This window comes from Neoroseomonas eburnea (assembly GCF_018129005.1).
Classification (GTDB): domain Bacteria; phylum Pseudomonadota; class Alphaproteobacteria; order Acetobacterales; family Acetobacteraceae; genus Neoroseomonas; species Neoroseomonas eburnea.
Window position 1 is genome coordinate 1 of the sequence record NZ_JAAEDL010000007.1, and the last position, 221,293, is coordinate 221,293.

Annotated in this window: 217 protein-coding genes, 1 tRNA gene and 2 pseudogenes (1 of these 220 cut by a window edge); 128 read left to right on the plus strand and 92 right to left on the minus strand. The window is 71.7% G+C overall.

Annotation, left to right across the window (positions count from 1 at the left end; all coding sequences use genetic code 11):
• Positions 1-119: 119 nt before the first annotated feature.
• Positions 120-1,346 carry a glycosyltransferase family 61 protein gene (locus GXW74_RS08615; protein WP_211846088.1) on the minus strand — a complete coding sequence of 409 codons (1,227 nt, stop codon included), beginning with the start codon at positions 1,344-1,346 and terminating at the stop codon, positions 120-122.
• Positions 1,347-1,450: 104 nt separating this feature from the next.
• Between GXW74_RS08615 and rpiB the strand changes: the two genes are divergently transcribed.
• From rpiB to thiL, 9 genes are read left to right on the plus strand one after another with little or no spacing between them, the layout of a single operon-like run.
• On the plus strand, positions 1,451-1,900 hold the full coding sequence (gene rpiB / locus GXW74_RS08620) for a ribose 5-phosphate isomerase B (protein WP_211846089.1): 450 nt from the start codon (positions 1,451-1,453) through the stop codon (positions 1,898-1,900).
• The gene (gene glyA, locus GXW74_RS08625) at positions 1,897-3,237 is read left to right on the plus strand and encodes a serine hydroxymethyltransferase (protein WP_211846090.1); all 1,341 of its coding nucleotides are present in this window, start codon (positions 1,897-1,899) and stop codon (positions 3,235-3,237) included. Before rpiB ends, glyA begins: the two co-directional genes overlap by 4 nt.
• Before the next feature lie 10 nt (positions 3,238-3,247).
• Positions 3,248-3,703, plus strand: coding sequence for a transcriptional regulator NrdR (gene nrdR / locus GXW74_RS08630; RefSeq protein WP_211846091.1), 456 nt, complete (start codon positions 3,248-3,250; stop codon positions 3,701-3,703).
• 36 nt (positions 3,704-3,739) lie between these two features.
• On the plus strand, positions 3,740-4,861 hold the full coding sequence (gene ribD, locus GXW74_RS08635) for a bifunctional diaminohydroxyphosphoribosylaminopyrimidine deaminase/5-amino-6-(5-phosphoribosylamino)uracil reductase RibD (protein ID WP_246523104.1): 1,122 nt from the start codon (positions 3,740-3,742) through the stop codon (positions 4,859-4,861).
• Positions 4,843-5,454 carry a riboflavin synthase gene (locus GXW74_RS08640; RefSeq protein ID WP_211846092.1) on the plus strand — a complete coding sequence of 204 codons (612 nt, stop codon included), beginning with the start codon at positions 4,843-4,845 and terminating at the stop codon, positions 5,452-5,454. Before ribD ends, GXW74_RS08640 begins: the two co-directional genes overlap by 19 nt.
• Positions 5,451-6,590, plus strand: coding sequence for a 3,4-dihydroxy-2-butanone-4-phosphate synthase (gene ribB / locus GXW74_RS08645; protein WP_211846093.1), 1,140 nt, complete (start codon positions 5,451-5,453; stop codon positions 6,588-6,590). Before GXW74_RS08640 ends, ribB begins: the two co-directional genes overlap by 4 nt.
• Positions 6,587-7,072 carry a 6,7-dimethyl-8-ribityllumazine synthase gene (locus tag GXW74_RS08650; protein ID WP_211846094.1) on the plus strand — a complete coding sequence of 162 codons (486 nt, stop codon included), beginning with the start codon at positions 6,587-6,589 and terminating at the stop codon, positions 7,070-7,072. The genes ribB and GXW74_RS08650 overlap by 4 nt, the downstream gene beginning before the upstream one ends.
• Complete coding sequence (nusB, locus tag GXW74_RS08655) at positions 7,069-7,563, plus strand: transcription antitermination factor NusB (protein WP_211846095.1); 495 nt, start codon at positions 7,069-7,071, stop codon at positions 7,561-7,563. The genes GXW74_RS08650 and nusB overlap by 4 nt, the downstream gene beginning before the upstream one ends.
• Positions 7,560-8,528, plus strand: a complete 969-nt coding sequence (thiL, locus tag GXW74_RS08660) for a thiamine-phosphate kinase (RefSeq protein WP_211846096.1) — start codon at positions 7,560-7,562, stop codon at positions 8,526-8,528. Before nusB ends, thiL begins: the two co-directional genes overlap by 4 nt.
• A 236-nt stretch (positions 8,529-8,764) precedes the next feature.
• Here thiL and GXW74_RS08665 read toward each other — a convergent pair whose 3' ends face one another.
• Positions 8,765-9,274, minus strand: a complete 510-nt coding sequence (locus tag GXW74_RS08665) for an outer membrane protein assembly factor BamE (RefSeq protein WP_211846097.1) — start codon at positions 9,272-9,274, stop codon at positions 8,765-8,767.
• A gap of 70 nt (positions 9,275-9,344) precedes the next feature.
• Here GXW74_RS08665 and GXW74_RS08670 point away from each other — a divergent pair, with 70 nt between their 5' ends.
• The 8 genes and pseudogenes from GXW74_RS08670 (at position 9,345) to GXW74_RS08705 (ending at position 13,740) form a co-directional block, all read left to right on the plus strand.
• Positions 9,345-9,899: a ubiquinol-cytochrome C chaperone family protein gene (locus GXW74_RS08670; RefSeq protein ID WP_211846098.1), complete on the plus strand. Its 555-nt coding sequence runs from the start codon at positions 9,345-9,347 to the stop codon at positions 9,897-9,899.
• Positions 9,889-10,389 (plus strand): YceD family protein, encoded by a 501-nt coding sequence (locus tag GXW74_RS08675; protein ID WP_211846099.1) that lies wholly within the window; start codon positions 9,889-9,891, stop codon positions 10,387-10,389. The genes GXW74_RS08670 and GXW74_RS08675 overlap by 11 nt, the downstream gene beginning before the upstream one ends.
• Positions 10,390-10,491: 102 nt before the next feature.
• Positions 10,492-10,692 carry a 50S ribosomal protein L32 gene (rpmF, locus tag GXW74_RS08680; RefSeq protein ID WP_211846100.1) on the plus strand — a complete coding sequence of 67 codons (201 nt, stop codon included), beginning with the start codon at positions 10,492-10,494 and terminating at the stop codon, positions 10,690-10,692.
• A gap of 80 nt (positions 10,693-10,772) precedes the next feature.
• Positions 10,773-11,783 carry a phosphate acyltransferase PlsX gene (gene plsX / locus GXW74_RS08685; RefSeq protein ID WP_211846292.1) on the plus strand — a complete coding sequence of 337 codons (1,011 nt, stop codon included), beginning with the start codon at positions 10,773-10,775 and terminating at the stop codon, positions 11,781-11,783.
• Positions 11,784-11,791: 8 nt separating this feature from the next.
• Positions 11,792-12,772, plus strand: coding sequence for a beta-ketoacyl-ACP synthase III (locus tag GXW74_RS08690; RefSeq protein WP_272877255.1), 981 nt, complete (start codon positions 11,792-11,794; stop codon positions 12,770-12,772).
• Between the two features lie 116 nt (positions 12,773-12,888).
• Complete coding sequence (locus GXW74_RS08695; protein WP_211846101.1) at positions 12,889-13,194, plus strand: integration host factor subunit alpha; 306 nt, start codon at positions 12,889-12,891, stop codon at positions 13,192-13,194.
• Positions 13,191-13,461 (plus strand): annotated as a pseudogene (locus GXW74_RS28815) (MerR family transcriptional regulator); the annotation flags it as partial. The gene GXW74_RS08695 and the pseudogene GXW74_RS28815, both read left to right, overlap by 4 nt.
• Positions 13,462-13,663: 202 nt before the next feature.
• Positions 13,664-13,740: transfer RNA gene (locus tag GXW74_RS08705), tRNA-Pro, on the plus strand.
• Positions 13,741-13,769: 29 nt separating this feature from the next.
• Here GXW74_RS08705 and GXW74_RS08710 read toward each other — a convergent pair.
• The 6 genes from GXW74_RS08710 to GXW74_RS08735 form a co-directional block, all read right to left on the minus strand.
• The gene (locus GXW74_RS08710) at positions 13,770-15,362 is read right to left on the minus strand and encodes an ABC transporter substrate-binding protein (protein WP_211846103.1); all 1,593 of its coding nucleotides are present in this window, start codon (positions 15,360-15,362) and stop codon (positions 13,770-13,772) included.
• A 71-nt stretch (positions 15,363-15,433) separates the two neighbouring features.
• The gene (locus GXW74_RS08715) at positions 15,434-16,375 is read right to left on the minus strand and encodes a dimethyl sulfoxide reductase anchor subunit family protein (RefSeq protein ID WP_211846104.1); all 942 of its coding nucleotides are present in this window, start codon (positions 16,373-16,375) and stop codon (positions 15,434-15,436) included.
• Entirely contained in the window at positions 16,372-17,115 is a 744-nt protein-coding gene (locus GXW74_RS08720) for a 4Fe-4S dicluster domain-containing protein (protein ID WP_338148188.1), read from the minus strand. The genes GXW74_RS08715 and GXW74_RS08720 overlap by 4 nt, the downstream gene beginning before the upstream one ends.
• Complete coding sequence (locus GXW74_RS08725; RefSeq protein ID WP_211846106.1) at positions 17,112-19,967, minus strand: molybdopterin oxidoreductase family protein; 2,856 nt, start codon at positions 19,965-19,967, stop codon at positions 17,112-17,114. Before GXW74_RS08725 ends, GXW74_RS08720 begins: the two co-directional genes overlap by 4 nt.
• A 316-nt stretch (positions 19,968-20,283) precedes the next feature.
• Positions 20,284-21,843: an ABC transporter substrate-binding protein gene (locus GXW74_RS08730; protein WP_211846107.1), complete on the minus strand. Its 1,560-nt coding sequence runs from the start codon at positions 21,841-21,843 to the stop codon at positions 20,284-20,286.
• Positions 21,840-22,532 carry a phosphoribosyltransferase gene (locus tag GXW74_RS08735; protein WP_211846108.1) on the minus strand — a complete coding sequence of 231 codons (693 nt, stop codon included), beginning with the start codon at positions 22,530-22,532 and terminating at the stop codon, positions 21,840-21,842. Before GXW74_RS08735 ends, GXW74_RS08730 begins: the two co-directional genes overlap by 4 nt.
• A gap of 67 nt (positions 22,533-22,599) precedes the next feature.
• On the opposite strand from GXW74_RS08735, the gene GXW74_RS08740 reads away from it, so the two are divergent.
• The 18 genes from GXW74_RS08740 (at position 22,600) to GXW74_RS08825 (ending at position 39,464) form a co-directional block, all read left to right on the plus strand.
• Entirely contained in the window at positions 22,600-23,784 is a 1,185-nt protein-coding gene (locus GXW74_RS08740) for an amidohydrolase (protein ID WP_246523105.1), read from the plus strand.
• The gene (locus GXW74_RS08745; RefSeq protein ID WP_211846109.1) at positions 23,781-24,701 is read left to right on the plus strand and encodes a nucleoside hydrolase; all 921 of its coding nucleotides are present in this window, start codon (positions 23,781-23,783) and stop codon (positions 24,699-24,701) included. Before GXW74_RS08740 ends, GXW74_RS08745 begins: the two co-directional genes overlap by 4 nt.
• 418 nt (positions 24,702-25,119) lie before the next feature.
• Complete coding sequence (locus GXW74_RS08750) at positions 25,120-25,305, plus strand: Flp family type IVb pilin (RefSeq protein WP_211846110.1); 186 nt, start codon at positions 25,120-25,122, stop codon at positions 25,303-25,305.
• A gap of 102 nt (positions 25,306-25,407) precedes the next feature.
• A complete protein-coding gene (locus GXW74_RS08755) occupies positions 25,408-25,935 on the plus strand; it encodes a prepilin peptidase (RefSeq protein WP_211846111.1) in 528 nt (175 codons plus the stop codon).
• Positions 25,936-25,938: 3 nt separating this feature from the next.
• The gene (gene cpaB, locus GXW74_RS08760; protein WP_211846112.1) at positions 25,939-26,811 is read left to right on the plus strand and encodes a Flp pilus assembly protein CpaB; all 873 of its coding nucleotides are present in this window, start codon (positions 25,939-25,941) and stop codon (positions 26,809-26,811) included.
• Positions 26,808-28,289, plus strand: a complete 1,482-nt coding sequence (locus GXW74_RS08765) for a type II and III secretion system protein family protein (RefSeq protein ID WP_211846113.1) — start codon at positions 26,808-26,810, stop codon at positions 28,287-28,289. The genes cpaB (GXW74_RS08760) and GXW74_RS08765 overlap by 4 nt, the downstream gene beginning before the upstream one ends.
• 10 nt (positions 28,290-28,299) lie before the next feature.
• Positions 28,300-28,611 carry a hypothetical protein gene (locus GXW74_RS08770; protein WP_211846114.1) on the plus strand — a complete coding sequence of 104 codons (312 nt, stop codon included), beginning with the start codon at positions 28,300-28,302 and terminating at the stop codon, positions 28,609-28,611.
• Positions 28,598-29,839, plus strand: a complete 1,242-nt coding sequence (locus GXW74_RS08775; protein WP_211846115.1) for an AAA family ATPase — start codon at positions 28,598-28,600, stop codon at positions 29,837-29,839. The genes GXW74_RS08770 and GXW74_RS08775 overlap by 14 nt, the downstream gene beginning before the upstream one ends.
• Positions 29,827-31,230 (plus strand): CpaF family protein, encoded by a 1,404-nt coding sequence (locus GXW74_RS08780; RefSeq protein ID WP_211846116.1) that lies wholly within the window; start codon positions 29,827-29,829, stop codon positions 31,228-31,230. Before GXW74_RS08775 ends, GXW74_RS08780 begins: the two co-directional genes overlap by 13 nt.
• Entirely contained in the window at positions 31,227-32,192 is a 966-nt protein-coding gene (locus tag GXW74_RS28600; RefSeq protein ID WP_211846117.1) for a type II secretion system F family protein, read from the plus strand. Before GXW74_RS08780 ends, GXW74_RS28600 begins: the two co-directional genes overlap by 4 nt.
• Positions 32,189-33,109 carry a type II secretion system F family protein gene (locus GXW74_RS08790; protein ID WP_246523106.1) on the plus strand — a complete coding sequence of 307 codons (921 nt, stop codon included), beginning with the start codon at positions 32,189-32,191 and terminating at the stop codon, positions 33,107-33,109. The genes GXW74_RS28600 and GXW74_RS08790 overlap by 4 nt, the downstream gene beginning before the upstream one ends.
• A gap of 18 nt (positions 33,110-33,127) precedes the next feature.
• Positions 33,128-33,850 carry a tetratricopeptide repeat protein gene (locus GXW74_RS08795; RefSeq protein ID WP_211846118.1) on the plus strand — a complete coding sequence of 241 codons (723 nt, stop codon included), beginning with the start codon at positions 33,128-33,130 and terminating at the stop codon, positions 33,848-33,850.
• A complete protein-coding gene (locus GXW74_RS08800) occupies positions 33,847-34,347 on the plus strand; it encodes a TadE family protein (protein WP_211846119.1) in 501 nt (166 codons plus the stop codon). The genes GXW74_RS08795 and GXW74_RS08800 overlap by 4 nt, the downstream gene beginning before the upstream one ends.
• On the plus strand, positions 34,325-34,897 hold the full coding sequence (locus tag GXW74_RS08805; protein ID WP_211846120.1) for a TadE/TadG family type IV pilus assembly protein: 573 nt from the start codon (positions 34,325-34,327) through the stop codon (positions 34,895-34,897). The genes GXW74_RS08800 and GXW74_RS08805 overlap by 23 nt, the downstream gene beginning before the upstream one ends.
• Entirely contained in the window at positions 34,894-36,411 is a 1,518-nt protein-coding gene (locus tag GXW74_RS08810; protein WP_211846121.1) for a pilus assembly protein TadG-related protein, read from the plus strand. The genes GXW74_RS08805 and GXW74_RS08810 overlap by 4 nt, the downstream gene beginning before the upstream one ends.
• A 244-nt stretch (positions 36,412-36,655) precedes the next feature.
• Positions 36,656-37,561, plus strand: coding sequence for a polysaccharide deacetylase family protein (locus GXW74_RS08815; RefSeq protein WP_211846122.1), 906 nt, complete (start codon positions 36,656-36,658; stop codon positions 37,559-37,561).
• Between the two features lie 137 nt (positions 37,562-37,698).
• Positions 37,699-38,601: a polysaccharide deacetylase family protein gene (locus GXW74_RS08820; RefSeq protein WP_211846123.1), complete on the plus strand. Its 903-nt coding sequence runs from the start codon at positions 37,699-37,701 to the stop codon at positions 38,599-38,601.
• Positions 38,598-39,464 carry an HpcH/HpaI aldolase/citrate lyase family protein gene (locus GXW74_RS08825; protein ID WP_211846124.1) on the plus strand — a complete coding sequence of 289 codons (867 nt, stop codon included), beginning with the start codon at positions 38,598-38,600 and terminating at the stop codon, positions 39,462-39,464. Before GXW74_RS08820 ends, GXW74_RS08825 begins: the two co-directional genes overlap by 4 nt.
• A 63-nt stretch (positions 39,465-39,527) precedes the next feature.
• Here GXW74_RS08825 and GXW74_RS08830 read toward each other — a convergent pair whose 3' ends face one another.
• On the minus strand, positions 39,528-40,295 hold the full coding sequence (locus GXW74_RS08830; protein ID WP_211846125.1) for an SDR family oxidoreductase: 768 nt from the start codon (positions 40,293-40,295) through the stop codon (positions 39,528-39,530).
• A 155-nt stretch (positions 40,296-40,450) separates the two neighbouring features.
• Here GXW74_RS08830 and GXW74_RS08835 point away from each other — a divergent pair, with 155 nt between their 5' ends.
• Together GXW74_RS08835 and GXW74_RS08840 are read left to right on the plus strand one after the other, a co-directional pair.
• Positions 40,451-41,392, plus strand: coding sequence for a 2-hydroxyacid dehydrogenase (locus GXW74_RS08835; RefSeq protein ID WP_211846126.1), 942 nt, complete (start codon positions 40,451-40,453; stop codon positions 41,390-41,392).
• Positions 41,392-42,423 (plus strand): L-idonate 5-dehydrogenase, encoded by a 1,032-nt coding sequence (locus tag GXW74_RS08840; RefSeq protein ID WP_211846127.1) that lies wholly within the window; start codon positions 41,392-41,394, stop codon positions 42,421-42,423. Before GXW74_RS08835 ends, GXW74_RS08840 begins: the two co-directional genes overlap by 1 nt.
• Positions 42,424-42,487: 64 nt before the next feature.
• On the opposite strand, the gene GXW74_RS08845 is transcribed toward GXW74_RS08840, so the two are convergent.
• A complete protein-coding gene (locus tag GXW74_RS08845; protein ID WP_211846128.1) occupies positions 42,488-43,735 on the minus strand; it encodes a CaiB/BaiF CoA transferase family protein in 1,248 nt (415 codons plus the stop codon).
• Positions 43,736-43,745: 10 nt separating this feature from the next.
• Positions 43,746-44,723 (minus strand): Bug family tripartite tricarboxylate transporter substrate binding protein, encoded by a 978-nt coding sequence (locus GXW74_RS08850; protein WP_211846129.1) that lies wholly within the window; start codon positions 44,721-44,723, stop codon positions 43,746-43,748.
• Between GXW74_RS08850 and GXW74_RS08855 the strand changes: the two genes are divergently transcribed.
• Both GXW74_RS08855 and GXW74_RS08860 read left to right on the plus strand, forming a co-directional pair.
• Positions 44,716-45,387, plus strand: a complete 672-nt coding sequence (locus GXW74_RS08855; protein WP_211846130.1) for a J domain-containing protein — start codon at positions 44,716-44,718, stop codon at positions 45,385-45,387. The genes GXW74_RS08850 and GXW74_RS08855 overlap by 8 nt on opposite strands.
• A 143-nt stretch (positions 45,388-45,530) precedes the next feature.
• Positions 45,531-46,088, plus strand: coding sequence for a hypothetical protein (locus tag GXW74_RS08860; RefSeq protein WP_211846131.1), 558 nt, complete (start codon positions 45,531-45,533; stop codon positions 46,086-46,088).
• 121 nt (positions 46,089-46,209) lie between these two features.
• Here GXW74_RS08860 and bcp read toward each other — a convergent pair whose 3' ends face one another.
• Both bcp and GXW74_RS08870 read right to left on the minus strand, forming a co-directional pair.
• Positions 46,210-46,677 (minus strand): thioredoxin-dependent thiol peroxidase, encoded by a 468-nt coding sequence (bcp, locus tag GXW74_RS08865; RefSeq protein ID WP_211846132.1) that lies wholly within the window; start codon positions 46,675-46,677, stop codon positions 46,210-46,212.
• Entirely contained in the window at positions 46,674-49,664 is a 2,991-nt protein-coding gene (locus GXW74_RS08870) for a bifunctional [glutamine synthetase] adenylyltransferase/[glutamine synthetase]-adenylyl-L-tyrosine phosphorylase (protein WP_211846133.1), read from the minus strand. Before GXW74_RS08870 ends, bcp begins: the two co-directional genes overlap by 4 nt.
• Positions 49,665-49,723: 59 nt before the next feature.
• Here GXW74_RS08870 and GXW74_RS08875 point away from each other — a divergent pair, with 59 nt between their 5' ends.
• From GXW74_RS08875 to GXW74_RS08885, 3 genes are all read left to right on the plus strand, one after another.
• Positions 49,724-52,876, plus strand: coding sequence for a DUF3971 domain-containing protein (locus GXW74_RS08875; RefSeq protein ID WP_211846134.1), 3,153 nt, complete (start codon positions 49,724-49,726; stop codon positions 52,874-52,876).
• A 93-nt stretch (positions 52,877-52,969) separates the two neighbouring features.
• Positions 52,970-54,271: an aspartate aminotransferase family protein gene (locus tag GXW74_RS08880; RefSeq protein WP_211846135.1), complete on the plus strand. Its 1,302-nt coding sequence runs from the start codon at positions 52,970-52,972 to the stop codon at positions 54,269-54,271.
• 106 nt (positions 54,272-54,377) lie between these two features.
• Entirely contained in the window at positions 54,378-54,686 is a 309-nt protein-coding gene (locus GXW74_RS08885; protein WP_211846136.1) for a chorismate mutase, read from the plus strand.
• A gap of 63 nt (positions 54,687-54,749) precedes the next feature.
• Here GXW74_RS08885 and upp read toward each other — a convergent pair whose 3' ends face one another.
• On the minus strand, positions 54,750-55,382 hold the full coding sequence (upp, locus tag GXW74_RS08890; RefSeq protein ID WP_211846137.1) for a uracil phosphoribosyltransferase: 633 nt from the start codon (positions 55,380-55,382) through the stop codon (positions 54,750-54,752).
• Between the two features lie 174 nt (positions 55,383-55,556).
• Here upp and GXW74_RS08895 point away from each other — a divergent pair, with 174 nt between their 5' ends.
• Positions 55,557-56,843 (plus strand): nucleotide sugar dehydrogenase, encoded by a 1,287-nt coding sequence (locus tag GXW74_RS08895; RefSeq protein WP_211846138.1) that lies wholly within the window; start codon positions 55,557-55,559, stop codon positions 56,841-56,843.
• A 141-nt stretch (positions 56,844-56,984) separates the two neighbouring features.
• Here the strand turns inward: GXW74_RS08895 and GXW74_RS08900 are convergent, their stop codons facing one another.
• Positions 56,985-59,363, minus strand: a complete 2,379-nt coding sequence (locus GXW74_RS08900; RefSeq protein WP_211846139.1) for a PAS domain-containing protein — start codon at positions 59,361-59,363, stop codon at positions 56,985-56,987.
• A 229-nt stretch (positions 59,364-59,592) separates the two neighbouring features.
• On the opposite strand from GXW74_RS08900, the gene GXW74_RS08905 reads away from it, so the two are divergent.
• The 3 genes from GXW74_RS08905 to GXW74_RS08915 all read left to right on the plus strand — a co-directional run bounded on the left by GXW74_RS08905 (position 59,593) and on the right by GXW74_RS08915 (position 62,481).
• Positions 59,593-60,093 (plus strand): hypothetical protein, encoded by a 501-nt coding sequence (locus GXW74_RS08905; RefSeq protein WP_211846140.1) that lies wholly within the window; start codon positions 59,593-59,595, stop codon positions 60,091-60,093.
• 66 nt (positions 60,094-60,159) lie between these two features.
• Entirely contained in the window at positions 60,160-61,716 is a 1,557-nt protein-coding gene (locus GXW74_RS08910; protein WP_211846141.1) for an acyl-CoA carboxylase subunit beta, read from the plus strand.
• A gap of 84 nt (positions 61,717-61,800) precedes the next feature.
• Complete coding sequence (locus GXW74_RS08915) at positions 61,801-62,481, plus strand: hypothetical protein (RefSeq protein ID WP_211846142.1); 681 nt, start codon at positions 61,801-61,803, stop codon at positions 62,479-62,481.
• 589 nt (positions 62,482-63,070) lie between these two features.
• Here the strand turns inward: GXW74_RS08915 and GXW74_RS08920 are convergent.
• The 4 genes from GXW74_RS08920 to leuC all read right to left on the minus strand — a co-directional run bounded on the left by GXW74_RS08920 (position 63,071) and on the right by leuC (position 67,278).
• Positions 63,071-64,024 (minus strand): Bug family tripartite tricarboxylate transporter substrate binding protein, encoded by a 954-nt coding sequence (locus GXW74_RS08920; protein ID WP_211846143.1) that lies wholly within the window; start codon positions 64,022-64,024, stop codon positions 63,071-63,073.
• 93 nt (positions 64,025-64,117) lie between these two features.
• Positions 64,118-65,239, minus strand: coding sequence for a 3-isopropylmalate dehydrogenase (gene leuB, locus GXW74_RS08925; protein ID WP_211846144.1), 1,122 nt, complete (start codon positions 65,237-65,239; stop codon positions 64,118-64,120).
• Positions 65,236-65,862, minus strand: coding sequence for a 3-isopropylmalate dehydratase small subunit (gene leuD / locus GXW74_RS08930; RefSeq protein WP_211846145.1), 627 nt, complete (start codon positions 65,860-65,862; stop codon positions 65,236-65,238). The genes leuB and leuD overlap by 4 nt, the downstream gene beginning before the upstream one ends.
• 12 nt (positions 65,863-65,874) lie before the next feature.
• Positions 65,875-67,278 carry a 3-isopropylmalate dehydratase large subunit gene (gene leuC / locus GXW74_RS08935; protein ID WP_456306973.1) on the minus strand — a complete coding sequence of 468 codons (1,404 nt, stop codon included), beginning with the start codon at positions 67,276-67,278 and terminating at the stop codon, positions 65,875-65,877.
• A 792-nt stretch (positions 67,279-68,070) separates the two neighbouring features.
• Between leuC and GXW74_RS08940 the strand changes: the two genes are divergently transcribed.
• The 12 genes from GXW74_RS08940 to GXW74_RS08995 all read left to right on the plus strand — a co-directional run bounded on the left by GXW74_RS08940 (position 68,071) and on the right by GXW74_RS08995 (position 79,113).
• A complete protein-coding gene (locus GXW74_RS08940; RefSeq protein WP_211846147.1) occupies positions 68,071-68,271 on the plus strand; it encodes a Flp family type IVb pilin in 201 nt (66 codons plus the stop codon).
• A gap of 151 nt (positions 68,272-68,422) precedes the next feature.
• Positions 68,423-68,647, plus strand: coding sequence for a hypothetical protein (locus GXW74_RS08945; RefSeq protein ID WP_211846148.1), 225 nt, complete (start codon positions 68,423-68,425; stop codon positions 68,645-68,647).
• A gap of 43 nt (positions 68,648-68,690) precedes the next feature.
• The gene (locus GXW74_RS08950) at positions 68,691-69,200 is read left to right on the plus strand and encodes an A24 family peptidase (RefSeq protein WP_211846149.1); all 510 of its coding nucleotides are present in this window, start codon (positions 68,691-68,693) and stop codon (positions 69,198-69,200) included.
• A gap of 3 nt (positions 69,201-69,203) precedes the next feature.
• Positions 69,204-70,076 (plus strand): Flp pilus assembly protein CpaB, encoded by an 873-nt coding sequence (gene cpaB / locus GXW74_RS08955; RefSeq protein WP_211846150.1) that lies wholly within the window; start codon positions 69,204-69,206, stop codon positions 70,074-70,076.
• Positions 70,073-72,301: a type II and III secretion system protein family protein gene (locus GXW74_RS08960; RefSeq protein WP_211846151.1), complete on the plus strand. Its 2,229-nt coding sequence runs from the start codon at positions 70,073-70,075 to the stop codon at positions 72,299-72,301. Before cpaB (GXW74_RS08955) ends, GXW74_RS08960 begins: the two co-directional genes overlap by 4 nt.
• Positions 72,302-72,306: 5 nt before the next feature.
• Positions 72,307-72,636: a hypothetical protein gene (locus GXW74_RS08965; protein ID WP_211846152.1), complete on the plus strand. Its 330-nt coding sequence runs from the start codon at positions 72,307-72,309 to the stop codon at positions 72,634-72,636.
• Positions 72,637-72,640: 4 nt separating this feature from the next.
• On the plus strand, positions 72,641-73,864 hold the full coding sequence (locus GXW74_RS08970; RefSeq protein WP_211846153.1) for an AAA family ATPase: 1,224 nt from the start codon (positions 72,641-72,643) through the stop codon (positions 73,862-73,864).
• Complete coding sequence (locus GXW74_RS08975) at positions 73,864-75,231, plus strand: CpaF family protein (RefSeq protein ID WP_211846154.1); 1,368 nt, start codon at positions 73,864-73,866, stop codon at positions 75,229-75,231. The genes GXW74_RS08970 and GXW74_RS08975 overlap by 1 nt, the downstream gene beginning before the upstream one ends.
• Positions 75,232-75,233: 2 nt before the next feature.
• Positions 75,234-76,190 (plus strand): type II secretion system F family protein, encoded by a 957-nt coding sequence (locus GXW74_RS08980; protein WP_211846155.1) that lies wholly within the window; start codon positions 75,234-75,236, stop codon positions 76,188-76,190.
• A 4-nt stretch (positions 76,191-76,194) separates the two neighbouring features.
• Positions 76,195-77,154: a type II secretion system F family protein gene (locus tag GXW74_RS08985; RefSeq protein WP_211846156.1), complete on the plus strand. Its 960-nt coding sequence runs from the start codon at positions 76,195-76,197 to the stop codon at positions 77,152-77,154.
• Complete coding sequence (locus tag GXW74_RS08990; protein WP_211846157.1) at positions 77,151-77,906, plus strand: tetratricopeptide repeat protein; 756 nt, start codon at positions 77,151-77,153, stop codon at positions 77,904-77,906. Before GXW74_RS08985 ends, GXW74_RS08990 begins: the two co-directional genes overlap by 4 nt.
• A 19-nt stretch (positions 77,907-77,925) precedes the next feature.
• Positions 77,926-79,113 (plus strand): glycosyltransferase family 87 protein, encoded by a 1,188-nt coding sequence (locus GXW74_RS08995; RefSeq protein ID WP_211846158.1) that lies wholly within the window; start codon positions 77,926-77,928, stop codon positions 79,111-79,113.
• A 79-nt stretch (positions 79,114-79,192) separates the two neighbouring features.
• Here GXW74_RS08995 and GXW74_RS09000 read toward each other — a convergent pair whose 3' ends face one another.
• A complete protein-coding gene (locus GXW74_RS09000; protein WP_211846159.1) occupies positions 79,193-80,095 on the minus strand; it encodes a lytic transglycosylase domain-containing protein in 903 nt (300 codons plus the stop codon).
• A gap of 248 nt (positions 80,096-80,343) precedes the next feature.
• Here GXW74_RS09000 and GXW74_RS09005 point away from each other — a divergent pair, with 248 nt between their 5' ends.
• From GXW74_RS09005 to GXW74_RS09020, 4 genes are all read left to right on the plus strand, one after another.
• Positions 80,344-81,327: a Bug family tripartite tricarboxylate transporter substrate binding protein gene (locus tag GXW74_RS09005; RefSeq protein WP_211846160.1), complete on the plus strand. Its 984-nt coding sequence runs from the start codon at positions 80,344-80,346 to the stop codon at positions 81,325-81,327.
• Positions 81,328-81,521: 194 nt separating this feature from the next.
• Positions 81,522-81,872 (plus strand): hypothetical protein, encoded by a 351-nt coding sequence (locus GXW74_RS09010; RefSeq protein WP_211846161.1) that lies wholly within the window; start codon positions 81,522-81,524, stop codon positions 81,870-81,872.
• Between the two features lie 409 nt (positions 81,873-82,281).
• Positions 82,282-83,010 (plus strand): SDR family NAD(P)-dependent oxidoreductase, encoded by a 729-nt coding sequence (locus GXW74_RS09015; RefSeq protein WP_338148189.1) that lies wholly within the window; start codon positions 82,282-82,284, stop codon positions 83,008-83,010.
• A gap of 294 nt (positions 83,011-83,304) precedes the next feature.
• Entirely contained in the window at positions 83,305-85,059 is a 1,755-nt protein-coding gene (locus tag GXW74_RS09020; RefSeq protein ID WP_211846163.1) for an ABC transporter transmembrane domain-containing protein, read from the plus strand.
• Positions 85,060-85,240: 181 nt separating this feature from the next.
• Here the strand turns inward: GXW74_RS09020 and GXW74_RS09025 are convergent, their stop codons facing one another.
• From GXW74_RS09025 to pdxA, 4 genes are all read right to left on the minus strand, one after another.
• Positions 85,241-85,720 (minus strand): GNAT family N-acetyltransferase, encoded by a 480-nt coding sequence (locus GXW74_RS09025; RefSeq protein ID WP_211846164.1) that lies wholly within the window; start codon positions 85,718-85,720, stop codon positions 85,241-85,243.
• A gap of 261 nt (positions 85,721-85,981) precedes the next feature.
• Positions 85,982-86,785 (minus strand): alpha/beta fold hydrolase, encoded by an 804-nt coding sequence (locus tag GXW74_RS09030; RefSeq protein ID WP_211846165.1) that lies wholly within the window; start codon positions 86,783-86,785, stop codon positions 85,982-85,984.
• A 385-nt stretch (positions 86,786-87,170) separates the two neighbouring features.
• Positions 87,171-87,902 carry a pyridoxine 5'-phosphate synthase gene (locus GXW74_RS09035; protein WP_211846166.1) on the minus strand — a complete coding sequence of 244 codons (732 nt, stop codon included), beginning with the start codon at positions 87,900-87,902 and terminating at the stop codon, positions 87,171-87,173.
• Positions 87,899-88,870, minus strand: a complete 972-nt coding sequence (gene pdxA / locus GXW74_RS09040; RefSeq protein ID WP_211846167.1) for a 4-hydroxythreonine-4-phosphate dehydrogenase PdxA — start codon at positions 88,868-88,870, stop codon at positions 87,899-87,901. The genes GXW74_RS09035 and pdxA overlap by 4 nt, the downstream gene beginning before the upstream one ends.
• A gap of 88 nt (positions 88,871-88,958) precedes the next feature.
• On the opposite strand from pdxA, the gene GXW74_RS09045 reads away from it, so the two are divergent.
• Positions 88,959-89,696 carry an urease accessory protein UreH domain-containing protein gene (locus GXW74_RS09045; RefSeq protein ID WP_211846168.1) on the plus strand — a complete coding sequence of 246 codons (738 nt, stop codon included), beginning with the start codon at positions 88,959-88,961 and terminating at the stop codon, positions 89,694-89,696.
• Between the two features lie 355 nt (positions 89,697-90,051).
• Here the strand turns inward: GXW74_RS09045 and GXW74_RS09050 are convergent, their stop codons facing one another.
• Positions 90,052-90,825 (minus strand): DUF2189 domain-containing protein, encoded by a 774-nt coding sequence (locus GXW74_RS09050; RefSeq protein ID WP_246523108.1) that lies wholly within the window; start codon positions 90,823-90,825, stop codon positions 90,052-90,054.
• A 175-nt stretch (positions 90,826-91,000) separates the two neighbouring features.
• Here GXW74_RS09050 and ccoN point away from each other — a divergent pair, with 175 nt between their 5' ends.
• From ccoN to GXW74_RS09095, 9 genes are read left to right on the plus strand one after another with little or no spacing between them, the layout of a single operon-like run.
• Complete coding sequence (ccoN, locus tag GXW74_RS09055) at positions 91,001-92,494, plus strand: cytochrome-c oxidase, cbb3-type subunit I (RefSeq protein WP_408903863.1); 1,494 nt, start codon at positions 91,001-91,003, stop codon at positions 92,492-92,494.
• A gap of 13 nt (positions 92,495-92,507) precedes the next feature.
• Entirely contained in the window at positions 92,508-93,242 is a 735-nt protein-coding gene (gene ccoO, locus GXW74_RS09060) for a cytochrome-c oxidase, cbb3-type subunit II (protein WP_211846170.1), read from the plus strand.
• A 10-nt stretch (positions 93,243-93,252) separates the two neighbouring features.
• On the plus strand, positions 93,253-93,474 hold the full coding sequence (locus tag GXW74_RS09065) for a cbb3-type cytochrome oxidase subunit 3 (RefSeq protein WP_246523109.1): 222 nt from the start codon (positions 93,253-93,255) through the stop codon (positions 93,472-93,474).
• 13 nt (positions 93,475-93,487) lie between these two features.
• Positions 93,488-94,354: a cytochrome-c oxidase, cbb3-type subunit III gene (ccoP, locus tag GXW74_RS09070; RefSeq protein WP_211846171.1), complete on the plus strand. Its 867-nt coding sequence runs from the start codon at positions 93,488-93,490 to the stop codon at positions 94,352-94,354.
• 28 nt (positions 94,355-94,382) lie between these two features.
• Positions 94,383-95,897 carry a cytochrome c oxidase accessory protein CcoG gene (ccoG, locus tag GXW74_RS09075; RefSeq protein WP_211846172.1) on the plus strand — a complete coding sequence of 505 codons (1,515 nt, stop codon included), beginning with the start codon at positions 94,383-94,385 and terminating at the stop codon, positions 95,895-95,897.
• A gap of 8 nt (positions 95,898-95,905) precedes the next feature.
• On the plus strand, positions 95,906-96,379 hold the full coding sequence (locus tag GXW74_RS09080) for a FixH family protein (protein ID WP_211846173.1): 474 nt from the start codon (positions 95,906-95,908) through the stop codon (positions 96,377-96,379).
• Entirely contained in the window at positions 96,376-98,718 is a 2,343-nt protein-coding gene (locus GXW74_RS09085) for a heavy metal translocating P-type ATPase (RefSeq protein ID WP_211846174.1), read from the plus strand. The genes GXW74_RS09080 and GXW74_RS09085 overlap by 4 nt, the downstream gene beginning before the upstream one ends.
• A 4-nt stretch (positions 98,719-98,722) precedes the next feature.
• Entirely contained in the window at positions 98,723-98,887 is a 165-nt protein-coding gene (ccoS, locus tag GXW74_RS09090; RefSeq protein ID WP_211846175.1) for a cbb3-type cytochrome oxidase assembly protein CcoS, read from the plus strand.
• Positions 98,884-99,066 (plus strand): hypothetical protein, encoded by a 183-nt coding sequence (locus GXW74_RS09095; protein ID WP_211846176.1) that lies wholly within the window; start codon positions 98,884-98,886, stop codon positions 99,064-99,066. Before ccoS ends, GXW74_RS09095 begins: the two co-directional genes overlap by 4 nt.
• A 363-nt stretch (positions 99,067-99,429) precedes the next feature.
• Here GXW74_RS09095 and GXW74_RS09100 read toward each other — a convergent pair whose 3' ends face one another.
• Positions 99,430-99,882: an Lrp/AsnC family transcriptional regulator gene (locus GXW74_RS09100; protein ID WP_211846177.1), complete on the minus strand. Its 453-nt coding sequence runs from the start codon at positions 99,880-99,882 to the stop codon at positions 99,430-99,432.
• Between the two features lie 110 nt (positions 99,883-99,992).
• Between GXW74_RS09100 and GXW74_RS09105 the strand changes: the two genes are divergently transcribed.
• Both GXW74_RS09105 and GXW74_RS09110 read left to right on the plus strand, forming a co-directional pair.
• Positions 99,993-103,412 (plus strand): indolepyruvate ferredoxin oxidoreductase family protein, encoded by a 3,420-nt coding sequence (locus GXW74_RS09105; protein ID WP_246523110.1) that lies wholly within the window; start codon positions 99,993-99,995, stop codon positions 103,410-103,412.
• A gap of 161 nt (positions 103,413-103,573) precedes the next feature.
• Positions 103,574-104,722, plus strand: a complete 1,149-nt coding sequence (locus tag GXW74_RS09110) for an acyl-CoA dehydrogenase family protein (RefSeq protein WP_211846178.1) — start codon at positions 103,574-103,576, stop codon at positions 104,720-104,722.
• Between the two features lie 93 nt (positions 104,723-104,815).
• Here the strand turns inward: GXW74_RS09110 and GXW74_RS28605 are convergent, their stop codons facing one another.
• Positions 104,816-107,668, minus strand: a complete 2,853-nt coding sequence (locus tag GXW74_RS28605) for a M10 family metallopeptidase C-terminal domain-containing protein (protein ID WP_211846179.1) — start codon at positions 107,666-107,668, stop codon at positions 104,816-104,818.
• A 214-nt stretch (positions 107,669-107,882) separates the two neighbouring features.
• Entirely contained in the window at positions 107,883-108,608 is a 726-nt protein-coding gene (locus GXW74_RS09120; RefSeq protein WP_211846180.1) for a hypothetical protein, read from the minus strand.
• Between the two features lie 123 nt (positions 108,609-108,731).
• Between GXW74_RS09120 and GXW74_RS09125 the strand changes: the two genes are divergently transcribed.
• Complete coding sequence (locus GXW74_RS09125) at positions 108,732-108,911, plus strand: hypothetical protein (protein WP_211846181.1); 180 nt, start codon at positions 108,732-108,734, stop codon at positions 108,909-108,911.
• Between the two features lie 166 nt (positions 108,912-109,077).
• Here the strand turns inward: GXW74_RS09125 and GXW74_RS09130 are convergent, their stop codons facing one another.
• Entirely contained in the window at positions 109,078-109,752 is a 675-nt protein-coding gene (locus GXW74_RS09130; RefSeq protein WP_211846182.1) for a DsbA family oxidoreductase, read from the minus strand.
• A gap of 371 nt (positions 109,753-110,123) precedes the next feature.
• Here GXW74_RS09130 and GXW74_RS09135 point away from each other — a divergent pair, with 371 nt between their 5' ends.
• The 7 genes from GXW74_RS09135 (at position 110,124) to GXW74_RS09165 (ending at position 117,193) form a co-directional block, all read left to right on the plus strand.
• Positions 110,124-111,236, plus strand: coding sequence for a serine hydrolase domain-containing protein (locus GXW74_RS09135; RefSeq protein ID WP_211846183.1), 1,113 nt, complete (start codon positions 110,124-110,126; stop codon positions 111,234-111,236).
• A 181-nt stretch (positions 111,237-111,417) separates the two neighbouring features.
• Positions 111,418-112,470, plus strand: coding sequence for an ABC transporter ATP-binding protein (locus GXW74_RS09140; RefSeq protein WP_211846184.1), 1,053 nt, complete (start codon positions 111,418-111,420; stop codon positions 112,468-112,470).
• A 49-nt stretch (positions 112,471-112,519) separates the two neighbouring features.
• Entirely contained in the window at positions 112,520-113,803 is a 1,284-nt protein-coding gene (locus GXW74_RS09145; protein ID WP_211846185.1) for an ABC transporter substrate-binding protein, read from the plus strand.
• 164 nt (positions 113,804-113,967) lie between these two features.
• On the plus strand, positions 113,968-114,816 hold the full coding sequence (locus tag GXW74_RS09150) for an ABC transporter permease (RefSeq protein WP_211846186.1): 849 nt from the start codon (positions 113,968-113,970) through the stop codon (positions 114,814-114,816).
• Complete coding sequence (locus tag GXW74_RS09155) at positions 114,816-115,634, plus strand: ABC transporter permease (RefSeq protein WP_211846187.1); 819 nt, start codon at positions 114,816-114,818, stop codon at positions 115,632-115,634. The genes GXW74_RS09150 and GXW74_RS09155 overlap by 1 nt, the downstream gene beginning before the upstream one ends.
• A 60-nt stretch (positions 115,635-115,694) precedes the next feature.
• Positions 115,695-116,678 carry a phosphogluconate dehydrogenase (NAD(+)-dependent, decarboxylating) gene (gnd, locus tag GXW74_RS09160; RefSeq protein WP_211846188.1) on the plus strand — a complete coding sequence of 328 codons (984 nt, stop codon included), beginning with the start codon at positions 115,695-115,697 and terminating at the stop codon, positions 116,676-116,678.
• Complete coding sequence (locus tag GXW74_RS09165) at positions 116,675-117,193, plus strand: gluconokinase (protein WP_246523111.1); 519 nt, start codon at positions 116,675-116,677, stop codon at positions 117,191-117,193. The genes gnd and GXW74_RS09165 overlap by 4 nt, the downstream gene beginning before the upstream one ends.
• A gap of 138 nt (positions 117,194-117,331) precedes the next feature.
• On the opposite strand, the gene GXW74_RS09170 is transcribed toward GXW74_RS09165, so the two are convergent.
• Entirely contained in the window at positions 117,332-117,664 is a 333-nt protein-coding gene (locus tag GXW74_RS09170; protein WP_211846189.1) for a YdhR family protein, read from the minus strand.
• Positions 117,665-117,844: 180 nt separating this feature from the next.
• Between GXW74_RS09170 and GXW74_RS09175 the strand changes: the two genes are divergently transcribed.
• Complete coding sequence (locus GXW74_RS09175) at positions 117,845-118,129, plus strand: methylated-DNA--[protein]-cysteine S-methyltransferase (RefSeq protein ID WP_211846190.1); 285 nt, start codon at positions 117,845-117,847, stop codon at positions 118,127-118,129.
• Complete coding sequence (locus tag GXW74_RS09180; RefSeq protein ID WP_211846191.1) at positions 118,126-118,833, plus strand: 2OG-Fe(II) oxygenase; 708 nt, start codon at positions 118,126-118,128, stop codon at positions 118,831-118,833. The genes GXW74_RS09175 and GXW74_RS09180 overlap by 4 nt, the downstream gene beginning before the upstream one ends.
• Before the next feature lie 436 nt (positions 118,834-119,269).
• Here GXW74_RS09180 and GXW74_RS28345 read toward each other — a convergent pair whose 3' ends face one another.
• The 3 genes from GXW74_RS28345 to GXW74_RS09195 all read right to left on the minus strand — a co-directional run bounded on the left by GXW74_RS28345 (position 119,270) and on the right by GXW74_RS09195 (position 122,115).
• Positions 119,270-119,905, minus strand: coding sequence for a L,D-transpeptidase (locus GXW74_RS28345; RefSeq protein WP_211846192.1), 636 nt, complete (start codon positions 119,903-119,905; stop codon positions 119,270-119,272).
• Positions 119,906-120,241: 336 nt separating this feature from the next.
• Positions 120,242-121,477 carry a serine hydrolase domain-containing protein gene (locus GXW74_RS09190; RefSeq protein WP_211846193.1) on the minus strand — a complete coding sequence of 412 codons (1,236 nt, stop codon included), beginning with the start codon at positions 121,475-121,477 and terminating at the stop codon, positions 120,242-120,244.
• The gene (locus GXW74_RS09195) at positions 121,474-122,115 is read right to left on the minus strand and encodes an MBL fold metallo-hydrolase (protein WP_246523112.1); all 642 of its coding nucleotides are present in this window, start codon (positions 122,113-122,115) and stop codon (positions 121,474-121,476) included. Before GXW74_RS09195 ends, GXW74_RS09190 begins: the two co-directional genes overlap by 4 nt.
• A 181-nt stretch (positions 122,116-122,296) precedes the next feature.
• On the opposite strand from GXW74_RS09195, the gene GXW74_RS09200 reads away from it, so the two are divergent.
• The 8 genes from GXW74_RS09200 to GXW74_RS09235 all read left to right on the plus strand — a co-directional run bounded on the left by GXW74_RS09200 (position 122,297) and on the right by GXW74_RS09235 (position 134,034).
• Positions 122,297-126,640 (plus strand): calcium-binding protein, encoded by a 4,344-nt coding sequence (locus GXW74_RS09200; RefSeq protein ID WP_211846194.1) that lies wholly within the window; start codon positions 122,297-122,299, stop codon positions 126,638-126,640.
• Between the two features lie 49 nt (positions 126,641-126,689).
• Positions 126,690-127,247, plus strand: a complete 558-nt coding sequence (gene msrA / locus GXW74_RS09205) for a peptide-methionine (S)-S-oxide reductase MsrA (RefSeq protein WP_211846195.1) — start codon at positions 126,690-126,692, stop codon at positions 127,245-127,247.
• Positions 127,248-127,424: 177 nt separating this feature from the next.
• Complete coding sequence (msrB, locus tag GXW74_RS09210; protein WP_211846196.1) at positions 127,425-127,850, plus strand: peptide-methionine (R)-S-oxide reductase MsrB; 426 nt, start codon at positions 127,425-127,427, stop codon at positions 127,848-127,850.
• Positions 127,851-128,404: 554 nt separating this feature from the next.
• On the plus strand, positions 128,405-129,346 hold the full coding sequence (locus GXW74_RS09215) for a YncE family protein (protein WP_211846197.1): 942 nt from the start codon (positions 128,405-128,407) through the stop codon (positions 129,344-129,346).
• Entirely contained in the window at positions 129,309-130,115 is an 807-nt protein-coding gene (locus GXW74_RS09220) for a polysaccharide deacetylase family protein (RefSeq protein ID WP_211846198.1), read from the plus strand. Before GXW74_RS09215 ends, GXW74_RS09220 begins: the two co-directional genes overlap by 38 nt.
• A gap of 103 nt (positions 130,116-130,218) precedes the next feature.
• Positions 130,219-131,172, plus strand: a complete 954-nt coding sequence (locus GXW74_RS09225; protein WP_211846199.1) for a sterol desaturase family protein — start codon at positions 130,219-130,221, stop codon at positions 131,170-131,172.
• 1 nt (position 131,173) lies between these two features.
• The gene (locus GXW74_RS09230; protein ID WP_211846200.1) at positions 131,174-133,465 is read left to right on the plus strand and encodes a molybdopterin guanine dinucleotide-containing S/N-oxide reductase; all 2,292 of its coding nucleotides are present in this window, start codon (positions 131,174-131,176) and stop codon (positions 133,463-133,465) included.
• A gap of 98 nt (positions 133,466-133,563) precedes the next feature.
• Positions 133,564-134,034 carry an aminoacyl-tRNA deacylase gene (locus tag GXW74_RS09235; RefSeq protein WP_211846201.1) on the plus strand — a complete coding sequence of 157 codons (471 nt, stop codon included), beginning with the start codon at positions 133,564-133,566 and terminating at the stop codon, positions 134,032-134,034.
• A 40-nt stretch (positions 134,035-134,074) separates the two neighbouring features.
• Here the strand turns inward: GXW74_RS09235 and GXW74_RS09240 are convergent, their stop codons facing one another.
• The gene (locus GXW74_RS09240; protein ID WP_211846202.1) at positions 134,075-135,640 is read right to left on the minus strand and encodes an ABC transporter substrate-binding protein; all 1,566 of its coding nucleotides are present in this window, start codon (positions 135,638-135,640) and stop codon (positions 134,075-134,077) included.
• A gap of 118 nt (positions 135,641-135,758) precedes the next feature.
• Here GXW74_RS09240 and GXW74_RS09245 point away from each other — a divergent pair, with 118 nt between their 5' ends.
• Positions 135,759-136,874 carry a Kelch repeat-containing protein gene (locus GXW74_RS09245; RefSeq protein ID WP_211846203.1) on the plus strand — a complete coding sequence of 372 codons (1,116 nt, stop codon included), beginning with the start codon at positions 135,759-135,761 and terminating at the stop codon, positions 136,872-136,874.
• Positions 136,875-137,268: 394 nt separating this feature from the next.
• Here GXW74_RS09245 and chrA read toward each other — a convergent pair whose 3' ends face one another.
• The 11 genes from chrA to GXW74_RS09300 form a co-directional block, all read right to left on the minus strand.
• Positions 137,269-138,594: a chromate efflux transporter gene (gene chrA, locus GXW74_RS09250; RefSeq protein WP_211846204.1), complete on the minus strand. Its 1,326-nt coding sequence runs from the start codon at positions 138,592-138,594 to the stop codon at positions 137,269-137,271.
• On the minus strand, positions 138,591-139,406 hold the full coding sequence (locus GXW74_RS09255; RefSeq protein ID WP_211846205.1) for a chromate resistance protein ChrB domain-containing protein: 816 nt from the start codon (positions 139,404-139,406) through the stop codon (positions 138,591-138,593). Before GXW74_RS09255 ends, chrA begins: the two co-directional genes overlap by 4 nt.
• Positions 139,407-139,685: 279 nt before the next feature.
• The gene (locus GXW74_RS09260) at positions 139,686-141,422 is read right to left on the minus strand and encodes an L-aspartate oxidase (RefSeq protein ID WP_211846206.1); all 1,737 of its coding nucleotides are present in this window, start codon (positions 141,420-141,422) and stop codon (positions 139,686-139,688) included.
• A 21-nt stretch (positions 141,423-141,443) separates the two neighbouring features.
• Positions 141,444-141,638 (minus strand): hypothetical protein, encoded by a 195-nt coding sequence (locus GXW74_RS09265; RefSeq protein WP_211846207.1) that lies wholly within the window; start codon positions 141,636-141,638, stop codon positions 141,444-141,446.
• Positions 141,638-142,246, minus strand: a complete 609-nt coding sequence (locus tag GXW74_RS09270) for a fumarate hydratase C-terminal domain-containing protein (protein ID WP_211846208.1) — start codon at positions 142,244-142,246, stop codon at positions 141,638-141,640. The genes GXW74_RS09265 and GXW74_RS09270 overlap by 1 nt, the downstream gene beginning before the upstream one ends.
• Positions 142,243-142,746 (minus strand): GNAT family N-acetyltransferase, encoded by a 504-nt coding sequence (locus tag GXW74_RS09275; RefSeq protein ID WP_211846209.1) that lies wholly within the window; start codon positions 142,744-142,746, stop codon positions 142,243-142,245. The genes GXW74_RS09270 and GXW74_RS09275 overlap by 4 nt, the downstream gene beginning before the upstream one ends.
• On the minus strand, positions 142,746-143,654 hold the full coding sequence (locus GXW74_RS09280) for a fumarate hydratase (protein ID WP_246523113.1): 909 nt from the start codon (positions 143,652-143,654) through the stop codon (positions 142,746-142,748). The genes GXW74_RS09275 and GXW74_RS09280 overlap by 1 nt, the downstream gene beginning before the upstream one ends.
• A gap of 14 nt (positions 143,655-143,668) precedes the next feature.
• Complete coding sequence (locus tag GXW74_RS09285) at positions 143,669-144,400, minus strand: sulfite exporter TauE/SafE family protein (protein WP_211846210.1); 732 nt, start codon at positions 144,398-144,400, stop codon at positions 143,669-143,671.
• Positions 144,390-144,731, minus strand: a complete 342-nt coding sequence (sdhC, locus tag GXW74_RS09290; protein ID WP_211846211.1) for a succinate dehydrogenase, cytochrome b556 subunit — start codon at positions 144,729-144,731, stop codon at positions 144,390-144,392. Before sdhC ends, GXW74_RS09285 begins: the two co-directional genes overlap by 11 nt.
• A complete protein-coding gene (locus tag GXW74_RS09295) occupies positions 144,731-145,108 on the minus strand; it encodes a succinate dehydrogenase (RefSeq protein ID WP_211846212.1) in 378 nt (125 codons plus the stop codon). The genes sdhC and GXW74_RS09295 overlap by 1 nt, the downstream gene beginning before the upstream one ends.
• A complete protein-coding gene (locus tag GXW74_RS09300) occupies positions 145,105-145,842 on the minus strand; it encodes a succinate dehydrogenase/fumarate reductase iron-sulfur subunit (RefSeq protein ID WP_211846213.1) in 738 nt (245 codons plus the stop codon). The genes GXW74_RS09295 and GXW74_RS09300 overlap by 4 nt, the downstream gene beginning before the upstream one ends.
• On the opposite strand from GXW74_RS09300, the gene GXW74_RS09305 reads away from it, so the two are divergent.
• On the plus strand, positions 145,841-147,574 hold the full coding sequence (locus GXW74_RS09305) for a thiamine pyrophosphate-binding protein (RefSeq protein WP_211846214.1): 1,734 nt from the start codon (positions 145,841-145,843) through the stop codon (positions 147,572-147,574). The genes GXW74_RS09300 and GXW74_RS09305 overlap by 2 nt on opposite strands.
• Positions 147,575-148,130: 556 nt before the next feature.
• Positions 148,131-148,808, plus strand: coding sequence for a transglycosylase SLT domain-containing protein (locus tag GXW74_RS09310; protein WP_246523114.1), 678 nt, complete (start codon positions 148,131-148,133; stop codon positions 148,806-148,808).
• Between the two features lie 92 nt (positions 148,809-148,900).
• Here GXW74_RS09310 and pcaB read toward each other — a convergent pair whose 3' ends face one another.
• From pcaB to GXW74_RS09345, 7 genes are all read right to left on the minus strand, one after another.
• A complete protein-coding gene (gene pcaB, locus GXW74_RS09315; protein ID WP_211846215.1) occupies positions 148,901-150,289 on the minus strand; it encodes a 3-carboxy-cis,cis-muconate cycloisomerase in 1,389 nt (462 codons plus the stop codon).
• Positions 150,290-150,358: 69 nt separating this feature from the next.
• On the minus strand, positions 150,359-151,471 hold the full coding sequence (locus tag GXW74_RS09320; protein ID WP_211846216.1) for an S-(hydroxymethyl)glutathione dehydrogenase/class III alcohol dehydrogenase: 1,113 nt from the start codon (positions 151,469-151,471) through the stop codon (positions 150,359-150,361).
• A 63-nt stretch (positions 151,472-151,534) separates the two neighbouring features.
• Complete coding sequence (locus GXW74_RS09325) at positions 151,535-152,857, minus strand: TRAP transporter large permease (RefSeq protein WP_211846217.1); 1,323 nt, start codon at positions 152,855-152,857, stop codon at positions 151,535-151,537.
• Positions 152,857-153,351 (minus strand): TRAP transporter small permease, encoded by a 495-nt coding sequence (locus GXW74_RS09330; RefSeq protein ID WP_211846218.1) that lies wholly within the window; start codon positions 153,349-153,351, stop codon positions 152,857-152,859. Before GXW74_RS09330 ends, GXW74_RS09325 begins: the two co-directional genes overlap by 1 nt.
• 213 nt (positions 153,352-153,564) lie before the next feature.
• A complete protein-coding gene (locus GXW74_RS09335; protein WP_211846219.1) occupies positions 153,565-154,611 on the minus strand; it encodes a TRAP transporter substrate-binding protein in 1,047 nt (348 codons plus the stop codon).
• A 58-nt stretch (positions 154,612-154,669) separates the two neighbouring features.
• The gene (locus GXW74_RS09340; RefSeq protein ID WP_211846220.1) at positions 154,670-155,290 is read right to left on the minus strand and encodes a 2-dehydro-3-deoxy-6-phosphogalactonate aldolase; all 621 of its coding nucleotides are present in this window, start codon (positions 155,288-155,290) and stop codon (positions 154,670-154,672) included.
• Positions 155,287-156,171, minus strand: coding sequence for a 2-dehydro-3-deoxygalactonokinase (locus tag GXW74_RS09345; RefSeq protein WP_211846221.1), 885 nt, complete (start codon positions 156,169-156,171; stop codon positions 155,287-155,289). The genes GXW74_RS09340 and GXW74_RS09345 overlap by 4 nt, the downstream gene beginning before the upstream one ends.
• Positions 156,172-156,300: 129 nt before the next feature.
• Between GXW74_RS09345 and GXW74_RS09350 the strand changes: the two genes are divergently transcribed.
• Both GXW74_RS09350 and GXW74_RS09355 read left to right on the plus strand, forming a co-directional pair.
• Complete coding sequence (locus GXW74_RS09350) at positions 156,301-156,693, plus strand: hypothetical protein (RefSeq protein WP_211846222.1); 393 nt, start codon at positions 156,301-156,303, stop codon at positions 156,691-156,693.
• A gap of 48 nt (positions 156,694-156,741) precedes the next feature.
• Entirely contained in the window at positions 156,742-157,491 is a 750-nt protein-coding gene (locus tag GXW74_RS09355) for a lactonase family protein (RefSeq protein WP_211846223.1), read from the plus strand.
• Between the two features lie 105 nt (positions 157,492-157,596).
• Here the strand turns inward: GXW74_RS09355 and GXW74_RS09360 are convergent, their stop codons facing one another.
• From GXW74_RS09360 to GXW74_RS09385, 6 genes are all read right to left on the minus strand, one after another.
• Complete coding sequence (locus GXW74_RS09360; protein WP_211846224.1) at positions 157,597-158,313, minus strand: maleate cis-trans isomerase family protein; 717 nt, start codon at positions 158,311-158,313, stop codon at positions 157,597-157,599.
• Positions 158,313-159,146: an ABC transporter permease gene (locus GXW74_RS09365; protein WP_211846225.1), complete on the minus strand. Its 834-nt coding sequence runs from the start codon at positions 159,144-159,146 to the stop codon at positions 158,313-158,315. Before GXW74_RS09365 ends, GXW74_RS09360 begins: the two co-directional genes overlap by 1 nt.
• The gene (locus tag GXW74_RS09370; RefSeq protein WP_211846226.1) at positions 159,136-159,951 is read right to left on the minus strand and encodes an ABC transporter ATP-binding protein; all 816 of its coding nucleotides are present in this window, start codon (positions 159,949-159,951) and stop codon (positions 159,136-159,138) included. The genes GXW74_RS09365 and GXW74_RS09370 overlap by 11 nt, the downstream gene beginning before the upstream one ends.
• 137 nt (positions 159,952-160,088) lie before the next feature.
• Positions 160,089-161,111, minus strand: coding sequence for an ABC transporter substrate-binding protein (locus tag GXW74_RS09375; protein WP_211846227.1), 1,023 nt, complete (start codon positions 161,109-161,111; stop codon positions 160,089-160,091).
• 180 nt (positions 161,112-161,291) lie between these two features.
• Entirely contained in the window at positions 161,292-161,942 is a 651-nt protein-coding gene (locus GXW74_RS09380) for a hypothetical protein (RefSeq protein WP_211846228.1), read from the minus strand.
• Between the two features lie 239 nt (positions 161,943-162,181).
• Positions 162,182-162,688, minus strand: a complete 507-nt coding sequence (locus tag GXW74_RS09385; protein ID WP_211846229.1) for a YqhA family protein — start codon at positions 162,686-162,688, stop codon at positions 162,182-162,184.
• Positions 162,689-162,745: 57 nt separating this feature from the next.
• Between GXW74_RS09385 and GXW74_RS09390 the strand changes: the two genes are divergently transcribed.
• From GXW74_RS09390 to GXW74_RS09405, 4 genes are read left to right on the plus strand one after another with little or no spacing between them, the layout of a single operon-like run.
• Complete coding sequence (locus GXW74_RS09390) at positions 162,746-163,105, plus strand: RidA family protein (protein ID WP_211846230.1); 360 nt, start codon at positions 162,746-162,748, stop codon at positions 163,103-163,105.
• A 4-nt stretch (positions 163,106-163,109) separates the two neighbouring features.
• Positions 163,110-164,069: a potassium channel family protein gene (locus tag GXW74_RS09395; RefSeq protein ID WP_211846231.1), complete on the plus strand. Its 960-nt coding sequence runs from the start codon at positions 163,110-163,112 to the stop codon at positions 164,067-164,069.
• A 60-nt stretch (positions 164,070-164,129) separates the two neighbouring features.
• Positions 164,130-165,122 (plus strand): NAD-dependent epimerase/dehydratase family protein, encoded by a 993-nt coding sequence (locus tag GXW74_RS09400; protein ID WP_211846232.1) that lies wholly within the window; start codon positions 164,130-164,132, stop codon positions 165,120-165,122.
• Positions 165,123-165,166: 44 nt separating this feature from the next.
• Positions 165,167-166,288 carry a DegT/DnrJ/EryC1/StrS family aminotransferase gene (locus GXW74_RS09405; protein ID WP_246523132.1) on the plus strand — a complete coding sequence of 374 codons (1,122 nt, stop codon included), beginning with the start codon at positions 165,167-165,169 and terminating at the stop codon, positions 166,286-166,288.
• A 322-nt stretch (positions 166,289-166,610) separates the two neighbouring features.
• Here the strand turns inward: GXW74_RS09405 and GXW74_RS09410 are convergent, their stop codons facing one another.
• From GXW74_RS09410 to GXW74_RS09420, 3 genes are all read right to left on the minus strand, one after another.
• Entirely contained in the window at positions 166,611-167,336 is a 726-nt protein-coding gene (locus tag GXW74_RS09410) for an alpha/beta hydrolase family protein (RefSeq protein ID WP_211846234.1), read from the minus strand.
• 267 nt (positions 167,337-167,603) lie between these two features.
• Positions 167,604-168,602, minus strand: a complete 999-nt coding sequence (locus GXW74_RS09415) for an NAD(P)H-dependent flavin oxidoreductase (RefSeq protein WP_211846235.1) — start codon at positions 168,600-168,602, stop codon at positions 167,604-167,606.
• Between the two features lie 81 nt (positions 168,603-168,683).
• Positions 168,684-169,646 (minus strand): serine hydrolase, encoded by a 963-nt coding sequence (locus GXW74_RS09420; RefSeq protein WP_211846236.1) that lies wholly within the window; start codon positions 169,644-169,646, stop codon positions 168,684-168,686.
• Between the two features lie 140 nt (positions 169,647-169,786).
• On the opposite strand from GXW74_RS09420, the gene GXW74_RS09425 reads away from it, so the two are divergent.
• Positions 169,787-172,567, plus strand: coding sequence for a phosphoenolpyruvate carboxylase (locus tag GXW74_RS09425; RefSeq protein ID WP_211846237.1), 2,781 nt, complete (start codon positions 169,787-169,789; stop codon positions 172,565-172,567).
• A gap of 433 nt (positions 172,568-173,000) precedes the next feature.
• Positions 173,001-173,696, plus strand: coding sequence for a hypothetical protein (locus tag GXW74_RS09430; RefSeq protein ID WP_211846238.1), 696 nt, complete (start codon positions 173,001-173,003; stop codon positions 173,694-173,696).
• A gap of 237 nt (positions 173,697-173,933) precedes the next feature.
• Here the strand turns inward: GXW74_RS09430 and GXW74_RS27945 are convergent, their stop codons facing one another.
• From GXW74_RS27945 to GXW74_RS09450, 4 genes are all read right to left on the minus strand, one after another.
• Positions 173,934-174,470 (minus strand): DUF3574 domain-containing protein, encoded by a 537-nt coding sequence (locus GXW74_RS27945; RefSeq protein ID WP_246523115.1) that lies wholly within the window; start codon positions 174,468-174,470, stop codon positions 173,934-173,936.
• A gap of 98 nt (positions 174,471-174,568) precedes the next feature.
• The gene (locus GXW74_RS09440) at positions 174,569-174,919 is read right to left on the minus strand and encodes a DMT family transporter (RefSeq protein WP_211846240.1); all 351 of its coding nucleotides are present in this window, start codon (positions 174,917-174,919) and stop codon (positions 174,569-174,571) included.
• Positions 174,916-175,881 carry a glycosyltransferase family 2 protein gene (locus tag GXW74_RS09445; protein ID WP_211846241.1) on the minus strand — a complete coding sequence of 322 codons (966 nt, stop codon included), beginning with the start codon at positions 175,879-175,881 and terminating at the stop codon, positions 174,916-174,918. The genes GXW74_RS09440 and GXW74_RS09445 overlap by 4 nt, the downstream gene beginning before the upstream one ends.
• A 17-nt stretch (positions 175,882-175,898) precedes the next feature.
• Positions 175,899-176,630 carry a class I SAM-dependent methyltransferase gene (locus tag GXW74_RS09450; RefSeq protein ID WP_211846242.1) on the minus strand — a complete coding sequence of 244 codons (732 nt, stop codon included), beginning with the start codon at positions 176,628-176,630 and terminating at the stop codon, positions 175,899-175,901.
• Positions 176,631-176,811: 181 nt separating this feature from the next.
• Here GXW74_RS09450 and GXW74_RS09455 point away from each other — a divergent pair, with 181 nt between their 5' ends.
• From GXW74_RS09455 to GXW74_RS09470, 4 genes are read left to right on the plus strand one after another with little or no spacing between them, the layout of a single operon-like run.
• Positions 176,812-178,353: a hypothetical protein gene (locus tag GXW74_RS09455; protein WP_338148190.1), complete on the plus strand. Its 1,542-nt coding sequence runs from the start codon at positions 176,812-176,814 to the stop codon at positions 178,351-178,353.
• Positions 178,354-178,374: 21 nt separating this feature from the next.
• Positions 178,375-179,310 (plus strand): DMT family transporter, encoded by a 936-nt coding sequence (locus tag GXW74_RS09460; protein ID WP_246523116.1) that lies wholly within the window; start codon positions 178,375-178,377, stop codon positions 179,308-179,310.
• Positions 179,310-180,218 (plus strand): DMT family transporter, encoded by a 909-nt coding sequence (locus tag GXW74_RS09465; RefSeq protein ID WP_211846244.1) that lies wholly within the window; start codon positions 179,310-179,312, stop codon positions 180,216-180,218. The genes GXW74_RS09460 and GXW74_RS09465 overlap by 1 nt, the downstream gene beginning before the upstream one ends.
• Positions 180,215-181,102 carry an MBL fold metallo-hydrolase gene (locus GXW74_RS09470; protein ID WP_211846245.1) on the plus strand — a complete coding sequence of 296 codons (888 nt, stop codon included), beginning with the start codon at positions 180,215-180,217 and terminating at the stop codon, positions 181,100-181,102. Before GXW74_RS09465 ends, GXW74_RS09470 begins: the two co-directional genes overlap by 4 nt.
• Before the next feature lie 142 nt (positions 181,103-181,244).
• On the opposite strand, the gene GXW74_RS09475 is transcribed toward GXW74_RS09470, so the two are convergent.
• The 5 genes from GXW74_RS09475 to GXW74_RS09495 all read right to left on the minus strand — a co-directional run bounded on the left by GXW74_RS09475 (position 181,245) and on the right by GXW74_RS09495 (position 186,192).
• Positions 181,245-181,712: a GNAT family N-acetyltransferase gene (locus GXW74_RS09475; RefSeq protein WP_211846246.1), complete on the minus strand. Its 468-nt coding sequence runs from the start codon at positions 181,710-181,712 to the stop codon at positions 181,245-181,247.
• Positions 181,713-181,785: 73 nt separating this feature from the next.
• Positions 181,786-182,376 (minus strand): histone H1-like repetitive region-containing protein, encoded by a 591-nt coding sequence (locus GXW74_RS09480; protein ID WP_211846247.1) that lies wholly within the window; start codon positions 182,374-182,376, stop codon positions 181,786-181,788.
• A 639-nt stretch (positions 182,377-183,015) separates the two neighbouring features.
• Positions 183,016-184,149: a bifunctional 2-methylcitrate synthase/citrate synthase gene (locus GXW74_RS09485; protein ID WP_211846248.1), complete on the minus strand. Its 1,134-nt coding sequence runs from the start codon at positions 184,147-184,149 to the stop codon at positions 183,016-183,018.
• Positions 184,146-184,637: a GNAT family N-acetyltransferase gene (locus tag GXW74_RS09490; protein ID WP_246523138.1), complete on the minus strand. Its 492-nt coding sequence runs from the start codon at positions 184,635-184,637 to the stop codon at positions 184,146-184,148. Before GXW74_RS09490 ends, GXW74_RS09485 begins: the two co-directional genes overlap by 4 nt.
• Before the next feature lie 28 nt (positions 184,638-184,665).
• On the minus strand, positions 184,666-186,192 hold the full coding sequence (locus tag GXW74_RS09495) for an MmgE/PrpD family protein (RefSeq protein WP_211846250.1): 1,527 nt from the start codon (positions 186,190-186,192) through the stop codon (positions 184,666-184,668).
• A gap of 111 nt (positions 186,193-186,303) precedes the next feature.
• On the opposite strand from GXW74_RS09495, the gene GXW74_RS09500 reads away from it, so the two are divergent.
• The 9 genes from GXW74_RS09500 (at position 186,304) to GXW74_RS09540 (ending at position 195,944) form a co-directional block, all read left to right on the plus strand.
• Entirely contained in the window at positions 186,304-187,215 is a 912-nt protein-coding gene (locus GXW74_RS09500) for a LysR family transcriptional regulator (protein ID WP_211846251.1), read from the plus strand.
• A 250-nt stretch (positions 187,216-187,465) separates the two neighbouring features.
• The gene (locus GXW74_RS09505; protein ID WP_211846252.1) at positions 187,466-188,857 is read left to right on the plus strand and encodes a dihydroorotase; all 1,392 of its coding nucleotides are present in this window, start codon (positions 187,466-187,468) and stop codon (positions 188,855-188,857) included.
• Positions 188,841-189,134, plus strand: a complete 294-nt coding sequence (locus GXW74_RS09510; protein WP_211846253.1) for a hypothetical protein — start codon at positions 188,841-188,843, stop codon at positions 189,132-189,134. Before GXW74_RS09505 ends, GXW74_RS09510 begins: the two co-directional genes overlap by 17 nt.
• Entirely contained in the window at positions 189,131-190,075 is a 945-nt protein-coding gene (locus GXW74_RS09515; RefSeq protein WP_211846254.1) for an N-carbamoyl-D-amino-acid hydrolase, read from the plus strand. The genes GXW74_RS09510 and GXW74_RS09515 overlap by 4 nt, the downstream gene beginning before the upstream one ends.
• Before the next feature lie 98 nt (positions 190,076-190,173).
• Positions 190,174-191,931 carry a flavin-containing monooxygenase gene (locus tag GXW74_RS09520; protein WP_211846255.1) on the plus strand — a complete coding sequence of 586 codons (1,758 nt, stop codon included), beginning with the start codon at positions 190,174-190,176 and terminating at the stop codon, positions 191,929-191,931.
• Positions 191,928-192,128, plus strand: a complete 201-nt coding sequence (locus GXW74_RS09525) for a hypothetical protein (RefSeq protein ID WP_211846256.1) — start codon at positions 191,928-191,930, stop codon at positions 192,126-192,128. Before GXW74_RS09520 ends, GXW74_RS09525 begins: the two co-directional genes overlap by 4 nt.
• An 834-nt stretch (positions 192,129-192,962) precedes the next feature.
• Complete coding sequence (locus GXW74_RS09530) at positions 192,963-193,925, plus strand: N-carbamoyl-D-amino-acid hydrolase (protein ID WP_211846257.1); 963 nt, start codon at positions 192,963-192,965, stop codon at positions 193,923-193,925.
• Between the two features lie 81 nt (positions 193,926-194,006).
• Positions 194,007-194,318 carry a hypothetical protein gene (locus GXW74_RS09535; RefSeq protein ID WP_211846258.1) on the plus strand — a complete coding sequence of 104 codons (312 nt, stop codon included), beginning with the start codon at positions 194,007-194,009 and terminating at the stop codon, positions 194,316-194,318.
• A gap of 387 nt (positions 194,319-194,705) precedes the next feature.
• Positions 194,706-195,944: a S8 family peptidase gene (locus GXW74_RS09540; RefSeq protein WP_211846259.1), complete on the plus strand. Its 1,239-nt coding sequence runs from the start codon at positions 194,706-194,708 to the stop codon at positions 195,942-195,944.
• Between the two features lie 737 nt (positions 195,945-196,681).
• On the opposite strand, the gene GXW74_RS09545 is transcribed toward GXW74_RS09540, so the two are convergent.
• Entirely contained in the window at positions 196,682-197,026 is a 345-nt protein-coding gene (locus GXW74_RS09545) for a hypothetical protein (protein ID WP_211846260.1), read from the minus strand.
• A 182-nt stretch (positions 197,027-197,208) separates the two neighbouring features.
• The gene (locus tag GXW74_RS09550) at positions 197,209-197,886 is read right to left on the minus strand and encodes an aspartate/glutamate racemase family protein (protein ID WP_211846261.1); all 678 of its coding nucleotides are present in this window, start codon (positions 197,884-197,886) and stop codon (positions 197,209-197,211) included.
• A gap of 133 nt (positions 197,887-198,019) precedes the next feature.
• Here GXW74_RS09550 and GXW74_RS09555 point away from each other — a divergent pair, with 133 nt between their 5' ends.
• The 8 genes and pseudogenes from GXW74_RS09555 to GXW74_RS09580 all read left to right on the plus strand — a co-directional run bounded on the left by GXW74_RS09555 (position 198,020) and on the right by GXW74_RS09580 (position 203,267).
• Complete coding sequence (locus tag GXW74_RS09555) at positions 198,020-198,472, plus strand: DUF983 domain-containing protein (RefSeq protein WP_211846262.1); 453 nt, start codon at positions 198,020-198,022, stop codon at positions 198,470-198,472.
• Entirely contained in the window at positions 198,465-198,935 is a 471-nt protein-coding gene (locus GXW74_RS09560) for a UPF0262 family protein (protein ID WP_211846263.1), read from the plus strand. The genes GXW74_RS09555 and GXW74_RS09560 overlap by 8 nt, the downstream gene beginning before the upstream one ends.
• A 15-nt stretch (positions 198,936-198,950) precedes the next feature.
• A complete protein-coding gene (locus tag GXW74_RS09565; protein ID WP_211846264.1) occupies positions 198,951-200,045 on the plus strand; it encodes an Acg family FMN-binding oxidoreductase in 1,095 nt (364 codons plus the stop codon).
• Positions 200,042-201,130, plus strand: coding sequence for an S-methyl-5-thioribose-1-phosphate isomerase (gene mtnA, locus GXW74_RS09570; RefSeq protein ID WP_211846265.1), 1,089 nt, complete (start codon positions 200,042-200,044; stop codon positions 201,128-201,130). Before GXW74_RS09565 ends, mtnA begins: the two co-directional genes overlap by 4 nt.
• A complete protein-coding gene (locus GXW74_RS09575) occupies positions 201,130-201,687 on the plus strand; it encodes a cysteine hydrolase family protein (RefSeq protein WP_246523117.1) in 558 nt (185 codons plus the stop codon). The genes mtnA and GXW74_RS09575 overlap by 1 nt, the downstream gene beginning before the upstream one ends.
• Positions 201,688-201,696: 9 nt before the next feature.
• Complete coding sequence (locus GXW74_RS28350; RefSeq protein ID WP_272877257.1) at positions 201,697-201,825, plus strand: hypothetical protein; 129 nt, start codon at positions 201,697-201,699, stop codon at positions 201,823-201,825.
• 30 nt (positions 201,826-201,855) lie between these two features.
• Positions 201,856-202,325: pseudogene (locus GXW74_RS27950) on the plus strand (FAD-binding oxidoreductase); the annotation flags it as partial.
• A 21-nt stretch (positions 202,326-202,346) separates the two neighbouring features.
• Positions 202,347-203,267, plus strand: a complete 921-nt coding sequence (locus GXW74_RS09580) for an FAD-binding oxidoreductase (protein ID WP_246523139.1) — start codon at positions 202,347-202,349, stop codon at positions 203,265-203,267.
• Positions 203,268-203,406: 139 nt separating this feature from the next.
• On the opposite strand, the gene GXW74_RS09585 is transcribed toward GXW74_RS09580, so the two are convergent.
• The 15 genes from GXW74_RS09585 to GXW74_RS09655 all read right to left on the minus strand — a co-directional run bounded on the left by GXW74_RS09585 (position 203,407) and on the right by GXW74_RS09655 (position 214,585).
• On the minus strand, positions 203,407-203,790 hold the full coding sequence (locus GXW74_RS09585) for a methylglyoxal synthase (RefSeq protein ID WP_211846304.1): 384 nt from the start codon (positions 203,788-203,790) through the stop codon (positions 203,407-203,409).
• Positions 203,781-204,119, minus strand: a complete 339-nt coding sequence (locus GXW74_RS09590) for a DUF1937 family protein (protein ID WP_211846266.1) — start codon at positions 204,117-204,119, stop codon at positions 203,781-203,783. Before GXW74_RS09590 ends, GXW74_RS09585 begins: the two co-directional genes overlap by 10 nt.
• A gap of 13 nt (positions 204,120-204,132) precedes the next feature.
• Positions 204,133-204,765 (minus strand): 3-oxo-tetronate 4-phosphate decarboxylase, encoded by a 633-nt coding sequence (gene otnC / locus GXW74_RS09595; protein WP_211846267.1) that lies wholly within the window; start codon positions 204,763-204,765, stop codon positions 204,133-204,135.
• Positions 204,758-206,017 (minus strand): 3-oxo-tetronate kinase, encoded by a 1,260-nt coding sequence (otnK, locus tag GXW74_RS09600; protein ID WP_211846268.1) that lies wholly within the window; start codon positions 206,015-206,017, stop codon positions 204,758-204,760. The genes otnC and otnK overlap by 8 nt, the downstream gene beginning before the upstream one ends.
• A gap of 13 nt (positions 206,018-206,030) precedes the next feature.
• Entirely contained in the window at positions 206,031-206,516 is a 486-nt protein-coding gene (locus GXW74_RS09605; RefSeq protein ID WP_211846269.1) for a cupin domain-containing protein, read from the minus strand.
• A 119-nt stretch (positions 206,517-206,635) separates the two neighbouring features.
• Positions 206,636-207,508 (minus strand): class I SAM-dependent methyltransferase, encoded by an 873-nt coding sequence (locus GXW74_RS09610; protein ID WP_211846270.1) that lies wholly within the window; start codon positions 207,506-207,508, stop codon positions 206,636-206,638.
• Positions 207,508-208,554 carry a glycosyltransferase family 4 protein gene (locus tag GXW74_RS09615; RefSeq protein ID WP_211846271.1) on the minus strand — a complete coding sequence of 349 codons (1,047 nt, stop codon included), beginning with the start codon at positions 208,552-208,554 and terminating at the stop codon, positions 207,508-207,510. Before GXW74_RS09615 ends, GXW74_RS09610 begins: the two co-directional genes overlap by 1 nt.
• Positions 208,551-208,955 (minus strand): 6-pyruvoyl trahydropterin synthase family protein, encoded by a 405-nt coding sequence (locus tag GXW74_RS09620; RefSeq protein ID WP_211846272.1) that lies wholly within the window; start codon positions 208,953-208,955, stop codon positions 208,551-208,553. The genes GXW74_RS09615 and GXW74_RS09620 overlap by 4 nt, the downstream gene beginning before the upstream one ends.
• A 349-nt stretch (positions 208,956-209,304) precedes the next feature.
• Positions 209,305-210,288 (minus strand): zinc-dependent alcohol dehydrogenase, encoded by a 984-nt coding sequence (locus tag GXW74_RS09625; RefSeq protein WP_211846273.1) that lies wholly within the window; start codon positions 210,286-210,288, stop codon positions 209,305-209,307.
• An 88-nt stretch (positions 210,289-210,376) separates the two neighbouring features.
• Entirely contained in the window at positions 210,377-211,153 is a 777-nt protein-coding gene (locus tag GXW74_RS09630) for a RibD family protein (protein ID WP_211846274.1), read from the minus strand.
• 40 nt (positions 211,154-211,193) lie between these two features.
• Positions 211,194-211,709: a permease gene (locus tag GXW74_RS09635; RefSeq protein WP_211846275.1), complete on the minus strand. Its 516-nt coding sequence runs from the start codon at positions 211,707-211,709 to the stop codon at positions 211,194-211,196.
• Positions 211,706-212,233 (minus strand): hypothetical protein, encoded by a 528-nt coding sequence (locus tag GXW74_RS09640; protein WP_338148191.1) that lies wholly within the window; start codon positions 212,231-212,233, stop codon positions 211,706-211,708. The genes GXW74_RS09635 and GXW74_RS09640 overlap by 4 nt, the downstream gene beginning before the upstream one ends.
• 494 nt (positions 212,234-212,727) lie before the next feature.
• Positions 212,728-213,129, minus strand: a complete 402-nt coding sequence (locus GXW74_RS09645; protein ID WP_211846276.1) for a hypothetical protein — start codon at positions 213,127-213,129, stop codon at positions 212,728-212,730.
• Complete coding sequence (locus tag GXW74_RS09650) at positions 213,126-213,461, minus strand: rod-binding protein (protein WP_211846277.1); 336 nt, start codon at positions 213,459-213,461, stop codon at positions 213,126-213,128. The genes GXW74_RS09645 and GXW74_RS09650 overlap by 4 nt, the downstream gene beginning before the upstream one ends.
• The gene (locus GXW74_RS09655) at positions 213,461-214,585 is read right to left on the minus strand and encodes a flagellar basal body P-ring protein FlgI (protein WP_246523119.1); all 1,125 of its coding nucleotides are present in this window, start codon (positions 214,583-214,585) and stop codon (positions 213,461-213,463) included. The genes GXW74_RS09650 and GXW74_RS09655 overlap by 1 nt, the downstream gene beginning before the upstream one ends.
• A gap of 188 nt (positions 214,586-214,773) precedes the next feature.
• Here GXW74_RS09655 and GXW74_RS09660 point away from each other — a divergent pair, with 188 nt between their 5' ends.
• Positions 214,774-215,175 carry a flagellar assembly protein FliX gene (locus GXW74_RS09660; protein WP_211846279.1) on the plus strand — a complete coding sequence of 134 codons (402 nt, stop codon included), beginning with the start codon at positions 214,774-214,776 and terminating at the stop codon, positions 215,173-215,175.
• Between the two features lie 165 nt (positions 215,176-215,340).
• Entirely contained in the window at positions 215,341-215,757 is a 417-nt protein-coding gene (gene dksA, locus GXW74_RS09665; RefSeq protein WP_211846280.1) for an RNA polymerase-binding protein DksA, read from the plus strand.
• A 369-nt stretch (positions 215,758-216,126) separates the two neighbouring features.
• Here dksA and GXW74_RS09670 read toward each other — a convergent pair whose 3' ends face one another.
• The 5 genes from GXW74_RS09670 to flgF form a co-directional block, all read right to left on the minus strand.
• On the minus strand, positions 216,127-216,888 hold the full coding sequence (locus GXW74_RS09670; RefSeq protein ID WP_211846281.1) for an SOS response-associated peptidase: 762 nt from the start codon (positions 216,886-216,888) through the stop codon (positions 216,127-216,129).
• 281 nt (positions 216,889-217,169) lie between these two features.
• Positions 217,170-217,904 (minus strand): flagellar basal body L-ring protein FlgH, encoded by a 735-nt coding sequence (gene flgH, locus GXW74_RS09675; protein WP_211846282.1) that lies wholly within the window; start codon positions 217,902-217,904, stop codon positions 217,170-217,172.
• Positions 217,905-217,906: 2 nt separating this feature from the next.
• Positions 217,907-218,860, minus strand: a complete 954-nt coding sequence (flgA, locus tag GXW74_RS09680; protein ID WP_211846283.1) for a flagellar basal body P-ring formation chaperone FlgA — start codon at positions 218,858-218,860, stop codon at positions 217,907-217,909.
• Positions 218,860-219,645 (minus strand): flagellar basal-body rod protein FlgG, encoded by a 786-nt coding sequence (flgG, locus tag GXW74_RS09685; protein ID WP_211846284.1) that lies wholly within the window; start codon positions 219,643-219,645, stop codon positions 218,860-218,862. The genes flgA and flgG overlap by 1 nt, the downstream gene beginning before the upstream one ends.
• Before the next feature lie 13 nt (positions 219,646-219,658).
• On the minus strand, positions 219,659-220,402 hold the full coding sequence (gene flgF / locus GXW74_RS09690; RefSeq protein WP_211846285.1) for a flagellar basal-body rod protein FlgF: 744 nt from the start codon (positions 220,400-220,402) through the stop codon (positions 219,659-219,661).
• 203 nt (positions 220,403-220,605) lie between these two features.
• Here flgF and GXW74_RS27955 point away from each other — a divergent pair, with 203 nt between their 5' ends.
• Together GXW74_RS27955 and fliM are read left to right on the plus strand one after the other, a co-directional pair.
• Complete coding sequence (locus GXW74_RS27955; protein WP_246523120.1) at positions 220,606-221,136, plus strand: flagellar basal body-associated FliL family protein; 531 nt, start codon at positions 220,606-220,608, stop codon at positions 221,134-221,136.
• Positions 221,133-221,293 carry the start of a flagellar motor switch protein FliM gene (fliM, locus tag GXW74_RS27960; RefSeq protein ID WP_338148192.1) on the plus strand. The gene runs 916 nt beyond the window's last position, so only the first 161 of its 1,077 coding nucleotides appear in the window; its start codon is at positions 221,133-221,135; the stop codon falls past the right edge of the window. The genes GXW74_RS27955 and fliM overlap by 4 nt, the downstream gene beginning before the upstream one ends.

Genomic DNA, 221,293 nt, shown 5'->3' on the forward strand with positions numbered 1-221,293 from the left:
GTCGCTGACCCATCGATGCCTCGCCTCAGCCTTCACGAGGCTCAGCGAATCACCCCATCATCCACTCACCAAGGCGTTTCGCAGAGGTCTCCTCAGGGTTCAGGCACCTGGCACCATGTTTACGTTACACGATCAGGCATGTCGGCGTTTTCATTCTTCTGAGCCGTGATGCGACCCAAGGCCCTTCTTGCCGATTGAAGAGATGCTGAGTGGTTCGAGAACTTGTTCTCATGAACAGATATGCCCTCTGCAAGCAGGCGGAGGGGGATATCAATAGAAAAATCGATGTGCTGTGTTCGGAGTCTTTCTTGAACAAAATCGAGAAAATCCTTCATGATGATGTCATCTAGATTGTAGTCATTTGTTATGTAATTTTGGAAGCAGCATTCTTTACTCAGAAAGCCGTATTCCTTAAGGAAACTGACGACGGAATTCGGGTCAATCCAGGCTGCGGCAAGAAATTTGCCGTCGCGACCGACGGGCGGCAAGGAGACAATATCCTGGAAAATAGTAAGTGAATTACATTTTTCCTGAAGAGAATGAGATGCGAGTCTATGCCCAAAATACCGACGAGAAATTATACAAATGTCAGCTTTCACGCGAGGGATTGTTTCCAGGGCGTGAAAGGCACTTCCTTCGGTAAAAATTATCCTTTCGGCGCTTGTGTAGTGGCGGATCTGATCCTCAATGGAATGCTTTTCCGGTCGAAATATGAAGTATCCGTTCTTGGAAAGAATTCCTTCGACCTGCTGCTCGCCAATGAAACGTCCCGTCTTCATGTGGCCTCTGGTGACGGCAAGGTGAGAAGGAAGATCTGCTCGATCTGAAATCTTGACGGGGCATTTTTCGTTCAGCCAGGACAGGTACCATGGCTTGTTGGGCTCACCCAGGATCTTTCCGGGTTCCGGCACGATAAGCTCATTGACCAATGTTGGGGACGTCACGATCCTGATGCGATTCCTCAGCCCCCATAATTGAAAAAACTCCGATGCCCAGATCTGGAGGTCGCGGATATGATTGCGAATTGCAAAAAAAAGAACCGGGGATTCCAGATCTTCGCTGATGGCGTACCAAAGCCGATGCGTCGATTCGGCCATGAAGTGACCAAAATGGTGATTTAGAGGGCCTCCGTAGATTGCTTTTTTCACAGCGATGCTTGCGCTTGCGAGGGCGAGGTCGTTGCGGTTTGATTCTTTTGGCTTATATAAATCTCGTCCACGGCGATTGAAAACAAAATCCGGTGCCGTACTTGGAAAGTCTGGTCCGCCTCGGATTGCAGTATTATAAGGGTCATTGAATGGCTTGCAGGCAATATCCCTGAAAATTGCGACCTGAGCGCCATCCACGGGCATTTTCTCTTCTCTTGACGTCGATTGCGTACTTATGGTGAAAATCTTGCGTGACAGCAAGAATCGCTAATATGGCGATAAACTTCTCTGGATATTCAGCAATGGCGCTCCCCTTGGCCTCCGACCATGCCGGCCTCCCCCTCAAGCTCGCACTCAAGGCGGCCCTGGAGGCGGAAGGCCACACCGTCTCCGATCTCGGTACCCACGGCACCGAGTCCGTCGACTACCCCGACTTCGCTGCCAAAGTGGCCGAAGCTGTCGTCTCCGGGCAAGCCCCCCTCGGCATCCTCGTTTGCGGCACCGGCATCGGCATGGCGATTGCCGCCAACCGTCACCCGGGCATCCGCGCCGCCGTCCTGCATGACAGCACGGAAGCCCGCCTGACGCGTGCGCACAACAACGCCAACGTGGCCTGCTTCGGCGCGCGGACCATTGGCGCCGAAACCGCCCTCGATGCGCTGCGCGTCTTCCTCTCTACCCCCTATGAGGGCGGTCGCCACGACCGCCGCCTTGCCAAGCTCGACCCCCCGGGCGCAAAACCGGGCGCATGACGCGCCCCACCCCCGCCCCCCTCCGCGCTCCGGATGGCCCTGCCGCCGGCGCCGCCCCCGCCGAGACCTTCTTCCGCGCCGGCCTTTCCGCGGCCGACCCCGATATCGCGGCCGCTGTCGCCGAGGAATTGACCCGCCAGCAGGACGGCATCGAGCTCATCGCCTCGGAGAACATCGTCTCCCGCGCGGTGCTCGAGGCCCAGGGCTCGGTCCTCACGAACAAATACGCCGAGGGCTACCCCGGCCGCCGCTACTACGGCGGCTGCGAGGCGGTCGACATCGCCGAGCGTCTGGCGATCGAACGCGCGACCAAGCTGTTCGGCTGCGGCTTCGCCAACGTGCAGCCCCATTCGGGCGCCCAGGCCAACCAGGCGGTGTTCTTCACGCTCATGCAGCCGGGCGACACCTTCATGGGTCTCGACCTCGCCGCGGGCGGGCACCTGACGCACGGCTCGCCGGCCAACCAGTCGGGCAAGTGGTTCAAGGTCGCCCCGTATACGGTGCGGCGCGAGGACCAGCGCATCGACATGGACGAGGTCGCGCGCATCGCCCGCGAATCGAAGCCGAAGGTGATCGTCGCCGGCGGCTCGGCCTATGCCCGCGCCTGGGATTTCGCCCGGTTCCGGCAGATCGCCGACGAGGTCGGCGCCTGGTTCATGGTGGATATGGCCCATTTCGCCGGGCTGGTGGCGGGCGGCGCGCATGACTCGCCCGTCCCCCACGCCCATGTGGTGACGACCACGACCCACAAGACGCTGCGCGGCCCGCGCGGCGGCATGATCCTGACCAATGACGAGGCGCTGGCGAAGAAGATCAACTCCGCGGTCTTCCCGGGGCTGCAGGGCGGCCCGTTGATGCACGTCATCGCCGCCAAGGCGGTGGCCTTCGGGGAGGCCCTGCGCCCCGACTTCCGCGCCTATGCCGCCGGCGTGGTCGCCAATGCCAAGGCGCTGGCCGAGGAGCTGAAGGCCCAGGGCCTCGACCTCGTCACCGGCGGCACCGACAACCACCTCCTGCTGGTGGACCTGCGGCCCAAGAAGCTGACCGGCAAGGTGGCCGAGGCGGCGATGAACCGCGCCCACCTGACCTGCAACAAGAACGCCATCCCCTTCGACCCCGAGAAGCCGATGGTGACCTCGGGCGTCCGTCTCGGCACGCCGGCTGGCACGACGCGAGGCTTCGGCACCGAGGAGTTCCGTCAGGTCGGCCGCCTGATCGGGGAGGTGCTGGATGGCGCCGTCGCCGCCAATTCCGACGCCGGCAACGCCGCGGTGGAAGCCGCGGTGAAGGCCAAGGTGCTCGAGCTCTGCCGCCGCTTCCCCGTCTACCCCGCCTGAGGCCCGGCGCATGAAGTGCCCATTCTGCGGCGCCGAGGACACGCAGGTGAAGGACAGCCGCCCGGCCGAGGACGCGGCGGCGATCCGGCGCCGGCGCGCCTGCGCCTCCTGTGGGGCACGCTTCACCACCTTCGAGCGGGTGCAGCTGCGCGAGATAACGGTCCTCAAGACCGACGGCCGACGGGTGCCCTTCGACCGGGAGAAGCTGGCACGGTCGATCCGCGTGGCGCTGCGCAAGCGCCCGGTGGACGAGGACAGGATCGAACGGCTGGTGAACTCCATCCAGCGCCGGCTGGAGACGGAGGGCGAGACCGAGATCCCCTCCCGCAAGATCGGCGAAATCGTGATGGAATCGCTGAAGGAGCTGGACCAGGTCGCCTATGTCCGCTTCGCCAGCGTCTACCGGAACTTCGGGGAGGCGAAGGACTTCCAGGCCTTCCTCGGGGAACTCGGGAAGAAGGAATAGCGGCCCGGCGGCTGCGCCCCCACATCGGGCCGGACCATGGACGACATCGCCCATATGCGCGCCGCCCTGGCGCTGGCCCGGCGGGGGCTCGGCAACGCGTGGCCCAACCCGGCCGTCGGCTGCGTGCTGGTGCGCAACGGCCAGGTGGTCGGCCGCGGCTGGACCCAGCCCGGCGGTCGCCCGCATGCCGAAACCGAGGCCTTGCGCCGCGCCGGTCGCCTTGCCCGGGGGGCGACGGCCTATGTCACCCTCGAACCCTGCTCCCACCATGGCCGCACGCCGCCCTGCTGCGATGCGCTTACCCAGGCCGGCGTCGCACGCGTGGTCATGGCGATGCGGGACCCCGACCCCCGGGTGAACGGGCGCGGCCTCGCCATGCTGCGCGCTGCCGGCATCCTGGTGGAGGAGGGGCTTCTGGAAGCGGAGGCCCGCGCGCTGAACGCTGGCTTCTTCCGCCGCATCGAGGCCGGGCTGCCGGTGGCGACGCTGAAGCTTGCCACCACCCTGGACGGCCGTATCGCCACCGCCACCGGCGAGAGCCGCTGGATCACCGGCGCCGAGGCCCGGCGGGAGGCCCATGCCCTGCGCGCCCGCCATGATGCGGTGCTGGTCGGCTCGGGCACCGTGCTGGCGGATGACCCGGATCTGACCTGCCGCATCCCGGGCATGGAGCGCGTGCCGGTGCTGCGCGTCGTCGCCGATGCACGGCTGCGCACGCCCGTCACGGCCCGGCTGGTACAGACTGCGCGCGTCGCGCCGACCTGTATCGTCACCGTGCCGGGGCACCCGCCGGCCGCGCTCGCGCCCTACATCGCCGCGGGGGTCGAGGTGCTGACCGCACCCGCCGCCGAGACAGGGCTCGACCTGCGGGCGCTGCTCGGGGCCTTGGCCCGGCGGGGGGTCACGCGCATCCTGGCCGAGGGCGGAGCCGGAGTCGCCGCCGGCCTGTTGCGGGCGCGGCTGGTGGACCGCCTGGCCTGGTTCCACGCACCCGGCGTGATGGGCGGGGAGGGTCATCCGGCGGTCGAGGGCTTGCGCCTGGCCGCGCTCGCGGCCATGCCAAGGTTTCGCCGGGTTGCCGTTCGGCCCCTCGGCGCCGACCTGCTCACCGAATTCGAATGCATCGCGGAGGTGCCCCCATGTTCACCGGGATCGTGACGGCGCTCGGCACGGTGCGGGAGGTGCAGCCGATCGGCGGCGGGCACGACCTGCGCCTGGTCATTGGCACGGCGCCCGCCTTCCTGACGGAGCCCGTGCCGGCGGCGCTCGGCGCCTCCATCGCCTGCTCGGGCGTCTGCCTGACGGTGGTGCACCTTGCGGCGGATGCCTTCTCCGTCGATTGCTCCGCCGAGACGGTGGCCAAGACCACGGTCGGGCGCTGGAAGCCGGGCACGCGGATCAACCTCGAACGGGCGCTGCGCATGGGCGACGAACTCGGCGGGCATCTCGTCGCCGGCCATGTCGACGGCGTGGCGGAGGTGGTGTCGGCGACGCCGGAAAACGCCTCGGTGCGCTGGCGCTTCCGTGCACCGGCCGCGGTCGCGCCCTACATCGCGCCCAAGGGGTCGGTCGCCATCGACGGCGTCTCGCTCACCGTGAACGAGGTTGACGGGGAGGTGTTCGGGGTCAACATCATCCCCCATACGGCTTCCGTGACCACCTTCGGCACGCTGCAGCCCGGCGACAAGGTGAACATCGAAGTGGACATGATGGCGCGCTACGTCGCGCGGCTGCGGGAGTACCAGCGATGAGCGCGATGACGGAAAGCGCACCGGTCCGCACGTCCTTTGCGGATTTCATCTCCCCGACCGAGGAACTGCTCGAGGAAGCGCGGCGCGGCCGCATGTTCATCCTGGTGGATGACGAGGACCGCGAGAACGAGGGCGACCTCGTCATCCCCGCGCAGTTCGCGACGCCGGACGCCATCAACTTCATGGCGCGCTACGCCCGCGGGCTGATCTGCCTGTCCATGACGCAGCACCGGGTGGAGCAGCTCGGCCTGCCGCTGATGGCGCAGTCCAACAGCACGCGGCACCAGACCGCCTTCACCGTCTCGATCGAGGCGCGGGAGGGGGTCACGACCGGCATCTCCGCGGCCGATCGCGCGCGCACCGTGGCGGTGGCGATCAACCCGGAACTGGGGCGCGAGCACATCGTCACGCCCGGCCATGTCTTCCCGCTCGTCGCGCGCGAAGGCGGCGTGCTTGTCCGCGCCGGCCACACCGAGGCGGCGGTCGATTTCGCGCGCCTCGCGGGCCTCAACCCGTCCGGCGTGATCTGCGAGATCATGAACGACGACGGCACCATGGCGCGCATGCCGGACCTGGTCGCCTTCGCGCAGCACCACGGCCTCAAGCTCGGCACCATCGCCGACCTCATTGCCCATCGCCGCCGGACCGAGCGCCTCGTGCACCGCGTCGAGGAAACGATGCTGCACCAGGCGATCGGCGGCGAATGGCGCGCCGTGGTCTATTCCAGCGCCGTGACGCCGGGCGAGCACCTGGCCCTGGTCAAGGGCGATGTCTCCACCGGCGGGCCGGTGTTCGTGCGCATGCACGCCGCGTCGCTGCTGAACGACATCGTCGCCGGCCGCGGCATCGGCGATCTGCATGGTGCGATGCGCATGATCGCCGAGGAAGGGCGCGGCGTCGTCGTCCTGCTGCGGGATGGCCGCGCCAACGGCCTTTCCGACCAGCTTCGCCGCGGTGGCGGCCGCGCCACCGCGCCCGAACTGCGCGACTACGGGATCGGCGCGCAGATCCTCGCCGATCTCGGCGTGTCGCGCATGATTCGCCTTTCCAACCATCCGCGGCCGATCGTCGGCCTCGAGGGCTACGGGATCGAGGTTGTCGAGTCCCGGCCCATTCCCACGGACAGCACGCCTTGAGCACTCTCGATTCCCCGGAGCGCGGCGCCGCCAGCCTGCCCGGCCCCGCACCCCATATCCTTGCGATCCAGGCCCCCTACTACCGCGACGTGGTGGAAGGGATGTTGCGCGGCGCCGAGCGCGTCTTCGCCGACGTCCATGCCGCCGTCGAGGTGGCGGAGGTGGCTGGCGGCTACGAACTGCCCGCCGCGCTCGCCATGGCGCTGAAGTCGCCGCGGCGCTGGGATGGCTTCCTGCTGCTCGGCTGCGTCGTGAAGGGCGAGACCGATCACTACACCTTCATCTGCGAGGCGATCTGCCAGGGCGTGATGGATGTCGCGACGCGCAGCGCGGCAGCGATCGGCTTCGGTCTGCTGACGGTGGATTCGATTGCCCAGGCGGAGGCGCGTTCGCGCAACGACCGCATGAACAAGGGCGCGGAGGCGGCGCACGCGGTGCTCGGACAGATCGCGCTCGCCCGCCGCTGGGGCGTGGCCGGATGAGCCAGCGCCCGAAGCCGCCGGGCCGGCCGCGCACCGGCGCCCGCGTCGCCGCGGTCCAGGCCCTGTTCCAGAGCGAACAGACCGGCGAGAGCGCCGAGGCCGTCGCGCATCAGTTCATCCGCCACCGCATCGGCGCGGGGGAGGGGGCGGAGGCCTTCGAGGAAGGCCGCGTCCCGCTCGCCCATGTGCCGCTCTTCGAGGCCATCCTGCGCGCCGCGGCGATGCGGTCGGAGCAGGCGGATGCGGAGATCCGCGCCCATCTGCAGAAGGACTGGACGCTCGACCGTCTCGACCCGGTGCTGCGCGCGCTGCTGCGCGCGGCGGCGGCGGAGCTGCTGCAGGGCGGTGAGCCGCCGGCACGCGTGGTGATCAACGAATACCTCGACATCGCGCGTGGCTTTCTCGACGAGGAGACCTCACGCTTCGCCAATGGTGTGCTCGACGCCATGGCCCATGCGCTGCGTCCGGCGGAGTTCGGGGCGGCGCGGTGAGCCTGCCGGCGGAGTTCGCACTGATCGCCCGGCATTTCCGGCCGCTGGCCGGGGCAGGGGCCCTGGACCTTCTCGACGATGCGGCCGTGCTCGACCTGCCGCCAGGTCGACGCCTGGTGATCGCGGCCGATGCGATGGTCGAGGGCGTCCACTACCTGCCCGACGACCCGCCCGAAACGGTCGGCCGCAAGCTCCTGCGGGTGAACCTCTCGGACATGGCGGCGATGGGGGCGGTGCCGCTGGGCTACCTGATGACCACCGCCTTCAGTCGCGGCATCGCGGATTCGTGGATCGCCGGCTTCGCCCAGGGGCTCGCGGAGGACCAGGACGCATTCGGCGTCACGGTGCTGGGGGGCGACACGGCGGTCACGCCGGGGCCGACCTGCCTGTCGCTCACCATCCTCGGCACCGTGGCGCCGGACGCGGTGCTGCGGCGCGTGGGCGCGCGGGCGGGGGACGACATCTGGGTTTCCGGTACCATCGGCGACGGGCTGCTCGGGCTCCGTGTCCTGCGCGGGGAAGTGCCGGCGGATGCCGAAGGGCATCTCGCGCGGCGCTACCGGCTGCCGCAGCCGCGGCTGGCGCTCGGCCAGGCCATTGCCACGGTGGCGCATGCGGGGCTCGATGTCTCGGACGGGCTGGTGCAGGACCTCGGCCATCTCTGCCGAGCCGCGGGCTGCGGCGCCGAGATCGCGGCGGCGGAGGTGCCGCTCTCGCCGGCGGCGCGCGCGCTGCTGGCGCGCGACGCCGCGCTGCTGCCCGCGCTGTTGACCGGTGGGGACGACTACGAGTTGCTCTTCACCGCGGCGCCGGATGCGGCGGCGGCTGTGCGCGACGCGGCCGCCACGGCGGGGATCCCGGTCAGGCGCATCGGCCGCATGCTGGCCGGGCCGACGGAGGTGGTGGCCCGTGATGCCTCCGGGGCTGTGCTGGACGTGGCGCGCGGCGGCTGGAGCCATTTCTGACAACGAAGCGCCGGTCGCACAGGCGCTGGCGACTGGCGGGCGAGGATCTTCGCGCGGCCGTCAGATGCCCCGGCACCGGTTGAGAGGGGACGCTGCCCCTCTCACACTCTCCCTGCCAGAGGCTTAAGGCCTTTGGAAACCATGACTTCACGTATTCGCGGATGCAGGGGAGCGTGTCCCCCGCCGGGGGAGCTTGAGGGGGCGGCGCCCCCTCAATTCTCCTTCGTCGGCCTCGCCTACCGCCGGGGTGCGAAGCTCGCCGGGTTCTGCGCCGGGCCGCGGTCCAGACCGGGCCGGCCGATATTGCCGAACAGCGCCTGCAGCAGCGTCCGCTCGTTGCCCGGCACGGGTGTCTCGCGGGAAACCATCGAAACGTTGCGCCCATCCGCTTCGGTCAGTTCCCGGATGCCGCTGACCACGCCCTCCCGGTTGAACGAGATGGCGATGACGCGCCGGTCCTCGACCTCGAGGTAGCGGCCCGGCTGGGTCCGCGTGCGGGCGCTGATGTAGTACCAGTTGTCCTCGTCGAAGGTGCCCCTGGCGGTGGGCGAGCCCAGCAGCGCCTCGACGTCGTTGCGGCTCTGCACGCCGGGCGTGATCTGGCCCAGCCGTTCGGGATCGACGCGATTGCCGCGTTCGATCGGCGCGGGACCGAGGCGATCGCTGATCCACCCGCAGCCTCCGAGAAGGGCGAGAAGCACCAGGGGGGCCAGACGTGCGTTGACCGATCGGGGATGGCGGGCCATGTCGCGGCAACCGATAGACAGCATGCCGCCCCCGGGTCAACCGCGCCGGCGGCCGGAGCCTTCTGAACCCATGGGCCTCCTGACCCTTTTCCGCCGCCGGCCGCACGAACGGGCCGGCTTCGAGCTCTACGGCGCGGCCGTCGCCGCGGCTCGTGCGCCGGCGCTTTTCGCGGCACTCGGCATTCCGGACACGGTCGAGGGCCGCTTCGACCTGGTCAGCCTGCATGTCGCCCTGCTCATCCGCCGGCTCAGGACGGATTCGGATGCGCGCGGGCCGGCCCTCGCCCAGGCGGTGTTCGACGCGATGTTCGCCGACATGGACCTCAACCTGCGGGAGATGGGGGTGGGCGACCTTTCCGTCGGCAAGAAGGTGCGCCAGGCCTGGGAAGCGTTCCACGGTCGCGCCCTGGCCTTCGAGGCGGCGCTCGACTCGACGGATGCCGGGGCGCTGGCCGAGGCGCTTGCCCGCAATGTCTGGCGGGGCGAGCCGCCGGCCGGCGCGGCGGACCGCCTCGCCGCCGTCGCACGGGCCCAGGCGGCGCATCTGGCCGGGCAGGGGATCGACGCGATGGCCGCCGGTCGCGCGGCATTCCTGGCAGCGGAGGGGCTTCTCCATGACGCCTGAATTCTCCCGCCACGTCTCCCTCGCGCGTCTGCCGGAGCAGGGACGGGAGGAGCGGCTTTCGGCCTCCCCCGCCGAATGTGCGGCACTGGCGCGCCGCTTCGGCATCCCGGCCGTCAACCGGCTGGAGGCGGTGCTGGTGTTGCGGCCGGAGCCCGGCGGTTCGGTGGCCGTCTCCGGCCGGCTCGCGGCCGAGGTGGTGCAGGACTGCGTCGTCACCCTCGAACCCGTGACCCAGAAGGTGGAGGAGCCGGTGGCGCTGCGCATCCTCGCCCCGGGGGAGGAACCCTCCGACGATCCGGAGGCGCCCGACGAGATCCCTGTCGAGGGCGATACCGCCGACCTTGGCGAGGCGATCTCGGAGCAGCTTTCCCTGGCGCTCGATCCCTACCCGCGCGCCCCGGGGGCCGCCCTGCCGGGCGAGGGGGAAGGGCCGGAGGAGCCGCCCAGCGGACCCTTCGCCGGGCTTTCGGCGCTGCGGCGCAGGACATAGCGGCGTTTTGGCGCCGCCCGCGCTTGCGCCCGCCGGGGGCGGGTGCTAATGCCCCGCCCTCTCGCTATCCTGCCTGACTATTGATGAAAGAGGCTCGGCGCCATGGCCGTTCCGAAGAAGAAGACTTCGCCTTCCCGCCGCGGCATGCGTCGCAGCCATGAGGCGCTCAGCGCTCCTTCCTACCAGGAGTGCTCGAACTGCGGTGAGCTGAAGCGCCCGCACCATGTCTGCTCCCACTGTGGCCATTACGATGGCCGCGAGGTGGTTGCGGCCGAGCGCGTGGGCCAGACCATCCGCAGCTGACGCGCCGTGCTGACGCGCGCGCGCGGGATTCGTTGACGGTGGCGCAGGAAACCCCGCCCTTCGCCCTGGCGATCGACGCCATGGGCGGAGACGCGGCACCCGATGTCGTGCTCGATGGGCTGGAACTCGCGGCCGAGCGGCATCCGCAGGCGCGCTTCCTGCTCGTCGGCGACGAGGCGCTGGTCGCCGGCGGCCTGGCGCGGCGCAAGCGCGCCGCCCGGGTGTGCAGCCTGCGCCATGCGCCGGAGCGCATCTCGGGGGACCTGAAGCCGACCGCCGCGCTGCGCGTACGCGGCTCCTCCATGCGCGTCGCGATCGACGCGGTGGCGGGCGGGGAGGCGGCGGGCGTCGTCTCCGCCGGCAATACCGGCGCGCTGATGGCGCTGGCCAAGATCGTCATCAAGACGCTGCCCGAGATCGACCGTCCGGCGCTCGCCGCCATCGGTCCTTCGGCGCGCGGCGACGTGGTGCTGCTCGACCTCGGCGCCAATGTGCAGTGCGACGCGCGCAACCTGGTCGAATTCGCGGTGATGGGCGATGCCTTCGCGCGCGCCGTGCTCGGCCTCACCAACCCGACCATCGGCCTGCTCAATGTCGGCTCCGAGGAGCTGAAGGGCGACGACCGCGTGCGCAACGCCGCCGAGGTGCTGCGCGATTCGCATATCGGTGCGCAGTTCCGCGGCTTCGTCGAAGGCCACGACATCACCGCCGGCACGACGGACGTGATCGTGACCGACGGCTTCACCGGCAATGTCGCGCTCAAGACCGGCGAGGGCGCGCTGAAGCTGATGCGCGATCTGCTTCGGCAGGTCTTCACCAGCTCTGTCCCGGCACGGCTTGGCTATCTGCTGGCGCGGCCGGCGCTCGACCGGCTGCGCGAGTGGATGGACCCGCGCCGCTACAATGGTGCTATCCTGATTGGGTTGAACGGCGTCGTCGTGAAATCCCATGGCGGGACCGACGCGCTGGGCTTCGCCCACGCCGTCGATGTGGCCATGGACATGGTGACGCACGGCTTCAACGAACGCATCCGGGACGGGCTCTCGCGCCTGTCCGCCGCCGGGACGCGACTCGCGCCCGCCACCCGCTGAGAGTGCCCATGGTCCTGCGCGCGATGATCGCCGGCTGCGGCGGCTACCTGCCGGAAAGGCGCCTATCCAACGACGAGCTCGCGGCGCTGCACGGGCTCGACACATCCGATACCTGGATCCGCGAACGCACCGGCATCCGCTACCGCCACATGGCGGCGCCCGGCGAGACGGCCTCCGACATGGGCGCTGCGGCAGCGCGCGAGGCGCTGGCGATGGCCGGGGTCGGGGCGGCGGAGGTCGACGCCATCCTGGTCGCGACCTCGACCCCCGATTCCGCCTTCCCGGCGACGGCGGTGCGCATCCAGGCGAAGATCGGCGCGAACGGGGGCTTCGCCTTCGACCTCGCGGCCGCCTGCACCGGCTTCGTCTATGCGCTCGGCATCGCCGACTCGCTCATCCGCACCGGCCAGGCGCGCAACGTGCTGGTGATCGGCACCGAGGTCTATTCGCGCATCCTCGACTGGACCGACCGCGGCACCTGCGTGCTGTTCGGCGACGGCGCCGGTGCGGTGCTGGTGCGCGCGGGGGAGGCCGCGGGCACCACCGCCGATCGCGGCATCCTCTCCTGCCACATGCATTCCGATGGCCGCTTCGGCGACATCCTGCAGATCGAGGGTGGTGCCGGCTCGACCGGCGGGGCGGGCCTGCTGCGCATGGCGGGCAAGGAAGTGTTCCGCCACGCCGTGACGAAGCTCGCCGCCGTGGTGGACGAGGCGCTGACGGCCAACGGCCTCGGCCACGAGGATGTCCGCTGGCTGGTGCCGCACCAGGCCAACCTGCGCATCATCGAGGCGATGGGCCGCAAGCTGCACCTGCCGACCGAGCGCGTCGTGGTCACGGTGGACCGCCACGCCAATACTTCGGCCGCCTCCATCCCGCTCGCGCTCGCCGAGGCGCGGCGCGACGGCCGCATCGGGGCGGGCGATCTGGTGGTGATGGAAGCGATCGGCGGCGGGCTGACCTGGGGCGCCGCGCTCGCGCGGTTCTGATCCCGCCGGCGGGCGGGCCGCGGGCCCGCGCGCGGCCGCTCCGCAATTCGGTTGACGCGCCGGCCGCTTCCCGGTTTTCTTCCCCCGTATCAAGGGGTTGCGGGGCCATCCACGGCATGAACACGGTGACGCGCGCGCAACTGGCCGAAGCGGTCTATGCCAGTGTCGGCCTGTCGCGGAACGAGAGCGCCGCGCTGCTGGAGACGGTGCTGGAGCGCATCTCCGCCGCGCTCGAAGCCGGCGAGCCGGTGAAGATCTCCGCCTTCGGCACCTTCCTGGTGCGCCAGAAGGGGCAACGGGTGGGGCGCAATCCGAAGACCGGCGTCGAGGTTCCGATCCTGCCGCGGAAGGTGCTGTCCTTCCGGCCGTCGCAGGTGCTCAAGGCCCGCATCAACAACGAGCCGGTCGGGGACGAGGCATGAGCGAAGACCTGCCCGAGGGCGAGGGTCGCGCCAGGCCGCGCAAGGCGCCGACCGCCTTCCGCACGATCAGCGAAGTTGCCGACGACCTGCATATCCCGCAGCACGTGCTCCGCTTCTGGGAGACCAAGTTCCCCCAGCTCAAGCCGCTCAAGCGCGGCGGCGGGCGGCGCTACTACCGGCCCGAGGACATCGCGCTGCTGCGCCGGATCAGCGACCTGCTCTACACTCAGGGCTATACGATCAAGGGCGTGCAGCGCCTGCTGCGCGACGGCACCGACGAAGGCCCGCAGGCCGTGATCGGCGAATTGCCGCTGGGCGATCCGCCGCCGGCCGCCGAGGAGCAGGAAACCGCGGCGCTGCGTGCGGCGCTGGCGGAACTGGAAGACATCGCACGGGAACTGCACGCGCTCGCGGGTTGATCGCGGGGGGTGGAAACCCGCCGCGCCGGGTGCTACACGGCGCGCACGGTCGGGCAGTAGCGCAGCCTGGTAGCGCATCAGTCTGGGGGACTGGGGGTCGTGGGTTCGAATCCCGCCTGCCCGACCATTCTTCCCCCTCCCGGGCAGCAGAGACGTTCAGCCCCGCCCCACCGCCTGCGGCAGGAACGCCCCGTTGTAGTACGGCGTCACCGACAGCGGCTTGCGCGCGGCGTAGACATAGGCCGGGTGGTAGATCATGTGGATGATCGCCTCCTCCCCGATCGCAATATCCGCCGCGCGGGCGAGCAGGGCGTTGCGCTTCGCCTCGTCCATCTCGGTGAGCGCTTGCGCCACGAGCGCATCCGCGCGCGGGCTCGAATGCCGCGTGCGGTTGGCGGTGCCGAGGCCGCGGTCGCGGTCATAGGTGTGGACCAGCGCACGATAGGCGTAGGAGACATTGTCTGCGCCGTACTGCGCCGCCATCACGCTGAAGGTCTGCCGGGCGGCGGCGGGGAAGAAGGCGGCGTTGGGCATCGTCGCGACCTCCGTCCGCACGCCGATGCGCGTCCAGAACTGGGCGATGGCCTGCGCCACCTTCTCGTCGTTCGGATAGCGGTCGTTGGTGGCGTGGATCGTCAACTGGAAACCGTTGGGATAGCCGGCCTCGGCCAGCAGGCGCCGCGCGCGGTCCGGGTCGAAGGGGGTGACGCCCAGCGCCGCCGAGGTGCCCGGCGTGCCCACCGGCAGCAGGTTCGAGGCCACCGTCGCCGCCCCTTCCATGACGCGGTCCACGATCGCGGCGCGGTTCAGCGCGAGGGAAAGCGCAAGCCGCACCCGCGCATCCTTCAGCGGGTTGCGTGTCATCGGCTGGCCGGCGGCATCGCGGACGAAGGGCGTGACGTCGCGCTCCATGTCCATGGCGACGTACATCACACGCATGCCGGCGATCTGCGTGACGTTCAGGTTGGCATCGCGGCGCAGCCGGGCGATGTCCTGGATCGCCACCTCGTCCACCGCCTGCACGTCGCCGGCGAGCAGCGCCGCCATGCGGCTGGCGTCGGAGGCGATGACCTTGAAATTGGCCTCGGCGAAGGTGGGCGCCTGGCCGAACCAGTGCGGGTTGCGCCGCATGGCGACGAATTCGCCGAAGCGGTAGTCGGCCAGCGTGTAGGGGCCGGAGAAGACCTTCACCGCCTGGCTGTTGAAATCCGCCGTGCGCAGGCTGGGGCCGAGGGACTTCGACAGCACCGCGACCTCGGTCATGTCCTCGACCATGAAGGGATAGGGGCTGGCCGTGTGCAGCAGCACGGTGCGGGCGTCCTTCACCTCCACCCGCGTGATGGCGCGGACGAAGATGTGGTAGGCGCCGGCCGAGCCCTCGATGGTCGGCACGCGGGCGATCGAGAAGGCGACGTCCTCGGCCGTGACCGGGCTGCCGTCGCTGAACTTCGCATCGGCGCGGACCTTGAATTCCCAGGCCTTGCCGTCGTTCACCGGGCGCCAGGATTCGGCAATGCCCGGTTCCGGCTTGCCGTCCGCCGTCATGCCGACCAGGCGCGCATGCAGGGCGCGCAGGATGTTCTGTTCACCGGACAGGCGGAAATGCGGGTCCATCGAGGTCGGGCTGAGCTTCAGCCCGGCGCGCAGCATGCCGGCGGCGTCGCCCTGGGCGCGGGCGATCCGCGGCCTGCCGAGCGTGGCCGTCGTGGCGGTGGCGGCGATCGCCGCCAGGAACTCCGAGCGCTTCATGGCGCTGCCTCCCTGGATCTTTTGAGGATGATCCTGGCGGGAAGGCGACGCCGGAAGCAAGCAACGCGGCGTCAGCCGCGCGCTTCGCCCCCGTAGTAGAGCGTGACCGTGTGGGTGGCCTCGGCGAACATCAGCCAGCGTTCGGCCAGCATGCCGGCCAGCGCCAGGGCGGCAGCGGCGAAGGCCAGCATCCCGGCCGGCACCCCGCCCAGCAGCAGCGTGAGCAGCAGCAGGACGGTCGGCGCGGCGAAGCCGGCCACGCTCGCGATGCCGCGCAGGCGCTTCGCGTGCACGCGGCCGATGCGGAAGGCCATTTCCCGCAGCAGGTAGTTCGTCTCGGTGTGCGGCGGGTCGAGCGGGCGGACCTTGCCGATGAAACCGAGCCCGGTGGCGCTTTCCGCGGTGGCGATCGGCGGCGCGGCATCCACGCTCGCCCAGTAGGCGCGCTTCAGCGCGAAGGCGAGCGCGCCGAGCACCGCCGCGATCGCCGCCGGCGCCGCCGCCGCGCCCCAGAAACCCGCCAGCATGGCGAGCAGCGCGGCGCCGGAGAAGGCGCCGAACAGCAGGTAGCCCGGCGTCACCAGCGGGTGGTGCCATTGCCGGATCGTCTTCAGCGAGGCGTAGATCATGCCGGTGCAATAGACCGTCACCGTGGCGCCGACGGCCGAGAGCAGCCCCATCGGCGCTGCCAGGCCCTCATTGCCGCCGACCATCGCGATGAAGAACAGCCCGGCCGGCACGAAGGTGGCGACCGCCGCGACACCCTCCCGCGACAGCCAGGAGGAGCGCCACTGGCTGAGCGCCCGCCAGGCCCGTTCCGGCCGCCCCAGATGCGCGGTCGAGGACAGCAGCCCGAGCATGACCAGCACCAGCGCCAGTCCGCAGGACGTCGCGCCGAAGAGCGCCCCGCCCGGCACCAGCCCGAGCGGCCGCAGGATACCGAGCCAAAAGAGCAGCCCGTAGCCCGCCCCCGAGGCAACAGTGAAGAAGACGATCGAGGGCGCCGGATTCATCGGGAAAGCACCTTGTCCACCCAGCGCAGCAGCGGGTTGGTGATCTGGGAGGGGAGGGGGCCGGCCTCCTTCGGCGGGCCGGCATCGGGTTTCGGCGCGCGGCGCGGCGGCAGGTAGCGGTTGACCGGCTTGTAGCCGAGCTCGGGCATCAGCTCGACGCCGCCGCGCTCCGCCACCAGCTTCGAGACCGCGCTCTCCGGGTCGCCGAGGTCGCCGAAATGCCGCGCATTGGCCGGGCAGGTGGAGACGCAGGCGGGCACACGGCGGTCTTCCGGGATGGTCTCGTTGTAGATGCGGTCGACGCAGAGCGTGCACTTCTTCATCACGCCCTGGTCGTCGTCGAATTCGCGCGCGCCATAGGGGCAGGCCCAGGCGCAGAGCTGGCAGCCGATGCACATGTCGGTGTTGACCAGCACGATGCCGTCCTCGGCACGCTTGTAGGAGGCGCCGGTGGGGCAGACGGTGACGCAGGCCGGCGTCTCGCAATGCAGGCAGGAGCGGGGGAAGTGGACGGTGCGGCCGTCCTCGCCCTCGCCCGCTTCGTAGGAATGGACGCGGTTGAACCACACGCCCTCCGCGCCGGCGGAATACGGGTTGCGGTCGGGCAGCGGCGCCATGTGGCCGCTGGTATTCCACTCCTTGCAGTTGGTCGCGCAGGCCTGGCAGCCGACGCAGGTGTCGAGGTCGATGACGAGGCCGAGCTTCTTCGCGCCGGGCTTGGCTTCGGGCAGGGAGGTCACGGACGCTTCTCCCCGACGTTGTAGCGGAGCATGTCGGGCGGTTCCGGCATGTTGGGCGGCGGCGCCAGGGCGGTCGGGAAGGGGTCGGTGACGCCGGCTTCCTCCGGCGCGCATTTCGTCACCTTCACGCGCAGGTCGTACCAGGCGGCCTGGCCGGTGACCGGATCGGCATTGGCGAGGCGCGGGCCGGCCTGCGCCGGCAACCACTCGCTGATGACATGGTTGAGCAGGAAGCCGCGCTGCGCCTCGGCCGCGCCGGGGCTCAGCATCCAGGCGCCGGCGCGCTTGCCGATGGCGTTCCAGGTCCAGACCGTATCGCGGTTCACGCCCTCCATCAGCGAGAGCTGCGCCTTCACCCGGCCGCTGCGGCTTTCGACCCAGACCCAGTCGTCCTGGAGGAGGCCTTCGGCTTCCGCCCGCGAACGCGACATGTAGAGCTTGTTGGAGCCGTGGATCTGCCGCAGCCAGGCGTTCATCGAGCCCCAGGAATGGTACATCGCCATCGGCCGCTGCGTGACGGCGGAGAGCGGGAAGGGCTCGGTGTCGTGCGCCTGCTGTTCGAGCGGCGCGTACCAGAAGGGCAGCGGGTCGCAATAGGTGCGCACGCGCTCCCGCAGGTGCTCCGGCGGCTGCTTCGTGCCGTGGCCCTCCGCGGCGAGACGGAACTTCTGCAGGGGCTCGGACCAGATCTGCATCACGATCTGGTCGGACTTGCCGACCATGCCCATGGCCTTGGCGTTCTCGAGATAGGTCCGGTTGGAATGCTTGAAGTAGGATTCCTCCGGCGACAGGTGATGGCGCCAGAAGCAGCCATTCTCGATGTAGCGGCGAAGCTGGTCCTGGTTCGGCTCGCCGACGCCCTTCTTGGAACCATCCTCGCCACGCCAGCCGGACAGCGGCCCGACGCCGGGCGTGCGCTGGTGGTTCACGAGGTAGTCGGGATAGTCCTTGAAGCGCGGGCTGCCGTCCTCCTTCACGAAGGCGGGCAGGCCGAGCCGCGCGCCGAGCTCGATCAGCACCTCCTGGAAGGGCCGCACGTCGCGGTCGGGCTTCACCACCGGCTGGCGGATCGCGTCGCCCGGACCGTGCGAGGAGCCGATCGGACGGTCGAGGATCGAGATCGCGTCCCAGCGTTCCAGGTAGGTCGTGTCGGGCAGGATCAGGTCGGCGTAGGGGACGGTTTCGCTGAAATAGGCGTCCGAGTAGATGACATGCGGGATGACGTACTCGCCGTCCTCGTCCTGCGCCGTCAGGCAGCGGATCGTCTCCAGCGGGTTCATGGCGCTGTTCCAGGCCATGTTCGCCATGAACATGAACAGCGTGTCGATCCTGTACGGGTCACCCTTCTCCGCGTGGCCGATGACGCTGTGCATCATCCCGTGCAGGCCGAGCGGCGCCTCCCAGGAGAAGGAATGGTCGATGCGCAGCGGATTGCCCGCATCATCCACCAGCAGGTCGTCCGGCCCGTGCGGGAAGGCGAGCAGATTGCCCGCGATCGGCGTGTTCGGCGCGCAGGTCTTGCCGGCCGGCCCCGGGCCCGGCGGGATCGGCCGCGGGAAGGGCGATTTGTAGCGCCACGAGCCCGGCGTATCCACGGCACCGAGCAGCATCTGCAGGATGTGCAGCGCGCGGCAGGTGTGCATGCCGTTGGAATGCGCGCTGATGCCGCGCATCGCATGGAAGGCCACCGGGCGGCCGACCATCTTGTCGTGCCTGCGGCCCCAGACATCGGTCCAGGGAATGTCGAAGGTCAGCGGCTGGTTGAAGGCGACATCGGCGATCTCGGCCGCCAGGCGCCGGATGCGATCGGCGGAGAAGCCGCAGCGTTCGGCAACCGCCTCCGGCGCGTAGTCCTCGCCGAGGTAGCGTTCGGCCATCAGGTTGAACACCGGCTGCACCCGCCGCCCATCGGGCAGGGTGAAGTCGCCCACCAGCACGGCGCTCAGCGTCACGTCATCGGCCGGGATGGCGCCGCGCGCGCGGTCCCAGGCGAGCGGCTTGCCATCCGCATCGCGGGCGAACAGCCCGTCATCCGCCCCGCCCGGATTGCGCACCACCAGCCAGGGCGCATTGGTGTAGCGCACCAGGAACTCGCCATCGACGCGGTCGGTGCGGATCAGCTCATGGATCAGCGCCATGATGAACAGCCCGTCCGTGCCCGGACGGATGCCCACCCATTCGTCCGCGACCGCCGAATAGCCGGTGCGCACCGGGTTCACCGACACGATCTTCGATCCGCGCTGTTTCAGCGCCGCGAGGCCGGTCTTGATCGGGTTGGAATCATGGTCCTCGGCGACGCCGAAGATCATCAGGTACTTCGCGTGCTCCCAGTCCGGCTCGCCGAATTCCCAGAAGCTGCCGCCGATGGTGTAGAGCCCGCCGGCCGCCATGTTGACCGAGCAGAACCCGCCATGCGCGGCGAAATTGGGTGTGCCGAACTGCGCGGCCCAGAAGCCGGTCAGGGACTGCGACTGGTCGCGGCCGGTGAAGAAGGCCAGTTTGCGCGGATCGGTCTCGCGCACGTGCTTCAGCCAGCCGGTGGCGATCTCCATCGCCTCGTCCCAGGAGATCTCGGCGAATTCGCCCGAGCCGCGCGGCCCGACGCGCTTCAGCGGCGATTGCAGGCGCGCCGGCGAGTACTGCGTCATGATCCCGGCGCTGCCCTTGCCGCAGAGCACGCCCTTGTTCACCGGGTGGTCGGGGTTGCCCTCGATGTAGCGGACGCGGCCGTCCTTGAGGTGCACTCGGATGCCGCAGCGGCAGGCGCACATGTAGCAGGTGGTGGTCTTCACCTCGTCGCCGATGGGCGCCGAATAGATGATCCTGTCTGTCGCGCCGCCGTCGTCCGGCATCTTCTTCCCCCGCAAGCCTGCCCCCGAGTAGTGCATGCCCGGGGGCCCGGCGCAAAGGGGGCTGCGGAAGCAGGGACGGGAACGCCGCAGCCCGATCCTCGCTTGCCGTTCATGCGGCGCCGGCGGCGATGGCTGCCGCTGATGGGCGCCGGCGCCAGCAGGCGTCGGCAGGTCCGGACCTGCAGCGGCGAGTCCTCGCCCTGGCGCAGCGACCCGGAGGCGGCGGCGGAGATGGGCAGGCGTGCCGTCCGGAGCCGCGCGCTGCCCTGCCCGTGTCCTGCCGGGCGGGATCAGACGACCAGGGCGGCACCGCGCATCACGGCGCGCGCCGCGCCGAGGCAGCGAGCGTCATCTCGTCCGTCCGCGCCTCATAGGTCACGCCGCGCCGCATCGCCCAGGTGTTCACCTGGAAGTAGAGCGGGATCAATGCCGTCTCGTCGCGGATGGCGCGGCGCGTCGCCTCCTGCGTCAGGCGCTCGCGCGCGGCATTGTCCATGGTGGTGCGGGCGCGCTGGATCAGCGCGTCGATCTCCGGGTTGCCGAACCGCCCGCGGTTGGCGGTGCCGAGGCCGAGCGTCGTGTCCCAGGAATGCACCTGGGTCTCCAGCATGCCCAGCACCTCCGGATTGGGCGAGAAACCCGCGAGGTTCACGGAATAGCGAAGCTGCGCCGCCTCGGTCAGCCAGACGCCGCGCGGCTTGACCTCGACCGTCGCCTGCAGGCCGGCGCGGGTCCAGAACTGGGCGATCGCCTGCACCACCTGCTCGTCGTTCACGTAGCGGTCGTTGGGGCCGTTGACCTGCACGGCGAAGCCGCGCGGAAAGCCGGCCTCGGTGAGCAGCCGCCGTGCGCCGTCGAGGTCGAAGGCGGGCGGCGTCAGGTCGGGCGAGGTGCCGAAATACCCCGCCGGGCCGAGATCCCCCGCCGCGACCGCCTGCCCCTGCAAGGTCCGCGCGACCAGCGCCTCGCGGTTGATGGCGATCGACAAGGCGCGCCGCACGCGGGCATCGCGCAGCGGGTTGCGCAGGGGCGCGCCTTCGGGCGCACGGACATGCGGGCTGTCCTCGCGGCCGGAATCGAGCGTGAGGAAGATCAGCCGGTTGGAGGGGCTTTCCGCCGTGGCGAAGCGCTGGTCCGCCTTGAAGCGGGCGAACTGCTCGGGCGGGACGATCTCGATGAGGTCGACGTCGCCGGCCTGCAGGGCGGCGACGCGCGCGCCGGCATTGGCGATGGGGCGGAACTCGACCGTCGCGAAGGCGGGCGGCGTGCCGGCGAAGGCGTCGTTGCGCGCGTAGCGCACCGGCTGGCCCGGCTGCCAGGAGACCAGGCGATAGGGTCCGCTGCCGATGGTCGCCGTGCCGGCGTTGAAGGCGGCGGTGGTCGCGTTCTCCTGCTTCGGCACGATCATCACCAGCGCGAGCTGGTTCAGCAGCAGCGGGAAGGGGCCGTTTGTCCGCAGCCGGATCCTGTGCGGCCCGACCGACTCCACCGCCGCGACCGGCCGCGTCGCGTAGCGGAAGGAGGACGGGCTGTTCGGCACGTCCCCCGCGCGCTGGATGGTGAAGGCGACGTCCTCCGCCGTCACCGGGCGCCCGTCGGAGAAGCGGGCATCGGGATCGAGCTCCAGTTCCCAGGTGGTGTCGTCCACCACCCGCCAGGACCGGGCGATGGCCGGGCGCAGCGCCTGGCGGTGGTCCTGTTCCGCCAGCGGCTGGAACACGTGGCGCGCGAAGGCGATGTTGGTGATCAGGCTGGCATAGTGCGGGTCGAGGCTGGTCGGGCCGGCCTCCACGCCGATACGCAGTTCCGCGCGGTCCTGCGCGGCGGCGGGGAAGGCGATGGCGGCCGCGACGGCGGCGGCGAACAGGCGCTTCATGCGGCGTCCCTCCGGGACATCAGCGGGCAGAGATCGAGTGGCGCGGTCTCCGGCCGCGGCATCCAGCCACCGGGCACGCGCGCGAAGAGCGGCGTGGCGAAGGCCGCGCGCAGCGGAACATCGGCCGGCCAGGCGGCGCGCCATCGGTCACCCTGGGTCATCGCCACGACCAGGGCGAGGGGGCGGACCTGCACGTGCCCCAGCAGCGCCAGCGCCGCCAGCGCCGAAGTCCCGGTCGAGATCACGTCGTCCACCACCAGCACACGCCGGCCCGCGAGGCGGTCCAGCAAGCGCGGGTCGAGCCACAGCCGGCGCTCGCCGGGCGCGGTGGAGGAGGAGGCGGGCACGGACAGCGCCTCCTCGTACCAGCGCTTGCGCGACCAGCCGAGCGCCACCCAGTTCGTGTGCCCCAGCGCATCGGCCACCAGCGGCGCGAAGGTCTGGCCGAGGGTCGGCACGCCGACCACCACCTCGGCGCCGAACGGCTGCGCCGCCTCCGCCATCCACAGGGCGATGCGCTTCGCCACCGGGATCGACGCCTGGTTGGCGATGAAGCCGGTGACGGCGACATCGCCGTAGTCGCGCAAGGGCAGCACGAGTCGCGAGCCATCCGGCATGGCGGCGGGGTAGCGATCGGCGAAGGGGCCTTCGGTGCCGCTGCCGGGCTCGAATGACTGCCAGAATTCCATGGGTCGGCCTGTGGTCGGATGGCGGTCAACGTGGCATTTTCGCCGCGGCGCAGCAACGGAGGCCCGCATGCCATCGCCGGACGACCTCGCCCCGCTGGCGGCGCAGATGACCGCCTGGCGGCGCGATTTCCACCGCCATCCCGAACTCGGCTTCGAGGAGACGCGCACCGCGGGCATCGTCGCCAGCCTGCTGCGCGACTGGGGCATCGCGGTCGAGGAAGGCATCGGCACGACCGGCGTGGTCGGCACCCTGACGGGCACGCGCGCGGCAGGCGGCAACCGCGCCGTCGCGCTGCGCGCCGACATGGATGCGCTGGCGATGCCCGAGGCGACCGGCGCCGCATACGCGAGCGCCACCCAGGGAAAGATGCACGCCTGCGGCCATGACGGGCATACGGCGATGCTGCTCGGTGCCGCGCGCTGGCTCGCGGCGAACCGCGACCGCTTCGGCGGGACGGTGCGCTTCGTCTTCCAGCCGGCCGAGGAAGGCCGCGGCGGCGCGCGACGCATGGTGCAGGAAGGCCTGTTCGACCGTTTCCCCGCCGATGCGGTGTATGGCATGCACAACCTGCCGGGCCTGCCGCTCGGAACGGTCGCGGTGCCCAAGGGGCCGGTACTGGCAAGCTCCGACACCTGGGAAGTCGCCTTCCGCGGCGCCGGCATCCATGGCGCGCGGCCGCATCTCGGCACGGATGCGCCGCTCGCCGCCGCGCAGTTCATCGCCGCCCTGCCGATGATCGTGGCGCGCGAGATCGACCCTCTGCAGGCCGCGGTCCTGTCCGTCGGCCACATGGCCGCCGGCGCGCGGGACGCACCCAACGTCATCCCGGCCGAGGTGTTTCTGTGCGGCACCGCGCGTGCCTTCACGCCGCAGGTGCGCGACCATCTGGAAGCGCGGCTCGCCGCGGTGGCGCACGGGGTGGCCGCCACCTGCCGCGTGCAGGCCGAGCCGCGCTACATCCGCCGCATCTCGCCCACCATCAACCGCGCCGAGCAGGCCGCCATCGCGGTGCAGGCCGCGCGCGCCGCGCTCGGCGATGCGCACGCCATGGACGACCACCCGCCGCTGACACCGGGTGAGGATTTCTCGGAGTTCCTCGCTGAGCGGCCCGGCGCCTTCGTCTGGCTCGGCACCGGCGATCCGGCGCATCCCGAGGGCTTCCACCACAACCCGCATTTCGACTTCAACGACGCGGCGCTGGCGCATGGCGCGGCCTTCTGGTGCTCCCTGGTCGAGACCGAGCTCGGATGAGCCGCCGCGCCTGCCTGATCGACACCGACCCGGGCACCGACGATGCGGTGGCGCTGTGGCTCGCGCTCGCCTCGCCGGAGCTCGACCTGCGGCTGGTCACGGTGGCCGGCGGCAATGTCGGGCTGGAGCAGACGCTGCCCAATGCGCGCGCGATCCTCGGCCTCGCGCGCAGCGGCCTGCCGGTGGTGGCGGGCGCGGACCGGCCGCTGCTGGGTGCCTTCACGGCGGAGACGCGGGTGCATGGCGCCGATGGCCTCGGCGGCGTGGTGCTGCCGGAGGGTCCACCCGCCACGCCCGGCGTCGCCGCGGATGCGATCCGCGACCTGCTGCGGCGGGAGGAACGCGTCACCCTCATCGGCATCGGGCCGGCGACGAACCTCGCCCTGGCGCTGGCGACGGAGCCGGCGCTCGTCGCGCGGGTCGAGGAGATCGTGCTGATGACCGGCGCCTGGGCGGAGGGGAACATCACCCCCTCGGCCGAGTTCAACGCCTGGTCCGACCCCGAGGCCCTGGCGCTGCTGCTGGGCTGCGGCAGGCCGGTGACGCTCGCGACGCTGGAACTGACGGCGCAGGCGCTGGTGACGCCGGCGCGCATCGCCGCGCTGCGGGGGCGGGGCGGCGGCGCATGCCTCGATGCGGCGGCGCGGATCATGGAGGGCGTGCCGCCCTCCCGGCGCTTCGCCCATCGCGGCCATCCGCTGCACGATCCCTGCGCCATCGCCTGGCTGATCGACCCCGGCCTGTTCACCCATCGCGACGTGCATGTGCATGTCGAATGCGCCGGAATCACGCGCGGCCGCACCGTGGTGGATCGCTGGGAGCGCAGTGGCCAGGCGCCGAATGCGCGGCTGCTCGAGACGCTCGACGCCGATGGGTTCTTCGCGCTGCTCGGCGAACGGCTCGCCGCGCTGCCCTGATATCGGCCGAGCCTTCGGCCAAGCCGGCATGGGAGCCCCTGTCTCGCGCGGGGCCGCGCCGCCAGGGCAGATCCCGATCGGGTGGAAACGCCTGATCGGGCGAAGATGCTGGCAAGGAGCAAAGAGGCTGAAGCGGTCTCCGTGAGGTAAGGCGAAGGGGAGCCGCCCCAGCTCCGCGCGCCATGCCGCCGAGCCTCGCCGATGAGGGCATGGTCCACGCTCAGCGGGATCAGTCTCGCGCACTTCACCTTTCCTTAAACCGCGCTTCCTTAGATGTGCAGAAGGGCCCCGTTCGGTGCCCGCGGCGGGTGGCGGGAGACCCCTTGCGGCGGACCGGGATCGCCCGTTGGCTGGCAGGATGCCATGGCCTCCAAACCCCCCCGCGTGCCGGACGGCGCGCGTCCACGGAGACCCGGACATGGTGAGGACGATTGCGGCGCGGATCTCGGCGCTGAAGGCTGACACGCGCGGCGTGACGGCGATGGAATACGGGCTGATCGCAGCCTTCATCGCGGTTGCGATCATCGGTGGCCTGACGTTGCTCGGCGGCAACCTCGACGCGATGCTGAACGGTATCGCCGCGAAGTTCGTGGCGCCGACCTGACGCCGGCGGGGCGGCGAGGGCACGGCTCGCCGCTCCCCTCGCGCCTGCCATCCGCGAGGCGATAAACCCTTCCTTCACGTGGGCCTGGCGATGATCGCTGCAATGGTCCCGTTCCCTGCATCCTCCCTGCCGGAAGCGATCGCCTGGCTGGCCCTTCCTGGGCTTGCCCTTGCCGCGCTGCACGATGTCGCGGTGCGGCGGATCCCGAATGCCCACATAGCCGCCGTCGCGCTGATCGGCCTGCTGCGTCAGGCGGTGTCCGGCGGCCCGATGCTCGCCCTCGGCCTGCTTGCGGCGGGCGCGGTGCTGTTGCTTGCGGGGGCGCTCTGGCTGCGCGGCCTGATGGGTGGCGGCGACGTGAAGCTGCTGGCGGCAGCGGCGCTGCTGGTGCCCGCGGGGCAGGTGGTCGCGCTGCTGCTCGCGGTTGCGCTGGCCGGCGGGTTGCTCTGCCTGCTGCTCCTGCTGTTGCGGGCCGTGCTGCCCCGGCGGGGCGCGCTGCAGGGTTCCTCGGGCGTGCTGCGTCGCGTGCTGCGCTGCGAGGCGTGGCGCATCGGCCGGGGCGCTCCATTGCCTTACGGCGTCGCCATTGCGGCCGGTGCGGCCTTCCTCGTGATCGCGCCGGGGCGTTGAGGCATGGCGCTGCGCCTGGCCCTCATCGTCGTGGTGATCGTGGGGCTGGCCGGCATGGCGGTGCTGGGCGTGCTCGCGCTTGCGCCGCCGCCGCCGCCGCCGAGCATGGCGGCTGCCCCCGCGGCGCCGGTGCGGGTCAGCCTGCTGGTCGCGGAGCGTGCCGTGCAGGCGGGCACGCTGTTGAAGCCGGAGGACCTCGCGGCGCGCGACATCGCGAGCGCCGACATGCCCCTCGGCGGGCTGCGGGATTCGCCCGAGGCGCGGATCGAACTGATCGGCGCCATGGTGCGCCGGACCCTCGCGCCGGGCGATGTGCTGCGGCTCGATGCCGTGCTGCGGCCGGGCGAGAGCGGCTTTCTTGCTGCCGTGCTGGCGCCCGGAATGCGTGCCGTCACCGTCGGTGTCGATGCCGTCACCGGCGCGGCCGGGCTGATCTGGCCGGGCGATCGGGTGGACGTGATCCTGACCCAGGCCTTCGAGGAGAACGACATTGCCCCGGCGCGGCGCGTCGCCGGGGAGACGGTGCTGCCGGCTGCCCGCGTCATCGCCGTGGACCGCCATCTGGTTCAGGGCATGCAGCCGGGCGCTGTGGGGGACTCGCTGCGCGAGAGCAACCGCACCGTGACCATCGAAGTGACGCCCGAGCAGGCGACGCGGGTCGCGGTGGCGACGCGGCTCGGCCGCCTCTCGCTTGCGCTGCGCGCCGCCGGCACGCCGATGGAGGAGCGCGTCGAGCAGCGCCCCGTCTGGGGCGGCGACGTCAGCGGCGCCTTCGCCCCGGCCGGCACCGCGGCCACCGCCGCGGCGGCGGGGGCGGGCGCCAGGATCCGCGTCTTCGGGGGCCCAGGACGGGTCGAGGAGATACAGTTCCGATGAGGAGACGGCCTCAGCGCGTTCCGATCTGGGGCGTGGCGATGCTGGCGCTGTCCGGGCAGGCTGGTGCGCAGGCCCAACCCACGGCGCCGGCCGATCCGGCCGCGTCGCTGCCCGTCGCGCAATCACCGCCCGGACTGCGCGTGGAACGCATGTCGCTCGAGGCCGGTACGGGGCGCGTGCTGGTACTCTCGGCGCCGGCCGCGAGCCTTTTCGCCGCCGATCCGCGCATCGCCGAGATGCGCCCGGCGAGCCCCACCAGCGTTTTCGTCTTCGGTGTCGCGCCGGGGCGCACCACGCTTGCTGCCATGGATGCGGCGGGGCTGCCGCTGGTGCAGTGGGAAGTGACGGTGCGGCCTTCGGCCTTCCTGCTGTCGGACCTGCAATCGGCGCTGCGCCGCTCCTTTCCGGGCAACCGCAGCCTGCGTGTCGAATCCGGGCCGGGCGGGATCATCGTCAGCGGCACGGTCAGCGCGCCGGCGGATGCGGACCGCGCGCAGACGCTGATCCGCTCGCGGCTCGAGAATGAACGCCTGCCGATCGACAACCGCATCTCCGTCACCGGCGTGACGCAGGTGAACCTGCGCGTGCGGGTGGCCGAGGTCTCGCGGGAGGTGACGCGGCAGCTTGGCGTCAACTGGCAGGCGCTCGGTACCATCGGCCGCATCGGGACGCTGATCGGCAGCCCGACCAGCGTGGCGGTGGAGACCTTCAACTTCTCCTTCGATCGCACCGCCCCCTCTGATCGCATCGGCCTTGGCTTCCGCACCGGCAACGAGGCGCTGCGCGACATCAACGCGGTGATCGACGCGCTGGCGCAGGACCGGCTGGTGACCATCCTCGCCGAGCCGAACCTCACGGCGACCTCGGGTGAGACGGCGTCCTTCCTCGCCGGCGGGGAATTCCCCATCCCGGTCAGCCAGCGCGAGAACCAGGTCACCATCGAGTTCAAGCAGTTCGGCGTCGGCCTCGCCTTCGTGCCGACGGTGATGTCGGACGGGCGGATCTCCTTCCGTATCCGCTCGGAGGTCAGCGAGCTGTCCGACCAGGGCGCGGTGCGGCTGCTCTCGGGCAACAACAACACCATCACCGTGCCGGCGCTGACGGTGCGGCGGGCGGAGACGACGGTGGAGCTCGGCTCGGGCCAGGCCTTCGCCATTGCGGGGCTGCTGCAGGATTCGTCGCGCCAGACCGGCCGCGCGCTGCCGGGGGTGGGGGAGGTGCCGATCCTCGGCGCCCTGTTCCGCTCCGACCGCTTCCAGCGCAACGAGACGGAGCTCGTCATCATCATCACGCCCTACCTGGTGCGTCCGGCGGAGAGCCCGCGCGCGGTCGTCGCACCGACCGACGGCTACGTGCCGCCGAACGACGTGGAGCGCATCCTGCTGCTGCGCCAGACCGGCCGTTCGCAGGCCGGGCGTGGCGGCGTGCCATCGCCCCAACGCGGGCTGGCCGGCAACCCCGGCTTCGTCCTGGATTGAGGGAGGCGGGATGCGACACGCGATCCTGCTCCTGGTCCTCCTCGGCGGCTGCGAGGCAATCGATCCCTACACAAGGGCGGGCAACTGGCGGCCGCTCCATGCCAATGAAGCCAATCTTCGTGTCCATGTCGCCGATCCGGCGATGCTCGACCGCGGGATCGACGATCCGCGCTCCGACGGGCAGGTCGCGGCCGCCGCGGTGCATCGCCATCGCAATGACCGGCTGAGGGCGCTGCCGGCCTCGGGCGTGGCGCGGCTGCAGGCGAGCGGGCAGGGCGGTGCCGCCGGCGCCGCGACGGGTGGTGGCGATGGCGGGCGTTGACGGGTCCGACCGGCTCGCCCCCGCCCCGGCGCAGGCCAGCGCGCCGGCCGCCGATCGTGCGCCGCTCATCGCCTTCGTCGCCGATGCGGCGTCCGATGCCGTGCTGCGCGAGACGTTGCTGGCCGAACTCGGGGAAGGTGCGGAAGTCCGGCGCGGCGACGTGTTGGCGGCGACGAAGACACTGAAGCGCAGTGCCACGCCACTGGCGCTGGTGGTGGACGTCTCCGGCGTCGAGCAGCCTCTCACGGCGCTCGAGGAGCTGGCGCTGGTGGTCGAGCCCGACGTGCGTGTGCTGGTCATCGGCGAACGCCAGGACGCGGCCTTCTACCGGCAGCTCACGCGCGGGCTCGGCGTGCTGGAATACCTGTTCAAGCCGCTGACGCAGGAAATGGTGGCGCGGCACCTGCTGCCCTATCTGCGCAGCGGCGCCACCCCGCGCGACATGCACCTGCGCGGCGGGCGCGTCATCACCGTCACCGGCGTGCGCGGCGGGGTGGGAGCGACGACGCTCGCGGCCAACCTGGCCTGGCACCTGGGGGAGGAGGCGCGGCGCCATACCGCGCTGTTCGATGCTGACTTGCATGGCGGGGCGGCGGCGCTGCTGCTCGGCGCGCGCACCACCAACGGGCTGCGTGCCGCGCTCGAACATCCGGAGCGGGTGGACGAGCTCTTCGTCGAGCGCACTGCGCAGCCGGTGGGTGAAAGGCTGCACGTCCTCGCCGCGGAGGAGAATCCGGGCGAAGCCGTGCTGGCCCAGCCCGGCGCCGCGGCGCGGCTCATCGCCATGCTGCGGCGGCGGTACAACTTCGTCGTGGTGGACCTGCCCGCGCGCGGCGCCCCGGCGGCGCGGGAAGTGCTGGACATGGCGCACCAGCGCGTCCTCGTCACCGATGCGAGCCTCGCCGGCGCGCGGGAGATGCTGCGCTATGCCGCCATCCCCAATGCGCCGACGCAGTCGCGGCGCTCCCTGACCGTGCTGAACCGCGCCGGCCAGCCCGGCCTGCTGACGGAAGCGCAGGTGAAGGAGGCACTGGGGGAGGCGCCGGACCTCGTCATCCCTTGGCTGCCCAAGGTCGTTCCACCGGCCGCCGATCTCGGGGAGCCGGCGGCGGCGCGGCGCGGGCCGTTCCGTGCATCGCTGCTGCGGCTGGTGCAGGAGGTCGCCTCGATCCGTGCCGAGGGCGAGCAGGCCGAGAAGCGGGGGATCTTCGCGCGATGGTTCCGCTAGAATTGCCCACCCCCGCCTTCGGGCGGCTGGTCCGCACCGAGGCCCCGGCGCCGGCGCCAGCCACGCCGGCCGAAGCGCCCGCCGCCGGGCCGGCCGCCGCTGCGCCGCCCGCGGCGCTGCTGACGCCGCAGCAGCGCCAGAAGGCGGATCTGCGCGCGATCTGCCTCGCGCGCATCGACCCGGCCTCGGTTGCCGCCCTGCCGCAGGAGGCGCTCTTCGCCGAGGTCGAGCGCATGATCGCCGAGATCGCCGACGGCCAGCGCATCGGCCTGTCCGCGCGCGAGCAGCGCGAGGTCGCGGCCGAGCTTGTGGACGACATGCTCGGCCTCGGCCCGCTCGCGCCGCTGCTGGAGGACGAGACCGTCACCGACATCATGGTGAACGGTCCCTTCCGCGTCTTCATCGAGCAGAAGGGGCGGCTGACGCTGTCGAACGTGCGGTTCCGCGACGGCACGCACCTCGCCGGCATCGCGCAGCGCATCGCGGCGCAGGTCGGCCGCCGCATCGACGAGAGCAGCCCGATGGTCGATGCCCGCCTGCCGGACGGCAGCCGCGTGAACATCATCTTCCCGCCGCTCTCGCTGCTGGGGCCCTGCCTGTCGATCCGCAAATTCGCCAAGCGGAAGATCGACTTCCAGCAGATGGTACAGAATGGGTCGGTCGCGCCGGCCATGGCGCGCATCCTGGAGGTGGCGGCGCGGTCGCGGCTCAACATCATCGTCTCGGGCGGCACGGGCTCGGGCAAGACGACGATGCTGAACGCCCTGTCGCGGCTGATCGACCCGACGGAACGCATCGTCACCTGCGAGGACGCGGCGGAGCTGCAACTCCAGCAGCCGCATGTCATCCCGCTGGAGACCCGGCCAGCCAACCTCGAAGGGCGCGGGGAGGTGACGCAGCGCGACCTGGTGAAGAACGCGCTCCGCATGCGGCCCGACCGCATCATCCTCGGCGAGTGCCGCGGTGCCGAGGCCTTCGACATGCTGCAGGCGATGAACACCGGCCATGACGGGTCGATGTCCACCATCCATGCCAACACCACGCGCGACGCGGTGACGCGCATCGAGAACATGGTGCTGATGGGCCAGACCAGCCTGCCGGCGCGCGCCATCCGTCAGCAGATCGTCTCCGCCGTCGATCTCATCGTGCAGATCGAGCGCATGCGCGACGGCGTCCGCCGCGTCACCCAGCTCACCGAGGTCTGTGGGCTGGAAGGCGAGGTCGTCGTCCTCAACGACATCTTCCAGTGGGAATACGAGGGCGAGGAGCCGGGCGGGAAGCTGCGCGGCAGCTATCGCGTCAGCCGCGCACGGCCGGCCTTCGCGCCGCGGCTCGCCTATTTCGGCCTCGACCGCGCCTGGTTCTCGGCGCTGGGGGAGGCCGGCGAGTGAGCGGCCTCGCCGCCCTGCTGCTGGCGCTGCTGCTCGGCATCGGGCTGGCGCTGTGGGGGCTGCACAGCGCCGGCAGCAAGGGCCAGGGGCGACGCCTCGCGGCGCGCTTCGCGGCCTATTCGCTGCCCCATGCGCGGGTGCGCATGACGAGCCGCCTCGCGCAGCGCCCCCCGCAGGCGAGTTGGCTGCGGATCCCGGAGCCCCTGGAACGCCGCCTCTCGGCCCTGTTCGGCTGGGATGCGGAACGGCTCGACCAGTATCCGCTGGCACCGCCGCTGATCGTGCTGCTCGCCGCGCTGCCGGTGATGATCGGCGGGGCCTATGCCGTCTCGCTCTTCGGGCCGCTGGGGTGGGTCGGCACGATCCTCGGCTGGATCGGCCTCGCGCGTTGGGTCTTCGCCGCGGCGCATCGGCGGCGGGCGGACGCGCTGTACCGACAGTTGCCGGATGCGCTCGGCATGGTGGTGCGGGCGGTGCGCGCCGGCATTCCCGTGGTCGAGGCACTGCGCACCGTCGGCAGGGAGATACCTGAGCCCACCGGCGACGAGTTCCGGCGCATGTCGGACCAGCTCGCCATCGGCATCCCGATGGAGGAGGCGCTGCGCCGGCTGGCGCGACGCTCGGGCCTCGCGGAGTATCGCTTCTTCGCGGTTGCCCTGACCTTGCAGAACACGGCCGGCGGCAATCTGACGGAGACGCTCGACAACCTCGCCGACGTGGTGCGCAAGCGGGTGGCCACGCGCCAGCGCGGCCATGCGCTCGCCAGCCAGGCGCGGGCGAGCGCCTATGTACTCTCGGCCGTGCCGGTCTTTGCCGCTGCCGCCCTGCTGCTGATCAACCCGCGCTACGTGCTGGTGCTGTTCCAGGACCAGCGCGGGAACATGGTGCTCGGCTTCGCCATCGCGTCGCTGGCGACCGGGCTCGGCACGATGAAGGCGATCATCCGGCGGAGCCTGGCATGAGCCGCGCGCAGCTCCTGCAGGCGGGCTTCGCGGTGCTGGCGGCGATGCTGCTGTGCGTCGCCATGCTGCTGCCGCGGCTGCGTCGGGCGGAGCGGCTGCAGGGCAGGATCGCGGCATTGCGCGGCCTCACGGCGGGTCAGCGGCCGGTGGACGTGCCCCTGCCGCAGCGCGTGGCGCGCGCGGTCGGCCAGGCGGTGCTGGCGAGCGGCATCGTCAAGGGCGAGACGCTGGCGGAGCTCCAGCGCACCGTGCTGGCCGCCGGCTTCCGTGGCGCGCGCGCGGTCGCGGTCTTCATCGGCGCCAAGGTCATGCTGATGGTGTCGCTGCCGCTGGCGATGCTGCCGCTTTCGGCGGGATCCGCGCCGATGCTGCGCAACCTCCTGGTGGCCGGCGCCGCGGTCGCCGGGCTCGTGCTGCCGGACATGGTGCTGCGCCGCATGAAGGAGGCGCATGCGCGGCAGGTGGAGCGCGGCCTCGCCGATGCGCTCGACCTGATGGTGATCTGCGCCGAGGCTGGCCTGCCGCTCGAGGGCGCGGTCGAACGCGTCGCCGCCGAGATGCAGGAGGCGAACCGCGCCGTCGCCGCGGAATTCGCCAATGTCGGCACCGAGCTGCGCATCCTGTCCGACCGGCGCCAGGCCCTGCAGAACATGGGCGATCGCACGGGGCTGGAATCGCTGCGCCGCCTCGGCGGCACGCTGGCGCAGACGCTGCAATACGGCACGCCGCTGTCGCAGGCGTTGCGCACCCTCTCCACCGAACTGCGGCACGAGACGCTGATGCGCTTCGAGGCGCGCGCGGCACGGCTGCCGGCACTGCTCACCCTGCCGACCATCGCGTTCATCCTGCCCTGCATCTTTCTCATCGTCGGCGGACCCGCCGTGCTGCGGGTGCTCGACATCGCCGCGCGCCCCTGAGCCGAAGGAGTTGGCCCCATGCGCAAGACCCTGCCTTCCGTCCTCCTCGCCGGGCTCCTCGCCGCCTGCGGCAGCGCGGGCCAGGCTGAACCCGATCAGCGGCTGCGCGTCGCCAGCGCCGCGCTGGCCACCGGCAATCCCGGCGCGGCGATCGGCATCGCCGGCACCCTCGCCGCCGAGAACCCGGGCGACGCGGCGGCGCAGCTTCGCCATGCCGAGATGCTCGCCGAGGCGGGGCGCTGGCAGGAAGCGGTTCAGGCCTATGACCGCGCGGTGCGCGCCGACGGAACCTCGCGACTGGCGCGGCTCGGGCTTGGCCGGGCTCGATTGCGCGGCGGCGACGTCGCCGGCGCGGAGGCCTCCTTCCGCGAGGCGATCGCCGCCCTGCCGCGGGAGCCCGGGGCGCAGAGCGGCCTCGGCGTCACCCTCGATCTCCAGGGGCGCCACGAGGAGGCGCAGGCGGCCTATCGCGCGGCACTCGCGCTCGACCCGGCCCATGCCGGGGCGCGGACCAACCTGGCGCTGTCGCTGACGCTTTCGGGTCATGGGCAGGAGGCCGTCCGCATGCTGGAGACGGTGGCGCGCGCGCCGCAGGCGACGCCGCGCCAGCGGCACAACCTCGCCCTCGCCTATGCCGCTGCGGGGGATGCGCCGCGCGCGGCGGAGATGATGGCCCCCGAACTCGGGGAGGACAGCCGGGACGCGGCAGCCGCCTGGCGCGCCGCGCTGGCGGGGTCATGACGCGCCCGCGGCGGGCGCGCCGGTGCCGGCGCGGCGCGATCGTACTGGAATTCGCGCTGACGGGGCCGATGCTGCTGGCGCTGATGATGACGGTGCTGGAAGGCGCCTGGCAGGCGCTGACCGCCGCGACGCTCGACGTCGGCGCGCGGGAGGCGAGCCGCTTCGGCGCCACCGGCGCGGCCGCGCCGGACTGGCTGCCACCGCCGGCGCCGGCGACGCGGGAAGAAGCGGTGCGCCGCATCGTCCTGCATTACGGCCCCCACGTCCTGCACCAGGACCGGCTGAGCATCACCGTCGCCGCCTATGCCGGCCCGGCCGCTCTCGGCACGCCAGGCGCGGCACAGGCGGGCGCGGGCGAGGCCGGGCAGACGGTGCTCTACGACCTCAGCTACCAGCAACCCTTCCTCACGCCGGTGCCGGCGCTGATGCTCGGGCGATCCTCGCTCGAACACCGCTCGCGGATGATCGTGCGCAATGAGCCCTTTCCGCCCGGCTGACCGCCGCCGGCGCGGTTCGGTGGCGCTCGAGTTCACGCTCGTCGCGCCGATCCTGGCGCTGCTTGGCCTCGCGGTGCTTGACGTGGTGGATTTCCTGCGCGTTTCGCTCCGTCTGGAGCGCACGGCCGGGGAGACCGCGAACGTCGTCGCCCAGTACCAGGTCCTGCGGGAGGCGGATTTCGCGACGCTGTTCGATCTCGCCGCCCGCATCGCCGCACCCTACCGGGTGACGGATACGGACGGGGTGGTGGTGATCTCCGGACTTGCCAATCAGGGCTCGGGGCCCGTCGTGCTGTGGCAGCGGCGGGCCGGGTCCTCCGGCTATGCCAGTACCTTCGGCGCGCAGGGCGGGAGCGCCACCATTCCGCGCGGTTCCGCGGATCTCTCCCTCGCCGTCGGGCAGGGCGCGGTGGTGACGGAGGTATTCTACGTCCGCGAGCCCTGGCTGCTGTCCGGGCGGTTCCTCGCGGGCGAGCCCTTCACCCGCCTGCAGTCCTTCGCCCTGCAGCGGCCGCGCATGGTTTCGATCCTGCGGGTCTCCGCGCCATGACGAGGTTGCGCCGCCTGCTGCGGGACCGCCGCGGCGCCGTTGCCATGCTGGCCGGGCTAGCCGCCATCCCACTGCTGGCCATGGCCGGCGCGGCGATCGACCTGACGCGGCTCTACCTGCTGCATTCGCGCTTGGTGACGGCGGTGGACGCCGCCGCGCTGGCGGGTGCGCGAGTGATCAACGAGCTCGATCGCGACGTCCAGATCCAGCGCTGGTTCTGGGCGAATTTCACCCGCGAGGCGGCGGGGCAGACTACCGGCTATCTCGGTGCCGAGGTCACCTCCTTCACCATTTCGGTCGATGAGACGAGCCGCATGGTGCGCGTGCATGTCCGCGCCGCGCTGCCCACCACCGTGCTGCGCCTGTTCGGCCAGAACGTGCTGGTCGCCAGCGTCGATCAGGCGGCGCGGCGGCAGGACCGCGGCATGGAGCTGGCGCTGGTGCTCGACGTCACCGGCTCGATGGCGGGCACGCAGATGACGGCGCTGCGGGATTCCGCGGCCGAGCTCGTCAACATCCTCTACGGGCCGAACGAGACGGTGCCGAATTTCTGGGTCTCGGTGGTGCCCTATACCTCGATGGTGAATCTCGGGCGGGGGCGCACGGCCTGGCTCGCTTCGGGCAGCCTCAATGCCTCCGCCTATGGCAGCACCGTCTGGCGCGGCTGCGTGCAGGCGCGATCGGACAATGGGGAGGACGAGACCGACACGCCACCGACCGCTGCGCCTTTCCGGCCGTTTCTGTGGCCGTCCACCTATGGCCGCTACAGCCCGAACCGCGGCGACAACGAGTGGACCAACAGCACCATCACCGAGCCCAATCCGGAGAACCCGCCCAGCGATTCCGCGCAGAACAGCCTCGGCAACAACGCCAAGGGGCCGAATCTCGGCTGCGGGCGCGCCATCCTGCCGCTGACGGCACAGCGCAGCATCGTGCTGAACGAGATCGCCAATCTCCGCGCGACGCATCGCGGCGGTACCATGGCCAATCTCGGCCTGCAGATGGGCTGGGCGACACTGTCGCCGCGCTGGCAGGGTTTGTGGGGCACGGCGGGCCTGCCGCAGGACTACGACACACCGTACATGGACAAGGTCCTGGTCCTGATGACCGACGGCAACAACGAATGGTACGACTGGCCGGAGGGCGCGCCCGGCGCCTGCCGCACCAGCGGCAGCAACGCGCCCTGCCGCAGCAGCTACGTCAGTGACGGCGACGCCGACATGACCGCCTATGGCCGCTTGCGGGAGAATCGGCTGGGGCTGTCCAGCATCAGCAACGCAAATGCGCGCAACGAGATCAGCGCCCGCATGGCGCGACTGTGCACCCGCATCAAGGCGACCGGCGTGATACTCTACACCATCACCTTCAATGTCTCCTCCAGCTCGACGCAGGATCTCTACCGGAGCTGCGCGACACAGCCGGAATACTACTTCAACAGTCCGGATGCCGCTGCGCTGCAGGCCGCCTTCCGGGAGATCGCGGGGCAGCTCGCCAATCTCCGCCTCGTGCGCTGATGCCGTGCGCCGCGATGCGGGATTTCACAGGGCGCCGGGCGCACCGCAGATCGGCGGGTGGCGATCGGCGACAGGCCGTTGCGGATGTTGCCCGTCGGGATCGACGCCTTCCCGAGCGCGGAATTCGGTCGCCGTGCAGCGGTGGTGCGCCAGGCCGCGATCGGCCCGGACGGCCGCCCTCCGCGCGTTGACGGCCTTCGCGACCCGGGCCTAGCGTCGCGCTCCGCCAGGAGGGGAGAGCGCGATGAAACTGCCGGGCCACGGGCGCTACGCCCATAGTGCCATTCCGCAGCGGCCCCCCTATGAATGGCCGAACGGCACGCGGCTCGCGCTCGTGGTGTGCAACAACATCGAGGCCTTCGCCTATCGCGGGGGCCTCGGGTCCGACAGCACCGGCGGGCCGGCGGTGCAGAACCAGCGCAACTACGCCTGGCGCGACTATGGCAACCGCGTCGGTCTGTGGAACATGCTCGACATGCTGGACGAGCTCGGCATCCCCTGTGCCCACAACGTCAACGGCGCGGTGCTCGATGCCTGCCCGGAGATCGCCCCGGCGCTGAAGGTGCGCGGCGATGAGTTCATCGGCCACGGCCGCACCAACGCCGAGCGCCAGGACATCCTGTGGGAGGAGGATGAGCGCCGCCTGATCGCCGAAAGCCGCGACGCCATCATCCGCCATGCCGGCGTGGCGCCGCAGGGCTGGCTCGGGCCCTACATCGCGCAGTCGGCGGTAACGCTCGATCTGCTGAAGGAGGAAGGCTTCTCCTACGTGATGGACTGGCCGGCGGACGACCAGCCCTTCTGGATGACGACGCGTGCCGGGCCTATACTGTCGGTTCCCTATTCGATCGAGCTGAACGACAGCCCGGCGCAGGTCTTTCGGCAGCACACCGGTCGGCAATTCGCCGAGATGATCGTCGACCAGTTCGACGAGATGCTGGAACAGTCGCGCAGGCGGCCGCTGGTGTGCTCGGTTGTGCTGCACCCCTTCATCGTCGGCCAGCCGTTCCGCCTGCGGGCGCTGCGGAATGCGCTGCGGCACATCCTGTCGCATCGGGAGCGACTGTGGGTGACGCGGCCAGGCGCGTTGGCGCGCTATGCCGCCACCCTGCCGAAGGGGGTCGTGCCGGGATCGGAGATGCTGCCGTGAGCGGGTCCGATGATCGGAGGGCGCAGGCGTCACGGACGCCGAGCATCGGAGATCCGAATCGGCACCACCAGACCACGGGCCGCTCCGATGACCCGAGGGCACTGACGCCGGGCACCGCAGGCCCGGACCGGATTGCCGTGCTCGACGAGGAAGCCGGCCGCACCCGCGACTTCGCCGGCTACGGCCGGAACCCGCCCGACCCGCGCTGGCCGGGTGGCGCGCATGTCGTCTGCAACTTCGTGATCAACTACGAGGAGGGCGGTGAGGCCGCCGTGCCCGATGGCGACCCCAACAGCGAGAATGCACTGACCGAGGGCAGCACCGCGCCCGTGAAGGGCCGCGACCTCGCGGCGGAATCCATGTTCGCCTATGGCAGCCGTGCCGGCTTCTGGCGTCTGCACCGCATCTTCACGAAGCGCGGCCTTCCCTGCACCGTCTTTGCCGTGGCCCGCGCGCTGGAACGGAACCCGGAAGCCTGTGCCGCGATGCGCGAGGCCGGCTGGGACGTGGCCGCCCACGGCTTGCGGTGGGAGATGCACAACGCCTTCGACGAGGCGACGGAACGTCAGCGAATCTCGGACGCCACCGCGCTGATCGCGCGCTGCATCGGCGAACGGCCCGCCGGCTGGTACACCCGCTACGCGCCGTCTCTGCACACGCGCCGCCTGCTGCTGGAAGCCGGCTACGAATACGACAGCGACGCCTATGACGACGAGATCCCGTATTGGGTGAAGTGCGCGGGGCGCGACGTGCTTGTGGTGCCCTATTCGCTGGTGCACAACGACGTGCGGTTTCCGCGCATGGGCATGACTTCCGGCACGGAATACTTCGACTACATGCGCGACGCGATCGAATGCGTGCTGCGGGAGGACCCGCCGCGCATGCTCTCCTTCGGCCTGCACAACCGCATCATCGCGCATCCGGGGCGCGCCATGGGCCTGGCGAAACTGCTCGACTGGATCGCCAACCACCCGCGCGTCGCGGTGATGCGCCGCGTGGACATCGCCCGCCACTGGCGCAAGGAACATCCGCCCAAATGACGCGTGACCTCCCGACCTGGCGTTCGCTGCTCTACGTCCCGGCGAGCGCGGAGAAGTTCGTCGCGAAGGCGCATGAGCGCGGCGCGGATGCGGTGATCCTGGACCTCGAGGATGGTGTCGCGCCGGATGCCAAGGCGGCGGCGCGTGCGGGATTGCCGGCCTCCGTCGCCAGCGTGCGGCGGAACGGCGCCGATGTGCTGGTGCGCATCAACCGCCCGCTGCGCATGGCGGTGCAGGACATCGCCGCCGCGGTCGCCGCCGGGGCGGATGCACTGATCTGCACCAAGATGATGGGCGCGGACCATGTGCGGTTGCTGTCCGAACTGACGGCGGAATCGGAAGCCGAGGCCGGGCGCCCGATCGGGTCCGTCCGCTTCGTCGTGCTCGTGGAGGACGCGCCAGCGCTCGCCCACGCGCAAGCCATCGCCGGGGCCGATCCGCGCGTGGTGGCGCTTGGCGTGGGTGGGGAGGACCTGGCGACGGACCTCGGCGCGGAGCCGACCCCGGATGCGCTGGACCTGCCCAAGCGCATGGGGCTGGTGGCGGCGCGGGCGGCTGGCGTGCTGCCGCTCGGCTTCATCGGGACGGTAGCGGGGCTGAACGACCTCGACGGCTACCGCGCCATGCTGCGGCGGTCGCGCGCCATCGGCTTTGCCTGCGCGTCCTGCGTGCATCCTTCCCAGGTGCCGATCATCAACGAGGAATACGGCGCCCGGCCAGAAGAAGTGGAGCGCGCGAAGCGACTGGTCGCGGCCTTCGAGGCGGCGCTGACAGAAGGGAAGGGGGCGGTCGCCTTCGAAGGCAACATGATCGACAAGCCGATCGTCGACCGCGCGCGCAAGCTGATCGCGCGGGCGGGCTAACCCATGAGGAGGCTTCGCCCCTCGCGCTCCCCCACCAAGGGCGGAAGGGCCCTTGGAACCCCCTCACACCACGGCCGTCATGCCGCCATCGACGTACAGCAGATGGCCATGGACGAAGTCCGACGCCGGCGCGGCGAGAAAGACCGTGGCACCCACCAGCTCCTCCACCTTGCCCCAGCGGCCGGCGGGCACGCGTTTGCAGAGCCAGTCGGTGAACTCGGCATTGTTCACCAGCGCGCCCGTCAACTCGGTGTCGTAGTAGCCTGGCGCCACGCCGTTCACGTTCACTCCATGCCTCGCCCATTCGGCACACAGCGTGCGCGTCAGCATCCGCAGCGCGCCCTTGCTGGCCGCATAGGGCGCGATGGTCGGCCGGCCGAGCTCGCTCTGCACGGAGCAGATCGTGACGATCTTGCCCTTGCCGCGCGCGACCATCCGCTTTCCCGCCGCCTGGCAGCAGTACCAGACGCCGTCGAGGTTGGTGGCCAGCACCTCCCGCCAGGTCTCGGGCGGCATCTCGACGGACGGCATGCGGCGCATGATGCCGGCATTCGCCACCAGGATGTGCAGCGGGCCGTGGGCGGCCTCGATCGCCGCAATGCCGGCCTCCACGGCCTTGGGGTCTGTCACGTCGAAGGCGGCGGTCTCGGACGCGATGCCCACCTCGGCCAACCTTGCCTGGGCGGCGACGAGCTTCGTCGGATCGCGGCCGTTCAGCACCACGACTGCCCCCGCCTCGGCCAGTCCCCTGGCCAGGGCGTAGCCGATCCCCTGGCTGGATCCGGTCACCAGGGCGAGCCGCCCGGTCAGGTCGAACAGCGCACGCGACATCGGCGTCTCCCCCTGTAAGATCGCCATCAAAGGCAGGAGCGGTTTCCGTTCGCCTTGGCCCACGGCAACCGCTCCAGCCATTGTTTTGGCGAGCATCTTTACCCGATCAGATGATTTCACCTGATCGGGATCTGCTCTAGGGGGGAGGCACACGCATGGACAAGCCGGGGCTCCTGGTGGTGGGCGTGCTGCCCGATTGGGACCTGCAGGCGCTCGCGCGCCGCTTCACGCTGCACCTGCTCTATGAGGCATCCGACCGCGCCGCCTTCCTCGCGCAGCACGGGCCGTCGGTCCGCGCCATCGCGACCAAGGGCGAGCTCGGCGCCGACGCGGCGATGATGGATGCCTGCCCGGAGGCGAGGATCATCGCCTGCTATGGCGTCGGCGTGGACGCCATAGACCTTGCGGCGGCCCGCGCGCGCCGCGTTGCCGTGACCAACACGCCCGATGTGCTGACCGAGGACGTGGCCGACATGGCCTTCGCCCTGCTGCTGGCGACGGCGCGGGCGATTCCGGAGGGCGACGCCTATGTCCGCTCCGGCACCTGGGCGCGGCAGGGGCCGATGCGCCTCGCGACGCGGGTCTGGGGCAAGCGGCTTGGCATCGTCGGGCTGGGGCGCATCGGGCGGGCCATCGCGCGGCGGGCGGAAGGCTTTGGCATGTCGATCGCCTACAGCGGCCGGACCAGGAAGGAATTGCCCTACGCCTTCCATCCCGATCCTGCCGCGCTCGCGCCGCATGCGGAGATCTTCATCGTCTCGGCCGCCGGAGGCGCGGCGACGGCGGGGCTCGTGGACCGCGCGGCGATCGAGGCGCTCAACCCCGGCAGCATCTTCATCAATGTCTCGCGCGGGTCGGTGGTGGATGAGGCGGCATTGATCGCCGCCATCCGCTCCGGCCGGATCGCGGCGGCGGGGCTCGACGTGTTCCACAACGAGCCTGCCATCGACCCGGTCTTCGCGACCTTCCCGAATGTCGTGCTGTCCCCGCACCAGGCCTCCGGCACGGTGGAGACACGCAAGGCCATGGGCGCGCTGATGCGCGAGAACCTGGAGGCCCATTTCGACGGCCGCCCGCTGCCGACGCCGGTGGCGTGATGCGCGCCGTCGTCATCCATCCGCCGCACGATCTTCGCGTCGAGGATCGCGCCGTCGCCGATCCGGGCCCGGGCCAGGTGCGCGTTGCCGTCCGCGCCGGCGGCATCTGCGGGTCGGACCTGCACTACTACCAGCATGGCGGCTTCGGCACGGTGCGGGTGAAGCACCCGATGGTACTGGGGCATGAGGTGGCCGGGCTGGTGGATGCCGTCGGCGCCGGCGTGACGGGGATCGCGCCGGGGCAGGCGGTGGCGGTGAATCCTTCGTTGCCCTGCGGCGCGTGCCTCTATTGCCAGGCGGGAGAACAGCAGCACTGCCTGGAGATGCGCTTCTACGGCAGCGCAATGCGCGATCCTCATGTCGATGGCGGCTTCCGCGAGGCCCTGGTCTGCGAGGCCGCGCAGGCGGTCCCGCTGCCGGAGGGGCTGGATATCGCCACGGCCGCCTTCGCCGAACCGCTCTCCGTCTGCCTGCATGCGGTGCGCCAGGCGGGGCCGCTGCTGGGCCGCCGCGTGCTGGTGACGGGGGCCGGCCCGATCGGCGCGCTGACCATCGCCGCGGCCCGGTTGGCCGGCGCGCGGGAGATCGTGGCGACGGACCTCTCGGCGGCGCCGGAAGGGGTGGCGCGGAGGATGGGCGCGGATCGCTTCGTCGCGGTCGGCGGCGCGGCCGGTGCGCTGGCGCCCTATGCCGCGCGCAAGGGCTGGTTCGACGTGGCCTTCGAGGCCTCCGGCAGCCCCGCCGCCCTGCTCGGCATCCTGCCCGTGCTGCGGCCGCGCGGGACCATCGTGCAGATCGGCGTCGGCGGCGATGCGGCGGTGCCGCTCTCGGTGCTCGCCGCGAAGGAGATCACCTGGCGCGGCACCTTCCGCTTCCACGAGGAATTCGCGCTGGCGGTCGAGATGCTGGCCCGTCGTGCCGTGGATGTCGCGCCCCTGCTGACCGCCCAATTCCCGGTGGAGCGCGCGCGCGACGCCTTCGACCTCGCCGCCGACCGCTCCCGCGCCATGAAGGTGCAACTGTCCTTTTGACGTCCCCGCGGGGTCCGGGGAGGCCGTCGCCTCCCCGGCGGGGGACCGGGGGCGGCGCCCCCGGCTACTCCGCGGCCGTCCTCGGCGCCGCCTCGCGGATGACCCCCGCGGCCTTCAACCGCGCGACCTCGCCCCTGCCGAGCAGCGGCCCCAGGATCTCCTCATTGTGTTCGCCGATGCGCGGCGCCGGCCGCGCGAGGATTCCCGGCGTGCCGGAGAGCCGCGGCACCATCCCGTGCATCGGCAGCCAGCCGCCCGGCATGTCCTCGTCCGGCACTTCGATCAGTGCCTCGCGCTCGATGGCGTAGCGGTCGCGCTCCAGCATCTCGGTATCCATGATCGGCCCGATGGTCACGCCGGCCTTGTCGAAATGCGCGACGTTCTCCTCGAGCGTCCGCTCGGCGATCCAGCCGCCGATGATGGCGTCGAGTTCCTGCCAGTGCTGCAGCCGCGCCGGATTGTTCGCGAAGCGCGGATCGCCGAGCAGGTCCTCCCGCCCGATGGAGCGGAACAGCTTCTCCGTCATGCCTTGCGTGGAGGCCGACAGGCAGACCCAGCCGCCATCCCTGGTGCGGTACGCGTTCCGCGGCGAGGTATTGGTGGAGCGGCTGCCCGTGCGCGGTTTGCGCCTGTGCGTGATCCGCCAGTTCGCCACCTGGGGCTCCATCACGCTGAACAGCGGTTCGAACAGGGATACGTCCAGCACCTGCCCGCCGCCGCCCGCCTCCGCGTGGCGCAGCGCGATCATCGCGACCGAGGCGCCGTAGAGCCCGGCATAGGCATCGCCCATGAACATCGGCGGCAGCACCGGCTCGCGGTCGTCGAAGCCGTTCACCGCGGCGAAGCCGGAATAGCCTTCCACCAGCGTGCCGAAGCCGGGCTTGTGGCGGTACGGCCCGTCCTGCCCCCAGCCGGAGATGCGCACGACCACCAGCGCCGGGTTTGCCGCCAGCAGTCCGGCGGGGTCGAGGCCCATCGCCTCCAGCACGCCGGGCCGGAAGGATTCGACGAGCATCGCGGCGTCCTTCGCGAGCGCCTTCACGGCCGCGACACCCTCGGGCCGCCTGAGGTCGAGGCAGACCGACTTCTTGTTGCGGCAGATCGTCTTCCAGGAGGTCTCGACGCCGCCGACGCGCCAGGCGCGCAGCGTGTCGCCCTCGGGCGGTTCGACCTTCACCACCTCGGCGCCGTGGTCGGAGAAGACCTTGGTCAGCACATTGCCCGCGACGAGGCGCGAGAGATCCACCACCCGCACGCCGTCCATGGCGCCGCGCGCGGCGGGGTCGAATTGCTTGCGGTGGATCTCCGGCATGTCCTCGCCCTCACTCGACGCGGATGTTCGCGTATTGCGCCACCTCGCGCCAACGCGCGATGTCCGTGCGCAGCAGGTCGGTGAACTCCGCCCGGGTGGCGGGAGAGGGGACGGCGCCCTCGCCCTCGAAGAGCCGCGCCAGGGCGGGGTCGCGCAGCGCGGCGTTCACCTCGGCGTTCAGGCGTTCCACGATCGGTGCCGGCAGGTCCTTCGGCGCGAACATCCCCCACCAGATGCTGGTCTCGTAGTCGATGCCGAGATCCTTCACGAGCGGCGCCGGCCGCGCCCCGGCCGGCGCGCCTGGCGCGGTGTAGGCCAGCAGCCGCACGCGATTGTCGCGCACCACGCCGGCGGCGCTGGGCATGGTGGTGATCATGAGCTGCACATGCCCCGCGACGAGGTCCGTCACCGCCGGCCCGGTGCCGCGATAGGGCACATGGTTCATCCGCGCCCCCGTCACCTGGGAGAAGTACTCGGTGACGAAGTGGTTGATCCCCCCCGGGCCGGAGGTCGCGTAGTCGATCGTCCCGGGCCGTTCCTGCGCGATGCGGACCAGGTCCTGCACGCTGCGCGCGGGGAAGTCGTTGTTGACGATGACGATGAAGGGCGAGCGCGCGAGCAGCGCGACCGGGGTGAAGTTCTCCAGCACGCCCCAGGGCACGCGCTGCGCGATCGAGGTCGTCGCGAAGGATGAGGAGGAGACCATCAGCGTGTAGCCATCCGCCGGCGACTGCGCGACGGCGCCGGCGCCGATCGCCCCGCCGGCGCCGGCGCGGTTCTCGATCACCACCGGCTGGCCGAGGCGCTGCTGCAGCCGTTCGGCGACCGGCCGGGCCACCACGTCGTTCGAGCCGCCCGGGGGGAAGGGCACGACGATGCGCACCGGCCGGTTCGGCCAGGGCGCCTGCGCTCGCGCTGCCGGCGCCGCCAGCGCCGCGGCCCCGCCCGCGAGCAGCGCACGCCGCCCGAATGTGATCCGCATGGCCATGGACATCTCTCCCGTTTCGTCGCTGCGCGCAGTCTCGCGCATCGGCGCCGGGTCAGAAAGCCGGCTGTCGCCATCGGCGGCGATCAGCGGCGGATTAACCACTCCGCGCCAGATTGGCCGGTGGGGCCAGGAGGGTCCGGCAGCGATGGAAACAGACAGGCCATTCCGCGAATGGCCGATCGAGCAACTCGCCGAACAGGCGGCGCTGCACGCGGGCAACCGCAAGGTGCTTGCCGGGTTGCTGGCGGAGGTCACATTGCGCCCCGGTCCGCGCGCCAAGGCGCTGCGCGCGCGGCTCGAACGCATGCTCGACGGCGCAGCGGGGTCGGCCGGCGCTGATGCCCCGCAGGCCGAATTGCGGTCGCTGCTCGCCGCTGCCGCCGCCGAAATCGCCCTGCTGCGCGCCAGGCTCCAGGAAAGCGAGGCGGCGCTGGCCGCCCGGCCGGCAGGCCCGGCGGAGGTCGTGGGCGAGCTCGGTCCCCATCGCCGCGTCTATCTGACGCCCGACGCGCCATCCTGGCTGGTTGCGGAGGTGCGGCGGGCGTTCCGCCGGCGCTACCATCCCGACACCCATCCCGACCTCGCCCGTCGGCGCCGCGCGGAGGATGTCTTCAAGCGCGCCGAGGCTGTCTTCGATGAGATCGAAAAGTTGCGCGATCGGTAGAATTCCGTGGCCCCGACGGGGAAGCCGCGGCCTGCCGACGGGCCGTAGGCTCCAGGCCGCGGCCTTGCGGCCAGAATGCCCTTGGAGTCGCGCGGGGAATTTGGTTAAAAATCTAGAAATTCGTCGAGAAAGAAGAGCATTTCGTGACCTCGGCAATGGTGCCGCCTCAGAACCGCAAGGCCATCGTCAGCTGGCCCTCTGCCCGGCTGCTGGATCTCGCCGAGGCGAATCCCGAGGATTGCGAGCTGCTGGAGTTCATCCAGGGGGAGCTCGACCGCCGCGACGTCGCCATCGCGGCCTCAGCTTCGCGGCGCGTCGCACAGCTTCTCGCCCGCGCGCGGATGGAAGGGGAGCCGAACGCGGAGTTCAGTGCCGGCGAGCGCGAATCCAAGATCGCCGCGCTGCAGGCGCGGATCGAGGCGATGGAGCGCCGGATGCGCGAGGCCGAGGCGCGTGCCTCCGCCGCCGAACGTGCCCTGGCGAGCGAGGCCCTGCCCCCGCGCGGAGGCGGGCTGCTGCGGCGCGTGCACCTTGCGGACACCGCGCCGATCTGGCTGGTGGATGCGGCGCGGCGTGCCTTCCGGCTGCGCTTCCACCCGGACCGCTTCGCCGATCCGGTCATGAAGTCGCGCGCCGAGGAGACCTTCAAGGAGGCGGAGGACATCTTCCGCCAGATCGCCGCCGCACAGGGCGGCCAGTAGAGCCTCGTTTCCAGGCTTCATGGCGTCCTGCGGTCCCGGGCCGTCGGATTTCGAGTAGGGCGACCGGCCGGACGCGCGACGGAACGCCGCACGTCCGAGGCACCCGCCGCGGGGCGGCACGCTACAGCGCGGCCGCCGCCTCCAGCACCTGCGCGGCATGCGCGTCAGGCTTCACCTTGCGCCAGATCCTGGCGATCTTGCCGTCGGCGCCGACCAGGAAGCTCGACCGCTCCATGCCCATGTAGGTGCGGCCGTACATGGATTTCTCCACCCACACGCCATAGGCCTCGGCGACCTTGTGGTCCTCGTCGGAGGCGAGCGGGAAGGCGAGGCCGTACTTCGCCGCGAACTTCTCGATCGGCGCCATGGCGTCGGGGCTGACGCCGATCACCTCGAGGCCGATCCTGCCGAGTTGCGGCAGCGCTTCCTGCACGCCGCAGGCCTGCCTGGTGCAGCCGGGCGTATTGGCCTTGGGATAGAAGTATATCAGGTAGGGCTTGCCCTTCAGCGCGGCGGAGGAAACCTCCCGCCCGCCGCTCGCCTTCATCCTGAAGGCGGGCGCCTTGTCGCCCTCGGCCAGTTCGCTCATTCCCGTTCCCCGTTGGTATCGGGGCGGCCGAGGCGCCGCTCGAAAATGGCGCGGACCTCGTTCGCCCGTGCCGCCATCTGTGCCTGGAGCCCGGGGAGGTCAACCGCGGCCTCCTCCGGCGCCAGGCGGTGGCAGGCATTGAGCAGCGCCGCGGCGACGCTTTCGGGCAGGGCTTCCTCCGTCCAGCGGCCGACGGTCAGGCGCAGCAGGCCGCTGACGGTGCGCCAGAGGTGTTCGGCGCGGATCAGCGCCGCCGCCTCCTCCGGCGGCAGCACGCCGGCCTCTGCCAAGCGCGCGAGGGCGAGCCGCGTCGTCGTCGCCAGCACCCCAGGCTGCCTTGGCGCATGGACGAGTTGCAGCGCCTGGGCGACGAATTCCACCTCCACCAGCCCGCCGCGGCCGAGCTTGACGTCCCAGGGGCCGTCGGGGGGCAGGTCGCGCAGCATGCGGCCGCGCATCGCGACGGCGTCCGGGATCGCCTTGCCGGCCGCGTCCGGGCGCAGCAGCGCGGCGCGGATCGCCGCCTCCACCTTGCGCCGCAGTCCGGGCGGGGCGGCGACGACGCGCGCGCGGGTCAGCGCCATGCGTTCCCAGGTCCAGGCCTCCTCCGCATGGTAGCGCTGGAAGGAGGAGAGCGAGACGGCGACCGGCCCCTTCGATCCGGACGGCCGCAGCCGCATGTCCACCTCATAGAGCTTGCCCTCCGCCCCCTGGGAGGTGATCGCCCCGATCACCTGATGGGCGAGCCGGGTGAAGTACTGGCTGACCGGGAGCGGCCGCGGCGCGGGCGCGCCGCGCTTCGCCTTGCCCTCGCTCATCTCCGAGCCGGGCGCGTGGTCGTAGATGAGGATCAGGTCGAGGTCGGATCCCGGCAGCATCTCCCGCCCGCCGAGCTTGCCGAGGGCGACGACCGCGAGCGCCCCGCCCTTCACCTTGCCGTGCCGATCGGCGAAGGCGGCGGTGATGTGCGGCAGCAGCCCGGCGATGGCGGCATCGGCGAGCGCGCTGCGCGCCTCCCCCGCGGCATCGACGTCGAGCACGCCTTCGAGCGCGGCGGCGTCGATCTCGAACTTGCCTTCGAGCACCAGGCGGCGCGCCGCCTCGAAGGCTTCCTCGATGTGGCGGGCGTCCTTGAGCAGCGCCGGCAGGGTGTTCGCCGCATTGCCCACCGTGCCGCCGGCACCGACCAGCAGCCCTTCCAGCGCCGCGGTGTGGCGCGCGAGGTGGTCGGCGAGCTGCGGCGCCGCGCCAAGGATCCCCGCCAGCCGGTCGAGCAGCGCCGGGTTGCGCGCAAGCAGGCTGAGCACCTGCACCCCGGCGGCCAGCCGTCCGAAGACGGCGTCGAGCCGCGCCAGCGCCGCATCCGGGTCGCGCTGCTTCGCGAAGGCGCCGAGCAGCGCCGGCATCAGGGCAGTGAGCAGCTCGCGCGCGCGCTCGCTGCGGATCGCCCGCGCATGGCCGTGGTGCCAGCCGCGCACCATCGCGGCGACGCCGGCCGGGTTGGTGTAGCCCATGGCGCGCAGCGTCGCGATGGTGGCGGGGTCGTCATCGACCCCGGTGAAGACCAGGCTGCCCTTCACCTCCTCGGAGGCCAGGGTGGGCTCGGCCTCGAACATCCGGCCGTAGTGGTGCTCCACCTTCGCCATGTGCTCGGTGAAGGCCGTGCGGAAGGCCTCAGCATCGGGGAAGCCGAGGAAGGAGGCGATTCGCGCCACGCCTTCCGCGTCCTCCGGCATGCGGTGGGTCTGGCGGTCGGCCACCATCTGCAGCCGGTGCTCGAGGTTGCGCAGGAAGACATAGGCGGCAGAGAGGTCCTTCACCGCCCGCCCGTCGATCTTGCCGGCGGCGACCAGCGCGGTCAGCGCGCCGATCGTCGTCGGGTTGCGCAGGCCGGGGTCGCGCCCGCCCCAGATGAGCTGCAGCACCTGGGCGGTGAATTCGATCTCGCGGATGCCGCCGCGGCCGAGCTTCACGTCGTGGCCTTCCACCTGCACGGTGGCATGGGCGCCCTTCGCGCCCTTGTGGGCGTGGATCTGCCGCTTGATGGAATGGATGTCGGCGACGGCGGCGAAATCGAGGTGGCGGCGCCAGACGAAGGGGCGGATCTCGCGCAGGAAGGCCTCGCCGGCGGAACGGTCGGCGCCGACCGGCCGCGCCTTGATCATGGCCGCGCGTTCCCAGTTCTGCCCCAGGCTCTCGTAGTAGGTGATGGCCGCGGGTATGGAGACGGCGAGCGGCGTCGCCGCGGGATCCGGTCGCAGCCGGAGGTCGGTGCGGAACACATAGCCCTCCGACGTCCGTTCCTCGAGCAGCTTCACCAGGTCCCGGGCGATGCGGACATAGACGGCACCCGCCCGGTCGGCATGGTAGGCTGCAACCGAAGGGTCATAGAGCACCATGAGGTCCACATCGGACGAGTAGTTCAGTTCGCGCCCGCCGAGCTTGCCCATGCCGAGCACGACGAGGCCGGAATTCCGCCCGACGATGCGCGGATCCGCACGCGACGCGCCGGAGAGCCTGATCTCGCCCCGCGCCGCCGCGTCCCGCAGCAGATGCGCGCAGGCGGCATCGATCGCGGCCTCGGCGAGGTCCGACAGCGCGCCCGTCACCCGTTCGAGCGGCCAGAGGCCCGCGATGTCCGCGACCGCGGCGGCCAGCGCGCCCTGCCGCTTGGCCTGGCGGAGCAAGGCGGCGAGGGCGGGGCGCGGCGTTTCCGGGGCGATGGCGGAAAGCGGGTCGAGTGCGCGGGCGAAGGCCTCGTCCGGTCCGCGCTCGGCAAGGGCGAGCAGCGCTGCCGATTCGCGCACGGCGAGCTCCGCCAGGTAGGGGCTGTGCCCGCCGAGCGCGTCGAGCAGCGCGGCGCCGGCGGCCGAGGCGGCGAAGGCCCGTTCCGCATCGCCGCGATCCGCGAAATGGTCCCGCGCCAGGGCGGCGGCGGCGGGGTCGAAGGGGCGCGGCAGGCGCGCGGGGTTGTAGCAGGCTGGCATGGCCGGGCAGGGAACAGGTGAGGCGCGCCGCCGGTCAAGCCGGGCGCTGGCTCAACCGCATGGCGCGGTTCGTCCTCGCCGTGACCGCCCTCAGCGGAATCGGCCTCGGCATGCTCGCCTGGCGGCTCGAACAGGCGCCGCTTCCCGTCCACTGGCTGGCGGACCAGGTGGAGCAGGTGTTCAATTCCGCCGGCGGGCCGACGCGGCTCGACATCGGCGATGCCGCCCTCGCCTGGGCCGGCTGGCGGGAGGGGCACCGCTCTCCGCTCGAGATCACCCTGCGCCATGTCCGGCTGACCGATGCCGATGGCTCGGTCCGGGCGGAGCTGCCGGATGCGGCGATTTCCCTCTCCGTACCCTGGCTGCTCCGCGGGGTGGTGGCGCCGCAGGCGCTTGAGATGCGCGGCCTCAGCCTGTGGGCGGTGCGCGGGGGGGATGGGTCCTTCGTGCTCGACCTCGGCTCCTTCGGCGATGCAGCGGGGGAGGCGGCCAGCCCGCCGGAAGACAGGCCACAAGGCAGCGCGTTGCTCGAGATGCTGGCGGAGATGATGCTTCCGCCCTCCGACGACACGCCGCTCGCCGCCCTGCGCCGCCTGCGCCTGACCGAGGCTCGGCTGGTCGTCGTCGATGCCCAGCTTGACCGGAGCTGGTCGGCCGAGCTGATGACGCTCGGCCTGACCCGGCGGGAGGGCGGCGGGCTCGACCTTGCCGGCGTCGGCGCGCTGGCCCTGGGCCGGGAACGCGTGCCGCTGCGCATCGATGGCCTGCTCGACGGCCGGACGCGGCGCGGGCAGGTGACGCTGGCGCTGCCGGCGGTGCGGCCGGCGGCGCTCGCCCGCGCGGCGCCGGCGCTCGGCGCGCTCGCGGCACTGGATGCGCAGGCTTCGCTGGCGCTCGACGTCCGGCTGGAAGGGCTGCGCATTCCTTCGATGGCCCTCGCGCGTTTGCGGGTGGGGCCGGGGGCGATCGACCTCGGCGCGCGGGGGCGCCTCATGCTCGCGGCGATCGAGGCGGATGCGACCTTCGACGAGGGCACGCTGCGGCTGGAGCGCGCGGTGATTCGGCCCGCCCCGCCACGCAGCGCTACGGCCGGCGCGCCGCCGCTGATCCGCGCGGCGGCCGAGGCCAGGCAGGAGGGCGGCGTCTGGACCGCCGAGGCGCGGGTGAGCCTCGATGAGGTCGCCTTCGCCGACCTGCCGCACTACTGGCCCGAGGGCGTGGCGCGGGGCGCACGATCCTGGCTGGCCGAGAACGTCACCGCGGGCACCGCGCGCAACGGCGCCTGGAAGGTCTCGGCGCAGCTCGACCCGGCCACCGGCGCGCTGCGGCTGCTCGGCTTCGAGGGCAGCGTCGAAGGCGAGGAAGCGACGGTCCACTGGCTGCGGCCCATCCCGCCGGCCGAAGGTGCCCGGGCCCGCGCCAGCTTCGCCGCCGACGCCATCACCGTCGATGTCACGGAGGGTCGGCAGTCGGGCACCGGCATCGCGGTGCGGGAAGGGCGCATCCGCTTCGGCCTCGACACCGATCCCGAGACGGCGGAGATGAGCTTCCGCGTCGACGGTCCGCTGCCCGACGTCTGGACGCTGCTGCGCCATCCGAGGCTGCACCTGTTCGACCGCCGGCCGCCGCCGATCGCGGCCCTTGGCGGCACGCTGCGGGAGGCGCGGCTGCAGATCGCCTTCCCGATGGTGGCGGAGCTGCCGATCGAGATGCTGCGCCTCAGCGCCACCGGGCGGGGGACCGAGGTGCGCATCCCGCGCGCGATCTTCGGGCGCGACCTGGAACGCGGCGCCTTCGACTTCACCGTCGACACCGACGGGCTGCGGGTGAACGGCACGGCGACGCTCGCCGGCATCCCCCTGCGCATCCAACAGGAGGCCGATTTCCGCCCCGGCCCCGCCAACCAGGTGGTGGCGCGGGAGACGGTGACAGCGCGCGCCGAGGCACGGCAGGTCGCCGCCCTGGTCTTCGACCCGCGGCCCTTCGTGGACGGGATGCTTGGCCTCGACATCCGCAGCGAGACGCGGCGCAACGGCCAGGGCCGCGTGGCGCTGCGCACCGACCTCACCCAGGCGCGGCTGGCGGTCGAGCCGCTGGCCTGGGCCAAGCCGCCCGGCATCGCCGCCAACGGGGAAGCGACCTTCCTGCTGCAGAACGGCGCGCTGACCGCGATCGACGGCATCCGGGTCGAGGGGGCGGACGCGCTGCTGCGTGGCAGGGCAAGCCAGATGCGGAACAACGAGCCGCAACGCATCGAGATCCAGCAGGCCCATCTCGGGCGCAGCCGCTTCACCGCCGAACTCACGCCGCCGCAGGGGCGCGGCGGCGCCTGGACGATCGGAATGCGCGGCCAGGTGCTCGACCTCGCGCCCGTGCTCGCCGCGCCGACGGCGGCGCCGGCGACGGCGGCCGAGGCGGCCGCGCCGGGTGTCGCTCTCGATGTCCGCTTCGAGCGCATGCTGCTCGGCGAGGATCGCGCGCTGACCGGGGTCGGCGGATCGGCGCGGGTGGATGGCATCGGCGTGGTGCAGGCGGCGGAGCTGCGCGGGCGCGTGGCGGGCGGCGGTTCGCTCGACCTGCGCATCCAGCCGGAAGGTCCGCGCCGGCGCGTGCATGTCGAGAGCGACGACGGCGGGGCGCTGCTGCGCGCCTTCGGCGTGCTGCGCACGGTGCAGGGCGGGCGGCTGCGCGTCGAGGCGAGCTATCCGCATTCGCGGCCCGGCGCGCCGCTCTCCGGAACGGCGGAACTCGAGGAGTTCGTGCTGCGCGACGCGCCGGCCTTCGGCAAGCTGCTGCAGGCGCTGTCGGTCTATGGCGTCTTCGAGGCGCTGAGCGGGCAGGGGCTCAACTTCAACAGCCTGACCGCGCCCTTCGTGCTGACGCGGGAGGCGCTGGTGCTGGACGATGCGCGCGCCTTCTCGGCTTCGCTCGGCGTCACCGCGAAGGGGCGGATCGACCGGCTGCGCCAGACGATCGACATGGAGGGCACGATCGTGCCCGCCTACGTCTTCAACTCGCTGCTCGGGCGGCTGCCGATCTTCGGGCGGCTGTTCAGCCCGGAGCGCGGCGGCGGCCTGTTCGCCGCGACCTACCGGATGCGCGGGCCGCTGAACGATCCTTCGGTGTCGGTCAATCCGCTGGCGGCGCTGACGCCGGGCTTCCTCCGCGGCGTGTTCGGCATCGGGCAGGATTCGGCGCCGACGGGTCGGTAGCGGCGCGGCGGCGGCGGCGCCTTTCGCCCGGCGGGGCGTTTCCCATCGCGCCGCGCTGCTCTAGCCTCCCTCCCCGCAAGGATGGAGCGGGACATGACAGGCATCGCGAAAAGCGCCGAGGAACTGGCGCTGATCGAGACGGCGAAGCGCGTGCTGCCGGGGGGCACCTTTGGCAATTTCGGCGCCGACATCGTCATCCGCGAAGGCCTGGGCGGCCGCGTGAAGGATGTCTCGGGCAACGAGTTCATCGACTACCTGCTCGGCTCCGGTCCGATGTTCATCGGCCACAACCACCCGGCGGTGACCGAGGCGGTGCTGCGCCAGGTGCCGCTCGGCACCACCTTCTTCACCAACAACGAGCACGGCATCCGCCTGGCGGAAGCGATCGTCGCGGCGGTGCCCTGCGCCGAGCAGGTCCGCTTCGTCTCGACCGGGTCGGAGGCCGACCTCTACGCGATGCGCCTCGCCCGCGCGTATCGGAAGCGCCCGAAGATCGTGAAGTTCGAGGGCGGCTACCATGGCATGAGCGACTGGGGGCTGATGTCGCTGGCACCCAGGCGCCTCGCGAACTTCCCCGAAGCGGTGCCCGACAGCCCGGGCATTCCCGACGCGATCCGCGCCGAGGTGCTCGTCGCCCCCTTCAACGACGTCGAGGCGGCGGTGCGGCTGATCGAGGCGCGCCAGGACGAGATCGGCGGCGTCATCATGGAACCCTTCCAGCGCCTCATCCCGCCCAAGCCCGGCTTCCTGCAGGCGGTGCGGGAGGTGACGGCGCGGCTCGGCATTCCGCTCATCTTCGACGAGGTCGTCACCGGCTTCCGCTTCGCCTATGGCGGCGCGCAGGCGCTCTATGGCGTGACGCCGGACATCTGCACCCTCGGCAAGATCGTCGGCGGCGGCTTCCCGCTGGCGGCGGTGGCGGGGCGGGCCGACATCATGGCGCATTTCGACAAGGCACTGGTCGGCGAGGATGGCTTCCTGACGCAGATCGGCACGCTGTCCGGCAATCCGGTGGCGGCGGTGGCCGGGCTCGCGACGCTCGAGGTGCTGCGCACGCCCGGCACCTACGAGGCCGTCACCGCGACAGGGCAGGGGCTGATGGACGGCCTCGCCGCACTGATCGCCGAGGCCGGCATCCCGGCGCAGATCCTCGGCGAGCCGGTGCTCTTCGACGTGGTCTATGCCGAGGGCGACATGCGCGACTATCGCGCCCTGCTGCGCCAGGACACGGCGATGCAGAAGCACGTCAACGGCGTGCTGCGGCAGCAGGGCATCCTGAAGGGGGACAGCAAGTACTACCTCTCCACCGCGCATACGGCGGCGGACATCGCGCAGACCCTCGACGCCTTCCGCACGGCGCTGCGCACGCTGCCGGCGGCGCGGCGCGTGGCCTGACGAGGCGGCTGCCGGCACCGCGCCGGCAGCCGGCCCGCTTGACGGGGAGGGCCCGCTGGCGTTTTCAGGCTCGGCATTCACGACAAGACCCCGGGTGGGAGACTCCATGGCGGACAGTCAGGACGCGGCGAGGCAGGAGTTGCTCGCGCTGCGCAAGAGCATCGACAACATCGACGCGGCGATGATCCACATGCTGGCCGAGCGCTTCCGCTGCACCCAGCGGGTCGGCGCGCTGAAGGCCGCGCACCACATGCCGCCGGCCGATCCCAAGCGCGAGGAGTATCAGGTCGCCCGCCTGCGCGAACTGGCGAAGGTGGCGGACCTGGATCCGGAATTCGCCGAAAAATACCTCGCCTTCGTCATCCGCGAGGTGATCCGCCACCATGAGGCGTTCCAGCGGACGCCGCAGGGCTGACCCGCGCCCGTGCCGCGATGCCCCGCAGCGTGGCCGTGCCGCGCTACGGGGGCGTCGCCGGACCTATTTCGTGCCCCACATGCGATCCCCGGCATCGCCGAGACCGGGGCGGATGTAGTGGTGGTCGTCCAGTTCGCGGTCGATCGCCGCGGTCCAGACCGGCACGTCCGGGTGGCGGGCGTGGAAATGCTCCAGCCCCTCCGGCACCGCGAGCAGGCTGACGAAGCGGATATCCCTGCAGCCGCGCGCCTTGAAGCGGTCCACCGCGGCGACCGCCGAATGGCCGGTGGCGAACATCGGGTCGAGCACCAGCACCAGCCGCTCCGCCACGTCGGGCGGCGCCTTGAAATAGTATTCCACCGCCTGCAGCGTCGCCGGGTCCCGATAGAGCCCGATATGCGCGACGCGCGCCGAGGGCAGCAGCGCCAGCATCCCGTCCAACATGCCGAGCCCGGCGCGCAGCACCGGCGCCAGCACGAGTTTCCGCCCGGCGATGCGCGGCGCCATCATCGGCTCGAGCGGCGTCGCGATCGGCGTGTCCTCGATCGGCAGGTCCCGCGTGACCTCGTAGCAGAGCAGCATGGCGATCTCGCACAACAGGCGACGGAAATCGCCGGAAGGGCAGGAGGCCTCCCGCATCAGGGTCAGCTTGTGCTGCACCAGCGGGTGGGTGACGTGGTGGACCTGGCCGCTCATGCGCCGATAGCCTTCGCGCCTTTCCGGCCCCGCGCCTGCTCCGATCCCTCGTCCATGCCGCCCGCCTGCCTGATGACACCCCTGTTTCGCCCAAAGCGCCACGGGCCGCCAGAGGTTGGGAGGATATCAATTTCAGGTTGAAAATCATGAAATAGATATCGACTATGTGGGTCGATGCCTGATACCGCCCTCCTGCCGGATCTCGCTCTCCTGCCCGCCGCCGGGCTCGGCCGGGTGGTGGTGGTCGGCCTCGGCTATGTCGGCCGGCCGCTGGCCCTGGAAGCCGCCGCCTCTGGGTTCGATGTCACAGGCTTCGACCTCGACCCAATGGCCGTGGTCGCGGCCGAAGCGGCCTGGCGCGCCACGCCGCCGGCCCCGGGGGCTGCGCGGCTCGCGGCCACGGTCGATCCGGGATGCCTGCCGGCCGCCGAAACCTGGCTGATCTGCGTGCCGACGCCGCTCGATGCCGATGGCCGGCCGGATCTGTCGGCCGTGGCCGCGGCGCTTGCGACCTGCCGGGCGCAGATCCCGCGCGGTGGGCTGGCCTGCCTCGTCTCCACCTGCCAGCCAGGGGCGACCAATGGCCTCTGCCGCCGGGTGCTGGAACGGGACGGCTGGCAGGTCGGGCGCGACGTCTTCCTCGCGGTCTCGCCTGAGCGCGAGAACCCCGGCGACGCAGCCCTCGGCCCGCGGCGCATTCCGCGCCTGCTCGGCGCGCCGGATGACGCTTCGCTCCTCCGCGCGCGCCGCTTCTGGGACCGGGTGACGGACCGCGTCGTGCCGGTCGCCAGCCCGGAGATCGCCGAATGCGCGAAACTGCTGGAGAACACCTACCGCCTCGTCAACATCGCGCTGATCGACGAACTGCACCGCAGCTTCGCCGCGCTGGGCGTGCCGACGCGCGCGGTGGTGGCGGCGGCCTCGACCAAACCCTTCGGCTTTGCCCCCTTCTGGCCGGGGCTCGGTGCCGGAGGCCACTGCATCCCGGTCGATCCGGCCTACCTGCAGATGGAGGCACGGCGGGCGGGCGCGCCCTCCGCCCTGCTCGACGCGGCGCTGGCCGCGAACCGCGCACGGCCGGGGCGGGCCCTCGCGGCGATCGCCGGCGCCTTCGGCGGCAGCCTGGCCGGGCGGCGCATCCTGGTCGCCGGCGTCACCTACAAGCCTGACGTCGCCGACCTGCGCGGCGCGGCGCCGGTCGCCCTGCTGCACGGGCTGCGCGCCTGCGGCGCCGAGGCCGCCTGGTGGGATCCGCTGGTCGAGGAATGTCCAGGCGAGCTCGCCGGCCTGCCGCGAGCCGACGATCCGTCCGGCCAAGGCTGGGCGGCGCCGGAAGCGATCGTGCTGGGCACGCCGCATCGCGGGCTGGACCTTGCCGGGTTGGCGAGGCTGGCGCCGATGGTGTTCGATCCCTTCGGCCTGGTGCCGCCCGATGCCGAGGGTCGCGTCAGGGTGCTGTGAGGCGGCGCGTTCCCCGATCGCGATGGTTTCGATGGGGCGGAAGCCGGGCACGATCCTGGGTCGGTCGTCCAGGGCCACACGTCCGACGGGATCCCGCCGCGCAGGAGGGGCCGCTGCAGCGCGACGCGTCGCCGTGGCCGGTCAGGACGTCGCCGCGGTCTCCTCCACCGGCGCCGGCAGCCCGACCCGGAAGCGGATCACCGCGCGGACACCGTCCTCCGGAAAGAGGACCGAAACCTCGGCGCCCGGGCCGAGGTCATGCGTGAGGCCGCGCTCCAGCACGCGCAGGCCGAAGCCGCGCCGCTCCGCCGGCGGCGGCACCACGGGCGGCCCGCCGCGCTCGCGCCATTCGAAGGCCACAACGCCGTCCTCGCCGACCGACCAGTTCACGTCCACCTCGCCCCCGGCCCGGGACAGCGCGCCGAACTTGGTGGCGTTGGTGACAAGCTCGTGCAACGCGAGCACCAGCGCCTGGGCCTGCGCGGCGTCCACCTGGATGCGGCCGGAGCCGACGAGGCGGATCGGGCGCCCGCCCTCGAGCCAGGGCGCGAGGCCGGCCCGCACGACGCGTGCCAGGTCCACCGGATCCTTGCCATACTCGGCGAGGAGGTCGTGGCCGCGCGTCAGCGCCTGCAGCCGGCCGACGAAGTCCCGCCCGAAGCCGACCGAGTTGTTCCCGGCCCGGCGCAGCGACTGCGCCGCGATCGACTGCACGCGGGCCAGCGTGTTCTTGACCCGGTGGTTGAGCTCGGTGACGAGCAGCTCACGCGAACGCTCCGCGCGCACGCGCTCGGTCACGTCCTGCATCACCGCGGAAACGCCGGTGATGGCCCCCTCGGCATCCTTCACCGGATGGCAGGAGGCGAGCCAGTGGCGCAGGTGCTGCACGGCGCCCGGCGCCTGGCCGGCGCAGGTGACGTCGAGCACCGGGCGCCCGGTCGCCAGCACCTCGCGCTGCGCGGCCTCGAGCGGGCCCGCCAGCCCATCGGGCATCACCTCGTGCGGGGAGCGGCCGATATGCGCCTCGGTCGGCAGGCCGCTGATGGCGGCGAAGCGCGCATTGACGTTGAGGAAGCGCAGCGAGGCATCGACCAGCGCGAGGCCGACCGGGACGGTGTCGTAGACGGCGCGGAGCTCGGCCACCGTCTGGCGCACCTGTGCCTCGTTGACGCGGTGCGCCGCGCCGGCGCCGCGCGCATCCGTCACGTCGTGGATGGCGCCCACCCATTCGACCAGGCGGCCATCCTCGGCGGCGATCGGCACGCCGGTCGCCCGCACCCAGCGCCAGGATCCGGCCTCGTCGGCATTGCGCAGCCGGAACTCGACCCCGATCTGGCTGCGCGCGACCAGGCAGCGGCCCCATTCGGCCAGCGTGGGGGCGCGATCGTCCGGATGCAGCATCTCGACCCAGCCATCGCCGCGGAAGCCCGGCGGCGTCTGGCCGGTGAGCCCGGCCCAGCCGGCGGCTTCCGTCCAGCCGCCGGCGGCATCCGCCCGCCAGAGCACGAGCGCGCCGGCCTCGGCCAGCGCGCGCAGGCGGCGCTCGCGGTCCTGCGCGGCGGCCTGCGCCTCGGCCAGCGCGGCGCCGAGGGCGGCGAACTCGGCCGGCCCGGCGGACGGCGGCGGAGGCGGCACGGGGGCATCCGTGCGCAGCGCCTCCGCGGTCTCCAGGGCATGGTCCTCGAGCGTGGCAATCGGCGCGGCGAGGACGCGGCGCGTCCATCGCATGGCGAGCAATGCGCCGGCCACCGCGAGGAAAACCGCCGCGCATAGCCAGGGCACCAGACGGCGCACCGCCGCCGGCACCGCCGCCGGCTCCCAGGCGACGACGCGCCATTCCGGCGCCTCCCGCAGGAAGGCGATGGCGAAGCGGACGTTGTTGCCGGCGGCGTCGGTTCCCTCCCGCACGGTGGCGCGAGGCGCCGTCAGGATGACGGGCCACTCCGGCAGGTCCGCGGCGCTGCCCCGCTGCGCGGCCACGGTGCGGCCGCGCCCATCCAGCAGCAGGGCGTGGCCGGGGCCGAGCGCCTCGGCCAGGCGTTCGGAGGCGAGGACGAGGCTCAGCACCGTCTCGGTGCGGCCTTCGCGCAGGACAGGGAGCAGCAGAAGCGGATCGACGGCGGCGCCGCCCGGGCCCGGCAGTACGTCGCTGACGCTCGCGCGCCCGGTCTCGATGGCCCAGAGGCCGGCGGCGACGGCGGGGGTGGAGGCGAGCGGCGTACCGAAGGGGTGGCTGGTGTCGACCAGCAACCCAAGCCCCCGGTCGAGCAGGCCGACGGGCGAGCCGAGCGCCTCCGCCAGGCGACGCGCCGCGGCGTCGGTGCCCGGCAGGTCAGCGAGGCTGCGCGCGCCGTCGATCGCGTTGCCGAAGGCCTGCAGTGCGAGCCGCCGGCCGTTGATCTCCGCATCGACCCTGAGGGCTGCGACACTGGCGGCGGACACCAGCTTGCGGTCGTCGACCGCCTGCGCCTGGCGGCGAAGCTCCAGGCCAAGCCCGGCCACGATGAGCAGCGACGGCAACAGGCATACGGCGGCAAGAATGCCCAGACGCTCCGCCAATCCGCGGCCATTGGCGGCGCGCCGATCCCTGCTCTGCCCGATGACTTGCACTACCTATCCTGGAGAGGTGCCAAACCGCGTGCCAGTAAGAAACGATCAACCGATGGTTGCCGCGACGCAAGCGCCCACAGCAGATGCATGCGATCACAATGCTGGCAGTATGGCAAGCTGGTGCTAGGCTTTCGAAATGATGCGACTCCGCTTTGCGAGGCTCGCCGCCGGATTGCTGCTCCTCGGTGCCTGTGCGGCGGAGGTGCCGGAACCGGAGGATCTGCCCCTTCCGCCCCCCCCGCCGCCGGTGGCGCGCCCGCAGGCGCTGCGGCCCGGCGGCAACTCGACCCTGCGGCCTGGCGTGGCGGAGCAGCCGGCAGAGCCCAATGGCGCCGAGCATCAGGCGCCAGCCGACATGCCCGCCGATGCCGCGGTGGCAGCCGCGCCGCCGCTTTGGCGGGTGGCGCGCGACGGCACCATCGGCTGCGCCGAGCCGTCGCCGCTGCGCCTCGCGCGGCAGGGCCGTGACGTGCCGCCGCGACTGCTGGCCGAGGCGCGCGCGTCCGGCGGCTGCCGCACGACCTTCCGGGTGAACGAATGGACACTCGAGGGCACCGATGCGGATCTGGTGCGGCTGCGCCTGACCAACGGGCCGCCGCTCACGCTGTGGTTCCTGCGCGCCGACCTCATCGCGCCCTGAGCCTGCCTTGCCGGGCCTGCCCGGCGGCGTGAGGATGCGCCCACGGGATTGGGAACGTATCCGCGGATGAACTGGGAAGCCGAACTCGAGGAACTGCGCCGGCGCGAGGCGATGGCCCGCGCCATGGGCGGGCCGGACAAGGTGAAGCGCCAGCACGAGGGCGGCCGGCTGACGGTGCGCGAGCGCGTCGAGAAGCTGGCCGACCGGGGATCCTTCCATGAGGTCGGCGCCATCGCCGGGCGTGCGGAGTACACCGCGAAGGGCGACCTGAAATCCTTCACGCCGTCCAACTGCGTGATGGGCCGGGCGCTCGTGGACGGCCGCCCCGTCGTGGTGGTGGGGGACGACTTCACCGTGCGCGGCGGCAGCGCGGACGCCACCATCCGCGAGAAGCCGATCATGGCCGAGCGCATGGCCGCCGAGCTGCGCCTGCCGATCATCCGGCTGATCGAGGGCTCGGGCGGCGGCGGTTCGGTCAAGACCATCGAGACGACCGGGCGGGCCAACCTGCCGGGCGGCGTCGGCGGGACGCAGCTCTATCACCAGACCACGGCGAACATGGGGCTGGTGCCGGTGGTGACGCTGGGGCTGGGCTCCGTCGCGGGGCTCGGCGCGGCGCGGCTGGCGGCGGCGCACTACTCGGTGATGACGAAGTCCTCGGCGATGTTCGTCGCCGGGCCGCCGGTGGTGGCGCGGCTGGGGGAGAAGCTGGAGAAGCGCGACCTCGGCGGCTGGGAGATCCAATGCAAGGCCGGCGCCGTCGATGACGCGGTGGAGACGGAGGAGGAAGCCTTCGCGCTGGCGCGGCGCTTCCTGTCCTACCTGCCGTCCTCGGTGTACGACCTGCCGCCCAGTGTGCGGTCGCGCGACGATGCGGCGCGGCGGGATGAACCCCTGATCTCCGCCATCCCGCGCGATCCGCGCCGCGCCTACAAGATGCGGCCGATCGTCGAGACGTTGTTCGACAAGGGCTCCTTCTTCGAGATGGGGAAGTGGTTCGGGCGGCCGGTGATCACCGGGCTGGCGCGGCTCGACGGCCGTGCCGTGGCGGTGCTGGCGAGCGACCCGATCTTCCACGGCGGGTCGTGGACGGCCGACGCCTGCCAGAAGGTGATCCGCTTCGTCGACCTGGCCGAAACCTTCCACCTGCCGGTCGTCTACCTGATGGACTGCCCCGGCTTCGCGGTGGGGCTGGAGGCGGAGAAGACCGCGACGATCCGCTGGGGGGTGCGGGCGATGGCGGCGGTGAACCAGTGCCGCCAGCCTTGGTGCACCGTCATCCTGCGCAACGCCTTCGGCGTGGCGGGGGTCGTGCACCAGCCGGCGGGACGGTTCTCGCTACGCTATGCGTGGCCTTCCGCGCGCTGGGGCTCCCTGCCACTCGAGGGCGGCGTCGAGGCGGCCTATGCGGCCGAGGTCACCGCCGCCGAGGATCGCGAGGCGAAGGTCGCTGAGATCGAGGAGCGGCTGCAGAAGCTGCGTTCCCCCTTCCGCACCGCGGAGGCCTTCTGGGTCGAGGAAATCATCGACCCGCGGGACAGTCGGAAACTGCTATGCGAGTTCGCGCGGCTGGCCGAACCGCTGAGGGCACCGGGGGCGGCGGCCTTCACCATGCGGCCCTGAGGCCGCCGCCGGTGTGCCGCGTCACGGCGCGGGAATGCGGCGCAGCGCATACGGGGCCCGCCGGGCGAACCATGAGGTTGCCGCATGCGTATCCCCTCCACGGGGCTTGGCGGATTGAGCCCCCGCCGCCGGAACATCCTCTGCGAGATCCTGCCTGAGGTCGTGCCGAGCCACTATGGGAGCGACGCCTTCAAGGAGATCGACGCCGGCTGGAAGCCCGGTTCAGGCTACACGACCTGCGGGGGCCTGACTGCGCTGGTCGCGCAGCGGCTCGGCGTGACGCTGGAGATGCGGAAGGAGGGAATGGGGGGCTATGGGCTCACCGGCCTCCGGAATGCCGCGCTCCGCCGCGGCGCCTGGGTGCATGCCAGCAGCAGGCCGGGCCACGGCCAGTACATGTGCGCCCCGCCAGGCGCGCTGCCGCAGCCCGGTGACATGTACGTGCTGTGCAGCGGCGAAGGGCATGATTTCGGCTGCTGCACCATCCAGCGAGAGAAGGAAGGCGACCCCTGGCCGCGCTTCCTCGGCGCCAAGGTGGAGCATGTCGGCATCGTCGTGGACACCGGCTGTTCCTGCCTCTGGGTCACCGCCGATGCCGGGCAGGGCAGCAGCCAGATGCAGACCGCGGAGTATGTGCTGCGGAACTTCGATTCCGGCACCGGCTACATGACCGGCGAGCAGGGCCGGGAGGGCAAGCCCATGCGCCGGCTCTGCGGCTGGGTGGACGTGGACCGGTATCCGTACCTCGACGGCTACGGGGGCTGACGGCGGAGAGGGTCGGGCGGGCCCTTTCGCATCGATCTGCGCGACGTGCGCAGGCGTGGCTTCCGGCACCGGTCGCGACCCCGCCGCATGGGTCCGGGTGACGGTTCCCGAGGTCCTTCGGCAAGGGAAACCCCGGCCGGGGAGGCTCGGAGGGGGCGGTGCAGCATGCGCGCGGACGTGTGGCGATGAGGGAACCGGAAGGGGGCCTTGGCGGCAGTGCCGCCAAGACCGCCAAAGGCCGCAAGGTCTTTCGAAGGCAAGACCTGGTGTCGGGCAGGACGGGAACTCCGCGGCGACGAAGGAAGCACCGTGCCCGGAGCCTGGAACACCTTCCGGCTGTGCTTCTCGCAGCGTGCCTGTTCGTGCCGGCGTGGCAGTCTCTGCCCGGCACCAGGTATCGGCCGGTCCAGGGTGCACTGCACCCTGGCGGGGTGAGGCTCGGAGAGGGGCAGGGCCCCTCTCCGATCGGCAGCGCCGCAACCTGGGGCGACGCCCCTGCAGCTTCCCGGCCGTCTCCGCGCAGGTGGCGCGGCGCCCTTCTTCGCCCGGTTGCCTGATTGCCGAAGCGGCGATCTTCGCGGCGCGTGGATCAATCGCCGCGCACGCCCGCGGCGCGAATGACCTCGCCCCAGGACCGCAGGTCGTTCGCGATGCGCTGGTTGAAGACCCGCGTATCCTCGAAATTCGGCGTCAGCCCGTTGGCGAGCAGGCGTTCCCGGAAGGTCGGGTTCTCGAGCGCCTTGCGCGTCGCCTCGCTCCAGCGCGCGAGGATCTCCTCGCTCATCCCCCTGGGACCGCAGATGCCGAACCAGCCGGCCATCTGCAGCCCGGCGACGAAGGCCGAGATCGGCTGCGCCTGGGGAAACAGCGGCGAGCCGGCATCGTCGCCGAGCGCAAGCAGGCGCAATTCGCCCCCGGTGATCTGGCGCATCACGTCGCCGAGGTTGGTGATCATGAAATCCGTGCGGCCGCCGAGGATGTCCACCACCGCCGGCGTCGCGCCGCGATAGGGCACGTGCACGATGTCGAGGCCGGTGCGCGCCTTCAGCAACTCGACCGAAAGATGCTGCGCGGAACCGACGCCGGCCGAGGCGTAGGTCAGCCCGCCGGGCCTGGCGCGCGCCGCGGCCAGCAGGGAGGGGACATCCTGGTACGATCCGCGCGCGGCGACGACGAGGGCATAGGTGGAGAGTGCGACATTCGCCACGCCCACCATCTCCGTGCGCGGGTCGATCGGCAGGCTGGCGCCGGGCAGGTTCGGCGTGATGGTCATGCTGCCCATCGGGCATTGCAGCACGGTCATTCCGTCGGGCGCCGAGCGCGCAACCACCTCGGCGCCGATAAGGCCATTGGCGCCGGTGCGGTTCTCGACGACGCCGCGCGCGCCCATCTGCGGCGGGACGTATTCAGCGATGAGGCGCGCCATCAGATCCCCGGCGCCACCCGCGGCGAAGCCCGAGATGACGCGGATGGTGCGATCCTGCGCGTAGGCGGGCAGGGCAAGCAATACCGCCGCGGCGGCGGCAAGCAGGGCACGACGCATGGACTTTCCTCCCTTTCGTTGCAAGGGAGGCTAGGATAGGTCGCGGCAGGTGGCGAGAGGGCACCGCCCCCTCGCGTTCCCCCGCCAGGAAGTTCAGCTTCCTGGACCTTCGGGGAGGGAGGCGTCGAGGGCGGCGAGGACGGCGTCGGTCATGGCGCGCGTGGTGAGGACCGGCTCACCGTGCACGGCGATGTCGGCCGTCCGGGCGCCGGAGGCGAGTGCCGATCCCACAGCCGCTTCCAGCCGATCGGCTTCGGCCGGCGCCTTCGCGGTCCAGCGCAGCAGCATCGCGGCGGAGAGGATGGCGCCGAGCGGGTTCGCCACGCCCATGCCGGCGATGTCCGGCGCGGAGCCGTGGATCGGCTCGTAGAGCGCGCGCCGCCGGCCGGCCGGGTCGGGATCCGACAGCGCGGCCGATGGCAGCATGCCGAGGCTGCCGTTGATCGCCCCCGCGCAGTCCGAAAGGATGTCGCCGAACAGGTTGTCGGTGACGATGACATCGAAGCGCGTCGGGGCTCGGCCGAGTTGCAGGGCGCAATTGTCGGCCAGCATGTGCTCGAGCGCCACATCGGCGAACTCGCGCGCATGCACGGCGGTCACGACCTCCCGCCACAGCGCGCCGGCCTCCATCACATTCGCCTTGTCGACCGAGGTGACATGGTTGCGCCGCGTCCGCGCGAGCGTGAAGGCGAAGCGCGCGACGCGGGCGATCTCGGCTTCGGTGTAGGCATGGGTGTTGAGGCCCCAGCGCGTGCCGTCGGGCAAGGTCTGGATGCCGCGCGGCGTGCCGAAATAGACGCCGGCCGTCAGTTCCCGCACGAAGACCAGGTCGGCGCCGGCGATGGTGCGGGCCTTGTAGGGGGAGGCCTCGGCGAGCGCGGGCTGCGCCTTCACCGGGCGGAGATTGGCGAAGACGTCGAGCGCCTTGCGCATGCGCAGCAGCGAGCCCTTGCGCCGTTCCTCCGGCGGGATGTGCTTCTGGTCGAGGCTGCCCGTCGCGCCGAACAGCAGCGCATCGGCGGCCATGATCGCATCCCAGGTGGCGTCGGGCATGGTGGTGCGCTGTTCCGCCCAGGCGGCGGCGCCGAAGAGGCGCCGTTCCATGGCGAGCGGCACGGCGCGCCTGCGCACGAACCATTCGAGGACGCGGACGGCCTCGTCGGTGACTTCGGGGCCGATGCCGTCGCCGGGCAGGACGACGATGCGCAGTGTCATCTTTGGACGGTCTCCCAGACCCAGGGGCGGGCGGCGCGGTCGGCCGCCTGCCAGGCGGCGATGTGCTGTCGGAGGCGCAGCGTGAGCGCGATGTCGTCGAGGCCTTCGAGCAGGGCGTCGCGCTTGCGCGCGTCGATGCTGAACGGAATCTCCGCGCCCTCCGGCGTGACGACGAGCCGGCGCGCGAGGTCGACAATGGTGTGGCGCGCACCTTGCGCGGCTTCCGTCTCCGCGGCGATGCGGTGGATGACGTCCTCGGGCAGGAGGATCGGCAGCATCCCGTTCTGGAAGCAGTTGTTGTGGAAGATGTCGCCGAAGGACGGCGCGAGCACGGCGCGGAAACCCATGCCCATCAGCGCCCAGACGGCGCCTTCGCGCGAGGAGCCGCAGCCGAAGTTCGGGCCGGCGAGCAGGATCGGGCTGCCGCGGTATTGCGGGCGGTTCAGCACGAAGTCGGGGTTCTCGGACCCGTCCCCGGCGTAGCGCAGGCGCTCGAAGGCATAGGGGCCGAGGCCGGTGCGGCCGCTGCCGACCAGGCGCTGGATCGGGATGATGACGTCGGTGTCGATGTTCGGCCGCAGCAGCGGCGCCGCGGGGCCGGCGACGGTGGTGAACTTCTCCATGCGCGCGCCTCCCTATGCCGCGAAGTGCCGGACATCGGCGATGGCGCCGGCCACCGCCGCGGCCGCCGCCATCGCCGGGGAGGCGAGGTGGGTGCGCGCCCCGGTGCCCTGGCGGCCGACGAAGTTGCGGTTGGAGGTGGAGACGCAGCGCGCGCCGGGCGGCACGGCCTCGCCGTTCGCGGCGACGCAGAGGGCGCAGCCTGGCTCGCGCCATTCGAAGCCGGCCTCGCGGAAGGCGGTGTGCAGGCCCTCGGCTTCCGCGGCGTGCTTCACGCGTTCGGAGCCGGGCACCACCCAGGCGGTGACATGCGGCGCCACCTTGCGGCCACGCAGCACGGCGGCGGCGGCGCGCAGATCCTCGATCCGCGAATTGGTGCAGGAGCCGATGAAGACCCAGTCGACCCTCGTGCCCGCGATCGGGGCGCCGGGCGTGAGGCCCATGTAGGCAAGCGCGGCTTCCCAGGCGGCGCGCTGCTCGGCGTCGGCGGCGGCGGCAAGCTCCGGCACGCGGCCGGTCACGGCCAGCACCTGCTCCGGGCTGGTGCCCCAGGTGATCTGCGGGGCGATGTCGCGCATGTCGATGAGAAGGTCGCGGTCGAAGCTGGCGCCGTCATCGGTCCGCAGGTCGCGCCATGCTGTCACGGCGGCATCCCAGGCGGCGCCCTTCGGCGCGAAGTCGCGGCCGGCGAGCCATGCGAAGGTGGTCTCGTCCGGCGCCACCATGCCCATCCTGGCGCCCATCTCGATCGAGAGGTTGCACAGGGTCAGCCGGCCTTCGACGGACAGCGCGCGCACGGCCGAGCCGGCGTATTCGACCGCGTGGCCGGTGCCCGCGCCGGCGCCGAAGCGGCCAATGGCCGCGAGGATCATGTCCTTGGGCGTGACGCCCGGCGGTGCCGCGCCCTCGAAGCGGATGCGCATGCTTCGGGGCTTTTTCTGCGGCAGGGTCTGGGTGGCCAGCACGTGCTTGAGTTCCGACGCGCCGATGCCGAAGGCGAGCGCGCCGACGCCGCCGTTGGTGCAGGTGTGGCTGTCGCCGCAGACCAGCGTCGTGCCCGGCAGCACGAGGCCGAGCTCCGGCGCCATGACGTGCACGATGCCGTTGCCGTCCTGGCCGAGGTCGAAGAGCCGGATGCCGGTCTCCCGCGCCCGCGCGCGCAGGCCGGCGAGCAGGCGGCCGCCTTCGGGAAAGGTCTCGGCCGTGCGGCCGGGAGCCGAGGAGACGGCATGATCGGGCGTCGCGAAGACCAGGTCCGGGCGGGCCAGGCTGTAGCCGCCCTCGCCGACTTCCCGCAGCGCGCGGGCACCGGAGAGGTCGTGCAGCAGCACGCGGTCGCAATGGAGCAGGGTCCAGCCGTCACCGAGATCCGCGACGACGTGGGGGTCCCAGATCCGATCGAGGAGGGTCGCGGGCAAGGTCGGGGAGGGCAGGTCCGGCTTCGGTGCGGGTCGTAGGTCCGGCATTGGCGCTTCCCCTTGTTGTTCTTGAAGGGGCGGGGCAAGGCCGCGCCCACCCCGGACAGCGGGCGGCATCACGCCGCGCCGTCACGGCGCGGTCAAGCCGAGCCGCGTCGTGGGTGGAGAAGCACCGCAGGGCGATGCCGCATCCCCGGGTCGATGCACCACCGGGTCTGCTGCCCGGATTGCCGCAGACCACGCCCCATCGCGCTGCCACGCCCAGGGGGTGCGAGACCGCCTGCATCCGGGAGACGCGCCGGGTGCGGCGTCGTGCGCATGCGTGGCGAAGCCGGACGAGGATTGAGGGCCCTGTCGCGCCGAACCGACCGAGTGAAGTCGGATCGTCGCCTCCGCACGGCACTCGTCTCCCGGCAGAAACAATCACATTGTCGTGATTCTTGGCGGGGCGGCCAGTCGGGATCCTCCGAGTGTCACAGGGCCCACTAATGGGGGCAGCGCCGCCGCGCGCCTACAATCTTTTGGTGTGCTGCGCCTTGCTCGATTACCTGCCGGATGGGCCGGAACCCGCGAAGCGGAAGCTGCCTCGAAGCGAGTGTCATAAAATGAGACATTAGCATGTTTTTTTGGCGTTGACGTTTCGTTAACGAGTATGTTTGTGTCCCGGTGACGCGGTCGTCCACCCCAGGTGGTGATCCGCTTCGCATCTCTCCTACGCGAACCCTGACGAGCGGGTGTGGGGGAGGTGGTGCAGAACAGGCTCGTTTTTGAGATGCATCGAAGGGGATCGACATGATTCGCAATTTCCTGGCTTCCTTCCGCGCCGCCGCTTCCGACAAGAAGGGCGTGACCGCGGCCGAGTACGCCATCCTGGCGGTGGGCATCGTGATCGTGGTCGGCGGCGCCGTGATGGCGTTCGAGGGCACGCTGTCCTCGGCGTTCAGCAACATCGGCACGCAGATCCTGAACCAGCAGGGCTCGCTCCAGAACTGATCTGCCGGTTGGCGCCGGCCGCGCGATCTCGCATTGTCGCGGCCGGTGTCCGCTGATCTTACGGCGCATGTTTCCGCAGGCGTCGTGTAACCTTGGGGCACGGCGCTACGGCGATGATGCCTCGGGCCGTTCGAGGAAAGGGTGGCATCGCATGACAGCGTTGGCAGCTCTGCAGCGGCTGAGGGACCTCGTCGCTGGCCTGGAACGGGACCGAAGGGGTGTCACCGCGGCCGAATACGCGATCCTCGCCGTGGGGGTCGTCGTCGTCGTCGCTTCCGCCGTCGTGGTGATCGGCGATCCGTTGTACGGCGCCATGGCGATCGCGGGGCAGGGCGTGCTGGACGTCCAGTCCTCCATCGCGCAGTCGTCGCGCTGAGCGGAACTCCAGCCAGGTTTCAGCCATTCGGGAGGGATGCCGCATGAGCGGCCTGCTGCTGTTCCAGGTCGTCGCCATCCCGCTCCTGGTTTTCGCAGCGGCGCGGGACGTCGCGACCCGGCTCATTCCCGACACCGTCTCCATCGTCATCGCCCTTGCCGGCCTCGCGGCCCGGCTGTCCCAGGGCTGGTCGGAGGCAGGCTATTCGGTGCTGATCGGCGCCGGTCTCTTCGTCGCGCTGCTGCCGCTCGCCGCCCGCGGCATGCTCGGCGGCGGCGACGTCAAGCTCATGAGCGCGATGGCCGTCGGGCTCGCGCCCTTCGACACCTGGCACTTCATCGTGGTCACCGTCTTTGCCGGCGGCGTCCTGGGCATCGCCTACATCCTGGGCCGCTTCCTGGTTCCACAGCCCCGAGTCGCGGGCGGCGGCACGCTGCTGCGCCGGGTGCTGGCGGTCGAGGCCTGGCGCGTGCGCCGGCGCGGCCCGCTTCCCTACGCCGTCGCGATCGCGGTCGGCGGCATTCTCGTCCTTCTCTCCTTGCCGAGGGCCTGACCCATGTTCCTGCGGCTCCTGGTCGTCTTCTCCCTCATCCTGAGCGCCACCGGCCTCGGCATCCTGGCGCTGCAGCTCCTGCAGCCGCCGCCGGGGGCGCCGCCGCAGGTCGCGCGAGTCGAGGCCCCGCCGGTCGTCGCGCCGGCGCCGCGGGTGCGCATGGTGGTGGCCGCCCGGCCGCTGTCCATCGGCACGCTGCTGAAGGACGAGGACTTCCGCGAGGCCGAGGTCACCGGCGACGCGGTGCCGGAAGGCGCCTTCACCGGCGGCGCAGCCTCGCTCGCCGAACTGCGTGGCGCGCTGCTGCGCCGCTTCATCGATCCCAACCAGCCGGTCCTGACGACCGATGTGCTGCGGCCGCGCGACCGCGGCTTCCTCGCCGCCGTGCTGCGGCCGGGCACGCGCGCCATCTCCATCGGAGTCGATGTCGTCACCGGTGCCTCGGGCCTCATCTGGCCGGGCGACGAAGTCGACATGATTCTCACGCAAAACCTCACGACCAGCACCAACGGCGCAGATGCGCCTGGACGCCGCGTGGTCGGCGAGACCATCCTGTCCGCCGTGCGGGTGATCGCGGTGGATCAACAGATCAGTCACAGCGGAGCGGACACAACGGCGGGTCGAGTCGTGGCGCGCACCGTCACGCTCGAGGTCACGCCCGAGCAGGCGGAACGCCTGGCGGTCGCGACTCAACTCGGCCGCATCTCCCTCGTCGTGCGCTCCATCGAGGGCGTGCCCGAGGCGACCGGTCCGCGTCCTTCGCTTGTCTTCGGCTCTGACGTCTCCTCTGCGCTCACCGGACCGCAGGCGCCCGCACCCACGACGCGCATGCGCATCATCCAGGGCGGGTCCCAGCAGGAGGTCACTTTCCGATGAGTCAGCCACACGACACGCCGGGACGCGGCCGCCCGGCAGCGGCCGCCGCGGGTGGGCTCGCGGGGTGCGCCGGCCTGGTTCCGGCGCTCGCCTCGCTGTCCGTCCTGCTGCTCGCCGGAGTCGCGCTGCCATCGGCGCGTGCGGGCGAGCAGCCCGCCGCAGTTGCCACGGGCCCGCAGGTCGGTGTGCGCACGGGCAACCATCCCGGCTATGGCCGAGTCGTCTTCGACTGGCCGGCGCGCATCTCCTACGAGGCCGAGGTGACCGGCGGCGAGCTGGTGATCCGATTCGCCGAGTCGGGCCGCATCGCCGCGCCGGCGATGGCGCCGCGCAATGTCCTTGGCGTCGTCTCCGACGGCGGCACGGTGCGCATCGCCGCACGCGAGGGTGCGCGGTTCCGCCACTTCCACCACGGGCCCAAGCTGGTCGTCGACATCCTGGACCCCGCGCGCGAAGGCGCGCCGGCCGATTCGGCCCGCGCCGAGAACGCGCCCATGGCGGGCCTGACGGCGGACGGCGTGCTGGCGGATCTCGCCGCGGCGACGCGCCTCGCCGGCCCCGCCCGCGAGGCGGAGCGCTCAGCCATGCTGGCGAGCGCCTCGCCCGCGGCGACGGGCGGCGCGGCACCGCCCGCGATCGTGAGCGATGCGCCGCTGCCGCCCCAATCGGACGCCTCGACGCCGACCGTGATCCGCATGGCCCAGTCGCTGCCGATGGGCGGGCCGCGGATGAACGTTCCCCTGAATGCGCCGACCCAGCCCGGCATGCCGATGGTGGCCCAGGCACAGGCCCAGCCGGCGCCGATGGCGCCCGCGGTCCCGGGCATGCCCCAGGTCATGGCGCCGCAGCCGGGTGCGACGCTCACCCGGCCGCTGGTGCTCGAGCAGGGTGCCGGCCGGCTGGTGGAACTGCCCGCCCCGGCGCTGACCGTGCTGGTGGCCGATCCGCGCATCGCGCGCGTGCAGCCTGCCTCGCCGACCAGCCTCTTCATCATGGGCGTCAACGCGGGACGCACGAACCTGATCGCGACCCGCGAGGACGGTTCGCTGGTCGCCGAGTTCGACATCACCGTGCAGGCCACCGCGACCGGCGCGCCGCAGGCCGCGCCGATCGCCGCCGCGCCGGCGGTGACCGCCGGGCAGGTGCAGAGCATGATCCGCCGCCTGGTGCGCGGCGGGCAGAACGTCCGCGTCGCGCTGGCCGGCCGCGGCGGTGCCATCGTCCTGAGCGGCATGGTGCCGAGCGCGACCGACGCGCAGCGCGCCGAAGCCATCGCCAAGTCGATGGGGGGGGAAGCGCGCGAGGTCATCAACAACCTCACCCTGCTGTCGGGCATCCAGGTGAACCTGCGTGTCCGCGTTGCGGAGATCTCACGCGAGGTGACGCGGGACCTCGGCTTCAATTGGCTGGGCACCTTCAACGACGGCACCTGGCAGATCGGCATGCGCACCGGCGGCGGCGTCGCCGGGAGCATCATCAGCGCGCTCACCGGATCCGCGGCCACCACCGGCGGCCTGGTCGGCGTGGGTTTCCGCGGCGGCAACTGGGACATCAACGGCATCATCGACGCGCTGGCGCAGGACCGCCTCGTTACCATCCTGGCCGAGCCGAACCTGACCGCGCAGTCGGGCGAGATGGCGTCCTTCCTCGCCGGCGGCGAGTTCCCGGTGCCGATCGCCGCCTCGAACAACAGCAATGCGCTGACGGTCGAGTACAAGACCTTCGGCGTCAGCCTCGCTTTCGTGCCGACGGTGCTCTCCCCCGAGCGGCTGAACATGCGGGTTCGCCCGGAGGTCAGCGAACTCTCGCAGACCAATTCGGTCACCTTCCCGATCGCCGGCAGCACGGTCACCATCCCGGGCCTGACGGTGCGTCGCGCGGAGACCACCATCGAGGTGGGCAGCGGCCAGAGCTTCGCCATCGCGGGCCTGCTGAGCCGCACCAGCGGCTACAACAACAACGGCATCGCGGGGCTCGCCGACATCCCGGTGCTCGGCGCGCTGTTCCGGTCGGACAGCTTCCGCCGCAACGAATCGGAGCTGGTGATCATCATCACGCCCTACCTCGTGCGGCCGGTTTCCGACCCGCAGGCCCTGGCGACGCCGCTCGACACCTTCCGCCCGGCGACCGATCTCGAGCGCATCCTGCTCCGGCGGCAGACGGGGTCCGGTGCGCCCTACCGCCAGATCAGGCCGCCCGCGGCGGCCGGCTTCATCGTGGAGTGACCGGCATGGCACGGCGAACGACACCGATCCTGGGCCTGGCGCTGGCGCTCGGGGCATGCGCGCCCGACACCTACTTTCCGCCGAACGACTTCGACCGGCGCGGCACCTGGCAGGCCGAGGGGATCAACGACCGCAACCTGCGCGCCCAGATCGCCGACCCGGCGCATCTGACGCGCGGCGCGGCGGCGGCAACCGACCGTGGCCAGGCTGGCAGCGCCGCGATCCAGGCGCTCGAGGCCGGCAGGCGCCCGGCGCTGCCGGCGGGCTTCTCCGAAGTCGGTCAGCAGAGCAGCGGCGCGGCCGGCGTCTCCTCGGGAGGCGGCGGTGCGAACTGAGCGCATGCCGGTTCGCGAGTTGCCCGATGCCGGGCGCGGCGGCGGCGCGATCATCTCGGCCGACCGGCCGGCGCTCATGGTCTTCGTCGCCGACGAGGCGAGCGAGGCGGCGATCCGCGGCGGCCTCGGGGACGTGCTCGGCGCGCAGATGCGGCGCGGCACCGTGCGCAATGCGGTCAAGGTGCTCGAGAAGGAGACGACGCCGCGTGTCCTGATCGTCGACATCAGCGGCATCGACGACCCCTTCGCCGCGCTCGACGACTTGGCGAGCGTCTGTACGCCCGACGTCCGCGTGCTGGTGGTCGGCGAGCGGACCGAGATCGGCTTCTACCGCGACATCACGCGCAATGTCGGCGTGCACGAATACCTGCACAAGCCGCTGACGCGGGACAATGTCGCACGGCTCTTCGCCCCGCACGTCCAGGGCAGCGGCGACATCGGCCAGGATCGCGGCGGCCAGGTGACGGTCGTCTGCGGTGTCCATGGCGGTGTCGGCGCCACCACCATCGCGGTGAACCTCGCGCTCGAGCTCGAGGAACTCACGCGCAGCCACGTCGCGCTGCTCGACCTGCATCTCCAGGGCGGGGCGGCGGCGATGATGCTCGGCGCGCGGGTGACCTCCGGCCTGCGCGTGGCGCTCGAGGAGCCGGACCGTGTCGATGCGCTGTTCCTCGACCGGGTGGGCGTGCCGATCGGCGAGCGCATCCGGCTGATCGCCGCCGAGGAGCCGATGGAGGCCGACATCAGGCCGACCGAGGAGGGTGTGCGCCGCGTCGTCGACATGCTGCGGCAGCGCTTCAACCACGTGGTGGTGGACGTGCCGGTGCCGCCCGGCCCGATGGAGCGCGCGGTGCTGCAGCGCGCGCGCCATGTCGTGCTCGTGCTCGGCCCCGAGGTGGCGAGCATCCGCGATACCGTCTCGATCAAGAAGCTCGTTGCCATGACCGGCGCGGCGGGCCGCGTGATCACCGTGCTCAACGGCCTCGGGCGTCGGGGCTACCTGCCGCTCAAGCTGGTCGCGGAAGGCATCGGGGGCGCGCCCGACGTGATCATCCCCGACCTGCCGCGGCAATTGCCGCGCGCCGCCAATCTCGGCCGCCCGGCGCTGAAGGACAGCGCGGTGTTCCGCCGCTCCCTCGCGCAACTCTCGCAGGAGATCTCGGCGGTGCGCGCCTCGGCCCAGGCGCGTTCCCTGTTCGCACGGATCCTTGGACGCGGAGGCAGCTGATGCGCCCCTTCGGACGCCGCAACGACGGCAGCCCGCTCCTGCCGGTGCCCCTGCAGACGGAGCCGGTCGCGCGCGCGATCAACGTCTCCGCCGGCGACATCGCGCTGTCCGACAGCGCCGAGCTGGCGCGCCTGCGCACACTGGTGCTCGAGCGGATCGACCCGGTGGTGGCCGGCGAGCTGCCGCCGGCGGCACTGCGCCAGCAGCTCGACGCGCTGGTCCATGAGCTCGCCAGCCGCGAGCGCATGGAGATCTCCGCGCGGGACCAGTCCCGCATCGCGGAGGAGATCGCCCGCGACATGGTGGGCTACGGCCCGCTCGAGCCGCTGCTCGCCGACGATAGCATCAACGACATCATGGTGAACGGGCCGGACAACGTCTTCGTCGAGGTGCGCGGCAAGCTGATCCGCACCAATGTGCGCTTCCGCAGCTCCGCCCAGGTTGCCGCCATCGCGCAGAAGATCGCCGCGACGGTCGGCCGGCGCGTCGATGAATCGAGCCCGCTGTGCGATGCGCGCCTGCTCGACGGGTCCCGCGTCAACATCGTCTTCCCGCCGCTTGCGCTCGACGGGCCCTGCATCTCGATCCGCAAGTTCGCCAAGAAGCGCTACGACCTGCCTTCCCTGACGTCGAACGGGTCGATGTCGCCCGCGGTGCAGCGGATCCTCGAGATCTCGGCGCGCTGCCGGCTCAATGTCATCATCTCTGGCGGCACCGGCTCGGGCAAGACGACGATGCTCAATGCCATGTCGCGCCTGATCGACCACGGCGAACGCATCGTCACCATCGAGGACGCGGCGGAACTGCAGCTGCAGCAGCCGCATGTCGTGCGGCTCGAGACCCGGCACGCCAATCTCGAGGGTCGCGGCGAGATCACCGCGCGCGACCTGGTGCGCAACGCCTTGCGCATGCGCCCCGACCGCATCATCGTCGGCGAGGTCCGGGGCGCCGAGGCCTTCGACATGCTGCAGGCGATGAACACCGGCCATGACGGTTCGTTCTGCACGGTGCATGCCAATACTTCCCGCGATGCGCTGACCCGCATCGAGAACATGGTGATGATGGCGCAGTCGACGCTGCCGTCGCGGGCGATCCGCACGCAGATCGCCGCCGCCGTCGACCTCATCGTGCAGATCGAGCGCATGCGCGACGGCGGGCGACGCGTCTCGCAGGTTTCCGAGATCTGCGGCCTGGAAGGCGATGTCATCACGATGAACGACATCTTCACCTTCCAGTACGAAGGTGAGAACGCCGACGGCAAGCTGCGCGGATCGTGGAGCTCCCCGGGCATGCGGCCGGCCTTCGTCGACCGGCTGAGCTATTTCGGCATGCTCGATCCCTGGATGCGCGCGCTCCAGGAAGCCTGACGATGGACCGCCGCATCCTTCTCGGCGTCGGCGCGCTCCTGACGATCGCTCTGTTGACGGCGCTCGTCACGCTGGTCAAGCAGGGCCAGGCGCGGCGCCTGAAGGAACGCATCGCCACCGCCGGGGCGCCGACGCTGCGCGAAGTGGAAGCGGCAGGTCTGCCGAGCATCCGCCTGCAGACCAACGAGAGCCGCCCCTTCGTCGAACGCATCCTGCGATTCCTCCGCTTCAATCCCGACCTGCCGCAGGAACAGAAGATCCCGTGGCCCATCGTCGTGGTGGCGGGGGTGCTGATCGGGGTCTTCGCGGGCTACAACCTCATTCGCTTCTTTGGCGTCTACATCTCGATCCCGCTCGGCATACTGCTCGGGCTCGGCCTTATCCGCTTCGCCTTCGGCTACCAGCATGCGCGTTACGTCGACGCGGTGTTCCGGCAGATCCCCGATGCGATCGGGCTGATGGTGCGCGCGATCCGCGCCGGCCTGCCGGTGGGCGAGGCGATGCGCAGCGTTGCGGCCGAACTCGCGCCCCCCCTGCGCGACGAGTTTGCCCGCATGCTCGGCGACGTCGCGATCGGCCGGCCCGTGGACCAGGCGCTGATGCGCGTCTACCAGCGGACCCAACTGCCGGAATTCTCCTTCCTCGCGGTCACCCTCGGCATGCAGTCGCAGACCGGCGGCAACCTTGCCGAGACGCTTGAGAACCTCGCCGACATCGTGCGCAAGCGCGTGGAACTCGCCAAGCGCGCCAATGCCCTGGCGGCGGAGGCGCGCATGCAGGCGGGCATCCTCCTCGTGCTGCCCTACCTCGCGGCGCTCGCCATGTCGCAGATCCAGCCCTTCTACGTCGCGCAATTCTCGAGTCCGGCCGGACAGAAGCTCGCGATGATCGGCCTCGGCTTCTCCATCTTCGGCTTCCTGGTCATCCGCTGGATGATCAAGCGCGCCGGCCAGGATTGATCTGATGGAAGCCCTCGGCATCGACACCGGGCTGCTCGCGATCCTCGCCGTGGCGGCGGCCGTGGCGCTGGCGATCTCGGCCGCGATCCTGCTCGCGCGCAGCGTGGAGGACAAGGACGTCTCCATGCGTGTGCAGGGCATCCTGCGCCCGGAAATCACGCGTGAGGCCGCGCCGCGCGGCGGCATCAGCGCCGCCGCCGCACCCTTCCGCCGCATCGGCGAGGCGCTGCGCAACACCACGCTCATCTCCGAGAAGGACCTCGAAGGCTTTCGCATGGCGATCGCCGCGGCCGGGTACAACCCGCGCGCAGCCGTGCCGACCTTCATCGGCGTCAAGGCGGTGCTGCTGATCAGCCTGCCGGTGATCGCCTTCGTCTACGCCCACCTGAACAACTTCGCCACGCCGCGACTCGCCTTCACCGTCTTCGGCGCCATCTTCCTCGGCATCTTCGGGCCGAACTACTTCCTCATGTACCTCAAGGGGAAGCACGAGCAGACGCTGCGCAAGGGTTTGCCGGACGCTCTCGATCTGCTGGTGGTGACGGCCGAGGCGGGGCTCGGCATCGAGACGGCGCTCGACCGGGTCGCGCGGGAGATCGAGCACACCAACCGGCCGCTCGCGCTCGCCTTCCTCGTTCTGGTGCAGGAACTCCGCATGCTGCCGGACCGGCGGCAGGCGCTGGAGCGATTCGCGCAGCGCACCGATTTCGAGGGGTTCAAGCGACTCGGCGGCACTCTGTCGCAGACGCTCAAGTACGGCACGCCGCTCGCGCAGGCGCTGCGCACCCTCGCTGCGGAAATGCGCACCGATCGCATGCTGCGAATCGAGGAAAAGGCGATTCGCCTGCCGGCCCTGCTGGTCATCCCGCTGATCCTGTTCATCATGCCTGCGGTCTTCATTGCGTTGGTCGGGCCATCCGTGCTGGAACTCTCCAAGGGGCTGTTCTCCGGAATCCAACGATGATGCATTCCCGGCTGCCGATCATGGTGCTGGCCGCGCTCCTCGCAGGTTGCGCGAGCGACGGGCTGCGCGATCCCGATGCCGCCTCCCGAATGCGAATCGCCGCCTCGGCGGAATCGTCGGGCCAGATGGATGTGGCGCTGTCCATGTACGGCGCGGCGGCCGCGCGGGATCCAGACAACGTCGAGGCGCAGACCCGCTTCGCGGCCGCGCTGGTGCGCGCGGGCAACCACGCACAGGCCGAGCAGGTCCTGGCGGCCGCGGTGCAGCGGCGGCCGGGCGACCGCGCCCTGCTGGTCCAACTGGGCCGGATGCGGCTGCGCAACGGGGCGGCGGGTGAGGCGCTCAGCCTGTTCGACCGGGTGCTCGCAACCGACAGCCGCAGCGTCCCGGCCCTCGATGGCCGCGGCGTGGCGCTCGACCTCATGGGGCGGCACCCGGAGGCGCAGGAATCCTATCGCCGTGCGCAGGCGCTCGATCCGAACGCCATTTCCGTGGCCAACAATCTCGGGCTCTCACTGCTGCTCGACGGCCGTCCGGATGAGGCGCGCGCCGTGCTCGAGCCGCTCGCCCGCCGCGCCGACGCGACGCAGCGCGTGACGGCGAACTACGCCATCGCGCTCGCCGCGACAGGGCAGGAGGCGGCGGCGCGGTCCATGATCGGCGACGCCGATGTCGACCTGCGCGGTGTGGCGGAGAGCCTGCGGGTGAATCGCCAGGTCATCGAGGTCACGCCAGCGGGCGGCCGTAGCTGACGGCCGCTGCCGCCGGGTCATGGCCGGGTCCGGGGGGGCGTGGCTGACAGGACGCAGCCTGCTGTTCGGCAGCGTGTTCGTGGTCATCATCTACGCCGCGCTGCTCGTGGGCGGGATCGTCATGCGGGCGGGTGCGCCGCCGATCGCTGACTACCTGGCATTCCATGCCGCCGGACGTCTGGCGGCAGAGGGGGCGGCCGCCGACGCTTATGACTGGGCTGTGCTGCACGCGGCGCACGCCGGGATCCTCGGCGAGCCGGTGCCGGGCAGGCTCGGTTGGCTCAACCCCCCGACCTTCTTCTTCGCGATCCTGCCCTTCTCGGCACTGCCCTACCGGCTCGGCTGGCTCGTCTGGATCCTCGCCTCTGGCGTGGCCTTCGCGTTGGCCGCGCGCGCCATCCTGCCGCGGGCGGCCGCCGTCGCCGCGGCACTGGCCGTGCCGCCGGTCATGTTCACCGCCTCGGTCGGGCAGAACGGTCTGCTCACGGCGGCGCTGCTCGGCGCGACCCTCGCTTTGCTCGATCGCCGGCCGGTCGCGGCGGGGATCGCGCTCGGCCTGCTGACGGTGAAGCCGCAGTTCGGCCTGCTCTTCCCGATCCTGCTCGCGGCGAGCGGGCGGTGGCGCAGCTTCCTCGCGGCGGCGGCCACCGCCCTGGCCCTGGCGGCGGCGGCCTGCCTCGCCTTTGGTACCGAGGCCTGGATCGCCTTCCTCGAGGCCTCCGGCGGCAATGCGGAGCGCCTCCTGGCCAACGGCCAGGACGTCTCGCCCCGCATCCTCTCCGTCCATGCCTTCGTCATGCGCGCCACCGGGCAGGAGGCGCTCGCGGCGGCGCTCCACGCCCTCGTGGCGCTGGCGGCGACGGTCGTGACGCTGCGCCTCTGGCTGCGCCGGCCGGAGGGGCCGGAGGAGGCGCGGGCCGCTGCGGCGATCGCCGGCGCCTTCCTCGTCACCCCCTATGTCTGGGGCTACGACATGCCGGCGATCGCCATGGCGGCGCTGTTCCTGGCCCGGGCCGGGCTGCGCGACGGATTCATGCCGGCGGAACGGGCCCTGATCGTGCTGGCCTGTGCCTGGCCGGCCGTGCTGGTGGCGCAGCCGCACCCCTTGGTCGGGCCGGCGGCCTGGCTGCTGATCCTGGTCCTCGCCTGGCGGCGCGACCGTGCGTGGCGGCTTGCGCCGGCGAGGCCTTCAACAGGTTCGGCGTAAAGGTCCCGATGCGCGGGCGACGGCCGCGCCAGGCCCGTGGGCCGATGCAATGCCTGATCGCCGAAACGCTGTGCTGCCGTCAGCCGGGCGCGGCGCGGCTCGATGTCCTCAGACACAGGATGCGTGGCCGCTCCGGGCCAGCGGCGGCCGGCCTCCCGCGCAGGCGCAGTTCCACCGCCGGCACCGCGACCACCGGCTGCAGCGTCGGCGCCCGCGCGCCGAGCAGCAGCACCGCGCCGCGACCGGAGGCGCAGAGTCCCGCCATGGCCGGGCCGGGCAGGGGGATCACGCCGGGCGCCGGGCCGGGCACGAAGCCCTGGCCGGTCATCGCGGCCATCACGCGCTGGTGATAGATCAGGCCGCGCTCGGGCGTGGCCGAATGGTACTGCGCCGTCGCCTGCGCCCAGTCGCCGGTGCGCGCGTGCAGGGACTTCAGGAAGCGCACCGCATAGGCCACGTTCGTCGCCGGTTCGAAGCCCGCTTCGACACTGGGGAAGGCGTCCGGATGGTGCAGCAGGTTGATCTGCATGCAGCCGATGTCGACCGAACGCACACCGCGCGCCTGCAGGGCCAGGACCTCGGCCACCGCCTCGGTACGGGAGGAGGCGTAGCGGCCTTCGCCTGCTGCGTTGTAGGACCAGGGCCAGGGCTGCACGCCGCCACCCGGGGCACGCCGGCCGGTCTCGACGCGCGCGATGGCGCCGAGCAGCCCCGGTGGCAGGCCGGACCCCGCCTCGGCCGCGGCGATGGCCCGCGCGCAGGCATCCCAGGGGTCGTTGGAAGGAGGCGCCGTCACCGTGGCCGGGGCGCTGCGGGCGGCCACTTCGCGCACCGGCCGGGCGCGGGCGGGCGCTGTCGCCGCGGGGCGCGAGGCCTCGGTCCGGCGGGTGGGGGCATTGGCCTCGGCATGGGCGAGCGGCAGGGTCGCCAGGGGCAGAATCAGGCCGAGCAGCCTCAAGGCGCCAGGTCGTTGCGACGGCATGGCATGGCTCATGGACTGCCAGCGCGTGCCGGGTCAAGCACGCAGGGGTTGAAGATCGTCGCGGCCGTCTCAGAAGTGATCGATCTGCCGCGCGGCGTGGACCGCCTGCGGCGCGATCGCGAGCGGGCTGCCGCGTGGCAGCCCCCGTGCGGCGCCGGCGGTCGCACGGGTCACCGCCGCTCCACCGGATGGACAAGCACGCACGGGATTGCGAGGCTCGGCGCCAACCACGTCCCGGAGGAATGACCATGTCCGAGCTGATTCGCAGCGCCGTGCCGCGCCGCGCCCTGATCGCCGCGCCGCTGCTCGCGCCGGCCATCGTCCGGGCGCAGGGCGCCTGGAAGCCGTCCCGGCCCGTCACGGTGATCGTGCCCTTCGCGGCCGGGTCGGGCACCGACACGGTGTCCCGGCTGCTCGCCTCCCTGCTCGAGCAGGAATGGGGCATCCAGGCGGTGGTCGAGAACAAGCCCGGCGCCAACGGCGCGATCGCCGCCGTCGCCGCCGCGCGCGCCGCGCCCGACGGCCACACCATCATGGTCACCACCAACAGCCCGCATGGCGCGACGCCGGCGCTGATGAAGCGGCCGACCTACGACGCGGTGGCGGATTTCTCGCCGCTCTGCCGCATGGGCACCTACATCTTCGTCTTCGCCGTGAACGAGCAGGTGCCGGCGCGGACGATGCAGGAGTTCCTGGCCCTGGCGAAGGCACAGCCCGGGCGCCTGACCTGCGCCTCGGGCAACACCACGGGCGTCGTCGGCGCGGCGATGCTGAACCGCATCGGCGGGGTGGACGTGACCCACGTGCCCTACCGTTCCTCGCCGCCGGCGATGACGGACGTGATCGCGGGGCGGGTGACCTCCATGTTCGCCGACGTCGCGGCCTCCCGCGCCTTCCTCAACGAGGGCAAGATGCGGCCGCTCGGCATCACCTCTGCCCGGCGCACGCCGCTCTTCCCCGACTGGCCGGCGCTCTCCGAGGTCGGCCTGCCGGGTTTCGAGCTGCTCTCCTTCATGGGTGCGGTCGGGCCGGCGCGCATGCCGGAGGAGATGGTCGCCGGCTGGAACGCGGCCATCCGCAAGGTCTGGGACCGCGACGAGACGGCGCGGCGGCTGGGCGAGTTCGGCATCGAGCGCGTCACCTCCACCCCGGCCGAATTCGGCACCTTCATCCGCCAGCAGATCGCCTTCTGGGGCGAGCAGGCGCGCGCCGCGGGCATCGAGCCGGAATGATGGCGAGCGGCAGTCCCGCGCCGGTGCGGGGCTGCCTTCGCATCCCTGCCTGTTGCGCAGGCACAAGACGGTCCATGCGCATGCATCATGCCGGCGATCCGGCCATTGCCCTTGTCGTTGCGGTCCTGTGACCCCAAAAATCAGATCGCGCGCAGAAAGGGGAGGCCGCGCGCGATGTCCGAAAGGGGACCCAGATGACCACTTCCAAGCGCACGCAGACCGCAGCCCTGGCCCGCGCCCTGGCCGAGATGGCCGAAGGCGGCCTTGCCGAGCGCATCCGTCTCGAGCAGGCGGCCCGGGTGATCGTGATGGCGCGCCGCGCCGCCGAACTCGCCGCTGCCGGCGGCCTTCGCCTGCCGCCGGTGTCCGATCCCTCCGTCCAGGCGGTGACCGAGATTGCCCGCCATTGGGATGCGACCGCGGTGACCGCCGTCGAATACGCCGAGACGCTGCCGGAGTCCGCTCTCGACCGCCTTCTGCGCGCGGCCCCGGCCTGGGCCGCGGCCTTCGCCGGTTCGACCGCGCCGCACCGCCTGGCGGCCTGAGCGACCGATTGGGAAGGCGCCGGACGGCGCATTCCCGGGTCGGCCTGCGAAGGCGACCCCGGCCGGCCACTCACGGCCGATGTCCTTTTTGGGCGGCCGGATGCGGGCCGGAGCCAACATTCGCGGATGCTCGCCGATTCCGGCCTGTCCTTCGGCTGACCTGATGTCGGGGCGATGGTCCTGCGCGCGGCCGCCCCGCCAGCGCCGCGCACCTCGCCGCTGAATCTGGCCGATGACACCATCAGCCTCGCTCGTCGGCATGACCCGCCTGACATGACGGCCCGGCGCCGGGGCGCCGGGTGTTCGCGCCCGCCATCCGGGCTATATCCACCCTGCATCGACAGCACGGGGTAGGCAGATGGCGACGAGCGGCGCGAGCCGAGGCAGGGCCTCCAACGGACCGCGTCGTGTGCTGCTGCTGACGGGCGCGTCCCGCGGCATCGGCCACGCGACGGTGAAGCGATTCTCGGCCGCGGGTTGGCGCGTCATCACCGTCTCCCGCCATCCCTTCCCGGAGCAATGCCCCTGGGAAATGGGGCCCGAGGACCATATCCAGCTCGACCTCACGGACCCCGCAGCGACCGAGGAGGCGGTGGCGGAGATCGCCGCGCGCCTGGAGCCCGACGAAGGCCGGCTGGACGCGCTGGTGAACAACGCGGCGATTTCGCCGAAGGGGCCGGACGGGTCGCGGCTGGGTTCGCTCGAGATGGATCTCGAGGGCTGGCTGAAGGTCTTCCGTGTCAATTTCTTCGCGCCGGTGTTGCTGGCGCGCGGCTTGGTCGGGCAGTTGCAGAAGGCGAAGGGGTCGGTGGTGAACGTCACCTCGATCGCCGGCAGCCGCGTGCATCCCTTCGCGGGGGTCGCCTATTCGACCTCGAAGGCCGCGCTGGCGGGGCTGACGCGGGAGATGGCGAGCGACTTCGCGCCGCTCGGCATCCGGGTGAACGCGATCAGCCCCGGGGAGATCGATACCTCGATCCTCTCGCCGGGCACCGAGAAGATCGTACGGGAGCAGATCCCGATGCGTCGCCTCGGCCGGCCGGAGGAAGTGGCGCAGGCGATCTACTTCCTCTGCACCGAGGCGTCGTCCTACGTGAACGGCGCCGAGCTCCACATCAACGGCGGGCAGCACGTTTAGAATGCCCTCAGACGGCGGGCGCGGCCCATCCGGGCCGCTTGCCTTCGCGCATCCCGGGCGCGCCGATGGCGGCTGAAGCTCGCGCGCGGTCGCGCCGTGCGCTCCCGGATCGTGCTGCGCACGATCCGAGGTTTTCGCGCCCTCAGACGGCGGGCGCGGCCCATCCGGGCCGCTTGCCTTCGCGCATCCCGGGCGCGCCGATGGCGGCTGACGGTCGCGCGCGGTCGCGCCGTGCGCTCCCGGATCGTGCTGCGCACGATCCGCGGGCTTCGCTGCGCGTCGGGATGACCGCCCGTGTCGGGTAGCGGCCGGGGGCGTGGCGTTGCATCGCTGCGGCTGCTGCTGCCGTTCCTGCGGCCCTACCTGCCGCGTGCGCTCGGCGCCGCGGTGGCGCTGCTCGCCGCAGCCGGGCTGACGCTCGCGGTCGGGCAGGGGCTGCGGCATATCATCGACGACGGCTTCCGCGGTGGTGGCGAGGCGCTCAATCGGGCGGCCATCGTCATGGCCGGCATCGTCGCCGCGCTCGGGGTCGCAACCTCCTTCCGCTACTACCTGGTCACCTGGCTCGGGGAACGCGTCGCGGCCGATCTGCGACGCGCGGTCTTCGACCACCTGACGCGGCTCGACGCCCGCTTCTACGAAACCGCGCGCACCGGCGACCTGATGTCGCGGCTGACCGCCGATGTCGCGTTGCTGCAGTCGCTCATCGGCTCGGCCATCTCCATGGGGCTGCGCAATGCGCTGACCGGCATCGGCGCCTTCGCCATGCTGGTGCTGACCAGCGCGAAGCTCGCCGGGCTGATGGCGGTGGTGGTGCCGGTGGTGCTGGTGCCGATGATCGCCTTCGGGCGGCGGGAGCGGCGCCTCTCGCGCGCCGCGCAGGAACGCGTGGCGGACCTTGCCGCGACCGCCGAGGAAGCCATCAACGGCATGCGCACCGTCCAGGCCTTCACCCACGAGGCCGCGGAACGCGCGCGCTACGGTGCCGAATCCGAACGCTCCGTGCAGGCCGCGCTGCGCCGCGTGCTGACGCGCACGCTGCTGATCCTGACCGTCATCCTGCTGGGCTTCGGCGCCATCACCTTCGCCCTCTGGGTCGGCGGGCAGGACGTGATCGCGGGGCGGATGAGCGGCGGCGACCTCACCGCCTTCGTCTTCTACGCCGTGCTGCTGGCGAGTGCCGGCGCCACGGTCAGCGAACTGTGGGGCGAGATCCAGCGCGCCGCCGCGGCCGCCGACCGGCTGGCGGAGGTGCTGGCCGAGCGGCCTGCCATCGCGGCGCCAGCCTCGCCCGTGCCGCTGCCTGTGCCGCAGGGGCGCGTCGCCTTCCGCGACGTGACCTTCCGCTACCCATCGCGGCCCGAGGCGAAGGCGCTCGACGCCTTCAGCCTGGAGGTCGCGCCGGGAGAGACGGTGGCGCTGGTCGGGCCGTCCGGCGCGGGCAAGACCACCGTGCTCGCGCTGCTGCTGCGCTTCTACGACCCGCAGCAGGGCGCGATCCTGCTCGATGGTGTTGATATCGCGCGCGCCGCGCCGGAGGAGGTCCGGCGCCGCATCGGCCTGGTGCCGCAGGACCCGTCGATCTTCAGCGCCTCGGTCGCCGACAACATCCGCTACGGACGGCCGGACGCCTCGGATGCCGAGGTGCGCGCGGCGGCCGAAGCCGCCTCCGCCGACGGTTTCATCGAGGCGCTGCCGGAGGGATACGCCACGCATCTCGGCGCGCGCGGCGTGACGCTCTCCGGCGGCCAGCGGCAGCGCATCGCCATCGCGCGGGCGATCCTGCGCGACCCGCCCGTGCTGCTGTTGGATGAGGCGACCAGCGCGCTCGATGCCGAGAGCGAGCATGCGGTGCAGCAGGCCCTGGCGCGGCTGTCGAAGGGACGCACGACGATCGTGGTGGCGCACCGCCTGGCGACCGTGCGCGAAGCCGACCGCATCGTGGTGATGGAGGCCGGGTGCATCGTCGCGACCGGCACGCATGAGGCACTGCTGGCGGAGGGCGGGCTCTATGCGCGGCTGGCGGCGCTGCAGTTCACCGACGCCTGATACCAACGGCCGCTATGCGCGACCGCTGGTATCGGCCGTTTCGTGCCCTCAGGCACCCGGCGCAAACCTCCGGTTTGCTTGGCTTCGCCGGACGACCGGCGGGCCGCATTCCGGGTGCCCGTCGCGGCCTCGGCACGAGGCAGGAACTCGTGCGGCTGGTGCGAACCAGCCCGCCGCGAGGCTACCGGCTTCGCCTGTCGCCAAGCTTCTTCCGCATGAAGACGGTCGTGCCGCCCATGAACGGCTCTCGGGCGGTGATGACGTAGCCGGTCCTCTCGTAGAGGGCGACATTGTCCTTGAAGTCCGCATTGGTGAGCAGGCGCAGCTCGCCGCGCCCGGCCTCGCGCGCCAGATGTTCGGCACGCGCCAGCAGGCGTCGGCCGAGGCCCTTGCCCTGTTCCTCCGGCCGCACGGCGATGTTCTCGATCCAGAGGTGGTCCGCGCGCAGCATCGTCTCGATCAGGCCGAGGATGCGCGGGCCGCCTTGCAGCAGGTCGAAGCGATGCTCGCGCAGCGCCCGGGCGTAGTCGGCGACCATCGGGCGGGGCTCGCGGCCGATGACGGGGACCCATCGCGCATAGGCGGCGCGCACGATGTCACGGATCTCGCCGGCATCGGCCGGCGCGGCGAGACGGAATTCCATCGGAAGGTCCTGTGTCATCGGAGGTTCCTGCGGACTGGACGCAAAAAAAACCCGCCGACCGTATGGTGGGCGGGGTGCCGGAGAACCGGGAGGGAAATCGGGAGGGCTAGCCTCCGCGTGCTCCTCGCGGCTTCGGATTCGACGCGCGGCCCCGCACCGTCATGCAACGGCGACGTCGCTGGGCCGGGGCCGGGTGGCGCGGGAGCATGCGCGCATGTTCGGGACGATGGGCGCGGCCGTCAATCCGTCCGCGCCCCGCGGCGGGTGTCGCCCTTTGCGTCACACGCCTGCGAGGAAGGCGAGCACCGCTTCGTTGAACGCCGGCGGATTGTCCGCCTGCACGCTGTGGGCCGCCTTCGGGATGGTCACGCGCGTCGCGCGCGGGATGGTGCCCTCCAGCGCATCCAGGATGCGCCCGAACTGCGGCTGGGACTGGTCGCCGCCGATCAGCAGGGTCGGCGTGCGGATCGCCATCGCCTCCGCCTTCGCATAGGGCTTGCGCTGCTCGTTGATCTGGCCGAGCAGCGTGGTGGCATTGTCGCGGTTCACGGTCTTGCGCGCCTCGGAGCGCTTCTGCCAGGCGCCGGGGCCGCCGGTGTGCTCGGCAACGACGGTGAGGCCTTCCTCGACCTTGCCCTCGGCGATCAGCGCGGCGGCCTTGCCGAAGGCCGAGGCCTGCTTGCCCGCTGGCGGCGCGCCGCCGAGGCTGGCATCCAGCTCGCCACCCGGTTCGACCAGCACCAGTGCGGCGAGCAGATCGGGATGGTGCTGCGCGACGCGGAAGGCGATGTGCCCGCCGCGCGAATGGCCGACCAGCCGGACCTTGCCGGCGCCGAGCGCCTTGATGAAGCCGGCGACGTCGGCGGTATGGCGGGCGATGGTGAAGTCGCCGCCGTCCTCCCACCTGCCGGGCCAGCAATGGCGCATGCTGAGTGCCATGGCATGGTAGCGGTCCCCGAAGGGCACCATCTGCGCCGACCAGGACCGCTGGTCGCCGAGGGTGCCGTGGATCATCACCACCGGCGGGCCGGAGCCGGCCTCGGCGTAGGAGAGCGGGTAGCCGTCGACGCTCAGGCTGGGCATGCGGATTCCTCCACGGGGGACGGGTTTCTTGCCTCCATGGAGACACGGTGCGTGGCGCGCGTGAAGGCCGCCGGCCGCCGCCCACGGCCTACGCTGCCGTCCAGCCTTGCACCTCGGCCACCATCGGTATGCCTCCGCCGCGAGATGGGAGGCGAGGCTGCCGGCGCCGCCATGAAGCATCCTCGGCAGGACGTCAATGCGACGGCTCCGGCGTCATGTCGACCTGTCTGCCCCGGGGCAGCGCAGCATTGGAGCGCACGGCCGCGACCGCTCGGCACGGTCCGGGATCGGACCCTCATGCATAGCGGTGTGGCGGTGCCACCCGCCACGCCGGCCCGGTGCCGGACCCGGAGACGCGCCGCGCGGCGCGTTTCCAAGCGGGCTCTCAGCCTCTGCGAGCCTCCTCGATCAACCCGCGGAAGCGTTTCACCACCGCGGGCAGCCCCTCGAAGACGCTCTGCGAGATCAGGAAATGGCCGATGGAAACCTCCGTCACCTCCGGCAAGCGGGCGATCTCGCCGACCGTGTCGTAGGTCAGCCCATGCCCGGCATGGCAGAGCAACCCGGCCGCCTTCGCCGCCGCGGCGCCGGCCCTGAGCCGGGCGAGCTGTGCCGGGCGGCTCTCGACCGGCCCTTCGGCGTAGGTGCCGGTATGCAACTCGATCGCCTGGGCGCCGAGCTTCGCCGCGGCCTCGATCTGCGCCGCATCGGCCTCGACGAAGATGGAGACGCGCACATCCGCGGCGCGCAGCCGGGCGATGGCTTCGACCAGGAACGGCCCGGCGCGCAGCACGTCGAGCCCGCCTTCGGTCGTCAGCTCGGCCCGCTTCTCCGGCACCAGGCAGCAATAGGGCGGGCGGATGCGCTCCGCGAAGGCGACCATCTCCTCCGTCGCGGCCATCTCGAAGTTCAGCGGCGCGGGGATCTCGGCGCGCACACGCTCGACGTCGCGGTCGCGGATGTGGCGGCGATCCTCGCGCAGATGCATGGTCACGCCGTCCGCGCCGGCCGCGACGACGATGCGCGCGGCCTCGACCGGGCAGGGGAAGCTGCCGCCGCGCGCGTTGCGCAGCGTCGCCACGTGGTCGACGTTCACCGAGAAATCGAGAGGCGTCATGCGGTTCCCCGTGCGGCAGCGAGTTCCGCCGCGAGGCGGATCGCGGCGATGAGCGAGGACGGATCGGCCCGTCCCGTGCCGGCGATGTCGAGCGCCGTGCCATGGTCCGGGCTGGTCCGCACGATGGACAGCCCGAGCGTCACGTTCACCCCGCCCGCCATGTCGAGGGTCTTGATCGGGATCAGCGCCTGGTCGTGGTAGAGGCAGATCGCCGCGTCGTATCCCGGCCTGGCCAGCGCGGTGAACATCGAGTCCGGCGGCACCGGCCCGCGGGCGTCGATCCCCTCCGCGCGCAGCAGCGCGACGGCGGGGGCGACGATCTCGATATCCTCGCGGCCCATCGTGCCGGCCTCGCCCGCATGCGGGTTGAGCCCCGCGACGGCGAGACGCGGCGCGGCGATGCCGAATTCCTCCCGCAATGCGCGGGCGGTGATGCGGGCGGTCCCGGCGATCAGCTCCGGGGTCAGGCGGGCGATGGCCTTGGCCAGCGCCTCGTGCACCGTCACCGGCACCACGCGCAGCTCCGCCGAGGCGAGCATCATCACCGGCGGCACGCCGGTGCCGGCGATCTCGCCGAGGTATTCGGTGTGGCCCGGATGCCGGAAGCCCGCCTCGGTCAGCGTCGCCTTGTGGATCGGGTTGGTCACCACGCCGGCGACGCGGCCGGCCTTGGCGAGCTCGACCGCCTCGGTGATGGCGGCGACGACGGCGGGTGCGTTGGCGGCATCCGGCTGCCCCGCCACGGGCTTCGCCGCCAGGGGGCGGTGCAGGACCGGCAGCGCATCGGGGAAGACGGCGGCCGCTTCTTCCGGGCCGGCGATGGCGCGCACCGGCACGGCGAAGCCGCGCGTCGCGTCGTCGATCAGGAAGAAGGCCGGGCCGGTGGCGCGCAGGGCGGACCAGGCGCCGGCGGAGATTTCCGCGCCGATGCCGGCGGGTTCTCCCATGGTGAGGGCGAGGGGGCGCATGGCCTTCGCGTGTAGTCGCTGCCGCCCGTCCTGGCGAGGGCTTGCGGCCGCGCAAGGCGATTCGCTCCGCGCATGCTAGAAGGCAGCGATGGAATTCCTGGCGAATTGCCTGCATGACCTGACGGCCCTTGGCCCAGGCGGCGTGCCGGCGGTGATGACGGCGTTGTTCCTGGCCGGGCTCGCCGGCGGCGCGACGCACTGCGCCGGCATGTGCGGCCCCTTCGTCATCGCCCAGGCGACGGCGGTGGCCGACCGGGCGGCCGGTGGCGGGCTGCTGGCGAGGCTGTCGGGTGCGGCGCTGCTGCCGTATCACCTCGGGCGGATGCTCGGCTACGGCGCGCTGGGTGCGGCGGCCGGCGGCTTCGCCGGGGTCGTCGCGCTGGGGACGGGCTTCCGCTTCCTGCTGGCGGCGCTGCTGGCGCTGGCGGCGCTGCTGATGTTCGCGCAGGCCTCGGCACGCGTCGCGGCGCTGCTGCCGCGGCTGCCGGCGCCGCGCCTGCCCGGCGGGCTGGAGAGGCGGCTCGGCGCCTTGCTGGCCGCACCGACGGGGCTGCGGGGGGTGGCGCTGGGGCTGATGCTGTCCGCGCTGCCCTGCGGCCTGCTCTACGGCGCGCTGGCGGGGGCGGCGGCGACCGGCTCGGCGCTTGGCGGCGCGCTGGCGATGGTGGCCTTCGTCGCCGGGACGGTGCCGGCGCTGGTCGGTGTCGCGCTGCTCGGGCGCTTCTTCGGCCGCCGCGCCGGGCCCGGGATGCGGGTCGCGGGCGCGGCGCTGTTCGCGCTCAACGGCGCGATGCTTGCGGCGATGGCGGTGCGGGTGGCGGCGTAACGTCCTGCCCGCGAAGCTGGTGGTGCTCCACCACGGGCGAGACGCATCGGCAGGCCACCGAAGGCAAGGGCCGGGGGCCGGACAGCGAAGTCCGCCGGGATCGGATTGGGGCGCCGGGTGGCATCCCGCGCGACGGAAGCGCCCGACGCGACGATGATGTCGCGAGGGCGAAAGCCGGCGCGGTTGCTGCCTGCCGGTGCGAAGGCGAGCCGGGGCGGGGGCGGGGAGAGGCGTTCGGCCTGCGGTCCGAGGCATGGCAGCGAGGGGCATTCGCGAATGCCACCCTGCGCCGACCTTCGGCCGCCGCCGGTGTGATGCTGCCGGGCGCGCGGATGTGCGCGCCGGCGCCCGAGGGTCAGTCAACCAGATCCCGGTAGGCATGCCAGGTGGCATGTCCGACCAGCGGGATGACCAGCGCCAGGCCGAGGAAGAACGGCACCATCGCCATCGCCGTGAAGACCACGATCAGCCCCGCCCAGAACACCATGGCGCCAGGGTTGGCGATGACGGCGCGCAACGAGACGATCACCGCCTCGATCGCCGAGACGTCGCGGTCCACCAGCATCGGGATCGACACGGCCGAGATCGCGAAGGCGGTCGCCGCCAGGATGGCGCCCGCGCCGGTGCCGACGATCAGGAAGGGCAGCAGCATCGGCGAGCGCAGCATGGCCAGCGGAATGTCCTCGAGCGCGGGCGCGAAGTTGATGCCGAACATCAGCATGAAGATCAGCGCCGCGACGCGCACCCAGAACAGGTGGAGGATCAGCAGCACCACGCCCATGAAGGCGAGCTGCCCGCCATTGCGGGTGAAGCCCTTCATGCAGGCGGCGAAGCTGACGGGCTTGCCCTGCTCCCGCAGGCGGGACGCCTCGTAGAGGCCGGCCGCCAGCAGGGGGGCGACGATGAAGAAGCCTGCCGAGGCGGGCAGGATCGCCCAGGCGCTGCGCGCCCAGAGCAGCAGCAGGGCGAGCAGCCAGCCCGCGACCGTCAGCGCGGCGCCGTAGAAGAAGCCGATCTGCGGATTGGCCATCAGGTCCCGCCAGCCGGCGGTCAGCCAGGCCCAGGGCCGATCGGGCGCCACCGTCCGGACGACGACGGTGCGGGGCGCGGACTCCACTTCGCTGGTCATGGCCATTGTTCCCTCCGCAAACAGTGTAGCTGCGCCGTGACAATGTTGCACCTTAGGATGCTGCGGTGCGGGGGAATTGATTCGGATCAAGGACGCGCCATGGGGGCGGGGCTTGTGTGCCGAACATCGCACGCGTCGCGACTCCGCCGCGCCGCCGTATGGGGAGAATCTGGTCGTGGCAGCAGCAACTGCAACCGCCGCCCTGGCTCCGGGGCAGGCCTCGAGGGCAAGGGAGGCGACCTATGTCGAGGCGCCGATCCGCGCCTTCGCCATCGCCACCGCCTTCTGGGGCGTGGTGGGCTTCCTGATGGGGGTCCTCATCGCGACGCAGCTGGCCTTCCCGCTGCTCAACCTCGATCTGGAATGGACCACCTTCGGGCGGCTGCGCCCGGTCCACACCAGCGCCGTGATCTTCGCCTTCGGCGGCAATGCGCTGCTCGGCACCTCCCTGTTCGTGGTGCAGCGGACCTGCCGCGCGCGGCTGTTCGGCGGCGAGGACGCGGGCTGGTTCCTGTTCTGGGGCTACCAGTTCTTCATCGTCATGGCGGCGCTCGGCTACGTGCTCGGCATCACCCAGGGCAAGGAATACGCCGAGCCGGAGTGGTACGTGGACCTGTGGCTGACCGTGCTGTGGGTGATCTACCTGGTCGTCTTCGGCGGCACGATCGTCAAGCGCGAGGAACCCCACATCTACGTGGCGAACTGGTTCTACCTCGCCTTCATCATCACCATCGCCATGCTGCACATCGGGAACAACATCTCGATCCCGGCGAGCCTCGGTTCCGCGATCTCCTATTCCGCGCCGGCCGGCGTGCAGGGCGCGATGATCCAGTGGTGGTACGGCCACAATGCGGTGGGCTTCTTCCTGACCGCCGGCTTCCTCGCGATGATGTACTACTTCATTCCGAAGCAGGCCGAGCGGCCGGTCTATTCCTACCGGCTGTCGATCGTGCACTTCTGGACGCTGATCTTCCTCTACATCTGGGCGGGGCCCCACCACCTGCACTACACCGCGCTGCCCGACTGGGCGCAGGTGCTGGGCATGGTGTTCTCGGTCATGCTCTGGATGCCGTCCTGGGGCGGCATGATCAACGGGCTGATGACGCTCTCGGGCGCGTGGGACAAGCTGCGCACCAATGCGTCGCTGCGGTTCTCGGTCACCGCCGTAGGCTTCTACGGCATGTCCACCTTCGAAGGCCCGGTGATGTCCATCCGGGCGGTGAACGGCCTGTCGCACTACACCGACTGGACCATCGGCCACGTGCATTCGGGTGCCATGGGCTGGGTCGGCTTCATCACCTTCGGCGCGCTCTACTACCTGTTCCCGGTGCTGTGGCGGAAGAAGGGGATGTGGAGCGAGAAGCTGATCGCCTGGCACTTCTGGCTCGCGACCCTCGGCATCGTCTTCTACATCACCGCGATGTGGGTCTCGGGCATCATGCAGGGCCTGATGTGGCGGGCCTATGACGAGCTCGGCTTCCTCCAGTACTCCTTCGTGGAGACCGTGGAGGCGATGCACCCCTACTACGTGATCCGTGCCCTCGGCGGCGTCCTGTACCTGACCGGCGCGCTGCTCATGGCCTTCAACCTCTGGAAGACGGTGACCAGCAGCGAGGCGCTCGAGCCTGAGCCCGCGGCCGCTCCCGCCATCGCCGTCGCGGCGGAATAAGGAGGATACGCGAATGTTCCGCTGGCTTCGCGACCACGGCGTCATCGAGCGCAACCTGATCCTGATGGGCGTGCTGACGCTCATCACCGTCTCGATCGGCGGCCTGGTGCAGATCGTGCCGCTGTTCGCGGTCGAGACCACCATCGAGCGCGTCTCGGGGGTGCGCCCCTACACGCCGCTCGAGCAGATGGGCCGCGACATCTACGTGCGGGAAGGCTGCTACACCTGCCATTCCCAGATGGTCCGCCCCTTCCGCGACGAGCTGGAGCGCTACGGCCATTTCAGCCTCGCCGCCGAGAGCATGTACGACCACCCCTTCCAGTGGGGATCGAAGCGCACGGGGCCGGACCTCGCGCGCGTCGGCGGCCGGTACTCGGATGACTGGCATGCGGCGCATCTGCGCTCCCCGCGCGCGCTGGTGCCGGCCTCGGTGATGCCGCCCTATGCCTTCCTCGACCGTCCGCTCGACTACTCGGACATCCAGGACCGGCTGCGCGCGCTGCGCATCGCGGGCGTGCCCTACAGCGACGAGATGATCGCCAATGCGCGGGCCGACATCGAGGCGCAGGCGCGCCCCGATGCCGATGCCTCCGGCTTCCAGGGCCGCTACGCCCGCGCCCGCCAGGCCGCCTTCGACGGCGACCCCGGCCGGGTGACGGAGATGGATGCGCTGGTGGCCTATCTGCAGATGCTCGGGACCCTCGTGGACTTCCGCGACGTGACCCCGGCGCAGCTGCGCCAGCCGTGAGGAGGGGAGGATGGACTCGCTGATCGACCTGCTTCCCCTGTTCCGCACGCTCTGGGTCGTGTGGTTCTTCGTCCTCTTCCTCGGGATGCTGTGGCTGGTGCTGCGGCCGTCGCGGAAGAGCCACTACGAAGCCCAGGCCGACATTCCGCTGCGCGATGACCCGCCCGCGCGCGCCCTGCGCGGCGATCGGCCCGCGCGTGCCCTGCGCGGCGACGCGCACGCCAGCCGCTGAGGAGCATCCGAGGATGCCGACGAAGATCGAAAAGGACAGCCTGACCGGGCGGGACACCACCGGCCATGAATGGGACGGGCTGAAGGAGCTGAACACGCCGCTGCCCAAGTGGTGGCTGTGGACCTTCTACGCCTGCATCGCCTTCAGCGCCGTCTGGGTGGTGATCTACCCCTCCATCCCGGGCTGGCGCGGCACCTCGGGCTGGATCGCCCGCGAGGCGGTGGTGGCCGAGGTGGCCGAGGCCAATGCCCGCAACGCGCCGATGATGGCGCGGCTGCGGGAGGCGACCCCGGCGCAGATCGCCGCCGACCCGGAGATGCGGGCCTTCGCCACCGCCGGCGGCCGCGTCGCCTTCGCCAACAATTGCGCCGGCTGCCACGGCGCGGGCGGGCAGGGCGCGGTGGGGGGCTTCCCCTCGCTGGCCGATGACGACTGGCTCTGGGGCGGCACGCTGGAGGCGATCCAGCACACCATCCGCCACGGCATCCGTTCGAACGAGAGCGACGACCAGCGCCAGAGCCAGATGCCGCGCTTCGGGGCCGACGGCCTGCTGACCGCCGCGCAGATCAACGACGTGGCGGAGCACGTGCTGTCCTTCACCGGCCGCGCGACCGACCAGGCGGCGGCGGGACGCGGCGCGCCGCTCTATGCCGAGCAATGCGCCTCCTGCCACGGCGACCGGGGCGAGGGGAACCGCGAGTTCGGCGCGCCGCGCCTGACCGACCAGGTCTGGCTCTACGGCGGCAGCAAGCGGGACATCGTCGCCATGATCGGCAACGCCCGCGCCGGGGTGATGCCGGCCTGGGGGCAGGGCCGTCTCGACCCGGCCATCGTGAACATGCTGACCGTTTACGTGCATTCCCTGGGCGGAGGGGAGTAATCCTTCCCGCCCGGGAGCCGGAGCTGCCATGAGCAACGTCGAAGCACCGCACCGCGCCAAGGCCGATCGTCCGGCGGAGGCCCCCGTCTCCGCCGCGGCGCAGCCGCTCTACGCGACGCGCCAGAAGGTCTATCCGAAGCGCGTCTTCGGCAAGGTCCGCTCGGTGAAGTGGGCGGTGCTCATGCTCTGCCTGGCGCTCTACTATCTCGTGCCCTGGCTGCGGTGGGACCGCGGCCCGGGCATGCCCGACCAGGCCGTGCTGGTCGACATCGCCAATGCCCGGCTCTTCTTCTTCTGGATCGAGATCTGGCCGCAGGAGATCTACTTCCTGACCGGCGCGCTGATCCTCGGGGCCTTCGCGCTGTTCGCCGTCTCCTCCCTGTTCGGGCGGCTGTGGTGCGGCTTCACCTGCCCGCAGACGGTCTGGACCGACCTGTTCATGTTCGTCGAGCGCTGGATCCAGGGCGACCGCAACGCGCGGATGAAGCTCGACCAGGGGCCGCGCAACGCCAACTACTGGGCGCGCAAGGGGCTGACGCATGCCGTCTGGCTGCTGATCGCCGCGGCGACCGGCGGCGCCTGGGTGATGTACTTCGCCGACGCCCCGACCGTGACGATGGAGATCCTGACCGGCGCCGCGAGCATCCAGATCTATTTCTTCTTCGCCCTGTTCGCCGGCTTCACCTACCTGCTCGCCGGCTGGGCGCGGGAGCAGGTGTGCACCTACATGTGCCCCTGGCCGCGCTTCCAGGCGGCGATGCTGGACGAGAACTCCCTCGTCGTCACCTACCGCGACTGGCGGGGCGAGCCGCGCGGCAAGGCGAAGGCCGAAGGCGTCGGCGACTGCGTGGACTGCTTCGCCTGCGTCCATGTCTGCCCGACCGGCATCGACATCCGCGACGGGCAGCAGCTCGAATGCATCGGCTGCGGGCTCTGCGTCGATGCCTGCGACAGCGTCATGGCCAAGCTCGGCCGGCCCAAGGGGCTGATCGCCTTCGAGACGCTGAAGAACCTCTCGGCGAGCGCTGCCGCGACCGCCGGCATGGCGCCGGGGCCGGAACGGCAGAAGGCCGGCATGGCGGCACGCCACATGCCGCGCTTCATCCGCCCGCGCACGATGATGTATGGCGGCGCGATTGCGGTGGTGGCGCTGGCCATGCTCGGCGCCTTCCTGCTGCGCTCGACCCTCGATGTCACCGTGCTGCGCGACCGCGCGCCGCTCTTCGTCCGGCTGTCCGACGGCGCGATCCGCAACGGCTACACCGTCAAGATCGTCAACAAGCGGCGGGAGGACACGCCGCTGGTGCTCGACCTGCGCGCGCCGGAAGGCTTCCGCATGGTGGTGCAGGACGCCGAGCACGACCCGCAGGGCCGGCCGCTGCTGGCGCGGCGCGCCGACGCCATCTCGCAGTACCGCGTCCTGCTGACCGCGCCCGCCGGTGCGCGGCTGGCGGAATCCACGCCGGTCACCTTCCGCCTGCTCGAACCGAACGGGCGCGAGGCGGCGAGCCAGTCCAGCGCCTTCCTGGGGCCGAGGCCGTGAGCGCCGCGATGAACGACCGCTCGCACGACCCGAACCGCAGCCGCTGGATCCCCTGGGCCTTCGCCGGCGGCATGGGCCTCGTCGTCGCGGTGAACATGGTGATGGTCTACTATGCGGTTTCCACCTTCACCGGCGTGACCGTGCCGCGCTCCTACGAGCGTGGCCGGGGCTACGAGACGGTGCTGGCCGAAGCCGCGCGGCAGGATGCGCTCGGCTGGAAGGCGGAGGTCTCGCTCGCCGGCGGCGCGCTGCGCGTCGCGGCGACCGACCGCGAAGGCCGGCCGGTCCATGGCCGTGTCGAGGGCGTGCTGCTGCGGCCGCTCGAAGGGCTCGAACTGCCGCTGGCCTTCACGCCGACCGGCGGCGGGCGCTGGACGGCCGAGATCGACCCGCCGCGCCCCGGCCAGTGGGAGGCGCGCCTCACCCTCTACGGTCCCAACGAGGCGCCCTTCGACATCCGCCAGCGGGTCACCGTCCGATGAGCCTGATCGGCCGCGCCGCACCGCTTGCCCCGGACACGGTCAGCACGGCCGCCTGCGCGCATTGCGGCGCGCCGCTCGCGCCCGGCCAGGGGCGCTTCTGCTGCACCGGCTGCGAGGGCGCCCACGCGCTGGTCGCCGGCCTCGGCCTCGATGCCTTCTACCGCCGGCGGGAGACGGAAGCCGGCGCGCTGAAGCCGGACGCGATGGCGCCGGGTCTCGACCTTGCCCCCTTCGTCAGCGCCGGGCGCGACGGCACGCAGCGGCTGGAACTGGTCGTTTCCGGCCTGACCTGCGGGGCATGCGTCTGGCTGGTGGAGCAGGCGCTGGCGGCGGAGGCCGATGTGCTCTCCGCGCGCGCTTCGCTCTCGGCCCGGCGGCTGACCGTGACCTGGCGGGGAGAGGCGGCGCGGGCGAATGACTTCGTCGCGCTGCTGGCGCGCCTCGGCTTTCGCGCGGCGCCCTGGTCGCCGGCCTGCCTGCGCGCGACGGAGGATGCCGAGGGGCGCGCGCTGACCCGCGCCCTCGGCATCGCGGCCTTCGGGTCGATGAACATCATGCTGATCTCCGTCGCCGTCTGGGTCGGCGGGGATATGGGGCCCGCGCTGCGCCACGCGCTGCACTGGCTGGCGGCGCTGATCGGCATGCCGGTGGTGCTGATCGCCGGGCTGCCCTTCTACGGATCGGCCTGGGCGGCGATCCGCGCGGGGCGGCCGAGCATGGATCTCGCCGTGTCGCTCGGCGTGCTGGCGACGGCGGCGATGAGCCTGTCGGAGACGCTGCGCAACGGCCCCTACACCTGGTTCGACGGCGCGACCATGCTGCTGGCGCTGCTGCTGGCCGGCCGCGTCTTCGACCGCGCGGCGCGGCGGCGGGCGCGGCAGTCGGTCGCGGAACTGCTGGCGCTGCAGGAAGGCGTCGTCAGCCGCGTCCTGCCGGATGGCCGCACGGAGGCGGTGCCGGCGGAGAACGTCGCCGCCGGCGACCGCGTGCTGATCGCGGCGGGGGAACGGCTGCGGCTGGACGGCGTGGCGGAGGCCGACGCGCTGCTCGACGCCGCAGCGACCACGGGCGAGAGCGTTCCCCGCAGCTTTGCCGCCGGCGATGCGCTGCCAGCCGGCGCGGTGAACATGGGCGCGGCCTTCGCGATGACGGTGACGGCGGCGGCGAAGGACGGCTCGCTCGCCGCCATGGCGCGGCTGCTGGAGCGTGCGGAGCAGGCCAAGGGCCGCTTCGTCGCCATCGCCGACCGCGCTTCCCGCTTCTACGTGCCGGTCGTGCATCTGGCGGCCGCCGCCACCTTCGCCGCCTGGTGGGGCGTGCTCGACGCGCCCTGGCAGGTCGCTCTGGTCAACGCCGTCTGCGTGCTGCTGATCACCTGCCCCTGCGCACTGGCGCTCGCCGTGCCGGCGGTGCAGGTGGTCGCGGTGGGCTCGCTGTTCCGCCGCGGCGTGCTCGTCACCTCCGCCACCGCGCTGGAGCGGCTCGCGACCGCCGACCATGCGGTGCTCGACAAGACCGGCACGCTGACCGAAGGCCGCCCGGTGCTGATCCCCGCGGGCCAGGATCCGGCGCTGCTGCGCCGCGCGGCGGGGATGGCGAGGGCCTCCCGCCACCCGCTCGCCCAGGCGCTGCTGCGCGCCTGCCCGGATGCGCCGCTCGCCGAAGGCGTGCGGGAAGTGCCGGGCCAGGGCCTCGAAGCCGGCGCGGCGCGGCTGGGCTCCACCGCCTTCTGCGGCATGGGGCCGTCCACCGACGGCATGACGCTGGCCTTCCGCGAGGGCGAGTCCGCCCCGGTGGCCTTCCGCTTCGCCGACCGCATGCGGGACGACGCGCCGGCCTCGGTCGCCGCGTTGAAGGCGCTCGGGCTGCCGGCCGAACTGCTCTCCGGCGACGGGGAGGGCGCGGTGGCGGGCCTCGCCTGGCAGGCCGGCGTGCCCGCCTGGCGGTCCGGCGCCGACCCCATCGCCAAGCAGGCGCGGATCGAGGCGCTGACGGCGGAGGGCCACCGCCCGCTGATGGTGGGCGATGGCATCAACGACGCCGCGGCGCTTGCCGCCGCCCATGTCTCGGCGAGCCCCGCCGGGGCGACCGACCTCGCGCAGACCGCGGCCGACCTGGTGCTGCAGCGGGAAGGTCTGTCCGCCCTGCCGGCGGCGATCCGCACGGCGCGGCGGGCACAGGCGATCGCGCGGGAGAACATCGTCTTCTCCCTGGTCTACAACGTGCTGGCGGTGCCGGCGGCGATGGCGGGGCTGGTGACGCCGCTGATCGCGGCGCTGGTCATGGCCTCCTCCTCCCTCATCGTCGTGCTGAACGCGCTGCGCGCGGGAAAGGAGTAGGGCGATGGATTCGCTGCTGGTGCTGGTGCCGGTCTCGCTCTTCCTGGGGTTCCTCGGGCTTCTGGGATTCCTCTGGGCGCTGCGGTCGCGCCAGTACGACGACCTTGAGGGTGCGGCGTCCCGCATCCTCTTCGACGACGATCATCCCCGGAAGGAGACGCCGAAATGAGCGGTTCCCGCGTGTTGTTCATGTTGCTCTACGGCGCGATCGCGCTGCTCGGCCTGTTCACGGCGGCGGCGGCGCGCGACGTCGGCATCTCCATCTTCGGCTGGGGCATGCTGCTGTTCGGCGTGCTCAACGCCTTCAACAGCATCAAGGTGCATTACGACGAGAAGGAACAGCACTGAGAGTTTGCATGGAAAGGCGCCGTGCGGCGCTTTTCCAGGTCAGGCGCGGGACCGCATCCCCACCCGGCCACCCATTCCAGCATGCTGACGTGGGTGGCCGGGCCGGGGTGCGGGCCGGTGCCGGACTTTCCACACGGTCTCTGAGGCCCACGGGGCCTGCCTGGCCTTGCGGCCCGAGGCGAGGCCAAAGCGGCCGCACGGTTGGTCGCCGTCCGACGCTTGATACCGGTCAGCCTTTCGGCTGCCTCGGCATCGGGGCCTTGATTCCGGGCGCGGCCGCGCCATCAGGCCCGCGCGCGAAACTGCTGCGCTTGGCCGCCGACAGGGCGGCAGCAAGGCCCGGCGATATGGGGGCGCAAGGCATCACGGCACCGGCGACAGCACACGCTTGAGGCAGCGCAGCGTGAAGGCCGTGCGTGTGTGGCGCACGCCGGGCAGGCGGTAGATCTTCTCCCGCAGCAGGCGCTCATACCCCGCCGTGCCGCCGACCGCGGCCTTCAGCACGTAGTCGTACTCGCCCGTCACCAGCCAGCATTCGAGCACCTCGGGCATGGCGCTGACCGCTTCCTCGAAGCGTTTCAGGTTCTCGTCGTCGTGGCGTTCCATCATCACTTCCAGGAACACCGTGTCAGGCAGGCCGAGTGCCGCCTGATCCAGTACGGCATGGTAGCCCTGGATCACCCCGGACTGTTCGAGCCGCTTCACCCGCGTCCAGCAGGGGGAGGGGGAGAGGCCCACCTCCTCGGCCAGCTCGGCATTGGTCAGGCGTGCCCGGCGGGAGAGGGCGCGGAGGATCCGGCGGTCGGTGGCGTCCATGGCGGAAGCATGTTCCGCATTTTCGGCGCTGCACAACAGGAAACGGAAGAAAACGCTGCGAAGCCGGCCCCATCATCCTGCCATTGGCAGAACCCGGGGGACCGCCCAACATGACCGTCATGGGCAGCATCATCCGACCCGACGCGACGCTCGAGGAACGCTGGGACGCCAGCGGCGGGCCGGTGCTGCTGACCGGCACCCAGGCGCTGGTCCGCCTGCCCATGCTGCGGCGGGAGATGGACGCCGCGCTCGGATGGAAGACGGGTGGCTTCATCTCGGGCTATCGCGGCTCGCCGCTCGGCGGCTTCGACAAGGAGCTGGCGCGGCAGGCGAAGCGGCTCAAGGCGCATGACATCGTCTTCCAGCCCGGGCTGAACGAGGACCTCGCCGCCACCGCCGTCTGGGGCTCGCAGCAGGTGGGGCTGACGCCGGGCGGGCGGGTCGATGGCGTCTTCGCCATCTGGTACGGCAAGGGGCCGGGGGTGGACCGCTCGGGCGACGTGCTGCGGCACGCGAACAGCGCCGGCACCATGCCGAAGGGCGGCGTGCTGGCGCTGGCGGGCGATGATCCGTCGAGCAAGTCGTCGACCATCACCTCCGGCTGCGAATACGCTTTCATCGATGCCGAGATCCCGGTGCTCGACCCCGCCGATGTCGCGGAGGTGCTGGAATTCGGCCTGAAGGGCATCGCGCTGTCGCGCTTCGCCGGCACCTGGGCGGGCATGAAATGCGTCGCGGACACGATGGATGCGTCGATGACGGTGCTGCTCGACCCGGCGCGCTACGCGACGCGCGATCCGGTCGGCCTGCCCGTGCCGCCGGACGGGCTGCATATCCGGCTGCGCGACACGCCGCTCGCGCAGGAAGAGCGGCTGCGCCACTTCAAGCTGCCGCATGCGGTCGCCTTCGCCCGCGCCAACGGCTTCGACCGCATCGTGCTCGACGGGCCCGATGCCCGTTTCGGCATCGCCGTGCGCGGAAAGGCCTATGCCGTCTTCCGCCAGGCGCTGGAGGAGGCGGGCATCTCGGAGGCCTTCGCGCGCGAGCACGGCTTGCGCATCTGGAAGGTCGGCCTCGCCTGGCCGATGGACGAGGAGGCGGCGCGCGCCTTCGCCGACGGGCTGGAGGAGATCCTCGTCATCGAGGACCGCCGGCCTCTGCTGGAATGGCAGCTCCGCGACGCGCTGTTCCATGCGCCCAGCCGCCCGCGCGTCACCGGCAAGAAGGACGAGAATGGCCGCCCGCTGCTCTCCGACCTGACCGAGCTCGATGTCGGCCAGATCCTGCGCGCGCTCGCCGCCCGCCTGCCGGCGCCGCTGCGCACCAACCGGCTGCATGAGCGCATCGCCGAACTCGACGCGCTCGCCGCCGCGCAGGAGGTGCCGCTGCACCTGCGCGACCCGTATTTCTGCCCGGGCTGCCCGCACAACACCTCGACCCGCCTGCCGGAAGGCTCGCGCGCGCTGGCCGGCATCGGCTGCCACTACCTGGCGAAGAACATGGACCGGAACTCGGACCTGTTCACCCAGATGGGCGGGGAGGGCATCCCCTGGATCGGCCAGGCGCCCTTCACCACCGAGGAGCACGTCTTCGCCAATGTCGGCGACGGCACCTGGGGCCATTCCGGCAGCCTGACGGTGCGCTTCGCGGTGGCCTCCAAGGCCAACATGACCTTCAAGATCCTGGTCAACAGCGCGGTCGCCATGACCGGCGGCCAGACGCCCGAAGGCGAGATCGACGTCCCCCACATCGCGGCGCAGCTCCACGCGGAAGGCGTCGGGCGCATCGAGATCGTCTCCGACGACCCGGACCGCCATCGCGGCAATCCGCTGATCCCGGCGGGCACCGGCTTCCATCACCGTGCCGAGCTCGACGCCGTGCAGAAGGCGCTGCGCGGCGTGAAGGGCGTGACGGCGATCATCTACGACCAGGAATGCGCGACGGAACGCCGTCGCAAGCGCAAGCGCGACCTGGCGCCCAGGGCGGAACGCCGGGTGATGATCAACCCGCGCGTCTGCGAGGATTGCGGCGACTGCTCGCGCGCGTCGAACTGCCTCGCCGTCGAGCCGTTGGACACCGAATTCGGCCGCAAGCGGAAGATCGACCAGTCCGCCTGCAACCAGGACCTCTCCTGCGTGGACGGCTTCTGCCCGTCCTTCGTCACCCTGGTCGGCGCCAGGCCGGCGGAGCACCAGGTCACCGCCTCCGGCGCCGCGCCGCCCGAACCCGTGCGCCCCGAGGTGCAGGGCGAAGCCTGGAACCTGCTGATGGCCGGCGTGGGCGGGCAGGGGGTTTCCTCGCTGGCGGCGATCCTGGCGCAGGCGGCGCATCTCGAAGGGCGGCCGGTGCGCAGCCTCGATTTCCTCGGCCTCGCGCAGAAGGGCGGCGGCGTCTATGCGCAGCTCCGCATCGGCGCGCCCGGCGCGGCGCCCGAGAGCATCGCCGGCGCGCGCATCGGTGCCGGCTCCGCGGACCTGCTGATCGCCGCCGACATGGTGGTGGCGCATGGGCGGACGGCGCGGCCGCTGCTCGGCCCGGGGCGCACGGCCGCGGTGGTGAACGCCGACCTCGCGCCCACGGCGCAGTTCGTGAAGGACACCGGCACGCGCTACCACGCCGCCGAGATGCTCGCGAGCATCCGCGCCGCCTGCCGCGAAACCATCGCCCTGCCGGGCGCGACGCGCGTCACGGAAGAACTGGGCGACGGCGTCTACCTCAACGTCTTCCTGCTCGGCATCGCCTATCAGCGTGGGCTGGTGCCGCTGTCCGCTGAGGCGATCGGGCGTGCGCTGGAACTGAACGGCGCACAGGTGGCGCTGAACAAGGAGGCCTTCGCCCGCGGCCGTGCCGCCGCGCTCGAGGACCTCGCCCCGCCCGCCCATGCCGCGGAGACGCTGGACGCGCTGGTCGCCCGCCGTGTCGGCGACCTCACCGCCTACCAGAACGCCCGCTACGCGCGCGGCTATGCCGAGTTCGTCGCGCGGGTGCGCGCGGCGGAGCAGGCGGCGCTGCCGGGAGAGGAACGCCTCTCGCGCGCCGTCGCGACGCAGCTCCATCGCCTGATGGCCACCAAGGACGAGTATGAGGTCGCCCGCCTCCACAGCCTGCCCGAGTGGAAGGACGCGCTGCTGCGCGGCTTCACCGGCACGCAGCGGATCGAGATGCACCTTGCCCCGCCGGTGCTGGCCAAGGCCGATCCTTCCACCGGACTGCCGCGGAAGCGCGCCTTCGGGCCGTGGATGCTGAAGGCGATGGGCTGGCTGCGTCACGGGAAGGTGCTGCGCGGCACGGTGCTGGATCCCTTCGGGCACACCGAGGAACGCCGTACCGAGCGCGCCCTGCCCGGCGAGTTCCGCGCTGGCGTGGAACGCCATCTCATGGCGCTGTCGCCGGCGACGCATGCGCGGGCCTGCGACTGGGTGGAGGCCTGGGCGGGCGTGAAGGGCTTCGGGCATGTGAAGGCGCGCAACCTGGCCGGGGTGCGGGCGCGGCTGGCGGCGATCGAGGCGCCGGCGATCGCCGCAGAGTGAAGGCTGGGGGAGGAGAACCTCCCCCAAACCCCCTCCCTTCTTTGTCTCCCGGCACTTTCCCCCGTCGCAGTCCCCAATTCCCAAAGAAGGTTGAGGGGGGCGTGGGGGGAGAAGTTCTCTTCTCCCCCCACTCCGCTATCGTGCCTCCAGGGGGGAGCCCAATGACCCAATTCTTCGACCTGCCCGAGGCCACGCGCGAGCTGCAATCCGTCGCCCGCGACTTCGCCCGCGATGTCCTCGCGCCCAATGCGAGGCGCTGGGACGAGGAGCGCCACTTCCCGGTCGAGGAAATGCGCGAGGCGGCGGCGCTCGGCATGGCCGCGCTCTATGTGCGCGAGGATTCCGGCGGCGCCGGCCTGACGCGGCTCGACGCCGCGGTGGTGTTCGAGGCCCTGGCGACCGGCTGTCCGACCGTCGCGGCCTATCTTTCCATCCACAACATGGTCGCCTGGATGATCGACCGCTTCGGCAGCGACGCGCAGCGCGCGGAGCACCTGCCGGCGCTGATCACCATGGATTGCGTCGCCTCCTATGCCCTGACCGAGCCGGGATCGGGTTCGGATGCCGCGGCCCTGCGCACGCGCGCGGCGCGCGACAACGAGGGCTATGTGCTGAACGGCACCAAGCAGTTCATCTCCGGCGCCGGGGTGTCCGACCTCTATTTGACCATGGTGCGCACGGGGGGCGAGGGGCCATCGGGAATCTCCGCCCTGCTGATCCCGAAGGAGACGCCCGGCCTCTCCTTCGGCGCCAATGAGCGCAAGATGGGCTGGAACGCCCAGCCGACGCGCCAGGTGATCTTCCAGGATGCGCGCGTGCCGGCGACGGCACTGCTCGGCGAGGAAGGGCAGGGGTTCCGCTTCGCCATGGCGGGGCTCGACGGAGGGCGGCTCAACATCGCCGCCTGCTCGCTGGGCGGCGCCGAGGCCGCGCTCGACATCGCGCTGGCCTATACGAAGGAACGGCGCGCCTTCGGCAAGGCGGTCGCGGAGTTCCAGAACACCCAGTTCCGCCTCGCCGACATGCGCATCGAACTGGAGGCGGCGCGCGCGCTGCTCTGGCGCGCCTGCGCCAAGCTCGATGCGCGGGCGCCGGACGCCACCGCCTTCTGCGCCATGGCCAAGCGGTTCGTCACCGACACCTGCTCGCGCGTCGCGGATGATGCGCTGCAGCTTCTTGGCGGGTACGGGTACCTCGCCGACTACGGCATCGAGAAGATCGTGCGGGATCTGCGCGTGCATCGCATCCTGGAAGGCACCAACGAGATCATGCGCATGATCGTGGCGCGGCAGATGCTCGGGGCGCGCTGACGGCGGCACGGCGCGGCGGCGCGGGGCCGTCCGCGCGCCGGGCCGAAGCCCGAATGCCAACGGCACGAAGGATGATGCTTCGCGCGGTTGCCGTCAGGCCCAGATCACGGAATGGCCGTCGAAGCCGTCCGGCGGGAAGCCGGGCAGCAGGAAGGCCATATCGGCCTGGCCGTCGCCGTCGAGGTCGATGCGCAGCGTCTTCGTCGCCTCGTCGAAGCGGCCCTCCACGCCGCCCTCGCCGGTGAAGGCGAAGGCGCCGCGCCAGCGAAAGCTGTTGCCGTCGCCGATGCCCGCGAAGGCCAGCATGTCGCCCTCCAGCGGGTTGAAGTTGACGATGGTGTCGGGTGCCGCGACGGAGGATTGCGACGCCGCCGTGTAGATGAAGAGGTCCGCGCCCGCGCCGCCCACCAGGTAGTCCCTGCCGGCACCGCCGAAGATCTCGTCCGCGCCGCTGCCGCCGGTCAGCGTGTCGTTGCCGGCGCCGCCCTCGATCACCGCGCGGCCGCTGGCGGCGGACAGCGTGATGACGTCGTCGCCGGTGCCGCCGCGGATGCGTTCCACTCCGGTTGCCAGGACACGCACGCCGCCATCGCCGAGCGTCAGCACGTCCATCCCGTCCCCGAGCGCCACCGCGACCGTGCCCTCGACGCCGGCCAGCGTGACCTGGTCGCTGGCGGCGCTTCCGAACACCGCCTCGACGCCGGCGATGCTGGCGATGTTCGCGCCCTGGCCGAGCACCACCCGGTCGTTGCCCGCACCAAGGTCGATCACCATCCCGGCGGAGCCGCGCGCCATCACCACCCAGTCGTCGCCGCCGCCGCCGGTGATGCGCTCCACGTCGGAGACCGTCACGAGGTTCGTCCCGCCGCCGAGCAGCAGATGGTCCGTGCCGGCGCCGAAGTGCAGCACCGCGCCCGTCGTCCCGGCGGCGAGTTCGATGGTGTCGGCGCCGTCGCTGCCGAGCACGAGCTCGACGCCGGAGACGGCGATGCGGTTGCCGCCGCGCGTCAGAACCAGCCGGTCCACCCCGGCGCCGAGATCCACCAGGCCCGCCGACATGGCGCTGCCGAGGGTGACCGCGTCATCGCCCGCCGCGCCGATGATCGTCTCGGCGAAGGCCGCGGTCAGCAGGTTGGTGCCCTCGGCCAGCACCAGCCGGTCCCGGCCCAGGCCGAGGTTCAGGTTGAGGCCGGTGCCGGCGTCGAGCAGCGTCACCGTGTCGTCCCCGCCGCCGCTGGCGACCAGCTCGACCCCGCGCAGGCGGACGCCGTCGGCGGCATCGCCGAGGATGAGGCGGTCATAGCCGCCGCCGAGGGAGATCAGGGCATCCTGCGCGGCTCCCGCGAAGGTGATCACGTCATGGCCGTCGCTGCCGTGCAGCTCCTCCACCCCGGCCACGGTCAGGATGCTTCCGACGGTGGAGAGGGTCAGCCGGTCCACGCCGGCACCGAGGTCCACGAATGCGTCCCGCGCCAGCAGGGAGAGTTCCACGGCATCCGCCCCGGCGCCGCCGATCAGGGTCTCCACCCCGAGGACGGTCACCGCATTGCCGCCATCGGCGAGGCGCAGGCGGTCCTGCCCGCCATAGAGGTGGACTCGCCCGGCGATCGGGGTGAGCAGCGTCAGGTCCTCGTCCCCGCCGCCGCCCTCCAGCGTCTCGACGCCGAGGAGCCGCGCGGTCACCGGACCGCCGCGGATGGTCAGCCGGTCCGCCCCGCCGCCGAGGTCGATGAGGCCGTCGGAGATGGCGCCGAACAGCGTGACGTCGTCGGCACCCGCACCGGCGGCCAGCGTCTCCGTCCCGCCGACGAGGAGCGAATTGTTGCCCGGCCCGAGCACCAGGCTGTCGGTGCCGCCGCCGAGATCCACCAGCCCGCCGACGACCGGGGAGAGCAGCGTGACGGCATCGGCCGCGCCGCTGCCGCGCAGCGTCTCGATGCCGGAGGCGACGAGGCTGCCGCCGCCGAGGAAGCTGACGACATCGCTGCCGGCGCCCCCGGTCAGCGTCTCCACGCCGCGCAGCACCAGGGCATTGCCGCCATCGGCCAGGGCGAGGCTGTCGGCGCCGCCGCCGAGGTCGAACTGCGCCCCGGCCATCAGCCGGTCCTCGAGCACGAGCAGGTCGGCGCCGGCGCCGCCGGTCACCGTCTCGATGCCGGCGAGGCGGCCGTGATTGCCGCCATCGGCGAGGACGAGCCGGTCGGCGCCGCCACCCAAGGCGATCCGACCGCCCGCAAGCGCGGTGCCGAGCCGGATGTCGTCCGCCCCCGCCCCGGCGGTGATGGTTTCCGCCCCCGTGACGGTCAGCACGCTGCCGCCCTCGCCGAGCGCCAGGAGATCGGCCCCCGCGCCGAGATCGTAGGTGCCGCTGGCTGCGCCCTCGACCTCGATGACGTCGTCGCCGCCTCCGGCGAGGAACTCCTCGACGCCGAGCATGACCAGCCGGTCGGCCTCGTCCGAGAGGGCGACGCGGTCGGTGCCGGCGCCGAGATCGATCCGGGTGCCGACGGTCGGGCCGGTGAAGGTGACCTCGTCGATGCCCTTGCCGCCGATGACGGTTTCGATGTCCGCGGCGAGGGTGACGGTATTGCCGGCGCCGGCAGTGAAGGTCAGCCGGTCGAGCCCGGCGCCGAGGGAGACGTAGCCGGCCAGCCGCGTGGCGGTGAAGACCTGGTCGTCGCCGCTGCCGCCGATGACCGTCTCGATCGCGGCGACGGTCACGACATTGGTGCCGTCGGCCAGCGTCAGATGGTCGCGGCCACCCTTCAGATCGACCCACATGTCGGTGACCGGGGCGAGCAGCGCGACCGTGTCGGATCCCGTGCCGCCGGTCAGCGTCTCGGTGCCGAGAACGAAGAGGCTGTTCGCCGCATTGGCGAGCAGGAGCCTGTCGGCGCCGGTGCCGAGATCGACGATGGCGTCGGCGAGGGCGCCGGTGACCGTCACCTCGTCGGCATGGGCGCCGCCCGTCAGCCGGTCGAAGGCCGGCAGGATGACGGCGTTGGACGAGGCCTGGGAAAGGGTGACGGACAGGGCGACGCCTCCGGCTCCGGGCCGGCGCCGCGTGGCACCGGTCGGAGGCAGAATCGCCGCTCGTATTTAAAAAGAGACGAATTTCCGAGACTGATCTCGCATCACGAGACAATGCCCGGCGGATGGCTCAGGTCTTGATCGGACCTTGCCTCCCCCCGCGCCCCTGGCCTGGCGGGTCGCTCGGATCGTTGTCGGACGGCCCGGCGGGGGCGCCCCGCCCGCCGCCGCCGCGTCCGCCGCCCGGCGGGTCGTTCGGATCGGAGTCCGTCACGCCGCCCTGACGAGGCGCGCCACCGCTGCCGCGCCCCTGGCCGGGCGGGTCATGCGGGTCGGCATCGGAGAGGCCACCGCGGGGCCGGCCCCCTCCACCACCGCGACCCTGCCCGGGCGGGTCGCTGGGGTCGTTGTCGGTAGGACCGACCTGCCGCTGCCCGCCGCCGCGGCCCTGGCCGGGCGGGTCGTTGGGATCGCTGTCGGTCGGGCCGAGCGGCCGTCCGCCGCGCTGAGGGCCGCGCCCGTTGTTGGGCGGGTCGTTGGGGTCGGCATCGGTAAGGCCGCTCTGCGGCTGGCGCTGCTGCCCGCCCTTCACAGGCGGCCGGCCACCGCCGCGGCCCTGGCCCTGAGGATCGTCCGGGTCGGTGTCGGAGACGCCGGAGGGCGCGCGGCGCGGCGGCACCGGAGCAGGGGTCGCGGGCGGCGAGGGCGACGGCGACGGCGCGGGTGCGCCTCCGCCCTCTCCCTTGGTGCCGCCCTGGGCCAGGGCAGCGCCAGGCAGCGCCACCGCGCCCCCTGCGGTCGCCAGGCGCACCACCAGCAGGCGCCGGGCGAGGCGGTGGTCGGGTGAATCGGTCATCGGCGCGGCACTCCGGTGCGGTCGAGGCGGACATTCTCCGCTTCGGACCGGGCCCGGCACAAGGCGGACCGCGGGCACATCATGGGGCTTGCGTTAATGTTCTTGTTTTGTTCTTATCGTCGCATGAGCACGCGTCACGCCATCGACCCTTCCCTGGCCATTCCGCCCGTTCCCCTGGTGGTGCGCTTCGTCCCGGCGCGCCCGCCCGGCCGCCTGGCGCGGCGCGCCATGCGCGACTTCACTGGCTTCCTCGCGCTTGCCTGGGCGGTCGCCGAGATCGCGCTCTGGGCCAGCGGTGCCTGATGCCGGCCGGTCCTGCTGCCGGCTCGGCATTCAAGGTCCAGGTTTCCTGCGCGGCGGCTCCACCAGGCGCGGACGCGATGCCGCTGGCCCTGGCCGATGGCCTCGCCAGCCAGGCTCGGCGGCACGCGCCGTCGCGGCGGCCGACCCTGCGCGGCCCTGCCGCGGTTCAGGCCGCGCGGCTGCGCAGGATCTCGACGGCGCGGCGGAAGGCCGCCGCCATGCGTTCCGCCGGCATGGCACCCGAGAAGAGCAGGTGCCGGTCGAGCAGGAAGGACGGCACGCCGTTGATCCCGGCCCGTGCCAGCGCGAGGGATTCGCCGATCACCTCGTCGCGCGCGTCCTCCCCGCCGGCGAAGGCGGCGATCGCTTCCGGCGGCATGCCGGCCTCCGCGCCCTCGGTCGCGAGCAGCGCGCGATCGCCGATATCCTTGCCTTCCTGGAAGTAGGCGCGGAACAGGCGCTCCACCATGGCGTGCTGCACACCGGCCTCGCCGGCCAGGCGGATCAGCCGGTGCGCCTCGATCGTGTTCGGCGTCCGCGCCATCAGGTCGTGGCGAAAGGAGAGCCCCGCCGCGCGTCCCGCCTCGGCGACCTGGGCGTCGAGTTCCTGCGAGCGTTCCCAGGAGCCGAACTTCTCCGTGCGGTAGGCGCGGCGATCGACGCCGCCCTCCGGCATGTCCGGATTGAGCTGGTAGGGCAGCCAGCCGATCTCGAAGGTCATCCCCTCCTCGCGCAGGAGGGCCAGGGCACCGTCGAGTTGCCTCTTGCCGATCCAGCACCAGGGGCAGATGGCGTCGGAGACGATCTCGAGCCGGCCGGCGATCGCGGGGGCGGTGTCCATGGCGGGCTCCTTCTCGTGGATGTGCCGAGGATGGGTCCGTGCCGGCGCCGGCACAAGGCGCGGCAGGCCCGAAAGCGATGGTCCGGGGCCGGGGCGCGAGGCGGGGAGGGCGCTGCCCTCCCCGAACCCCTCCCGCCAGAGGCCGAAAGGCCTCTGGACACCAGGACTTGATCGGGTGCTCGGCAGAGGGGCGTCGATCGCGCGACCGCGATGCCGGGCGCGCCTTGCCCCTCCGACGACCACCCAACCAGAATCTCGGGTTCCAAGGGCTCTTGGGCCTTTGGTGGGGGGAGGTCCGGAGGGGGGGCAAGGCCGCTCTCCGGCGCACCCCCCCTTGGAGCGCGCCCCTCTTCCGCGCATGGTCCCGCGCCATGACCACCATCACCTTTCCCGCCGCCCACCCTGCTCCCTGGCCCGAGGCCGCGCCTGCCGCGCTCGGCTTCGACGCCGCCAGGCTCTCCGAGGCCGTCGCCCACGCCGCCGCGCACGAGACGCCCTGGCCCTATGACCTGGCCGGCCATATCGGCCGCGGTGCCTTCGAGCCGCCGCCGGACAACGAGGTGCTGGGCCCGCTCTGGCCGCGCGGCGCCCCCTGCGGCCTGATCACCCGCCACGGCGTGCTGGTCGCGCGCTGGGGCGACACGCGGGAGGTCAGCCAGACCTTCAGCGTCGCGAAATCCTACCTGTCGCTGCTCGCCGGCATCGCGGTGGCGGACGGGCTGATCCCGGACATCGACCGCCCGGTGCGCGAGACGGTGGATGATGGCGGCTTCGACAGTGCCCAGAACGCGCCGATCACCTGGCGGCACCTGCTGACCAACACCTCCGAATGGGAGGGCGAGCTCTTCGGCAAGGCGGATTCGATCGATCGCGGCCGCAACCTCGGCGTCGAGGGGCAGGGGAAGAAGGGCACGCGCACCCTCGAGCCCGCCGGCACCCATTGGGAATACAACGACGTGCGGGTGAACCGGCTGTCGCTCTCCCTGCTGCGCCGCTTCGGCCGGCCGCTGCCGGAGGTGTTCCGCGAACGCATCCTCGGCCCCATCGGCGGGTCCGCCGACTGGCGCTGGGACGGGTACCGCACCTCCTGGGTGACGCTGCCCGACGGCCGGCGCGTCCAGTCGGTGCCGGGCGGCACGCATTGGGGTGGCGGCATCGCCATCCATGCCGAGGACCAGGCGCGCATCGGCCTGCTGGCGCTGAACCGCGGCCGTTGGAACGGGCGGGACCTGATCCCGGCCTCCTGGTTCGATCTCTCGACCGGACCCTGCGCGCTGAACCCGCATTACGGCTTCCTGTGGTGGCTGAACACCGACGGAAAGAAGTACCCGTCGGCGGCGCGGGACGCCTTCTGCGCGAGCGGCGCGGGGGGCAACCTGACCTGGGTCGATCCGTCCTCCGGCATCGTCGCGGTGCTGCGCTGGACGGCGCCGGCGGCGATGGACGGCTTCATCGGCCGGGTGCGGGCGGCGCTGATCGGCTGACTGCCGAAATTCCGGGCATCTCGCCTGAAAGAAGGGCTATGACGGCTGCCTCGGGCGGCCGTCATCCGCATGCGCCACGCCGGATCGCTGGCACGGTGATTGCTGCCTCGGCACGCATCGGTCGCAACGCGCGAGGCCACGCAACCTCGTCCCGGCCGGCAGGGAGTGCAGTGGACGACGCATGGCCAAGGCAGCGGAGATCGAGCTCGTCGCCCTGACGAAGCGCTATGGCGGGGTCACGGCGGTGGACGGCATTTCGCTGCGCATCCCGGCCGGCACCTATTGCTGCCTGCTCGGGCCGTCCGGCTGCGGCAAGACCACCACGCTGCGCATGATCGCCGGCCACGAGCAGGCGAGCGAAGGCGACATCATCCTCGGCGGGGAGAACATCACCGACCTGCCGCCGGCGCGCCGCGGCACGGCGATGATGTTCCAGTCCTATGCGCTGTTCCCGCATCTGAGCTGCCTCGACAACGTCGCCTTCAGCCTGCGCATGCGCGGCGTGGGCAAGGCCGAGCGCCGCGACCGCGCCGCCGAGATGCTGCGCCGCGTCGAGATGGAGCGCTTCGCGGAACGCCTGCCGGCGCAGCTTTCGGGCGGGCAGCAGCAGCGCGTGGCGCTGGCCCGCGCGCTGATCACCGATCCCTCCGTCGTGCTGCTGGACGAGCCGCTCTCGGCCCTCGATCCCTTCCTGCGCGTGCGCATGCGGGAGGAGCTGAAGGCGCTGCAGGAACGGCTCGGCATCAGCTTCGTCCATGTCACCCACAGCCAGGACGAGGCGATGGCGCTGTCCGATCTGGTGGTGGTGATGAACAACGGCCGCATCGAGCAGGCCGCCACGGCGCGGGAGGTGTTCAACCACCCCGCCACCGCCTTCGTCGCCCGCTTCATCGGCGGGCACAACGTGCTCGAAGTGGCTCCGGGGCCGGATGGCACCGTGCTGCTCGCCAATGGCGCGGCGCTGGACGGGCAGGGGGCACCGGCCCGCGCGCGGCACATCGCCGTGCGCGCCGACCGCATGCTGGTCCGGCGCAGCGGCGCGGCGCTGCCGCTCGAGGCGACGGTGCGCTCGGTCGAGTATCTCGGTGCCACGGTGGCGGTCGGGCTGGCGGTGGAGGGGCTCGAACCGCTCTCCGCCACGCTGCCCGAGGCCGCCTTCTTCGCCGATCCGGTCCGCCCCGGGCAGCGCGTCGCGCTCGGCTGGCGGGCCGAGGACATGCACGGGATCGCGTGATCCGCGCGGCGGCGGCGTGCCGCGGCGCGAACAGGAAGGGGAGACTGCGATGACGGAGACGGTGAAGGTGCGGGGCATCGGGCGCCGCAAGGCGCTGCTCGCCGCGGCGGGTGCGGCGGCCGGCTCGGGGGCGGTCACCGGCTTCCCGACCATCTGGGCGCAGAACATCCGCAACGTGGTGCTGCGCCAGTTCGGCACCGGCGTGTCGAACCAGAACGCCATCGCCGAGAAGTGCAAGGAAGACCTCGGCATCACGCTGCAGATGACGGCGCTCGATTCCGACGCGGTGGTGCAGCGCGCGGTGACCCAGCCGAATTCCTACGATATCGCCGACATCGAATACTGGATGTGCAAGAAGGTGTTCCCCGCCGGCACGCTGCAGCCGATGGACACCTCGAAGATCCGGCTCTTCGACAAGATCGTGCCGATCTTCACCACCGGGAAGCTGCGGCCCGACAGCGTCATCGCCCAGGGCACCGCGCCGAACACGGTCAGCTTCGTGGACGGGCCCGGCAGCACGCGCTTCGCGTCCTCGCCGACGCAGTGGTTCACCATGATCCCGACCATCTACAACGCCGACACGCTCGGCATCCGGCCCGACCTGGTCGGGCGCCCGATCAGGAACTGGAAGGACATCATGGACCCCGCCTTCCGGGGCAAGACCTCCATCCTGAACATCCCGTCCATCGGCATCATGGACGCGGCGATGATCTGCGAGAGCGCCGGCGTCATCCGCTACGGCGACAAGGGCAACATGACCCGCGCCGAGATCGACACCACCATCAACTACCTGATCCAGGCCAAGCGCGCCGGCCAGTTCCGCGCCTTCTGGAAGACCTTCGACGAGAGCGTGAACCTCATGGCCTCGGGCGAGGTGGTGATCCAGTCCATGTGGTCGCCGGCCGTCACCGCGGTGCGGTCGCGCGGCATCCCGTGCGTGTACCAGCCGCTGGAAGAGGGCTACCGCGCCTGGGGCGGCGGGCTTGCGCTCGCCAAGCATCTGCGCGGCATCCAGCTCGACGCGGCGTACGAATACATCAACTGGTACCTCTCCGGCTGGGTCGGCGCGTACCTCAACCGGCAGGGCTACTACTCGGCGGTGCTGGAGACGGCGCGCGAGCACATGAGCGCCGACGAATGGGGCTACTGGATGGAAGGCAAGCCGGCCCAGGGCGAGATCAAGAACCCGCAGGGCCAGGTGATGGAGCGCGCCGGCGCGGTGCGCGACGGCGGGTCCTTCTACGACCGCATGGGCGCGGTCGCCTGCTGGAACGCGGTGATGGATGAGGACCGCTACATGGTCCAGAAGTGGAACCAGTTCATCGCGAGTTGATGGGTCCTCAAGCGCCGGCGCCGCCATCCGGCGGCTTGGCTTGCGCGCCATGCACTGGTGCGCAGGCGGCCGCGGTCGGTCCGGGCGCGGTCGCGCTGTGCGCTCCCGGCCCGAGGCGTTGCCTCGGGCCGTCCTGGTCGGTGTGATGTGATTTGGGGTTCGCGATGAAGGGCAAACTTGCGGCGCTGGCGCTCGCTTCGCCGCTCGCGCTGCTGCTCGGCGTGTTCCTGGTCGTGCCGATCGGGACGATCGTCGTCGTGTCGTTCTTCGACTACGACAGCGTGCGTATCATCCCCGACTTCGTCTGGACCAACTACGACGAGCTGCTCTTCTCCCCGATCACCTGGAAGACCTATCTCCAGACGCTGAAATTCGCCGCCATCACCTGGGCGATCTGCCTGCTGGTGGGCTTCACCGTGGCCTATTTCCTCGCCTTCCACGTCGCCTCGCCGATGATGCAGACGGTGCTGTTCCTGGTCTGCACCATCCCCTTCTGGACCTCCAACATCATCCGCATGATCTCCTGGATCCCCTTCCTCGGCAGGAACGGGCTGCTCAACCAGGCGCTGATGTCGGTGGGCGCGATCGACCAGCCGCTGGAATTCCTGCTGTTCTCGGATTTCGCGGTGGTGCTGGCCTATGTGCACCTCTACGCGCTGTTCATGGTGGTGCCGATCTTCAATTCCATGGTCCGCATCGACCGCGCGCTGGTGGAAGCCGCGCGCGACGCCGGCGCGGGGGAATGGCAGGTGCTGCGCCACGTCATCATCCCGCTGGCGCGGCCGGGCATCGCCATCGGCTCGATCCTCGTCGTCGCCGTGGTGATGGGGGATTTCGTCACCGTCCGGCTGATGAGCGGCGGCCAGTCCGCCTCGGTCGGGCTGATGATGGTCAACGCCATGTCGCTGCTGCAGTACCCGGCCGCGGCGGCCAATGCGGTGGTGCTGCTCATCGTCGTGCTGCTGATGATCGCCGCCATGCTCCGCATCGTCGACATCCGGAAGGAGCTGTGATGCAGACCCGCGCGCGCTCCAGGGGCTTCTGGCCGCTGGCGGCCTTCTTCGGGCTGTTCGTCGCCTTCCTCTACGGGCCGACGGTGACGATCGTCGTGCTCTCCTTCCAGGGGCCGGAGGGCGGCCTGACCTTCCCGATGCGCGGCGTCTCCACCCGCTGGTTCGAGAACCTCTTCGAGACCCAGATGGTCGGCGATTTCGGCGGCTCCTTCCTGCGCTCCATGACGCTCGGCGCGATCGTCACGGTGGTGACGGTGGTGGTCTCCTTCATGGCGGGGCTGGCCTTCCGGCGGCGCTTCCCGGGATCGACGGCGCTGTTCTACCTGGCGGTGGCGAGCCTGATCGTGCCGTCGGTGCTCGTCTCGCTCGGCATCGGGCTGATGTTCCGGCTTGCGGGGCTCGACCCGGCCTGGTGGAGTTCCGGCCTCGGCGCGCACCTGACCTGGACGCTGCCCTTCGGCCTGCTGATCATGTTCGCCGTCTTCAACCGCTTCAGCCCGGCCTATGAGGAAGCGGCGCGCGACCTCGGCGCCTCCCCCTGGCAGACCATCCGCCACGTGGTGGTGCCGATCCTGCTGCCCTCCCTGATCGGCGTCGGCCTGTTCGGCTTCACCCTCTCCTACGACGAGTTCGCGCGTAGCCTCTACACCGCCGGCACCTTCAACACCCTGCCGCTCGAGATCTACGGCATGACGACGAACGTCACGACGCCTGTGCTCTACGCCCTCGGCACGGTGACGACGGGGGTGTCCTTCCTGGTGATCGCCGCGGCGCTCGGCGGGGTCATGCTGCTGCGCCGGCGTCGCGGCGGGGGCTGAGCGGGCGTTGCACCGCGCCGCCGGCTCGGGCAAGCATCGCCCGGCCAAGGGAGGGGGCGCATGGCGGAGATCGGGATCGTCGGCCTCGGGCGCATGGGCGCCAATATCGCGCGGCGCCTGATGCGCGCCGGGCACCGCTGCATCGTCTGGGACCGGGACGATGCCGCCATCGCCGCCGTGGTCGCCGGCGGTGCCAGCGGCGCCGCGGACCTCGCCGGTCTGGTCGCCGCCTTGGCCGCGCCGCGCGCCGTCTGGGTCATGCTGCCGCATGGCGCGCCGACCGAACAGGCGATCGCCGAGCTGGGCGATCTGCTCTCCCCCGGCGACGTCGCCATCGACGGCGGCAACACCCACTGGAAGGACGACATCCGCCGCGCGGCCGCGCTGCGCGCGAAGGGTTTGCACTACCTCGACATCGGCACGTCCGGCGGCGTCTGGGGGCTGGAGCGCGGCTACTGCCTGATGATCGGCGGGGAAGCGGAACCCGTCGCGCGGCTCGCACCCATCTTCGCCGCGCTGGCGCCGGGGCGCGGCGGCATCCCCGCCACGCCGCGCCGCGAGGGCCGCGCGCCCAATGTCGAGGAAGGCTGGCTGCATTGCGGCGGCCATGGCGCCGGCCATCTCGTGAAGATGGTCCACAACGGCATCGAGTATGGGATGATGCAGGCCCTGGCCGAGGGCCTCGACCTGCTGCGCGCCGCCGACAGCAAGGACCTCCCCGAGGAGCACCGCATCGCCGTCGACATCGCCGACGTCGCCGAGGTCTGGCGGCGCGGCTCGGTGGTGACGTCCTGGCTGCTCGACCTGACCGCCGCCGCGCTCGCTGAGGATCCGGCGCTCGCGAAGTATTCCGGCACGGTGGGGGATTCCGGCGAGGGCCGCTGGACGGTGCAGCAGGCGGTGGAGACGGCGGTTTCCGCCCCGGTGCTGACCGCCGCGCTCTTCGCCCGCTTCGCATCCCGCGACGAAGGCCGTTTCGCGGGCAAGGCATTGTCGGCCATGCGCCACGGCTTCGGCGGGCATCTGGAGCCGAAGAAGGGATGACGATCGCCGCCATCGTGATGATGGGCGTCTCCGGCTGCGGCAAGTCCACCGTGGGCGCGTTGCTGGCCGAACGCCTCGGCTGGCCCTTCGAGGACGGCGACGCCTTCCACCCCCCCTCCAACGTTGCGAAGATGAGCGCCGGCACGCCGCTGACCGATGATGACCGCTGGCCCTGGCTCGCCGCCATCGCCGCGCGCATCGCCCGGGCGCGCGCGGCGGGCGAGGGCGTCGTGATCGGCTGCTCCGCCCTGAAGCGCGCCTATCGCGACATGCTGCGCGACGGGCATGCGGATGTCCGCTTCCTGCACCTGACCGGCACGCCGGAGCTCATCATGGCGCGCCAGGCGGCCCGGACCGGCCACTTCATGCCGGTCTCGCTCATCGCCAGCCAGTTCGCCACGCTCGAACTGCCGGAGACCGAGGCGGACGTCATCGACCTCGACGTCGATCCGGAGCCGCCGGCGATCGTCGCCAGGGCGATCGCCGCGCTGCGCCGCCGCGGCGACCTGGCGTGAGGCGTGGCATCGTGATGATCGGCGCTGGCATTGCCGCCCCCGCCATGCGCCCGCATGCCGGCCTGGTGACGCGGCGGCCCCTCGCCGTCCCGCTGGTCGGGCGGCTGACGCACGACCGGGGCCGGCTGCGGCCGGCCGCTACTCCGCTGCCATCGGCAGGCCCGGAACCGGACCGCGGGTGATGGCGGTCATCCGTTCCCGCACGTCGAAGAGGCGGATCTGCAGATCCGTGATGTCCGGGTTGGCCTTCATGCGCCCGACGATCGGGCCGGCGACATAGGCTTCCGCCGCCGCACGGTCGGCAAACAGGTAGATCCCGCCGGCGCGGCGTTCCTCCTCCCCGTCCAGCCAGATCTTCCATTGCAGGCCGGGCACGGCGAGGAACTGCCTGGCGCGGTCGTCGGTGTAACGGGCCTCCCACTCGGCCTTCGGCATGTCCGGGCGCGTGTAGTTGATCTGCACGATCACCATGGCGCGGGTCCTCCCTCTGGATGCGCGGAGGGGCATCCTAGACACCTTTCGCGCCCCTCGTGCGACCGGCATTGCCTGGCGGCCCGGAGGCGCCGCCCGCGCGGCGCATGCCGGCGCAATCGCCGGAAGGCGCCGCAACGGCGCCTGAGGCATGAGCAAGAGGCACAGGAGACAGCCGCCATGCCGATCACCGACCTTCGCCTCGACCTTCGCGGGACCCCGTTCCAGCGCGCCGTCTGGGCCGCGCTGCGGGAGATCCCGCCCGGCCGCACCGAAACCTACGCCGAGGTCGCCGCCCGCATCGGCCATCCCGGTGCGGCGCGGGCAGTCGCACGCGCCTGCGCCGCCAATCCCATTGCCCTGGCGGTGCCGTGCCACCGCGTGGTGCCCGCCGCCGGCGGCACGGGCGGCTGGCGCTGGGGCGCCGACCGCAAGCGGGCGCTGCTGGCGAGGGAAGGCGCATGATGATCGCCGATCGCGTCGCCGGCCTGGACTGGGCGCGGATCGAGGCCGAGCTGGACGCCTTCGGCTGCGCCACCACCGGGCCGCTGCTGGCGGCGCAGGACTGCGCCGATCTCGCCGCGCTCTATGACCGGGAGGACGGCTTCCGCAGCCGCGTCGTCATGGCGCGCCACGGCTTCGGGCGCGGCGAATACAAGTATTTCGCCACCCCGCTGCCCGCGCCGGTGGCGGAACTGCGGCGGGAGTTCTGGCCGCGCCTCGCCCCCGTCGCGAACCGCTGGAACGCGGCGATGGGCCTGGCGCCGCGCTTTCCGGCGCGGCACGCCGACTTCCTCGCCCGCTGCCACGCCGCCGGCCAGACCCGCCCGACGCCGCTGCTGCTGCGCTACGAGGCCGGCGACTACAATTGCCTGCACCAGGATCTCTACGGCGAGCACGTCTTTCCGTTGCAGGTCGCGATCCTGCTGTCATCCCCGGCCCGTGACTTCACGGGCGGGGAGTTCGTGCTGACCGAGCAGCGCCCGCGCATGCAGTCCCGCGCCGAGGTGGTTCCGCTGACGCAGGGGGAGGGCGTGATCTTCGCCGTCCACCATCGCCCCGTCGCCGGCACGCGCGGCAGCTATCGCGTGAACCTTCGCCACGGGGTGAGCCGGCTGCGCAGCGGGCGGCGGCACACGCTGGGCGTCATCTTCCACGATGCGGCGTGAAGCGGAAGGTCGGAGGAGGGCGGCCTCCGGCCATCGACGCCCTTGCCAAAGCCGAGGTCGAGGCGTCGGAGGATCGCGGCTCCTGGCGTCCTCCCGGATGAGGAAGACGCCTCATACCAGCGGCCGCTGTTCGCGACCGCTGGCATCCGCCTCTTGATGCCCTCAGACGCGGGCGCGAACCTCCGGTGTGCTTGGCTTCGCCGGACTGCCGGCGGGCCGCATCCGCGGCCTCGGCACGAGGCAAGAACTCGTGCCGCTGGCATCATGCTGCCGCGCCTTGCCGATGACCTCATCGGCGAGGTTCAGCGGTATGGCGCGTGGAGCTGGCGGGGCGGCCGCGCGCGAAACCAGGATGCTGATACCGAGTCAGCCGAAAGGCTGGCCGGTATCAGAGACCGTCTGGAAGGTCCGGCACCGCACCCGCCGGAAGATCCGTTCAGGCGACGGAGGCGTCCGTCGGCAGGATCACGACCCGCGTGCCGATCGGGACGCGCTGGTAGAGATCGACGATGTCCTGGTTGATCAGGCGGATGCAGCCCGCCGAGGCCATCGTGCCGATGGTCCAGGGCTCCACCGTGCCATGCAGGCGGTAGTAGGTGTCGTAGCCATCCTGGTAGAGGTAGAGCGCCCGCGCGCCGAGCGGGTTGCGGCCGCCGCCCGGCATGCCGTGGCGCAGGTGGCCGTAGCGTTGCGGCTCACGCGCCACCATCTCGGGCGTCGGACGCCAGTTCGGCCAGGCGGCCTTGCGCTCCACGAAGGCGTCGCCCGTCAGGTTGAAGGCCTGGTCTCGCCCGACAGCGATGCCGTAGCGCATGGCTCGGCCGCCCTGGAGGACCAGGTAGGCGTAGCGGGCCGCCGTGTCGACGACGATGGTGCCCGGCTCGTCAGCGCGCGGATAGGCGACCTCGCGCCGCAGGTAGCGCGGATCGATCCGCCGCAGGTTCACCGCCGGGATCGAGAAGCGCTCGGTCGTGATGGCCGCGTAGATCGACCGGTAGTCGGGCTCGGGCGTCCTGTCGGGAACGGGTGGTCGTGGCGGATCGGGGGGCGCTGGAGGGGAACCTCCAAGCACGGCCTGCGCTGCGCCGGGGGGCGAGGGCGCCGGCACTTCGGAGGGCACGCACGCTGCAAGCAGACCGGGGAGACCGCCGAGTAGGCTCCGTCGGCGAAGGCTCATCGCTGGTCGGGACTCCCGCGCGGACGTCGAATCGCTTGTGCCAAGTGAACGGCAAGGATGGCGCGGTTGTCCACAGGGGCGACCCGCTGCACCACCGCCGGCGCTGGGCCGATCGCCACCAGGGACCCGATCCGCCGCCCTTCCCTGGCCGCCGGCCCGGCGCCACCGAACGGTTGCCAAGGAAGAAGGGGGGATCGGGGGGAATTCCTTCCCCCCGACCTTCTTGCCCGTTCAGCCGTCGATCGCCTGATACGCCAGCATGTTGATCAGCCGCCGGTAGCGCAGCCGCATCTCCCCCGGGGCATGCGCCATCAGCACCACCGCCAGGCGTTCGGCCGGGTCCACCCAGAAATAGGTGCCGAACACGCCGGACCAGCCGAAGGCCCCTGGCGCGCCCATGAAGGCGGAGCCGCCGGCGTTCTTCCGCACCGCGACGGTCAGTCCGAAGCCATAGCCCTTCAGCCCCGGATCCATCCGGTCCGGCCCGCCCTCGATGCCCTGCAGGTGGTCCGACCCCATCCAGCGCACCGTGGCCGGCGAGAGCACGCGGACCCCGCCCAGCGATCCGCCGGCGCGCAGCATCTCGGCGAAGCGCAGGTAGTCCGAGGCGGTGGAGACCAGCCCCGCACCGCCCACTTCGAGCCGGGGCGCCGCAAGCGGCGCCGCGACGGCTTGCGGCTTGCCGGTCAGCGGACAGTTCGGCAGCGCCTTGGCGAAGCGCGCGGCGGCGCCCTCGGGCAGCGCGTAGCCTGTCTCGTTCATCCCGAGCGGCGCGAAGATGCGCTCCCGCATGAGGGTGCCGAGCGAGGCGCCGCCCGCCGCCTGCGTCACCAGCCCGAGCACGTCGGTCGAGAAGCCGTATTCCCAGGCCTCGCCCGGATGGTGCCGCAGCGGCGTCGCGGCCAGCGCGGCAGCCAGGCTTTCCGCGTCATGCTCGCTCGCAACGGTCAGCGAGGTGCCCGGATGCGCCGCGTGCACCGCCGTGGCGCCGAAACCGCCATAGACGAAGCCGGTGGTGTGGCGCGCCGCATCCTGCACCGTCATCGGCCGGCGCTGCGGTTCCGTCTCGATCGGACCCTCGCCGGAGAGCATCCCCGGCGTCGGCTTCGCGACCTGCATGGTCATCAGCGGCGGGACATAGGCGCCGACCGGGTCCGAGAGCAGCAGCCGCCCTTCCTCGACCAGGGACAGCGCCGCGACGCCGCAGACCGGCTTGGTCATCGAGGCGATGGCAAACATCGCATCGGGACGCATCGGCACCTTCGCCTCGGCGTCGAGATAGCCGACGGCTTCGAGATGCACGAGCCGGCCCTCGCGGGCGATGGCGACGACGCCACCGGGGAAGCGGCCTTCCTCGACCTCGCGCTCCAGCGCCGGGCGGATGCGGGCGAGCCGTTCGGAGGACATGCCCACCGCTTCCGGCCGCACCGGGGCGAGGGGTGGGGTGTCGGTCTGGATCACGTTCATGCGCCGTCTCCCGCATAGGGGTTGGTGCGGCGCTCGGTGCCGAAGGTGGAGCCGGGCCCGTGGCCGCAGATGAACTGGATGTCGTCGCCGAGGGGGAAGAGCTTCCCCCGGATCGCCGAGATCAGCGCCGCGTGGTCGCCATAGGGAAAGTCGGTGCGCCCCACCGATCCCTGGAACAGCACGTCGCCGACCAGCGCGAAGCCGAGCGCGGTCGAGACGAACACCACATGCCCCGGCGTGTGCCCCGGGCAGTGCAGCACGGCGAAGTCCTGGCCGGCGATCTCGACCGTGTCGCCTTCCTCGAGCCAGCGGTCGGGGGTGACGGCCCGGCAGTCCATGCCGTAGCGCGCGCCCTGGTCCGGCAGGCCATCGAGCAGGAATTCATCCGCGCGTTGCGGCCCCTCGACCGGCACGCCGAGCGCCTCGGCGAGCTCGGCCGCGGCGCCGGCATGGTCCAGGTGGCCATGGGTCAGCAGGATGCGCTGCACCTTGATGCCGGCCTGCTGGATCGCCTCCTGGATGCGGTCGGCATCGCCGCCGGGATCGACGACCACACCCTCCTTCGTCTCGTCGTCCCAGACGAGGGTGCAGTTCTGCTGGAAGGGCGTCACGGGCAGGATGGCGGCGGCAATGCTCATGGCCGGACCTTGGCGCGGCGGCCCCGGGCCGGCAAGCCGGGCGCGGCGTGGTCCGGCGCCCGCCGGCGGCGCCGCGCGCCGCGCGTCCTGACAGCGAGGCCACCCGGCAGGAATCGCCGCCCGCTTCACAAATATTCAACTTTTGGGCGATTTTCTTGTAGGGAAGCGATCGCAGGATGCGATGACCACCTACGCCTTCCCCAACTACGCCGGCGGCAGCCTGGTCTTCGCGCCGGCGGAGGACCTGTTGCAGTTCCCGGTGGGCTGGCCGGCAGCCTCGCTGCGCTTCGCCGTCTCGGGGACGGATCTGCTGGTCTCCTCCCAGGGGGAGACGCTGCGCCTGCTCGGCATCGGGCTCGGCGGCTCGGGGCTGACCGCGGCGAACCTGGTCTTCGCCGATGGCAGCCTCCTCATGCTCGATGGCGGCGGCAGCAACTCTCGCAGCGGCGGCGACGGGGCGGACTGGATCGCGGTGGACCGCGGCGGGGCGGACAGCGTCTCCGCGGGCGGCGGCGACGACCGCATCGAGGCCGGCGCCGCGCTGACCGACGCGGACATGCTGGATGGCGGCGCCGGTACCGCGGACGTGCTTGCCCTGTCCGGCACCTTCTCGGTCACGCTCGCCGCGACGACCGTCACCGGGGTCGAGCGCATCGAGGTCGGCAGCGGCGACGCCGCGCTGACCCTCGATGCGGCCGCCGTCGCCACCGCAACGCCGGATGCCGGCGCGGTCTTCACCGTCGATGGCACGGCGCAGGGCATCGGGTCCCGCCTCGCCGTCGATGGCAGCGCGGCGGCAGGCGCCATGGCGCTGCTCGCCGGCGCGGGGGACGACGTGCTCACCGGCGGCTTCGGCGCCGATCTTCTCGCCGGCGGCAGCGGCGACGACACCCTGGCCGGCGGCTGGGGCGACGACACGATCGAGGGCGGCGCCGGCACCGACCTGCTCGATGGCGACGCCGGCAACGACCTCTTCCTCTTCGACGCTCCCGGGGCGCAGAGCCCGCCCGCCACGCCGGACACGATCCTCGGCTTCGAGGGAGCGGGCCGCGCGGGCGGCGACCGCATCGCCCTGCCGCCGACGCTGCAGATCGGCCGCGCCATCGCCTTCCATGTCACCGCCGCGGACTTCCTCTTCGAGGGCTATGAAGGCTCCGGCGTCCAGCTGCCGGCGAGCCGCATCGGGGATGGCTTCGCCGACGTGCTCTGGCGGCTGGTGGAGGGCGAGGCCTGGCGTTTCGAGCTCTGGGCCGATCTCGACGATGACGGGCGCTTCGGCGCGGGCGACCTGTTCCTGCGCATCGCCGTGCCCGAGGGCGATGCCGCCACCTCCCTGTCGGCCGAGGATTTCGTCGCCCAGTTCGGCGGCTTCGTCGGCGGGCCGGGGGATGATGCACTGGCCGGCAGCGGCGGCACCGACGATGCCATGTGGGGGGAGGGCGGGGACGACATCCTCTCCGGCGGCGACGGGGTGGACTGGCTGGAGGGCGGGCTCGGCGACGACACGCTGCGCGGCGGCGATCTCGCCGACGAGCTGCGCGGCGGCCCCGGCAGCGACTGGCTCGAGGGCGGCGACGGCTGGGACACGCTGTTCGCCGCCGACCCCTACACCCCCGAGACGGAGAGCGCGGAGGACCGCAACCTGCTGCTCGGCGGCGCCGGGCCGGACGCGCTGTTCGGCGGTGTCGGCCTCGACACGTTGCGCGGGGAGGAGGATGACGACCTCCTCTGGGGCGATGCCGGGGACGACTGGCTGGAGGGCGGCCGCGGCGCCGACCTGATCCATGCGCGGGAGGGCAATGACCGGCTCGACGGTGGGGAGGGCAACGACACGCTGCTCGGCGGCCTCGGCGGCGACCTCATGTCCGGCGGCACGGGTGCCGATCTCTTCGTCATCGACCTCTCCACCCGGGGGCTGAACGAGACGTCGGGTGCCGAGGCCGATGGGCTGGTGGATTTCAGCGCGGCCGAAGGCGACGTGATTTCCCTCGGCCTGGTGAATGGCCTCGTCGGCGGCAGCTTCGGGCCGGGGCCGCTCGCCTGGCGGGGCGCGCTGGCGGCGCGGGATGCTGCCCAAGGCGTCGGCTTCGGATTGGTGCTGCCGGGGGAGGGCATCGGGCCGGGCTACTACCAGTCATGGTGGATCCCGGCGGTTTCGGGCGGGCAGCCGGCGGGCGGCTGGTTCGTCATCGACCTCGACCAGGACCTGGTCCTGGACATCGACGATGCGGTGATCCGCATCGGCGCTGCCGGGCCCGGCGGGGCGGAGGCGCTGACACCGGAGGCCTTCGCCGACGGCACCTTCCGCATCCTGGTCGGCGGGGCGGGCGCGGACAGCCTCGCGGCCGCGGCCTCGGGCCAGGAGGTCTTCGGCCTCGGCGGCGCGGACCTGCTCACCGGCCGCGACGGCGCCGACCGCCTGGTGGGGGGCGAGGGGAACGACACCCTGCTCGGGGCGGCCGGCGCCGACCAGCTCTGGGGCGGCGCCGGCAATGATTCGCTCGACGGCGGCGCCGGCGGAGACGAACTCTTCGCCGAGGGGCCCGGCATCGGCGAGGTGGACGGCATCTTCGCCCGCAACACGCTGTCGGGCGGCGAGGGCGCCGACAGCCTCTGGGGGGCGGATGGCCGGGACTCCCTCGACGGCGGCCTCGGCAATGACCGGCTCTATGGCGGCATCGGCATCGACACGCTGCTCGGCGGCGAGGGCGCGGACACGCTGCTCGGCGGGGATGGGGCTGATTCGATCTCCGGGGCGGCGGGCGCCGACTCCATCGATGCCGGGGCGGGCGACGACACGGTGGACTACGATCCCGCCGACCCCTTCGCCGATGGCGGCGACGACACCGACCTGCTGGTGCTGCTCGCCCCCGCCACGGTGACGCTGGACAGCGCCATCGACCAGGTGTCGGGTGGCGGCATCACCACCGGCTTCGAGGGGGTGGACGCCTCCGCCGTCGCCGCCGCCATCACCCTCTACGGCTCCGCCGGGCGCAACCGCCTGATCGGTGGCGCCTTCGCGGACCGGATCGAGGGCCGCGACGGCAATGACACGCTGGAAGGCGGCGGCGGGGCCGACACGCTCGACGGCGGCACCGGCGACGACCTGCTCACCGGGGGCGAGGGGGCGGACCGGCTGGTCGGCGGGGACGGCTTCGACATCGCCTCCTATGCATCGGCGACACTCGGGGTGACGGTCACGCTGCACAACGGCTTCGTCGCCGGCGGGGCGGCGGGCGACACGCTGCTGGGCATCGAGGGGCTGCGCGGGTCGGCCTTCGCCGATTCCATGCAGGGCACCGGCTTCGCGGACCGGCTCGAGGGCCTCGCCGGCAATGACGTGCTGGATGGCTACGCGGGCGACGACACGATCCTCGGCGGGGCGGGGGCCGACGCGCTGCGCGGCTGGCTCGGGAATGATTCCCTGGTCGGCGGCGACGACAACGACGTGCTCGACGGCAATGGCGGCGACGACCTGCTCGATGGCGGGGAGGGCACCGACCGGATGATCGGTGGCGCCGGCAACGACCTCTACCTGGTGGACCGGCCGACCGACCTCGCCGTCGAATCCGTCGGCGGGGGGCAGGACACCGTCATCGCCTCCGGCAACCATACGCTCGGCGCGGAAGTCGAATGGCTGGTGCAGGCGGCCGGGGCGGGCGCCATCTGGGCCGTCGGCAATGCCCAGGCCAACCGCATCCTCGGCAACGAGGCCGACAATCTCCTGGTCGCCATGGCGGGCGACGACACCGTCCGCGGCGGCGCCGGCCACGACCGCCTGCAGGGGCGGGAGGGCAACGACATCCTGTACGGGGAGGAGGGCGACGACACGCTGTTCGGCGGCACCGAGGCCGACATCCTGGACGGCGGCGCGGGGCGCGACGTCCTGCGCGGGGAGGCCGGCGATGACAGCCTCCTCGGCGGCGCGGACAGCCTGACGGATACGCTGTTCGGCGATGCGGGGGACGACTGGCTCGATGGCGGGGGCGGTTACGACCTCATGTATGGCGGCTACGGCAACGACACCTACGTCGTCTCGGACCAGGTCGAGGGGATCGTCGAATTCGCCGGGCAGGGGCTGGACCGGGTGATCGCGGCGACCGCCGCCATCTACACCCTGCCCAACCACGTCGAGGACCTGGTCCTGGCCGGTGGGCCGGGCGGCATCGGCAACGCGCTGTCCAACCGCATCACCGGCACCGTGCTCAACGAGACCCTGGCCGGGCGCGACGGCAACGACACGCTGGAAGGCGGCGGCGGGGCGGATATCCTGTTCGGGGAGGGCGGGCGCGACACCTTCGTCTTCGGCGCCGGCAGCGCCATCGACGCGGTGCGGGACTTCGTCCCCGGCATGGACCGCATCCTGCTGCAGGGCCTGCGCTTCACCAGCTTCGAGGAGGTGATGGCCTCGACGCGGCAGGGCGGCCTCGGGGCGATCATCGATTTCGCGCCGGGCGACGCGGCCATCCTGGTCGGCGTGCAGAAGTCGGCGCTGACGGCCGGGGACTTCGTCTTCCTCGCGTGACCTTTCCTCCCCACATGGCGAAGGGAGATCGGTGACAACGGAGGATGTGATGATCGCACAGGCGGGGCATGAGGCGGCGACCCTCGGCGGCGGCTGCTTCTGGTGCCTGGAGGCGGTGTTCAAGGAGTTGCGCGGGGTGGTCTCGGTCACCTCGGGCTACGCCGGCGGGCATGTCGAGAACCCGAGCTACGAGGAGGTCTGCGGCAAGAAGACCGGCCATGCGGAGGTGGTGCGGGTGGTCTTCGACCCGGCCGAACTCTCCTATGCCGACCTGCTGCGGGTGTTCTTCACCATCCACGACCCCACCACCAGGGACCGCCAGGGGGCGGATGTCGGGCCGCAGTACCGTTCGATCATCCTGACGCATTCCGAGGCCCAGGCGGCGACGGCGCGGGCGGTGATGGAGGAGGTGGCGAAGGCCGCCATCTGGGACGCGCCCCTGGTGACCGAGCTGGTGCCGGAGGCGCCCTTCTGGCCGGCCGAGCCGGAGCACCACGACTATTTCGCGCGCAACCCGTGGTCGGGCTATTGCCGGGCGGTGGTGGCGCCGAAGGTGCTGAAGTTCCGCAAGATGTTCGCGGAGCGGCTGAAGCGCCCGGCGGCCTAGCGGCCCGCCTGTCCGCGTCGTTCGCCGGAGATCCGGAGATGTTCGCGGGCAGGACGCCAGGGCTGACCCCGATCGGATGGACCGGCCCGATCGGGTGAGGATGCCCGCGAAAGCCGCTCCAGTTGGACCGAGGGGGCGCCGCCCCCCCTCATGGCGACAGTTCAGGAAGGACCCGACATGTCATCCAAGCGCGACACCCTTGCCGAAACCTTCCCGGTCACCCGGACCGAGGAGGAATGGCGCGCGATCCTCTCCCCCGAGGCTTTCCGCGTGCTGCGCCAGCACGGCACGGAGCGCCCCGGCACCTCCCCGCTGAACGCCGAGAAGCGTCCCGGCACCTTCGCCTGCGCCGGCTGCGGCGCGCCGCTCTTCGATGCGGCGACGAAGTATGAAAGCTGCAGCGGCTGGCCTTCCTTCTTCGCGCCGATCGAGGGAGCGGTCGGCACCACGATCGACCGCTCCTTCCTCATGACCCGCACCGAGGTGCATTGCGCGCGCTGCGGCGGGCATCTCGGCCATGTCTTCCCCGACGGCCCGCAGCCGACCGGGCTGCGCTTCTGCATGAACGGCGCAGCCATGGCCTTCGCCCCCGGGGAGGGCTGAGCGACCGTTCGGGAATGCGCCGTTCGGCGCATTCCCTGGCCGGCGCCGGCATTCTCATACCGGCGGCCGCTATTCACGACCGTCGGCATGAGGGCTTTCGAGCCCTCGGACGCCGGGCGCAAACCTCAGGTTTGGTTGGCTTCGCCGGATCACCCGCGGGCCGCATTCCGGATCCCCTGTCACCTTGCAAGGCAAGGCGACCGGGTGCCCGTCGCGGCCTCGGCACGAGGCAAGAATTCATGCCGCTGGTACCAAGCAGCCTCCTGGAGCAGATCCCGATCGGTTGGACCCGCCTGATCGGGTGAAGATGCTCGCGAAAACAAGGGGCTGGAGAGGTTGCCGTGAACCAATGCGAACGGAAACCGCTCTGGCGCGTTCCATCATGGGTTGCGACCCGGGGCGGGAAAGCCCGGGAGTGCAGCCGGCTTGACCTGCGTCATCTCCCGCCGCCGGTGGTGTCAGCGGCGTGACTCCGTGCTTGCGTCGCGCCCGGGGGCGGCGCAGGTTCCGCCGCGACGGCTCCCCCCGCCGCCGCCCCTTTGTGTGCCTGAGCCATGCGCCGCCTCGCCGCCTGCCTGATCCTGCCTCTCCTTCTGCTCGCGCGTCCGGCGGCGGCGGACCTCATCTACGTGCTGAATTCGGGGGATTCGAGCATCTCGGTCCTCGATGCCATCACGCGGGAGGAGCTGCGCCGCATCCCGGCGCTGCGGGAGGTCCACCACCTGGTCCTCGCCCCCGGAGGGCGGGAACTGCTGATCGCCGATTCCGGCGGCAACGAGATCTTTTTCGTCGATCCGGCCTCCGGCGAGGTGCGCCGGCGGGAGCGGATCTCCAACCCCTATCACCTCGATTTCTCACCGGACGGGCGGCATCTGGTGATCGCCAGCCTGCGGCGCAACCAGGTGGACATCTACGACGCCCAGGGCCCGACGCTGCTGACCCGGCTGCGCACGCCGGACAAGCCGTCCCACATGGCGTTCCGGCCGGACGGCAAGGTGGTCTACGTCACGCTGCAGGGCAGCGGCACGGTGATCGCGGTCAGCCTCGAAACGCGCGAGGTCCTGTGGGAGGCGCCGATCGGCCGCGAGCCCGCGGGCATCGTCTGGCATCGCGGCCGGCTGATCGTCGGCATCATGGGCTCCGACCACTTCGCCGTGCTCAACCCGGAGACGAGGGAAGTGGAGCGGCAGATCCCGGTCGGCCGCGGCGCGCACACCATCTTCGCGGCGCCGGACGGCAAGGCGCTGTGGGCGACCAGCCGGGTGCAGAGCCGCATCGCCGAGATCGACCCGACCACGCTCGAGGTCCGGCGCATCTTCGACATCCCGGGCGGGCCGGACTGCATCGCCTTCGACCCGGATGGCCGGCTCTGGGCGACGCTGCGCTGGGCCGGGCGGATCGCGCGCATCGACACGCGCACCGGCGAATACGAAACCATCCGCGTCGGCCGCAGCCCGCATGGCATCTTCGTCCAGCCGCGCCGTGCGGAAAACTAGGCGGCACCTCCTCCTCGCGCCGCTGCTCGGCCTGCTGGCAGCGGCGCCCGCCGCGGCGCAGGTTTCGCCGGCCTGCCGCGCGGGGACGCTCTACCTGACGATCGACACGGGATGGGGACGGGAGGCGGAGCGGATCGCCGGGATCCTGAAGCGCCGCGACGTGCGCGCGACGCTGTTCGTCGCCAATGAGCCGACTCATACCGGGGAACGCAGCCTCGGCCCCGGCTGGGCCGCCTTCTGGCAGGCGCGCGCCGCCGAGGGCCACGTCTTCGCCAGCCACACCGACCGCCACTGGTACTTCCGCGGCGACGCAGGCCCGGGCCGCGTGCGCTACGTCTCCCGCAGCCGCGAAGGCGAGGAGGTGCTGGACCAGGCGGCGATGTGCCGCGAGCTCGCCCGCCCGATCGAACGCCTGCGGGAGGCGGTGCCGGGCGCGACGGTGCTGCCGCTGTGGCGGGCGCCGGGCGGCATCACCACGCCCGGCGCGATCCGCATGGCCGAGGCCTGCGGCCTGCGCCACCAGGGCTGGAGCGCCAACGGCTTCCTCGGCGACGAGCTGTCGAGCGAGGCGCATCCCAACCGTGCGCTGGCCGACCGTGCGCTGGCCGACCGTGCGCTGCGCAACCTGCGGGACGGGGAGGTGCTGGTGATGCATTGGGGCATCCGCAGCCGCCGCGACCCCTATGCCAATGTGCTGGAGGAGGTGATCGCCGGCCTCCAGTCCCGCGGCTTCTGCTTCGCCACCCTGCCGGCCGAGGGCCGGCGCTAACGCGGACCGGCTGCATGGAAGCAGCAGCGGGCCTTCCGTGCGAACATCCCCCAGCGGGGGGCCGATTCCAGCCCTCCGCGAACTTTCCTGGGACCTTCTCGGCATGATCGAGTCCTTCAACCGCATCCTCGACAGCGTCACCGGCTGGATCTTCGAGGTGCTGGTGCAGCCGGCGATGTACGAGCTCGGCCTGATGGACTGGGCCGACGACGCCATCGACTGGATCGAGTTCGGCCTGTTCGGCATCTTCTCCATCCTGGTCGTCTACGCCGTCTGCCGGCCACTCGAGGCCTGGCGGCCGGTGGAGCCGGTGACGGACCGCGGCGCGATACGCACGGATATCGTCTACACGCTGCTGACGCGGCTCGGCCTGCTGCCGCTCATCGCCTTCGTGCTGCTCGCCTCGCTGCAGGCCTGGTGGGAAGGGACGGTGGCGGACAGCGGCTTCGTGCCGCCGACGCTCGAGAACCTGATCCCCGGGCTGCGCGAGGCGCCGATCCTCGCCTTCTTCCTCTACGTGGTGGTCCTCGATTTCGGCGAATACTGGCGCCACCGCTTCCAGCACCGCTTCGGCTGGTGGTGGGCGCTGCATTCCATCCACCACGCCCAGCGCCAGATGACCTTCTGGACCGACGACCGCAACCACATCCTGGACGAGATCATCGGCGCGCTGTGGTTCGGCGTCATCGCGCTGCTGATCGGCGTGCCGCCGGGCCAGTTCCCGCTGCTGGTGCTGATCACGCGGCTGGCGGAAAGCCTCTCCCACGCCAATGTGCGGCTGTCCTTCGGGCGGATCGGGGAGAGACTGGTCGTCTCGCCCCGCTTCCACCGGCTGCATCACGGCATCCTGTCCACCGCCGACCACGGCAAGAATTACGCGGTGCTCTTCCCGGTCTGGGACTGGATCTTCGGCACGGCTGATTTCCGCCGCGATGTCTTCCCCCGCACCGGGGACCCCGAGGCGCCGGAGGCCCTGGCCACCGGCGGCTGGCTGCGGCAACAATTCGTCGGCCTGAAGCGCATGGCAGGCGCCATCGCGGGACGATCCGGGACCTGACATGAACGCTCCGCCGCGGCTGAAGCCCCATTCCTCGCATTGGGGCGTCTTCGCCGCCGGCTGGCGCGACGGGCGGCTGGTGGTGGAACCCCACCCCGGCGACCCCGACCCGAACGGCATCCTGCAGAACTTTCCCGAGGCGCTGCGCCATCGCGCGCGCATCGCCGAGCCGATGGTGCGCCGCGGCTGGCTCGAGAACGGCCCCGGCCCGACCGACCGCCGCGGGCGCGACGAGTTCGTTCCCATGGCCTGGGACAAGGTGCTGGACCTGCTCGCCGGGGAACTGGCGCGGGTGCGCGACACGCATGGGCCGGGCGCCGTCTTCGGCGGATCCTATGGCTGGTCCTCCGCCGGGCGCTTCCACCACGCGCAGAGCCAGGTCCACCGCTTCCTGAACATCGCCCTCGGCGGCTATGTGAAGTCGGTCAACAGCTACAGCGCCGGGGCGTCGGCGGTGATCCTGCCGCATTTCCTCGGACCCTTCGAGGCGGTGACGCGGCGCAACGTCACCTGGGAACAGATCGTCGAGCATACCGACATCTGCGTTGCCTTCGGCGGCATGGCGCTGAAGAACTCCATGGTCGCGAGCGGCGGCGTCAGCCGCCATGTCGAGCGCCGGTCGATGCAGGCGGCGGCGGCGCGGGGCTGCGAGTTCGTCAACGTCTCCCCGCTGCGTGACGACCTGCCCGAGGAGGCGCGCGCCGAATGGATCGCGCCGGTGCCGGGGACGGATACGGCGATGATGCTCGGCATGGCGCATACACTGCTGGCCGAGGGGCTGCACGATGCCGCCTTCATCGGCCGCTACTGCTCGGGCTGGGAGGAATTCGAGGCCTATCTGACCGGCCGGGCCGACGGCGTGGCGAAGACGGCGGCGTGGGCCGCGCCGATCTGCGGCCTGCCGGCGGAAACCATCGCCGGGCTGGCGCGGCGCATGGCCGGGCGGCGGTCGCTGATCGTGATGGCCCATTCGCTGCAGCGCGCCGAGCATGGCGAGCAGCCGGTCTGGATGGCGGGGGTGCTCGCCGCGATGCTCGGCCAGATCGGCCTGCCGGGCGGCGGCTACAACTACGCGCTCGGCGCCATCGCGCACTACGGCAAGCGGCACAATGCGGTGCCGGCGGCGGCGCTGCCGCAGGGGAAGAACGGCGTCGGCGCCTTCATCCCGGTCGCGCGCATCTCCGACATGCTGCTGAACCCGGGTGCGCCCTTCGACTATGACGGCAGGCGGATGGCCTATCCCGATATCCGGCTGGTCTACTGGGCGGGCGGCAACCCCTTCCATCATCACCAGGACCTCAACCGGCTGCGGCAGGCCTTTTCGAAGGTGGACACGCTGGTGGTGCACGAGATCGCCTGGACCGCGACGGCGCGGCATGCGGACATCGTGCTGCCGACGACCATGACACTTGAGCGCGAGGATATCGGCGCCGCGCCGACCGATCCGCTGATGGTCGCCATGCACCGCATCGCCGAGCCCTTCGGCCAGGCGCGCGACGACTACGAGATCTTCGCCGGCCTCGCCGAGCGGCTGGGTAGCCGCGAGGCCTTCACGGAAGGCCGCGATGCGCGCGGCTGGCTGCGGCACCTCTACGCCGCCACGCAGAAGGGGCTCGCCGAGAAGGGCCTGCCCGCGCCCGATTTCGACGCCTTCTGGGAAGCCGGCGAGCTCCTCCTGCCGCAGGAGGAGGACGATGGCGGCATCCTCCGCGCCTTCCGCGAGGACCCCGAGGGCGCGCCGCTGCCGACACGCACCGGGCGCATCCAGCTCTCCTCGCCGACCATCGCGGGCTTCGGCTACGAGGACTGCCCCGGCCACCCCGCCTGGCTCGCGCCGAGCGACGCGCCGGCGCCCGGACGCCCGCTCTGGCTGGTGGCGAACCAGCCGGCGACGCGGCTGCACAGCCAGTTCGACTTCGGCGGCCACAGCAGCGCGATGAAGCGGCGCGGGCGGGAGGTGATGCGCATCCATCCGGCCGATGCCGCCCCGCGCGGCATCGCCGATGGCGACATCGTGCGCCTGTTCAACGCGCGCGGCGCCTGCCTCGCCACCGCCGCGGTGTCCGAGGATGTGCGCCCGGGCGTGGTGCAACTGCCGACCGGCGCCTGGTACGACCCCGAGGACCCCGAGGACGACAAGGCGCTGTGCGTCCACGGCAACCCGAACGTGCTGACGCGGGATGTCGGCACCTCGCGCCTGGCGCAGGGCTGCACGGGCCAGCTCACCAGCGTCGAGGTCGAAGGCTTCGCCGGCAACCTTCCCCCCGTGCGCGCCTTCGACCCGCCGGGGTGAAGGCGACCCGCCCGAGCATTTGATTGACAGGAACACGGCGCGGGCGAGAATCCGCAGGATCGTTGGCCAGTCTTTCACCCACCCCAGGGAGGCGGCAGATGACGATCGCTAACCGGCTGCGGGAATTTCTCGACGGCGCCGGCGTCAACTATGGCGAGGTCGCGCACAGCGAGGCCATGACCAGCGCCGGATCGGCCCATGCCGCCCATGTGCCGGGGCGGCAGGTCGCCAAGCCCGTCGTGATCCACCATGAGACCGGCTACGTGCTCGCCGTCGTGCCGAGCACCCACCGCGTCGAGCTGAGCACCCTGCAGGAGATCTTGGACCGGCGCCTTGGCCTGGCCTCCGAGCAGGAGATCGCGAAGCTGTTCGACGACTGCGCGACCGGGGCGGTGCCGCCGATCGGCGCCGCCTACGGCGTGCCCACATATCTCGACGAGAGCCTCGACAAGGTCGAGGACCTCTACTTCGAGGCCGGCGACCACCGCACCCTGGTGCATGTCTCCGGCGAGGCCTTCCGCGCCCTGACCAAGGACGCGAGGCGGGCGCGCTTCAGCCACGCGCCCTGAAGCGCGGCGGCCGGCCGGCGGCGGCCGCGCGCCGGCGTTCCTACGGGGCCTCGCGCGCCGCCATGGCGCGCGTGCTCTCGTCCATCCGCGCCTCGTAGGTCAGCCCGCGTCGCGTCGCCCAGGTGTTGATCAGGTGGAACAGCGGGATTACCGCCAGGTCGTCCATGCCCATCTTCACCACCTCATGCAGCACGCGTTCGCGGGCGGCGTCGTCGATGATGGTGGTCGCGCGGTCCACCAGCGCGTCGAACTGCGGGTTGGAATAGCGGCCCTGGTTGGAGGCGCCGCGGCGCTGCTCGCGGTTGTAGGTGCCCATGATGTTGATGGCGGCGTAGGAGGCCTCCCCGGTCGAAGAGCCCCAGCCGGCCAGCCGCATGCCGAATTCCTGGCGGGCCGCGCGGGCCGAGAAGGCCGACCAGGGCAGGGACTGCACCTCGGTGCGGATGCCGATGCGGGTCCACATCTGGGCCACCGCCTGCGCCGTGCGGGCATCGTTGGGATAGCGGTCGTTGGGGGAGGTCAGGGTCAGACGGAAGCCCTGCGGGAAGCCCGCCTCGGCGAGCAGGCGACGGGCGCGCTCGGCGTCGAAGGCCGGCACGGCCACGGCCGGGTTGTAGGAATAGACGCCCGGCGGCAGCCACTGGCCCGAGGGCGCGGCGGTGCCTTCCATCACCCGGTCGGTCAGCGCCTGGCGGTTGATGGCGATGGACAGCGCGCGGCGCACCCGGACATCCCTGAAGGGATTGGTCGCGATCGGCTGGCCGGCAGTGTCGGTCACGCCCGGCAGGTTGCCGTCGCGCGAGAAATCCGCCTGCAGGTAGATCATGCGCAGGCCCTGGATCTGGTGCAGCGAGACGCGCCCCTCCCGCCGCAGCCGCTCGATGTCCGAGGACGGCACCTGGTCGATCAGGTCCACGTCGCCGGCGAGCAGCGCGGCGGTGCGGGCGGTGTCGTTGGCGATCACCCGCCAGGTGGCGCGGGCCCACGGCTCGCGCGGGCCCCAATAGGCGTCGTTGCGCTCGAACTCGACGCGCTCGCCCGGCATGTGGGCGCGCAGGCGATAGGGGCCGGTGCCGATGGCGGCGCGGCCGGCATTGTAGTCCTCGGTGGTCGCGCCCTCGCCGGCATGGCGGGAGATGATGAAGATGTAGGAGAGATCGACCGGCAGCAGCGGATGCGGCGCGCGGGTGTGGATGCGCAGCGTCAGCGGGTCCACCACCTCCACCCGCGCCACCTGGCGCAGGAAGCCGCCGAAGCCGCCCGGGCTGTTCGGCACGTTGGGCGCGCGTTCGAAGGTGAAGACGACGTCCTCGGCGGTGAAGTCCCGCCCGTCATGCCACTTCACGCCGGGGCGCAGCTTGAATTCCCAGACGGTGTCGGAGACGGCGCGCCAGGACTCCGCCAGGCCCGGCTGCGGACGCACGCGTGAATCGCGTTCCACCAGGCGGCTGAAGAGATGCGAGGCCACCGAGCCGTTCGGCGCCGCGTTGAAGAAATGCGGATCGAGCGAGGTGGAGGGCGCGCCGGCGCCCATGGTCAGCGTCTGCGCCAGGGACGGCGCCGAGACGACGGCGGCGAGCAGCAGGGCGAGGCAGGTGCGGCGCATGGGTTCTCCAGCGGATTGTCCTGGGGGCCAGCATGGCAGTTTTCATGCCGCGGCGAAGGGGGCCTTGATCGCGCCGCGCGGATGCCCACCATCGATATCGCGGGACGGGAGGCGAAGCATGCGGCGCAGGGTCTTGGTCGGCGCGGGGCTGGGCATTGCCGGTGTGGCGGCTCCGGCGCGGGCGCAGCATCATGGGGCGCATCACGGCGCCAACATCCCGGCGGAGCAGATGTCCGCCCTGCGCGGGCCGAACCCGCAGGCTCTGACGCCGGAACAGCTTGCGCAGCGCGTGGTGGACAGCCCGGCGCCGGCCGGCCCGCCGGGGCGCTGGGTTTCCCGCGCGCCGCTGCCGCTGCCGCGCAGCGAGATGGCCTGGGCGACCTCCTGGAACGGGCGCATGCATGTGATCGGCGGCTATGCGACCGGCCAGGTCGACAAGCCCTACCACCATGTCTACGACCCGGACGCCGACCGCTGGACGGCGGCCGCGCCGCTGCCGCGCGGGGCCAACCACGTGGGCGTGGTGGCCGATGCCGGGCGGATCTATGCGCTCGGCGGCTTCACCGAGCAGAACCGCGCGGCGGACAACCTCGCCTTCGTCTATATCGTCGCCGAGGACAAGTGGGAGCGGATCGCGCCCATGCCGCGCCCGCGCGCGGCGGGCGCCGTCGCCGCGGTGGAGGGCAAGATCTACCACATCGGCGGCGCCACCGACCCGGCGGCGGAGCGCGCCTCGATCGCCTGGAACGAGGTCTACGACCCGCAGGCGGATCGCTGGTCCCTGCGCCGCCCCCTGCCGGCCGCGCGCGACCATGCCGGCGTGGCGGTGTGGGAAGGGCGCATCCATGTCGTCGGCGGTCGGTTCAACACCTTCGAGAACAACACCGGCCTGCACCACGTCTATGATCCGGCCAGCGACACCTGGCGGCTGCGTGCGCCGATCCCGACGCCGCGTTCCGGCCACGGCATGGTGCTGCTGCGCGGGCGGATGTGGTGCTTCGGCGGGGAGGAACGGCTGTATGACGCGCGGAACCGCCCGATCGACCGCGTCATCGGCAGCCTCGAATCCTACGACCCGGCCACGGATTCATGGCAGAGCCACGCGCCGATGCCGACGCCGCGGCATGGCCTCGGCGCCGCGCTGGTCGGCGAATGGATCTCGGTGGCGGGCGGCGGGCCGATCGTCGGCGGCGGCATCCAGACCGCGGTGCACGAGGCCTTCACGCCGGGCTGATGCCGGCCGCATGAAGAACCCGCCCCGCGGTTGGGGGCGCCACCGGCATGGTGCGCGCGGGGCCGCCGCGCGCGACGCCGGGACCCTGATGCCGAGTCGTACCAACGGCTCTTTGGAATGACCGGTGAGGGCGGAATTGGAGGGGCTCTGCCCCTCCAAGCCACCCCGCCAAAGGCCCGAGGCCTTTGGAAACCATCATCTGGTGCCGCGCGGTTCAGTCAGTCCGATCGCTACGGGCGCGTTTCGTGCGCAAGGGCGGGTCTCGGCATTGATCCTGACAGTGGCGCACGGCGCCAGGTATCGGTTTCCAAAGGCCTCGGGCCTTTGGTGGGGAGAGCCCGAGAGGGGCAGGGCCCCTCTCGGTTCCACAGGTCAGGCAAACGGGCCACTGGTATCAGACCGGCAGGAAGGACAGCGCGAGCCCCGCCGCGGCGCAGACGGCCAGCACGCGGGCGAGGCCGAGCTTCAGGCCGAACAGCAGCGTGGCGGCGAGCACTGCCAGCGCCAGCGCCGCCGGCTGCAGCGTGGCGAGCACTGGGATGTCGACGGCGGCGGGGCCGAGCGGCACGCGTTGCACCTCCGCGAAGATCACCCGCAGCCCGAACCACAGTGCCAGGTTGCCGATGACGCCGACGACCGCCGCCGTCACCCCGGCCAGCGCGCCCTTGAGGCGAGGCTCGTCATGCATCCGCTCGACGAAGGGTGCGCCGAGGAAGATGAAGGCGAAGCAGGGCGCGAAGGTGACCCAGAGCGTCAGCAGGCTGCCGCCGACGCCGCCGGCGATGCCGCTGCCGCGATAGCCGGCGAGGAAGCCGACGAACTGCAGCACGAGGATGAGCGGCCCCGGCGTCGTCTCGGCCAGGCCAAGGCCCGCCAGCATCTCCGGCGCCGTCAGCCAACGGTAGTTCTCCACCGCCTCCTGCGCGACGTAGGCGAGCACCGCATAGGCGCCGCCGAAGGTGACCACCGCCATCTTGGAGAAGAACCAGGCGATGTCGCCCCAGACCGGCGTGCCCATCAGCAGCGCCACCGGCCAGAGCCAGAGGACGAGGGTCACCAGCCCGGCGCGCCGGGCGGCGGCGGTCATGCGCGCGATGCGGTCCGGCTCGGCGGCGAGCGCGGCATCGAGCAGCGCCGGCGGGCCGTCCTTCGCCTTGCCGTGGCCGCCGGCGACGAAGGCCGATGGCAGCGCGAAGCCGATGCCGAGCGCCGCCAGCACCACGATCGGGAAGGGCACGCCGAACAGGGCGAGGGCGATGAAGGCCGCGGCCGCCAGCGCCCAGGCCGCGCCGCCGTGCAGGGCGCGCTTCGCGACGCGCAGCAGCGCCTCGACCACCAGCACCAGCACGGCGCATTTCAGGCCGAAGAACAGGGCGGCGACGACCGGCACCTCGCCGAGCGTCGCGTAGATCAGGGACAGCGCCAGCATCACCACGGCGCCCGGCAGGACGAAGAGCACCCCTGCCGCGACGCCGCCCTTCACCCCATGCATCAGCCAGCCGAGATAGGTGGCGAGCTGCGTCGCCTCCGGGCCCGGCAGCAGCATGCAGAAGTTCAGCGCATGCAGGAACCGGGCGTCGGAGACCCAGTGGCGGTCGTCCACCACCTCCCGGTGCATGACCGCGATCTGCGCCGCCGGCCCGCCGAAGGACAGCAGGCCGACGCGCAGCCAGACGCGCAGCGCCTCGGCGAAGGTGGGGAAGTGCGGTTGCGGCTTCATGCGGGCCTCGGCGCGGGCCAGTTGTGGGTCTCGTCGGTCGCGTCGCGCGCCCAGCGATAGAAGGCATCGTAGAGCGCGAGCCCGGCTTCGAGCTGCACCAGGTCGTCGCGATGCATGCGCGACAGGCCGAGCGAGGCGGCAAGCAGCCCGGCGGCTTCCGGCGCCAGCTCCGGCCGCGCCGTGTCGGCGCCGCGGATGATCAGGGCGAGGCGGTCGAGCGCCTCGGTATGCAGGGCGAAGTCGTCGAGCATCACGTCGAAGGTGCAGCGGTCCCCGCGATGGGACCAGAAGACGTCTTCGACGTCGAAGGGCGTGGCGCCGAAGCGGTCGGCGACGGCGGCGACCTCGGACGGCGCGACGAAGAGGAAGACCGCCGCCGGGTCGACGAAGCGGCGGATCAGCCAGGGGCAGGCGATGCGGTCGATCTTGGGCCGCGCCCGCGTGACCCAGACGGTGCGCCCGGCCGCGTCGCGCGGCGGCAGATGGGTGGGCGAGAGCAGCGGCAGGGCGGCCTCGCGCCAGGCCTCGAAGCCGCCTTCGAGGGTTTCCGCATCGGCGCCGGCATGGCGCAGCCAGGCGGCGACGCCCTGGCTCAGCTTCAGCCCCTTCTGGCAGATCACGGTCACGTCGCGCCCGGCCAGGCCGCCGGCCCAGGCGGCGACGTCGGCATGGCTGCGGCGGATGGCGCCGGGCAGGAGGCGCGGATCGGCCGCCGCGTCCTCCTCGGTGCGGACATCGACGAGCACCGGGGCATCGGGCAGGCCGATGCGGCGGGCGAGCTGCTGGATGGTGACGATGGTGGGAGCCGGCATGGGGGCGTCCTCTCCACTTGGAGTTTGGGACGCGATGCTTCGGCCGGAGCCTCACGGGGTGATCGCGGACATCCCCTTGCGTGAGACGATGGGTAGCGGGCCGCGCAGTGTCAAGGTGCGCGTTCCCGGCATCGGTCGGTCCGCGAGGGCGCCGCATGGCGGCGTCCTCGCCCCCGGCGAGCCGTCGCCTGCCGGCCAGGCCTTCCGCCGCGCTGCCTCGCCGGGCTCATCCGGGCTCGCGGGGCCTGGCCCTGACCGACGGGAGCCAGCCCGCGCGGCCTATTCGGCGGCCAGCAGGCTCTCGCCGGGCCGCAGCCGGGTGAAGGCGACCGGCTGCCAGTCCAGCGCGATGTCGCCGCCGGCGAGCGTCACCCGCGTCGCGGCGAGGCCATCGGCCTCGGGCTGTGTCTGCGGGAAGTCCTCGCGCCAGTGGGCGCCACGGGATTCCTCGCGCGCCCGCGCCGCGGCGACGATGGCGCGGCTGACCAGGATCTGCGACTTCAGGTTCAGCCAGTCGTGCCAGGTGAGGTTGAAGGCGCGGTCGCGCCCGTCCACGCCGGCAGCGTCCAGCTCGGCCTCCAGCGCATCGAGCCCGGTGGCACAGGCCGCGAGGCCGGCGCCGTCGCGCAGGATGCCGGCCTTGTCCCACATCAGCTCCAGCAGCGCGTCGCGGATCGGCGAGAGGTTGCGCGCCGGCCGCGCGAAGGGGGCGTGGATGAAGGCGGCCGCTTCCGCCAGGGCGGCGCTGTCCGGTTCCTCGAAGCTGCCCTCGCGCGGCACCCAGGCGCCCATGCTGTCGCCGGCGATGCCGCCGAAGACGGTGGAATTCGCCACGCCGTTGCCGCCCAGGCGGTTGGCGCCGTGCACGCCGCCGGTGTCCTCGCCGGCGGCGAAGAGGCCCGGCAGGTCGGTGGAACCGTCGGCGCGGAACACCACGCCGCCCATCATGTAATGCGCCGTCGGCACCACCGGCACGCGGCCGGCGGCGAGGTCGAAGCCGTTGTCCGCGCAGCGTTCGACCATGCCCTTGAACTCGCGGCGGACGCGGTCGGCGCCGAGATGGCTCATCTCGATCCACAGCCCACCGGCCTCGTTCACGTTGCCGGCGAGGATCTCCCGCTGCATGGACCGCGAGACGATGTCGCGGGTCGCACGTTCGCTGCGCGGGTCGTATCTGTGCATGAAGCGCTGCCCGTCGCCGCCGAGCAGGTGGCCGCCGGCGCCGCGCAGCCCTTCCTCGATGATGGTGCCGGTCATGCGCGTGCCGGGGCCGGCGAGCACGCCGGTCGGGTGGAACTGCACCATCTCCATGTCGCGCAGCGGCAGGCCCGCGCGCAGCGCCATCGCCATGCCGTCGCAGGCCTTGTCGCCCGACGGCGTGTGGTACTTGTACATGGTCGGCCCGCCGCCGGTGCCGAGCAGCACCGCGCGCGCCTGCACGAAGACCGGCGCCCCCGAGCGCATGTCGATCAGCAGCACGCCCGAGAGACGCGACCCGTCCTTCGACCGGATCAGCGCGACGGCGCGGTGTTCCTCCATGCGGCGGATGCCGCGTGCCCAGACCTGTTCGGCGAGACGGTTGACGATCTCGATCCCCGTCAGGTCGCCCTTGTGCACGGTGCGGTCGAAGGTCTGGCCGGCGAAGGCCTTCTGGTGGATGGTGCCGTCCGGGTTGCGGTCGAAGAAGCAGCCCCAGCGGTTCTCCAGCTCGCGGATGCGCTGCTGCGCGCCGACCACCAGCGTCCAGGCGAGATCCTGGTCGTTCAGCCATTTCCCGCCGTCGAGCGTGTCCATGAAATGGCGCTCGGCGGAATCCCCCGCGGCGATGGCGACGTTGTAGCCGCCCTGGACCATGCGGGTGCAGCCGCATTTCCCGAGCAGGCCCTTCACCGCGATCGTCACGTCGAGATCCGGTGCGGCATCCTTCGCGTGCAGCGCGGCGAGCAGCCCGGCGCCGCCCGCGCCGAGGACGAGGATATCGGTGCGGCGGCGCCGGATGGTCGTGCCCTCAGCCATGCGAAGCTGTCCTGTGCCGGATCACCGCGGCCCCCGCGGGCTGGACGGGATGCCGCAACGGCAATCCTCGGCCGGCGGGGCGGCGGGCAGGGCAGGGGGCGCCGGGACCACGTATTCGATGGGCCGGGCGGTGACGCCGAACATCATGGTCGAGACAAGCTGCGCGAAGGGCGGCGGCACGGCCTGCAGCAGAAAGGCCAGCGAAAGGGCGATCATCACGCCGCCCCCAGCTTTTCCAGCACGGCCTGCCGCCGCCTCGCCGCCTCCGCGTTCACCGTCGCGTAGAGACTGCCGCCATGCGCATCCATCGCCACCAGCAGCGGCCCGAAGCCCTTGATGCGGAACTTGTAGAGCGATTCAGGGTTGAGGTCGTCGAGATCGACATCCTCCACCGCCTCGATCCAGGTCGTCTCCAGCGCCGCCGCGCCGCCGACCACCGCCAGGTACGCCCCGCCGAGGTCGCGGAACGCCTCCAGCGACCCGTCGCGCAGGCCCCCCTTGCCGATGATGATGCGCACGCCCTCGCGTTCCATCAGCGGCCGCGTGAAGCGTTCCATGCGGTCGGAGGTGGTGGTGCCGATGCAGACCGGCTCGTAGCCCGAATGGTTGGTGCCGGACCGCTCCACCTTGCGCAGGTTCGGCGCGGTGTGGATCACCGCATGGCCGCGCAGGTCGAACTTCGTCCGCCGCCCATGGTCAAACATGTGGATCTGCGTCGCGTCGCGGATGCCGTAGAGCGTTTCCTCGAGCGTCACCGTGTCGCCGATGCGCAAGGCGCGCACCTGGTCCTCGGTGATCGGCATGGGCAGCACGTGGTGGGTCATGGCGCCTTCCCTTGCGCGAGCCAGTCGCCGCAGGCGGCAGCCGCCAGCGCGCTGCCCGTCAGACGATAGAAGATCTTGCCCGAGGGCGCGACGCCGAGCTTGGCATATAAGGCGCGCGCCCGGGCATTGGTGCCGTCCGTCGTCCAGTCGACGCGGGTGTAGCCGCGCGTGGCGGCGAATTGCATCGCCGCCGTCATCAGCGCATGCGCGGCACCGCTGCCGCGATGTGCTTCGGCCACGTAGATGTCCTTGAGCAGCAGGCCCCAGGTGAAGTCGAAGGCGGGGAAGAATCCCGAGAGCGAAGCGAGCCCCGCCGGCATGTCGCCGGCGCGGGCGATGAGGCAGAAGGGGCCGGCGCGGCCGGCAGGCGAGGTGAGCGCCTCCGCCGCCGCGGCGAGGGTCCGGACGTCGCGGTGCTCGGCATAGAAGCCGGCCATCTCCGCCAGCAGCGAGACGAGCGCGGTGCGGTCCGCCGGGGTGGCCTCGGTGACCGTGACCATCAGAAGCCGATCCGGATGCCTTCGGGGGTGAAGGTCGCGCTCGCGCGCCGCGCGGAGTGGCACTGGATGTTCACCGCCACGGGGTTCATCGTGATGTGCGTCGCGGCGGTCTCGACATGCACGGCGAAGGCGGTGGAATCCCCGCCCAGCCCCTGCGGGCCGATCCCCAGGGCGTTCACCGCCTCGGACAGCTCCGCTTCCAGCTTCGCCCCCTCCGCATCCGCGCAGCGCGTGCCGAGCGGCCGCGTCGCCGCGATCTTGGCGAGGTGCATGCAGAGATCCGAGGTGCCGCCGACGCCGACGCCGACGATGGTCGGCGGGCAGACCTTTCCCCCCGCCTGGATGACACGGTCCACCACGAAGCGCTTCACCGCGGCGACGCCGTCGGCCGGGATCAGCATCTGCAGGAAGGAGCCGTTCTCGGAGCCCGAACCCTTCGGGATCATCTCGATCCGCAGCTCGCGCTCGGCATCGGTGAAGTCGATGTTGACGACCGGCACGCGTTCGCCGCAGGAGGTGTGCTCGTTCCTCCGCGTGATCGGGTGCACCACGGAGGAGCGCAGCGGGTGCTCGCGCGTCGCCCGCGCGGTGCCCCTGGCGATCGCCTCCTTCAACGACCAGCCATCCACCTGCACGTTGCGGCCGATGAGCACGTTGAAGATCGGGATGCCGGTGTCCTGGCAGAGCAGGTTGTCCATCCGCTCCGCCACGCCGATGTTCTCGATCATGGTGGCGAGGATGGTCTTCGCGGTCGCGTCGGTCTCGGCGCCGTCCAGCCTGGCGAAGCCGGCCTTGATGTCGTCGGGCAGGATCTTGCAGGCGCGGATGTAGAGCAGCTTCGCGGCTTCCTCGATCGCCTCCGGTTCCACGCGCAGTGGCTCCACCCCCGGCTTCGTCATCAGCGTCATCGCGCTTCCTCCCGTCAGATGAGCAGCGAAACCCCCGAGACCAGCAGCAGCACCAGCAGGATAATCCGGAATCCCTGCGCCGGCAGCCTGACATAGGCGCGCAGCCCCAGCATCGTGCCGAGCACCAGCGCCGGCACCGCGGCCGCGGTGAGCACCAGCGCCTCTGACGTGAAGAAGCCGGCGAAGGCGAGCCCGACCGTGGTGATCGCCTGCATGAAGACGATGAAGGGCTGCATGAAGGCGCGCGCCCGGTCCTTGGGCCAGCCCTGGATATCCGCCCACATCGCCGGCAGGGCGCCGACGAAGCCGCCGATGCCGCCGAGGATGCCGCTCGCGAAGCCGATGGCGCCGTCCGCGGCGCGGCTGCCGGCGACCTCGGGCGGAGCCATGCGCAGCGCGATGCGGGCGAGCATGTAGCCGGCATAGACCACCAGCAGCACACCCACGCCGCCGACGATCGCCCCCGCCGGCCCCCTGGCCAGCACCAGCAGCCCGGCCGGCAGGCCGAGCACCGCCATGCCGACGAAGAAGCGCATGCGTGGCCATTCGATGTGCCGCCACAGCGCCGGCAGGCTCATCGACTGCGCCATCAGGCTGCCCAGCACCAGCACAGGTGCCGTCACCGAGGGCGGCACCACGTGCAGCAGGATGCCCGCGGCCACCAGCACGAAGGCGAAGCCCGCCATGCCGGCGCAGAAGGCGGCGACGAAGCAGCTCGCCGCGACGGCCATGGCTTCAAACCACATGGAGCAGGAACAACAGGCCAACGAGCAGCGCCGCGCCGGCAGAGACCGCCACCATGTCCTTCTGCCGCTTCCGCCAGCCGAGGAATTCCAGCGACAGCACCCGCAGACCGCCGGCGAGATGCGCCGCCAGCAGGATGACCAGCACGGTCTCCGCCGCCTTCGCCAGGGGGTTCTCGGTCCAGCGCAGGAAGCCTTCGAGCTTCGCCTCGCCGGAGATCGCGCTGCCCAGCGCCCAGAAATGCAGCGGCAGGAACAGCGCCAGCAGCAGCCCCGAGACGCGGTGCACCACGAAGGCCAGGTAGGTGGGGTGGGAGCGCGGCCTGAGATCCATCAGGCGAAGAGACCATAGGCGGCTCGGATCCCGAAGCCCGCGGTGACCAGCCCGATGGCCAGCCAGGCGAGGTCCGCGCCGCGCCCGCGCAGGCCGATGGTCTCGGCGGCGATGTTGCGCAACCCGATCGCGCCGTGCAGCCCCGCGGCCAGCGCGAAGACGGTGTAGAAGGCGAGCCAGGCCCCGTTGCCGCGCGTGCGGCCGAGGATCTCGGCGGCCGTGAGCCCACCGCGCACGGCGAACAGGATCGTCGCGAGATGCACCACCACGGCGATGCCGAGCAGCATCGCCGTGACGCGCTGCACCGCCCACAGATGCGTCTGGCCTCGCGCGGCGGCCCGGCGCCGCCGCTCCGCGCCCGCGGTCCCGCCGCTCATCGCCGCCCCAGCAGCGTGTCCCAGAACAGCGTCCGCTTCAGCCCCGCGATGGCGGAGGAAGGGTCGAGGTTCTTCGGACAGCGCTCCGTGCAGGATTGCGTCGAGTGACAGGAATGGCAGCCGGCATCGCCGGCGACCGCATCCAGCCGATCCTGCCGCGCGCCGTCGCGCACGTCGTTCACCAATGTCCAGGCGCGGTTCAGCGCGGCGGGGCCGAGGTAGTCGGGATTCCACGCCACCACGTCGCAACTCGCGTAGCAGACGGCGCAGCCGATGCACTCGATGCCGGCATCGGCTTCCTGCCGCGCCCCGGAGGCGGGCGGAACCACGGCGAAATCCTCCGGCACCGCGCCGTCCGGCGCGTCCTTCGGCTGGAAGACGCCACGCGCGCGCTGCCACTTGTCGAAGAAGGGCGCCAGGTCGGCGACGAGATCCCGGATCACCGGCAGGTTCGCGAGCGGGCGCAGTTCCAGCGCGCCGTCCTCGCCGACCACCTTCCGCACATGCGTCCGGCAGGTCCAGCGCGCGCGGCCGTTCACCGTCATGGCGCAGGACCCGCACATGCCGACGCGGCAGGCGAAGCGATAGGCGAGGGAGGGATCGAACTCCCGCTGGATGGTGGTCACGACATCGAGCACGGTCTGGTTGGCGCGCGCCGGCACCTCGAAGCGCGCGAAGGAGCCATCCTCGCCGCCGCGCCACACGCTGACCTTCAGGCTGGCCGGTTCGGCCATGCGCGTTCCTCTCCCGCTGCGGCGAGACTACCGGCGCTGGACAGGCTGTCCAGCCCGTGGCGTGCTGGCGGCCAAGACGAGGGAGGACACGATGGCCGAGACGATCCGCGGCGCGGACATCCTGGTGCGGGCGCTGGCGCAGGCCGGGGTGCGGCGCGTCTTCAGCCTGTCCGGCAACCACATCATGCCGGTCTACGACGCGCTGCTCGGCTCGGGCATCGGGATCATCCACACCCGCCACGAGGCCGCCGCCGTCCACATGGCCGATGCCTGGGCGCGGCTGACGGGCGAGATCGGCGTCGCGCTGGTGACGGGCGGGCAGGGGCACACCAACGCGGTCGCGGCGCTGCCCACGGCGCTCGCCGGCGAGGTGCCGGTGCTGCTGCTGTCCGGCCATGCGCCGCTGGCGGAGCTTGGCCTCGGCGCCTTCCAGGAACTGGAGCAGGCACGGATGGCCGCGCCGCTGTGCAAGCATGCGGCCACCGTCTCCTCCGCACAGGCTCTGGCCGGGGAGGTGGCGGCCGCGATCCGCATCGCACGGTCGGGGCGGCCCGGGCCGGTGCATCTCTCGCTGCCGACCGACGTGCTCGATGCGCGCGTCGAGGCACCCGCGCTGCCGGGGGCCGAGGCCTTCGCGCCGGCGGCGATGCCGCTTTCGGCCGAGAGCGTGGCGGCCATCGCCGCGGCCATCGCGGCGGCGGAACGTCCGGTGCTGATCGCGCCGCCCGCGCTGTGCACACCGCAGGGGCACGCCGCGCTCGCCGCCCTGTCGGCGCGCGCCGGGCTGTCGGTGCTGCCGATGGAAAGCCCGCGCGGGCTGGGCGACCCCTCGCTCGGCGCCTTCGCGCAGGTGCTGGCGGAAGCGGACCTGCTGGTGCTGCTCGGCAAGCCGCTCGACTTCACGCTGCGCTTCGGCCGCGCGCCGGCCATTCCCGCGGCGGCGCGCTTCGTGGTGGTGGAGCCGGACGAGGAGGTGCTGGCGCGCGCCGCGCGCGGCCTCGGCGCGCGCCTGGCCGTCTCGGCCATCGCCGGGGCGACGGAAGCGATGGCGGCGCTGGCGGCGGAGGCTTCGCCGCTGCTGCCCCATCGCAACGCCACCTGGGCGCAGCGGCTCGCCCACGCCGTCGCCTTCCGCCCGGCGGCGTGGGATGCCCTCGCCGGCGCGCCGGAGGGGCCGATCCAGCCGGCCACGCTCTGCCACGCGCTGCGCCCCTTCCTCGCCGCGCAGCCGGACACCGTGCTGGTCAGCGACGGCGGGGAGATCGGGCAATGGGCACAGGCGATGCTCTCGGCGCCGGCGCGGGTCATCAACGGCGTGGCCGGCGCGATCGGGCCGGGCATTCCCTTCGCCATGGCGGCGCGCGTCGCGCGGCCCGCGGCGCGCATCCTGGCGGTGATGGGCGACGGCACCTTCGGCTTCCACATGGCCGAATTCGACACCGCGCACCGCCACGGCCTGCCCTTCGTCGCGGTGGTCGGCAACGATGCGCGCTGGAACGCCGAGCACCAGATCCAGCTTCGCGAATATGGCGCCAACCGCACCCATGGCTGCGAGCTGGCGCCCGGCACGCGCTACGACCTGGCGGCGGCGGCGCTCGGGGCGCATGGCGAATTCGTCACCCGGGCGGAGGACCTCGCCCCGGCGCTGGAGCGCGCCTTCGCCAGCGGCAAGCCGGCCTGCGTCAACGTCGTCATCGAGGGCCAGCCGGCCCCCTCCGTTCGCCTGCCGTGACGCCACGTCCGGAGCGGGAGGTTGTCCACCCGCCCCGGGCTGGCGGGGCCCGCCTGAGGACGCGCCGGGGCGCGCGTTCCCCGGGGTCAGTACCGGCCCGCACCCCGGGCCCGGCCGCCCATCCAGGAATTGTCGTTGGGCGGTTGGGCGGGGGCGCGGGCCGGCGCCGGCATTCCGAAATCGCATCTCTGATCACGGCAAGACCGGCTCCGCCGGCGGGCTGTGGTGGAAAAATTCCGCCTCGATGGTGCGCCGTTCGAATAGTGAATTCGTAAGTAAATTTTACTGAAAACCTAGAGCGCATGGAGAATTGGATAAGTCATTTAACTTAATTAATTCTTTGACAAAATCCCGCCGCATTCCGTTCGGTGTGGTTTGGCCTGGATTGTTGTCATGATTTGGGTTTGATCTTTCGGTCCGACTGTGTTGGTAAGCCACCATGACGACCGCGAATGGATTGCCGGCACCCCCCTGCCGGCGACATGTTGCGGCGCCCCCGCGCGCGTTGCGGCGGGGCGCCCGTCCCTTCGGAGCCAGGCTCCGACGGATCTGGGGCATGGCAGGACGGCGCCGGCGGCGCCTGCTCTCGCCGATCTGGACCGCGACGATGCTCGGCGCGATGGCGCTGTCCGCGGGGGCCTGTGCGCAGCCGGCGCCGTTCGAGACACCGATCCTCGCCGAGCCGGTCTCCCTGCGTGACGCCGATCTCTCCCCCCGCACCGCCTGCCTCGAGGCGGCACGCGAGGCCGAACGCAAGCACGGCCTGCCGGAGGGCCTGCTCGTCGGCATCGCCCTGAACGAGAGTGGGCTGCACGCCCATGCACTGAGCATCGGCGGCCGCGCCTACTACCCCGAGGACCGCGCCGAGGCGGCGCGCCTGCTCCGCGCCTCCGGTGGCCGTGCCATGGCGGGCTGCGTGCAGGTGAATTCCGGCGTGCATGCGCGTGGCGGGCAGGACTGGCCGCTCGACCCCTGGAAGGCGACGGAATGGGCGGCGATCTACCTTCGCCAGCACTACGAGACCTACGGCGACTGGGGCATGGCGGTGGTGCGCTGGCACGGCGGATCGCCGGGCCAGTTCAGGCAGCTCGTCTGCCGCGTGCGCAGCAAGATCGACGTCGTCGCGCCGGACAGCCACCTGTTCGTCGAGCGCTGCCGCGGCACCCAGGCGCAGATGGCCCAGTTCCGCCGCAACGGCCGGGCCCTGCTGGAACTGGCCGAAGCGGCCGACTGAACCCACCGAGCCTCGCCGATGACCTGATCACCGGCGAGGCAAGCGATGCCGGCGCGCCGGGTCGGTGTGGCGGCTGCGTGCGACCCGGAGACTCAGGCCGGGCCAGCCGGAAGGCCGGCCGGCATGACGTCCATGGACCGCGCGCGCGCCAGCACGCGGTCGACGAAGGCCCCCGCGCTGCCGAGATAGGCCGCGGGGTCCGTCATCTTCGAGATGGCCGCGGCATCCAGCCTGCCCGCCACGCGCGCGTCGCGCAGCAATGCCTCGGACAGGCCGATGCCCTCGGCCAGCGCCAGGTCGCAGGCATCGTTGACGATGTGGTGCGCCTCTCCGCGACCGAAGACGGGCGCTAGGCCCATCATCACCGCCTCGCTGACGATCAGCCCGGCCGTCGCATCGAGATTGCGGCGCATGCGAGCGGCATCGACCACCAGCCCCTCGGCGATGAAGCGCGCCTGCGTCATCGCGCCATGCGCCAGCAGGAAGGCCTGCGGCAGGGCGAGAAGTTCCGCCTGCCACGGCCCGGTGCCGCGTTCGAAATCCTGTGCCATGGCGGCGAGCATCTGCGGCACCAGCGCGTGCACGCCGCGCGACTGGGAGAGCACGTATTCGCAGGCGATCGGGTTGCGCTTCTGCGGCATGGTGGAGGACCCGCCGCGGCCGCGCACATGCGGCTCGCTCACCTCGGCGAGCTCGGTCTGCATCATCAGCATCACGTCGGTGGCGAGCTTCGCCAGCGTGCCGCACAGGATGCCGAGCCAGCAGCCGGCCTCGTTCAGCCCGTCGCGCGCGACATGCCAGGGGATGTCCGCCTCGGCCAGGTCGAGCTCCTTCGCCAGTTCCCGCGTCACCGCCAGCCCCTGGTCGCCGAGCGAGGCGAGGGTGCCGGCGGCGCCGCCGAAGGACAGCCGCAGCGCCCGGCCCCGCACGCGCGGCAGCCCGTCGAGGGAGGCGAGCAGCGGCGCGAGCCACACCGCGACCTTCATGCCGAAGGTCACCGGCAGGGCGTGCTGGAGATGCGTGCGCCCGGCCATCACCGTGTCGCGATGCGTCGCGGCCATCGCCGCCAGCGCGGTGATCGTCGCGCGCAGATCGGCTTCCATGAGCGCCAGCCCGTCGCGGACCTGCAGCACGACGGCAGTGTCCATGATGTCCTGGGTGGTCGCCCCCCAATGCGTCCAGCGCCCGGCATCCGGCCCGGCCAGGGCCGAGAGCTGCCTCACCAGCCCGACCACCGGATAGCCGGTGTTGCGCGTCGCCGCCGCGAGGGCCGCGAGGTCGAGCCGCGACGCATCGGCGGCGGCGGTGATGGCGGGCGCCGCTTCGGCCGGGACGATGCCGAGCCGCGCCTGGGCGCGGGCGAGGGCCGCTTCGACGTCGAGCATGCGCTGGAGGAAGGCGTGTTCCCCCATCGCGGCCCGCATGGCGTCGGTGCCGTAGAGCGCGCCGAGCACGGCGCCGTCGGCGGGGTTCACGGGCATGGCGTTTCCTCCTGCAGCATGTCGCGGCGGAGGAAACGCGCGCCCGCGCGGGGCGTCAATCCGCCCCGGTCAGTAGATCACCACCGAGCGGATCGACTTGCCTTCGTGCATCAGGTCGAACGCGGTGTTGATCTCGTCGAGCGGCATGGTGTGGGTGATCAGGCTGTCGATCTCGATCTTCCCGTCCATGTACCAGTCGACGATCTTCGGCACGTCGGTGCGTCCGCGCGCGCCGCCGAAGGCGGTGCCGCGCCAGTTGCGGCCGGTGACGAGCTGGAAGGGACGGGTGCTGATCTCCTGCCCGGAGGCGGCGACGCCGATGATGATGCTCTCGCCCCAGCCGCGATGGGTGCATTCGAGCGCCTGGCGCATCACGTTCACATTGCCGATGCATTCGAAGGAGAAGTCGGCGCCGCCGTCGGTGAGGTCCTGGATCGCCTGCACCACCTTGTCGCGGCCGACCACGTCGGGGTTGACGAAATCGGTCATGCCGAACCTGCGCGCCATCGCCTCGCGCGCCGGGTTGATGTCGACGCCGATGATCCTGTCCGCGCCCACCATGCGGGCGGCCTGCAGCACGTTCAGCCCGATGCCGCCGAGGCCGAACACCGCGACATTGGCACCCGGCCAGACCTTCGCGGTGTTGATGACGGCGCCGATGCCTGTCGTCACGCCGCAGCCGATGTAGCAGATCTTGTCGAAGGGGGCGTCCTCGCGGACCTTCGCCAGCGCGATCTCCGGCAGCACGGTGAAGTTCGCGAAGGTCGAACATCCCATGTAGTGGAACACGGTCCCCTGGTCGCAGGAGAAGCGGGAAGTGCCGTCCGGCATCACCCCCTTGCCCTGCGTCGCGCGGATCGCCGTGCAGAGGTTCGACCGCCGCGACAGGCAGGTTTTGCACTGCCGGCATTCCGGCGTGTAGAGCGGGATCACGTGGTCGCCGGGCTTCAGCGTGGTGACGCCGGCGCCGATCTCGCGGACGATGCCCGCGCCCTCATGCCCGAGGATCGCCGGGAAGATGCCTTCCGGATCGGCGCCCGAGAGCGTGTAGGCATCGGTATGGCAGATCCCGGTCGCCATCACTTCCACCAGCACTTCGCCCGGCTTCGGGCCCGAGATCTCGATGGTCTCGATGGTGAGCGGCTTGCCGGCGGCCCAGGCGACGGCGGCGCGGGTCTTCATGGCGGGAGACTCCGGTGGATGGCGGCGCAGGATGCGTTCCCCGCTGCCGGTCGCGCAACCCGTTCAGCTCAGCGCGCGCACCACTGCCAGCGACAGCCATGGAAAGGCGACGCACAGCGCCAGACGGATGAAATCCGTCGCGAGATAGGGCAGCACCCCGCGATAGGTCGCCCCGATCGGCACGTCGCGCGCAAGGCCGCTCACCACGAAGACGTTCAGCCCGATCGGCGGTGCCGTCAGCCCGATGCCGACGACGATCAGCACCAGGATGCCGAACCAGATCGCCGTCTCCTCCGTTGTCAGGCCGAAATCGAGCGCGGTGACGACCGGGAAGAAGACCGGCAGGGTCAGCAGCATCATCGCCAGCTCGTCCATCACCGCGCCGAGCAGGATGTAGACGGCGAGGAAGGCGAGCAGCACGCCATAGGGCGGGAAGCCCTGCTCGCTGACCCAGACCGCGAGCAGGTCCGGCGCCTGGGACAGGGCGAGGAAGGCGTTGAACACCTCGGCACCGAGCAGGATGACGAAGATCATCGCCGTGGTCTCGGCGGTGGCCTGCAGGCTCTCGCGGATCCGCCGGGGTGTCAGCGTCCGGCGGGCGAGGCCGACCGCGAGCGTCGCGGCGCAGCCGATGCCCGCACTCTCGGTCGGCGTGAAGATGCCGCCATAGATGCCGCCGACCACCACCACGGCGATCAGCAGCACGGGCAGCACGGCACGCAGCGCCGCGCGCCGGTCCTCCGGCGCCACGCGCGGGCCGGCGGGGCAGAGTTCCGGCCGCCGCCGCACCAGCAGCGCGATCGTCAGGATGTAGAAGGCGGTCGCCAGCAGCCCGGGGATGAGCGCCGCCATGAACAGCTTGGCGATGTTCTGCTCGGTGCCGATGGCATAGACCACCAGGATGACCGAGGGCGGGATCAGGATGCCGAGCACCCCGCCCACCGCGATGGTGCCGGTCGCGAAGCCGGGCAGGGCGCCGTAGCGGCGCAGCTCCGGCAGCGCCGCGCGCCCCATCGTCGCCGTGGTCGCGACCGAGGACCCGCACACCGCCCCGAACCCGGCGCAGGCCGCGATCACCGCCATCGCCAGGCCGCCGCGCCGGTGCCCGACCAGCGCATTCGCCGCCGTGAACAGGTCCCGCGCCAAGCCGCCGCGTTCCGCCAGCGCCCCCATCAGGATGAAGAGCGGGATGACGGTCAGCGTGTAGTTGGCGAAGAGGTAGAAGGGCGTGGTCTTGAGATAGGCGAGCAGCCGCGCGGCGTCGACGATGTGCGCATAGCCCGCCGCCCCGACCACCAGCATCGCGAGCCCGATCGGGCAGCGCAGCGCGAGCAGCAGCAGCAGCGCGGCGAAGCCCGTGCCGGCGACGACGAATTCATCGGCCATCAGCCGCGGCCTCGTGCGAGCCGCCAGCTCCAGTGGAGCGCCGCGATCCCCGTCGCGGCGAAGCCGAGCGCGCCGGCCGCGACCGCCCACCAGATCGGGATGCCGAGCAGGCCGAAGGTGGTGGTGCGGTTGAACAGCGCCTCCTGCGCGCCCACCGTCATGCGCTCGGCCAGCACCAGCGCGGCCACGCCCCAGACCAGGTTCCAGAAGCCGTCGAGCGCCTGGTTCAGCCGCCGCGGCAGGCGCGTGGTGAAGCTGTCCACGAAGATGTTGGCGCGCATCAGCGTGCCGTAGGCGAGGAAGCCCAGCACGGCGAGCCCGCCGCCGATCTGCACCAGCTCGACATCGCCGGTGACGGGCTGGCTGGTCAGCCAGCGCAGCAGGACCGAGACGGTGGTCAGCACCGCGACCGCGAGCAGCAGGCAGCCGCCGCCGAGCGCGAAGAGGGTCGCAAGATGCGCGATCGGGCCGCGCGGCGGTTCCGGCGTGCTCATGCCGGCGGGCCGGGGATTGGAGGGGCGCCGCCCCTCCAATCCCCGCCAAAGGCCCGGGGCCTTTGGAAACCATCACCTGGCGCCGGCCGCGGCGGGCGGACGGAATGGCGCGGCACGGCCCCGGTGCGCGACGAAGTCATGGTTTCCAAAGGCCTCGGGCCTTTGGTGGGGTGGTGCGGAGGGGCCAGGCCCCCCCGCGTCGTCCGCTGCCCATCAGGCCACGCCCTCGCCGAGCCGCGCGACCGCGGCCCGCGCCTCCTCGACCAGCATCCCGCCGTCGATGTTCCGCTCCCGCATGGCGCCGATCCAGGCCTGGGTCACCGGCGCGGTCGTGCTCCGCCAGCGCGCCGCCTCCTCGACCGAGATCTCCGTGACGGAGTTGCCGCGGCGGCGCACCATCTCCTCCACCTTCGGGCCTTCCTCGTCCCAGACACGCGCGGCCATGGCCGCGGCGGCGGCGCCCGAATTGGCGTCGAGCACGCGCTTCAGATCGGGCGGCAGCCCGTCGTAGCGCGCCTTGTTCATCGCCAGCAGCATGGAGGCGGAATAGAAGGTCGGGCTGCCCGGGATGCCGATGTGGTGGCGCACCATCTCGTGGATGCGGATGGAGGGCACCACCTCCCACGGCACCACCGCGCCGTCGATGACGCCCTGGGACAGCGCCTCGGGCACCTGCGGCACCGGCATGCCGACCGGCACGGCGCCGAGCGCCTTCAGCCCTTCGCCGGCCTGGCGGGTGGGGAAGCGCAGCTTGAGGCCGCGCATGTCCTCCATGGTCTTCACCTCGCGCTTCGCGTGGATCAGGCCGTGGTCGTGCGCCCAGACGGCGATGACATGCGTCTCGGCGAATTCGGGCCGCATGTGCTTCTCGAACAATTCCCAGGTGACGCGGGCGTTCACGCTGGCGCGCTTGTGCGCGATGAAGGGCAGTTCGATCACCTCGATGCGCGGGAAGCGGCCGGGCGTGTAGCCGGGCAGGGTCCAGATGATGTCGGCGACGCCGTCCTTCGCCTGGTCGTAGAGCTGCGGCGGCGCGCCGCCGAGCTGCATCGAGGGGAAGATCTGGATGCGCAGGCGGCCGTTCGATTCCTCCTGCACCTTGCGCGTCCAGGGCACCAGGAAGTGGCGGTGGACGTTGGACACCGGCGGCAGGAAGTGGTGCAGGCGCAGCGTCACCTCCTGCGCCGCGGCGCGGCGGGGGGTGAACAGGGCCGGCGCGGCGAGCGCGGCGCCGGTCAGCAGCAGGCGGCGGTGAAGCATCCGGGCGTTTCCTCGTCTCGGACCGTGCCGGGATGCGCCTCCCGGTTCGGCGGTAGTTTCACGCCATGCCGGCCGCATCGCGCAAGGCTTTCGCCCTGACCGCCAGCGTCTCCGCCGTGTCGCCCGGCCGGTAGAGCGAGGAACCGACCCCGAAGCCGGCGGCGCCGGCGGCCTTCCAGGCCGGGATGGTCTCCGCCGCCATGCCGCCTACCGGCACGATGGCGGTGCCCTTCGGCAGCACCGCGAGCAGCGCCTTCACCACGGCGGGGGAGGCGGCCTCGGCGGGAAACAGCTTCAGCGCATCGGCGCCGACGGCGAGCAGGGCGAAGGCCTCGGCCGGGGTGAGGAAGCCGGGGCAGGCGATCAGCCCGCGGGCGCGCGCGGCCAGCACGAGCTGCGGGTCGCAATGCGGCGTCACCATCAGCCGCGCGCCGGCGCGCGTGATGGCGGCGACCTCGTCCTCGGAGGTGACGGTGCCGGCGCCGATCAGCGCGCGGTCGCCGAAGGCCGCATGCAGGCGGCGGATGCTCTCGAGCGGCTTCGGGGAGTTGAGCGGCACCTCGATGATGGACAGCCCCGCGGCGATCAGGGCGGCGCCGATCGGCTCCACCTCCTCGGGCGTCACGCCGCGCAGGATGGCGACGATGGGGCAGGCGTCCAGCCAGGGGGCGAGGCTCATGCCAGGCGCTCCGCGATCAGGTGCAGGCCGCGGGCGGCGGCATCCGGCGCGGCGCTGCGGTGGGGCACGCCGAAGGCGTCGAGCGCCTCGGCGTAGCGGGATGTCAGCGCCTCCGCGCCGATCAGGACGACCGGCGGCGCGACGCCCTCCTCGAGCGCCGCGGCGACCTCATGCCCGATCAGCAGGCCGGAGAGGAAGGAAGCGGCCTCCTCCTCGGGCATCTCGGCGAAGAGCGAGGCGGCGCGCAGGCCGAAGAGGTGGTGCAGCAGCCCGCCCGACTGCTTCGCGCGCGCCACGCCCCGGCCGAACCCCCGCGCATCGTGCGCCGACGATGGATTCATCATGCGCGCCAGGATGGTGTGCCCGGCCAGGGCGGCGAAGGCCTCCCCCGTCAGGTGGGTGGTGAAGCCGAGCACGCGGCCGCCGGCCATGCGTGCCCATTTGGAATGGCTGCCGGGCAGGCAGATGCTGGACTCCGCCGCGCCGATCCGCTCGGCGACGCCGATCATCTGCGTCTCCTCCCCGCGCATCACCTCGGCCACGCCGTGGCGGTCGCGGCAGGAGACACCGGGGACGAGCCGCACCTCGGCGCCGTCGAAAGGGACCTGGATGGTGGCGGCGGCGATCTCCTCGACGCCAGCGGGGCAGGGGAGGTAGGGCGCCTCGACCCAGCCCTGGCGGCTGCCGACCATGCCGCTCAGCAGCACCCGGCGCTCCCCGGCGGTGATCCAGTCCCCGACCACCTCGCGCAGCGCGTCGGGGAAGCCGCCGGGCTCGACGGTCAGGATGCCGCGCGGGGTGCAGCGGTGCGACAGCGCGGTCCCGTCCGGCGCCAGGCGGTAGACCCGCAGGCTGGAGGTGCCCCAGTCGACGCCGATCATCCGTTACCCTCCTCGAATCACGGCCATGCTACAGGCCGGGGCACCGGCATGACCAAGTCTTGCGTGCATCGTGACGCAGAAGGACCATCGCCGCGCCGGGAAAAAGAAGATCGGGAGGAATACTTGCCCATGAAACCCTGGCTGCTCGGCGGCGGCGTCTTCGCGTTCACCCTTTCCCTTGCACTTGCTCTGCCCGCCGCGGCGCAGATCGCGGTTTCCGGCAACGACAACAAGCGACGGCTCGAGAACGGCGTGAACCGTGTCGTGCCGAACGCGCCCGCCGATACGGCGACGATCCTCGACCTCGGCGGGCGCGCCCCGCGCGTGGTGGCGGAGGTGGCACTCTCCCATTCCGTGGTCGGTCCGCCGATGTCGGTGGCGATCACGCCGGACGAGCGCTTCGCCATCGTCACCTCGGCCGAGCGCATCGACCCGGCGAACCCGGAGCGCACCGTGCCGGACAACCGCGTGCAGGTGGTCGACCTGCTCGCCACGCCGCCGCGCGTGGCGCAGACGGTCTAGGCTGGTGCCGGGCCTTCCGGCGTCTCGATCAACCGGGCCGGCAAGCTGGTGCTGGTGGCCAACCGCAATGCCGGCACGGTCAGCGTCTTCCGCTTCGCCAACGGGGCGCTGACGCCGCTGTCCACCGTCACGATCGGCAACGCGACCTCCTCCCCCGCCCATGTGCAGTTCACGCCGGACGGGCGGCGGGCGCTGGTGACGCGGGACGACGCCACCGCCTCCTTCGTCTCGGTGCTGAACGTGGAGGGCGAGACGGTCACCAAGACCAACCGCGACATCACCGTCGGCATCCGGCCCTATGGCATGGGCATCACGCCGGACGGGCGCTGGGCGGTGGCGGCGAATATCGGCCGCGGCGGCGGCGATGCCGACACCGTCACGCTCATCAGCCTGCGCAGCGAACCCTTCCTGGCGGTGGACACGGTCTCCGTCGGCGCGACGCCGGAAGGCATCCAGGTCAGCCCCGACAACCGGCATGTCGCCGTCACCATCCACAACGGATCGGCCCGGCCGCAGGGCGACCCGCTGCGCGGGCCGGCGCAACTCGTGATGCTGCGGATCGAGAACGGCCGGCTGCGGGAAGTGGCCCGCGCGCCGGTCGGGGACTGGGCACAGGGCATCGCCTTCTCCCGCGATGCCCGGATGGTGGTGGTGCAGGACATGGCGGACCGGAACCTCGCGGTGTTCCGGTTCAAGAACGGGCGGCTGCGCGATACCGGGCAGCGGGTTCCGGTGAATGGCGGGCCGGCGGCGATCCGCACGGCGGGTCCGGCGCCGGCGCGGCAGGGGCGCAACTGACGGCAAGGGGAAGGCGAGGCTTCGCCTCGCGCTCCGCTCGGGGGCGCCGCCCCCGAGACCCCCGCCAGGGGACCGGGTCCCCTGGACCTCCGGGACCGTGCGCCGTCAGCGAAGCTGCGCCAGCGGCCCGAGCGCGGGCACCTGGCCGGGATCGGCTCCGGCCGCCCGCATCGCGCCCCAGAGGGCGACCGCGACCGAATCCAGCACCGGCACCGACGTGACCCGCGCCGCCGCGTCCAGGCCGCGGAAATTCGTGCAGTGGATGGCGATGGCATCGCAGCCTTCCGCCGCGACCTCCCGCACCATGTGCTCGACCAGGGCGGGACTGTGCTCGGCGAAGGAGAAGTTGCCGGGGTCCTCGAGATGGCGCTCGCCGGCGGGGGCGAAGCCCTCGGCGCGGAGATTGTCCAGGATCGCCGCCTGCACGCTGCCGAGATAGGGCGTCACCAGCCCGATGCGCCTGGCCCCGAGGGCGCGCAGCGCGTCATGCAGGGCGAGCGTCGCGGTGGTGCAGGGCAGGCCGGTCTGCCCTGTGATCGCGGCACAGACGGCGCGATCGGCCGCGGCGCCGAGCCAGGACCCGGAGGTGCCGTTCCAGCACAGCGCATGCACCTTGGCGTCGGCCAGCAGCTCCGCCGCCGCGACCATGGGCGCGGGGTCGAACTGGCCGGTGGAGCCGCCTTCCAGCGTGATGGAGAGCACTCGCAACCGCTGGAAATGCGCCGTGACGTGCGGCGTGGCGGCGAGCAGTGCGGCGGTGGCCGGCTCCAGCACCGTGTTGGAGGACGGCGTCAGCATCCCCAGGCGGATCGCCTCCGGCATCAGCCCCCCGTCGCCAGGCGCGGGTCGTTCTGCCCGCGGGTGGCCCAGCCGGTGGTGCGTTCCTCGATCGTCACCGCCACCCAGTACATCGCCACGCCCATCACGCCGGTCACGATCAGCCCGGCGAAGACCAGCGGCACGTCGAAGCGGGAGGAGGCGACCAGCATCAGGTGGCCGATGCCTTCGTTGGCGGCGACGGTCTCGCTGATGATGGAGCCGACGAAGGCGACGGTGATCGCGACCTTCAGGGAGGCGAAGAAATAGGGCATCGCCCGCGGCAGCCCGACCTTGGCGATGATGTCGATCGGCCGCGCGCCTAGCGCCCGCAGCACGTCGCGCAGTTCGGGTTCCACCGTCGCGATGCCGGTCGCGACGTTCACCACGATGGGGAAGAAGGAGATCAGGAAGGCGGTCAGCACGGCGGGCCAGAAGCCGGCGCCGAACCAGATCACCAGGATCGGCACCACCGCGACCTTGGGCACCGAGTTGAAGGCGATCAGCAGCGGATACAGCCCGCGATAGACCAGCACCGAGGAGCCGATGGCGACGCCGAGCGCCAGGCCGAAGGCGATCGCCATCAGGAAGCCGACCGTCGTCGTCAGCAGCGTCGCCCAGGCGTTGGTCAGCAGCGGCTGCCACCACTTGACCATGCTTTCGGCGATCAGGCTGGGGGCGGGCAGGATGAAGGGCTGGATGTCGAAGGCGCGCACCGCGGCCTCCCAGACCAGGAACATGCCGGCGATGACCAGCCAGGGCAGGGCGTGTTCCAGCCGGCGGCGCCGGCGGGCCGCGGCGGCCAGGGCCTCGGCGCTGCGCGGGATGTCAGCGGGCATCGGGGGCCTCCGCCTTGCGGGCGTCGCTGATGCGGTCGCGCAATTCGTGGACGATGTCCTGGAATTCGGCGGTGTAGGTCAGGTCCAGGCTGCGCCGGCGCGGGTAGGGGACGGTGCGCTCGGCGATGATGCGCCCCGGGCGGGAGGACATGATGAGCACCCGGTCCGAGAGGTAGACCGCCTCCTTCAGGTCGTGGGTGACCAGGATGACGGTCGGCTTCCTGGCCATCCAGACGTCCTGCAGCACGTCCCACAGGTCTTCCCGCGTGAAGACGTCGAGCGCGCCGAAGGGCTCGTCGAGCATCAGCAGCCGCGGGTCGTGCACCAGGGCGCGGCAGAGCGAGGCGCGCTGCTGCATCCCGCCGGAGAGCTGCCAGGGGAATTTCGCCTCGAAGCCGGCCAGGCCGACCAGCTTCAGCAACTCCCGCGCCTTGTGCTCATAGTGCCCGCGCTGGCTGCGGAGCTGCCGGCGGTGCGGCTGCACCACCTCGAGCGGCAGCATCACGTTGTCGAGGATGTTGCGCCAGGGCAGCAGGGTCGGGTTCTGGAAGGCCATCCCGGCGATCGACAGCGGCCCGGAGACTTCCTTCCCGGCGACGATGACGGTCCCTTCGGTCGGCGGCCAGAGCCCGGTGACCAGCCGCATCAGCGTGGACTTGCCGCAGCCCGAGGGTCCGACGACGGCGATGAATTCGCCCTCGCCGACATCGAGGCTGGCCCCCCTGAGTGCGAGGGTGCCCTCGACCCCGCCGTAGCGCATGGCGACGCCGTCGATCTGCACGAAGGGGGAAGGGAGTGCCGTCATATGCCCGGCCGGAGCATGAGGCGTGCCATTCCGGTCTCGATCTCCGCAGGGGGGCGCGCGCCCCGCGCCGGGCGCTCCCTGGTGACAGGCAAAAAAGGGGAGGGGGCCCGGGGGAGTTCCCTTCCCCGGCCTTGCCTTCAGATCCGCCGATCCGCCGCCGCCGGCAGGAAGTCCGGCGTATAGATCTGCGGCGCCTGCAGGCGCGGGGTGAGGTTGTAGGCTTCCTCCACCGCGCGGATGCCGGTCTGCAGCCTGGCGGTGTCCACCGCCGAGATCCCGTTGGCGCGGACGTTGTCCGACATGATGACGCGCTCGACGTTCATCTCGTGCCGTTCGCGTTCGAGCGCGACGTCGGTCAGCGGTTCGACGCGCTTGAGGATGTCGAGCATCTCCTGCCCGTTGCGCACCGTCTCGATGAAGGCCTTGGTGAGGGCGGCGGTGACGCCGCGCACGGCGTTCGGGTTGCTTTCCAGGAAGCGGCGGGTGGTCAGGATGGCGCCGCCGTACAGATTCAGCCCGTGGTCGTAGTACATCATGATGCGCTGCTGGTTCAGCGCGAGGCCGATGCCCTTGAGCGCGAGGGCCGAGGTGGTGACGAAGCCGGTGACGCCGTCGGCCTCGCGGCGGACGAGCATCGGCTCGCGCAGCGCCGGGGTGACGGAGACGAAGGTCACCTTCGAGGCATCGATGCCGGCGGCCTTGGCGAAGGCCGGGAAAAGCTGCCGTCCGGCGTCGAAGTCCGGTGCGGCGAGGCGCCTGCCTTCGAGGTCCCTGGGTGTGCGGATCGGCCCGTCGGCGCGCACGATGGCGCAGAGCGGGCTGCGGTCGTGCAGGATGGCGACGGCGACGATGCCGCGGTCCGGGTTCTCCGCCATGAATCGGATGGCCGGGTTGAGGTCGGCATAGCCCATGTCGTAGGACCCGCCGGCGAGGGCCACGGGCACGCCGCCCGAGCCCTGGCCGCGGTCCACCGTCACGTCGAGGCCGGCGGCGCGGAAATAGCCCTTCTCGCGCGCCACCAGGGCGAAGGCGTTGGGCGACTGGAAGGCCCAGTCGAGGGTCAGGCGCACCCGCGCCGCCTGGGCGTTGGCGAGGCGGGGGACGGCGAGGGCGCCGCCGGCGGCCAGAAGCGCAGTGCGCCGAGTGAAGCCAAGGACCATCGATCGTCTCCCTGAGCGCCGGCCATGGCCGGTCCGCGACCATCTCTGGGGCATCAGCGGGCGCCGGCGCAAGACGCGGTGGCCGCGCGGCGGATGGTTTCCCGCCTGACGCGCGCGCGACCTGCCCAGTCGCTGGGCGGTGGCTGCCCGCCTCCGTGGCTGCCGGCAGGCGCGGCCGCCTCAGGGCGGGTCCATGAAGGCCGAGGCAGCCGAGGCCCGGGCGAGCAGCGAGCGCATCGCCGGATTCTCGTGCCCCTCATGGGCGGTCAACGCCTCCATGGGGCAGAAGTATTCGTGTGGGTGCGGCACCTGGTGGCGGGCGAAGCCGTCGTAGTGGTCCCGCTGCAGGCCGTAGAGCACGCGCAGGTCGCGCACCGGCACGGTCAGCGCCGCGACCGGTTGCTTCGCCAGGAAGGGGATGATGTGCCAGCGCGGCGTCGGGTCGCTCACCTGCAGCGGCGCGAGCAGCCAGGCGAGCGGGCAATGCGCCAGCAGCGCGACGGTGGAGGGCGCGAAGCGCGAGCGCTTGTCGAGCAGGTTCTGGAAGGTCGAGCAGGCCTCGATGCAGAGGATGTCCGCGAAGGGATCCTCCGCGCTGCCACCGAAATGCAGCCAGAGCCCGTCGGGGATGGTGCGCATCCGGTCCGAGCCCGGGATCTTCAGATAGGGCTGGGCCACCGGTTCCCCGTCGCATGGGCGGCCTCTCAGCCAGGCGCCGCCGCCACCGAGGCTCGCTGCGCCGGGTGGGCGTTGGGGCCACGACTTCAGCCGGGTGCGGACGATGTTGTCGAGCCGCCCAGGGCGACGCTCCAGACGCCGAATCTCGCTCATGACAGGAATTTCTTACCCCAAAAATCAACCTATAAGCGAATTAACGGGATGCATCTCGCCTGGGGCAAGCGGAAAGAGCGTCCGGTGAGCCCGAAGAATGAAAATTGACGGAGAAGAAACGCGAATCATCTGCACCCACTCCGGCGCGTTCTTCATGTGCTGTGTGAAGTCGCGCCGTTAGTGGATTCTAGTGAATCCCTAATCTTGCATGGCGCGCGAAACTCGCATCCGCGCGGGCATCATTCCTTGGGCGGCTTGGTCGTGGCTGAGATCCGGTCGGTCAGCGCCAGCACCAGCGCGCCGATCAGGAAGATCGCATGCAGCCCGATCGCCCAGGCCAGCGTCCGGTCGGAATAGCCTTCCGCCCGCAGGAACATCTGCAGCAACTGGATGGAGGAGATGGCGACGATCGACCCTGCCAGCTTCACCTTCAGGTTGCCCGGGTCGAGCTTGCGGATCCAGGACATGCCGCCCGCCTTGCTCTCGGCATCGAAGGGCGTCACCAGGCTGTCCCATGAGGCGAGGATCACCATCACAACCAGTGAGGCGACCAGCGTCCAGTCGAGCAGGTGGAGCAGGTCGAGCAGCGCCTGGTCCTCCTGGGTGCCGAGGATCGTGGTGCCGAACTTCCACAGCTTGGCGAGGAACCGGACGGCGAAGAGCGCCAGCGCCACGGTGAGCCCGAGCAGGAAGATCGCTGCGATCCAGCGGCTGGTGAGAATGAGGTTGGCGAGAATCGGCCGCATGGGATGAACCTCCGTGGCGGCTTATGGCTGAACCATGCGAAGGAAGGGAATGACGTGATGATGATCAGGCGCCTGGCGGAGGAACAGCGCCTGTCCGGCGCCGTGGTGGCCGGCGGCATGGTCTGGCTGGCTGGCCAGGTGGCCGACGACGCCTCCCTGGATGCCGAGGGCCAGACCGCGGACATCCTGCGCCAGATCGACGCCCTGCTGGCCGAGGCCGGAACGGACAAGCGGGCGCTGGTCAGCGTGACCGTCGTGCTGGCCGACATCGGCGACGCCCCGGCGATGAACCGTGCCTGGGATGCCTGGCTCGACAGCGGCCACAAGCCGGCGCGCATGACGATCGAGGCGGCGCTGGTCGATCCCGCCTGGAAGGTCGAGATCACCGGCGTCGCGCTGGCTCCTGCGGCCGGCTGAGCAGATGCGCGGCGGGGCCGAGGCACGATACCGGCCCCCCGAGGGCTGGTTCCGCTCGACGCTGATGACGCTGGGCTTCGGCCTGCTCGTCGCCGGCGGCGTGGCCGACCAGGAGACGCCCTTTCCCTTCCTGGTGATCGGCGTCGCGGCGCTCGGCCTCGGCACGCTCTATCTTCTGTTCCCGCACGGGCTGCACTTCGCCTTCGGCACCAGCGCGGGGCTCGCGGTCTATGCCTGCCTCTTCACGGTGATGGGGCGGGCGGCCTTTCCGGATGCGCCGGGCTGGTCGCGCGCGCCGGCCTTCCTGATGCCGGTCGCGGCCTTCCTGCTTGCCGTCTGGTGGCGGCGGCGCCACCTGCGGCTGGTGGCCGAGGCGGCACACCCGTTCGATCTCCAGCACCTGCCGCGCATGGCGCGCTGGCTGATCCCGGTCTGGGCGGTGGGTGCCTTCTCGCTCGCCCTGCCGGTGAACCGGCTGCCGGTCTTCGAGCAGGGCACGGCGGTATTGGCCGCCATGGCGGTGATTTCGTTGATCGTGGCCGCCTCGGTCCGCGGCGTGGTGCTGCTGCTGACGGACATGGCGCTGATCACCGAGGAACTCGCCGGTCGCGTGTCCCGCATGCTGGTGCCGGTGGTCGCCTTCCTGGCGATGTACGCCATGCTGGTGATCGTCTTCGCCTGCCTCTACCGGATCGCGCAGGGGCTCTCGATGCATGCGTTGTTCCATGGGCCGCAGGGGCCGCTGCCGCTGCCATTCCCGGATGCGCTCTATTTCAGTCTGGTCACCCAGGCGACGGTCGGCTACGGCGACGTCACGCCGCATGACGACGGCATCAGGCTGCTGGCCTCCCTGCAGGTGATCCTGGGCCAGGTGCTGCTGCTGTTCGGCTTCGCCGAGATCATGCGGACGCGGCGGGTGCTGGGCGGCGATCAGTCGCGCCGCCCCGGTGCCGCCGGGGACTAGGCGGGTTTCCGCCGCAATCGGGCGGGACCATCGCCCGCGGTCGAGAGGATGAGCGTCGCGATGGTGAGCCCGGAATTCTGGCGTGGCCGGCGGGTGCTGGTGACGGGGGGCGCGGGCTTCCTCGGCTCCAACCTGTGTCATGCGCTGGCGCATCTCGGCGCGCGCGTCACCGCGCTCGACGCGATGATGCCCGATGGCGGCGCCTCCGCCCGCAACCTCGAAGGTGCGGGCGTGCTGCTGGTGCGCGGCGACATCCGCGACACCGAGCTGCACTCGCTCTGCGAGGGCGTGGACGTGCTGTTCAACATGGCGGCGCAGACCTCCCACATGGGCGGGCAGAAGGACCCGGTGGCGGACATCGCGATCAACGCCGTCGCCCAGGTGCGGCTGATCGGCGTGATGCGGGAAGTGGCGCCGAAGGCGACCGTGGTGCACGCCTCCACCCGCCAGTTCTACGGCCGGCCGCGCAGCCTGCCGGTCGACGAGTTGCATCCCGTCAACCCGCCCGACGCGAACGGCGTGTCGAAATGGGCAGGCGAGCAGTACTGGCTGCTGGAGCAGCGCGTGCATCACCGCCCCGTGGTCTCGCTGCGCCTGACCAATTGCTACGGCCCGCGGCTGCGCATCCGGGATGCGCGGCAGACCTTCCTCGGCATCTGGATCCGCCGCGTGCTGGAAGGCGAGCCCTTCGAGGTCTGGGGCGGCGAGCAGCTCCGCGACCTGACCTATGTAGAGGACGTCACCGACGCCTTCCTGCTCGCCGCCGAGAAGGCGGGCGAACCGGCGCTCGCCGGCCAGGTCTTCAACCTCGGCGGCAGCCCGCCGACCTCGCTGCTCGATCTCGCGCAGCGGCTGATCGCGGCCAATGACGGCCAGGGGCATTTCGTCACCAAGGAATTCCCCGCCGACCGCGCGCCGATCGACATCGGCTCCTACGCCGCCGACGATCGCGCTTTCCGCGCCGCCGCCGGCTGGGCGCCGAGGGTCGACCTGGACGAGGGGTTGCGCCGATCCCTCGCATGGTATCGTCCGCGCCTGTCCGACTACCTCTGACGCCCGCTCGAAGGCCCACGCCCATGAATGCGCCCATCGTGACCATGATCCCCCAGGCCGACCCCGGCGCCGGCTATCGCGCCCAGAAGGCCGAGATCGACGCCGCCGTCGCCCGCGCGCTCGCGAGCGGCTGGTACATCCTCGGCAAGGAAGGCGCGGCCTTCGAACAGGAATTCGCCGCCTGGCTCGGCGCGGGCCAGCACGCCGTCGGCTGCGCCAACGGCACCGACGCGATCGCGCTGATCCTGCGTGGCCTCGGCATCGGGCCGGGCATGGCGGTCGCCACCGTCTCCCACACCGCGGTCGCGACCGTCGCCGCCATCGAGATGGTCGGCGCCACGCCGCTGCTGCTCGACATCGACCCCGACACCTACACGATGGATCCGGACGAACTCGTCTCCGTGCTCGACCATCCGCCGCCGGGGCTGCCGCCGATCAAGGCGGTGATCCCGGTGCACATCTACGGCCAGGCCTGTGACCTCGGCCCCATGCTGGAAGCGGCGCGCGCGGCCGGCATCCCGCTGATCGAGGACTGTGCCCAGTGCCACGGCGCGACCCTGGACGGGCGGAAGCTCGGCACTATCGGCGACGCGGCGGCGTTCAGCCTCTATCCGACCAAGAACCTCGGCGCGCTCGGCGACGGCGGGGTGCTGGCGACGCCGGATGCCGAACTCGCCGCGCGCATCGCCGCCATCCGGCAGTACGGGTGGAAGGAGCGCTACGTCAGCTCGATGGTGGGCGTGAATTCGCGCCTCGATGAAATTCAGGCGGCGATCCTGCGCGTGAAGCTGACGGCGCTCGATGCCGGCAATGCCCGTCGGCGCGCCATTGCCGCAGCCTATGACGAGGCGCTCGGCAACGGGCCGATCGCCCCCCCGGCGCGCCGGCCCGGCGCCGAGCACGTCTTCCACCAATACGTGCTGCGCACCGGGGACCGGCCCGCGGTGCAGGCGAAGCTGAAGGCGCAGGGGATCGGCACGGGTATCCACTACCCGGTGCCGGTGCACCTGCAATCCGCCTACAAGGACCGCACGCCGATCGGCCCCGCGGGCTGCGCCGAAACCGCGCGCGCGGCGGAGGAGGTATTCAGCCTGCCGATGTATCCGGAACTGAAGGATGCGCAGGTGGAGCAGGTCTGCGCGGCGCTGCGCGGCCTGGCCGACTGACACCAGCGGCCGCAATTCGCGACCGCGGGTATCCGCCTTTTCGTGCCCTCAGGCGCCGGGCGCAAACCTCCGGTTTGCTTGGCTTCGCCGGACTGCCGGCGGGCCGCATTCGCGGCCTCGGCACGAGTCATTGACTCGTGCCGCTGGTATGACAGCGGTCGCCGGAGGGACTGGCGCCGGCCATCCCGTGGTCGACCCTTGCGTTGCCGTGTCGGCTTGTGTCCCGCGCGCGGCCGCGCCGCGCCGGCCGGGGGCAGGCCGCCGCGGCGGCCAGGTCGGCGGCATCGGCGGGCGCGGCCTTCCGCACCCGCCGTGAGGCGGTTCAGCGCAGCTCGAGCGCCCGGATGATCGGGATCATGCTGTGCACGTGCGGCGACTGCGTCGGGCAGACGATGGTTTCGAGCGGCACGCCGACATGTGTGCCGACCAGGCTCACCGGGTCCCAGTTGCCGCGGTAGTTCGCGATCGGCGCGAAGGCCTCGTCGCCGCCGAGCGCGGCGAGCTTGTTCATCAGGCTGACCGCGAGGCCGCCGAGGCCGGCGGTGGGCAGGCTCGCGAGCACGCCCATGCCCGCGGAGCCGATGCCGCCGACGGCCGAGCGGATCGGGTTGGAGGAGAGCTGGTTGACCAGGGCCAGCGCACCCGGCGCGTTCCAGCTGATCCCCGGCAGCCCGAGGATGGCGCCGACGAGCTGCACATAGGCGCCGCCGAGGGAATGGCCGGTCAGCCAGGTGATCTCGGCGCGGGCGGCCACGGAGGCGGTGAACTCGACCGCGTCGTTCAGCTTCATCGCCAGGGCGTTCAGGCCGAGGCCGATGCCGCCGAGATCCTCCACCAGCGCGTCCTGCAGATCGTCGGTGCCGCGGAAGCAGACGCAGGCGATCCGGTTGCGGCTGCCCCGCCAATAGGCACGGGCGAGGAAATTGTCCTTCTTGCACTCGTGCAGGTCCTGGATCTGGTTGGTGTGCCAGTCCCGGAGCATGTCGGATTCTGAAACATCGTTGTAAACATCGGCGGCGATCTTTGCCATGTTCAGAATGTCGTACATTCTGGTCTTTCCCAATGCGGCTAGGTGGCGCGAAGTACTACGGCCTGGGCCGCCTCTGGGCTAGCGAGGAAGATCACCTGCAAAGGCATGGTGTGAGGCATTTCACACCATCGCAACGAAGTGCGGGGCGGGCTCTGCCCTCCCCGGACCCCACCCGCCAAAGGCCACAGGGCCTTTGGAAACCAATACCAAAGTGATCGCGGGTGCAGGGGAGCGTGTCCCCTGCCGGGGGAGTCCGAGGGGGTGGAGCGCCCTCGGGGCAACTCGTCAGGCCGCCGCCCGCCGCCCCCAATCCGGATTCACCAGCGGCGAGGCTGCGCCGAGCGCGCGCCGCGCCTCGAGGTATTCCGCATGCAGGCGGTCCACCAGCGCGGCGGCGGGCACCACCTTCCGCACGCCGCTGACCGACTGCCCCGCGCCCCAGATGTCCTTCCACTTCTTCTTGCGATCGGAGCCGAAATTCATCGCGCTCGGGTCGGAGGTCGGCAGGCTTTCCGGGTCGAGCCCGGCCCTGCGCAGCGAGGGCTTGAGGTAGTTGCCGTGCACGCCGGTGACGAGGTTGGTGTAGACGATGTCCTCCGCGCCGCTCGCGACCAGCATCGCCTTGTAGTCCTCGACCGCGCGGGCTTCCTCGGTGGCGATGAAGGCGGTGCCCATGTAGGCGAAGTCGGCGCCCATCGCCTCCGCCGCCAGGATCGACCGGCCATGGGCGATCGAGCCCGACAGCGCGACCGGCCCGTCGAACCAGGCGCGGGTCTCCTGCATGATGGCGAAGGGGGATTGCGCGCCGGCATGCCCGCCGGCGCCCGCGGCCACCAGCACCAGCCCGTCCGCGCCCTTCTCGATCGCCTTGTGGGCGAAGGTCTGGTTGATCACGTCGTGCAGCACGTGGCCGCCGTAGGAATGGATCGCCTGGTTCACCTCGGGCCGCGCGCCGAGGCTGGTGATGATCACCGGCACCTGGTGCTTCACGCAGAGCGCCAGATCCTGCTCCAGCCGGTCGTTGGAGCGGTGGACGATGAGGTTGATGGCGAAGGGCGCGCTCGGGCGGTCCGGGTGCTCGGCATCATGGGCGGCGAGCCGCTGCTTGATCTCCGCCAGCCATTCGTCGAGCTGCTCCACCGGGCGCGCGTTCAGCGAGGGCATGGCCCCGATCATGCCGGAGGTGCATTGCGCCACCACCAGCTCCGGCACCGAGATGATGAACAGCGGCGAGCCGATCAGCGGCAGGCGGAGGCGCCCCTTGAGCCGTTCTTGCAGGGTCATGTCGTTTCCTCGCGGTCTTCGCGACAGGCTTGCCGCGATGCGGCACGGCTGTCGAGGGGGAGACGGCGCCGGGCCGGCCGGTCAGGCGAGGGCCGAGGCCGCCCTGCCGAGAGCCGGCCGGATGGAGGCCACCAGGCGATCCGACACCTCCCGCATCCTGTCGCCGGGCCCGGACCAGTTGGCGCCCCAGAAGAAGGTCGCGCGCACCGGGCCGGCGACCATCTGCCCGGCGACCGCGATGGCCTGGGAGTCGTTCCAGTCGATGCTGCCGCCCTTGCCGTAGGCGATGACATCGGGCGGGGCGATCCGCGGCATGGCGTCGGCCATGGCGCTGATGCGCTTGAACTCGGCCAGGGAGGAGGCCTCGCCGAAGACCTGTCCGGCGAGGACGCGCTCATACCAGGTGCAGAGATCCAGCGCGGTGCTGACCATGGTCTGATGCGGGTTGATCGGGGCGAGCGGCGTGCCGACCGGGTGGCCATCGGCGATCCGGCCCATTGCCGCCCAGCCGAGATCGGTGCCCGGCGCCGCGCCGGCGAGGGTCGAGAACAGGATGCGCGTCGAATCCGGCAGGCGGGTCCCGGCCAGGCCCATCCCCGCGATCAGGGCGCGCACGCGCGCCGCGCCGATGCGGTGCAGGGCGATGTCGGTCGCGGTGTTGTCGCTGTGCGCGATCATCGCCTCCAGCACCGTCCGCGCCGGGGCGGTGCCGGTGAGCCCGCCGAGCACGGGGCTGATGAGGGAACGGTGCTCGTCGTTCACCGCCAGGGGCTCGTCGAGGGAGAGACGGCCCGCCTCGACCTCCTGCAGCCAGGCGCCGAGGATGAAGGTCTTGAGGCAACTGCCGACGAAGATCGGCGCGGAGGCGCGATGCGCGGCCTGAAGGCTGCCTCTCGGGCCGCTGGCCCGGAGCAGCACCGCGGTCTCCCCGGGCAGGGCGGCGAAGGCGCGCACCAGATCGTCGATTTCGGCGATGGCGGGCTGCGCCAGGGCGGCCGGCGCGGGGCCGAGGGCCAGCAGCAGCGGGAGGTGGCGGCGGCGCATGGGCGGGTTCCCGTCCCGGTCGGCGCCGTGACGATGGCGGCTTGGCCGGGGCGGTGCAAGGCCGGCCTGACGTCACGCGTGGGCGGCGGGCCGTGCATTCCGACTCGCCTTCGGCATCTTCGCGAGTGCAGCATGTCGCCATGGATGTGATGCCGCCCTCCGACCTCCTGGCCGATCTGCTCGAACGCCTGCGCGCGGCGCGGGAGGCGGCGGCGGCCGACCCCTTCGGCGACCCGGTGCTGCTGGTCGCCCTCGACGTCAGCCGCGCGCTCGACGAGGGGCGGCTGACGCGGGAGGCGCTGCGCGCGCTGATCGCCCGCATGGCCCGGGATGCCGCGTCGGACCGTGCCGCGCGCCTCGCCGCCTATGCCGGGCTCGATGACGATGCGGCGGCGCTGGCGCGGATCGCCGGGCGGCTGGTGCGGCCGGACCCGGAGGACAGCCCGGTTCCTTTCGCCGCCTTCCGCGAGGCGGTGGAGCGCGCCCGCTTCGCCGCCGTCTTCACCGCGCATCCGACCTTCTCCCTGCCGCTCGCGACCGGCACCGCGCTGGCCGAGGCGGCCGGGGGCGCGACGCTGCCGGACGGGCTCTCGCACCGCCCGGCGCCGGTGACGCTGGAGGAGGAGTTCCGCCAGGCCGCGGCGGCGATCGACCGCGGGCGGGACGCGCTGGACGCGCTCTCGGCCGCGCTGTTCGAGGCGGGGCGCGAGGTCTGGGGCGACCGTGTCCTCGCGCTCGAGCCCCGGCCGCTCATCCTCTCCTCCTGGGTCGGTTACGACACGGATGGACGGACCGATATCGGCTGGCAGGACACGCTGCGGCTGCGGCTGCGCATGAAGCGGCTGCAGCTCGCACGGCTGGCGGACCGGCTGGCGCCGCTCGGCGATTGTGCCGCGCCGATCGTCGCCCGGGCACGCGCGGCGGCGGCGGAGGTCGCGGCGCAGGAGGAAGCCGCGCCGGCGAAGCCGACCGCCGAGACGGCCCGCGCCTTCGCCCTGCGCCTGATCGAGGGGCGGGAGGCGGCGCTGACCTCGCCCGAGCCGCTGCTCGCGCTGTTCCCGGCGGCGATCGAGGCGGCGCCGGATGCCGCGGCGCGCCAGGCGCTGGCGGTGCAGCGGGCGGGGCTGGCCGCACATGGGCTGGCGCTCGCGCATACCCATGTGCGGCTGAACGCGGCGCAGATCCACAATGCGCTGCGCCAGCGCCTCGGCATCGCGGCGGCGCCGGATGACCGGGCGGGACGGCGCGGGCTGCTCGCGCAGGTGAATGCCGCGCTCGCCGAGGTGAAGCCCTTGCCGGTCGATACCGGGGCGATCCTCGCCGAGCAGGCTTCCGCCGTGCGGCTGGTGATGACGGTGGCGCAGGTGCTGAAGCACATCGACGGCAGCCAGCCGGTGCGCTTCCTGATCGCCGAGACCGAGACCGGCTACACGCTGCTCGCCGCGCTGTGGCTGGCGAAGCGCTTCGGCATCGCCGACCGCATCGAGATCTCGCCGCTGTTCGAGACGGCGGAGGCGCTGGAACGCGGCGAGCGCGTGCTGGAGGAAGCGCTGCGCAGCCCGCATTTCCGCGACTACCTGCGCCGGCATGGGCGGCTCTGCCTGCAGTTCGGCTATTCGGATTCAGGGCGCTATGTCGGGCAGCTCGCCGCGTCCTATCTCGCGGAGCGGCTGAAGATCCGGCTCGCCGAGCAGATGCGGCGGCATGCGCTGCACGGCATCGAGCTCGTGCTGTTCGACACCCATGGCGAGAGCATCGGCCGCGGCGGGCATCCGGCGAGCCTCGCCGACCGCTTCGCCTATCTCTCGCCGCCGGCGGCGCGCGGGGCGCTGGCCGCCGCCGGTCTGAAGCTGCGGGAGGAGACCGCCTTCCAGGGCGGCGACGGCTACCTGCTGTTCGGCACCGAGCGGCTGGCGCTGGCGACCATCGCCCGCATCGCGGAACACGCCCTGGCGCCCGAGGCGGAACCCTCCGACCCGATCTACGCCGAGGCGGATTGGGGGGCGGATTTCTTCGCCACCATCCGCCGCGAGATGTCGGCGCTGGTGGAGGACCCGGGATATGCCGCGCTGCTCGGCGCCTTCGGGCCGGGGCTGCTGGACAGGACCGGGTCGCGGCCCTCGGCGCGGCAGACCGATGGGCTGGGCGGGCCGGTGCGCATCAGCCACCCGTCGCAGCTCCGCGCCATTCCGAACAACGCGATCCTGCATCAGATGGGATGGCTCGCGAACACGCTGCATGGGCTGGGCGCGGCGGCGGCGGCGAACCCGGATGCCTTCGCCGATCTCTCCGCGCGGTCGCCGCGCTTCGCCCGCGCGCTGGCGATGGCGGCGCGGGCGGCGGCGTGCAGCGACCTCGGCGTGCTGCGCGCGGCGATGGACATGCTCGATCCCTCGCCGTGGCTGGACCGGGCGGGCTTCACCAGGCGGCCGGGGCGGCGGGAGGCGCTGATGGCAGTGGCGGAGGCGCTGGAGCGGCTCGGCCTTTCCGCCTCGACGCGGCGGATGTTCCGGCGGTTGCAGGCGGACCACCTGATGCTGCGCGCGGCCTGGCCCGATTTGCCGGCGATGCCGGACCGGCTGGTGCTCGCGCATGCGCTGCGGCTGTGCCTGGTGCAGCGGCTATGGCTGCTGGCGGTGGCGCTGCCGGAATTCAGCCCGCGGCATGGCGCGACGCGCGATTCACTGGTGGCGCGGCTGCTGCAGCTCGACGTGCCGCCGGTGCTCGACCTGCTGGCAGAGATCTTCCCCGCCGCGCCCGACCCGGCTACGGGGCTGGATTTCGGCGAGCCGGCGCCGCCGCGCGAAGGGGCCTCCTACGCCGCGGAGCACGAGGCGATCCTCACGCCGATGGCGGAGCTCTTCGCCCTGGTGCGGGAATGCTCGGCGGTGATCTCGCACGAGGTGGGCGCCTTCGGCTGACGCCCGGCCGCCAGGGCTGCGCTTCACGAGGACGATCCCGATCAGCCGGGACCGCCCGATCGGGTGACGATTCCCGCGACGGCGAGGGGGCCGGTGCGGCAGCCGCGCGCGAAGCCGGGTCCCCGATATCGAGCCAGCCGAAGGACTCGCCGGTATCGGTGAACCGCTGCGAACGGAATCCGTGCTGCCGTGCGGGTTCGGCCCGGCGGTCAGTTGCGGGTCCGGTGGCGCGACGGGCGCGGACGCCGGCACGGCCAGGGCCGCTCCGCTGCGTTCGGGAGGCACGGCAATGATCCGAACTTCTCGCGCGAGGCTGCCGGGCCGATCCCCTGCGTTCGGGGAGCACGGGCCACGCGGTGTGAAGCGTTTCAGGGCGTCGGCCCGCCATGCCGGCTAGACTTGCGCCACCCGGCGTGGAGGCGGGCGATGACACATGACGCTGCGATGGATCCTCGGACTAGTCCTGGCCTGCGCTGCGGTGGCCCCGGCCGTGGCGCAGCAACGCTGCCCGAGCCGCCGCAACGTCGATTGCGCGGGCGCCGAGCGCGCGATCGATGCCGCGATCGCTGCCGACCCCTGGCTTTCGCTGCTCGAGGACGGGCGGCGCCGGCGCGTCGCGGAGCTGCAGCGCCTGCTGCCGCGGGAGGCCACCGCGGTCCTGACGGAGGAGGACGCCATCCGTCGCCGCGCGCGATCCCGCGAGTTGTTCTTCACCGCGGACGGCGCCATGGAGGCAGAGGGCGCCTACACGCTGCGGTCCGAGCTCGAATGGTGGCTGATCCGCCTCATCCGGATGCAGGATGATCCGCCGGACGGCGTTGCCGGACACTGGACCGGCGCCTTCGCCGAGGCGCGGATCCGCCCGCTCGGCGGCGGCCGGTACCTGGTCACGGCCAATGCCGCCGAACCCTATGCCCTCTCCTGGCTCTGCGAGTTCGAGGCGGAAGGCGTCATGGACGCCACGGACACGCTGATCGCCGGGGCGGAGGGGGAGCAGATCGCGGTGCGGCGCGAGGGGCCGATGCTGCGCATCCGATCCATTCCCCGGCCCGGGCGCGCCGGCTTCGACTATTGCGGGGCCATGGGCAGCTTGAGCGGATCGCTGTTCCGGATCGGCGACGCCGAATAGCGGCACGAGCGGCCTTGACGGCGTGCCATTCCACCGCGACGAGGGCGGAGAGCCGCTGAAAGCGCCGGGCCTTGATCACCGCCCTGCGGCCCGATGCCGCGCATCGGGCCGCGAGTGCGACCGCGCCCAGATCGACAACCGCGCCAGGCGGGCCAGCCTATGGCGCGCAAGCCAGGCGCGCGCCGGCGCATCAGGCACGACACTTGCTCCACCGGTCGCTGAAGGCGACCGGTAGGATCAGAACCCGACGCAGGCCGCGCGGTAGAGCGTCAGTACGGATTGCTGGTGGAAGCGCGCCTTCCACGCTTCCTCGATCGGCCGGATTCGTGCGCGGGCCTGCTCGGCGGTGGCGCCGGGGAGCACGACGACCAGCGCCTTGCTGCGTTCCTGCGCGATCCTGCCTTCGCGGTTGCGCCACTGGCCGGCGCCATCGAAGGCGGTCAGGCCATCGGGAAAGGCGGGCGTGACGGTGTCGGCGAGGAAGGCGCGCCATTCGGCCTCGCTCACCTCCTCCCTGTCCCTCACGTTGCGGCCGAAATAGGCCTCGGCGACGGTCGCGGGTCCGGTGCCGGCAGGGCAGGGCGGCGGCGCGGGTGCGCAGGCGTTCAGGAGCAGGAGGAGGAAGAAGTGGAGGGGCGCTGCCCCTCCACGCCACCCCGCCAAAGGCCGAAGGGCCTTTGGGAACCATGACCTGGCACCGCGCCGCACGGGCAGGAACGACGTCGGGGGCTGCTCGCCTGCACGGCGCGCGCCGTGCCGATCCGCGGTGGCCATCGTGCCCGGCGCCAGGTGACGGTTTCCAAAGGCCCTTCGGCCTTTGGCGGGGTGGTTCGGAGGGGCGGCGCCCCTCCGGTACCGCCACCCGCCGCCCTTCACGCCGTCGTCGCCAGCAGCACGACGCCGGCCGAGATCAGCGCGATCGCCGCCATCTTCTGCATCCCGAGCCCTTCCCCGAACACCGCCCAGCCGATCAGGGCGATGACGACGTAGGACGCCGCGGTGCAGGGCAGTGCCACGCTCATCGGGATCTTCCGCAGCGCCACGATGTAAAGAAGGGCGGCGCCGCCGTAGCAGACCAGCCCGACCATGGTCGGCAGGCGGAAGAGCTGGTGGATGAAGCCGCCGTCATCCGCCACCGCGCCGGCGGCGCCGGACTTCAGCAGCACCTGGCCGATCAGCGAGGTGCTGATCGCCGCCGCGAGCGCGATCCAATAGGGGGTCACGAGGCCGCATCCTTCGCCGCGATCACCTGCCGCACCACGCCCTGCGGCTTGCCGTTGGCCGACATGAAGGCGCGTCCGACATATTCGCCGAGCACCCCGAGGATGAGGAACTGCACGCCCGCGATCAGCAGCGTCACCGTCATCAGCGATGCCCAGCCGGAGGGTGTCTCGCCCATCAGCCCCTCGATGATCACCCAGCTCGCCGCGACCAGGCCGAGGAAGCCCATCGCCACGCCCGCGAAGACCGCGAGCCGCAGCGGCAGCACCGAGAAGTTCGTCGCGAGGTTCATCCAGAGCCGGATCAACCGGCGCATCGTGTAGTTGGACCGCCCCTCGACACGGGCGAAGTGCTTAACCTCGATGCTGTCCAGCCGCTGCGTCACCTGCATCAGCAGACCGTCCACATAGGGGTAGGGGCCGCGGTAGCGGACGACCTCGGCCACCGCCAGCGCCGACATGCAGCGGAAGGAGGAGAGATAGAGACCCTTCGGCTTGTCCATGAGCTGGTCCGCCACCCAGTTGGCGAAGCGGGAGCCGAGGTTGCGCCACCCCTCGTGCTCCTTCACCGCATAGCGGGTGTAGACCACGTCGAAGCCGCCGAGCCGGGCGTGGTCATACAGCTTGATGACCTCCTCCGGCGGGTTCTGCAGGTCGTCGTCCATGGTGATGACATAGGCGCCGCGGGCATGCCGCAGCCCCGTCATGACCGCGTTGTGCTCGCCGAAGTTGCGCGCGTGCTCGATATAGGTGAGCGGCACGGTGGCGGTGCGGGCGAGCTCCCGGCAGACATCGCCGGAATTGTCCGGGCTGCCGTCGTTGACCAGCACGATCTCGAGGCCGCCCTCGGGCTTCAGCTTCGAGAGTTCGGCGACCAGCGTGCCGACGGTGGCCGCGCCGCGATAGACCGGCACGACGATGGACAGGCCGACCGGGTGCCTGGCCCCGGCCGTGGTGGTGGGCATGGAAAGGCTCTCCGACATCAGGGCCGCGTCGCGACCAGCAGGATCGATCCCCCGGCAGGATAGCGCAGGCCGATCCGGCCGAGCGCCCGCTCCGCCGCCGTCACGCCGTGCAGCGTCGCGTCGAGCCAGGGGGGGAAGGGGCGGACGTCGCTGCTGTCATGCGCCGCGTCGGCGCGCAGGACCTTGCGCTCCAGGATCATCAGCGGAAGCAGCAGCGCATTCCAGTAGCGCGCCTCGACGGCGGCGAAACCCGCCGAGTCCAGCATCGCGCGGGCGTCGGTGGCGGTGTACCGCCTTGCGTTGTGGACACGTTCGTCATGCGCTGAATGCATCCATGCATAGGCGGGGAGGTTCAGCAGCAGCGTCCCGCCCGGCACCAGCACGCGGCGGAACTCGGCGAGCGCCGCCGCCGGATCGACGGCGCGATGGCACAACACGTCGCAGGAGGTGACCGCCGCGAAGGCGCCGTCGGCGAAGGGCAGGCGGTTGGCATCGCCCGCCACCGCCACGGCGCCGGACTTCGCAGCCGCCCGGAATGCCGCAGCCGGCTTGAAGTCCAGCCCGATGAGAGGGCGCCCGAGCGTGGCGAGCCGGCGCAGCAGCCCCCCCGTGCCGCAGCCGGCATCGAGCACCGCCCCGGCCGGGCCGGGCCGGCGGGCGAGCGCATCCAGCACGCGGGCATGGAGGGCGCGGTACCACCACATGCGCTCCTCCGCCGCATCCATCAGGTCGTATTCGGCGGGTTCCACACTCTGTTCCTGGCATCCCAGAAAGGCCGGAACAAGGCAGGAAGGTGCCACAACGGGACGGTATTCAGGTTGCATCACGTCCGCCTGGGACTCTAAGGAGTGTCCAGCCCCACCAATGACGCCGTCCCCGCACCAGACCGAGTCCAGCCGGCCTGCCACCTTCCGGACGGCCGGGCGCTCCGTGGCTTCCCGCCGCGCGGCGGATCGGCGCGACCGCGTGCTGCGGAGGGCCGCCTTTACCCCGGCCGCCTTCTTCCTGGCGATGATCCTGCTGCCGCCGCTCAACCACGACGTGGCGGCGGTGCTCGACTTCTCCCGCCGCTGGCTGGCGGGGGAGCGGCTCTATGTCGACCTGGTCGACGTCAATCCGCCGCTGATCTTCATCCTGAACCTGCTGCCGGCGGCGATGGCGCGCTGGACCAGCCTGACGCCGGCGCAGGCGATCGTGCTCTGCCTGCTCGGCGTCGCCGCCCTGCTCTGGCTGATGACGGAGGCGTTGCGCCGCGGCCGCGCCGAAGGCCCGGTGGAGGCCGCGACACTCACCGCCTGCGTGCCGCTGCTGCTGCTGGTGGCCGGATCGGATTTCGGGCAGCGGGAAGTGCTGATGGCGATGGCCGCCATCCCGTACTGCCTGCTGGCCGCCCGCCGCATCGAGGGGCCGGCGGTCGAACGGGGCCCGGCGCTGTCGGTCGCCTTCGTCGCGGCGCTCGGCTTCGCGCTGAAGCCGCATTTCCTGGCGGTGCCGGCGCTGGTGGAAGGGCTCGTGCTGCTGCGCCGTGGCCCGGCGCGGGCGCTGCGCGATCCGGTGCCCTGGCTGATGCTGGCTGTCTGGCTGCTCTACCTGGCCTCCATCCCGGTCTTCTTCCCGGCCTATTTCCGCGAGGTCGTACCGCTTGCCTGGGCGGTCTATCCCGGCATCCACGGGCCCGGCCCGTGGCGCGTGCTGCTGACCGATGTCATGGGCGCGGCCGAACTGCTGCTGATGGTCGCGGTGCCGCTGGCGCTGCGGCGGGAGGCGGGCGCCTTCGGCCAGGCGCTGGCGATGGCGGCGCTCGGCGCCTTCCTGGCCGCCTGGGTGCAGCACAAGGGCTGGACCTACCATGTGCTGCCGATCAGCATCCTCGCCTGCGCCGCGCTCGCCGTGACCGCGGCGCGCCGGGCCGACCACGGCCTGCCGGCCGCCTCCGCCCGCGCCGCCGCGCCCGTGCTCGCCGCCGTCGCCGCCTTCGGCATCCTGCTCTATCAGGTCCGTGGCGGGGAGACGCCCTGGCGCCAGGCCGCCTTCCACGCCGAGACCGCCGGCCGCCTGACCGAATGGCTGCGGCGGGAGGCCTTCGGCGGGGACGTGCTGGTGCTGAGCCCGGACATCTTCCCGGTCTATCCGGCGCTCACCTACGCCCATGCCCGCCAGACGCTGCACACCATGAGCATCTGGCCGCTGCAGGGCGCGTATCGCGACTGCCCGGCCGGCGCCGCGCCGTATCGCGAGCCGCACGCCATGGGACGGGTCGAGCATGCGCTCTATCAGGCCGTCGCCGAGGATTTCGCCACCCATCCGCCCATCGCCATGATGGTGGCGCGGCATGCCAACATGCCGGCCTGCGGGGGGCGCTTCGACCTGCTCGAGTATTTTGCCAGCCATCCGCTCTTCGCCGAGACGCTGGAAGGCTATCGGCCGGCCGGCGAGATCGATGGCTACCGCCTCTTCCTCCGGACCTGGTGATGCGCAGACGAGACAATCCGCGTGGCTGACGGAACACGCGTGACGTCCGCCGCCAGGCTTGCGACGCCGACAGGTGCGGAGGCCATCCGGGGGATCTTCCTCATCCTCGCCGCCTATGTGGTCATCACCGGGGCGGACGTGGCGGTGAAATGGGCGCTGCCGGAGGTGGGCGTCGCCGTCTCCATGATCTCGCGCGGCGTCATAGGCTCGGCAGCGGTGCTGGTGCTGACCCGCGGGCGCGGCATCGCCGCCGGCAACAAGCTGCTGCTGACGGCACGCGGGGTGCTCCACTGCGCTGTCTCCGCGACCTGGTACTGGGCCTGGGTGAGCGGCATGGCGCTGGTCGATTCCTACGCCATCGCCGCCGCCGCGCCGCTCGCGATGACGCTGCTGGCGATCCCGATCCTGGGGGAGAAGGTGGGCTGGCGGCGCTGGAGCTCCACCCTGCTCGGCTTCGCGGGCGTGCTGGTGATGCTGCAGCCGCAGGGCGATCTCTGGCGTTTCGAGACGCCCTTCCTGCTTGTCGCCGTCCTCGCCATGGCGGTGACGCGGATCTGGACGCGGGTGCTCTCGGTCACCGACGGGCCGGCGGCGATCGCCTTCTGGCTGATGGCGGCGCATATCCCGATGGGCCTGCTGCTGCTGCCGGCCTTTCCGCCGCCGGCGACGATGCCGGGGCCCGGGGTGCTCGCCGCCCTGGCCTTCTTCGGGATCGCCAACGCCATCGCGCACATGCTCTTCGCCCGCGCCTTCGCGCTCGCCTCGGTATCCGCGCTCGCGCCCTACGAATATTCGCCGCTGCTGCTCGGCGGCGTGCTGGGCTTCCTGATCTGGGCCGAGGTGCCGGCCTGGACGACCATCGGCGGCGCCGCGATCGTGATCATCGCCGGGCTCTACAATCTCCACCGTGAACAGCTCCGCCGGGCGGCCGAACGGCGCGACATAGCGGGGATCTGATGCCGCTCCGCCACGACATGAGGCGCGGCGCCCTGCTGATGCTCGGGGCCACCGCGCTGTTCACCGTCATGTCGGCGATCATCAAGGGCGTGAGCTCGAACGTCCATTTCATCGAGATCATGTTCTTCCGCTCGGCCTTCTCCCTGCCGGTGATGATCGCCATCGCGGCGCGCGGTCGGGACTGGGGGCTGCTGCGGACGAAGCGCCTGCCCGGCCATGTCGTGCGCGCCGTCACCGGCACGCTGGCGCAGGGCTGTTCCTTCTATGCCCTGACCGTGCTGCCGCTCGCCGAGCAGACGGCGCTGACCTACAGCACGCCATTGTTCGTGACCCTGCTGTCGATCCCCTTCCTGGGGGAGAAGGTCGGCATCCACCGCTGGTCCGCCGTGCTGCTCGGCTTCGGCGGCATCATGGTGATCGCGCTGGGGGAGGGCGCCTTCCAGGGCGGCGGCATGCCGGACCGGGTGATCGCCGTCGGCATGGCGGTCGCGGTGGCGCAGGGGGTATGGTCCGCCATGACGACGCTGCTGGTGCGCAGCCTCTCGGCGACCGAATCCTCGGCGACCATCGTGCTGTGGCAGTCGCTGCTGATGACCGCCTTCACCCTGGTGGCGCTGCCCTTCGTGTGGACGACGCCGTCCCTCCTCGAATTCGGGCTGCTGCTGCTGGTCGGGCTGGTGGGTGGCGTCGCGCAGGTGATGCTGACGGAGGCCTACGCTTCCGCGCAGGTTTCGGCGCTCGGGCCCTACTCCTATACCTCCATCCTGTGGTCGGTGCTGATCGGCTGGGTGATCTTCGCCGATGCGCCGGGATGGAGCACTCTCGTCGGCGCCGTGCTGATCGTCGCCTCCGGGCTCTACATCCTGCACCGGGAAATGAAGCGCGCGGCGATGCGGAGGAAACAGTGAGCATTCCCTTCCTGAAGGACGACCCCCTGCCGCCAGGGGAGGTGCAGGCGGTCGCGCCGGGTATCCGGCGCATCCTGTGCGGCAATCCGGGCCCCTTCACCTATCGCGGCACCAACACCTGGATCATCGGGCATGGATCGGATGTCGCCGTGCTCGACCCCGGGCCGCAGGACGCAGCGCATCTCGCCGCCATCCTGCGCGCGACGGAGGGCGAGCGGATCACGCGCATCCTCGTCTCCCATACCCATCGCGACCATTCGCCGGGCGTCGCCGCGCTGCAGGCGGCGACCGGCGCGGCGTCGCTCGGCTTCGGCCCGCACCTCACGCCGCCCGACCAGGGCGGCGAGGGCGGCGACCACGATTTCCGCCCGCAGGTGATGCTGCCCGACGGCGCGGCGCTGGAGACCGACGACTGGCGCCTGACGGCGCTGCACACGCCGGGGCATTGCGCGAACCATCTCTGCTTCGCGCTGGAGAGCGACGGCACCAGGGGCGTGCTGTTCAGCGCCGACCATGTGATGTCCTGGTCGACCAGCGTCGTCAGCCCGCCGGACGGGGACATGGCGGCCTATATGCGCTCGCTGGCGCGGCTCGCGGCGCGCGACGACCGGATCTATCTGCCGGGGCACGGGCCGCCATTGCCCGAACCCGCGCCCTTCGTCGCGGCGCTGACGGCGCATCGCCTGGAGCGGGAGGCGATGGTGCTGGACGCGCTGCGCGCGGCGCGCCGCGCGACGGCGCGGGAACTCGTGCCGCCGGTCTATGGACCCCGGCTGGACGACCGGTTGGTGCCGGCGGCGGCGCGCAGCCTGCTCGCGCACCTCATCAAGCTGGCGGAGGAAGGGGCGGCGTCGCGCGATGGGGAGCAGTGGGAAGCGCGTTAGGGAAGGTCGGGGCAGGGTGAACCTCCCCCCATCCCCCTCCCTTCCTTGTCTCTTGGGAACTGACATCGGCGGTCAGTCCCCAAGTGCCAAAGAAGGTTGAGGGGGGTACGGGGGGAGAAGTTCCCTTCTCCCCCCGCCTTCGTCACAGCGACGCCTCCGGATCCAGCCTGATCACATAGGACCGCCAGTCCGCCCGGGTCGCCACGCGCTCGTAGAGCGCGATCGCGCCGCGGTCGCCTTCGGGCACGATCCAGCGCAGGTGCGACCAGTGCCGTTCCCGCCCGAGCGCGCAGAGCGCGTCGAGCATCGCGCGCGCAAGCCCCTGCCCGCGCCGGTCCGCGCGGACGAAGAGGTCGTCCAACGCGCCGCAGCGGCGGGCGAAGACAGCTTCCGGCAGGTCGAAGAAGATGGCGAAGGCGAGGATCGCCTCGCCCTCGTGGGCTGCCAGCACTTCCGTGCGAGCGTCGGTGGCGAGCAGCGCGGCGGCATCCACGCCACGCGCGGGGCGCGAGCCGGCGAGCGTCGCGCGCATCTCGGCGGCGTAGTCCTCGAGCAGCGGGGCCAGGCGGTGGCGTTGCTCCGCCGGCAGCGGTGCGATGGCGATGGTCATGCTGGACCTGGAAGCGAATGGGGCGCCGCCCGCTCGCGCGGACGGCGCCCCGACGCCGGGATCGGCGCCTGGTTCAGCCCTCCGAGGCTTCCGACATCGTCGGCGCGGGAGCAGCGGCAGCGGCGGCGGCAGCCGCCGCCTTCTTCGCGGCGCGGGTGGCGGCGGCCTTCTTCGCGGCCTCCGAACGGGCGGTGGACTTCACCACCGCCTTCTTCGGGGCGGCCTTCGGGGCGGCGGCCTTCTTGGCGGCGGGCTTGCGCGCGGTGGCCTTCTTCGGGGCGGCGGCCTTCTTGGCGGCGGGCTTGCGCGCGGTGGTCTTCTTCGCGGCGGCCTTCTTCGCGGCAGGCTTGCGGGTGGTCGCCTTCTTCGCGGTCGCCTTCTTCGCGGCCGCCTTCTTGGCCGCAGGCTTCTTGGCGGCGGCCTTCTTGGCGACGGTCTTCTTCGCGGCGGGCTTCTTGGCGGCGGTCTTCTTGGCAGCCGGCTTCTTCTTGGCGACGGCCTTCTTGGCGGCGGGCTTCTTGGCAGCGGCCTTCTTCGCGGCCGGCTTGCGCTTCGGCGCGGCCTTCTTCTTGGCCGGTGCCTTCTTCTTCGCGGCGGCCATCGCCATCGCCTGGGCGCGCGGCTCGGCGCCCTCGGCTTCGGTGGTCTCGATGATGTCGGTCATGGTGTGTGGTGTCTCCGTGCGTTCCGGTGGGATGGAGGCGGCGCGCTCACGTACGCCGCATCCGGGGGTACAGCAGGTGGTAACGGGCGGGCCTCCGGCGCGCGGATCCCGTCGCGCGCATCTTCGGCCGTGCAGCGAGCCCAGTGCCGCAGTCGACGGAATGGCTCAGGCGCGCGGTGTATCCCCGCCGCGCGCCGCCTCCGTCCTCTCTCCCGCCGGTGCGCGGCGCAGGGTCTGCGCTGCGGGGCGGTGCCGGAAGGGCGGCGCTTGCTGCCGTCCTTCCTGTGAGCCTGCGGTCCATGGACCGTCCTTCCCTGCTGCGGCGATTCACGGTGCCGATGCGTCGGCGGTTCTCGGTGCACTGCTGTCCGACGATGTCGTGCGGCGCGTGGTGCGGAGAACGTGTCCGACGAATCGCGCAAGATGATTCGCGCGCACGTCACGCTATCTGCACGCACATATTGGGTGTCAACAGAATCCGCACATGCACGCGCGCAAAATGCGCGTTGTCGTCGCGAGCGATCGTGCGCTGTGTCGTGCGCGTCGCGCTTCAGGCGTGCGGGAGGAGGTCGGTCGTCGTCGCGCGGTCGTCGCGCGGTGCGCTCCCGTCGCGGCGGTGCGCGACGGGAGCGGTCGCCGTCAGCCGCGCTGCGGCAGCGGCACGACCGGGCGCTGCTCGACGCCGGTGTAGAACGACAGCGGGCGGATCAGGCGGTTGTCGGCCGCCTGCTCCAGCACGTGCGCCGCCCAGCCGGTGATGCGGGAGCAGACGAAGATCGGCGTGAAGAGCGGGATGTCGAAGCCCATCAGGTAGTAGGCGGGCCCGGCCGGGAAATCGAGGTTCGGGTGGATGTTCTTGCGCTCCAGCATGATCTTCGCGAGCACGTTGGAGGTGTTCATCCAGCGGCGGTCGCCCACCACCTCGGCCATGATCTCGGCGTATTTCTTCATGGTGGGCACGCGGCTGTCGCCGGTCTTGTAGACCCGGTGGCCGAAGCCCATCACCAGCGCCTTGTGGTCGAACCTGTCCTCGAGCCAGCCGGCCGCCGCCTCGGGGGAGGGGATCTCCTTCAGCATGTGCATCACCGCCTCGTTGGCGCCGCCGTGCAGCGGGCCCTTGAGCGCGGCGATGGCGCCGGTGATCGCGCCGTGCATGTCCGCCTGGGTCGAGCAGATGGTCCGGGCGGTGAAGGTGGAGGCGTTGAAGGTGTGCTCGGCGTAGAGGATCATCGAGACGTCGAAGGCCTTGATGACCTCGGGCTGCGGCACCTTCCCGAACACCATGTGGAAGAAGTTCTCGCAGAAGGAGAGCGAGGCGTCCGGGGCGATCGGCGCCAGGCCCTTCGCGGCGCGGTGCGCGGCGGCGACCGCGGTCGGGATCTTGGCCAGCAGCCGCATCGCCTTGCGGCGCTGGGCGGCATCGGAGATGTCGGCGCATTCCGGGTCCTCCATCCCCATGAAGGAGACGGCGGAGCGGATGGCGTCCATCGGATGGGCGGTCTTCGGGAATTCCGCGATCACCCGCAGCAGGGCGGGCGAGAGGGCGCGGTTCGCCTTCTCCTCCGCCCGGAAGGCGTCGAGCTGCGCCCTGGACGGCAGCTCCCCGTTCCACAGCAGGTAGGCGGTCTCGTCGAAGGAGGCGTTCTCGCACAGATCCTGCACCGCGTAGCCGCGGTAGGTCAGGCTGTTGGTCTCCGGCATCACCTTCGAGATGGAGGAGACGTCGGCATAGACGCCGACCAGGCCCTTCTTGATGTCAGGCGCTTCGCTCATGGGGTGCTCCCGCTTGTCGTGGTGTCTGTGTCCAGGAAGCCTCGATCCCCGACGTTGAGGATGTCGGGCTCCCGTTCCTCCGTGCCCGCGCCGCCGCTCGTCGCGGCGACGCGGAAGCCATGGCGTTCGTAGAAGGCTTGCGCGCCAGTGTTGCGCGCGATGCAGAAGAGCGAAAGGCGGGGGCCGAGCGCGGCCGCCGCCTCCGCGGGCAGACGGCTGCCGATGCCGCGCCGGCGCCAGGCCGGGTCGAGGTGGAGGTGCAGGACCATCGGTCCATGCACCGGATCGAGGCCGAAGCCGACATGGCCGGCCGGCTGGCCGGCGCCTGCCGCGACGATGACCCCGTGGCGCGCCATCAGCTCCGCGGCGAGCCAGCCGGCGACCTCCGCCGCCGGGCGGGCCTCCCGCAGTCCCGGCATGGCGGCGGCGCGGGCGGCGAGGCGGAGCCGGGCGAGGGCCGGCGCATCCGCCGCGATCCCCGCCCGCATCGTCACCGCCGCCCCCACCCTCCGGCGCTCAGAAGATGCCGGGCTTGCTTTCGAGCAATCCGCCGGCTGGCAGCGCGACGTTGAGCGCGCCGAGCTCGCCCGCCTTCAGGCGCGGCAGGTCCTGCACCACCTCGATGAAGCGGTTGGCCTCGCGGGCGGAGATGATGCCATCCGTCAGCGTCCGGAACTTGCGGATGTAGTCCTCGCGGCCGAAGGGCTTCGCGCCGTTCGGGTGGGCGTTCGCGACACCGAGCTCATCGACCAGCTTGGAGCCGTCCTTGAACAGGATCTCGACGCGGCCGCCGAAGGCGAGCTCGTCGGGGTCCTTGGAGTGGTACTTGCGGGTCCACTCCGGATCCTCGGTGGTCTCGATCTTGTGCCAGAGGCGGACGGTGTCGGCGCGGCCGGCGCGCTTCGGCGCGTAGCTGTCGACGTGGTGCCAGCGCCCGTCCTGCAGCGCGACGGCGAAGATGTACATGATCGAGTGGTCGAGGGTCTCGCGGGAGGCCTTCGGGTCCATCTTCTGCGGGTCGTTCGCCCCCGTCCCGATCACGTAGTGGGTGTGGTGGGAGGTGTGGATGACGATCTTCTCGATCGCGTCGAAGTCGCTGATCTGCTCCCGCATGCGGAAGGCGAGGTCGATCAGGGCCTGGGACTGGTACTCGGCCGAGTGTTCCTTGGTGTAGCTCGACAGGATGGCGCGCTTCGCCTCGCCGGCCTCGGGCAGGGGCACGTGGTAGTAGACCGGGCCGTAGACGTCCTGGCGGTTGGAGCGGCCCGAGAGCACCCAGGCGATGACGGAATCCTCGCCTTCGTAGATCGGCGAGGGCGCGCCCTCGCCGCGCATGCAGCGGTCCACCGCCTCGATCGCCAGCTTGCCGGCATGCGCCGGGGCATAGGCCTTCCAGGAGGAGATCTCGCCCTTGCGCGACTGGCGGAAGGAGACGGTGGTGTGCAGCGCCTGCTGGATGGACTGGAACACCACCTCCTGCGGCAGCTTCAGCAGCGTGCCGATGCCGGCCGCGGCCGAGGGCCCGAGATGGGCGATGTGGTCCACCTTGTGCTCGTGCAGGCAGATCGCGCGCACCAGGTCGATCTGCAGCTCGTAGCCGGTGGCGAGGCCGCGGATCAGGTCGCGGCCGGACTTCTCCATCGCCTGCGCGACGGCGAGGATCGGCGGGATGTTGTCGCCGGGGTGGGAGTAGTCGGCGGCGAGGAAGGTGTCGTGCATGTCGAGCTCGCGCACCGCGGTCCCGTTCGCCCAGGCCGCCCATTCGGGGGAGACCGTCGTGCCCGACTTCACGCCGAAGACCTGCGCGCCGCCCGCCTTCTTCGCATGGCCGAGCGCCATGCCGCGGGCGGAGACCACGGGACGGCGGTTGATCGCGGCGATGGCGACGGAGGCGTTGTCGATCACCCGGTTGATGATCATCTCCTGGACGTCCTTCTCGACCGCGACCTTGTCGGTCGCGACGGAGGCCATCTTCCAGGCGAGCTGGTCCTCGCGCTTGAGCAGCGCCTTGGACGGGTGGACCTTCACGGGGTGGAGCTTCATCGGCGGCGTTCTCCCTTCAGAGACGGACTAGGTCGGGGCGTCTTGTGCCCCCGTATGGCGTGATCGTCCAATCCGATTGACCTCGGCGCGGGATAGCTTTTCCGTATCGGGATGGATTTCCGGCTCGTTCGACGTCTCGGGCATTTCCTCGCCGTCGCCGAGGAGGGGCATTTCGGCCGCGCCGCCGCGCGGCTCGGGATTTCGCAGCCGCCGCTGACGGCGCAGATCCAGGCGCTGGAGCGCGAGCTCGGCGTGCGGCTGCTCGAACGCACCGGCAAGGGGGCGCGGCCGACCCGGGAAGGGGAGGCGCTGCTGCCGCTGGCGCGGCGGCTCGCGGGCAATGCCGCGGATCTCGAGGCGCTGGCGCGCGAGCTGCGGGCGGGGCGATCGGCGCCGGTGGCGCTCGCCTGCGTCACCTCGGCGCTGTTCGACTACCTGCCGCCGCTCGTGCGCGCGATGCAGGCGGCGCGGCCCGAGGCGGCGATCGGCGTGCGGGAGATGGACACCGCGGATGCGATGGAGGCGCTGCGGCGGGGCGAGGTGGATCTCGCGCTGCTGCGCTCCGACCGCGAGGTGGCGCCGATCCGGCTGCGGCCGCTCGGCGAGGACCGGCTGGTCGCGGCGCTGCCGGTGGGGCATGCGCTGCTGGCGGGACCCGATCCCCTGCCGCTCGCGATGCTCGCCGAGGCACAGATGCTGATGCTGCCGCGTGCGATCAGCCCGGCCTATTCGGATGCGATGACGGCCGCCTGCCGCGCCGCGGGCTTCGCGCCGCAGGCGGTGCGGGAGGTGGGGTCGGCGATGGCGCAGCTTGGCTTCGTTGCCGCGGGGCTCGGGGTGGCGCTGGTGTCGGAGGGGATGGCGCGGCTCGATCCGCCCGGCGTCGCCTTCCGCATGCTGGCCGGACCGGTGCGTGGCGTGGGTGTGGCGCTGGCGTGGAATGCGGAACGGGAGAGCGAGGCGGTGCGGCTGGCGCTGGAGATCGCGGAGGGCGCCTGGCCGCAGCGGCGCCGCCAGAACTGATCCCGATCAGGTGGAAACACCTGATCGGGCGAAGATGCTCGCGAAGACGGGCGGCTGGCGTGGTTGCCGCGAGCCGGGGCGAGCGGAAGCCGCTCCGGGCGCCCGGCGGTCAGGCGCGCCCGGAGCAGGGCAGCGGCCGGGGAGCCGCGGCGATGGTCCCGCCGCCGGCCGGCTGCTCCGGGCCCGCCCGGGGTGGGCAGGCCGGACCTCCGGGGGTAGCTTCCGCTGCCTGACTCCGGAGGTCTGCCGCATGCCTGATGCCATCCCCTTCGACCGCGTGGTCCGCGGCGACATCGTCCTCACCGACCGCGTGCTGCGCGACGGCTACGTCGCCATCCGCGGCGAGACGATCGCCGCGATCGGCGAGGGGGTGAGCCCGCCGGCGAAGGAGGAGCTCGACTTCTCGGGCAAGTACGTGCTGCCGGGCCTGGTCGACGGGCATATGCACACCTCCTCCTCCCGCGGCTGGCCGGGGATCAGGGGCGCGTCCATGTCGGCGGCGGCGGGCGGTGTGACCACCTGCGTCGACATGCCCTACGACGTGCCGCGGCCGGTGACGGACGCCTCCATCCTCGCCGAGAAGATCGAGGTGGTGAACAGCCTGTCGCACGTCGACATGGCGCTCTACGGCACCATCAGGAAGAGCGGGGGGGTGGACGCCATCGCCGGGCTGGCCGAGGCCGGGGTCTGCTCGTTCAAGCTCTCTACATATGAGTATGACGCGGTCCGCTTTCCGCGCATCGACCACCCGACTATGGTCGCCGCCTTCCGGGAGATCGCGAAGACCAACCTGATGGTCGCGATCCACAACGAGGACCAGGAGATCGTCGTCCGCCTGACGGAGGAGGCGAAGGCGGCGGGCAACACGACGCCGATCTGGCATTGCCGCACCCGCCCGCCGCTCTGCGAGACGATGGCCGACCTCGAGATCTTCGAGATCGGGCTGGAGACGGGCGCGCATGTCCACATCGCCCATTCCTCGCTGGCGCGCGGCTTCGAGATCGCCGAGGTGTTCCGCAGGATGGGGGGCAAGGCGTCCGGCGAGGCCTGCATCCAGTATCTCTGCATGACCGAGGAGGACATCATCCGCCTCGAAGGCTTCGGCAAGTGCAACCCGCCCTTCCGCACGCAGGAGGAGGTGGCGCGGATGTGGGAAGCCTTCGCTGCGGGGCGGATCGCCTATGTCTCCACCGACCATGCGCCCTGGCCGAAGGACCGCAAGACCTACAGCGGGGACATCTTCACCGTCGGCGCCGGACTGACCGGCATGCAGTCCTTCGCGCCGCTGATGTACACGCTGCTGTCGGAACGCTCCCTGCCGGTGACGCTGATGGCGAAGTACTGCGCCGAGCGGCCGGCGAAGTTCCACGGCCTGTTTCCGAAGAAGGGCGCGATCCGCATCGGCGCGGATGCCGATCTGCTCGTGCTGGAAACCGGTGAGTTCACCTTCGACGCGCAGGAGATCCAGGACGAGGAGGATGCGCGCTGGTCTCCCTATGACGGGCGGCGCATGGCGGCGCGCGTGGCCGCGACCTTCCTGCGCGGCGCCTGCATCTGGGACGGCAGGGCGGTGCTGGCGAAGCCGGGCACGGGGCAGTTCGTGCCGCGACAGCACAACGGGACCTATGTCGGGGAAGAGTGAGAAGCCGCGCCCGCCGCGCCACTGGGTGAAGCGGCCGCCGCGTCCCTCCCGCCAGGCCGAACCGCCGCCGCGCGTGAAGCCCGGCTTCTGGCAGGCGGCGATCGCCGTCGGCGCGGGGTTGCTGCTCGGGCTGCTCGGCGCGAGCCTTGCCGCTGGAGCCGGCATGCGGGAAGGCGCGCCCGGCCTGCTGCTCGGTGGCGGCATCTGCCTCGGCACCGTTCTCGTCTGGCGTGCCTTCGGCGGCACGCTTCAGGATTTCAGGGACCTTTTCAAATGAGCCGTATCCTCCGCATCGCCGGCGCCCAGATGGGCCCGAACCAGAAGGCCGACAGCCGCGAGGCGATCCTCGCGCGCATGATCGCGCTGCTGGAAGACGCCGCCGGGAAGGGCGCGCAGCTCGTCGTCTTCCCGGAACTGCCCTTCACCACCTTCTTCCCCCGCTGGCTCCTGGCCGACCAGGAGGAGGTGGACAGCTATTTCGAGACCGCCATGCCCAACCCGAACACCCAGGCGCTGTTCGACCGGGCGAAGGCGCTGAAGGTCGGCTTCTATGTCGGCTACGCGGAGCTGACGCCGCAGGGGCAGCACTTCAACAGCGCGATCACGGTGGGGCCGGACGGGTCGATCCTCGGCAAGTACCGCAAGATCCACCTGCCGGGGACGGTGGAGCCGCGCGCCGGCGACCGCTTCCAGCAGCTCGAGAAGCGCTACTTCGAATACGGCGACATGGGCTTCCCGGCCTTCCGCGGGCCTGAGTCCTGGGGCCGCCCCGTCACCGGCATGCTGATCTGCAACGACCGCCGCTGGCCGGAAGGCTGGCGCTGCTATGGCCTGCAGGGCGTCGAGCTGATGCTGATCGGCTACAACTCCGCCGCCTACGATCCGATGGGCGGCACCACCGAAAGCGCCGACCTGCGCACCTTCCACTCGACGCTGGCGGTGCAGGCGAATGCCTACATGAACGCGACCTGGGCGGTGAGCGTGGCGAAGGCCGGCAACGAGGACGGCTCCGGGCTGATCGGCGGCAGCGTGATCGTGGATCCGAACGGGGTCGTGGCGGCGCAGGCGAAGACGCTGGGCGACGAGGTGATCGTCGCGGAGGTCGATTTCGACGCCTGCCGGCAAGGCAAGGAGAAGATGTTCAACTTCGCCGCCCATCGCCGGCCGCAATGGTATCGCGCCATCGTCGACCAGGTCGGGGCCGTGCCTCCTCCCTGATGCGGCGTGCGGCCGGGCGTCCGGGCGGCGCCCGGCTTGCCCGGCCGCCGGGGCGCGCCCACACTCCGCCGCAAGAACAGGACGGAGGAGAACGCGCCATGGACGGCATCTTGACCGGCACCTCGGCGGAGTCCGCAACGAAGGCCTGGCTCGCCGATTTCGGGGCCGTGCTGGCCTCGGGCGAGGCGGCCCGCATCGCCGCGCTCTTCGCCGGGGAGTGCCACTGGCGCGACATCCTCGCCTTCACCTGGGACCTGCGCACCACCTCGGGCGCCGAGGCCATCGCGGCGCGCATGGCGTCGACGCTCGCGCGCATGGCGCCGCGCGATGTGGCGCTGGCCGCCGATCGCACCCCGCCGCGCCGCGTGACGCGCGCCGGCACCGAGGCGATCGAGGCGATCTTCACCTTCGAGACCTCGGTCGGCCCCTGCAACGGCGTGGTGCGCCTGGTGAACGAGGGTGGGGAGCCGCGCGCCTGGACGCTGGCGACCTCGCTCGACGAGATCCGCGGCCATGAGGATCCGGCCAACGGCAAGCGCTGGCAGGATGTGGACTGGAAGCGGAATTTCGGCGGCGAGAACTGGCTCGACCGCCGCAACAAGGCGCGCGCCTATGCCGACCACGATCCGGCCGTGCTGGTGGTGGGGGCGGCGCAGGCCGGGCTGTCGGTAGCGGCGCGGCTGTCCCTGCTCGGCGTCGATACGCTGGTGGTCGACCGGGAAGCGCGCATCGGGGATTCCTGGCGCAACCGCTACCACGCGCTGACGCTGCACAACGAGACGCGCGTCAACCACCTGCCCTACATGCCGTTCCCGAAATCCTTCCCGGTCTTCATCCCGAAGGACATGCTGGCGAACTGGTTCGAGATCTATGCCGAGGCGATGGAGCTGAACGTCTGGACCGGCACGGAGCTCACCGGCGGGTCCTGGGACGAGGCGGCGCAATGCTGGACCGTGACGCTGAAGCGCGCCGACGGCACCGAGCGGGTCATGCGCCCGCGCCACATCGTCATGGCCAATGGCGTCAGCTCCATTCCGATCATGCCGGACCTGCCCGGCCTTCGCGAGTTCAAGGGCGCGGTGCGGCATTCCGGCGCCTACGGCAGCGGGCTCGACTGGGCCGGCAAGCGGGCGCTGGTGCTCGGCACCGGCACCTCGGGGCACGACGTGGCGCAGGACCTCGTGGTGTCCGGCGCGGCGGAGGTGACGATCATCCAGCGCCGCCCCTCGCTGGTGGTCAGCCTCAAGGAAGCGCAGGCGCCCTACGCGCTCTACGACGAGGAGATCCCCTTCGAGGACAAGGACCTGCTCGCCACCTCCTTTCCCTTCCCGGTCTACCGGCGGTCCCACCAGCGCATGACGGCGATGAACCGGCATGCCGACGCGGCGCTGCTCGATGGGTTGGAGAAGCGCGGCTTCCGCCTCTCCTTCGGGCAGGACGCCACCGGCTGGCAGTTCCTGTACCAGAGCCGCGGCGGCGGATACTACTTCGACGCCGGCTGCTCGCAGATGATCATCGACGGGCGGGTCGGCCTGATGCAGTTCGACGACATCGCCCGCTTCGCACCGGAAGGAGCATTGATGAAGGATGGCAGCGTGAGGCAGGCCGACCTCATCGTGCTGGCGACCGGCTATGAGGGCCAGGCGGCGGCGGCGCGGCGCATCCTGGGCGATGCGGTGGGCGATCGCGTCGGCAAGGTCTGGGGCTTCGACGAGGAAGGGGAGTTGCACGGCATGTGGCGTCCGACCGGCCAGCCCGGGCTGTGGTTCCACGCCGGCGGGCTGGCGCAGTGCCGCATCTTCTCGAAGGTGCTGGCGCTGCAGATCAAGGCGCGGGAAATGGGCATGGTGGCGTGATCGAGGTGCTGAGCGACGAGGAGACCGGCCATTTCCGCGTGGTGACGCTGCGCGGGGAGACGCTCGGCATCACCCGTACCGAGGGGGCGGCGAACGACCTGGCGGACTACCTGCTGGAGGCGTGGGAGGCGGCGGTTGCCGAGGCCGCCCTGCGGGCGCGGCTGAAGCATGGGGATGCGGTCATCGAGCCGCGATAGCGGGGCATCGAGGGGGCGCCGCCCCATACGCGCGAACATTTGCGCTGTTGATTGGAGAGGGGCTCTGCCCCTCTCCGGACCTCACCCCGCCAGGGTGCGGTGCACCCTGGACCGGCCGATATGGGGTACCGGGCATGATTGCCCCGCCGGCAGCAAGAATGGCGCGGCGCATCCTGCCTCGCCGCGGAATTCCTGCCGTGCCCAACACCAGATGACGGTTTCCAAAGGCCCTTCGGCCTTTGGTGGGGAGAGGTCCGGAGAGGGGCGACGCCCCTCTCCGCTTCCCTCATCGCCCCATGTTCGCGCGCATGGGGCCTTGCCCCCTCGGACTCCCGCCACGGGACATGGTCCCCTGGACCCGCGGTGACTGGGGTATTGGCGTCGAGGGGCCTTCGGACGATGGGGGCCTGCTGCCGCGGATCGGCACGTGGAGCCCTTGGCGGGGAGAGCCCGGGCAAGGGGCACGCCCTTCTCGGGACAGCCGATGCAGGTCCTTCGCATGACTGTCGCAGCAGATCGCAGCCGGGCGGGCTTCGCGGCATGGCGCCAGGGGCTCGTGCGGTGGCCGTGCGCGAAACCTGGACACCGGGACCGGGCGAGGCGAACGCCCGGCCGTTATCTGCCCTGGATGTGACGATGCTCGCCAGACGACGGCACGGGCAATGCCACGCCCGCGAAAGCGGATCACTGCGCGCGCCATGGGCAGATCCGGTCCCCTTGCGCGACATTGCGGGCCGGACCGCCTCGACCGCGCACGCCGGCTTGGATAGAGCGGGGGCAGAGCGGGCACCCATGCAGTGCCCCCCCCGCCTGCCGTCAGCCAGGAGCTTGCCCATGACCCGCAGCCTCGTCCTCGCCGCCGCCCAGCTCGGCCCCATCCAGAAGGCGGAAGGGCGCGACGTCGCCGTCGGCCGCATGGTGCGGCTGATGGAAAAGGCCCATCAGCGCGGCGCCGAGGTCGTGGTCTTCCCGGAACTCGCGCTGACCACCTTCTTCCCGCGCTGGTATGAGGAGGACATCTCCCAGGCCGACCACTGGTACGAGACGGCGCTGCCCTCCAACGAGACCGCGCCGCTCTTCGAAGCCGCGCGGAAGTACGGCATCGCCTTCCATCTCGGCTATGCGGAGAAGACCCCGGACGGGCATCGCTTCAACACCGCCGTCTTCGTGAACCCGAAGGGCGAGGTGATGCTGAAGTACCGCAAGGTCCACCTGCCGGGTCACAAGGACTACGACCCGATCCGCAAGGTCCAGCACCTCGAGAAGCGATATTTCGAGGTGGGCGACCTCGGCTTCCCCGTGGTGCGCGCGCCGGTCGCGGGCCATGAGGTGAATGTCGGGATGATGATCTGCAACGACCGCCGCTGGCCGGAATCCTGGCGCGTGATGGGGCTGCAGCAAGTCGAGCTGGTCATGCTCGGCTACAACACGCCGAGCCTGAACATGGACAATCGCGGCTTCGAGGCGCACCACCTGCGGGTCTTCCACTCCCACCTGACCATCCAGGCCGGCTGCTACCAGAACGCCTGCTTCGCGGTGGCGACGGCGAAGGCGGGGACGGAGGACGGGCACGAGCTGTTCGGCCATTCCATCATCGTCAACCCGCAGGGGGAGATCATGGCGCAGGCCACCTCCTGGGGCGACGAACTGATCGTGGCGGAGGCCGATCTCGGCATGTGCGAACTCGGCCGCACCACCATCTTCAACTTCGCGAAGCATCGCCGGCCGGAGGCCTATGGCCGAATCACCGCGCAGGTGGGCAGCGAGGCGCCGGCGGTGTGGCCGCCGGGCCGTTGAGGGCTCTCCCGAAAGGGGGGCTCTCGTCACCGCGTACCGGCCGGATAGGTTCGGCTCCCCCGACCGAGGATGAGGCCCCCTATGATGCGTCGTTCATGCCTGGTCGCGGCGTTTCTCACCGGCGCCTGCAGCCAGTCGCCGGCACCGCAGGTTTCGCCCGCGCCCGTCCAGGCGCTGCCGCCGCCGGTGCCGGTCGGAACGACGGAGCAGCGCGCGGCGCGCGCGGTGGATCGCGCCCTGCGGACCGATGACGGCACGCAGCGCCGCGAGGCCGCCGATCCCGATGCGCCGCGCCAGACCGGGAAGCCGGGCTATGCGCCGCTCGATATCGGCGGCGCGGGGCAGATGCCGGAGATGCCGAACCAGGTTTCGCCGGCCTTCCGGGGCCTCTGATCGGCAGGCGGCCGGACGAAGGGCGCCGCGCCCGTGTCCCGGTTCCGAGGTCCTGCGGGCTTCCTCCTCCCGTCGCCGGCTCTTGCTGTCAGCGGCCTGTATCGCCGCTTCCTTCGCTGGAGATCCGGCAGGTTTCGCGGGCGGGACACTAGGCGCGCGGCATCCGGGGAGCAGGGGCGGTGCGGGTGGCCGGCGGCGGCGGTTCGAGTTTCGGTTGTGGTTGCGGGTCGGATGCCATCACGGGTTTCAAGACCACGTGATCGTTCTCGTTCGAAGTCGAAACAAATTGCTGCTTAAGAAGGGCGAGATGTAGGGTTTCCCGACATCCCCGCCGGCCGAGGCCTGGTGGAGGCCTCCGCCGCGCATGGATGCGGGAGGACAACGATCATGGCCCAGAAGCACGACGCGCGACGCACCGTCATCGTCACCTTCAAGCCAAAGGAGAAGCGCCCGGACAAGGGCACCGACAAGGTGGAGATCGTGAAGGGCGTGCTGCCGTCGGGCATGCAGACCCAGTTCTTCGCCGCCACGGCGCTGGCCTCCGGCGCCTCGGTGCCGGCGCTGCCGGAAGACCTCATCGGCTACGACGTCAACCAGTACGAGGCTCCCATCGTCACCGCCCGGCTGACCCAGGCGGAGGTGGACCAGCTTTCCAAGAACGGCAACGTCGCGCAGGTGGAGGAAGACCTGCCCTGCTACGTGATCGGGGTGGACCAGTACGCGCATCTGCAGTTCGAGAACCAGCCAAGTGTCCTCGCCGAGACCGTCCCGGCCGGGATCTCCCAGATCCGCTCGCGGGAGGCCTGGCCTTCCTCCCAGGGGGAGGGCGTGCGCGTCGCGGTGCTCGACACCGGGATCGACTTCAAGCACCCGGACCTGGCCGAGAACTACCGCGGCGGGGTGAGCTTCGTACCCGGCGCGGCGACGCCGATGGACGATCACGGGCATGGCACGCACTGCGCCGGGACGATCGCCGCCCCGATCAACGGGCTCGGCGTCGTGGGCGTGGCGCCGAGCGCCTACCTCTATGGGGTGAAGGTGCTGGACAGCACCGGCAGCGGCGCCTTCAGCCAGATCATCTCGGGCATCGACTGGGCGATCCAGAACGGCATGCACATCGTCAGCATGAGCCTCGGGGCCTCCGCCGCGCCCTCCGCGCTGCAGACCATGTGCAACACGGCCTGGGCCAAGGGGCTGCTGCTGGTGGCGGCGGCCGGCAATTCCGGGCCGGCGGCCTCGACGGTCGGCTTTCCGGCCAAGTACCGCAACGTCATCGCGGTCTCGGCCATCGATTCCGGCAATGCCATCGCCTCCTTCTCCAGCCGCGGGGCGGAAGTGGACCTCTGCGCGCCGGGGGTGAGCGTGCTGTCGACGACGCGCGGCGGGGGCTACGGGACCATGAGCGGGACCAGCATGGCCTGTCCGCATGTCGCCGGCGCGGCGGCGGTGATCTGGGGGGCTCATCGCTTCGCGACCAATGAGCAGATCTGGAATCTCCTGGCTGCCCATGTGGACAACCTCGGCCCGCCCGGCTGGGATTCCAATTTCGGCTACGGGCGGGTGAATGTCGATCGCGCGGCGATGGCCTTCGCGCCGGCGCCGGCGGTCGCGAAGAAGGGCATCTGACCGTTCCGGGAAGGCCCGCGCGCCGCTCGCGCGGGCCTTCTTCCCGACCGGACCCCCCCTGAAGGCGCGATGATGCCCGTTGCAGGCGGGTCGGCGCGGATCCGGGCCTGCGGGAATATCGCGCGAGGAGCAGATCCCGATCAGGTGGACTCATGCCAATGGGCCGTTTGCCTGACCTGTGGAACCGAGAGGGGCTTTGCCCCTCTCGGGCTCTCCCCACCAAAGGCCGAAAGGCCTTTGGAAACCGATACCTGGCGCCGTGCGCCACTGTCAGGACCAGTGCCGAAACCCGCCCTTGCGCACGAAACGCGCTCCGAAACGATGGGACTGTCTGAACCGCGCGGCACCAGATGTTGGTTTCCAAAGGCCTCGGGCCTTTGGCGGGGTGGTTTGGAGGGGCAGGGCCCCTCCAATTCCGCCCTCACCGGTCATTCCGAAGGGCCGTTGGTATGGTACCAAGGGCCGCTATTCGCGACCGCTGGTCTGGGGCCTTTCGTGCCCTCGGGCGCCGGGCGCAAACTTCCGGTTTGCCTGGCTTCGCCGGACCACTGGCGGGCCGCATTCCCGATCCCCGGTCACCTTGCAAGGCAAGGTAACTGGGTGCCCGTCGCGGCCTCCGCACGAGTCAGGAACTCGTGCCGCTCGTATCACCTGATCGGGTTAAGATGCTCGCGAATACAAGAGGATAGAGTGGTTGCCCGGGAGCCGGGGCGAAGCCAGACCTCTCTGGCGGCCGTTCAGGGCCGCGGCAGGATGTGGGCCTGCGGGTCGACTTCGACCAGGGCGACCTCAGGGGTAGCGGCAAGTGCCTCGATCTGGGCGGGTGTCGCCGTCGCGGCGGCCGAGGGGATCGCCTCGTAGACCGCGGTCGGCGCGATCCCGAGGCGTTGCAGAACCTGCCGCCGCACGGTGCCGTCCCCGGCGGTCGCGTGGAAGGTGATGACCACGCCGAAGCCGCGGGCGGCATCGGTGTTCGCGCGAAGCGCATCGGCCAGTGCGGGTTCGATCTTCGTCATGGCCTCGCGGCGCTCCTGCGCATGGAGCTGCGCGGTGTTGCCCAGCAGGGCCAGGATGGCTGCCACCCGGGAAAGCCACCTGGCCGGGCCGGCTGGTCCCGGTGCCATGGCCTGCGTGCTCCCGCAGGATTGGTATTCCTCCACCCGCCTGCGGGTCCAGCAAATTGACCGGAACGTGTTCCGCCGCCGGGCCACCGTATCGCAAGGCGACGCAGCCTGCGGTGTGTCGGGGACGTCCGGTTCGGCCCTCACTCGGCCGCGAGGCGCACCCTGCCGCCGCGCGCCGCGACCACAGCCAGGATGGCCTGCGCGACCGCCGCCTGGCAGGGCTCGATCACCGGCACGCCGCAGGCCTCCTCGGCGAAGTTGCGGTGGCCGGCCATGCCGGCGCAGCCGAGGATCACGCTCTCCGCCCCCATCGCGACCAGGTCCTTCGCCGCCTCGGCGAGCCGCGCGCGCGGCGCGACCGGGTCGGTCAGCACCTCCATGTCGAGGTTCAGCGGGATGGTGCCGGCGAGGCGGCTTTCCACCCCCATCGCCTGGAGGGCGCGGCGCTGGCGCGGCTTGGACTTGTCGGTGAAGGCGACGATGCCGAAGCGTTCCCCGCGCATCATCGCCGCCGCCACGGCGCAGCGCAGCGGGCCGAAGACCGGCCTGTCGGTCACGGTCCGCACCGCCTCCAGCCCGGGGTCGGAGACGCAGGCGAGGATGTAGGCGTCGGCGGGCTCGCGCTCGACCCTGCGGCAGAGCGGCTCGGCGATGCCGTACCAGTCGCGCCAGGTGACGATGGCGGGCGGCCCTTCCTCGATCCGCACCACGTCGAGGCGCGGCAGCCCGGGCGCGGCATAGGGCGCGACCGCCGCGGCGATGCCGTCGGTGCAGGATTGGCTGGAGTTCGGGTTGATGAGCAGGATGCGTTCGGCCATGAGACATCTTCACGCCGGGCCTGCCATGGGTTCAAGCCTGTCCCGTGCCGGAATGCTTGAACCGTACCGGCCTCGCGTTCTATGTTGCATTGCACAAAACGGTCGCCCGCGAGCGTCCGGACAAGGAACGCCGATGCCCTGGACCTCGGAGCGCGAAACGCCCGCCCTTTCTGTGAACCCCCCGCCGATCGGCGCGGCGATGGCGCGTGGCGCGATGGGGCGCTGCCCGGTCTGCGGCCAGGGGCGGCTGTTCAATGGCTATCTGCGCGTGGTCGATGCATGCGAATCCTGCCATGCGCCGCTCGGCCGCATGCGGGCGGATGACGCGCCGCCCTATTTCACCATCCTCATCGCCGGGCACGTGCTGCTGCCGGCGGTGTTCTGGGTGGAGAAGCTCTGGCAGCCGCCGATGTGGCTGCATATGGCGGTGTGGCTGCCGCTCTTCGCCATCGTCTGCACGCTGCTGCTGCGGCCGGTGAAGGGCGCGACGCTCGCCTGGATGCTGCGCCTCGGCCTGACCGGGGACGAGCAGGGGGCGCCCGTCCCCGCGCCGGTGGCGCCGCGCCGGACGCCGGGCGATGCCTGATCAGCGCCTGGTCCGCATCGAACTGCCGGAGGAGCCGCCGGCGCCTTCCGCCTTCGCCGAGGCCGATCGGCGGCAGGCGATCGCCGATCTGCTCACCGGCAACCGCTTCGACCCGCCGAACCTGCCGAAGGGGCCCTATGCGCTCGCCGTCTCGGTGCGCGAGGGGCGGCTGATCCTCGACATCCGCGACGTCGACAACCGGCCGCTGCACGTGCTCGCATTGGCGCTCGGCCCGTTCCGCCGGCTGATCAAGGACTACCACCTGGTGGTCGAGGCGCATGAGCGCGCGGTCGCCGAAAGCGGCCCCGAGAGCCGCGTCCAGGCGATCGACATGGGCCGCCGCGGCCTGCACAACGAAGGCGCGGAACTGCTCCAGCAGCGGCTGAAGGGCCGCGTGGAGGTGGATTTCGAGACCGCGCGGCGGCTGTTCACCCTGGTCTGCGCTCTGCACCAGCGCATCTGAGCGGGCATCCCTTTGATGCGGCGCGCGCTGATCGGGGCAGGCGGGCTGGCCGCGCTGGCCGGTGGCGGCGCCTGGCTGCTGCGCCGCCGCGATGCTGCCGCCTATGACCGTCTTGCCGTCGAAACCTGGCGCCCGCCCCGCATGGCCCCGCCGCTGCTGCGCGAGCTTGTCCGCTGCGCCACCCTCGCCCCCAACAGCCACAACACCCAGCCCTGGCGTTTCGCCCTGGCCGCGGAGGGGCTGCGGCTGCTGCCCGACCCGGCGCGGCGCACCCCGGCCGTCGATCCCGATGACCACCACCTCTTCGCGAGCCTCGGCTGCGCCCTGGAGACCATGTTGCAGGCCGCTCCGGTGCTCGGACTGCGGGCGGAGGCGGCGGTGGACGGCGCCGGCATCGCGACCCTGCGCGTCTCCCCGGCGCCGGCGCGCGGCAACGACCTTGCCGCCGCGATCGCGCGGCGCCACTCGACACGGCTGCCCTTCGATCCCGCGCCGCTGCCCGCCGCGGACCTCGCTTCGCTTGAGCAGGCCGGCGGCGCCGATCCCGCAGTCGGCCTCGTGCTGGTCAGCGCCCCGGCAGCGCGTGCCACGCTCGCCGAGCTGATCATCGCGGCGAACCGCGCGCAGATCCGCGATGCCGCCTTCGTCGCGGAGCTGCTCTCCTGGATCCGCTTCAGCCATGCCGCGGCGCTGGCGCGGCGGGACGGGCTCTTCGCCGGCAGCATGGGCAATCCCGCGGTGCCGGAGGCGATCGGCCGGCGCATCTTCCCCCTCGTCTTCACCGAGGCGGCGGAGACGCGGCGGCTGGCGCGGCTGCTCGATGCCACGCCCGCCTTCGCCGTGCTTGCCGCCGCCGAGGCCGGTCCGCGCGGCTGGGTGGCGGCGGGGCGCGCGGCGCAGCGCCTCTGCCTGCGCGCCACGGCGCTCGGCCTCGCCACGTCATGGGTCAACCAGCCGGTCGAGGTGGCGGCCATGCGCCCGGCCCTTGCGGCGCTCGCCGGTTTGGGGGACAGGCGGCCGGATTTCGTGCTGCGGCTGGGCCGCGGCCCGGCGGCGCCGCCCTCCCTGCGGCGGCCGCCCCAGGATGTGATGGCGGAGGAGCAGGCATGAGGATCGACGGCACCTGGCACCGCAGCGTGCGCGTGGACCTTGCCGATGGCTGGTCCGTGCGCATCCTCGACCAGACCAGGCTGCCCTGGCAGGTCGAATGGCTGCGCCTGACGCATGAGGACGAGGTCGCGCACGCCATCCGCTCCATGCAGACGCGCGGCGCGCCGCTGATCGGCGCGACGGCGGCCTATGGCGTGGCGCTGGCGATGCGGCGCGACCCGGCGGCGCTGGAACCGGTCTGCGCCATGCTGGCCGAGACGCGCCCGACCGCGATCAACCTGCGCTGGGCGATCGAGCGCATGCTCGCCGCGCTGCGCAACCTGCCGCCGGAAGCGCGCGCCGCCGCCGCCTATGCCGAGGCCGCCGCCATCGCCGACGACGATGCCGCCACCTGCGAGGCGATCGGCCGCCACGGCCTGCCGCTGCTGCAGGAGATCGCGGCGAGGAAGCCCGGCGCCCCGGTGAACGTGCTGACGCACTGCAATGCCGGCTGGCTCGCGACGGTCGACTGGGGCACCGCCCTGGCGCCGATCTACATGGCGCACGATGCCGGCCTGCCCGTGCATGTCTGGGTGGACGAGACCCGCCCGCGCAACCAGGGCGCGGCGCTGACCGCCTTCGAACTCGGCGCCCATGGCGTGAACCACACCGTCGTCGCCGACAATGCCGGCGGACACCTGATGCAGCATGGCGAGGTCGATATCGTCATCGTCGGCACCGACCGGGTGACGCGCACCGGCGATGTCGCCAACAAGATCGGCACCTACCTCAAGGCGCTGGCGGCGAAGGACAATGGCGTGCCCTTCTGGGTGGCGCTGCCGCATTCGACGCTCGACATGCGCGTCGCCGACGGCGTCGCCGAAATCCCGATCGAGGAGCGCAGCCAGGCCGAGGTCACCGACCTGACCGGGCGCACGGCCGATGGCCGGATCGAGACCATCCGCGTCGCCGCCGCCGGCAGCCCGGCCGCCAACCCGGCCTTCGACGTGACGCCGGCGCGGCTGGTGACCGGGCTGATCACCGAGCGCGGCCGCATCGCCGCCAGCGCGGAGGCGATCGCGGCCATGTACCCGGAAAAGCTCTGATGACCGGCTGGAAGACCGCCTGGCGGTCCTTCTACTACGACGGCGCGCCGGAGGCGGCGGACCCGGTCCTCGTGCAGGGCAAGGTCGCGCTGCTGGTGATCGACGTGCAGAACACCTACCTCGCGCGGCCCGACCCGGCGACGCTGCCGCCTGCCGAGCGCGCCCGGGAGGAAGCCTGGGCGCCCTTCCACGAACGCATGCACGGCGTCGTCATCCCGACCATCGCCCGGCTGATCGACCGCTTCCGCGCCGGCCGCAACCCGGTCTTCTTCGCGCGCATCGCCTGCCTGACGCCGGATGGCGCCGACCGCTCGCTCAGCCAGAAGAAGCCGGGCTGGAACAACCTGTTCCTGCCGGCCTGGTCCGATGCCTCCCAGGTCGTGCCGCAGCTCGCGCCGCATCCCGGCGAGGTGGTGGTGACCAAGACCACCGATTCCGCCCTGACCGGCACCAACCTGCGGCTGATGCTGCACAACATGGGCGTCACCCATGTCGTCTGCACCGGCATCTTCACCGACCAGTGCGTGAGCTCGACGGTGCGCTCGCTGGCCGATTAATCCTTCGACGTGATCGTGGTGGAGGATGGCTGCGCGGCGGGCACGATGGAGTTGCACACGCGCGAGCTCGAAATCATCAACCGCATCTACTGCGAGGTGATGCGCGCCGAGGACCTGATCGGCTACCTGCCGGTTTGACGCGCCCGGCGGCGGGGGCATGATTGCCCCATGGAAACGCTTGCCAACCTGGCCGCAACGCTCGGCCCCAGGAATGTCCTCACCGATTCCGACGATCTCGCGCCCTATGCCGTGGACTGGCGGGGGGCCTGGCGCGGCGTGCCGCGCGCGGTGCTGCGCCCCGGCAACACGGAGGAGGTCGCCGCCGCCGTGCGCGCCTGCGCCGCGGCGGAGCTCGCCATCGTGCCGGCGGGCGGGCGCACCAGCCTGTGCGGCGGCGCCGTGGTGCCGGAGAACGGCCCGCCCGCCGTGGTGCTGAGCCTCGAACGCATGAACCGCATCCGCGACGTCGATGCGCGCGACTTCTCCCTGGTCGCCGAGGCCGGCTGCATCATCCAGAACGTGCAGCAGGCGGCGGCCGCGGTGGACCGGCTGTTCCCGCTCTCCTGGGGGCGCAGGGCTCGGCGATGGTGGGCGGTGCGCTTTCCACCAATGCGGGCGGCATCCGCACCATCCGCTGGGGCAATGCGCGCGACCTGGTGATGGGGCTGGAGGTGGTGCTGCCCGACGGCCGCGTGCTCAATGACCTGCGCCGCGTGCGCAAGGACAATTCCGGCTACGCCCTGCGCCACCTGTTCCTGGGCGGGGAGGGGACGCTCGGCGTCATCACCGCCGCGGCGCTGCGCCTGGTGCCGGCGTTGAAGCGGGTGGAGACGGCCTTCGTCGCGGTGCCCACGCCCGATGCGGCGCTGTCGCTGCTGTCGCGCGTGCTGGGCAGCGGGGCGGAGGTGATCGCCTTCGAGCTGATCATCCGCGACTGCATGGACATCGTGGAACGCCGCGGCGCGGCGAACGGCATCCGTGTCCCGCTGCCGCTGGAAAGCCCCTGGTACGTGATGGTCGAACTCGCCGCCGCGCATCCTGCCGTGCCGTTGCGCGAGATGCTGGAGGACGCTCTGGGCGCGGCGATGGAGGCGGGCGAGGCGACCGATGCCGCCTTCGCCGAGAGCGAGGCGCAGCGCGCCAATTTCTGGCGCATCCGGGAGGATTATCCCGAGCTGGCGCGGCAGGAGGGGCCGGCGATCAATACCGACACCGCGGTGCCGGTCTCCGCCGTGCCGCGCTTCCTCGAACGCATCGCGGCGGCGCTCGCCGAGCGCTGGCCGGAGGGGCGGCTGCTCGCCCTCGGCCATGCGGGGGACGGCAACATCCATGTCAGCCTGCGCGCGCCGCCGGGCGTGGACCGCGAAACCTGGAACCTCCGCGCGCGCGGGGCGGAGGAGGTGGTGAACGCCATCGCCGTGGACCTCGGCGGGTCCTTCTCGGCCGAGCACGGCATCGGCCAGTCCAAGCGGCATGCGATGGCGACGCACAAGGACCCGGTGGCGCTCGAGCTGATGCGGGCGATCAAGGGGGCGATCGATCCGCGCGGGGTGATGAACCCGGGGAAGATGCTGCCGTGATCGCGGCGCCAGACCGGCCAGCCTTTCGGCTGACTCGGTATGAGTGCCTTGCTTTGCGCGCAGCCGCCACACCAACCCTGCGCGCGATTCCGCCGCGCCTCGCCGCCGACAATTCGGCAGCAAGGCTCGGCGGCATCGATCAGCCGCGCGCGAGCAGCCCGCCTGCCACCAGCAGGTCCGCCGTCGCCGGGCTGAACGCCGCGGGGATGTCGTAGACCAGGGCGATGCGCAGCAGCGCCTTCACGTCCACGTCGTGGGCCTGGGGCGCGAGCGGGTCGGGGAAGAAGATCAGGGCGTGGATCTCGCCCTCCGCGATCATGCCGCCGATCTGCTGGTCGCCGCCGAGCGGACCGGACTTCACCAGGCGGATCGGCAGGTCCGGCGCATGCCGGCGGATCACGCCGCCGGTCGTCGCGGTGCAGACCAGCGCATGCGGGGCAAGCTGCGCCGCATGCCGCGCCACCCATTCGGCCAGCGCCGGCTTCATCCGGTCATGCGCGACGAGGGCGAGGGTCAGGGGCAGGGCGGGATCTCCTCGATCGCGTGGAAGACCGGGCGGCCGGCGGCGCGGAAGCGGGCGACCTCGGCATCCGCGCCGGCACTGGGGCCGCCGATGCGCAGGATGGCGTCGCAGCGTTCGGTCAGCGCGAGGGAGAGCGGCATCATCACCTCCTCGAAGGCGTCGCCCTCGGCGGCGGCGATGACGGGCAGGGCCATGTTCACGCCGATCAGCGGCACATGCCCGAGCCGGAAGACCGCCAGCGCGGCGCGGTTCATCTCGGCGAGGCGCGCGGCCCGGACCGCCGCATCCGCGCCGCCGGAGCTGTAGGGCGCGGCGATCATGATCCACATCGCCGCCGGCGCCTCAGCCGAAGGTGGCGAGCAGGTCGTCGACCTGCGCGGGCGTCAGCGTGCGGGCGCCCGCGCCGCGCAGCAGCAGGGCGAGGCGGGCGGATTCCTCGAGCTCCTCCGCCGCATGCACCGCGTCCGCCAGCGTCTTCCCGGACACCACCGGGCCGTGATTGGCGAGCAGCACGGCCTTGGCGCCCTTGGCGGCCTCGTGGATGTCGGATTCCATCGCCGCATCGCCCGGGCGGTAGTAGCGGATCACCGGCAGTGACCGCCCGACGCGCATGACGAAATAGGGCGTCAGCGGCGGGATCGGCGCGGTCTCGCCGGGTTCGGCGAGGCAGCCGATGGCGGTGGCGTAGGTGGAATGCAGATGCACCACGGCGCCGGCCTCGGGCCGTGCGGTCAGCACGGCGCGGTGCATGAAGACCTCCTTCGAGGGCTTGTCGCCGCCGAGATGCGTCCAGTCCGGCGCCAGCTTGCTGATGCGCGCGGGATCGAGCCGCCCGAGGCAGGAATTGGTCGGCGTCATCAGATAGCCGTCCGGCAGGCGCACGGAGATGTTGCCCGCCGTGCCGACCGAATAGCCCCGCTGGAACAGCGAGGCGCCGAGCATCGCGAGTTGTTCGCGCAGCGCCGCCTCAGTCATGGCCGAACGCCTTCAGGAAGAAGTCGCGCGCGCCGAAATTGCCTGACTTGAGCGCGAGGTGGATGCCGCGCGGCGCGGCGAAGGTCCAGGGCACGCCGGGGTCGATCTCCGGCCCGATGCGCAGCGACGTCACGCCGAGGCGCTGCACCACGGCGCCGGAGGTCTCGCCGCCGGCGACCACCAGCCGGCCGACGCCGCGCGCGACGAGGCCCTCGGCGATGGTGGCGACGGCGTCCTCCACCAGCGCGCCGGCGGCGTCGCGGCCGAGCTTCGCCTGCAGCGCCGCGACCTTTTCCGGCGTCGCGCTGGCGGCAATGACGACGGGGCGCGCGGCTTCCAGCTTGCCGTCCACCCAAGCCAGCGCCTGCGCCGCCATGGCGGCGGCATCGGGGGTGGCGAGCGCATCGAGTTCCAGCACCGGCACATGGTCGCGCGCGAGGCCGATCTGCCCGAGCGTCGCCCGGGAACAGGACCCCGCGACCACCGCCGCCGCACCCTTCATCGGCGGCAGCGCATCGGCATCCGCACGCTCCGGCAGCAGGCCGGCGCGGCGGAAATTCTCCGGCAGGCCCATCGCCACGCCGGATCCGCCGGTGACGAGCGCATGCGGCTGCACCGCCTCGCCGATCGCCATGAGATGCGCATCGGTCACCGCATCGACGATGGCGTAGCGGCGGCCGGATTCCGCCAGCCGCGTCATCTGCCGCCGGATCTCCGCCGCACCCTGCTCGACGGCGCCGAAGGGCACCAGGCCGACGCCACCCTCGGTCTGGCGCGACAGCACGCGCACCAGGTTGGCATCCGTCATGGGCGTGAGGGGATGGTGCTCCATGCCGCTCTCGTTCAGCAGCGCACCGCCGACGAAAAGGTGGCCGAGATAGATGGTCCGCCCATTGGTCGGGAAGGCCGGGCAGGCGATGGCGAAGCCGGAGCCGAGCCGCTTCAGCAGCGCATCGGCGACCGGCCCGATATTGCCCGCATCCGTGCTGTCGAAGGTCGAGCAGTATTTCCAGAACAACTGCCTCGCCCCCGCCGCGGTCAGCGCGTCGCAGGCGGCGAGGGACTGAGCGACGGCGTCGGCCGCCGGCACGGTGCGGATCTTGAGCGCGACGATGACGGCATCCGCCTCGGGCAGCGGGCCATCCGGCACGCCGATCACCTGCACGGCCGACATGCCGCCCTTCACCAGCGTGTTGGCGAGGTCGGTGGCGCCGGTGAAATCATCGGCAATGCAGCCGAGCAGCAGGGGCATTCGGGGCCCTCCTTCAGAAAACGGGCGTTCCATCCTTGCGGTAGTAGACGCTTTTCCCGTCCGGGCCGGGCAGGATCATCAGGTCGTCGTCCGGGTAGTCCACCTTCTCGAACGGCGTGCGGTCGCCGACCTCGATGTAGACGCAGTCGGCCGTGCCGCGGTTCACCAGGTGATGCGCGTCTCCGGTGCCGGCGCGGAAGCCGGCACACATGCCCGCCCTCATCGGCGTCCCGCCGGCATCGGTCACCAGCAGGCATTCGCCTTCGAGGATGTAGACGAACTCGTCCTGCTTCTCGTGCGCATGGCGCAGGGCGGAGGCGGAACCGGGCGGCAGCCGCGTCAGGTTCACGCCGAAATTCCTCAGGCCGAAGACATCGCCCAGCACGGTCTTCACCCGCCCGCCGATCTTCTCGACGAGATCCTGCGGATAGCCGGATGGCCTTGCGCGCGGCGGCATCTCGGCGGCGACGACGGCGATGGGATGCTTGGCATCGGACATGTCGGCCTTCCTTCCCTGCAGCGGTTGCCGTTCGCCTCGGCTCACGGCGAGCACTCTAGATTCCTGTCTTCGCGGGCATCTTCACCCGATCGGGTGACTCCACCTGATCGGGATCTGACCTAGCCCGGCGGCAGGGCAAGGATGTCCCGGTGGCCGATTCGGATCGAGAGAGATTTGTTCATGGCCTGTTCACGACGCGCGGCGATCCAGTCCTCGATCGCCGCGGCGTCGCGCCGTTCCCATGCCAGGGCCGCGGCGGCGTGGCCGGTCGCGACCTCTCGCGCGAAGAGCCCGGAGCGGCGGTCCACGACCCAGTCGGACGGCGCGACATGCACCGCGTAGCCATGGGCCGCGAAGGCCGCCGCGATCGCGGCCGGCGCGGCGGGGCCGAGCGCCGCGCCGCCGAAACCCTTGTCCCGGCGCTGGTCGCGGCGGAAGCCGCGGGCGACCAGCGCATCGGCCGGATGGGGCGGGGCGAAGCGGTCGCGCCCGGTCACGTTCAGCGCGGCGTAGAAGGGAAGGCGGTGGGCGGCGCAGGCGGCGGCAACGCGCTCGACCCAGTCGCGCGAGACCAGGTCGCACAGCGCCGAGTTCACCACCGCGTCCACGCGGTCGAGCGGCAGGTTGTCCGGCGCCTCGGCGAGGTCGGCGATCAGCGCCTCGACCCGCCAGGCGCCGCCCGGCGCATGGACCAGCAGCGTCTTGCGTCCCGGGAAGGTCGCGGTCCAGCCGACGGAGTCGGCGCGGTCGGCGATGGTCCCGAAGGCGCGGTCAGCAAGCTCGGCATCGGCATCGACCAGCGTCCAGGCCTGGGCGCGGCCGATCCAGTGGCCGAGCCAGCGCAGCAGGCTGCCGGTGCCGGCACCGAGGTCGAGGATGCGCGGCCGGGCGGGCAGGGCGGCGGCGAGCATCTCCGCCAGCCCGGCGTCGCGCGCGGCGGCGTCGTAGGGTTCGCGCAGGTCGAGCCAGTCGCCGTCGAACTCCTCCGTCATCAGGCAGCGGCCTTGTCGAGCTCGGCGCGGAAGGCCGCTGCGCGATCCGACCAGCGCGGCAGGCGCTGGCCGCCCTGCCAGGAGGCCTCGGCCATCTCGGCACGCAGCTCGGCGTCGAAGATCGGCCGGCGCATGCCCTTGGAGAGCGACATCACGTCATCCACCGGGGAGATGATGGCCGAGCCTGGGGCGACGACCTCGGCGATCGCGCCGCCGGCGGTGATGGCGAGCGGCAGGCCGCGCGCCATCGCCTCGGCCGCGGCCATGCCGTAGCCTTCCCATTTCGTGGCCAGGGCAAACAGGTCGGCGCGGTGGTACAGCGCCTCCAGCGCCTCGCCCGCCACCTCGCCGGCGAAGGTGACGCGGGCGGCGATGCCGAGCTCCTCGGCCAGCGCGCGCAGGCCATGGGCATGCGCCGGGTCGCGGCGCTCGTCGCCGACGATGGTGAGCGTCCATTCGAGGTCGGACAGCCGCGCCAGGGCGCGCAGCAGCACGTCATGCCCCTTGCGCGGCACCAGCGTGCCGACGCTGAGGATGGCGCAGGCTGGTCCGCCCGAGCCGATCGCGCGCGGCGCCGGATCGGTGCCGGGCTCGACCACGCCGATGCGGCCCGGGTCGGCGCCGAATTCCTCCGGCAGGCGTCGGGCCGTCAGTGGAGAGGTGCAGATCAGCCGCGCGCAGGCGGTGAAGAGCGCGCGCTCCTTCGCCTTCAGCACGGTGCGCGAGGCATCGGGGAAGCCGTGCTCGAGCGCGGTCGGGTGGTGGATCAGCGCCACCGCCCTGCGTGCGGCGAGGTCCTGCGCCAGCGGCAGGAAGGCGGGCAGGCCGAGCCCGTCGAGGACGATGCGCGCATCGGCCGGCAGGTCCTGCAGCGCGGCGCGCGCGCCGGCCTCGGCTGCCTCGTCGGGCGCAGGGTGCAGGCCGGGCAGCTCCACCACCTCGACCGTCTCGCCGAGGGCGCGCAGCCCTTCGACCATGCGCCGGTCGTAGATGTAGCCGCCCGAGATCGCGTCGAAGGGGCCGGGGACCAGAAAGTGGATGCTCACGCGGAAGGCGCCCCTTCATAGGCCGCCCAGGCGACGTGGCTTTCGCGCAGCAGCACCTTGAGGCCGGTGACGGCGCGGCCGCCCTCGCCGAGCCGGCCCTCCGCCAGCGCCGCCGAGAGCAGCTTGTGGATATGGGCGCAGAGGAACTCGGTGGTCGTGTTCTCGCCGGCGAATTGCGGTTCGGCGTCCAGGTTGCGGTAGTCGAAGCCGTCGAGGATGCGGCGCAGCTCGACCTTCGCTGCGGCGATGTCCACCAGCAGGTTCAGGCGGTCGAGTTTGGGGGCTCGGAATTCCGCCTCCACCACGAAGGTGGCGCCGTGCAGGCGCTGCGCCGGCCCGAATTCCTCCCCGCGGAAGGAATGGGCGATCATCACGTGGTCGACGACGGTCAGGCTGTACATGCCGCCCTTGTAGCGGCCGGGCCGTCGCGCGTCATCCGCGGGAGGAGGCGATCACGGCGCGCGCCGGGTCGCTGCCCGAGGTCCGAAGGCTCCACCGGCCGGGCCGGGGACCTATGCCAGCGGCCGCTGGTATCCGCCTTTTCGTGCCCTCAGGCGCCGGGCACAAACCTCCGGCTTGCTTGGCTTCGCCGGACTGCCGGCGGGCCGCATTCCGGATCCCCAGTCACGTTGCAAGGCAACGTGACTGGGTGCCCGTCGCGGCCTCGGCACGAGTCAGGAACTCGTGCCGCCGGCATTACCCTGTTTGTGTGTGGGGCGCGCGCTGCTCACGGGAGAGCGCCCCGTGGCCTCACCCGTAGGTGACAAGCGGGCAGAGCGGCGGCGCCTCGTCCGGCGGCGGGTCGAGCAGGCGGGGCATCGCCATGGGCAGGTCGTCGAAGCGCGTCGGCGGTCCCACCAGCGCGTCGAGCCGGTCATCGGCCAGCAGCGAGAGGGCCAGCGCCATGCGCTCCCCATGGGTGCGGCGGCCGCGCATGGCGGGTGCGACGGCGCCGACCTGGGTGGAGAGGATCGACAGGCGCTTGGCATGGAAGGCCTCGCCGAGGGGCAGCGTCGCCTCCCGCGTGCCGAACCAGGAGGCCTCGACGATGCGGGCCTCGAAGGCGCAGAGCTCCAGGGCGCGGCGCAGCCCGGCGGGGTTCGCGCTGGCATGGATGATGAGGTCGCGGTTGTCCGGCGCGTCCTCCGGTGCGGCGAAGGCGGCGCCGAGGGATTCGACGACGGCGCGGCGGCTGGGGTCGAGGTCGCAGACCACGGTTTCGAGCCCCGGCATTCGGGCGAGCAGGGCTGCGACGAGCAGCCCGACCACGCCGGCGCCGATGACGAGGGCGCGCTCGCCGGCGAGTGGCCGCGCGTCCCACATCACGTTCAGCGCGGTTTCCATGTTGGCGGCGAGGATGGCGCGATGGGTGGGCACCGCATCCGGCACGGGGATGCACATCGCGGCGGGGGCAAGGAAGCGGTCCTGGTGCGGATGCAGGCAGAAGATGCGGCGACCGAGGAGGTTGTCGGGCCCGTCCTCGACGATGCCGACCGCGCTGTAGCCGTACTTCACCGGGAAGGGGAAGTTCCCGGCCTGCAGCGGGCAGCGCATCGCCGCGTGCTGGCTTTCCGGCACGCGCCCCGCGAGGACGAGCCGTTCGGTCCCGCGCGAGATGCCGGTGGCGAGCGTACGGACCAGCGCCTGGTCGGCCTGGCGTTCGGGCAGCGTCTCCCCGCGCAGCTCGCACCGGTTCGTCGCAATGGTCCAGAGCGCCTTCGCGTCTATCGCCATGGGCTGCGCCCCTGTCGCCGCGCCGCCTTGCCGACAGACAAAAAAAGCAGGGGGCGCGGGGGAGTTCCCTCCCCCGCCCTTGCTTTCTTCATGCCCCCGGCCTCGCGCGATCGAGCGGAATGTCGAGCAGGATGTCGGGCGGTATCTCGTGCACCCGCCAGGAGAACCGCAGCCCGTCGGCGATGCGCGGCACCTCCGGCAGGGTGAAGGCCGGGATGCCGGAGCCAAGCAGCACCGGCGCCACCGTGACATGCAGCCGGTCGAGGCAGCCGGCGGCGAGGAAGCGGGAGACGGTCACGCCGCCGCCCTCGACGAAGATGCGCGTCAGGCCGCGCGCGGCGAGGGCGCGCAGCAGCGCCTCCGGCGCGATGCCGCCGGCCGCCGCACGGGGCAGGCGCAGCACCTCGGCCGTGCCGTGGCGGTCGTTGCCGCGCGCGTCCTCGGCGCAGGCGAGCAGGGTCGGCGGGCCTTCGCGGAAGACGCCGTAGTCGCTGGAGAGGCGGCGGTCGGTGTCGATCACGACGCGGATCGGGTGGGGGCCGGGCACCTCGCGGGTGGTCAGGCGCGGGTTGTCGTGGCGCACCGTGCCGGCACCGACCACGAGGGCATGGCAGAGGGCGCGCAGCCGGTGGGTGTGCAGGATGTCGCCGCGCCCGCCGATCCATTGGCTGCTGCCGGAGGCGGTGGCGATCCGTCCGTCCAGCGTCTGCGCCAGGCGCCCGACCACGCGGCAGCCGTCCGGCGCCGCGGCCGGCGCCAGCAGCGGCGCGAAGAGCGGGGCGAGCGCGCCCTCGTCCGGCACCGGCGCGCCGTCCCGCGCGGCGAGCAAAGCGGCCCAGGTCGGATCGTTCTCGGGGTGCTCCATCGCCGCGCGTCATGCCCGATGCCGGGCGCGCGCGCCAGCGTCAGGGGCGGCCGAGGGTGATCGGCACCACGACGTCGATGAGTTCCGCGAGCACGCCGGCCAGGATCGGCAGCGGCAGCCCGGCCAGCATGCGCAGCGCGACGAAGCGCCAGCCCAGCACCGGGTACTCCCAGGTGATGATGCGGTGGATGCCGTAGATCGCCCAGCCGGTGACCAGCGCCGTCATCTGCGGCACGCCGGCGCCGGCCTTGGCGAAGGCGATCACCAGGGGAAAGGTGACGAAGGGCCCGCCGGGCATGAAGCCGCCGGCGACGGCGCCGACCGCGATGCCGGACAGCCCCGATTCCGGCCCGATCCAGGCGCTCGCCGCATCGGCGGGGACGAGTTCGGCCAGGAAGGCCGCCATCGGCAGGGCGACGGCGAAGAGGGGCAGGATCTTCGCCAGGCTCTGGCCGGTCTCGGCCACCGCCTTGCGGGCCGGGATGGCGCCACGGCGGGCGCAGAGCCCCATGGCGACCAGCGCCAGGACCCAGAGGAAGGCCTGTGCCCCCGTCACCGCGTCGGCTCCCAGGCGATCGGGATGCGCCGCGCGCCCCAGCCGGCGATGATCGGCATCCAGGCCGTGACGAGGACACGCATGATGGTGAATTCGGGGCCGAGCAGCGGCACCTCGTAGATCAGCAGCCGCTGGAAGCCGTTGAGCCCCCAGCTCAGGATATAGGCGACGAGCGCGCCGCGGTCGGCCCCCGCGCCGGCCAGCACGAGGACCAGCGGGAAGGCCGCCATCGGCCCGCCCGGCGTCAGCGCGCCGGCGAGGGTGGCGACCACCAGGCCGAACCAGCCGCTGTCGGCCCCCATCCAGCGCGCCAGCGCGCCGGGGGAGATCAGCTGGCGCAGGGCGCCGGCGAGCAGCAGCCCGGCGAGCAGCGACGGCGCGATGAAGAGAAAGAGGTCCCATGCATGGGTCAGGGCCTCGAAGACCGCGCCGCTGCCGCGCTTCTGCCAGAGCGCGGCCGCGGCGGCAGCTCCGATGGCCGCGATGACCATCAGGCTGGCATGGCGGCGGAGGAGGGCGATCACTCCGGCAAACTGCCCCTCTATGTGCAGCGCAGCAAGCCCGCACGGGGGCGGGCGAAGGGGCCCGCTCCCCCTCGGCGGTGCGCTGGGCAGCCCGCCGGCTTGCCTGCGCGGGACCTGCCCCTGCGCCTGCGCGCGGCGGAAAGATTCGGACAGCCCGTGGCGCGGCGTGCCGAAAATCGCTTCCGAAGGCCCCTCGGCCCCTGGTGGGGTGGTCCGGAGGGGCGGGGCCGCTCGGTCGGCCGCCAGGGTGGGCTCACCCCTGCCGGGATTCGCCGCCTGCCGCGGCCGGCACCGGACTCATGCCAGCGGGCGCTATGCGCGACCGCTGGTATCCGCCCCTTCATGCCCTCAGGCGCCGGGCGCAGACCTCCGGCTTGCCTGGCTTCGCCGGACTGCCGGCGGGCCGCATTCCGGATCCCCGGTCACCTTGCCTTGCAACGTGACCGGGTGCCCGTCGCGGCCTCGGCACGAGTCGCGTGCTCGCGCCGCTCCTATCAGACGCGCGCGGACAGGGCGAGCGCCGGGGGCCGCGCTGCCGGCGCGCGGTGTCCGGCCGGCGCATAGCCCGGCGCCGCGGCGCGCGGCAGGGCAGCGCCTGCGATGGTCTCGATGACGCGGGACTGCAGCGCCACGGCGCGTTCCAGCAGGCGGCGGTTCTCCCGCCCGAGTTCCTCCAGCCGGCGGGCGAGGATCGCGGCGGCCTCGCGCACCGGCCCCTCGGGTGCGAGCCCGTGCTTCGCCTGCGCCGCATAGGCGGCGGCGAAGGCGTCCGAGGCGGCCATCTTGCCGGAGGCGAGGTGCGCCGCGCGCGGCATGTCGAGCGCGGCAAGCGCCTCGTTCTCGGCGCGCAGCGCCTCGGCCAGGCGCTGCCCGGCGAGGATGAGCGAATCGATCATGGTGTGGTCCCTTCCGTATTGGCGGGGGTGGCGGCGGCGCGGATGCGGTGCATCTCGCGCAGCACGATGTCGGCGAGGCCGAGGCCGGCTCCGGCCCGGGTGGCCGCCTTGGCATAGGCATCGACGAGCATGGGCTGCCATTGCGCCTCGGCCGCGCCGCCGCCGAAGCGGCTGCGGGAGAGATCCGCTGTCGAGAAGATCGGCTGCAGCAGCATGGCGAAGGCCTGGGCCTCGAACTCCTCGGCGGCGCGGCGCATGGCGGATTCGCTGCCGGCGACGGCGGGCGCTGCCAGCGCCCGCGGCTGGACCGGGGGCAGGATGGGGGCCTCCATCAGCGCACCTCCAGCTCGGCCTGCAGGGCGCCGGCCGCCTTGATCGCCTGCAGGATGGTGATGAGGTCGCGCGGCCCCACGCCCAGGCTGTTCAGCCCGCGCACCAGCTCGTCGAGCGTGACGGAGCGGGGCAGGATGCCGAGCCGGCGGTCGCGCTGGTCGTCGACCTCGACCTGGGTGCGCGGCACCACCACCGTCTCGCCTTGCGCGAAGGCGTTGGGCTGGCTGACCTGAGGCGTTTCGGTCACGCGGATGGTCAGGTTGCCCTGGGCGATGGCGACGGTGGAGACGCGGACATTCGCCCCCATGACGATGGTGCCCGAGGCCTCGTCGATGACGACGCGCGCCACCTGGTCGGGGGTGACGCGCAATTGCTCGACCTGGCTGAGGAAGGAGACGGGGCTGCGGCCGCCGAGGGAGACGGCGACGGTGCGCGAATCGGTCGCCGCCGCGACTTCCCCGCGCATCGCGCGGTTGATGGCGGCGGCGATGCGCCGCGCCGTGGTCAGGTCCGGGTTGCGCAGGGAAAGCCGCACGCGGTCGCGGCTGGCCAGGGCGAAGGGGACTTCGCGTTCCACGATGGCGCCGTTGGCGATGCGGCCGGAGGTCGGCACGCCCCGCGTGACCGAGGCGCCGGCGCCGCGCGCACTGATCGCCCCGGTGGCGACGGCGCCCTGGGCGACCGCGTAGACCTCCCCATCCGCGCCGAGCAGGGGGGTGACGAGCAGCGTTCCGCCGGTGAGGTTGGTCGCGTCGCCGAGGGCGGAGACGGAGATGTCGATCCGGCTGCCCGGCCGCGCGAAGGGCGGCAGGTTCGCCGTGACCATCACCGCGGCGACGTTGCGGGTGTCGAGCTGACGCTCGTTGTCCCGCGTGTTGACGCCGAGGCGTTCCAGCATGCCGACCAGGGATTGCCGGGTGAACACCGCCGAGCGCAGCCGATCCCCGGTGCCGTTAAGCCCGACCACCAGGCCGTAGCCGACGAGCTGGTTGTCGCGCACGCCCTCGACATCGGCGATGTCCTTGATGCGGACCTCCTGCGCCAGGGCGGGCAGGGCGAGGGCGAGGGCGAGCAGCAGTGCCGCCGCCAGCCTCTTCGTCGTCGCGTAAGCTTTGCCTGGCAAGGATGCGTCTCCGGCGCGCCGCGGGGAGCGGCACGGTTGCAGGTTCCACCCCATCGGCCGGGCCGGAGGGGCGGGCCGGGAAGCGCAAGCGGCATGCCAGCCTGCGGCGCGGCGGACGGCAGGTCTGACCGGCAAGGGTTGCCGGGCGACCGGCCGGAGATGCCGGGACGGCGGAAGGAGAGGACAGCATGGTCGGCATTCGCGGCGTCGGGGCGGGCGCGGCGACACGGGCGGGACGGGGGACGCGCGGGGCGGGGGGTGGATTCCGTCTCGGGCCCGGCGCGGAGGCTTCGGAGCCCGCCGCCGCCCAGGCCGCCGCCGCGCCTTCGGCGATCGGCCTGCTCGCCTTGCAGGAGACGGCCCCGGCCGCCGAACGCGATGCCCGCGCCCGCCGGCGGGGGGAGGCGATGCTGGGGGAACTGGCCGCGTTGCAGGTGGAGCTGCTGTCCGGCCGGGTGGACCCGGCGCGGTTGCAGGCCCTCGCTGCCCTGGCCGAGGGGGAGGCGGCGGCCGATCCCATGCTCGCCGAGTCGATTGCGGCCATTTCCCTCCGTGCCCGGATCGAGCTGGCCCGGCGCGGGATTGGCTGATCCGTGTCACGCGACTGAAAAGCGCGCCGTTTCAGTCATTTGTCGCGAAGGTCCCTCTTGGCTTCCGCCGGGGGCCGCGTCTATGTTCCGCCCGCTTTCAGAGGGGGGGTCTGGGCGCTGCCGCGAAGGCGCCCTGGACCTTCGCGCCGGGGGATATGGACTGACATGCTCGTGACGCTGCCGCCCGACTACCGACCTTCGGACGACGAAGAGTTCATGAACCCCCTGCAGCTGGAGTACTTCCGCCAGAAGCTGCTGAGGTGGCGCCAGGACCTGCTTCGCGAGGCCGGCGAAACCCTCTCCTCCCTCTCCGAGGGAGGGATCGCGGAGCCCGACCTCACCGACCGCGCCAGCGTCGAGACCGACCGGGCGCTCGAACTCCGCACCCGGGACCGGGCCCGCAAGCTGATCAGCAAGATCGACCAGGCGCTCGATCGCATCGAAACCGGCACCTACGGATACTGCGAGGAGAGCGGCGAGCCGATCGGCCTCCGCCGCCTCGAAGCCCGCCCCATCGCGACCATGAGCATCGAGGCACAGGAACGCCACGAGCGGATGGAGCGGGTTCACCGCGACGATTGAGCTGTCTTGCCCTCATGCCGCCGGGCCTCGCTGGTGACCCGGTCATCGGACGGGCGAGGGCATGGCGCGCGGGCCTGGTGGGGCGGTCGCGCGCGAAACAAGGACCCTGAATGCCGGGGTAGCGGAAGGGCTGGCCGGTATCAGCCGCTGGGCGGCGCGCATCCGCGCGGATTGGCCGGCGGCGCAGCGGTGACGAGAGGCGGCTTCGCGGTGCGCCCGCGGCCAGAGGCGGGGCTTCCGGCCGGAGGGGTGCAGCGCCGCGGGTGGCGACGATGAGGCTCGCCCTTCCCGTAGTGCCTCAAGCGGCTCGCGTCAGCGCCGGCTCACGGCAACCGCTCTGCCCTTGCCGTCATGAGCATCATCGCCCGATCAGGCGATCCCCTCTGATCGGGATCTGCTCCCGCCGAAATGCGGCGGCGGGTCGTCGAGCCCCGGCGGCGGCTGGGCCAGGGGGTCGCGCGCGATCAGCCCGGCGTCGTCTTCCGTCACGCGTCCCACGCGCGCGCTGACCGGCCAGACGGCAAGGCCCCGGCGCGGATAGGGTTTCAGCAGGGCGAGCAGCGCCGCTTCGTCGGCCTCCGTCGTGCCGAGCCAGGCGTCCCAGGCCTCGGGCGGCAGGATTGCCGGCATGCGGGCGTGCAGGGGGGCGAGTTCCGGCGCCGCCTCGGTGGTCAGGATGGTGAAGGTGCGCAGGATGGTGCCGTCCGGTGCCCGCCAGCCTTCCCACAGCGCGGCGAGCGGCATCGGCGCCCCATCGGCCATGGCCACCGCGAAGGGCTGCTTGGCGCCCTTGCCCGAGGGCGGCGCCTGCCATTCGTAGAAGCCGTCGGCCACCGCGATGCCGCGGCGCTTGCGGAAGGCTTCGCGGAAGGCGGGCTTCTCGGCGACCGATTCGCTGCGGGCGTTCATCATCTTCGCGCCGCCGGAGGCATCCTTGGCCCAGCGCGGCACCAGGCCCCAGCGGAGCGCGTCGAGGTGCCGCTGCCCGGTCTCGGGATGCCGTCGCACCACCAGCCCGTCCTGCGTCGGCGCGCGGTTGAAGGAAGGCACCAGGTTCGGCGTCGCGTTCTTCGTGCCGAAGTAGCGCGCGACGTCGCCGGAGGAGCGTTGCTGGAAGTATCGCCCGCACATGGATCCTGCCCGCCTCGTGCGCCGTGCCCCGCCATCCTATGCGGAAGCCGAACGCTCGCGAACCGGTCGGTGCTTCGCTGCCCCGGACCGCCTCGCCCCTGCCCCGCAGCGCCAAAGGACGGTTTCCAAAGGCCTTTCGGCCGATGGGGCCCCATTGCCGATGCCCTGCACCGGCAATGGGGCCCCGTGGCGGGGTGGTCCGGAGGGGAGGGGCGCTCCGGAGGGGTGACCACGCCGAACGCAGGAAGCTTCCGCCTTCCTGCACCCCCGGGCACCGGCGTTCAGAACGGCAGGATGATGTCGAGCAATTCCTGGCCCACGCGCGGCCGCTGCACGTCGCTGATCGTCCCGCGCCCGCCATAGGCGATGCGGGCTTCCGCCAGCCGGTCGTGCCGCACCGTGTTGTCGGAGGCGATGTCCTGCGGCCGGATGACCCCGCCCACCGTCAGGTCGCGCAACTCGCTGTTCACCCGCACCTGCTGCCGGCCGGTCACCACCAGGTTGCCGTTCGGCAGCACCTGCGCGACGGTTGCCGCGACGCGCAGCGTCACCGTCTCGTTGCGGCGGATGGCGCCGGTACCGTTCACGCCGCTGGTGGAATTCGCCTGCACGAGCTGGGACGGGTCGATCCCGCTCGGGAACAGCCGCGCATAGGAGGATTCCAGCCCGAGCAGCCGCGGCAGCCCCATGCCCTCGCTGTTGTCGCGGGAGCGGATGGTGCGGTTCTCCAGCTCCGCCTCGTCCTGGATCGAGACCAGCACGGTGACGATGTCGCCGACCGCTGCGGCGCGCTGGTCGCGCAGGAAGGTGCGGCTGCCCGGCCGCCAGAGCGAGTTGTTGGCGAGCGGCGGGTCCTGCGGGTTCGGCATCGGCATGGAGACCGGCCGCCAGCGCGGGTCGGAGGTCGGGTTGGTGACGCCGGCCATCTGCGGTTCGTCGCCGAGGCGCGACAGCCGCTCCGCGCCCGAGCAGGCGGCGAGCAGCAACGGGAAGGCGAGAAGGGCGAGGCGATGCATGCTCAATTCCTCCGCGCGACGATCATCGGCACGGCGCCGGCGCGCACGCGCACCCGGCCGGGGCCGATCGCCTCGGCCTCCACCACCGAGCGGGAAGCGAGGTTCATCACCGGCAGCACCTCTCCGAGGGCGGCCGCCTCCATGGCCCGGCCCTGCGCCGTCAGCGCCAGGCCCGGCGCTTCCAGCAGCATCAGAACCGGCTGGTTCTTGGCGACGACGACGGGGGCGACCAGGTCCACCAGCATGAAGGGCAGGTCGGTGCCGATCGGCCGGCGCATCTGGCGGCCGATCACCTCCTCGGCGCGTTGCGCGGTGCCGGGGCGGACGCGCTCGGCGCGGATGCGGCGTTCCTCGATGTCGCCGGGGCGGACCACCTCGCCGACCGCGATGCGGCGGGCGGCGAGGACCACCGGCACGGTCGGCAGGGCGCGGCCTGCGATGCGCAGGCGCTGGGTCGGCATGCCCTCGGCGGCGACCACCAGCGTCGCGGAGAAGCGCCGCGAGGTGCCGTCGTAGTAGGGCGCTTCCAGCGCGATCTCCGGCAGGGCGGAGAGGGGCACGAGCGGCGGGGCGAAGCCGGGCAGCTCGAGCTCGGTCTCCGCCTCGGCGCCGAGGCGCGCGAGGTCGAGCCGCAGCAGCGCCTCGATCTCCTCGCGCGGGACCGGGCGGCCGGGGCGTTCGACGATGCTGCGCTCCTCGCCCGACAGCGGCCGCCAGGCGAGGCCGTGCCGGCGCGCGATGGCGGCGAGGTTGGCGGCATCGAGCACCATCCGCCGCCCCGGCGCCGGCGCGGCGCCGACCGACTGGTTGGCGAGCCTGCCGGCATTCTCGAACAGGTCGCCGAGGCGGAGCATGGCGTCCTCGGCCAGCACCACGGGGCGCGGGGCGGGGGGCAGGTCCTCGGCCCGCGCGGGCAAGGCGAGGAGGGGCAGGGCGAAGAGGGCGCGGCGCAGCATCAGCGGAGCCTCGTGAGCGTGGAGAGCATTTCGTCGGAGGCGGTGATCACGCGGGAATTCATCTCGTAGGCGCGCTGCGCGGTGATGAGGGAGGTGATCTCCTGCACGACGTTGACGTTCGAGGTCTCGATGAAGCCCTGCATGGTCTGGCCGTAGCCCGGCGTGCCCGGCGCGCCCTGTTGCGCATCGCCCGAGCCCGGCGTGGCGAGGAAGAGGTTGTCGCCGATCGCCTCCAGCCCGCCCTCGTTGGCGAAGATGGCGAGCTGGAGCTGGCCGACGTTCTGCGGATTGGTCTGGCCGTCGAGCTTCGCCAGCACCTCGCCATTGGCGTTGATGGTGACGTCGCGCGCATTGGCCGGGATGGTGATGCCGGGCTGCACGACGAAGCCTTCGGCGGTGACGATGGTGCCTTCGGCCGAGAGCCCGAAGGTGCCGTCGCGGGTATAGGCGGTCTCGCCGGAGGGAAGCTGGATCTGGAAGTAGCCATTGCCGCGGATGGCGATGTCGAAGCGATTCTCGGTCTGCTGCAGGTTGCCCTGTTCGGAGATGCGATAGACCGCGGCGGTGCGCACGCCGAGGCCGATCTGCGCGCCGGAGGGCAACACCGTGCCGGTATCCGCGCTCTGCGAGCCGGAGCGGCGGAGGTTCTGGTAGATCAGATCCTGGAACTCGGCGCGCCGGCGCTTGTAGCCGGTGGTCGAGATGTTCGCGATGTTGTTGGAGATGACCTCGACATTGTTCTGCTGGGCCATCATGCCGGTGGCGGCGACGTGGAGCGATCGCATCGGGATCTGACCTTTACGAGCGGCGGCGCAGGATGCGCTCGACGGCGGTGGAGAGGCGCTCGCCCTCGCGTTCGGCGAACTGGGCGGCGAACTGGAATTCGCGCAGTTCCGCGGTCAGGCGGGTCATTTCCAGGATGGGCTGGACGTTGCTGCCTTCCAGCACGCCCTGGCGGATGGCCGGACGGTCCACCGGCTGCGGCTGCTCGGCGCCGGCGTCGAAGATGCGGTCGCCTTCGGCCTTCAGTGCCTGGACATTGTCGAAGCGGACGACGCGGATGCGGCCGAGCGTGCCGTTCTCGCTGCGGATGGTGCCGTCGCCCTGGATCTCGATGCGGGTGTCGTTGGCCGCGACGGCGATGGGCTCGCCCTGGTCGTTCAGCAGCGGGTTGCCCTCCATGTCGACGATCCGGCCGCCGTCGCCGATGGTGAAGCGGCCGGCGCGGGTGAAGCGTTCGCCGCGTGGCGTCTCGACGGCGAAGAAGCCGTCCCCGGTCAGGGCGAGGTCGAGCGGATTGCCGGTCATCTGCATCGGGCCGGTCTGCATCTCCCGCCAGGTGGCGCGGTCCTGCACGTGGTGGACGCTGCGCCCGCCGGACGGCGTGCCGGCGAGGTCCTGGCGCGCGACGAATTCTGCGAAGACCGGGCGCAGGGCGCGGAAGCCCGGCGTGTCGGCATTGGCGACGTTGTGCGCCAGCACCTGCGTCGCGCGCGACTGGAGCGTCAGGCGCGAAAGGATGATGTAGCCCGGGCTGTCCATGCGTCGCGTCTCCGGTCGAGGTGCGCGCCGGCTGGCGCCACCGGCGTGGGCTGGCGCAACCGGCGTGCCACCTCCGCGGCCGGTCCGGGGCGGCAGTTGTTGCCTGGCGGCGGCAGCAAGGGACGTACCGGCCGGCAGTTCCGCGCCCGCAAGCCTTCCTTAACGGCGCCGGGCGATGCTGTGGCCCTTGCAGGAGGCAGGGCATGTCGGCGGCGCCGCGGGCGGAACAGGACGGGGACAGCGGGAAGGGCGGCGGCAGGAAGAAGCTGCTGCTGCTCGCGCTGCCGCTCGTCCTGGGCGGCGCGGGCGCCGGACTCTGGTTCGGCGGCATCCTGCCGCCGCTGCTCGGCATGGGCCCGGCCCCGCGCGAAGCCGAAGGCGCCGCGCAGGCCGAGGCGCCGCGCCCGCCGGCCTTCTTCGACATGCCGGAGATCATCACCAACCTCAACGCCACCGGGCGGCGGCCGGTCTTCGTCAAGCTGCGCAGCAAGCTCGAGATCGCGCGCGCCGAGGACGGCGTCGCCATCCAGGCCGCGATGCCGCGGCTGCTCGACCTGTTCCAGACCTACCTGCGCGAGACGCGGCCCGAGGAACTGCGCGGGTCCGCCGGCACGCACCGGCTGCGGGAGGAACTGATCGCGCGCGCCAACATCGCTGTCGCGCCGCCGGCGGGCAGCACGCAGGCCGCGCCGCGCATCAACGACGTGCTCTTCGTGGAGATCCTGATCCAGTGAGCGGCAGCCAGGAGGAGGACGACCTCGCGGCCGCCTGGGGTGCGGCGCTGGAGGAGGAGGGGGCGCAACCCGCCGAGACCTTCGCCGCGCCTGCGCCGGATGCGACCCGCGTGCTCAACCAGGCCGAGATCGACAGCCTGCTGGGCTTCGAGAGCGG

Bases quoted from the DNA above. Each gene is read 5' to 3' on its own strand.
- GXW74_RS09485 (WP_211846248.1), bottom strand. From the start codon at position 184,149: ATGAGCGAAGCGCCTGACATCAAGAAGGGCCTGGTCGGCGTCTATGCC.
- GXW74_RS08670 (WP_211846098.1), top strand. From the start codon at position 9,345: ATGGGCCTCCTGACCCTTTTCCGCCGCCGGCCGCACGAACGGGCCGGC.
- flgF (WP_211846285.1), bottom strand. From the start codon at position 220,402: ATGGACAGCCCGGGCTACATCATCCTTTCGCGCCTGACGCTCCAGTCG.
- GXW74_RS08980 (WP_211846155.1), top strand. From the start codon at position 75,234: ATGGACCGCCGCATCCTTCTCGGCGTCGGCGCGCTCCTGACGATCGCT.
- GXW74_RS09660 (WP_211846279.1), top strand. From the start codon at position 214,774: ATGGTCGGCATTCGCGGCGTCGGGGCGGGCGCGGCGACACGGGCGGGA.
- GXW74_RS09580 (WP_246523139.1), top strand. From the start codon at position 202,347: ATGGGGCTGGAGGTGGTGCTGCCCGACGGCCGCGTGCTCAATGACCTG.
- GXW74_RS09375 (WP_211846227.1), bottom strand. From the start codon at position 161,111: ATGGTCCTTGGCTTCACTCGGCGCACTGCGCTTCTGGCCGCCGGCGGC.
- GXW74_RS08990 (WP_211846157.1), top strand. From the start codon at position 77,151: ATGATGCATTCCCGGCTGCCGATCATGGTGCTGGCCGCGCTCCTCGCA.
- GXW74_RS09610 (WP_211846270.1), bottom strand. From the start codon at position 207,508: ATGACGGAGGAGTTCGACGGCGACTGGCTCGACCTGCGCGAACCCTAC.
- rpiB (WP_211846089.1), top strand. From the start codon at position 1,451: ATGGCGCTCCCCTTGGCCTCCGACCATGCCGGCCTCCCCCTCAAGCTC.
- GXW74_RS09220 (WP_211846198.1), top strand. From the start codon at position 129,309: ATGGCATCTTCGTCCAGCCGCGCCGTGCGGAAAACTAGGCGGCACCTC.
- GXW74_RS09530 (WP_211846257.1), top strand. From the start codon at position 192,963: ATGACCCGCAGCCTCGTCCTCGCCGCCGCCCAGCTCGGCCCCATCCAG.
- flgG (WP_211846284.1), bottom strand. From the start codon at position 219,645: ATGCGATCGCTCCACGTCGCCGCCACCGGCATGATGGCCCAGCAGAAC.
- GXW74_RS09230 (WP_211846200.1), top strand. From the start codon at position 131,174: ATGAACGCTCCGCCGCGGCTGAAGCCCCATTCCTCGCATTGGGGCGTC.
- GXW74_RS09145 (WP_211846185.1), top strand. From the start codon at position 112,520: ATGACGGAGACGGTGAAGGTGCGGGGCATCGGGCGCCGCAAGGCGCTG.
- GXW74_RS08745 (WP_211846109.1), top strand. From the start codon at position 23,781: ATGAGCCGCCGCGCCTGCCTGATCGACACCGACCCGGGCACCGACGAT.
- GXW74_RS09270 (WP_211846208.1), bottom strand. From the start codon at position 142,246: ATGACCCACCACGTGCTGCCCATGCCGATCACCGAGGACCAGGTGCGC.
- GXW74_RS09155 (WP_211846187.1), top strand. From the start codon at position 114,816: ATGCAGACCCGCGCGCGCTCCAGGGGCTTCTGGCCGCTGGCGGCCTTC.
- GXW74_RS09605 (WP_211846269.1), bottom strand. From the start codon at position 206,516: ATGTCCGATGCCAAGCATCCCATCGCCGTCGTCGCCGCCGAGATGCCG.
- GXW74_RS08855 (WP_211846130.1), top strand. From the start codon at position 44,716: ATGGCCATGGACATCTCTCCCGTTTCGTCGCTGCGCGCAGTCTCGCGC.
- GXW74_RS08675 (WP_211846099.1), top strand. From the start codon at position 9,889: ATGACGCCTGAATTCTCCCGCCACGTCTCCCTCGCGCGTCTGCCGGAG.
- ccoP (WP_211846171.1), top strand. From the start codon at position 93,488: ATGCCGACGAAGATCGAAAAGGACAGCCTGACCGGGCGGGACACCACC.
- chrA (WP_211846204.1), bottom strand. From the start codon at position 138,594: ATGAAGCCGCAACCGCACTTCCCCACCTTCGCCGAGGCGCTGCGCGTC.
- GXW74_RS09295 (WP_211846212.1), bottom strand. From the start codon at position 145,108: ATGAGCGGCGGGACCGCGGGCGCGGAGCGGCGGCGCCGGGCCGCCGCG.
- GXW74_RS09465 (WP_211846244.1), top strand. From the start codon at position 179,310: ATGCCGCTCCGCCACGACATGAGGCGCGGCGCCCTGCTGATGCTCGGG.
- GXW74_RS09080 (WP_211846173.1), top strand. From the start codon at position 95,906: ATGAACGACCGCTCGCACGACCCGAACCGCAGCCGCTGGATCCCCTGG.
- mtnA (WP_211846265.1), top strand. From the start codon at position 200,042: ATGAGGATCGACGGCACCTGGCACCGCAGCGTGCGCGTGGACCTTGCC.
- GXW74_RS08985 (WP_211846156.1), top strand. From the start codon at position 76,195: ATGGAAGCCCTCGGCATCGACACCGGGCTGCTCGCGATCCTCGCCGTG.
- GXW74_RS08940 (WP_211846147.1), top strand. From the start codon at position 68,071: ATGATTCGCAATTTCCTGGCTTCCTTCCGCGCCGCCGCTTCCGACAAG.
- GXW74_RS09410 (WP_211846234.1), bottom strand. From the start codon at position 167,336: ATGTACGACATTCTGAACATGGCAAAGATCGCCGCCGATGTTTACAAC.
- GXW74_RS09310 (WP_246523114.1), top strand. From the start codon at position 148,131: ATGGCAGGACGGCGCCGGCGGCGCCTGCTCTCGCCGATCTGGACCGCG.
- GXW74_RS08765 (WP_211846113.1), top strand. From the start codon at position 26,808: ATGAGGAGACGGCCTCAGCGCGTTCCGATCTGGGGCGTGGCGATGCTG.
- msrA (WP_211846195.1), top strand. From the start codon at position 126,690: ATGATCGCACAGGCGGGGCATGAGGCGGCGACCCTCGGCGGCGGCTGC.
- pcaB (WP_211846215.1), bottom strand. From the start codon at position 150,289: ATGCCCGTGAACCCCGCCGACGGCGCCGTGCTCGGCGCGCTCTACGGC.
- msrB (WP_211846196.1), top strand. From the start codon at position 127,425: ATGTCATCCAAGCGCGACACCCTTGCCGAAACCTTCCCGGTCACCCGG.
- GXW74_RS09555 (WP_211846262.1), top strand. From the start codon at position 198,020: ATGCCCTGGACCTCGGAGCGCGAAACGCCCGCCCTTTCTGTGAACCCC.
- GXW74_RS09000 (WP_211846159.1), bottom strand. From the start codon at position 80,095: ATGCCGTCGCAACGACCTGGCGCCTTGAGGCTGCTCGGCCTGATTCTG.
- ccoG (WP_211846172.1), top strand. From the start codon at position 94,383: ATGAGCAACGTCGAAGCACCGCACCGCGCCAAGGCCGATCGTCCGGCG.
- GXW74_RS09630 (WP_211846274.1), bottom strand. From the start codon at position 211,153: ATGGAGCACCCCGAGAACGATCCGACCTGGGCCGCTTTGCTCGCCGCG.
- GXW74_RS09110 (WP_211846178.1), top strand. From the start codon at position 103,574: ATGACCCAATTCTTCGACCTGCCCGAGGCCACGCGCGAGCTGCAATCC.
- ccoS (WP_211846175.1), top strand. From the start codon at position 98,723: ATGGATTCGCTGCTGGTGCTGGTGCCGGTCTCGCTCTTCCTGGGGTTC.
- GXW74_RS09005 (WP_211846160.1), top strand. From the start codon at position 80,344: ATGTCCGAGCTGATTCGCAGCGCCGTGCCGCGCCGCGCCCTGATCGCC.
- GXW74_RS09380 (WP_211846228.1), bottom strand. From the start codon at position 161,942: ATGAGCGAGATTCGGCGTCTGGAGCGTCGCCCTGGGCGGCTCGACAAC.
- otnK (WP_211846268.1), bottom strand. From the start codon at position 206,017: ATGCCCCTGCTGCTCGGCTGCATTGCCGATGATTTCACCGGCGCCACC.
- glyA (WP_211846090.1), top strand. From the start codon at position 1,897: ATGACGCGCCCCACCCCCGCCCCCCTCCGCGCTCCGGATGGCCCTGCC.
- GXW74_RS09255 (WP_211846205.1), bottom strand. From the start codon at position 139,406: ATGCCGGCTCCCACCATCGTCACCATCCAGCAGCTCGCCCGCCGCATC.
- GXW74_RS09225 (WP_211846199.1), top strand. From the start codon at position 130,219: ATGATCGAGTCCTTCAACCGCATCCTCGACAGCGTCACCGGCTGGATC.
- GXW74_RS08895 (WP_211846138.1), top strand. From the start codon at position 55,557: ATGCCTGATACCGCCCTCCTGCCGGATCTCGCTCTCCTGCCCGCCGCC.
- GXW74_RS08640 (WP_211846092.1), top strand. From the start codon at position 4,843: ATGTTCACCGGGATCGTGACGGCGCTCGGCACGGTGCGGGAGGTGCAG.
- GXW74_RS09645 (WP_211846276.1), bottom strand. From the start codon at position 213,129: ATGATCGATTCGCTCATCCTCGCCGGGCAGCGCCTGGCCGAGGCGCTG.
- GXW74_RS09325 (WP_211846217.1), bottom strand. From the start codon at position 152,857: ATGGCCGATGAATTCGTCGTCGCCGGCACGGGCTTCGCCGCGCTGCTG.
- leuD (WP_211846145.1), bottom strand. From the start codon at position 65,862: ATGGAGAAGTTCACCACCGTCGCCGGCCCCGCGGCGCCGCTGCTGCGG.
- GXW74_RS09170 (WP_211846189.1), bottom strand. From the start codon at position 117,664: ATGGTGATCGTGCAGATCAACTACACGCGCCCGGACATGCCGAAGGCC.
- GXW74_RS09085 (WP_211846174.1), top strand. From the start codon at position 96,376: ATGAGCCTGATCGGCCGCGCCGCACCGCTTGCCCCGGACACGGTCAGC.
- GXW74_RS09415 (WP_211846235.1), bottom strand. From the start codon at position 168,602: ATGACCCTGCAAGAACGGCTCAAGGGGCGCCTCCGCCTGCCGCTGATC.
- GXW74_RS09215 (WP_211846197.1), top strand. From the start codon at position 128,405: ATGCGCCGCCTCGCCGCCTGCCTGATCCTGCCTCTCCTTCTGCTCGCG.
- GXW74_RS09135 (WP_211846183.1), top strand. From the start codon at position 110,124: ATGACCACCATCACCTTTCCCGCCGCCCACCCTGCTCCCTGGCCCGAG.
- GXW74_RS09540 (WP_211846259.1), top strand. From the start codon at position 194,706: ATGGCCCAGAAGCACGACGCGCGACGCACCGTCATCGTCACCTTCAAG.
- GXW74_RS08695 (WP_211846101.1), top strand. From the start codon at position 12,889: ATGAACACGGTGACGCGCGCGCAACTGGCCGAAGCGGTCTATGCCAGT.
- GXW74_RS08780 (WP_211846116.1), top strand. From the start codon at position 29,827: ATGGTTCCGCTAGAATTGCCCACCCCCGCCTTCGGGCGGCTGGTCCGC.
- nrdR (WP_211846091.1), top strand. From the start codon at position 3,248: ATGAAGTGCCCATTCTGCGGCGCCGAGGACACGCAGGTGAAGGACAGC.
- GXW74_RS09395 (WP_211846231.1), top strand. From the start codon at position 163,110: ATGCGCGGCGGGGCCGAGGCACGATACCGGCCCCCCGAGGGCTGGTTC.
- GXW74_RS09245 (WP_211846203.1), top strand. From the start codon at position 135,759: ATGCGGCGCAGGGTCTTGGTCGGCGCGGGGCTGGGCATTGCCGGTGTG.
- GXW74_RS09180 (WP_211846191.1), top strand. From the start codon at position 118,126: ATGATGATCGCCGATCGCGTCGCCGGCCTGGACTGGGCGCGGATCGAG.
- GXW74_RS09670 (WP_211846281.1), bottom strand. From the start codon at position 216,888: ATGTGCGGGCGATACTTCCAGCAACGCTCCTCCGGCGACGTCGCGCGC.
- GXW74_RS09505 (WP_211846252.1), top strand. From the start codon at position 187,466: ATGCCTGATGCCATCCCCTTCGACCGCGTGGTCCGCGGCGACATCGTC.
- GXW74_RS09480 (WP_211846247.1), bottom strand. From the start codon at position 182,376: ATGACCGACATCATCGAGACCACCGAAGCCGAGGGCGCCGAGCCGCGC.
- GXW74_RS09175 (WP_211846190.1), top strand. From the start codon at position 117,845: ATGCCGATCACCGACCTTCGCCTCGACCTTCGCGGGACCCCGTTCCAG.
- GXW74_RS09150 (WP_211846186.1), top strand. From the start codon at position 113,968: ATGAAGGGCAAACTTGCGGCGCTGGCGCTCGCTTCGCCGCTCGCGCTG.
- GXW74_RS09045 (WP_211846168.1), top strand. From the start codon at position 88,959: ATGGAATTCCTGGCGAATTGCCTGCATGACCTGACGGCCCTTGGCCCA.
- GXW74_RS09125 (WP_211846181.1), top strand. From the start codon at position 108,732: ATGAGCACGCGTCACGCCATCGACCCTTCCCTGGCCATTCCGCCCGTT.
- upp (WP_211846137.1), bottom strand. From the start codon at position 55,382: ATGAGCGGCCAGGTCCACCACGTCACCCACCCGCTGGTGCAGCACAAG.
- GXW74_RS09165 (WP_246523111.1), top strand. From the start codon at position 116,675: ATGACGATCGCCGCCATCGTGATGATGGGCGTCTCCGGCTGCGGCAAG.
- GXW74_RS08910 (WP_211846141.1), top strand. From the start codon at position 60,160: ATGAACTGGGAAGCCGAACTCGAGGAACTGCGCCGGCGCGAGGCGATG.
- GXW74_RS08790 (WP_246523106.1), top strand. From the start codon at position 32,189: ATGAGCCGCGCGCAGCTCCTGCAGGCGGGCTTCGCGGTGCTGGCGGCG.
- rpmF (WP_211846100.1), top strand. From the start codon at position 10,492: ATGGCCGTTCCGAAGAAGAAGACTTCGCCTTCCCGCCGCGGCATGCGT.
- GXW74_RS08715 (WP_211846104.1), bottom strand. From the start codon at position 16,375: ATGAATCCGGCGCCCTCGATCGTCTTCTTCACTGTTGCCTCGGGGGCG.
- GXW74_RS27955 (WP_246523120.1), top strand. From the start codon at position 220,606: ATGTCGGCGGCGCCGCGGGCGGAACAGGACGGGGACAGCGGGAAGGGC.
- GXW74_RS09050 (WP_246523108.1), bottom strand. From the start codon at position 90,825: ATGACCAGCGAAGTGGAGTCCGCGCCCCGCACCGTCGTCGTCCGGACG.
- GXW74_RS08810 (WP_211846121.1), top strand. From the start codon at position 34,894: ATGACGAGGTTGCGCCGCCTGCTGCGGGACCGCCGCGGCGCCGTTGCC.
- GXW74_RS09385 (WP_211846229.1), bottom strand. From the start codon at position 162,688: ATGCGGCCGATTCTCGCCAACCTCATTCTCACCAGCCGCTGGATCGCA.
- GXW74_RS09105 (WP_246523110.1), top strand. From the start codon at position 99,993: ATGACCGTCATGGGCAGCATCATCCGACCCGACGCGACGCTCGAGGAA.
- GXW74_RS09590 (WP_211846266.1), bottom strand. From the start codon at position 204,119: ATGTGGATCATGATCGCCGCGCCCTACAGCTCCGGCGGCGCGGATGCG.
- GXW74_RS09320 (WP_211846216.1), bottom strand. From the start codon at position 151,471: ATGAAGACCCGCGCCGCCGTCGCCTGGGCCGCCGGCAAGCCGCTCACC.
- otnC (WP_211846267.1), bottom strand. From the start codon at position 204,765: ATGACTGAGGCGGCGCTGCGCGAACAACTCGCGATGCTCGGCGCCTCG.
- GXW74_RS09235 (WP_211846201.1), top strand. From the start codon at position 133,564: ATGACGATCGCTAACCGGCTGCGGGAATTTCTCGACGGCGCCGGCGTC.
- GXW74_RS09200 (WP_211846194.1), top strand. From the start codon at position 122,297: ATGACCACCTACGCCTTCCCCAACTACGCCGGCGGCAGCCTGGTCTTC.
- GXW74_RS08960 (WP_211846151.1), top strand. From the start codon at position 70,073: ATGAGTCAGCCACACGACACGCCGGGACGCGGCCGCCCGGCAGCGGCC.
- flgH (WP_211846282.1), bottom strand. From the start codon at position 217,904: ATGCATCGCCTCGCCCTTCTCGCCTTCCCGTTGCTGCTCGCCGCCTGC.
- GXW74_RS09500 (WP_211846251.1), top strand. From the start codon at position 186,304: ATGGATTTCCGGCTCGTTCGACGTCTCGGGCATTTCCTCGCCGTCGCC.
- GXW74_RS08665 (WP_211846097.1), bottom strand. From the start codon at position 9,274: ATGGCCCGCCATCCCCGATCGGTCAACGCACGTCTGGCCCCCCTGGTG.
- GXW74_RS09065 (WP_246523109.1), top strand. From the start codon at position 93,253: ATGGACTCGCTGATCGACCTGCTTCCCCTGTTCCGCACGCTCTGGGTC.
- GXW74_RS08710 (WP_211846103.1), bottom strand. From the start codon at position 15,362: ATGAAGCGCTCGGAGTTCCTGGCGGCGATCGCCGCCACCGCCACGACG.
- GXW74_RS09335 (WP_211846219.1), bottom strand. From the start codon at position 154,611: ATGCTTCACCGCCGCCTGCTGCTGACCGGCGCCGCGCTCGCCGCGCCG.
- leuB (WP_211846144.1), bottom strand. From the start codon at position 65,239: ATGACACTGCGCATCGTCGTCCTGCCCGGCGACGGCATCGGCCCCGAA.
- GXW74_RS09430 (WP_211846238.1), top strand. From the start codon at position 173,001: ATGACGCTGCGATGGATCCTCGGACTAGTCCTGGCCTGCGCTGCGGTG.
- GXW74_RS09420 (WP_211846236.1), bottom strand. From the start codon at position 169,646: ATGCGCCGCCGCCACCTCCCGCTGCTGCTGGCCCTCGGCCCCGCGCCG.
- GXW74_RS08835 (WP_211846126.1), top strand. From the start codon at position 40,451: ATGGACAAGCCGGGGCTCCTGGTGGTGGGCGTGCTGCCCGATTGGGAC.
- GXW74_RS09495 (WP_211846250.1), bottom strand. From the start codon at position 186,192: ATGAAGCTCCACCCCGTGAAGGTCCACCCGTCCAAGGCGCTGCTCAAG.
- GXW74_RS09620 (WP_211846272.1), bottom strand. From the start codon at position 208,955: ATGTACAGCCTGACCGTCGTCGACCACGTGATGATCGCCCATTCCTTC.
- GXW74_RS08840 (WP_211846127.1), top strand. From the start codon at position 41,392: ATGCGCGCCGTCGTCATCCATCCGCCGCACGATCTTCGCGTCGAGGAT.
- GXW74_RS08995 (WP_211846158.1), top strand. From the start codon at position 77,926: ATGGCCGGGTCCGGGGGGGCGTGGCTGACAGGACGCAGCCTGCTGTTC.
- pdxA (WP_211846167.1), bottom strand. From the start codon at position 88,870: ATGCGCCCCCTCGCCCTCACCATGGGAGAACCCGCCGGCATCGGCGCG.
- GXW74_RS08795 (WP_211846118.1), top strand. From the start codon at position 33,128: ATGCGCAAGACCCTGCCTTCCGTCCTCCTCGCCGGGCTCCTCGCCGCC.
- GXW74_RS09565 (WP_211846264.1), top strand. From the start codon at position 198,951: ATGCGGCGCGCGCTGATCGGGGCAGGCGGGCTGGCCGCGCTGGCCGGT.
- GXW74_RS08730 (WP_211846107.1), bottom strand. From the start codon at position 21,843: ATGAAGCGCCTGTTCGCCGCCGCCGTCGCGGCCGCCATCGCCTTCCCC.
- GXW74_RS09625 (WP_211846273.1), bottom strand. From the start codon at position 210,288: ATGGCGATAGACGCGAAGGCGCTCTGGACCATTGCGACGAACCGGTGC.
- GXW74_RS08965 (WP_211846152.1), top strand. From the start codon at position 72,307: ATGGCACGGCGAACGACACCGATCCTGGGCCTGGCGCTGGCGCTCGGG.
- GXW74_RS09510 (WP_211846253.1), top strand. From the start codon at position 188,841: ATGTCGGGGAAGAGTGAGAAGCCGCGCCCGCCGCGCCACTGGGTGAAG.
- GXW74_RS08740 (WP_246523105.1), top strand. From the start codon at position 22,600: ATGCCATCGCCGGACGACCTCGCCCCGCTGGCGGCGCAGATGACCGCC.
- GXW74_RS09425 (WP_211846237.1), top strand. From the start codon at position 169,787: ATGGATGTGATGCCGCCCTCCGACCTCCTGGCCGATCTGCTCGAACGC.
- bcp (WP_211846132.1), bottom strand. From the start codon at position 46,677: ATGAGCGAACTGGCCGAGGGCGACAAGGCGCCCGCCTTCAGGATGAAG.
- GXW74_RS09360 (WP_211846224.1), bottom strand. From the start codon at position 158,313: ATGCCGGAGGCGATCCGCCTGGGGATGCTGACGCCGTCCTCCAACACG.
- GXW74_RS09285 (WP_211846210.1), bottom strand. From the start codon at position 144,400: ATGTGGTTTGAAGCCATGGCCGTCGCGGCGAGCTGCTTCGTCGCCGCC.
- GXW74_RS08770 (WP_211846114.1), top strand. From the start codon at position 28,300: ATGCGACACGCGATCCTGCTCCTGGTCCTCCTCGGCGGCTGCGAGGCA.
- GXW74_RS08905 (WP_211846140.1), top strand. From the start codon at position 59,593: ATGCGACTCCGCTTTGCGAGGCTCGCCGCCGGATTGCTGCTCCTCGGT.
- GXW74_RS09140 (WP_211846184.1), top strand. From the start codon at position 111,418: ATGGCCAAGGCAGCGGAGATCGAGCTCGTCGCCCTGACGAAGCGCTAT.
- GXW74_RS09575 (WP_246523117.1), top strand. From the start codon at position 201,130: ATGACCGGCTGGAAGACCGCCTGGCGGTCCTTCTACTACGACGGCGCG.
- GXW74_RS09340 (WP_211846220.1), bottom strand. From the start codon at position 155,290: ATGAGCCTCGCCCCCTGGCTGGACGCCTGCCCCATCGTCGCCATCCTG.
- GXW74_RS08975 (WP_211846154.1), top strand. From the start codon at position 73,864: ATGCGCCCCTTCGGACGCCGCAACGACGGCAGCCCGCTCCTGCCGGTG.
- dksA (WP_211846280.1), top strand. From the start codon at position 215,341: ATGCTCGTGACGCTGCCGCCCGACTACCGACCTTCGGACGACGAAGAG.
- GXW74_RS08725 (WP_211846106.1), bottom strand. From the start codon at position 19,967: ATGCCGGACGACGGCGGCGCGACAGACAGGATCATCTATTCGGCGCCC.
- GXW74_RS09195 (WP_246523112.1), bottom strand. From the start codon at position 122,115: ATGAGCATTGCCGCCGCCATCCTGCCCGTGACGCCCTTCCAGCAGAAC.
- GXW74_RS08690 (WP_272877255.1), top strand. From the start codon at position 11,792: ATGGTCCTGCGCGCGATGATCGCCGGCTGCGGCGGCTACCTGCCGGAA.
- GXW74_RS09330 (WP_211846218.1), bottom strand. From the start codon at position 153,351: ATGAGCACGCCGGAACCGCCGCGCGGCCCGATCGCGCATCTTGCGACC.
- GXW74_RS09275 (WP_211846209.1), bottom strand. From the start codon at position 142,746: ATGGTCACGGTCACCGAGGCCACCCCGGCGGACCGCACCGCGCTCGTC.
- GXW74_RS08805 (WP_211846120.1), top strand. From the start codon at position 34,325: ATGAGCCCTTTCCGCCCGGCTGACCGCCGCCGGCGCGGTTCGGTGGCG.
- cpaB (WP_211846112.1), top strand. From the start codon at position 25,939: ATGGCGCTGCGCCTGGCCCTCATCGTCGTGGTGATCGTGGGGCTGGCC.
- GXW74_RS09520 (WP_211846255.1), top strand. From the start codon at position 190,174: ATGGACGGCATCTTGACCGGCACCTCGGCGGAGTCCGCAACGAAGGCC.
- GXW74_RS08775 (WP_211846115.1), top strand. From the start codon at position 28,598: ATGGCGGGCGTTGACGGGTCCGACCGGCTCGCCCCCGCCCCGGCGCAG.
- GXW74_RS09535 (WP_211846258.1), top strand. From the start codon at position 194,007: ATGATGCGTCGTTCATGCCTGGTCGCGGCGTTTCTCACCGGCGCCTGC.
- cpaB (WP_211846150.1), top strand. From the start codon at position 69,204: ATGTTCCTGCGGCTCCTGGTCGTCTTCTCCCTCATCCTGAGCGCCACC.
- GXW74_RS09010 (WP_211846161.1), top strand. From the start codon at position 81,522: ATGACCACTTCCAAGCGCACGCAGACCGCAGCCCTGGCCCGCGCCCTG.
- GXW74_RS09240 (WP_211846202.1), bottom strand. From the start codon at position 135,640: ATGCGCCGCACCTGCCTCGCCCTGCTGCTCGCCGCCGTCGTCTCGGCG.
- GXW74_RS09405 (WP_246523132.1), top strand. From the start codon at position 165,167: ATGATCCCCCAGGCCGACCCCGGCGCCGGCTATCGCGCCCAGAAGGCC.
- GXW74_RS09095 (WP_211846176.1), top strand. From the start codon at position 98,884: ATGAGCGGTTCCCGCGTGTTGTTCATGTTGCTCTACGGCGCGATCGCG.
- GXW74_RS09300 (WP_211846213.1), bottom strand. From the start codon at position 145,842: ATGGCCGAACCGGCCAGCCTGAAGGTCAGCGTGTGGCGCGGCGGCGAG.
- GXW74_RS09390 (WP_211846230.1), top strand. From the start codon at position 162,746: ATGATGATCAGGCGCCTGGCGGAGGAACAGCGCCTGTCCGGCGCCGTG.
- GXW74_RS09305 (WP_211846214.1), top strand. From the start codon at position 145,841: ATGCGCGTTCCTCTCCCGCTGCGGCGAGACTACCGGCGCTGGACAGGC.
- GXW74_RS09345 (WP_211846221.1), bottom strand. From the start codon at position 156,171: ATGATCGGCGTCGACTGGGGCACCTCCAGCCTGCGGGTCTACCGCCTG.
- GXW74_RS09100 (WP_211846177.1), bottom strand. From the start codon at position 99,882: ATGGACGCCACCGACCGCCGGATCCTCCGCGCCCTCTCCCGCCGGGCA.
- GXW74_RS09280 (WP_246523113.1), bottom strand. From the start codon at position 143,654: ATGACGCTGATGACGAAGCCGGGGGTGGAGCCACTGCGCGTGGAACCG.
- plsX (WP_211846292.1), top strand. From the start codon at position 10,773: ATGGGCGGAGACGCGGCACCCGATGTCGTGCTCGATGGGCTGGAACTC.
- GXW74_RS09190 (WP_211846193.1), bottom strand. From the start codon at position 121,477: ATGAACGTGATCCAGACCGACACCCCACCCCTCGCCCCGGTGCGGCCG.
- GXW74_RS09650 (WP_211846277.1), bottom strand. From the start codon at position 213,461: ATGGAGGCCCCCATCCTGCCCCCGGTCCAGCCGCGGGCGCTGGCAGCG.
- ribB (WP_211846093.1), top strand. From the start codon at position 5,451: ATGAGCGCGATGACGGAAAGCGCACCGGTCCGCACGTCCTTTGCGGAT.
- GXW74_RS09490 (WP_246523138.1), bottom strand. From the start codon at position 184,637: ATGCGGGCGGGGATCGCGGCGGATGCGCCGGCCCTCGCCCGGCTCCGC.
- GXW74_RS08950 (WP_211846149.1), top strand. From the start codon at position 68,691: ATGAGCGGCCTGCTGCTGTTCCAGGTCGTCGCCATCCCGCTCCTGGTT.
- gnd (WP_211846188.1), top strand. From the start codon at position 115,695: ATGGCGGAGATCGGGATCGTCGGCCTCGGGCGCATGGGCGCCAATATC.
- GXW74_RS09130 (WP_211846182.1), bottom strand. From the start codon at position 109,752: ATGGACACCGCCCCCGCGATCGCCGGCCGGCTCGAGATCGTCTCCGAC.
- GXW74_RS09445 (WP_211846241.1), bottom strand. From the start codon at position 175,881: ATGCCCACCACCACGGCCGGGGCCAGGCACCCGGTCGGCCTGTCCATC.
- GXW74_RS09030 (WP_211846165.1), bottom strand. From the start codon at position 86,785: ATGCCCAGCCTGAGCGTCGACGGCTACCCGCTCTCCTACGCCGAGGCC.
- GXW74_RS08845 (WP_211846128.1), bottom strand. From the start codon at position 43,735: ATGCCGGAGATCCACCGCAAGCAATTCGACCCCGCCGCGCGCGGCGCC.
- GXW74_RS08815 (WP_211846122.1), top strand. From the start codon at position 36,656: ATGAAACTGCCGGGCCACGGGCGCTACGCCCATAGTGCCATTCCGCAG.
- GXW74_RS08970 (WP_211846153.1), top strand. From the start codon at position 72,641: ATGCCGGTTCGCGAGTTGCCCGATGCCGGGCGCGGCGGCGGCGCGATC.
- GXW74_RS08830 (WP_211846125.1), bottom strand. From the start codon at position 40,295: ATGTCGCGTGCGCTGTTCGACCTGACCGGGCGGCTCGCCCTGGTGACC.
- GXW74_RS08825 (WP_211846124.1), top strand. From the start codon at position 38,598: ATGACGCGTGACCTCCCGACCTGGCGTTCGCTGCTCTACGTCCCGGCG.
- flgA (WP_211846283.1), bottom strand. From the start codon at position 218,860: ATGCTGCGCCGCGCCCTCTTCGCCCTGCCCCTCCTCGCCTTGCCCGCG.
- GXW74_RS08750 (WP_211846110.1), top strand. From the start codon at position 25,120: ATGGTGAGGACGATTGCGGCGCGGATCTCGGCGCTGAAGGCTGACACG.
- GXW74_RS09515 (WP_211846254.1), top strand. From the start codon at position 189,131: ATGAGCCGTATCCTCCGCATCGCCGGCGCCCAGATGGGCCCGAACCAG.
- GXW74_RS27945 (WP_246523115.1), bottom strand. From the start codon at position 174,470: ATGGCCACCGCGGATCGGCACGGCGCGCGCCGTGCAGGCGAGCAGCCC.
- GXW74_RS09365 (WP_211846225.1), bottom strand. From the start codon at position 159,146: ATGCCCGCTGACATCCCGCGCAGCGCCGAGGCCCTGGCCGCCGCGGCC.
- GXW74_RS09035 (WP_211846166.1), bottom strand. From the start codon at position 87,902: ATGACGCCTCTCGATTTCTCGGTGAACGTCGACCACGTGGCGACGCTG.
- GXW74_RS09370 (WP_211846226.1), bottom strand. From the start codon at position 159,951: ATGACGGCACTCCCTTCCCCCTTCGTGCAGATCGACGGCGTCGCCATG.
- GXW74_RS08735 (WP_211846108.1), bottom strand. From the start codon at position 22,532: ATGGAATTCTGGCAGTCATTCGAGCCCGGCAGCGGCACCGAAGGCCCC.
- GXW74_RS09400 (WP_211846232.1), top strand. From the start codon at position 164,130: ATGGTGAGCCCGGAATTCTGGCGTGGCCGGCGGGTGCTGGTGACGGGG.
- GXW74_RS08875 (WP_211846134.1), top strand. From the start codon at position 49,724: ATGGCGCGGTTCGTCCTCGCCGTGACCGCCCTCAGCGGAATCGGCCTC.
- GXW74_RS08915 (WP_211846142.1), top strand. From the start codon at position 61,801: ATGCGTATCCCCTCCACGGGGCTTGGCGGATTGAGCCCCCGCCGCCGG.
- GXW74_RS08920 (WP_211846143.1), bottom strand. From the start codon at position 64,024: ATGCGTCGTGCCCTGCTTGCCGCCGCCGCGGCGGTATTGCTTGCCCTG.
- GXW74_RS09560 (WP_211846263.1), top strand. From the start codon at position 198,465: ATGCCTGATCAGCGCCTGGTCCGCATCGAACTGCCGGAGGAGCCGCCG.
- GXW74_RS08880 (WP_211846135.1), top strand. From the start codon at position 52,970: ATGACAGGCATCGCGAAAAGCGCCGAGGAACTGGCGCTGATCGAGACG.
- GXW74_RS09550 (WP_211846261.1), bottom strand. From the start codon at position 197,886: ATGGCCGAACGCATCCTGCTCATCAACCCGAACTCCAGCCAATCCTGC.
- GXW74_RS08945 (WP_211846148.1), top strand. From the start codon at position 68,423: ATGACAGCGTTGGCAGCTCTGCAGCGGCTGAGGGACCTCGTCGCTGGC.
- GXW74_RS09265 (WP_211846207.1), bottom strand. From the start codon at position 141,638: ATGATCGCCCTTTCGCTGGCCTTTCTGCTGCAGGCCGTGCCGCCGCCC.
- GXW74_RS08850 (WP_211846129.1), bottom strand. From the start codon at position 44,723: ATGGCCATGCGGATCACATTCGGGCGGCGTGCGCTGCTCGCGGGCGGG.
- GXW74_RS09120 (WP_211846180.1), bottom strand. From the start codon at position 108,608: ATGACCGATTCACCCGACCACCGCCTCGCCCGGCGCCTGCTGGTGGTG.
- GXW74_RS09025 (WP_211846164.1), bottom strand. From the start codon at position 85,720: ATGACACAGGACCTTCCGATGGAATTCCGTCTCGCCGCGCCGGCCGAT.
- GXW74_RS08885 (WP_211846136.1), top strand. From the start codon at position 54,378: ATGGCGGACAGTCAGGACGCGGCGAGGCAGGAGTTGCTCGCGCTGCGC.
- GXW74_RS09350 (WP_211846222.1), top strand. From the start codon at position 156,301: ATGAAACCCTGGCTGCTCGGCGGCGGCGTCTTCGCGTTCACCCTTTCC.
- GXW74_RS09475 (WP_211846246.1), bottom strand. From the start codon at position 181,712: ATGACCATCGCCATCGCACCGCTGCCGGCGGAGCAACGCCACCGCCTG.
- sdhC (WP_211846211.1), bottom strand. From the start codon at position 144,731: ATGGATCTCAGGCCGCGCTCCCACCCCACCTACCTGGCCTTCGTGGTG.
- GXW74_RS08755 (WP_211846111.1), top strand. From the start codon at position 25,408: ATGGTCCCGTTCCCTGCATCCTCCCTGCCGGAAGCGATCGCCTGGCTG.
- GXW74_RS08800 (WP_211846119.1), top strand. From the start codon at position 33,847: ATGACGCGCCCGCGGCGGGCGCGCCGGTGCCGGCGCGGCGCGATCGTA.
- ccoO (WP_211846170.1), top strand. From the start codon at position 92,508: ATGTTCCGCTGGCTTCGCGACCACGGCGTCATCGAGCGCAACCTGATC.
- ribD (WP_246523104.1), top strand. From the start codon at position 3,740: ATGGACGACATCGCCCATATGCGCGCCGCCCTGGCGCTGGCCCGGCGG.
- GXW74_RS09260 (WP_211846206.1), bottom strand. From the start codon at position 141,422: ATGGCTGAGGGCACGACCATCCGGCGCCGCCGCACCGATATCCTCGTC.
- nusB (WP_211846095.1), top strand. From the start codon at position 7,069: ATGAGCCAGCGCCCGAAGCCGCCGGGCCGGCCGCGCACCGGCGCCCGC.
- GXW74_RS08870 (WP_211846133.1), bottom strand. From the start codon at position 49,664: ATGCCAGCCTGCTACAACCCCGCGCGCCTGCCGCGCCCCTTCGACCCC.